The 166,444-nt window shown below is 59.8% G+C and carries 139 protein-coding genes and 1 pseudogene; 82 read left to right on the plus strand and 58 right to left on the minus strand.

Annotation, left to right across the window (positions count from 1 at the left end; translation table 11 throughout):
* The 22 genes from cysC to AOG28_RS15815 form a co-directional block, all read left to right on the plus strand.
* The coding region (gene cysC / locus AOG28_RS15735) for an adenylyl-sulfate kinase (protein ID WP_152965453.1) at positions 1-717 on the plus strand (717 nt) is incomplete at its 5' end.
* Positions 718-779: 62 nt separating this feature from the next.
* Positions 780-1,208 (plus strand): DVU3141 family protein, encoded by a 429-nt coding sequence (locus AOG28_RS15740; RefSeq protein WP_024950952.1) that lies wholly within the window; start codon positions 780-782, stop codon positions 1,206-1,208.
* 253 nt (positions 1,209-1,461) lie between these two features.
* Positions 1,462-3,105, plus strand: a complete 1,644-nt coding sequence (locus AOG28_RS15745) for a polysaccharide biosynthesis/export family protein (protein ID WP_235507054.1) — start codon at positions 1,462-1,464, stop codon at positions 3,103-3,105.
* Positions 3,106-3,107: 2 nt separating this feature from the next.
* Positions 3,108-3,974: an ABC transporter permease gene (locus AOG28_RS18560; RefSeq protein WP_235507055.1), complete on the plus strand. Its 867-nt coding sequence runs from the start codon at positions 3,108-3,110 to the stop codon at positions 3,972-3,974.
* 3 nt (positions 3,975-3,977) lie between these two features.
* Positions 3,978-5,060, plus strand: coding sequence for a chain-length determining protein (locus tag AOG28_RS18565; RefSeq protein WP_054557106.1), 1,083 nt, complete (start codon positions 3,978-3,980; stop codon positions 5,058-5,060).
* 2 nt (positions 5,061-5,062) lie between these two features.
* Complete coding sequence (locus AOG28_RS17895; RefSeq protein ID WP_082388896.1) at positions 5,063-6,190, plus strand: ABC transporter ATP-binding protein; 1,128 nt, start codon at positions 5,063-5,065, stop codon at positions 6,188-6,190.
* Between the two features lie 40 nt (positions 6,191-6,230).
* Positions 6,231-7,802 carry a glycosyltransferase family 4 protein gene (locus AOG28_RS17900; RefSeq protein WP_082388897.1) on the plus strand — a complete coding sequence of 524 codons (1,572 nt, stop codon included), beginning with the start codon at positions 6,231-6,233 and terminating at the stop codon, positions 7,800-7,802.
* Entirely contained in the window at positions 7,799-9,286 is a 1,488-nt protein-coding gene (locus AOG28_RS17905; protein ID WP_082388898.1) for a capsular polysaccharide export protein, LipB/KpsS family, read from the plus strand. The genes AOG28_RS17900 and AOG28_RS17905 overlap by 4 nt, the downstream gene beginning before the upstream one ends.
* Entirely contained in the window at positions 9,283-10,677 is a 1,395-nt protein-coding gene (locus AOG28_RS17910; protein ID WP_200906814.1) for a mannose-1-phosphate guanylyltransferase/mannose-6-phosphate isomerase, read from the plus strand. Before AOG28_RS17905 ends, AOG28_RS17910 begins: the two co-directional genes overlap by 4 nt.
* Positions 10,678-10,691: 14 nt before the next feature.
* A complete protein-coding gene (locus AOG28_RS17915; RefSeq protein WP_160317889.1) occupies positions 10,692-12,548 on the plus strand; it encodes a glycosyltransferase 61 family protein in 1,857 nt (618 codons plus the stop codon).
* 10 nt (positions 12,549-12,558) lie between these two features.
* Complete coding sequence (gene kdsA / locus AOG28_RS15770; protein WP_043333942.1) at positions 12,559-13,377, plus strand: 3-deoxy-8-phosphooctulonate synthase; 819 nt, start codon at positions 12,559-12,561, stop codon at positions 13,375-13,377.
* A 21-nt stretch (positions 13,378-13,398) separates the two neighbouring features.
* Complete coding sequence (kdsB, locus tag AOG28_RS17920) at positions 13,399-14,688, plus strand: 3-deoxy-manno-octulosonate cytidylyltransferase (protein WP_235507056.1); 1,290 nt, start codon at positions 13,399-13,401, stop codon at positions 14,686-14,688.
* 73 nt (positions 14,689-14,761) lie between these two features.
* Entirely contained in the window at positions 14,762-15,709 is a 948-nt protein-coding gene (locus AOG28_RS15785; RefSeq protein WP_054557109.1) for a KpsF/GutQ family sugar-phosphate isomerase, read from the plus strand.
* A 424-nt stretch (positions 15,710-16,133) separates the two neighbouring features.
* Entirely contained in the window at positions 16,134-17,069 is a 936-nt protein-coding gene (locus tag AOG28_RS18330; protein ID WP_152965454.1) for a hypothetical protein, read from the plus strand.
* 366 nt (positions 17,070-17,435) lie between these two features.
* Positions 17,436-18,170: a hypothetical protein gene (locus tag AOG28_RS18335; protein WP_152965455.1), complete on the plus strand. Its 735-nt coding sequence runs from the start codon at positions 17,436-17,438 to the stop codon at positions 18,168-18,170.
* 124 nt (positions 18,171-18,294) lie between these two features.
* Positions 18,295-19,148 (plus strand): IS5 family transposase gene (locus tag AOG28_RS17925; protein ID WP_152965456.1). Its coding sequence is split into 2 segments (ribosomal slippage): positions 18,295-18,637 and positions 18,637-19,148, totalling 855 coding nucleotides; the frame shifts between segments, so codons are not numbered across the junction.
* A gap of 776 nt (positions 19,149-19,924) precedes the next feature.
* Entirely contained in the window at positions 19,925-20,530 is a 606-nt protein-coding gene (locus AOG28_RS18755) for an acyltransferase (protein WP_152965457.1), read from the plus strand.
* Between the two features lie 150 nt (positions 20,531-20,680).
* Entirely contained in the window at positions 20,681-21,553 is an 873-nt protein-coding gene (locus AOG28_RS15795; RefSeq protein WP_054557111.1) for a phytanoyl-CoA dioxygenase family protein, read from the plus strand.
* A gap of 483 nt (positions 21,554-22,036) precedes the next feature.
* Positions 22,037-23,110 (plus strand): dTDP-glucose 4,6-dehydratase, encoded by a 1,074-nt coding sequence (gene rfbB, locus AOG28_RS15800; RefSeq protein WP_054557112.1) that lies wholly within the window; start codon positions 22,037-22,039, stop codon positions 23,108-23,110.
* A 321-nt stretch (positions 23,111-23,431) separates the two neighbouring features.
* Positions 23,432-24,358, plus strand: a complete 927-nt coding sequence (rfbA, locus tag AOG28_RS15805) for a glucose-1-phosphate thymidylyltransferase RfbA (RefSeq protein WP_054557113.1) — start codon at positions 23,432-23,434, stop codon at positions 24,356-24,358.
* Positions 24,359-24,683: 325 nt separating this feature from the next.
* The gene (locus AOG28_RS15810) at positions 24,684-25,736 is read left to right on the plus strand and encodes a glycosyltransferase family protein (protein WP_054557114.1); all 1,053 of its coding nucleotides are present in this window, start codon (positions 24,684-24,686) and stop codon (positions 25,734-25,736) included.
* 169 nt (positions 25,737-25,905) lie between these two features.
* Complete coding sequence (locus AOG28_RS15815; protein WP_082388900.1) at positions 25,906-26,574, plus strand: DUF938 domain-containing protein; 669 nt, start codon at positions 25,906-25,908, stop codon at positions 26,572-26,574.
* 449 nt (positions 26,575-27,023) lie between these two features.
* Here AOG28_RS15815 and AOG28_RS18470 read toward each other — a convergent pair whose 3' ends face one another.
* From AOG28_RS18470 to AOG28_RS15830, 4 genes are all read right to left on the minus strand, one after another.
* Positions 27,024-27,200 (minus strand): hypothetical protein, encoded by a 177-nt coding sequence (locus AOG28_RS18470; protein WP_160317890.1) that lies wholly within the window; start codon positions 27,198-27,200, stop codon positions 27,024-27,026.
* Positions 27,201-27,332: 132 nt separating this feature from the next.
* On the minus strand, positions 27,333-27,686 hold the full coding sequence (locus AOG28_RS15820) for a hypothetical protein (RefSeq protein ID WP_152965459.1): 354 nt from the start codon (positions 27,684-27,686) through the stop codon (positions 27,333-27,335).
* Positions 27,687-27,736: 50 nt separating this feature from the next.
* Positions 27,737-28,105: a PH domain-containing protein gene (locus tag AOG28_RS15825; RefSeq protein ID WP_054557116.1), complete on the minus strand. Its 369-nt coding sequence runs from the start codon at positions 28,103-28,105 to the stop codon at positions 27,737-27,739.
* Between the two features lie 279 nt (positions 28,106-28,384).
* Positions 28,385-29,281, minus strand: coding sequence for a LysR family transcriptional regulator (locus AOG28_RS15830; RefSeq protein WP_054557117.1), 897 nt, complete (start codon positions 29,279-29,281; stop codon positions 28,385-28,387).
* Positions 29,282-29,735: 454 nt separating this feature from the next.
* On the opposite strand from AOG28_RS15830, the gene AOG28_RS15835 reads away from it, so the two are divergent.
* The 11 genes from AOG28_RS15835 to AOG28_RS18345 all read left to right on the plus strand — a co-directional run bounded on the left by AOG28_RS15835 (position 29,736) and on the right by AOG28_RS18345 (position 46,288).
* Entirely contained in the window at positions 29,736-31,253 is a 1,518-nt protein-coding gene (locus tag AOG28_RS15835) for a CoA-acylating methylmalonate-semialdehyde dehydrogenase (protein WP_054557118.1), read from the plus strand.
* Positions 31,254-31,356: 103 nt separating this feature from the next.
* The gene (locus tag AOG28_RS15840; protein WP_082388901.1) at positions 31,357-33,114 is read left to right on the plus strand and encodes a GMC family oxidoreductase; all 1,758 of its coding nucleotides are present in this window, start codon (positions 31,357-31,359) and stop codon (positions 33,112-33,114) included.
* Between the two features lie 27 nt (positions 33,115-33,141).
* Positions 33,142-34,554 (plus strand): CaiB/BaiF CoA transferase family protein, encoded by a 1,413-nt coding sequence (locus tag AOG28_RS15845; RefSeq protein ID WP_235507057.1) that lies wholly within the window; start codon positions 33,142-33,144, stop codon positions 34,552-34,554.
* Positions 34,555-34,662: 108 nt separating this feature from the next.
* Positions 34,663-35,499 (plus strand): enoyl-CoA hydratase-related protein, encoded by an 837-nt coding sequence (locus AOG28_RS15850; protein ID WP_200906816.1) that lies wholly within the window; start codon positions 34,663-34,665, stop codon positions 35,497-35,499.
* 68 nt (positions 35,500-35,567) lie between these two features.
* Entirely contained in the window at positions 35,568-35,936 is a 369-nt protein-coding gene (locus AOG28_RS15855; protein ID WP_054557119.1) for a tautomerase family protein, read from the plus strand.
* A gap of 204 nt (positions 35,937-36,140) precedes the next feature.
* The gene (locus AOG28_RS15860) at positions 36,141-37,778 is read left to right on the plus strand and encodes a BCCT family transporter (protein ID WP_082388902.1); all 1,638 of its coding nucleotides are present in this window, start codon (positions 36,141-36,143) and stop codon (positions 37,776-37,778) included.
* An 87-nt stretch (positions 37,779-37,865) separates the two neighbouring features.
* Positions 37,866-40,376 carry a CoA transferase gene (locus AOG28_RS15865; RefSeq protein ID WP_054557120.1) on the plus strand — a complete coding sequence of 837 codons (2,511 nt, stop codon included), beginning with the start codon at positions 37,866-37,868 and terminating at the stop codon, positions 40,374-40,376.
* A gap of 686 nt (positions 40,377-41,062) precedes the next feature.
* Positions 41,063-42,670 carry a BCCT family transporter gene (locus AOG28_RS15870; protein WP_054557121.1) on the plus strand — a complete coding sequence of 536 codons (1,608 nt, stop codon included), beginning with the start codon at positions 41,063-41,065 and terminating at the stop codon, positions 42,668-42,670.
* 710 nt (positions 42,671-43,380) lie between these two features.
* Complete coding sequence (locus tag AOG28_RS15875; RefSeq protein WP_162490621.1) at positions 43,381-44,919, plus strand: catalase; 1,539 nt, start codon at positions 43,381-43,383, stop codon at positions 44,917-44,919.
* Positions 44,920-45,112: 193 nt separating this feature from the next.
* Positions 45,113-45,703 (plus strand): ankyrin repeat domain-containing protein, encoded by a 591-nt coding sequence (locus AOG28_RS15880; protein WP_054557122.1) that lies wholly within the window; start codon positions 45,113-45,115, stop codon positions 45,701-45,703.
* 18 nt (positions 45,704-45,721) lie between these two features.
* Positions 45,722-46,288, plus strand: a complete 567-nt coding sequence (locus tag AOG28_RS18345) for a hypothetical protein (RefSeq protein WP_152965460.1) — start codon at positions 45,722-45,724, stop codon at positions 46,286-46,288.
* A 329-nt stretch (positions 46,289-46,617) separates the two neighbouring features.
* Here AOG28_RS18345 and AOG28_RS15890 read toward each other — a convergent pair whose 3' ends face one another.
* The 4 genes from AOG28_RS15890 to AOG28_RS15900 all read right to left on the minus strand — a co-directional run bounded on the left by AOG28_RS15890 (position 46,618) and on the right by AOG28_RS15900 (position 49,410).
* Positions 46,618-47,313 (minus strand): fibrobacter succinogenes major paralogous domain-containing protein, encoded by a 696-nt coding sequence (locus AOG28_RS15890; RefSeq protein WP_152965461.1) that lies wholly within the window; start codon positions 47,311-47,313, stop codon positions 46,618-46,620.
* A gap of 50 nt (positions 47,314-47,363) precedes the next feature.
* Positions 47,364-47,924, minus strand: coding sequence for a hypothetical protein (locus tag AOG28_RS18760; protein ID WP_235507058.1), 561 nt, complete (start codon positions 47,922-47,924; stop codon positions 47,364-47,366).
* A gap of 66 nt (positions 47,925-47,990) precedes the next feature.
* Complete coding sequence (locus AOG28_RS18765; RefSeq protein WP_235507059.1) at positions 47,991-48,314, minus strand: SDR family NAD(P)-dependent oxidoreductase; 324 nt, start codon at positions 48,312-48,314, stop codon at positions 47,991-47,993.
* 421 nt (positions 48,315-48,735) lie between these two features.
* A complete protein-coding gene (locus AOG28_RS15900; RefSeq protein WP_054557124.1) occupies positions 48,736-49,410 on the minus strand; it encodes an HAD family hydrolase in 675 nt (224 codons plus the stop codon).
* Positions 49,411-49,686: 276 nt separating this feature from the next.
* Here AOG28_RS15900 and AOG28_RS15905 point away from each other — a divergent pair, with 276 nt between their 5' ends.
* Both AOG28_RS15905 and AOG28_RS15910 read left to right on the plus strand, forming a co-directional pair.
* Positions 49,687-50,133, plus strand: coding sequence for a MarR family winged helix-turn-helix transcriptional regulator (locus tag AOG28_RS15905; RefSeq protein ID WP_200906817.1), 447 nt, complete (start codon positions 49,687-49,689; stop codon positions 50,131-50,133).
* Positions 50,126-50,875: a siderophore-interacting protein gene (locus AOG28_RS15910; protein ID WP_054557125.1), complete on the plus strand. Its 750-nt coding sequence runs from the start codon at positions 50,126-50,128 to the stop codon at positions 50,873-50,875. Before AOG28_RS15905 ends, AOG28_RS15910 begins: the two co-directional genes overlap by 8 nt.
* Before the next feature lie 115 nt (positions 50,876-50,990).
* Here AOG28_RS15910 and AOG28_RS15915 read toward each other — a convergent pair whose 3' ends face one another.
* On the minus strand, positions 50,991-52,946 hold the full coding sequence (locus tag AOG28_RS15915) for a TonB-dependent receptor domain-containing protein (protein ID WP_152965462.1): 1,956 nt from the start codon (positions 52,944-52,946) through the stop codon (positions 50,991-50,993).
* Between the two features lie 323 nt (positions 52,947-53,269).
* Here AOG28_RS15915 and AOG28_RS15920 point away from each other — a divergent pair, with 323 nt between their 5' ends.
* Both AOG28_RS15920 and AOG28_RS15925 read left to right on the plus strand, forming a co-directional pair.
* Positions 53,270-53,704: a MarR family winged helix-turn-helix transcriptional regulator gene (locus tag AOG28_RS15920; RefSeq protein ID WP_054557127.1), complete on the plus strand. Its 435-nt coding sequence runs from the start codon at positions 53,270-53,272 to the stop codon at positions 53,702-53,704.
* A gap of 81 nt (positions 53,705-53,785) precedes the next feature.
* Positions 53,786-55,039 carry an FAD-dependent oxidoreductase gene (locus AOG28_RS15925; RefSeq protein ID WP_054557128.1) on the plus strand — a complete coding sequence of 418 codons (1,254 nt, stop codon included), beginning with the start codon at positions 53,786-53,788 and terminating at the stop codon, positions 55,037-55,039.
* 150 nt (positions 55,040-55,189) lie between these two features.
* Here AOG28_RS15925 and AOG28_RS15930 read toward each other — a convergent pair whose 3' ends face one another.
* From AOG28_RS15930 to AOG28_RS15950, 5 genes are all read right to left on the minus strand, one after another.
* Positions 55,190-55,780, minus strand: coding sequence for a hypothetical protein (locus tag AOG28_RS15930; RefSeq protein WP_054557129.1), 591 nt, complete (start codon positions 55,778-55,780; stop codon positions 55,190-55,192).
* Positions 55,781-56,117: 337 nt separating this feature from the next.
* Positions 56,118-57,680, minus strand: a complete 1,563-nt coding sequence (locus tag AOG28_RS15935) for a tripartite tricarboxylate transporter permease (RefSeq protein WP_054557130.1) — start codon at positions 57,678-57,680, stop codon at positions 56,118-56,120.
* Positions 57,681-57,683: 3 nt separating this feature from the next.
* A complete protein-coding gene (locus AOG28_RS15940; RefSeq protein ID WP_054557131.1) occupies positions 57,684-58,238 on the minus strand; it encodes a tripartite tricarboxylate transporter TctB family protein in 555 nt (184 codons plus the stop codon).
* Positions 58,239-58,351: 113 nt separating this feature from the next.
* Positions 58,352-59,458: a Bug family tripartite tricarboxylate transporter substrate binding protein gene (locus tag AOG28_RS15945; protein WP_235507060.1), complete on the minus strand. Its 1,107-nt coding sequence runs from the start codon at positions 59,456-59,458 to the stop codon at positions 58,352-58,354.
* Positions 59,459-59,587: 129 nt separating this feature from the next.
* Entirely contained in the window at positions 59,588-60,334 is a 747-nt protein-coding gene (locus tag AOG28_RS15950; RefSeq protein ID WP_054557132.1) for a ribonuclease activity regulator RraA, read from the minus strand.
* 504 nt (positions 60,335-60,838) lie between these two features.
* Between AOG28_RS15950 and uxuA the strand changes: the two genes are divergently transcribed.
* Positions 60,839-62,014, plus strand: a complete 1,176-nt coding sequence (gene uxuA, locus AOG28_RS15955) for a mannonate dehydratase (RefSeq protein WP_054557133.1) — start codon at positions 60,839-60,841, stop codon at positions 62,012-62,014.
* A 280-nt stretch (positions 62,015-62,294) separates the two neighbouring features.
* Here the strand turns inward: uxuA and AOG28_RS15960 are convergent, their stop codons facing one another.
* The 9 genes from AOG28_RS15960 to AOG28_RS16000 form a co-directional block, all read right to left on the minus strand.
* Entirely contained in the window at positions 62,295-63,164 is an 870-nt protein-coding gene (locus AOG28_RS15960) for a DUF4437 domain-containing protein (protein ID WP_054557134.1), read from the minus strand.
* A gap of 415 nt (positions 63,165-63,579) precedes the next feature.
* The gene (locus tag AOG28_RS15965; protein ID WP_054557135.1) at positions 63,580-64,887 is read right to left on the minus strand and encodes a TRAP transporter large permease; all 1,308 of its coding nucleotides are present in this window, start codon (positions 64,885-64,887) and stop codon (positions 63,580-63,582) included.
* Positions 64,884-65,501 carry a TRAP transporter small permease gene (locus AOG28_RS15970; RefSeq protein WP_054557136.1) on the minus strand — a complete coding sequence of 206 codons (618 nt, stop codon included), beginning with the start codon at positions 65,499-65,501 and terminating at the stop codon, positions 64,884-64,886. The genes AOG28_RS15965 and AOG28_RS15970 overlap by 4 nt, the downstream gene beginning before the upstream one ends.
* 118 nt (positions 65,502-65,619) lie before the next feature.
* Complete coding sequence (locus tag AOG28_RS15975; protein ID WP_082388904.1) at positions 65,620-66,714, minus strand: TRAP transporter substrate-binding protein; 1,095 nt, start codon at positions 66,712-66,714, stop codon at positions 65,620-65,622.
* Positions 66,715-66,888: 174 nt separating this feature from the next.
* Positions 66,889-68,031, minus strand: a complete 1,143-nt coding sequence (locus tag AOG28_RS15980) for a LacI family DNA-binding transcriptional regulator (protein WP_082388905.1) — start codon at positions 68,029-68,031, stop codon at positions 66,889-66,891.
* A 195-nt stretch (positions 68,032-68,226) separates the two neighbouring features.
* Positions 68,227-69,240: a 2-hydroxyacid dehydrogenase gene (locus AOG28_RS15985; protein ID WP_054557211.1), complete on the minus strand. Its 1,014-nt coding sequence runs from the start codon at positions 69,238-69,240 to the stop codon at positions 68,227-68,229.
* A 178-nt stretch (positions 69,241-69,418) separates the two neighbouring features.
* Positions 69,419-70,441 (minus strand): sugar kinase, encoded by a 1,023-nt coding sequence (locus AOG28_RS15990; protein WP_082388922.1) that lies wholly within the window; start codon positions 70,439-70,441, stop codon positions 69,419-69,421.
* 144 nt (positions 70,442-70,585) lie between these two features.
* Positions 70,586-72,181, minus strand: a complete 1,596-nt coding sequence (locus AOG28_RS15995; protein WP_054557137.1) for an aldehyde dehydrogenase (NADP(+)) — start codon at positions 72,179-72,181, stop codon at positions 70,586-70,588.
* 222 nt (positions 72,182-72,403) lie between these two features.
* Positions 72,404-73,180: an SDR family NAD(P)-dependent oxidoreductase gene (locus AOG28_RS16000; protein WP_054557138.1), complete on the minus strand. Its 777-nt coding sequence runs from the start codon at positions 73,178-73,180 to the stop codon at positions 72,404-72,406.
* A gap of 647 nt (positions 73,181-73,827) precedes the next feature.
* On the opposite strand from AOG28_RS16000, the gene AOG28_RS16005 reads away from it, so the two are divergent.
* The 4 genes from AOG28_RS16005 to AOG28_RS16020 all read left to right on the plus strand — a co-directional run bounded on the left by AOG28_RS16005 (position 73,828) and on the right by AOG28_RS16020 (position 77,723).
* Positions 73,828-74,793 (plus strand): Bug family tripartite tricarboxylate transporter substrate binding protein, encoded by a 966-nt coding sequence (locus AOG28_RS16005; protein WP_054557139.1) that lies wholly within the window; start codon positions 73,828-73,830, stop codon positions 74,791-74,793.
* Positions 74,794-74,869: 76 nt separating this feature from the next.
* Complete coding sequence (locus AOG28_RS16010) at positions 74,870-75,340, plus strand: tripartite tricarboxylate transporter TctB family protein (protein WP_054557140.1); 471 nt, start codon at positions 74,870-74,872, stop codon at positions 75,338-75,340.
* A complete protein-coding gene (locus AOG28_RS16015; protein ID WP_054557141.1) occupies positions 75,340-76,860 on the plus strand; it encodes a tripartite tricarboxylate transporter permease in 1,521 nt (506 codons plus the stop codon). Before AOG28_RS16010 ends, AOG28_RS16015 begins: the two co-directional genes overlap by 1 nt.
* 161 nt (positions 76,861-77,021) lie before the next feature.
* Positions 77,022-77,723 carry a FadR/GntR family transcriptional regulator gene (locus AOG28_RS16020; RefSeq protein ID WP_043334187.1) on the plus strand — a complete coding sequence of 234 codons (702 nt, stop codon included), beginning with the start codon at positions 77,022-77,024 and terminating at the stop codon, positions 77,721-77,723.
* A 173-nt stretch (positions 77,724-77,896) separates the two neighbouring features.
* On the opposite strand, the gene dauA is transcribed toward AOG28_RS16020, so the two are convergent.
* Positions 77,897-79,669, minus strand: coding sequence for a C4-dicarboxylic acid transporter DauA (gene dauA / locus AOG28_RS16025; protein ID WP_054557142.1), 1,773 nt, complete (start codon positions 79,667-79,669; stop codon positions 77,897-77,899).
* 293 nt (positions 79,670-79,962) lie between these two features.
* Here dauA and AOG28_RS16030 point away from each other — a divergent pair, with 293 nt between their 5' ends.
* Positions 79,963-80,151 carry a hypothetical protein gene (locus AOG28_RS16030; protein WP_054557143.1) on the plus strand — a complete coding sequence of 63 codons (189 nt, stop codon included), beginning with the start codon at positions 79,963-79,965 and terminating at the stop codon, positions 80,149-80,151.
* Positions 80,152-80,301: 150 nt separating this feature from the next.
* Here AOG28_RS16030 and AOG28_RS16035 read toward each other — a convergent pair whose 3' ends face one another.
* Both AOG28_RS16035 and AOG28_RS16040 read right to left on the minus strand, forming a co-directional pair.
* Positions 80,302-81,588, minus strand: coding sequence for an NAD(P)/FAD-dependent oxidoreductase (locus tag AOG28_RS16035; RefSeq protein WP_054557144.1), 1,287 nt, complete (start codon positions 81,586-81,588; stop codon positions 80,302-80,304).
* A gap of 246 nt (positions 81,589-81,834) precedes the next feature.
* Positions 81,835-83,262, minus strand: a complete 1,428-nt coding sequence (locus AOG28_RS16040; protein ID WP_054557145.1) for a sodium:solute symporter family protein — start codon at positions 83,260-83,262, stop codon at positions 81,835-81,837.
* 206 nt (positions 83,263-83,468) lie between these two features.
* On the opposite strand from AOG28_RS16040, the gene AOG28_RS16045 reads away from it, so the two are divergent.
* Positions 83,469-84,407 (plus strand): LysR family transcriptional regulator, encoded by a 939-nt coding sequence (locus tag AOG28_RS16045; RefSeq protein WP_054557146.1) that lies wholly within the window; start codon positions 83,469-83,471, stop codon positions 84,405-84,407.
* Positions 84,408-84,415: 8 nt separating this feature from the next.
* Here AOG28_RS16045 and AOG28_RS16050 read toward each other — a convergent pair whose 3' ends face one another.
* From AOG28_RS16050 to AOG28_RS18770, 4 genes are all read right to left on the minus strand, one after another.
* Complete coding sequence (locus AOG28_RS16050; protein WP_054557147.1) at positions 84,416-86,476, minus strand: CocE/NonD family hydrolase; 2,061 nt, start codon at positions 86,474-86,476, stop codon at positions 84,416-84,418.
* 278 nt (positions 86,477-86,754) lie between these two features.
* Positions 86,755-88,320 carry an aldehyde dehydrogenase family protein gene (locus AOG28_RS16055; protein ID WP_235507061.1) on the minus strand — a complete coding sequence of 522 codons (1,566 nt, stop codon included), beginning with the start codon at positions 88,318-88,320 and terminating at the stop codon, positions 86,755-86,757.
* 3 nt (positions 88,321-88,323) lie between these two features.
* Positions 88,324-88,815: an NAD(P)-dependent oxidoreductase gene (locus AOG28_RS16060; RefSeq protein ID WP_235507062.1), complete on the minus strand. Its 492-nt coding sequence runs from the start codon at positions 88,813-88,815 to the stop codon at positions 88,324-88,326.
* Positions 88,803-89,054, minus strand: coding sequence for an NAD(P)-binding domain-containing protein (locus tag AOG28_RS18770; RefSeq protein ID WP_235507063.1), 252 nt, complete (start codon positions 89,052-89,054; stop codon positions 88,803-88,805). Before AOG28_RS18770 ends, AOG28_RS16060 begins: the two co-directional genes overlap by 13 nt.
* Positions 89,055-89,181: 127 nt before the next feature.
* On the opposite strand from AOG28_RS18770, the gene AOG28_RS16065 reads away from it, so the two are divergent.
* Complete coding sequence (locus tag AOG28_RS16065) at positions 89,182-90,201, plus strand: LysR family transcriptional regulator (protein WP_054557148.1); 1,020 nt, start codon at positions 89,182-89,184, stop codon at positions 90,199-90,201.
* Here the strand turns inward: AOG28_RS16065 and AOG28_RS16070 are convergent.
* Positions 90,181-91,104, minus strand: coding sequence for a LysR substrate-binding domain-containing protein (locus AOG28_RS16070; RefSeq protein ID WP_054557149.1), 924 nt, complete (start codon positions 91,102-91,104; stop codon positions 90,181-90,183). The genes AOG28_RS16065 and AOG28_RS16070 overlap by 21 nt on opposite strands.
* Before the next feature lie 133 nt (positions 91,105-91,237).
* On the opposite strand from AOG28_RS16070, the gene AOG28_RS16075 reads away from it, so the two are divergent.
* From AOG28_RS16075 to AOG28_RS18900, 5 genes are all read left to right on the plus strand, one after another.
* Positions 91,238-91,714, plus strand: a complete 477-nt coding sequence (locus tag AOG28_RS16075; RefSeq protein ID WP_054557150.1) for a nuclear transport factor 2 family protein — start codon at positions 91,238-91,240, stop codon at positions 91,712-91,714.
* A 94-nt stretch (positions 91,715-91,808) separates the two neighbouring features.
* Positions 91,809-92,450: a glutathione S-transferase family protein gene (locus AOG28_RS16080; protein WP_054557151.1), complete on the plus strand. Its 642-nt coding sequence runs from the start codon at positions 91,809-91,811 to the stop codon at positions 92,448-92,450.
* A 28-nt stretch (positions 92,451-92,478) separates the two neighbouring features.
* Entirely contained in the window at positions 92,479-94,632 is a 2,154-nt protein-coding gene (locus AOG28_RS16085) for a 2Fe-2S iron-sulfur cluster-binding protein (RefSeq protein ID WP_054557152.1), read from the plus strand.
* A gap of 251 nt (positions 94,633-94,883) precedes the next feature.
* Entirely contained in the window at positions 94,884-95,453 is a 570-nt protein-coding gene (locus tag AOG28_RS16090; RefSeq protein WP_054557153.1) for a DUF2628 domain-containing protein, read from the plus strand.
* A 26-nt stretch (positions 95,454-95,479) separates the two neighbouring features.
* Positions 95,480-96,118 (plus strand): DUF1294 domain-containing protein, encoded by a 639-nt coding sequence (locus AOG28_RS18900; protein WP_054557154.1) that lies wholly within the window; start codon positions 95,480-95,482, stop codon positions 96,116-96,118.
* Between the two features lie 111 nt (positions 96,119-96,229).
* Here AOG28_RS18900 and AOG28_RS16100 read toward each other — a convergent pair whose 3' ends face one another.
* Both AOG28_RS16100 and AOG28_RS16105 read right to left on the minus strand, forming a co-directional pair.
* Positions 96,230-97,156 (minus strand): 2OG-Fe(II) oxygenase, encoded by a 927-nt coding sequence (locus AOG28_RS16100; protein ID WP_054557155.1) that lies wholly within the window; start codon positions 97,154-97,156, stop codon positions 96,230-96,232.
* Between the two features lie 198 nt (positions 97,157-97,354).
* Positions 97,355-99,049, minus strand: a complete 1,695-nt coding sequence (locus AOG28_RS16105; protein WP_054557156.1) for an L-lactate permease — start codon at positions 99,047-99,049, stop codon at positions 97,355-97,357.
* A gap of 757 nt (positions 99,050-99,806) precedes the next feature.
* Between AOG28_RS16105 and AOG28_RS16110 the strand changes: the two genes are divergently transcribed.
* The gene (locus tag AOG28_RS16110; protein ID WP_082388906.1) at positions 99,807-100,769 is read left to right on the plus strand and encodes a DMT family transporter; all 963 of its coding nucleotides are present in this window, start codon (positions 99,807-99,809) and stop codon (positions 100,767-100,769) included.
* A 212-nt stretch (positions 100,770-100,981) separates the two neighbouring features.
* Here the strand turns inward: AOG28_RS16110 and AOG28_RS16115 are convergent, their stop codons facing one another.
* The 4 genes from AOG28_RS16115 to AOG28_RS16130 form a co-directional block, all read right to left on the minus strand.
* Positions 100,982-101,665: a hypothetical protein gene (locus AOG28_RS16115; protein WP_131432260.1), complete on the minus strand. Its 684-nt coding sequence runs from the start codon at positions 101,663-101,665 to the stop codon at positions 100,982-100,984.
* A gap of 175 nt (positions 101,666-101,840) precedes the next feature.
* Positions 101,841-102,281, minus strand: a complete 441-nt coding sequence (locus AOG28_RS16120) for a YkvA family protein (RefSeq protein WP_082388907.1) — start codon at positions 102,279-102,281, stop codon at positions 101,841-101,843.
* Between the two features lie 293 nt (positions 102,282-102,574).
* On the minus strand, positions 102,575-103,300 hold the full coding sequence (locus AOG28_RS16125; RefSeq protein WP_054557157.1) for a pirin family protein: 726 nt from the start codon (positions 103,298-103,300) through the stop codon (positions 102,575-102,577).
* A gap of 61 nt (positions 103,301-103,361) precedes the next feature.
* Positions 103,362-103,814: a DoxX family protein gene (locus AOG28_RS16130; protein WP_054557158.1), complete on the minus strand. Its 453-nt coding sequence runs from the start codon at positions 103,812-103,814 to the stop codon at positions 103,362-103,364.
* 131 nt (positions 103,815-103,945) lie between these two features.
* On the opposite strand from AOG28_RS16130, the gene AOG28_RS16135 reads away from it, so the two are divergent.
* The gene (locus AOG28_RS16135) at positions 103,946-104,887 is read left to right on the plus strand and encodes a LysR substrate-binding domain-containing protein (protein WP_082388908.1); all 942 of its coding nucleotides are present in this window, start codon (positions 103,946-103,948) and stop codon (positions 104,885-104,887) included.
* A 15-nt stretch (positions 104,888-104,902) separates the two neighbouring features.
* On the opposite strand, the gene tdh is transcribed toward AOG28_RS16135, so the two are convergent.
* The 6 genes from tdh to AOG28_RS16165 form a co-directional block, all read right to left on the minus strand.
* Positions 104,903-105,928 (minus strand): L-threonine 3-dehydrogenase, encoded by a 1,026-nt coding sequence (gene tdh / locus AOG28_RS16140; protein WP_054557159.1) that lies wholly within the window; start codon positions 105,926-105,928, stop codon positions 104,903-104,905.
* The gene (locus AOG28_RS16145; RefSeq protein ID WP_054557160.1) at positions 105,925-107,163 is read right to left on the minus strand and encodes a glycine C-acetyltransferase; all 1,239 of its coding nucleotides are present in this window, start codon (positions 107,161-107,163) and stop codon (positions 105,925-105,927) included. The genes tdh and AOG28_RS16145 overlap by 4 nt, the downstream gene beginning before the upstream one ends.
* A 124-nt stretch (positions 107,164-107,287) precedes the next feature.
* Positions 107,288-108,799 (minus strand): Na+/H+ antiporter NhaC family protein, encoded by a 1,512-nt coding sequence (locus tag AOG28_RS16150; RefSeq protein WP_082388909.1) that lies wholly within the window; start codon positions 108,797-108,799, stop codon positions 107,288-107,290.
* 435 nt (positions 108,800-109,234) lie between these two features.
* The gene (locus tag AOG28_RS16155; protein ID WP_054557161.1) at positions 109,235-110,758 is read right to left on the minus strand and encodes a BCCT family transporter; all 1,524 of its coding nucleotides are present in this window, start codon (positions 110,756-110,758) and stop codon (positions 109,235-109,237) included.
* A gap of 364 nt (positions 110,759-111,122) precedes the next feature.
* On the minus strand, positions 111,123-112,820 hold the full coding sequence (locus AOG28_RS16160) for a BCCT family transporter (RefSeq protein WP_082388910.1): 1,698 nt from the start codon (positions 112,818-112,820) through the stop codon (positions 111,123-111,125).
* A gap of 655 nt (positions 112,821-113,475) precedes the next feature.
* Positions 113,476-115,278 carry a BCCT family transporter gene (locus tag AOG28_RS16165; protein WP_235507064.1) on the minus strand — a complete coding sequence of 601 codons (1,803 nt, stop codon included), beginning with the start codon at positions 115,276-115,278 and terminating at the stop codon, positions 113,476-113,478.
* 539 nt (positions 115,279-115,817) lie between these two features.
* On the opposite strand from AOG28_RS16165, the gene AOG28_RS16170 reads away from it, so the two are divergent.
* The 11 genes from AOG28_RS16170 to AOG28_RS16220 all read left to right on the plus strand — a co-directional run bounded on the left by AOG28_RS16170 (position 115,818) and on the right by AOG28_RS16220 (position 125,711).
* Entirely contained in the window at positions 115,818-116,774 is a 957-nt protein-coding gene (locus tag AOG28_RS16170) for a GlxA family transcriptional regulator (protein WP_054557162.1), read from the plus strand.
* 333 nt (positions 116,775-117,107) lie between these two features.
* Positions 117,108-118,151: a YHYH protein gene (locus AOG28_RS16175; RefSeq protein WP_054557163.1), complete on the plus strand. Its 1,044-nt coding sequence runs from the start codon at positions 117,108-117,110 to the stop codon at positions 118,149-118,151.
* 149 nt (positions 118,152-118,300) lie between these two features.
* Positions 118,301-118,651, plus strand: coding sequence for a hypothetical protein (locus tag AOG28_RS16180; protein ID WP_054557164.1), 351 nt, complete (start codon positions 118,301-118,303; stop codon positions 118,649-118,651).
* Between the two features lie 226 nt (positions 118,652-118,877).
* Positions 118,878-119,969: a YHYH protein gene (locus tag AOG28_RS16185; protein WP_054557165.1), complete on the plus strand. Its 1,092-nt coding sequence runs from the start codon at positions 118,878-118,880 to the stop codon at positions 119,967-119,969.
* A gap of 246 nt (positions 119,970-120,215) precedes the next feature.
* On the plus strand, positions 120,216-120,836 hold the full coding sequence (locus AOG28_RS16190; protein ID WP_054557166.1) for a HupE/UreJ family protein: 621 nt from the start codon (positions 120,216-120,218) through the stop codon (positions 120,834-120,836).
* Positions 120,833-121,384 (plus strand): hypothetical protein, encoded by a 552-nt coding sequence (locus AOG28_RS16195; protein ID WP_054557167.1) that lies wholly within the window; start codon positions 120,833-120,835, stop codon positions 121,382-121,384. The genes AOG28_RS16190 and AOG28_RS16195 overlap by 4 nt, the downstream gene beginning before the upstream one ends.
* A gap of 153 nt (positions 121,385-121,537) precedes the next feature.
* Positions 121,538-122,608, plus strand: coding sequence for a YHYH protein (locus AOG28_RS16200; RefSeq protein WP_054557168.1), 1,071 nt, complete (start codon positions 121,538-121,540; stop codon positions 122,606-122,608).
* The gene (locus AOG28_RS16205) at positions 122,605-123,255 is read left to right on the plus strand and encodes a YbhB/YbcL family Raf kinase inhibitor-like protein (protein WP_082388912.1); all 651 of its coding nucleotides are present in this window, start codon (positions 122,605-122,607) and stop codon (positions 123,253-123,255) included. Before AOG28_RS16200 ends, AOG28_RS16205 begins: the two co-directional genes overlap by 4 nt.
* Before the next feature lie 72 nt (positions 123,256-123,327).
* Entirely contained in the window at positions 123,328-124,026 is a 699-nt protein-coding gene (locus AOG28_RS16210; RefSeq protein ID WP_054557170.1) for a hypothetical protein, read from the plus strand.
* 324 nt (positions 124,027-124,350) lie between these two features.
* On the plus strand, positions 124,351-124,725 hold the full coding sequence (locus AOG28_RS16215) for a hypothetical protein (protein WP_152965463.1): 375 nt from the start codon (positions 124,351-124,353) through the stop codon (positions 124,723-124,725).
* 80 nt (positions 124,726-124,805) lie between these two features.
* Positions 124,806-125,711, plus strand: a complete 906-nt coding sequence (locus tag AOG28_RS16220) for a hypothetical protein (protein ID WP_054557172.1) — start codon at positions 124,806-124,808, stop codon at positions 125,709-125,711.
* Positions 125,712-125,869: 158 nt separating this feature from the next.
* On the opposite strand, the gene AOG28_RS16225 is transcribed toward AOG28_RS16220, so the two are convergent.
* The 5 genes from AOG28_RS16225 to AOG28_RS16245 all read right to left on the minus strand — a co-directional run bounded on the left by AOG28_RS16225 (position 125,870) and on the right by AOG28_RS16245 (position 130,697).
* Positions 125,870-126,916: an alpha/beta hydrolase gene (locus AOG28_RS16225; RefSeq protein ID WP_054557173.1), complete on the minus strand. Its 1,047-nt coding sequence runs from the start codon at positions 126,914-126,916 to the stop codon at positions 125,870-125,872.
* A gap of 120 nt (positions 126,917-127,036) precedes the next feature.
* Positions 127,037-127,504: a thioesterase family protein gene (locus AOG28_RS16230; protein ID WP_054557174.1), complete on the minus strand. Its 468-nt coding sequence runs from the start codon at positions 127,502-127,504 to the stop codon at positions 127,037-127,039.
* The gene (locus AOG28_RS16235) at positions 127,504-128,457 is read right to left on the minus strand and encodes an L-carnitine dehydrogenase (RefSeq protein WP_054557175.1); all 954 of its coding nucleotides are present in this window, start codon (positions 128,455-128,457) and stop codon (positions 127,504-127,506) included. The genes AOG28_RS16230 and AOG28_RS16235 overlap by 1 nt, the downstream gene beginning before the upstream one ends.
* Positions 128,454-129,377, minus strand: coding sequence for a 3-keto-5-aminohexanoate cleavage protein (locus tag AOG28_RS16240; protein ID WP_054557176.1), 924 nt, complete (start codon positions 129,375-129,377; stop codon positions 128,454-128,456). The genes AOG28_RS16235 and AOG28_RS16240 overlap by 4 nt, the downstream gene beginning before the upstream one ends.
* A gap of 282 nt (positions 129,378-129,659) precedes the next feature.
* Positions 129,660-130,697 carry a LacI family DNA-binding transcriptional regulator gene (locus tag AOG28_RS16245; protein WP_054557177.1) on the minus strand — a complete coding sequence of 346 codons (1,038 nt, stop codon included), beginning with the start codon at positions 130,695-130,697 and terminating at the stop codon, positions 129,660-129,662.
* A 162-nt stretch (positions 130,698-130,859) separates the two neighbouring features.
* On the opposite strand from AOG28_RS16245, the gene ltnD reads away from it, so the two are divergent.
* The 12 genes from ltnD to cydC all read left to right on the plus strand — a co-directional run bounded on the left by ltnD (position 130,860) and on the right by cydC (position 147,015).
* Positions 130,860-131,798, plus strand: a complete 939-nt coding sequence (gene ltnD, locus AOG28_RS16250) for an L-threonate dehydrogenase (protein WP_054557178.1) — start codon at positions 130,860-130,862, stop codon at positions 131,796-131,798.
* Positions 131,798-133,150 carry a 3-oxo-tetronate kinase gene (otnK, locus tag AOG28_RS16255; RefSeq protein ID WP_054557179.1) on the plus strand — a complete coding sequence of 451 codons (1,353 nt, stop codon included), beginning with the start codon at positions 131,798-131,800 and terminating at the stop codon, positions 133,148-133,150. Before ltnD ends, otnK begins: the two co-directional genes overlap by 1 nt.
* Positions 133,147-133,800: a 3-oxo-tetronate 4-phosphate decarboxylase gene (gene otnC, locus AOG28_RS16260; protein ID WP_054557180.1), complete on the plus strand. Its 654-nt coding sequence runs from the start codon at positions 133,147-133,149 to the stop codon at positions 133,798-133,800. Before otnK ends, otnC begins: the two co-directional genes overlap by 4 nt.
* Positions 133,801-133,838: 38 nt before the next feature.
* Positions 133,839-134,633, plus strand: coding sequence for a 2-oxo-tetronate isomerase (gene otnI, locus AOG28_RS16265; protein WP_054557181.1), 795 nt, complete (start codon positions 133,839-133,841; stop codon positions 134,631-134,633).
* Between the two features lie 314 nt (positions 134,634-134,947).
* Positions 134,948-135,943 carry a D-erythronate dehydrogenase gene (denD, locus tag AOG28_RS16270; protein WP_054557182.1) on the plus strand — a complete coding sequence of 332 codons (996 nt, stop codon included), beginning with the start codon at positions 134,948-134,950 and terminating at the stop codon, positions 135,941-135,943.
* 163 nt (positions 135,944-136,106) lie between these two features.
* Positions 136,107-137,483 carry a GntP family permease gene (locus AOG28_RS16275; protein ID WP_054557183.1) on the plus strand — a complete coding sequence of 459 codons (1,377 nt, stop codon included), beginning with the start codon at positions 136,107-136,109 and terminating at the stop codon, positions 137,481-137,483.
* A 298-nt stretch (positions 137,484-137,781) separates the two neighbouring features.
* The gene (locus AOG28_RS16280) at positions 137,782-139,179 is read left to right on the plus strand and encodes a GGDEF domain-containing protein (protein ID WP_160317891.1); all 1,398 of its coding nucleotides are present in this window, start codon (positions 137,782-137,784) and stop codon (positions 139,177-139,179) included.
* Positions 139,176-140,420: a GGDEF domain-containing protein gene (locus AOG28_RS16285; protein WP_082388914.1), complete on the plus strand. Its 1,245-nt coding sequence runs from the start codon at positions 139,176-139,178 to the stop codon at positions 140,418-140,420. The genes AOG28_RS16280 and AOG28_RS16285 overlap by 4 nt, the downstream gene beginning before the upstream one ends.
* 645 nt (positions 140,421-141,065) lie before the next feature.
* A complete protein-coding gene (locus AOG28_RS16290; RefSeq protein WP_054557186.1) occupies positions 141,066-142,472 on the plus strand; it encodes a cytochrome ubiquinol oxidase subunit I in 1,407 nt (468 codons plus the stop codon).
* Between the two features lie 4 nt (positions 142,473-142,476).
* A complete protein-coding gene (gene cydB / locus AOG28_RS16295) occupies positions 142,477-143,475 on the plus strand; it encodes a cytochrome d ubiquinol oxidase subunit II (protein WP_054557187.1) in 999 nt (332 codons plus the stop codon).
* Positions 143,462-145,252 carry a thiol reductant ABC exporter subunit CydD gene (cydD, locus tag AOG28_RS16300; RefSeq protein WP_235507065.1) on the plus strand — a complete coding sequence of 597 codons (1,791 nt, stop codon included), beginning with the start codon at positions 143,462-143,464 and terminating at the stop codon, positions 145,250-145,252. The genes cydB and cydD overlap by 14 nt, the downstream gene beginning before the upstream one ends.
* Positions 145,249-147,015 carry a thiol reductant ABC exporter subunit CydC gene (gene cydC / locus AOG28_RS16305; RefSeq protein WP_054557188.1) on the plus strand — a complete coding sequence of 589 codons (1,767 nt, stop codon included), beginning with the start codon at positions 145,249-145,251 and terminating at the stop codon, positions 147,013-147,015. Before cydD ends, cydC begins: the two co-directional genes overlap by 4 nt.
* Positions 147,016-147,136: 121 nt before the next feature.
* Here cydC and dkgB read toward each other — a convergent pair whose 3' ends face one another.
* The 4 genes from dkgB to AOG28_RS16325 form a co-directional block, all read right to left on the minus strand.
* Positions 147,137-147,943, minus strand: a complete 807-nt coding sequence (gene dkgB / locus AOG28_RS16310) for a 2,5-didehydrogluconate reductase DkgB (RefSeq protein ID WP_054557189.1) — start codon at positions 147,941-147,943, stop codon at positions 147,137-147,139.
* A 157-nt stretch (positions 147,944-148,100) separates the two neighbouring features.
* Positions 148,101-149,111 carry an alcohol dehydrogenase catalytic domain-containing protein gene (locus AOG28_RS16315; protein ID WP_054557190.1) on the minus strand — a complete coding sequence of 337 codons (1,011 nt, stop codon included), beginning with the start codon at positions 149,109-149,111 and terminating at the stop codon, positions 148,101-148,103.
* 120 nt (positions 149,112-149,231) lie between these two features.
* Entirely contained in the window at positions 149,232-150,146 is a 915-nt protein-coding gene (locus tag AOG28_RS16320; RefSeq protein WP_054557191.1) for a TIGR03571 family LLM class oxidoreductase, read from the minus strand.
* 108 nt (positions 150,147-150,254) lie between these two features.
* Complete coding sequence (locus tag AOG28_RS16325; RefSeq protein WP_054557192.1) at positions 150,255-151,436, minus strand: MFS transporter; 1,182 nt, start codon at positions 151,434-151,436, stop codon at positions 150,255-150,257.
* A gap of 429 nt (positions 151,437-151,865) precedes the next feature.
* Here AOG28_RS16325 and AOG28_RS16330 point away from each other — a divergent pair, with 429 nt between their 5' ends.
* The 3 genes from AOG28_RS16330 to AOG28_RS16340 all read left to right on the plus strand — a co-directional run bounded on the left by AOG28_RS16330 (position 151,866) and on the right by AOG28_RS16340 (position 155,080).
* Positions 151,866-152,138, plus strand: a complete 273-nt coding sequence (locus tag AOG28_RS16330; RefSeq protein WP_200906819.1) for a hypothetical protein — start codon at positions 151,866-151,868, stop codon at positions 152,136-152,138.
* Between the two features lie 74 nt (positions 152,139-152,212).
* Complete coding sequence (locus AOG28_RS16335; RefSeq protein ID WP_054557219.1) at positions 152,213-153,634, plus strand: sodium:solute symporter family protein; 1,422 nt, start codon at positions 152,213-152,215, stop codon at positions 153,632-153,634.
* A gap of 216 nt (positions 153,635-153,850) precedes the next feature.
* Positions 153,851-155,080 carry a GGDEF domain-containing protein gene (locus tag AOG28_RS16340; RefSeq protein WP_054557193.1) on the plus strand — a complete coding sequence of 410 codons (1,230 nt, stop codon included), beginning with the start codon at positions 153,851-153,853 and terminating at the stop codon, positions 155,078-155,080.
* Positions 155,081-155,142: 62 nt separating this feature from the next.
* Here the strand turns inward: AOG28_RS16340 and AOG28_RS16345 are convergent, their stop codons facing one another.
* Complete coding sequence (locus tag AOG28_RS16345) at positions 155,143-156,036, minus strand: LysR substrate-binding domain-containing protein (RefSeq protein ID WP_160317892.1); 894 nt, start codon at positions 156,034-156,036, stop codon at positions 155,143-155,145.
* Between the two features lie 370 nt (positions 156,037-156,406).
* Between AOG28_RS16345 and AOG28_RS16350 the strand changes: the two genes are divergently transcribed.
* The 4 genes and pseudogenes from AOG28_RS16350 (at position 156,407) to AOG28_RS16365 (ending at position 160,939) form a co-directional block, all read left to right on the plus strand.
* Positions 156,407-157,390 carry a DMT family transporter gene (locus AOG28_RS16350; protein ID WP_082388915.1) on the plus strand — a complete coding sequence of 328 codons (984 nt, stop codon included), beginning with the start codon at positions 156,407-156,409 and terminating at the stop codon, positions 157,388-157,390.
* Positions 157,391-157,750: 360 nt separating this feature from the next.
* The gene (locus AOG28_RS16355; RefSeq protein WP_054557195.1) at positions 157,751-158,806 is read left to right on the plus strand and encodes a GlxA family transcriptional regulator; all 1,056 of its coding nucleotides are present in this window, start codon (positions 157,751-157,753) and stop codon (positions 158,804-158,806) included.
* 206 nt (positions 158,807-159,012) lie between these two features.
* Positions 159,013-159,633, plus strand: a pseudogene (locus AOG28_RS16360) (trimeric intracellular cation channel family protein); the annotation flags it as partial.
* A gap of 415 nt (positions 159,634-160,048) precedes the next feature.
* Positions 160,049-160,939 (plus strand): LysR family transcriptional regulator, encoded by an 891-nt coding sequence (locus tag AOG28_RS16365; protein ID WP_054557196.1) that lies wholly within the window; start codon positions 160,049-160,051, stop codon positions 160,937-160,939.
* A 318-nt stretch (positions 160,940-161,257) separates the two neighbouring features.
* On the opposite strand, the gene AOG28_RS18350 is transcribed toward AOG28_RS16365, so the two are convergent.
* The 5 genes from AOG28_RS18350 to trxA form a co-directional block, all read right to left on the minus strand.
* Positions 161,258-162,208 carry a hypothetical protein gene (locus AOG28_RS18350; RefSeq protein ID WP_152965464.1) on the minus strand — a complete coding sequence of 317 codons (951 nt, stop codon included), beginning with the start codon at positions 162,206-162,208 and terminating at the stop codon, positions 161,258-161,260.
* Between the two features lie 151 nt (positions 162,209-162,359).
* Entirely contained in the window at positions 162,360-162,671 is a 312-nt protein-coding gene (locus AOG28_RS16370; protein ID WP_054557197.1) for a hypothetical protein, read from the minus strand.
* A gap of 489 nt (positions 162,672-163,160) precedes the next feature.
* Complete coding sequence (locus tag AOG28_RS16375; protein WP_082388917.1) at positions 163,161-164,144, minus strand: alpha/beta hydrolase family protein; 984 nt, start codon at positions 164,142-164,144, stop codon at positions 163,161-163,163.
* A 243-nt stretch (positions 164,145-164,387) separates the two neighbouring features.
* A complete protein-coding gene (locus tag AOG28_RS16380; RefSeq protein ID WP_054557198.1) occupies positions 164,388-165,506 on the minus strand; it encodes an L-dopachrome tautomerase-related protein in 1,119 nt (372 codons plus the stop codon).
* A 201-nt stretch (positions 165,507-165,707) separates the two neighbouring features.
* Positions 165,708-166,031 (minus strand): thioredoxin, encoded by a 324-nt coding sequence (trxA, locus tag AOG28_RS16385; RefSeq protein WP_054557199.1) that lies wholly within the window; start codon positions 166,029-166,031, stop codon positions 165,708-165,710.
* Positions 166,032-166,444 lie beyond the last annotated feature (413 nt).

Raw genomic sequence — 166,444 nt, forward strand, 5'->3', positions numbered from 1 at the left:
GAACTGACCCAGCCGCTGGCCATGGACAGCTACCAGCGTTCACCGCATACCGGCAGCTTCGTGTTCATTGATCGCCTGTCCAACATCACCATCGGTGCGGGCATGGTCAAGGAGACCATGAGCGCCAGCAACATCGTGTGGCACGACATGGCGGTCACCAAGCAGCGCCGCGCCGATCGCAACAAGCAGAAGCCGTGCATCATCTGGTTCACCGGCCTGTCCGGTGCCGGCAAGTCCACCGCCGCCAATGCGCTGGAGCGTCAGCTGTTCGCCATGGGCTACAACACCTACCTGCTGGACGGCGACAACGTGCGTCACGGCCTGTGTGGTGATCTGGGCTTCAGCGAAGACGACCGCGCCGAGAACATCCGTCGTGTCGGCGAAGTTGCCAAGCTGATGGTCGATGCCGGCATGATCACCCTGGTCAGCTTCATCTCGCCGTTCCAGGCCGATCGCCAGACCGTGCGTGACATGGTCGGTAGTGACGAGTTCATCGAAGTCTTCGTCAACACGCCGATCAGCGTCTGCGAAGAGCGCGATCCCAAGGGCCTGTACCGCAAGGCGCGTGCCGGTGAGATCAGCGACTTCACCGGCATCAGCTCGCCGTATGAAGCGCCGGAGAACCCGGAAATCGAGATCAACACGGGTGAACTGAGCCTCGAGCAGACCGCACTCAAGCTGGTCAATCAGCTCAAGCACTACAACGTCATCGGCTGATGCATTCACGCCGATCAGCCCTCGTCGCAAGGCGGGGGCGTTTGCCGTTTCAGGACTCTCACATGACTTTATCCCGATTCAAACAGCGCTTGCCGCATGTCGTGCGTCTCGCGGCAGTAGCAGGCCTGGCACTGGCCATCACCGGTTGCGCGACCTCCTATCCGGAATCCACCGGTGCCGGCAGCACCAACCTGGCCAACCTGACCGGCGCTGCGTCACTGCCGGCGGATGTCTCGTCATTTCTCGACAGCGCCGCCCCCGGCAGCGTGATTGCCGTGCCGACCAGCCCCTGGGGCAGCAATGTCGAAGTGGTCGCCCATGAGCGCTACTTCGCGGCCAGCGGGCGTATCTGTCGTGAGCTGACGGTCTCCAATTCGCGTGATCTGCCCAGCAAGGAACTGGCGTGCCGAACCAGCAACGACGGCAAGGCCGGTGAGGGCACCTGGGTGACCCAGCGGCTGGTGACCGGCCTGCTGGAAGAGGCCCGCTGAGGAGTTTCTCGATAACTTCTCAGCAACTTTTCGGCACCTACTCGCTGAAAGGCCCATAACGGGTTCAGCGTGTACCGAATTCGCAGGGGGGAGCAGGCTGGTGTGGTCGGCTCTGTAATTCCTGACCGACATTGCTCTATTTTTTGCACGATTTTCTTTGCACTACGAGGGGCCTAGCCCGATGACGATTTCCAGATTCTTGCTCCGGGCCGGGTGCCTGGTGGCGGTAGCGTGCCTGAACGCCAGCCCTGCCATGGCAGCCGGCCTGGACAGTGGTTCCATCCTGTCCAGCAATGACCAGGCCTCCAGCATCCCGCAAAAAACGGATAGTGTAGAAGACAAGGCGCGTGCCGACTGGCGCAGCGGAACCTACGGGCCGCTGACCTCCCGTGCGCAGACCGATCCTGATTCCCTGCCGCCGTTCGGCGAAAACCTCTTTACCGGTGGTTTCCGCGGCATGATGGCCGATGGCCTCAACAGTAGCTACACCATCAAGCCGGGTGACCAGATCACCCTGCGTGTCTGGGGTGGGGTCGAGATGGAGTCCGTGCTGCCTGTCGATGCGCAGGGCAACATATTCCTGCCGGGCATCGGTCCGGTGAAGGTGCAGGGCACCACCAATGCCCAGCTGGATGGCAAGGTACGCAGCGCCATTCAAGAGGTGTATCCCGAGAACGTAAGCGTCTACACCAACCTGCAGGGCGTGCAGCCGGTGGGCGTCTTCGTCACCGGGTATGTCAAGAATCCGGGTCGCTACGCCGGTACCCCGAATGATTCCATGCTGTATTTCCTCGATCAGGCCGGCGGCATCGACCAGGCATTGGGCAGCTACCGCAAGATCAAGATCAAGCGCAATGGCCGCGTCATCAATACGGTCGATCTGTATGACTTTCTGATCAATGGCGAGATCGCTCGTCCGCAGTTCCGTGATGGCGATACCGTCGTCGTCGAGGAGCGTGGCCCGGCGATCAGCGTGGTCGGGGATGTCGAGCGTGATTACCGCTATGAGCTCACCGACTCGCGCCTGAGTGGCGAAGACGTCCTGAACCTGGCGCGCCTCAAGTCAGGTGTCTCTCACGTGCTGCTGCGTGGCTCACGTCCCGACGGCCCCATCTCGCGCTATCTGCCGGTGACGGAATTCCGCGCTGCTGACGTGCGCGCAGGGGATGAAGTGCTGTTCAGTGCCGACCAGCGTGACGAGACCATCGTCGTGCAGCTGGAAGGCAGCTTCTATGGCCCGTCGCGTTATGCATTGCCGCGCGATGCCCACCTGGGGGAATTGCTCAATGCCGTCGGGGTGCCGAAAGGACTGACCGATTACCAGAGCGTTTCAATCCGCCGTGAGAGCGTCAAGGAACAGCAGGCGCAGGCACTGCAGGACAGTCTCAAGCGTCTTCAGGCCACTTATCTCGGCGCGTCTTCCTCGACCACCGAAGAGTCCGAGCTTCGTGTCCAGGAAGCCGAGATGATCGAGAAGTTCGTCGAGCAGGCGAAGAAGGAAGAACCGACCGGACGACTGGTCGTGGCACGTGAAGACGGCAATATCGCCGATGTGCGCCTGCAGGATGGCGATGTCATCACCATTCCGGAAATCAGCGATTCCCTGCTGATCAGCGGCGAAGTCGTGGTGCCTCAGGCCATGGTCTACACCCAGGGCATGACGGTGATGGACTATATCAACAGCGCCGGTGGCTTCACGCAGCACGCGGATGAAGACCAGATTCTGGTCGTGCGCCAGAACGGTGCCGTGCGTCATGCCGAGGAAGTCGAGCTGCGCTCGGGTGATCAGATTCTGGTACTGCCGGAACCGCCGACCAAGAATCTGCAGCTGGCTACCGGCATCACGCAGATTCTCTATCAGGTCGCCGTCGCCACCAAAGTCGCGATAGACCTCTGATCATGGCCAGCGATATGAACGGTGACATGAACGGTGAGATAAACACGCCAACTGAACGCCCACTTGGCGACAAGAGGAGCGGGCCCAAGGCCCGCTCCGCCTGGGCCGTGACGCGCAGTGTCTGGTACGCCATGTTTATCCGCGAAGCGATTGGCCGCACCATGACGGACCGTATGGGTTGGTTCTGGATGGTGCTAGAACCTTTCGCAATGGTAGCTCTAATGGTAGGTATACGCTCCTTTATAAAAGGGGATAGGCTAATCGTGAATGCTCCATTCATTCCATGGATGATCACTGGCCTGATGGGATTTTATTTGCTACGCGATGGAATGACGCGAGGGATGTCAGCGGTAAAGGCAAATCAGGCGCTGTTTACGTATCGGCAAGTACAGACTACCGACCCAGTTATTGTTCGTATTTTCCTAGATGGTATGCTACGAACTTTTGTGCTGATACTTTTTATTTGTATAGGAGGGTTGTTGGGCCTAGAGCTATATCCAGATAATGTAGTTAGATCCTTCTTTAGTTGGTTTTCGCTATGGTCTCTTGGTTTAGGCTTGGGGTTGACGTTGTCGGCTCTAGCGACGCTCGTTGAAGAAATTGAGAAAATAGTAAAACTTACCAGCTTGCCTTTGATTATTATCTCTGGTGTGATGTTTCCATTGAATCATTTGCCTCATTGGCTTCTTGAGTATGCGATGATCAACCCGATTCCTCACGGTTTAGAGACGCTAAGGCTGGGCTTCTTCGAAAACTATCATGTTGTCAAAGGGACAAGTGAGCTTTATTTGTGGGCGTTTATACTGGGTACAAACGCATTAGGTCTAATGTTGCATATCCGTTTTTCTCATAAACTCAAGGCACAGTAATCAATGAAAGCCTTCATCCAACGTCAGCCTCATTGGGCAATAGCAATACTTGCTATTTTATTAGTAACTCTATATTGGAGCTTCTGGGCAACAGATCGCTACGTATCCAAAGCAACGGTTGTGCTGGAAAGCCCCCAGGTAACTTCAACAGAAGTCAATTTCTCTTCAATATTGACTGGGGGAGGCTCAGATAAAGATCTTCTTTTGTTAAGGGAATACCTACTTTCTACTGATATGCTCAAGGTGGTTGATGAGAAACTAGGATTTCGACAGCATTATAGTGAGCACGGTGACTATTTCTCAACTCTGGGAGACGAAAATGTTCCTATTGAGGAACTGCATGATTATTACTTGAAGCGTGTCAGTGTTGAAATGGATGACTATGCAGGAGTTCTCAATGTGGAGGTTCAGGCATATACTCCTGAGTTTGCACACCGGATGACTCAGTTACTGCTCGATGAAGGCGAGGCGCACATGAATGAAATGGGGCGTCGTTTAGCCGATGAGCAAGTCATGTTTCTTGAAAAGCAATTGGGTCGACTAGAAGCAAGGTTGGATCACACACGGGATGATCTCCTAAAGTTCCAGAACAAGGAAGGCTTGATATCTCCCACAAGCACCGTAGAGAGCATCAATCAAGTTGTTGCAACTCTTGAAGGGCAGCTCGCGACGCTACAAGCGCAGCGTAAAGCATTGGCAAGTTATCAAAGTGAACGCTCTTCTGATATGAAAAGAGTGACTTCTGAAATTGAAGCGATGCGTGAGCAGATTCTAAAGCAAAGAGATAGACTAGCTCAGGCAACGGGCGATTCTTTAAATAAAGTGTCATCTCAGTATCAATCTTTGGAATTGAAAGCAAAATTTGCGCAAGAAACTTATTCTGGTGCCATTGCCGCCTTGGAAAGCACCAGGCTTGAGGCTGCACGTAAATTGAAACAAGTCAGTATTCTACAAAGCCCAATGATGCCAGAGTATTCTACCGAGCCGAAAAGAATATATAATATTACGGTATTCGCGTTGATCACCATTTTCTTGGCATTTATTGCTAGTATGCTAATTTTGATTATCAAAGAGCATCGGGATTAAATATGATAGAGATAAAGAGTCTCTATAAGCGGTATCATAATCACCATAGTAATGAATGGGTGCTACGTGATATTAATATCATAATACCCACTGGTGTTAGTGTCGGATTGATTGGAGGCAATGGGGCTGGAAAGTCTACCTTATTGAGGCTTATCGCTGGTATGGACACGCCCGACAGAGGAGAGGTCATTCGCCATAGCCGTGTGTCATGGCCAGTCGGTTTGTCTGGGGGGATGCAAGGTAGTTTGACCGGCCGACAAAATGTGAAGTTTGTTGCACGAGCGCAAGGCCGCCGCAATGATGTTGAACGGATTGTCTCTTTTGTAGAGGACTTTGCTGAAATTGGCAGTGCATTTGATGATCCTGTCAAGACGTATTCATCAGGTATGAAGTCACGGCTGTCCTTCGGGCTTTCATTAGCCTTCGACTTTGATGTGTTTATTTCAGATGAAGCCACTGCTGTCGGAGATCGTGCTTTCAAGGCAAAAGCAAAGGCACTTTTCAAGAGCAAGGTAGGTAAGTCTTCCTTGATTATCGTATCTCACGGGGAAGGCATACTACGCGAACTATGTCAGGCTGGTATTTATCTAAAGAATGGTTCTGCTTATTGGTTTGATGATATCAATGATGCAATTATTGCTTATCATGATGATGGAAATCAGGCTAAAAAGTTAGCTGATTCGACAGCTAGTAAAGTTATTGATGTTAGAGAAGTTGATCAAAAACCTAGTGACAGCGTGTTATCGGCCGAACGATTGGAAGAAGTAAGGGAAGTAATCAAAAACTTGCAGCCAATTGTTGCAGGGATAGGAATAACCGTCAATAAAGCCAAGCAAAACAACTGGGCTACAGAAAAAATAAAAAAACTTAATGGGTTACATGATAAAACAAAAAAAGAGATGAAGGTTCTTCAAGAGATAATAAGTGAAGATGATCGGATCAAGATACAAGAAGAAAAGAAGAATTTTAATCAGTACAACAAGGCAATCAAGTCGTTACAATATCTTAAAGACCACTTGCAAAAGTATGAGCTTGAATCCGAAGAGCTTGATGTCATAGAGAGTGCAATAGAGTTGATGCAGAAAAACATGTTGAATGCCAAAGCTAATATAGAAAGTTTAGAAGATTGAATCATATTTCTCACAGTTTGTATTAAAGGAATTCTGTACGATGGAAAGCATCATATACTCAAAAATTTCTGATAAGTTAATATTCGAACAGGCGGCAAAAAAAGTATATGACTCTTTTCCTGGTGAAGAATTCAGTATATTAACCCCGTCTTGCGATGAGAGTGAGTCTATTTATAATGTTATTGAGCTGACTGATTATGAAGGCTTGAAAAGCTTCTTGACCGGAAAAACTCTCAAGCGCGTAATATTATTGGGCTTTGAAAGAACAGAGATCCTTCCGATAACATGGATAGTCGAGTTTCTTTCCCATGGAGCCGACGCTATAAGTGGATTGTACGATGGTGCTATTGGGCGCTACTCTCCTTTCAAGGGTTATGAAGCCAATACAATATTGGTTTTTCCAGGCTCAATGTTACCCTTGTCCATGGGCTCTCACCAAAGATCTTTCTTACTTCTAGCAGCTTTGAACTACTCTGGCTATTATACTGATGCAATAATAACGGGTAGCAACAGTAATACTGTAAGTCGTGCTCGTCGTCTTCTGAGTGCAATCGCCCCCAATGTCTATACCTTCAAGAATAATAAACGTAAGTTGCCAGATACATTATGGTTAAGGCGTGAAATTGAACGAAAGTATCGTAAGTTTACTATAAAAAATAATAAAGTGCCTGAGCTTTTCGCTGATCGTTATTCGAACAAGGCAACAGAATCTCTCAAGATCACGCTTGCCAAGCTTCACGATGAGAATGAATACAAGAACATAATAGTAAGCTACGCTTGGATGTCCAAGTGCTTAGATTACATCCCTGACGACAAGTTGAAAGAAACAAATTTAATATGTGATACACATGACGTTCAGTTCGTTCGTAATCTTTCAGCTAATAAGCATGAAAAGCGATTCCTGTCGCTTCAGACATATGATAAGTGGTTAGAGAAGAAAGTGTTGGCTAGATACGATTATATTGGTGCTATTTCAAAGTCTGACTCTAAAGAGTTACGTAAGCATAAAGAGCTTACTAAGAAAGTGATAAATGTAACAAGTGCTTTCAATTATGCTTTGAAAAGGCCTCGTAAAATCGGCCACAAGCCTTGTTTGCATTATGGTTTTATTGGCGGAGGCATGGATGCTAACGTTAAGGCTTTAGTTTATATATTGGACGAATGGTGGCCAGTGATGAATTCCTATTCACCCAATAGTAAATTCTATATCGCTGGTAGTATTTGCAAGAACCCTCTTATTGCAAGTAGAGTCTTTTTCGATGAAAGCATCGTAAAAATGGGGTTTGTGGATAGTATTTCAGATTTTTACGATAAAATAGATATTTCTTTGAATCCAGTACTTGTACAAGGTGGGCTGAACTTCAAATCCGTTGAAGCTGTACTGGCAGGTAAATTATTGATTACCAATCAGTTGGGGAGTCAGTGCCTCGGTGAGACCAATATCGCCACTATTGCTGATACGCAAAAAGAATTTCTTGATGTAGTTCAGAAAATTGAGATTATGCCTGGCCGTGAATTCAATCAATTATTGGAATTTCGTCAAAAAAGAGCACTTGAAGAATTTGGTGAAGCAACAGCCTATAATGAATTGAAAAAGGTGTTAGTGTCATGAAGAATGCGCTAATTCAATCGGGCGATCATTTTGAAAATCAAAATAGAATACTACCACTAGCGTTGCACCTTAAGGCTAGTGATATTGAGCCGATTATTTTACTGTATTCCGAAAATGCAGCTAAGCTCTTCACACGATATAATTTGCAAGTTGTATATCTAGATAGATTCCGTAAGGAAGTCAATAGTAAGCCTACTTCCTTCCCTTATGATTATGAAGAAGTAATGTTTATCGAAAGGCAGAGAGCATATTCCAGATTCAATAAGCCGCATAAGATAAAGCATGAGAAGTTTAAAATCGATAGAGATTATAGTGCATTATTAAAAATTCTATCTGAGTTTTCGCCTGAATATGTTTTTATATGGAATGGTTTTACTGGCAATGTGGCAAATACTCTCAGAGTCATAACATCAAAGTCCGAAAATTATAAAGTTTGGTTTCTTGAGCGATCTTTTTATAAAAACTCTCTTTTTGTTGATTCAACTGGGGCTAATGCTGCCGCTTCGATATCTCGACAGTATAGTCATTATGAGAACAATATAATACCTAAGCATTACGTTGTAGATAAACTGATTGACGATTATGAAGTGCCTGATAAAAATACCCTTTGTAAAGAGGATTTTATCTTTGTCCCACTACAAGTGCAGACCGATACAAATAATATACTCTACTCACCTCATATAAAGAAAACCAGAGCTCTGGTTATTGCTACAATCAGAGCGGTAGATCGAATAAACCGTAGCTTGGGAAAGCAATATAAGATTATCGTTAGGACACACCCAGAGGAAGTTGACCCAAATATCAATTTACCACAGCACCCCCTAGTATTGTATAGAAGCTCGGGTGCTATCAAAGATTGGTGTTATCACGCCTCCGCAGTCGTCAATGTCAACTCGACTGTAGGAATGGAGGCTATCTATATTGATAAACCTGTAATTTCGTTTGGTCATTCTTTATTCTCACATGAAGAGCTGACTGTCATATCTGACCTACCTGGTTTCAGGAATAAATTACAAGCTGTACTATCCGGCGAGATCATGACTCCTAAACTGGATAGTAAATTATCATTCTTCAATCATTTGTATCTATACAATACAAGTAATATCGAGAATTTTCCCAAGAGTGTGTCCTCGATATTGAATCTTGATCCAGATATTGCCAAAGCACCTGTTCCGTATTCAAGCTTAGCCAAGAAGTTGACTAATAAAGAAGGACTGACGGTGGGGTGTTATCTAAATTATGATACGACTTTAGATTTAACATATCGAAAAAATAAAGAAGAAATCACACCGAATCTTTATCGAAAACTGTTTGAGGAAAGATACAACTATACAGGTAAGATTAAATTCAAACTATTAAATGCTGATCGTGATAATATTGACCTTGACTCTTTTGATCTGATTATTAGAGATGAGAGACACTCCTCTCTAGAAATAAAACATGATCTCATACTCGATGAATATCTTCTGGAGGTAAACAGATGAATATCTGTATCATGGCTGGTGGGTCAGGGAAACGCCTTTGGCCGAAATCACGTAAGAATTATCCAAAACAGTTCCTGAACCTTATCTCTGAACGCTCCATGTTTCAGGAAACAGTTCTGCGCGTTGAAAAACTGGCATATGAGAATATGTATGTCATTTGTAATGAAGAGCATCGCTTTCTCGTTGCAGAGCAATTAAGAGAATTGGATGTTCATGCCAGTATCTTACTTGAACCTACTGGTAAAAATACTGCACCTGCAATTGCTGTTGTCAGCCATCTTGCAAATAAAACAAGCAAAGAACCAATGCTTGTTTTGTCGGCAGATCATTATATTGGCGACTCTTCCGCTTTTTGTGATAAAGTTGAAGAAGTCATTGCTGATGATGCAATCAAAAATTCTATCGTCTTGTTTGGTATCACTCCTGAATATCCCTCTTCTGAGTATGGTTACATTCAACCACAAATAAAGAATGAATTGTCAAGGGTATCATCTTTCAAGGAGAAGCCTTCAAAAGAACTTGCTTTAGAATATATGGACTCCGATGACGCTTATTTGTGGAATTCAGGTATGTTCATGTTTACACTTGAAACTATCCTTAACGAACTCCGTGAGCATGCTTCTTCGGTCTATAGCATTTCTGAAGCGCTTGTGGAAACAGCACAGAAAGACGCAGATTTTATTCGCTTTGATTCTGAAATCTTCTGTTCATTCCCAGACATTCCTATTGATATAGCAGTACTTGAAAAATCCAAGAATGTATTTGTCTATCCTTTTGACATTCAGTGGTCTGATGTTGGTACCTGGGGATCGCTACATAATGTAAAAGTAAAAGACGAAAATTCCAACAGTTTCTCCGGCGACGTCATTGACTTTGATACGACCAATTGTCTGGTCAATGCAGAAAATAAGCTGGTTGTAACATTAGGAGTGTCAGATCTTGTTGTTATAGAAACAACAGATGCTGTTTTGGTATCGACACTTGATCAGGTCTCTAAAATTGGCTGCGTGGCGAACAAGCTTTCCACTTTAGGTCGTACAGAGCACATAGTTCACCGAGAGGTTAACCGCCCATGGGGGAAGTATGATGCCATTGACAATGGAGCTCGTTACCAGGTCAAGAGGATAACCGTAAAACCAGGCGGTCAACTTTCCTTACAAATGCACCATCATAGAGCCGAGCATTGGATCGTGGTAAAGGGGACTGCAAAAGTTACAAATGGAGAAAAAATTTTCTTGGTCTCAGAAAATGAATCAACATATATTCCTTTAGGTACAACTCATAGGTTGGAAAATCCTGGCAATATAGAGTTAGAAATGATAGAGGTCCAGTCTGGTTCCTATTTAGGTGAAGACGATATTGTAAGATTCAACGATATTTACAATCGATAATAGAGATGTCTAATATGTCCGAAATGCATAAAGTTTTCCATATGAATAGTTTCTCTCGTTCTGGAGAAACATTGTTGCTCCGTTGTTTAAATGCACATCCTTTGATTCATGTTGTGCATCAAATAAACGAACCTGACACTGCTGAAGATCTTGCATTGTGGAAACATTTGATGCAGTTTGAGCCGACTGAAATATCTTCTGATGATCCCTATGTTAAAGCAGCAGGGGTTGCTTCTGGTTCAGTAATTTTGGTAAAAAATGCAGTATGGACCCATCAGTATTTTCACAAGGGTTTCGTCTTGGCTCGTAATCCTTTCGCAGTTGCTAATAGTTTCAAGATTACAGCAGAAGATGAGTTAAAGTATTCCAAGAGAAAGAAACAGTATCAACGATGGGCTAAGCTCATAGATAGTAAATTGTTGCCATATGTGAACCAAGAAGAGAATAGTTTCAAGATTCTGTCTGTATTATATAACGCAAAAATGTTAGATGCCTCTAATCTAGATCAGCCTGTTATTAGGTATGAAGACTTTGTCACGAAACCAGCAATAGCTCTAAAACGAATTTGTGTTGCTCTAGAAATAGAGTGGAACCCTTTAGTATTAAAATCTCACACCTTCTTTAAAGAAGGTGAATATGGTCACGGAGGAATTCCTCTGTGGAAAGATATTCATGGTGGTTCTCTACACTCTTACAAGAAGTTACCTAAAGAAGTAAAAAACATTATATATTCCATATGCCGTAACAGTATATCTGCTCTCGGTTATTATTATGATGGTAATGAGTGTAACGTAATAAGTAATTCATACAAAAACGTCGATAATGCTGTTGCTAAATACAAAAAGAAAACTCTTAAAGAGTTTGCGGCAATTAACAATTTCAATATTGTTGAAGTTGATGTTTTTAAAAAAAGAATTTTGAGCGATAAAAACAATTCTATAGTAATTGAGCCTGCTTACTTAGTTGAGGCTAGAGATTGTTTTGTTGACAATATGTTCTTATGTTACTCTGAAGACCACGTAGCTGCCGATCTAAATAACTCGCACATACTAAACAAAAAATATGGCGCTAGCTTCAAAGAGCTAGATGTTCTGCATGAATATAATCATGAGATTAAAAAAGATGTAACAGATGAAAATACCTATTTACTTATAGGTGGAATGAAAAATTATTGGCATTGGTTAAACAATTTCTTACCTCGGTTGTTCATCGCTCAAGCTGGCAATATTAATTTTAACAACCTTAAGTTGATAGTAAATGATAATGTTACAGATGTTCAGCTTCAACATTTAGACTGGCTGGGAATAAATAGAGATAATATATGTAAGGTTGGCGAAATTTCTAATGTGAAGCTAAATCGTATATATGTCCCTTCTTTATTAGCAAATAAGACTTTGCCAGTTGGGCTGGGAAGTTATTATTTAGAGAGCTTCAAGGATGTGTTGAATGTAACTGATGTAAGCTCTAGCCCTAAGCGAGTATATTTAAGCAGAGAGAAATCCAGAGGTAGAAAAGTATATAATAAAAAGGATTTTGATTCTTGGCTTACAGATAATAACTTTACTACTATTCACGCTGAGGATCTAACTCCACAGCAGCAGGTTAATATATTTAACAATGCCGACTATGTGGTCACTCCTCATGGTGCAGGTGTGGCAAATTTAAATTTTTGTAAAAGCACTTGCAAAGTTATTATTTTTGAATACAAAACTTGGGGGTCAGAAATGTTGGCTTTAGCAAAAGCTAACTCTTTGGAGGCAACCGTTATCTTGTGCGAACAAATCGATAACGGTACAGGTCAAAAAAGGCTTCATGATTTGAGAGTTGATCTTGACGTTCTCGATACAAATTTCAAAAATATATCTTGCTAAGGCCCATATAATGTTATCAAATATCAGTAATTTTACTCTATTTGGTGGAATCAATGTTCTCGAATCACGAGATCTTGCGATGCGTGCTTGTGAACATTATGTAGAGGTTACCAATCGGCTTGGTATTCCTTATGTGTTCAAGGCCAGTTTCGACAAGGCCAATCGGTCCTCGATTAATTCGTATCGTGGCCCGGGCCTGGAAGAGGGCATGCGAATCTTCCAGGATGTGAAGGCTGAGTTCGGCGTCAAGGTCATTACTGATGTCCATGAGACATGGCAGTGTGAGCCTGTCGCGGAAGTGGCCGATATCCTGCAGCTGCCGGCATTTCTGGCTCGCCAGACGGACCTGGTGGTAGCCATGGCGAAGACAGGCAAGACGATCAACATCAAGAAGCCGCAGTTCCTGAGCCCTGGCCAAGTGGTAAACATCGTCGAGAAGTTCAAGGAAGCAGGCAATAGCGACCTCATTCTCTGTGATCGTGGCACCAGCTTTGGCTATGACAATCTGGTGGTCGACATGCTCGGCATCGATGTCATGAAGCGCGTGACCGGGAATCTTCCGATCATCTTCGATGTCACTCATGCCTTGCAGCAGCGTGAAGCGACCGGCGCCGCTTCTGGTGGCCGTCGTCAGCAGGTCGTGACATTGGCGAGAGCCGGTATGGCCACTGGTCTGGCAGGCTTGTTCCTGGAAGCGCACCCGGACCCCGACAACGCCAAGTGCGATGGGCCCAGCGCTTTGCCGCTGCATCAACTCGAACCTTTCCTGCAACAGGTCAAGGCTATCGATGATGCAGTGAAGTCGTTGCCAGAACTGGTCATTGAATAAGTCTGCACAGGGAATAGCGTCGTGACGATTGAGATGAACCAGAAAACGGTCATCATCATTCCTGCCCGTTACGGCTCCAGCCGTCTGCCAGGGAAACCCCTGGCAGATATTGCTGGCAAGCCGATGGTGCAGCATGTGGTGGAGCGTGCCACTCAGGTATCTGGCATTGATGCGGTATGGGTTGCCACGGACGACGAGCGTGTATTCGACGCAGTAGAGGCTTTTGGGGGACAGGCAGTCATGACCTCACCAGACCATGCCTCTGGCACGGACCGTCTGGTTGAGGTAATGCAGAAGGTTTCCGCCGATATCTACCTCAACGTGCAAGGCGATGAGCCATTGGTACGGCCGGGGGACCTCGAGCTGCTGGTGGCGTCCATGCAGAATAGCCAGGCAAAAGTGGGGACACTTTGTCATGCTATCTCATCGGAGGAAGCCAAGAATCCGAACACGGTCAAGGTTCTGTGCGATCAATTCGATGATGCTTTGTACTTCAGTCGCTCTCCGATTCCTTACCCTCGCGAGGTTGAAGAAGCCAGCTATCGTAAGCATGTCGGTGTCTACGCCTATCGACGCGAGGTCTTGGAAGGATATTCACGGCTACCCCAGTCCATGGCAGAACGTGCTGAATCGCTGGAACAGCTTCGCCTCATGCATGCCGGTATCAAGATCCATGTCATTGAGGTAGAGGAAACCGGGCCCGGCGTTGATACCCCTGAGTGTCTGGAGACGGTACGTGCTCTGATAGAAGGCCGCACACTGCAGAGCAAGCCTGATCCATTGGCTCAGACTCGGCTACTGATTACGGATGTTGATGGCGTCTTGACTGATGGTGGTATCTATTACGATGCCTCGGGGGAATCCTTGAAGCAGTTCCATGTGCGGGATGGCTTGGGAATCCGCTTGCTGGAGGAGTCAGGCATTCAGGTGGCGGTCCTTTCGGGACGTGATTCTGCCACGCTGCGCAAACGCATTGCCGATCTCGGGATCTCTCATGCCAAGCTTGGCGTGAAGGATAAACACGCTGCATGCCAGGAATTGATGGCGGCAGCGGGTGCGACTGCGGAGCAGACAGTATTCATTGGCGATGATGTCATAGACCTCCCAGCTTCCGAGGCCTGTGGTAGAGCCTACGCTGTCGCGGATGCACCGGACTATATCAAGGCACAAGCCGATGAAGTGTTGTCACTGGCAGGGGGCAAGGGCGCTGTCAGAGAGCTGGCCGACCGAATCCTTTTTGCACAGGGGAGGGAAGCGGTTTATAGCACTGCTTCGGGTTTCCTCGGCAATGTTGCTAAAGTTGCACAATAAACAATGAAGGAAGCTGCTCAGCACATCTCTGCTGGGCAGCCAAGCATCATGGACAGATTCCGAGGGTAAGGAAATGCCAAGCGTCGAGATTGGAAAGAAGGTATTCGTGACTCAGGCGGAGGCACTGCAAGCGACTTCTGAGCGATTGGGAAATGAGTTTGAAGAGTCGGTACGCATGATCATGACGACCTCTGGTCGAGTGATCGTCTCCGGGATGGGCAAGTCAGGTATCATTGGTAACAAGATTGCGGCCACCTTGGCTTCGACCGGCACCCCCAGTTTCGCGGTACATCCAGCAGAGGCCTATCATGGCGACCTGGGGATGTTCACCAAAGGGGATGTGGTCATTCTGATTTCCTACAGTGGAGAAACAGAAGAGGTCATTCGCCTGATTCCGTCACTGAAACATTTCGGGGTCAAAATCATTGCTTTGGTAGGCAATCCCAGTTCGACACTTGGCAAGAACAGTGATCTGGTGCTCGATGTCGGTGTTGATCGTGAGGCGTGCCCCAACAATCTGGCGCCTACTACCTCGACCACTGTGACATTGGCCATGGGGGATGCGCTCGCCGTTGCCTTGATCGAGCGCCGTCATTTCATGCCTCAGGATTTCGCGGTGTTCCATCCCGGCGGCAGCCTTGGTCGTCGTTTGCTGACGCGTGTCCGTGATGTCATGCACTCCCCAGTCCCCTGTAATACCCCGACAGATTCCTTGCGCGAAGTGATCATGACGATCACGCAAGGCGGGTTAGGGCTGACCGTCATTGCTGACAATGGCATTATTCATGGCTTGATCACGGACGGTGACTTGCGTCGCTCACTCTTCGATAATCAAGGGCTGGATGACGTGACAGGGGGCGATATCATGACCCGCACCCCCATGACGATCAATGAAAACGAAATGTTCTCGGTTGCCGAAAACACTATGTTGAAAGCCAATGTCACCTCTCTGTTGGTTGTGGATGATAATGGTGCCTTGACAGGAGTCCTCAAACTTCAGGATGCTATAAAGGTAATATGATTTTTTGAAAAATTCATTTATTTGAAATGGTCGCTACAGCTAAAATAAAGTAAATTGATTTTTCAATCATTTATACAAACATCGATGAACTAATGCTAGGGTTTAGTGATCTTAATTAAATAAGGATCGTAAGTTGTGTTTGTAGTGTTAATTGATATATACACTAGTTGATCTAGCTTTGCTAGTGGTGTTATTTGTTGGTTAGAGTTTAGTGAATTGATTCGTTGTTATTTAATGAAATAGCTATATTGAGCCATTAATTTATCGAGATTAGGCTAAATAACCTCTTTGTTGAAGAGTACAGATATGATTAATGGCCAAATATTAGCAAGCAACAAACTGGTTGAGATATATCACAAGATATGCAGCCGTAAATCTATAGTATCATTTTCAACTGAAGATTTTTAGGAAGGATAATAACTCAATGAGACATTTAATAATTCCCGGTTTAGCAAAAGCAGGCACTACTTTTTTGCATGATTATTTTTTAAATCATGGCGAAAACATATTCAACATACCTATTAGAAAAGAAACGAGATTTTATTCACGAAATAGTTGTATTTCTGATATAAACAGTTATTACATATCAGGTAAAAGTGATAAAATATATTTGGATGCTACACCATCTTATTTAAGCAGCCCAAACTCTAGTGCCATTGTAAAAAATCTATGTGGCGCTTTAGCTGGTGAAGATACTTACTTTGTTATTTGCTTGCGTAACTATTTTGACAGAATAGTCTCTCATTATCTCCACGATTTGAAGGGTGCATATAAAGAGTCTGGACGCCAGAGATGGAATAGAGGAAACTATACTCTTTATTCTAAGTTCGCCATAAAAAAATATTTTTCTACCTACGCTGAAGAGTGTCAATGCCTTGTTGATACTTTTGGCCGTGAACGTATTTTAGCTCTATCGACTAAAGATACTTACAGTGACACTTCTATAAAAAAAATCAATGCAATGGTTGGAGTCGATATACCAATAGGAGATTTTACAAAAGTTTCCAACCCGGGAGGTTGGGTCCCAAATTTGGTATATGGCGGGAATGAGGGTGTTGAAGTTTATGATGGTAATAATATTGTTTTTATACCACCTAAAGCTTTACTGAGTATTAATAATAATAGATCTTGGATACGATATAATGTTGATTATTATGAAGGCCTAGAGGCTGTAAACAATAGTGCTACCTGGTCTAGTCGGTTTAATAACAACGGTAAATACTTCCTACGAGCTAAAGAAGATTATATGCGAGCATGTGATGTTTTACAGATAGAGCCTGAGCTACCTACTGAAGATTTTTTCATAGCTTCTAGGCCTATGATTTCAGAAAAACTAGTAAAGAAATTATTAGTTAGTTAAGCTGTGCTCTGGCATCTGTAATTTACCAATCACTTTTACACATAATGGCTTTGTGTCCTATAAGCATGCTTAAAAGTTGTCTCTCAGTATAATGACTTGCTTTGACTATAGATGTTAGTCAACTTATATACTTAGACCACTGCCTACCTCCACATATTTACAAAAGTGGTGTAATCCCCCTTCCATATGAACACTAGGCTTGTGTATTATTATATTTATTCCTATAATAATTTAAAGACATATTGCGAGAGTTGTATAATTTGATATTATGCCAAATGCAATCATATACAGAAGCAATAAAAATTTAGTGAGTATGAATCGTTAAAAGTATTAAACATAAAGGCTATATTGATTTTTGGAGTATATATGAAGATTTTAGTTTTTGGCGATTCGCATGCTCTATATTTTGGCATGACTGAGCAAGTTAAAAGATACTTAAAACATAATATAGAAGGCATTGAGATTAATAATCATGTTTATGCTGGGGGCACAATTAATGGCTTTGGTAGAAGAGATTCGACCTTAGGGCTGTATGACAAAATCTTATATAGTATAGATGAATTTAAGCCAGATGTTGTTTGTATAGGGTTCGGTCAAGTTGATTTAGAACTTGGTTATTACTATAAGAAATATGTAAAAGAGGAGGATTTTGAGTTTAACGAATGGGCTCTAAGTACACTGACTGTATATTCTAATTTTATTAAAGATCTTGGCGTACCGGTGGTTGTAAAAGGTTTAAATCCACCGGTGTTGGTTTCCTCTAGAAATAAAGCTATTAATTATACAAGAAGGATTATAACGGAAAATATTAAAGATAAAAGTAAGGCTAAACTTGTTATAAATAGAATGAAAGCTGAATTCCCGTCGGATCTTTATAGAATTAGTATGACAAACATTTTTAATAACCATTTAAAGACTATGTGTTCTGCTAACAATTGGAGTTACTTTGATTTGCATGATGAATTGACAGACCTAAATACTGGTATGATTCGTTCAGCTTTTATACCAACAAAGCCTGACCATCATGTAATTGATTCAATTTACGTTAGATCTATATTTATAGATAAGTTATTGGATGAAATTAAGTCCCAGTTGGGTTAAAAGTTCGACTTATCCCATTATGATTTAGGATGATTATTTTTACTGCAGGGATACCTACTGTTAGGTTTTGTACGAAAAGTCGTTTTTGCTAATATGATTCATGCACATCCAGCATAGGTGCGGTATGGCAGGACGCTACGAAATCTCTGATAGCCAATGGCAGCTGATCGAAGACATCGTTTCACCGGCTCAATCGATGGGTAGACCCAGTAAAGACGACAGGCAGATGCTGAACGGCATCTTTTGGGTTCTCTGCTCTGGCGCCAAGTGGCGTGACCTTCCCGAACGCTATGGCCCTTGGAGTACTGTCTACACCAGGTTTCGACAATGGCGTGATGACGGTACCTTTGAGGCGGTCTTGTCGCGCCTTCAACTTCAGCTTCGCGAAGATGGCCTGATGGATCTCGAGACCTGGATGATCGATTCAACCGCCGTTCGTGCAACACGCGCCTCCGCTGGTGGAGGCAAAAAGGGGGATCTGAAGAACCCTTAGACCATGCGTTGGGCCGGAGTCGTGGCGGTATCACGACCAAAATCCATTTGATCTGCGATCGCCTTGGCTGGCCCATCGCCTTCACACTGTCGGCCGGGCAAGAGTCGGATACGCGTTACTTCATGCCCACCCTGGAAAAGGTTCATCTACCGGGGAGTCTTGGTCGGCCACGAAAACGTTGCCGCTACATCGTGGCAGACAAGGGCTATGACAGTGACGAGTTGCGCCGTTACTGCGACCGTGCACGAATCAAGCCGGTCATCGCTCAACGAAAGATGAAGCGAAAGCCCCGGCCAGGTCTCCCACGTGGTTTCGATAAACCCATGTACCGTCAGCGAAATATCGTGGAGCGCTCTTTCAGCTGGCTGAAAGAGTTCCGTCGTATTGCGACGCGATATGAGAAATTGGCCCGTAGCTTTTATGCGATGGTATGCGTAGCTTGCATACGCCGCTGTCTACGAGCCGACTTTTCGTACAGAACCTAGGCACGTTCTATCACAGGCCATGATTTCTAGTGACTTTGACTTTTGAATGGGAATAACTCGTGAATTTTTTCGCTTGGGAGTGCCATTGATAAATCATTTGCCGGTTGTATCAATCGTGCAAGGTGAGCGTCAACTCAGCAGACGTCATCTTTATAATACAAGTGTTAAAGCCATATATTTATAATCAATGTGGCAAATCGAATGAACTGCAGATGAATGAGATGTTGAAACTTTTCATTAGCAATATCGGTGATGAGTTAGTGACTCGGCTGATGACTCCTATATGAACTTGAAACAGCTCCTCCTGCGTTCTTGCTGGATGTACAACCACTATATTCCTTTGTAACCAATACACAACAGGCGCCAGTCATTTAATAATGAATGAATACAATCTGATCGGTCTGAGTGTTTCCTATCTTATAGTTCATCAGACAGAAAGAGGGTGCTTTCTAGAGAGGATAGTATCATTATAAACCTTCTCTCTGGTTTACACATTGATCTTAAATTAAAGCTATACGCAAGCTTTAAATAAGTATGTTGATAGGGTTTCACATCGTGGAAAAAGACTATAATACATTTCAAAGAAAGTATAATTAGATCGTAAGATTTTTCGATGTTATTTGTGTTATTCATCTCCGTATTTTGTTAGTGTTGTAAGGTGGTTCGCCTTAAAGCTAGTTTAGCTTATGTAAGTAGTTTAATAAGAGTGGTTCTGCAATTTGTTTTAACATGAAAAGCCATATATTGTTTTCGACTAATATAAATGAGATTGAGCAATGGAAAAAATTAATATCAAAGGTAATTTGAGTCGTCATAATTTGTTTTACTCTAATGATTTAGTAGTTAAGGCTAGGTTTGAAGTTGATCTGAGAGGTAGGGATAATAGCTTGAGAGTTGAAGAGGGCGTGACTGTAACTAATCTGAAGGTTTTATACAAAGGTAGCAATTCTAGTGTATCGATAGGTTGTAATTGCCGTGTAGGCGGTATCATTATAGTAGAAGATAATTGTAGTGTTGTTATAGGCGATGGTACAAAAATAAATAACAATGCTACTAGGATTCATTGTGGTGAATTCGGTACCAGTATTAAGATCGGCGCTAATTGTCTTCTGGCTAATGTAAGATTTAGAACATCTGATCAGCATTCTATTGTGGATCAGCATACTGGTGAAAGACTAAATAAAGCATGTGATATCAAGATTGAAGATAACGTTTGGTTGGCAGAAGAAGTGAATGTTTATAAAGGGGTAACTATTGCAACAGGATCAGTTGTTGCTGCGCGCTCTACAGTTACTAAATCATTGCCCAGTCATTGTTTATGCGCTGGCACTCCTGCTAAAGTTGTAAAAGAGCATATATCATGGGATCACAAAAAGCTATAAGGCATCACTTTATTAGCTTGAGGATCAAAGATTGTGAACTTTTTTCTATGGTTTACTTCAAATAAAAGTTTTAGAAATCTAGGCGTCCTAGCCTATTGTTTAAATAAACTTGGTCTCTTTATAATTAGAGTATCCCTCGCGCATTGGATAATGCGCGTACGTCAGGCTTGGTTTGCCTATGGGGTGCCGCGAGAGCAGCGCAAGGCCTTCCAGCATGATGGCTATCTGCTGCTGGAGGATTTTCTGCCTGCGGAGCAGTACGAGCGGTTGGTCAGGGAGGCAGAGGGAGCACGTGGCGAGATTCGTCAGTGCCGCCAGGCAGATACCTTGACCCGTCGTCGTGTGATGGCGCCGAAAAATGTCGCAGCCTTGCCGGAAATGCAGGCATTGATGCGTGACAAGCGGTTCCGGCGCCTGATGCGTTACTGCAGTGGCCATGCGCGACAGCCCATCATGCATCTGGAGCGTATTCACAATGGCGTGCTTGAAAGCCATGAGCGTGACCCCCAGAAGTCCCTGCATGTGGATACCTTCCAGCCCACCATGAAGTTCTGGCTGTATCTTCAGGATGTGACGCCTGCCCAGGGGCCTTTCATGTTTGTCCCGGGCTCCACGCGCATGTCGTCAGCGCGTCTGTCGTGGGAAAGGCACATGAGCCTGATCGCACGCGACCATCCCAATCGATACACACAGCGTGGGTCTTTCCGTGTGGATGAAGGGGATCTCGAGCGATTTGGTCTAGGCGAGGTCAAGCACTTTGCCGTCAAGGCCAACACACTGTTGATCGCCAATACCTATGGCATGCATGGGCGTGGTGAAGCAGAGCAGGGCAGTACACGCTTTGCACTGTGGGGGATGAGTCGCACGACTCCCTTTTCCCCCTTGCCAGGGCTTGGCTTCGAGTGGATCAATCGTCTCCAATATCGTGTGCTGGAAGCGGAGCGGCAGCGTGATGATCGCAAGGCCGACGCGCGAGGTGAGAAGGCTTCCTGGTTCGTGCCTGCTGACAATGGGGATCTTTGATTCAGGCTCATGTGACAGGGCGTTGTGACAGGGCGTTGTGACAGGGCGTTGTGACAGGGCGTTGTGATAGCGCCAGGAGTCAGTGAGCTTTATTGATGACGTCAGATTTTACGTGTCATCAAGCCCTGAGGCTCATCCTTTAGCCACCTTGCAAGCCAGGCCTCCCTCATGATGGACGAGAGAGTGAAAAGCCCCGTTCGCTACGCGTTCGGGGCTTTTTTGTGCCTGTCATACTGGAGACGGAGTCATCTGGCTCTCTATATAAGTTGGTTCTCATTATGTGGGTATGCCATTCGGGCGAGAAATTTCAGCTGTGATACTGCACGCTAATCGGCCAAGGGCGGGCGGGGCGGTGGCGTATCATCAGAAGACAACAAGGGACGAGCCCGGGGTTGTTGTGTGGTACCCCCATGACTCTGACCCTTGATTCTCTGCACTCTCAATTTTCTTTCTGCGCCGAGTGCGTGGCTGAGGTGGTGAAGCATGAAGTTCCTGATTACCGGCGGTGCCGGGTTCATCGGCTCTGCCGTGGTGCGCGAGCTGATCGATTCGACGTCCCATGAAGTGGTCAACCTGGACAAGCTGACCTATGCGGGCAATCTGGATTCGCTGGAGTCCGTCAGTGATCATCCGCGGTATGTCTTCGAGCATGCGGACATCTGTGATGCCGAGGCGCTGGCACGAATCTTCAGTGTGCATCAGCCGGATATCGTCATGCACCTTGCCGCCGAGAGCCATGTCGATCGCTCCATCGATGGGCCGGAGGCCTTCATCGAAACCAACGTCATGGGCACCTGCCGGTTACTGGAGGCGTCACGCCGTTACTGGAAGCAATTGGCATTGGTGAATCCTGCCAAGGCTGAGACGTTCCGCTTCCATCACATCTCGACCGATGAGGTGTTTGGTGATCTTGCAGAGGATGACCCCGGCTTCACGGAGCAGACACCCTATGCACCGAGTTCGCCCTATTCGGCCAGCAAGGCGGGGTCGGACCATCTGGTAAGAGCCTGGCAGCGGACGTTCGGTCTACCGACAGTGATGACCAACTGTTCGAACAATTATGGCCCCTATCACTTCCCCGAGAAGTTGATCCCCCTGACCATCCTCAATGCCCTGGCGGGCAAGCCACTGCCGGTGTATGGCAATGGCCATCAGGTGCGCGATTGGCTGTATGTCGAGGACCACGCGCGTGCCTTGATCAAGGTGGCGTGCGAGGCGCCGCTGGGGGAGAGCTACAACATCGGCGGGCATAACGTGCAGCGCAATATCGACGTGGTTCGCCTGATCTGTGAGACGTTGGAAGCCTTGGTGCCGCAAAAGCCTCAAGGCCTTGCGCACTACCGTGATCTGATCACCTTCGTGACCGACAGGCCCGGGCACGATCTGCGTTATGCCATTGATGCCGACAAGATAGCGCGTGATCTGGGGTGGCGGCCGCGGGAGACCTTCGAGTCGGGCCTGCGCAAGACGGTTCAGTGGTATCTGGATAATCCTGAGTGGTGGCAGCGGATTCGTGATGGCCGCTATCAGGGAGAGCGTCTGGGAGCCGAGATCTGATCCGGGCACCATGCAGGAGCTGAAGTGACTCAACTGCCTGAGGTGACTTGGCATGAGTCTCATCATGCTCCTGCCTTGCCCAGCTCTGAGCTATATATATTGATTTAGTGATATTTTGATAAGTAGTATAAATAGCAATAAAATGCGCAATCTTGCGGCGAAAACCATACTGCAGGCGGCCTTCTTGCTGTTTACGCTATGAGCTGAATCAGATGCTGCGTCAGGGAGCCCGGTGAGCTTGTCAGTTCGCTGGGTCAGGAAGCGTAGGCACTGACTGATCCGCGACGACAGCGGAAATTCAGCAGGGACAGGGAGCGTAACATGGCACGGAAAGGCATCATTCTCGCGGGGGGCTCCGGCACTCGCTTGCACCCGATCACGTTAGGCGTTTCAAAGCAGTTGCTGCCTATCTACGACAAGCCGATGATCTTCTATCCCGCCTCGGTCCTGATGTTGGCCGGCATCCAGGACATCATGATCATCTCGACGCCTGAGGACTTGCCGCAGTATCAGCAGCTGCTCGGCAGTGGCGAGCAATATGGCGTTCGCTTTGAGTATGCCGTGCAGCCTAGCCCGGACGGGCTGGCTCAGGCTTTCCTGATCGCCGAGGACTTCATCGGTGATGATGATGTCTGCCTGGTGCTGGGGGACAACATCTTCCATGGCCCCAACTTTACGGGCCAGCTCAAGCACGCCGCGTCCCGTGCCACGGGGGCGACCGTCTTCGGTTATCTGGTGCAGGACCCGGAGCGCTTTGGCGTGGTGGAGTTCGACGAGCAGGGCAAGGCGCTTTCCATCGAAGAAAAGCCTGCCCATCCTCGTTCGCCCTTTGCGGTGACCGGCCTTTATTTCTACGACAACGATGTCGTGGAGATCGCCAAGCGCGTCAAGCCTTCCTCTCGGGGGGAGCTGGAAATCACCTGCATCAACAATGCCTATCTGGAGCGGGGCGACCTGCATGTCGAGCGCTTGGGGCGTGGCTTCGCCTGGCTGGATACCGGCACGCATGACAGCCTGCTGGAGGCGGGGCAGTACGTGCAGACCATCGAGCATCGTCAGGGGCTCAAGATCGCCTGCCTGGAAGAGATCGCCTGGGGCAATGGCTGGATCGATGACGATGAGATGCTCGCGCTCGGCCAGCGTCTCAGCAAGACAGGCTATGGCCAGTACCTGCTCAAGCGACTGGAGGATGTGCGCCGTGCCACGGCACTCGGTGAAGACCGCCATGAACTGATACGCGTGGCGTGATGAGAGTCAGCGTCACGCAAAGCACATGACCCGATTCGACATCGGGGTCATCAACCCACAAGGCCCGCAGCTTACCCTGCGGGCCTTGTCGTTTCTGGACTTGGGGCCGTCCAATCGGGCGCTGCCAGCGGCGAATTGGTGCCCAACGCAGGTAACACGTTGATTACATCCGCTACACACCAGCAAAATTTGAGTGGTGTGATGCCCAGAAATCATTAAGCTCAAAGTAAGCGTCCCAGAGTCAGTGTGTGCTCTCGCTCGCGCTTGTTTGGCGGTAACGCCGAACGTGCCGGGACCATGAATGCCTCGAGTAAAGGAGACTGACATGACCGCCTTCCCGACCACTCCTCGTTGGATCGTACTCAGTGATGAAGCCCAGGCGCTGGAAGATATCTACTTCTTCCTGCCTGCCATGGCCGCGTTGCGCAAGGAAGGCACACGTGTCGAGCGTTTTGAAACCCGCCGCTGGAAGTTCTCCCCCAAGCTTGCCCAGGCGCGCCTTATCGGCGCCTGCCTGCTGATCGCGCGTAGCCTGGGGCGAGAATGGATCGAGATGCTGGAAACACACCGTGAGCAGCACGGTCGTATCTGCTACCTCGTCGATCATCTGTATTCGCCTGAGCTGCTGTCAGCGGAGCAGGGCAATGCCACCCCTGAAGCAGGCTCTGAGGCTGAAGCGGCTCAGTTGCAGCAGCGATTGTTCGCGCTGGCGGATGAGATCGTCGTGGTCAGCGAGCAGCTGGAGGCCGCTCTGGCGAGTCTGCATCCCAAAGTCAGCCTGTTGACGCCGCCACTGACCGGCAAGCTGCCGGATCTTCACCATCTCGAGCAGAGCGACTGGTGCATCGGCTTTCACGGCACCCTGGCGCATCGTGAGGACATCCTCACACTGGCCCCGGTGCTGCGCGATATCCAGACCCGACACTCGGACAGTGAGGTGGAGTTGATGATGGGGCGTCATCTGCCGCTGGCGCTCAGCGATATTCCCCGCCTCAAGACGATGGAGGCCGTCAGCTGGGAGGCCTTTCAGGATTATTGCTCGCGGCGTCGAATCGCCATCGGCCTGGCGCCCTTGATGGAGAATTCCGACAACCGTGCCGCCTCCTGGCTGCGGTTTCTCGATATCACCCGCATGGGCGGGGTGGGCATCTACAGTCGCCGGGCGCCCTATGTGGATTTGATCGAGGACGGCGTCGATGGCCTGTTGGTGGGGGATGACCCGGCAGAATGGACAGCCGCTCTCGAGCGCCTGCTGGGCGATCGTGATGCCACGCGTGCCATGGCGCATAACGCGCAACACAAGGCCCATGAAGTGGGTGACCCGCTGCGAGTGTTGGACTTCTGGCGCGCCCGTTCCACGGTGGCGCGTGCCCGCTAGAGTCGTTCATGTGGCCTGCTTCAGATAGCCCGAACGAGATAGCCTGACCGAAATGCCCCGATCCGATCACTGTTTGCTCAAGCGCCGCGCCCCTCAGGGGTGCGGCGCTTTGTTATGATCTCGCCATCTTTTCGTTCTGAGTCATATGCCCTGTTGAAAGGAGTGCTGCATGGCCACCCCCGAGTTACCCGATGACTTGCCCAGCGCAGCGTCGCAATCATCGCAGAAGGATGCCGAGGTGGCGCACAGCCAGCGTCTCGCCAGCCCGGCGGTCGCCCGCAATCGTGACGTGATTCTCGATGTTCTGCGGGATGTGCTGGCCCAGCGACGTCAGGTGCTGGAGCTGGCCAGTGGCAGTGGCGAGCACGCCGTGCATTTCGCCCACGGGCTCCCCCATCTGGAGTGGCAGCCCAGCGATGCCAGCCCGCGTGCGCTGGAATCCATCGCGGACTGGCGGGCCGAGGCCGCACTGCCCAACCTCAAGGCGCCGATCACGCTGGATGTGCAGGCCGAGTGGCCTGAGGTGGCCTGCGATGCGCTGGTAGCGATCAATCTGATCCATATATCACCATGGCGAGTCACATCCGAGCTGATGTTGCAGGCCGGTCGACGCCTTCCGAAGGACGGCGTGCTGTATCTCTACGGCCCCTACAAGCGGGGAGGGCAGCACACGGCGCCGAGCAACGAAGGCTTTGATGTGCAGCTCAAGAGCCGCAACCCGCTATGGGGCGTGCGTGATCTGGAGGCGGTCATCGAGGAGGCAGAGCGCAACGGCTTGCGGCTCGACAAGGTGGTCGAGATGCCGGCGAACAATCTGAGTGTGGTCTTTCGGCGTTAGCGCTGGCGGTCAGTAGGCCGTCAGAGGTGGTGAGTTCACCTCATGTGGCCCACTCACTACGACAATGCCCCGTCCTGTCGCCAGGCCGGGGCATTGTCGTGTCTTGGCGAGGGAAATGCGGCTGCACGGGAGTGCGCAAGCGCTTGAATTCCCGACTCACCTTCAATAATGGCCGCTATCTATTTATCTATCTATGGATGTATTGATGCTACCAACCTGACCGACATCAAACGGGGAATACCACAGCCCCTTTGCCGCGCAACGAGTGTTATAAGGCATCCTGCTTGCGTAGGCTGAGTGCAGCGGGGAGACGCAAGCGGAAGCGATAGCGCCGGCCTGGGAGGTGATCCAGCGGGCAGTGTCGAGAAAGGTGGCGTTTACCGGGGCAGACGTTTCCAGGCGATAGATTCGCGAAGGGCTACACATCAGGCTACCCCAACGTCGGTAACTCACGCGTCTGGCGTCTCGTCACCGTCGTCTTCCTTGAGCGAGCCTTCTGCCAGAGGGGATGAGAAAGGTTGCGGGTCGTGAGAGGCAGACCTTGCGTCACTTTCCATGGTAAAGGGCAGCAGAGCTGACAACAGGACCGCCGCGAACAGCGAGAACAATGAATCGAAGTGTTTCATTCGCATACCCCTCTAGACCGTGAGTGTGTCTACAGAGCCTATGCCGCCCAAGGCCTGATTGCCTTCCGGTAATCTCGATATGGGCTAGTGGCGCAACCGATGTCACCCCCTTTAGGCGTAGTAACCGAGGTATCAGCGAGCGTCGGGTTCTCGCTCGGTATCATTCCAGTCGATCACATGGCTGATGATCTTCCAGCCGGCCTTGCGTGCCGCCTTCTCGGCATGGATACGCGCTTCCATTCGCGAGATGCTGTCGGTCTGCACCGTGAAGGGCACTTCCAATGCCAGTCGCTTCTGCTTGACGCCAAGCGTCACACGCAGTCCCTTGAGGGGAGTGGTGGTCTCTCTGGCGCGTGGTGCTTCAGGACGCGCGCGAGGAGCGGTATCACGGGAGGTTGAGCTGGCGGTTCTGTTGGTACTGCGCACGAACTTGTCGAGTTCGCGTTTCATGCTTTCTTCGAACTGGTCGACTGACATGTCACTCATCTGGGTAACCCCGTTTGATCAAAGGAATTCACATCTGAAGCAGCAGGGAGTCAACACACATAGGTGGTGATGACTTGCGAGATTTCGGTAAGGCGTGTCTTGCCGGTAAATTCAAATCTCACCGTGCCGAGTGCCGAGAAATAGATCGTGAGCTCTGAATCAAGATCAAAGGTGCCGGAAGTTTCGATGGAATAGGTTTCAATTTTCTTGTAAGGGAGGGAGGTAAAGTCTTTCTTGCTGCCCGTCAATCCTTGAACATTGACAGCGATAATACGTTTGTTGGTAAACACGACCCCGTCACGCATTGATTTATAGGCTGAAATGATTTCTTCGCCATCGATCAGCAGGTCATTGACGCGTTCGGCATATTCATCGTTCTGTTTGAGTTTAAAAAAGCCTTTATTATTGAAATCTATCATTGTATTACCTTGTGATTCGACAGTGCTGCCATCTGGGGATACTTCGCTAGCGCATGAGCAGGGGCCATCCCTCGGCCTCTGGCGGGACATGCGGCTTTTTCAGTATCACGACTAGAATAATCCATCCCGCGCCAACGGAGTAGCCCCGCGCCCTGACACCAGAGCTCCGAGGCGATCAAGTGTGCTGCATGGCCGTGCAAGAAGGGAGAACGCGGAATGCACACCTGCCTCTCTGGTCAGCATGACGCTTGCTGTCCGATCTCGGAAGGCCACCTTCCTTCACTCGGACGGCCAGACCTCTTCGAGACTTTGCAGAGCGGCTTCGACACAGGGTTCGTGTTGCTTGTCGTGCCGCCACACCACACTCAAGGCGCAGGGCAGGCGGGTATCCGGCACGATATTGAGGCCACGTTCCTGACGCTCGGCCAGCGCCAATACATCACGGGCCAGTGTCAGCCCGACGCCGGCGCGCACCAGATCCAGCATGCAGACTTCCTGGTCCACCTGCGCCACGCGGTGAGGGGTGCACTGACTGTCGCGCATGGCATGTGCCAGCAGGCGTGAGTGAACGGAGTTTTCCGGCGTCACGATCCATGGCAGGGCGGCCAGGGAAGGCCAGTCAGTCTCCGTCAGGCGCGCTGACCAGCCGCTGGGGGCGAGAATGAAATAGTCGAAGAATGCCAGCTCGCGATAACAGAGGGAGTCATCACGTGGGCCTTCTCCGGGGGGAGCGAGGTAGAAGCCGATTTCCAGCTCATTCTGGCGCAGCGCCTTGAGGACACAGCCGCTCATGCCGTGGTGGAGTTCCGTTTCCAGATTGGGTGCGCGTTCCAGAAGATGGCGCAGCAAGCTACCCAGACGAATGAATTCCGGGTCGACGATGGTGCCGATGCGCAGCTTGCCGCGCACTGTGCTGTGCAGTGCCGCGGCGGCCTGCTCGAAGCCACGTGCGCTGGCCAGGGTCTTCTCGGCACTGGGCAGCAAGGCCTGGCCATCGGCCGTCAACAACAGGCCATGGGGGTGACGCTCGAACAGGCTCAATCCCAGGCCTTCCTGCAATTGCTTGAGCTTGAGGCTGATCGCGGGCTGGGTGAGGTGCAACGCCTGCGCCGCTCGCGACACGCTGCCGGTGCGCGCCACGGTGACAAAGGCGTTGAGTCGGGACAGATCCTGCATCAGTGACATCCATGTGTTTGGCATTTTCTGGCCGGCGAGAGACGTGCTGCTGGCCCTGCATCACGCATTGTGGCCTGAATGCGTTCTCTGCCACCTATTGGCCATTGGTCGCGGTAAGCCGTGTTCACCCGGGTCAGGCCTCGTGATCGAATCGCCTGCCACTGTCGAAACACCTTCCTTCTTTTTCGTTGTAACTGATTGATTGTAAACGCTTGACTGTTGCTCTGGTTCTCGAGGGAAGCGGAGAAGTTTCTGAGCGAAATCGGATATCAGCAATCGTTATATCTCACCCAAGAATTACTCAATTGCACCCTGCGCGTGGCGGCGTAATTTCATGAACACCTGCTGATGGCATGTCCTCGTTCGTCATTGACCAGGCGAAGGACCTTCAGCGCCAGACATGTGCATTACACAGGCTTATTCCTATAAAACACCGCCAGCGGAGATCAGCACCATGACGACAGCAGCCAACGCTATCCAGCATTTCATCAACGGCCAGGTGACCCGAGGCGATTCCAGCGCCACTCAGGATGTCTTCAATCCGGCCACCGGCAAGGTGACCGGTCAGGTCGCGCTGGCCCGCAACAGTGATGTCGATGCCGCCGTGGCTGCTGCCGACGCCGCTTTCCCGGCCTGGGCCGACACGCCGCCGATTCGCCGTGCCCGAGTGATGTTCAAGTTCCTCGCACTGCTCAACGAGCACAAGGACGAGCTGGCGGAGGCGATCACCCGCGAGCACGGCAAGGTATTCACCGACGCCCAGGGCGAAGTGGCACGCGGCATCGATATCGTCGAATTCGCCTGCGGTATCCCGCAGCTGCTCAAGGGTGACTTCACCGACCAGGTCAGCACCGGCATCGACAACTGGACGATGCGCCAGCCGCTGGGCGTCGTCGCCGGCATCACGCCGTTCAACTTCCCGGTGATGGTGCCGATGTGGATGTTCCCGGTCGCCATCGCGGCAGGCAACAGCTTCGTGCTCAAGCCGAGCCCGCTGGACCCCAGCGCCTCACTGATGATGGCGGACCTGCTCAAGCAGGCGGGCCTGCCGGATGGCGTCTTCAACGTGGTGCAGGGCGACAAGGATTCCGTCGAGGCGCTGATCGATCACCCCAAGGTGCGCGCCCTGTCCTTCGTGGGCTCGACCCCGATCGCCAACCTGATCTATGAGCGCGGCGCACGTCACGGCAAGCGCATCCAGGCACTGGGTGGCGCCAAGAACCACATGGTGGTGATGCCGGACGCCAATCTCGACAAGGCGGTGGATGCCCTGATCGGCGCGGCCTACGGCTCCGCGGGTGAGCGTTGCATGGCCATCAGCGTCGCGGTGATGGTGGGCGATGTGGCGGACACCCTGGTGCCGCGTCTGGCCGAGCGTGCCCGCGAGCTCAAGATCAAGGACGGCATGAATCTGGACGCCGAGATGGGTCCGATCGTCACCCGTCAGGCGCATGAGCGTATCTGCGGTTACATCGAAAAGGGCGTCGCGGAAGGCGCCGAGATGATCGTCGACGGGCGTGAGTTCTCCGGTAACGACATCGGCGGCGACAGCACTGAAGGCTTCTGGATGGGCGGCACGCTGTTCGATCACGTCACGCCGGACATGACCATCTACAAGGAAGAGATCTTCGGCCCGGTCCTGGCCTGTGTCCGCGTGCCGGACGTCGCGACCGCCATCCAGCTGATCAACGACCACGAATTCGGCAACGGCGTGAGCTGCTTCACCGAGAGCGGCAGTGTCGCGCGTGAATTCGGGCGCCGCATTCAGGTCGGCATGGTCGGCATCAACGTGCCGATTCCGGTCCCGATGGCCTGGCACGGTTTCGGTGGCTGGAAGAGCTCCCTGTTCGGGGACACCCACGCCTACGGTGAAGAGGGGGTGCGTTTCTATACCAAGCAGAAGTCCATCATGCAGCGCTGGTCGGATTCCATCGATGCCGGTGCCGAATTCGCCATGCCGACGGCCAAGTAAGTCGCTCGCGACTGGGCCATCTGCACTGTCGCCATCTGCATCGTAGTCATCTGCATTCTGGTTACCTACCAGCATACGCCAGCTGTCTGGAGAGGGACGCGCCATGTCAGACAACAAGAACAACCCGCATCGATCCCCGGAGGGCGAGCAGGACGCTCGCCCCGCCAAACCGGGCGACGATCTCTCTGAATTCGATTACATCATCGTGGGCGCCGGTTCCGCCGGCTGCCTGATGGCCAATCGCCTCAGCGCCAACCCTGACCACCGCGTGTTGCTGGTCGAGGCGGGCGGACGTGACAACTACCACTGGATTCACATTCCGGTGGGCTATCTGTACTGCATCAACAACCCGCGCACCGACTGGATGTTCCGCACCGAGCCGGACAAGGGCCTCAATGGCCGTTCGCTGATCTATCCGCGCGGCAAGACGCTGGGCGGCTGTTCCAGCATCAACGGCATGATCTACATGCGCGGCCAGGCGCGGGATTACGATCACTGGGCTGAGGTGTCCGGCGATGACGAGTGGCGTTGGGAGCAGTGTCTGGCTGACTTCATGCGTCACGAGGACCACGCGCTGCTGGATGACGGCGCCAGCAGTGATCCTGAGCAGCGTGATTTCCATGGTCACGGCGGGGAGTGGCGCGTCGAGCGTCAGCGCCTCAACTGGGAAGTGCTGGATGACTTCGCCAGTGCGGCCGAGCAGGCCGGCATTCCGCGCACCAAGGACTTCAACCGTGGCAGCAATGAAGGGGTGGCCTATTTCGAGGTCAACCAGCGTGCGGGCTGGCGCTGGAACACGGCCAAGGCCTTCCTGCGCCCCGCGCTCAAGCGCAGCAACCTGACGCTGTGGCATTCCACCCAGGTCAATCGTCTGCTGTTTGCGGGCGGCGAGCAGGGCATGGGGGCTGAAACAGGGGCGGCGAAAGAAGCTACCGATCTGCGCTGCACGGGGCTGCAGGTCGTGCGTGACGGCAAGGTCATCAACCTCTCGGCGAAGCGTGAAGTCGTGCTGTGTGCCGGCGCCATCGGCTCGCCACATCTGCTGCAGGTTTCGGGCGTCGGACCCAGGGCATTGCTGGAGGAACATGGCGTCGAGGTGGTGAAGGACCTGCCCGGCGTCGGCGAGAACCTGCAGGATCACCTGCAGATCCGCTCGGTCTACAAGGTCACCAATGCCAAGACCCTGAACGCCATGGCCAGCACCTTGCTGGGCAAGATGGGCATCGGCATGCAGTACCTGTTCAAGCGTTCCGGGCCGATGAGCATGGCGCCGTCGCAGCTGGGGGCCTTCACGCGCAGCAGCGATGACTACGCCCATCCCAACATCCAGTACCACGTCCAGCCACTGAGCCTCGAGGCCTTCGGGCAACCGTTGCATCCCTTCCCGGCGATCACCGCGAGTGTCTGCAATCTCAACCCCACCAGCCGTGGCACGGTGCGTCTGCAGAGCGCCGACCCGCGTCAGGCCCCGGCCATCGCGCCCAACTACCTGAGCACGGAAGAAGACCGCAAGGTCGCGGCCGATTCCTTGCGGGTCACGCGGCGCATCGCCTCCCAGCCTGCCTTTGCGCGTTACAAGCCCGAGGAGATCAAGCCGGGGGTCGAGTACCAGACTGATGAAGAGCTCGCCAGGCTAGCCGGCGATATAGGCACCACCATCTTCCATCCGGTGGGCACCACGCGCATGGGGCGCGCGGACGACCCGATGGCGGTGGTCGACAGCCGTCTGCGTGTGCGCGGTATCCAGGGATTGCGGGTGGCGGATGCCGGCATCATGCCGACCATCGTCAGCGGCAATACCAACTCGCCGACCCTGATGATCGCGGAAAAAGCCGCGGGATGGATCCTGAACGCACAGTAATACGCCACGACTTTGGGAGTTGACCGGATGGCCATCTCGACGCAGACGGAACTCAAGAAGGGGCCACTGGACGGGATCACCGTGCTGGATTTCTCACGGGTACTCGCCGGGCCTTATTGCACCATGGTGCTGGCTGACCTGGGCGCACGTGTCATCAAGGTGGAGAAGATCGGGACCGGAGACGATACCCGCGAATTCGGTCCCTTCGTGGAGGGAGAAAGCGCCTATTTCAGCTGCTTCAACCGCAACAAGGAAAGCATCGTGCTGGACATCAAGTCGCCTCGTGACCGCGAGCTGCTTGAGCGCCTGCTGGATGAGGCGGATGTGCTGGTGGAGAACTTCCGTCCCGGGGTGATGGACCGCCTGGGCTATGGCCCTGAGCGCTTGGCCAGAACGCATCCTCACCTGATCTATTCCTCGATCTCTGGCTTCGGGCACACCGGCCCCTTCAGCGAACTGCCCGGCTACGACATGGTCGTGCAGGCCATGGGCGGCATCATGAGCCTGACCGGCTGGCCTGACGGTGAGCCTGCCCGCGTGGGGACCAGCTTTGGCGACCTGAGCGCGGCGCTGTTTGCGGCGGTGGGCATTCTCGCATCGCTCTATAGCCGCACCCGGGATGCCCAGGGCACGCGGGTGGATATCGGCATGCTCGACTGCCAGGCGGCGCTGATGGAAACGGCGCTGGCGCGCTTCGATATCGAAGGCAAGGTGCCGCATCGCACCGGCGATTGCCATCCTTCGCTGGCGCCGTTTGAAAGCTTCAATGCGCAGGATGGCAAGCTCGTCATCGCGGCCGGCAACGACACCTTGTTCCTGTTGATGGCCGATGCCATCGGTGCGGCGCGGTTGGCCTTCGATCCGCGTTTTCTCAGCAACGACATGCGCTGCAGGAATCGTCCGGAACTGGTGATCGAGATGGAAAAAATCCTGGTGCAGCAGCCGGTTCATCATTGGGTGGATCTGCTCAATGAGGAGGGCGTGCCGTGCTCGCCGATCAATACCATCGACAAGCTGTTCGATCACCCGCAGCTGAAGGCCCGCAACATGATCGTTCAGGTCCAGGGCAAGGCCGGCAAGCCATTCAGGACGGCGGGCAATCCGATCAAGCTCACGGGGCGCCGGGACATCGACAGTCAGGTGCCCTGCAGTGCGCCGGGCCTTGGCCAGCATCGCGAGGCGATTCTGGACGAGTTGATGGCACGCCATGGTGCCTATCATCTGCCCGAATCTGACCGCCAGAAAGACGGCGGACAGACCGCCGAGAATGGCAGCAAACAGAGCGGTGAACAGAGCAGCGAGAATGGCAGCGCACACAAGGCCCGTCCGGCTCGCAAGTCATCAGGTACCGCCGCGAAAACGCGCGGCGCAGCGCCAGACGCCGCGTCATCCAGTGACGCGTCATCGCCCAGTACCGCAACGTCCGGCGATGCGCAGTAAGTACGCCGAACTGACGCCGAATTTACGCAGAACTCACGCCAGAACTCACGCCAGAACTCACGCCAGAACTCACGCCAGAGTGACGCCACCCGACATCGGGAGACAAGAATGAACAAGATGGTGAAATCGCAACCCCAGGCCAAACAGTCGGCGTCTGACGCGCCGGAGCCGGAAAATCTCGAGATGATCGTCGTCGAGCGCCGCGAGCGCGTAGGGTTGATCATCCTCAATCGCCCGAAAAGTCTGAATGCGCTCAACCGCCAATTGGCCGAGGAGACGCTGGCGGTCCTCCGCGAGCTGGACGCCGACCCGGGCATCGGCGCCATCGTCATCACCGGTAATCCCCGCGCCTTTGCCGCCGGTGCGGACATCGAGGAAATGGCCGAGAAGTCTTTCACTGATTTCTACATGGATGACTTTCTCTCGCCCTGGGACGAGGTGCGCAGGATTTCCAAGCCGATCATCGCCGCCGTCAGTGGTTTCGCCCTCGGTGGCGGCTGTGAACTGGCCCTGCTGTGCGACTTCATCATCGCCTCGGAAGACGCCCAGTTTGGCCAGCCGGAAATCAAGCTGGGCATCCTGCCGGGCATCGGCGGATCACAGCGCCTGGCCCGCTCGGTCGGCAAGGCGATGACGATGGATATGGTCTTGACCGGCCGCAACATCGGCGCTCAGGAGGCCAAGGAGATTGGCCTGGTGGCGCGGGTCGTGCCCAAGGATGAGTTGATGCAGAACGCGCTCGAGGCCGCGCATACCATCGCGGGCTACAACACGCCGGCGGTCAAGATGGCCAAGTCAGCCGTCAACACGGCATTCGAGACCCCGCTCAATGAGGGGCTTCGTCAAGAGCGTCTGCTCTTTCAGGCCGCCTTCGCGACCGAGGGCCAGAAGGAGGGCATGAGCGCCTTCGTTGCCAAGCGAGCGCCGGTCTTCCGTCATCGCTAGGCCCCGGGGTCTGGCAAGTTCGATGTTCATTCACCGCACCCCTTGTCCGGGTGCCAGCGGAGGCCATGATGCCCTTTGTCACGATCAATGTTCTGAAAGGCAAGTCTGATGCTTATCGCAAGGCGATTGCCGATGAGGTCAATGCCGCCGTCATCGAGACCCTGGATTTCCCGGCAGATGATCGCTACCAGGTGATCCATGAATGTGCCCATCAGGACCTCGAATTCCAGTCACGTGATCAGGACCGCGTGATGATGCATCTGGTGATGCGCAGCGGAAAGCCGGACCAGGCCAAGAAGGCGTTCTACGCCAGAGTGGTCGAGGCGCTGGGCAGAAACCCGGGGATTGCCCCCGGCAACGTCCTGATCACGATCTCGGAGAATCACGATATCGATTGGTCATTCGAGGATGGCATTGCGCAATTCTGTCCCGATTGAGCGGGACTGACGAGTCTCGGCCTCGTTTGTGCCGTGTTTGAGACGTGACGGCAAGCGATGGACGCGTCAGAGATTCCGACTTTGGACAGCCAGACTCTTTAGCCCCTTTCAACACCATGCGTTGAGTGGTCCACCAGTGATACGCCAATCGCGGTGGACCTCGCCTAAACACCGAACCGCATAACCACAATAACGGTGATCAACATGAGCAGTTCTGCGCCCAAGACGGCTTCCGGCAGCGGGAGCCCGACATGCGAGCCCCGCGCCTCCCATAAGGCCCGCGACGAGATCGACTGGCGGGTTTTCCTGCCCTCGGTGCTCGTCATCGCTGGCCTCATCATTCCCATCATCCTGTTTCCCGAGTCCGGTGAGGCTGCCGTCAATGCGGCCTTCGCCTTCGCGACCGGCAATTTTGGCTGGCTTTACCTGCTGGCGGGCTTCTCCGTCGTCGTGTTCCTGATCGGTCTGGCGTTCAGCCGCTACGGCAACGTCCGTCTGGGCGGCCCGCAGGACACACCGGAGTTCTCGTATTTCAGTTGGGTCGCGATGATCTTCGCCGGCGGCATCGGTATCGCCATCGTCAACTGGGCATGGGTCGAGCCGATCTACTATTTCACCGGCCCGCCATTTGACGTCAAGGCCGGCAGTGATGCGGCGGCCGAGTGGGCGTTGGCCTATGGCCAGTTCCATTGGGGACTGACGCCCTGGGCGTTCTATTGCCTGCCGGCGATTCCCATCGCCTATTCCATGTATGTCCGCAATCGCCCGGGCGTGCGTCTGTCCGTGGCCTCCAGCGGCGTGCTCGGCAAGCGTGCCGATGGCTGGTGGGGCGTGTTGCTGGATGCCGTGGTGGTGTTCGGCATCGTCGGCGGTGTCGGCACCTCGCTGGGGTTGGCGGTGCCGCTGGTATCACGACTGCTTGGCGATCTGCTGGGCATCGAGCCGTCCTTTGCGCTCAACCTGGGAGTGCTGCTGATCTGGACGGCGATCTTCTCCGCCAGTGTGTGGTTCGGGCTGGCCAAGGGCATCAAGATTCTCTCCGACATCAACGTGATTCTGGCCATCGCCTTGCTGGCCTTCACCTTCATCGCCGGGCCATCGCTGTTCATGGTGGAAGGCTGGGTCAACAGTCTCGGCACCATGCTGTCGAGCTTCGTGACCATGAGCCTGTGGACCGACCCGGTGGGCGATTCGACCTTCTGGAAGGACTGGACCGTCTTCTACTGGGCCTGGTGGATCGCCTACGCGCCGATGATGGGGCTGTTCGTCGCCCGTATCTCGCGGGGGCGCACCATCCGTGAACTGATCATCGCCGAGCTGGTGTTCGGCTCGCTGGGCTGCTGGGTGTTCTTCGCGGTCTGGGGCGGTTATGCGCTGGACCTGCAGGTGAGTGGCACCCTGGATGTCGCGGCTGCGCTCAGCGACGGCGGTATCCCCGGCGCCGTGTCCGCGATTCTCGCCACGCTGCCGTTCTCCGAGCTGATCACCGCAAGCTTCATCCTGCTGTGCTTCATCTTCCTGGCCACCACCCTGGACAGCTCGGCCTATGTGCTGGCGTCGGTGACCACCCGTGAGCTCTCCGGGTATCAGGAGCCCAAGCGCAGTGTACGTCTGATCTGGGCCTTCCTGATTGCCGGGGTCGGGGTGGCATTGATCCAGCTGGGCGGCCTCAAGGCGGTGCAGACCTCCACCATCGTGGTCGCGCTGCCGATGATTCCGGTGCTGTTCATCCTGACCTGGTCGCTGGTGCGCTGGTTGCGCCAGGACTTCGCTCGCAAGGTTCTGGAACCGCATCTGGTGCTGGAGACCCCCAGCCCGCGCGATGACGCCAAGCCTCGCTGAGTGCACTTTTTTCCTGTCTCTCTCAACACATGACGCTCACCGGGGCTGACGCGACCCGCATGCCCCCCGGACAGAAGGACCGCACCGATGACAATCCACTCCGAAACCCGCCTGCCGCTGACTGACGTCAAGGTCATCGATTTCGGTCAATACATGGCGGGCCCGGCCGTCGCCATGATCCTCGCCGACCTGGGCGCTACCGTGGTTCACGTCGACCCGCCCGGCGGGCCGTTGTGGCAGTCGCCGGCCAACGCCACGCTCAATCGCAACAAGCTGATCGTCTCGCTGGACCTCAAGTCAGAGGAGGGCGTCGGGCAGGCGCTGGCGCTGATCGAGGAGGCCGACATCGTGATCGAGAGCTTCCGCCCCGGGGTCATGAAGCGGCTGGGCATCGACTTCCAGGCCCTGCGCGAGGAGCGCAATGAGCTGATCACGCTGTCGATTCCCGGCTTTGCCTCCAATGACACCCTGCGCCGCGACTGGCGCGCCTTCGAGAGCGTGATCGCCGCCAATTCCGGCGTCTTCACCGACATGGGCCTCAACCGGGTGCTGATGGGCATCAACCCGTCCTTCTCGCCGCTGCCGCTGGGCTCGGCCTACGGCACCATGCTGGCGGCTTCCTCGGTGGTACTGGCGCTGCAGGCCCGCGAGCGGACCGGCATGGGCGACGAGATCGAGGTGCCGCTGGTCTGCGCGCTGATGGAAGGGCTCTGCTACAACTCGATCAAGATCGAGGGCCTGCCGGAGCGATACAAGACCCAGCGCGAGAAGGAGATCGAACGTCGGCGTATCGAAGGCCAGCCGATGAATCTCGACTACGACGAGCTGCAGGAGCTGCTTGATCCCTTCTATCGCAGCTACAAGTGCAAGGATGGCCGCATGTTCTATGTGGTCTGTCCGAGTCATCGCGAGCACGCCAAGCGCTGCCTGAAGGTACTGGGCCTCTACGATGAGCTGGTCGCCGAAGGCATGAGCGAGGAGCCGGATACCTATCGCCCGAGCAGCGAATGGCAATCCGACATGTCGCTGGGCGTCTATCCGTTGCCCAAGTCCTGGGCTGACCATATCGCGGCGCGCATGAAGGAAGTCTTCCTCACGCGCACCTCCAAGGAATGGGAGAAGATCTTCGGCAAGGGCAAGTTCCCCGGTGCGCCGCAGCGCTGGCTGCAGGAGTGGATCCACGATGACCACGCCGAGACGGCGGGCCTGATGGTCGAGGTCGAGGACCCGGAATTCGGGCTGATGATCCAGCCCGGCCCGATGGTGTGGATGGCCGACAGCGGCCAGGAGATGCTGACGCCCAGGCCGCGGCGCTGGGTGAGCGTCACCCATGCGCTGTCGGTGCTGACCCGTATCGAGACCAAGCTGCCGCGGGTGCGGGCACGCAATGCCCGCGATGGCTGGCTGGAAGGCGTCAAGATTCTGGATCTGTGCAACGTGATCGCCGGGCCGCACTCGGTGGCGTATCTGGCGCGCTTCGGTGCCGAGGTCATCAAGGTCGATCCGGCCAAGCCGTTCTATGACTGCTGGAATACCGTCATCTTCGGCCTGTCGCACATGCGCTCCAAGCGCTCTCTGCTGACCGACGTCAGACAGCCCCGCGGGCGTGCCATCCTGGATGAGCTGATCCGCCAGAGTGATGTGGTGGTCTGGAATGCCACCGACCGGCAGGTGGCCTCCATGGGCCTGAGCGAGGAGGCCATGCGCGAGCTCAACCCGGACGCCGTCTTCTGTCAGCTGGACTGCTTCAGTGGTGTGCTGCCCGGGCCGCGCACCAACTACCTCGGCTATGACGATCTGGTGCAGGCCACCACCGGCATCATGCTGCGCTTCGGTGGCAGCATGGACACTCCCGAGGAGCACGCCCACGTCGGCACCATCGATGTCATGTGCGGCTTTGGCGCGTCGCTGGGGATTGCCACCGCGCTGTATCGCAAGCTCAAGACCGGCCGCACCTCGCGCATCAAGACCTCGCTGTCGGCGCTGAGCGGTCTGGCCCAGCTGCCGTTCTGCTATGACTATGAGCGCCGTGGCCTGTTCGACGAGCCCTCCGGTCGTGAGGCGACCGGCTACGATGACCTGGCTCGTTTCTATTCAGCCTCCGATGGCATCCTGCTGGTCAGTGTCTATGAGTCGGAGCTGGAGAAATTCCGCAAGGTCGAGGGGTTGGAAGAATTGCCGGAAATCCCGCGTGAGGAGCGTGCCGCCTACCTGGCACCGCGTTTCATCAGCGCGCGAGCCAATGACTGGGTCGAGCGACTGCAGGCGGCGGATATCGCCGCGGCCGTGTGCGAGAACCTGGAGACATTGCGCTCCTACAACGTCCACCCGGCTGGCGAGCGGACCGGGATCGATGCCGGCAGCTATTCGTTCTCGGTCTACTCGGATCACCCCAGTGGTCACGAGATCACCCAGCTTGATCCCTACGCCATCCGTCCGCGGCGTGGACGCATCTACCCGCTGTCGCCGGCCGAGAAATACGGCGCCTCGACCCGCTCGGTACTCAAGGGGCTTGATCACAGCGATGAAGAGATCGATCAGTTGATCGAGGAGGGCGTGGTGTCCGAAAGCTGGAGTGAGGAGTACCTGCCAAGCTGATCGCGCCATACGGTGCCTGTTCACTGAGGGCCGCCGACTAAAGGCTGTCGATAGCGCCTGAGACGTTCAAACACCTCATCTCGTGATTCACGAGGTGGGGCGTTTTCGTGACCCAGTACGTCAGCCAGTGCTGATCGCTCAAGGCCGGCTTGTCTGACCCTGAGCTTGCCGGGGTCAGCTTCCGGCGCATGAGAAGTGCTCAAGCGCTGAGCGTCTTGTGACACGAGGCAAACGTGGATGATGCGGCTCTTGATAGTGGCGCATCGGCTGGCGAGACCCTCGCGAAGCAAAAGCGGAAAGACTGCCGCGCAAGATGCTGGCTTCTGCGTGACAGTCGCCGCTCATGAGCGCTTGAGACCCACAGGCCGCCGACATTGACGTGTCGGCGGCCTGTTCGCGTCTGGCGGAAACTTGGTCGAGGAGGGCGCGAAGAAGGCACGAGGAGAGCGCGAGGAGGGGGAGCGCGCAGCGCGGGGTTAATGAATTAAATTCATGATTACATGAGAAAATACCGTGTCGCGATTCATGCTCCCCGCGGTTGCCGGGAAAGTATAATGCGCGTGGAATAAAAAAATGTATAATACCGCGCTCTTTTCATTATGAAAAATTATTGAATACAGCGAACTGCCCGAGCAAGAGCGACGTCTCGCCCCTCTTGCTCGGGCTTTCTCACTAAGGTGGTAGTCGTGCAAGAAGCAGTTCCCCCCGCCAGTGATGGCGATCATCTGGACCCCCGTGTCTTCATCCCCGCCGTATTGGTCATCCTGGCCTTCATCGGCCCGGTCATCCTGTTCCCGGATGCCAGCACCGCGCTGATCAATGCCGCTTTCTCCTTCGCCACCGGCAAGTTCGGCTGGCTGTATCTGGTGGCCGGCCTGAGCGTCGTCGGATTCCTCATCTGGCTGGCCTTCAGCCGCTACGGCAACGTCCGACTGGGCGGGGCAGAGGACACGCCCGATTTCTCCTACTTCAGCTGGGTGGCGATGATCTTCACCTGCGGGATGGGGATTGCGATCGTCAACTGGGCGTGGGTCGAGCCGATCTACTACTACACCTCGCCGGCCTATCACGTGGCGGCCAAGAGCCGTGAAGCCGCGGAATGGGCGCTGGCCTTCGGTCAGTTCCATTGGGGGCTGACGCCGTGGGCCTTCTATTGCCTGCCGGGCCTGCCGATCGCCTACTCCATGTACGTCAAGAAGCGTGATGGCGTGCGTCTGTCCGTCGCCTCTCGCGGCGTGCTGGGCCGTCATGCGGATGGCGCCTGGGGCGTGCTGCTGGATTCCATCGTCGTGTTCGGGATCGTCGGCGGCGTCGGCACCTCGCTGGGGCTGGCGGTCCCGCTGGTATCACAGCTGGTCAGCGGTATCCTGGGCATGGAAGCCAACTTCGGGCTGGAAGTCGCGGTACTGTGCATCTGGACGGCGATGTTCTCCGCCAGTGTCTGGTTCGGCCTGGCCAAGGGCATCAAGATTCTCTCCGACGTCAACGTGATCCTGGCGATCTTCCTGCTGGCCTTCACCTTTATCGTCGGTGACTCGCAGTTCATGGTCGAAGGCTTCGTCAACAGCCTCGGCAAGACCCTGGGCAACTTCATCCCGATGAGCCTGTGGACCGACCCGGCGGGGGATTCCACCTTCTGGAAGGACTGGACTGTCTTCTACTGGGCCTGGTGGATCGCCTACGCGCCGATGGTGGGTCTGTTCGTGGCGCGTATCTCGCGCGGCCGTACCATTCGTGAGCTGATCATCGCGGAGCTGGTGTTCGGCTCGCTGGGGACCTGGGTGTTCTTCGCGGTGTGGGGCGGTTACGCGCTGGACCTGCAGATCAGCGGCGCGCTGGACATCAAGGCGCTGCTGGACAGCGGCGGTATCCCGCTGGCGGTGGAAGGCATTCTGCAGACCCTGCCGTATGCCAAGCTGGTCACGGTGGCCTTTATCCTGCTGTGCTTCATCTTCCTGGCGACCACGCTGGACAGCTCGGCCTACGTGCTGGCCTCGGTGACCTCACGCAAGTTGTCCGGGTATCAGGAGCCCAAGCGCTCGTTCCGCTTGATCTGGGCCTTCCTGATCGCGGCCGTCGGGGTTGCGCTGATCCAGCTGGGTGGCCTGCAGACGGTGCAGACCTCGACCATCGTGGTGGCGCTGCCGATGATTCCGGTGATGCTGATTCTGGCGCTCTCGATGCTGCGCTGGCTCAAGAATGACTTCCCCAAGGAAGAGCTGAATCCGGTACTGGTCATCGATGACATGCCGGCCTTCCAGCGCAAGCCGAAGAAGACGAATCGCCAGGCGTAACCGCGCCATGCGCTGAAAGATACGTCGCAAGACCTAACGACAAGGGCCCCTCAACATGAGGGGCCCTTGTCGTTTCTGGCGTATGGACACGCCTGACAGGGAGCAGGTTTGGCCTGGCTCAGGCATACCATGCCCGGCCCTTCGCTCGGCCATGTCTCTCGGCCATGTCTCTCGGTCCTTTCCCTTGGTCATTTCAGGCAGGGCCGATCAAGTCCTATAGCGCTTGGCGAGAGGTGCTAAACAGTAGGCTCTCAGCAACAGGCGGACGGCAGCGGACGACAAGGAAAAAAGGGGGAGTGGGCTGACGGTGGGCCTTGATTCGTGTGTATTCGAGGTGGGCGACGGCCAGCATCGAGTATCTTGAGCCGCGCGGATTGGATGACAGGACGCAACAATCATGGTCTGAACGTCTGGCCCTCAGGCATTGGGTTGGCGGTCTCTCGCTGGGCGATTGATGACGGTGAAGTTTGCATCTGGCCTGAAAACCGCAGCAGCACGACACCTGTATGCATGAACATGCAGCAAGCCGTGGCCGTCGTGCCGGACGCCACCTCGGGTTCCTCGCTGGCGGGATGAATCAACTGGTGCTTATATTGCAACACGTTAGGTTTTCACTATCCCATGGTTAGTTATTATTTATTTTTGCTATGGGAACTTCTCGCCAATACTCCTCGCCCCGTTACTCCCTGATTTAACGAGGAATTTGCGAGATGCTGAACGTACGTTTTCCCATGAAGACCCTGACGGCCGTGATGGCGCTGGGCCTTTCTGCCAGCAGTCTGGCGCAGCAGGAAGTGATGACTCGCTCCAATGGTGCGCCGGTCGGCAACAACCAGAACTCCCTGACCGCCGGCCCGAACGGCCCGACACTCCTGCAGGACCACCACCTGCTGGAGAAGCTGGCGCACTTCGAACGCGAGCGCATTCCGGAGCGTGTCGTCCACGCTCGCGGTACCGGTGCCTACGGTGAGTTCCGTGCCACCGCGGACCTGACCGATCTGACCGTCGCGGCACCTTTCCAGGACAAGGGCCAGGTGACGCCTGTCTTCGTGCGCTTCTCCAGCGTGATCAACAGCAAGGGCTCGCCGGAGACCCTGCGCGACCCGCGTGGCTTCGCCGTCAAGTTCTACACCGAACAGGGCAACTGGGACATCGTGGGCATCAACTTCCCGGTGTTCTTCATCCGCGATGCGATGAAGTTCCCGGACATGATCCATGCGCTGAAGCCGGACCCGCGTACCAACCTGCAGGACCCGAATCGCTACTTCGATTTCTTCAGCCACATCCCCGAAAGCACCAACATGCTGACCTACCTCTACTCGCCGCTGGGGATTCCGACCAGCCTGCGTGAGATGGATGGTTCTGGCGTGCATGCCTTCAAGTTCGTCAATGCCGAAGGCGACTGGAAGTACGTGAAGTTCACCTGGAAGTCGCGTCAGGGCAACCACGGCATGACGCCGCAAGAAGCCGCCAAGGTGCAGTCCACTGACTTCAACCATCTGACCGATGACCTCTACACCCATCTGGATGCCGGCGATGACCCGGTCTGGGATCTCTATATCCAGACTCTGGATCCCAGCCAGCTGAACAGCTTCGATTTCAATCCGCTCGATACCACCAAGATGTGGCCGGAAGACCTGATTCCTGCCCGCAAGGTCGGTGAGCTGACGCTGAATCGTACGCCGGACAACTTCTTCCAGGAAACCGAGCAGGCGGCCATGTCGCCGGCCAACCTGGTGCCGGGTGTCGAGCCCTCCGAAGACCGCATGCTGCAGGGGCGTCTGTTCGCCTACGCCGATGCCCAGCGTTATCGCCTGGGAGCCAACTTCATGCAGCTGCCGGTGAATGCGCCCAAGAATGAGGTGCACAACAACCATCAGGACGGCGCGGGTTACTCCAAGCCGCGTTCCGGCTCCATCAACTATCAGCCGAGCCGCAACGCCGACTCGCTGGTGGATGACAGCCAGTACGAGTACAAGCGCTACACCCTGAATGGCACCACTCAGCAGCAGCCGATCGACAAGCAGCAGAACTTCGCTCAGGCCGGTGAGCTGTATCGCTCCTTCTCCGAGCAGGATCAGGACGCTCTGATCCAGGCGCTGGGGTCTGACCTGGGCAAGGTCAAGAACGAGGAGATCCGCGAGATCATGGTCAGCCACTTCTACCAGGCCGACCACGAATACGGTGAGCGTCTGGCCAAGGTGGCAGATGTCGACATGGATGACGTGGAAGAGCTGATCGAGGACTGAGACATCTGAGGCAGCGGCTGAAAGCAAAGCGTATGAAGAAAAGCGTGATGCGATCGTGATCAACCGCTGCCTGGAAGTCCCGGAACTGATTGACCCGGCAGGGGAGCTTGCGCTCCTCTGCCGGCCGCAACACGAGCGCAACATGTGCGCCAGACGAGCGCAACACGAGCGAAAGACGAGAGAGGAGCGCAAGATGCAAACGATGCGAGCCACAGTCCCCATCGGGCAGCAACACGGCCTGGGCAGAAGATGGCTGGCGGTGTTGGCCAGTCTGCTGATGATGGTGATGGCGGGGCAGGCTGTCGCGGCTGGCGACATCGATATCTTTGACGCCGCACGCGATGGCGACAATGCCGCGATCCGTGAATATGTTCAGCAGGGCGGTGATCTCTCGGTCACCAATTCCCGCAGCTATACCCCTTTCATTCTCGCGGCCTACTACGGGCATACCGACACCCTGGCGCTACTGAAGTCCGCCGGTGCTGACGCCTGTGCACTCGATGAGAAGGGCAGCAATGCCTTCATGGGCGTGGCGTTTCGCGGCTTTGACGAGACAGCCAGATGGCTGATCGCCAATACCGACTGTGATGTGAATCATCGCAATTACAGTGGCCAGACGGCGCTGATGATGGCGTCTCTGTTCGGCAATGAAGACATCATCAAACTGTTGCTGCAGGCAGGTGCGGACCCCTCGATCCAGGATGCGCGTGGCAATACTGCGCAGTCATTGGCGGCGGCCCAGGGCCTGTCACGTATCGTGACATTGGTGAAGTTCAATATGTGAGGTCAGGCGTGGCCAAGGGTGGCCAGTGAAGCCTGTTCAGGGAATCTATCGGCTGACAACGCGCTTGGCTCACAGGCCCTTGGCTCACAGGCCCTTGGCGCCACCAACCTGACGTTCTATCGATTTCACGTTCTATCGATTTTACGTTCCATCAATCTTGAGCTTTATCAACCTGACGTTCCGCAAATCGCAAGTTTTGCAGTTCTGACCAACCCAACGCAAAAGACGAGAAGTGACATCATGAAAGCCATGAAAGTACTGTGTGTGACAGCTGCGCTGTGTGCTGCGAGCAATGCGGCATTTGCCGACAATGGCGAAAGCGACACCCGTGTCCGTGAGGCATTGAGCGAGAGCCGTATCATGGGGCAGGCGCAGCCGGCCGAGCGCAGCACGCAAATCTATGTGGAAAGCGGCATGAGCGTGGCGGCAGGCAGAGTGCAGCATGCCTTGAGTGAAGAAGGCAGTCGCGGACATGCTCGCAAGTGGGCCATTGAAGACAAGAATCACGCGACGGATTTCGTGAATGATGCCGGCAAGAGTGTCCCCGCCACCCGCATCGAACATGCCTTGAGCGAGAGCGCCTGACAGCCGATATCACCTCCGGGATGGAGTGTGCGTGACATCATGGTCGAGTCTTTCTGAGCGCTAGCTGCCAGCCAGCAATGAACAGCACGACACAATAACGTGAAGCCCGCCATTTGCGGAAAGACGCTGGACCATGACGATGTCATCTTGCTCCCGGAACCGGCAGGAACCCTTCAGCAAGGATTCTTTTTGAACCACGCTTTCAATCGCTGACGTCAGAATGTCTTCAATCGGCGTGATTCAGCGGATCAGAGTCCTTGCTCAAGCGCTCCTCGCGCCTATATCACTACCGACTGTGCCCCTCCAATTCCCCCAGTGTTGTGCCCTGATCAGTCCTTTACGCATCTCACCGAGAACATGCCATCCTTGCCAAGTGTCGCTCGGCGGATCTCGCCCTTGTGCGGATTCCACCAGGAGTAGGCCAGAGTTCTGGCCAACGCTTTGGTCGGCGTCGCCTCACTGCGGGTCCAGAATTCGGCGTAGGCGCCCTGGGTGAGATACCAGCCCTTCCACTTCACGCCCGCCGGTCTGGCAGAAAAGCCGGTGAGATTGATGCGCGCCTGATCGAAGGACGTCAACAGGGAGTCGGGCTGAGCCGCCTTGAGCGTGATGGCGATATCGTTATCGCCACGCCAGCCAGTCGAGTCAATATCCTTTTCTGCAATCCCGATGGCGCGTTCCAGCGCTTTCCAGTCCTCATCCGAGGCGACTCTCCAGCCCTCCGGGCAAAGATTGCGTGCATCACTGACATCGTGCCAGTCATACAGACGGCCATATGACAACAGGTTGTCAGGGTCATCCTCGGGGATGAATGCCGTCCGGATGGGCGAGCCATCCTGATAGCGAGTCGTTCTGAGGTTGTCGGCAAGCCAGGTCTGAGCGCCAATCTCCACGCTGCGATAGGTATTGCCTTCACTGTCCTGAATCGAGGTCTCCGGCTGGATGATCTCGTCATAAAGGCGGTTGGCAAACGACATGTTCGGAATCATCATCAGAAGACCTGTCACTACCAGTGATACATTCATGGGATTCACCTCCCTGACGATGGGCGAGAAGGTCGGTGGTCGGCTCAAGGTCAAATTGGCCAGCTCAACTGCGTTGCCTTCTCCGAGACTTGCCATAGCCGGGTCATGACGCTCTTCTCCAGAACGAATGCCCCCAATTCACACTCGCCCACCGGCCCTCCGAAATTCATCAGCCCCGTCGGGCCATGGTAGGCCCGCTGCCTGAGGGTCTCCTCGGTGGCGCACATGACTTCCGGGTAAGCGCCTTTCTCGGCCGTCTGCGCCAAGCCAGTCTTCACTATCACTGCCCAGCTGAGTCGAGTCGCCAGATTGGCGTTGTCACGAATCAGTGAGGTATTGGACGCGCCCGGATGGCAGACAAAGACGTTTACCTGGCGACCTGCCGCCTCAATCCTGTCCTGCAATTCATAGGCGAACATCATCTGCGCCAGTTTGCTGTGGCTATAGACCTTGTTCGGGTGATAGTTGTGCTCCCAGTTCATGTCATCGAACTGGATAGTTTTCAGGCCCATCTTGTGGTCTTCACTGGAGACCACGACGATCCGCCCGTTGGAGGCATCGATACGCTCGAACAGCAGCCCGCACAGCAGGAAATGCCCGTAGTGATTCACGCCCAGCTGACTTTCGAAACCGTCGACGGTGAGTTGCTGTCGGGAAACCTGAGCGATGGCGCCATTTCAGATGAGGGCATCGATCTGCGGGACCTTCTCCAGCACTTCCGCGGCCGCGCTGCGTACGCAGGCCAGTTCCGCCAGGTCCATGCGTATATGACTGACATTCGCCGCGGGGCCAAACTCTTCTTGCAGCGCCGCGATGGCCGCCTCTGATCTGGTCGGGTTGCGATTCAACATCACGACGTCGGCACCCTTGCTCAGCAATATGCGCGTCGCCTGAAAGCCCGCGCCGCTGTTGGCGCCGGTGATGAGATAGGTCTTGCCGACGAGCGAGCCGATTCTGTCCGGGGTCCAGCCCTTGGGGCCAAATGGGGTGTTGCGAGTCATGGTCAAGATCCTGATGGCAGGTGTGCGGCGGTTGCGCTCGGGATACGTCAGGGGCGCGCACGACAGCTGCGTCTGGCTTTGCGTACGGTCATGTCCTGCGAGCCTTGCGTGTCTGGTGCGTGTTTGCTGTAGAGACACTATAAGTATCGAGAATGGCGATATATAGGCGCTATAGTCGCTAAAACTTGCCTATTCGTATCGGCAGGAGAGGGAGGCTTGCGGCATTCGCGAACGGGAGTGCTAGTGGCTGCGACAGAGTGAGTCACACCACGAGCAGCCTGTCTTGTGCACCAGGCATGAAAAATCCCGCCTCAGGGGCGGGATTCTCGCTGCGGGATTCTCGTTGCGGGATGTCATGAGACGTGGTTTCACGAGCCGGGGGGGCATGGTGTGGGAATTGAGGGAGAAGGCGCGACGACGTCTAGTACTGCGCAGCGAGCTTCTGGGAAATCTGCGCCACCAGCCTCGGCAGTTCGCGCGCGTGGTGCATGCGCAGTGCGCCACGCGGCGTTTCATGGCCGTCGTCGTGATGGGCGAAGTGGATGACCTGCATACCGGCATCCAGCCCTGCCTGTACCCCGACGATGGCATCATCGATCACCACGCAATGTGATGGCGAAAAGCCCATCTGCTCGGCCGCGAGCCGATAGATGCGCGGGTCCGGCTTCCACACGCCCAGGGTATAGGCACTGTAGATATGGCCATCGAAGAAGCGCGCCAGGCGTGTCGTATCGAGCGCCAGACGCACCTTGCGCTCAGGCCCGTTGGACACCACGCCACAGGGGTAGCCTTCAAGCTCCATCAAGGCGGCTGACATGCCGGGCATCGCCGTCAGGCGAGCCTTCATCAACTCTTCCAGCAGGGCGCGCATCTCGCCTTCCATGCGCCGTGTGGGCGCTTCTTCCAGAACGCCATGGGCTGCCTCCAGCGTGCGCACGATGCTCATGAAGCGCATGCCGCGAAACTCGTTCATGTAGCGGTCGCTGGTAAACGGCAGACCATAGCGGGGCAGGGTGCTGGACATGGCCTCGGCGAGGAGGATTTCGCTATCAACCAGGGTGCCATCGGAATCAAACAGCAGGCAGAGTTCAGCCATCGATGCCTCTCGTGGGCGTCAGGAATGTGTGGCCTTCGACCTTAGCAGGTTCCCGCTCGCTGTCACCATGTCACGCAGCAAGAGTTGCCGAAAGCGCGCCTGGCAGTGGAGAGAAGCGTGATAGGCATATGAGATTTTTGGCATTAAGATGAGAATGCTTCTCGATCATATTTTTGTTGACAGTATCAACCATCTGCCAATATAGTTGACCTATACCAACCATATGGTGAGTGACACATGAGTCAGGCATCACTCAATGATGTGCTGCATCAGCTGATGCATGTCTATCGCAGGCAGCTTCGTCTGGGCATCCAGCGCTACCAGCTTGATCTGCCTGTCACGCACATTCGGGTGCTGAAGGGCATTGGCCGTACCTCCGAGTGCACGGCGCACAAGATCGTGCAGCATCTGGGGCAGGACAAGGCGCGCGTGACGCGGGTGCTCAATGAATTGATGACGGCGGGATTGATCATCAAGACGGAAAATCCGCAGGACCGTCGCAGCCTCTTTCTCGCCCCTACCGAGGCGGGCCACGACATGCTCAAAGAGATTGAAGCCCTGGAAGATGAGACCGCTCGGCGGATGGCGGGAGACCTCAGCGATGAGGAGGTCGCCACCTTCCTGAAAACGGCATCTGCCATGATCCACAATACAAGCGAGTGTGAAGCACGCGATGCTGAACAACTTGAAGGCGTTTGCCAGAGGAGTGCGCAAGATGGGTAAGCCCGCAATGCGAGAGCTTGAAGTGATTCGTTCCACCCCGGTGACGGAGCATATGCTGCGCGTCACCCTGGGCGGGGAGAATATCGGCTCCATCCCCGAGGGGCAGGAGAGCGCCTATATCAAACTGGTGTTTTCGCGCGGGGAAGGCGAGCGCCCGATGATGCGCACCTATACCATTCGTCATCAGCGTGCGACCGAGATCGATGTCGACTTCGCGCTGCACGACCACGCCGGCCCGGCATCTGCCTGGGCCGTCAGCGCCCAGCCGGGGGACCGCATCACCATCGGCGGCCCGGGGCCAAAGAAGCTGATCAACATGGAGGCCGACTGGTTCCTGCTGGCGGGTGACATGACGGCCTTGCCGGCGATCAGCGTCAATCTGGCCGAGCTGCCGGCAGACGCGCGCGGCCACGCCGTCATCGAGGTGACCAGCGAAGCCGATATCCAGACGCTTGAGCATCCGGCCGGCATCGAGCTGCACTGGGTCATCAATGCGCAACCGGACCCGAGCGGCCAGCCGCTGCTGGACAAGATCGCCTCCTTGCCGAGCCTGGAGGGGCAGGTGTCTGTCTGGGCGGCCTGTGAATTCGGCAGCATGCGAGCGCTGCGTGCTCACCTCAAGCAGGTGCATGAGATCCCCAAGTCCCACTTCTATGTCTCCAGCTACTGGAAGATCGGCCAGTCAGAAGACGGTCACAAGCTGGCCAAGCAGCAGGACGCCGAGGCGGAAGGGGCGAACTGAAGCCTGAGCCAGTAACGCCACCCAGCTCCAAAGAGGAAAATGCCCCACAGGCCTGGCCTGCGGGGCATTTTTTCGTCAGCTGTTCGTGAAGTCAGGGACTGGGTCAGGGGCTGGGTCAGAAGCTGTAGCTGGCACCCAGGCGGATGTCACGGCCCGGCTCGAGCATGCTGTCACCGCTGCTGAGCAGGTAGCTGCTGTGGTCGCTGTAGCGCTTGTCGAACACGTTGTTGACCGCCAGTGTCAGGGTCAGGTCCTGATATGAGGCCGGGGTCCACTGGGCGCGGATGTCGTGCGTCACGTAGCCCGGCTTTTCTTCGTCGCCTTCTGCCACACGTTCCAGACGTTCTACCGCATTGAGGGTGTAGCCCAGGGTGACGTTGTGGTTTGGCAGGTGGTACTGATGATCCCAGGTCCACTTGTCGCCGGTGGAGGCGCCGATGTTCATCTCGTCACCCAGCGGGTCGCCGTCGTTGTTCTTCATCACCACCTTGGCATAGCCCAGACGCGTGTCGTAGCCGCCCACGCCCCAGTTCAGGCTGGCTTCATAGCCACGGCTCTCGACTTCGCCCTCCAGGTTGTAGAGCACCGCCGGATCACTGCCGCGATCATAGGCCTGATAGTTCTCGATATCGGTATGGAAGCCGGTCAGCGCGAAGCCGAGGCGATCTCCCGCCATCAGGGCGTCGCGCTGATGCCAATCCAGACCGATCTCGCGCTGGCGAGCGCGTTCCGGCTCAAGTCCTTCCGCGATGGTGACATCATCGCCGATCAAGATCACTTCACGTGCCTTGGCACCGCGAATGGCCTCGCCGTAGCCCGCATGCAGGGTGAGGTGGTCAGTGGCATCGACACTCAGAATCGCGTTGGGGGAGACCTCGCTGCCACTGACGCTGCCCGCCTCGCCGTAATCACTGTCGTAATCATCCAGACGCGCGCCAACGGACAGGGCCCACGGGCCCAGCGTCATGCGGTTCTGGGCGTAGACTCCCAGGTTGCGTGAGGTGTCTTCGTTGTTGGGGCCGGCGCTGCCGGCGTCGTCGGAGCGACGAGTGTCCTGATCATGGAAGTCCACGCCAGTGGTCAGCGCATGTGCCAGGTCACCTGTCTTGAGGCGCAAGGTGTTGCGGACATCCGCGCCGAATTCTCGGGAGCGGCTGGTGCTGCCGGCCTCGACACGATCCAGTTCCTGGGTGGTGTGATAGAGGGTGGTTCTGGTGTCGATCAGGTCATTGCCCGGGTGCCAGGCATGATTGACGGTGAAGGTCTCGCGCTCCATTTCCTGATAGGTCGGCTGCTGACTGCTGAAGCTCGGCATGTGCGGACGCGTGAAATAGGTGCCGTGATCGGTGGTGCGCTCGGCGCTGATGCGCAGGTCCTGATCATTGACGTCCAGCAGTGACATCTTGAGCAGATAGCCGCGCTGCTGGCCTGCGGTCTGTTCCTGCTCACCGCCACCGCCAACTTCATAGTCATCGCTGTTGCGGCCGCTGACATATCCCATCAGACCGAGATTCTCCCCCAGACGACCATAGAACGCCGTGGTGCCGGAGGTGGCGTCCGCCGCACTTTCGGTGCCGACGGAGACGCGCGCACCCAGGTCCTGACCGGGCTTGAGCAGGTCCTGCGCATCCTTGGTCTCGAAGCGGAGACTGCCGCCAAGTGCGCCCGGGCCATCATCGGCGGTCGCGGGGCCTTTATCGACTTCCGCCTGCTTGAGCAGGGCCGGGTCAATGGTCAATCGACCGGTATGGTGGAAGAGGTAGCCGCCCTGACGCGCGCCATCGATGGTGACGTTCAGGTTGGTGTCTTCCAGGCCGCGTACATAGACTTTCTGGCCGATGGCGATGCCACCGCCGACACTGACGCCCGGTTCGGCGCGGAACAGGTCTTCCAGGTCGCGTGCCTGACGCTGATCGATCTCTTCAGCGCTGATCACGACATTCTGTTCGAGACGGTCTTCGCTGATGACGAGGGTGGACATGTCGTCAGCCGAGGCGTGCCCCGAGAGGCTCAGGGTCAACGCACTGGCGGAGAGGACGGCTGCGGTAAGCGGATGGAGGCGGAGGTGCACGTGATATCCCTTGCTTTGAATAGTTATATGTTGCGGCTGCCAATGCTAATCGTTCTCAATAATGAATTGCAAGATTCTTGCACAATTTCTGCCTGCAAGGTCTGCTGGCGTCGTGTCGGGGAGAAAGACCGCGATTGAGTTGCTCGCGCAAGGCATCGCCACGCGCAAGCCGAAAGGGTTGCTGGGTAAGGGGTGCTGGATAAGGGTTGCTGGATAAGGATTGTTGAATAAGGGCTGCCGGATATCGGTGCGCTCTTTATCGTGCTCGGTTATCGTGGCAAGCCACGCCCCCTTTTTTGACCCCCGTCACGTGAGGCACCAGAGTGGATCAAGCAGAAGCACTGTACGAAGCCGTCAATCAGCTCATTCGTGTCCATCAGTTTCGCGACAGGGAAAGCATCTGCCACCACAACGTCTCCGTCGCTCAATGCTATGCGCTGGAGACGCTGGTCAAGCGCGGTCCGCTGAGACTGCAGGCGCTGGCGGACGAGATGTATCTCGACAAGAGCACGACAAGCCGGGTCGCCGACTCGCTGATCCGCAAGCACTATGTGCGCAAGATCGAGGACCCCAACGACCGGCGTGCCGTTGAGCTCTCGCTGACCCCCGAGGGCAGGGCGCTTTACCAGCAGATTCACGCCGAGCTGGTCGCGGAAGAGGCCTCAATGATCGAAGGCCTGTCGCCGGAGGTCGTGGAGGGCGCTGTGGCGCTGCTCAACAAGCTGACACTTGCCGCGCGGCAGCGCCTGGGTGACTGATTGAGCGCCTGGCAGTAGACATTGGCGTGGAGGGATACTAGGTTTGTTGTCACTGACAACATATTGCTGCGAGAGACTGCCATGAGTCGTGATATCACAAGCCTGCCGGTGGCCATCATCGGCGCCGGGCCGATAGGGCTGAGCGCCGCCGTCCATCTGCTGGAGGCAGGGTTCGAGCCGATTCTCTTCGAGTCGGGCGCACACGCAGGCGCCAACCTGGCCAGCTGGGGGCATGTGCGCATGTTCTCGCCCTGGTCATGGAATATCGACGCTTTAGCGGCCGAGTTGCTGCAGAAACAGGGTTGGCAGGCCCCGAACGCCGCTGCCTATCCCACCGGGGCCGAGTTTCTCGACCGCTATGTCGCACCGCTCGCCGCGCACCCGTCGATCAGCTCGCGGCTGCATGTCGATAGCCGCGTCACCCATGTCAGTCGTCAACAGCATGATGTGCTGCGCAGTGGCGGTCGCGATGGGGCGCCCTTCGTGCTGCGCGTCGAGGGGCCTGACGGCCCGCGCGATGTGCTGGCCCGCGCGGTGATCGATGCCACCGGCACCTACCAGACCCCCAACTGGATCGGGGCGCACGGCATTCCCGCCATTGGTGAGCAAGTGGCGGCCGAAGTCATTGCCTATGGCGTGCCGGACATCCGCGGCACACAAGCGGCTGAGTATGCCGGCAAGTCGGTACTCGTGATCGGCAGCGGCCACTCGGCGCTGAATGCGTTGCAGGACCTGATCGCGCTGGCAGACCGTGAAGAGGGGATGCGAATCGTCTGGGGTGTTCGCTCCGCCAATATCGAGGAGGTCATCCGCCCGGCGCCCAATGATGAGCTGGAGGAACGCAAGGCGCTCGAACTGCGTATCAAGGCACTGCTTGAGGAAGGCCGGATCGAGGTAGTGACCGAGCTTGCCGTCGAGGCGATCGAACACCAAGCGGGGCGCTGGGTAGTACAGAGTGGCGAACACCGGCTGCCAGCGGTGGATCGCATCATCGCGGCCACCGGCTTCCGCCCGTCTCTGGGGCTGCTGTCTGAATTGCGTGTCTCGCTGGACCCCGCGACGCAGAGCCCTATCAAGCTTGCGCCGCTGATCGACCCCAACCAGCACAGCTGTGGGTCGGTGCCGGAACACGGCGCGGCCGAACTGCTGCATGCCGAGCCAGGCTTGTTCATCCTCGGCATCAAGAGTTATGGCAGAGCGCCGACCTTCCTGATGCGCACCGGCTATCAGCAGATCAGATCCGTGGTGGCCGCGCTGGCAGACCCCGCCTCCATTCGCCCGGCGCCTACATGCAATGCCCCAGCTACCCGCAACGCCTGCTCTGCCCCTGCCTGATCGTCGAGCGCAGACTTGGAAGTGTGATGTGTGGGCAGTAGTGGTGATCGAGGGCTGATACCGCGATACCTGAAACGCCCCACCTACTGCTGCGGTAGTGGGTGGGGCGTTTCGTATTTCAAGGCTTATAAGCGATCATCGTGGGGTTCGTTACAGCCCGAATAGGCGGAAAGCTTTCTGGCGAAGTTGTTCGCGGTGATAATCGTTGATCAATGGAAGGTCGTAGCAGGTCACGCCTTCAATATAGACGCCCGTCACCTTCTTGTTATGGTTGTGGGCAGAGAGCGTGATGCGTTGTGCGCAATCTGGCGCCAGTCGTGGGATTAGACTGGACTCACTTACCATGTCTTCGAATCGCCCCTGAGCAAACTTGTATTGCACTCTCTGGTTACCCACGAACTGGTAGCCATCCGTGTCTGTCCATTCGAGATAACGCGCTGAGTGCCCGAGTGACCCTGCAATCACCATCATCAGAGCAGTATTGTCATCATCGGTATTCCAGGCGACAGCTTCTCTTCTGACATGTGCATTGCCCTCCGTTGATGCACTGGCGAACCCTTCACGAGAATCAGAACTGTCCTGTCCTACCAGCTTGAAGCCCTCGGGTTGATTGACCCGCTCGATGGGGTAACCCGGTGAAAGAAAAGCGTGCTGTGTCTTGTCATAACTGGGAGGTGTGGACTGCAAGGCTGCACAACCAGAGAGCAGGCAGAGGGCGGCGAGGCTGGCAAAGGACTTCATGTGACGTTCCCTGTCGTTTCCATTGACTCCGATCAACTTCAGCACTGCTGGCTCTTGAATGCAGCTATCCGAGCCTGTCAGAGGCATGATGGCCAGCGTTGCGAAGCCTCACGGAAGTGGATTCTCGCATTATTGATATATATCAACTGCGAGTATTAGATTTTTGATTACGAATATAAAGTGCCTACATTGTGAGGTATTGGCAAGTAACACTTTTGGCACATCTGGGTGCGGCTAATGAATACGAAAAAGCCCGATACCTTTCGGTGTCGGGCCAACTAATCATCGAGATAGGGTCTGGTCAGGGCTCGAGCGGTGATTGCAATCTATGACGTTGTTACTTTCCAACCTGTCCCTTCAAGGGCTGGCTCTGCGTTTTCGGCTCCGCCTGCTTCAGCTGCACCGGTTTGCGAATGCCGAGGAAGTAGACGAAGACCACCGTCAACACGACGAAGAACAGACTGTCCGGCGTGGTGATGAAGGTCATGGGGTTGCCGTTGGAGAGCGTCAGCGCGCGGCGCAGGAACTCTTCCAGATTCGGGCCGAGAATGAAGCCGAGCAGCAGCGTGATCACCGGGTAATCATGCTTGCGCATCAGGTAGGCGACGATGCCCAGCACCAGCGTCATCATCATCTGGAACACGGAGTAGGTGGCCACGAAGCTGCCGACGACGGCCAGCAATGCGATGGCGCCGTAGAGCACGTCCTTGCGGATGGTGACGATGCGCAAGAAGTAGGGGCCCATCAGATAGAGCGTCAGGGGAATCAGGATCAGGGCGCTGAACAGCAGCGAGGCCAGCATCGGCGCGATCAGTCCGGATTGTGACGCCATCAGTTGCGGCCCCGGCTGGATGCCGTTGATCACCAGTACGCCCAGCACGATGGCCGTGACCGGATCGCCCGGAATCCCGAAGGTCAGCATCGGCACCAGAGCGCCACCACAGACGGCATTGTTGGCACTTTCGGCGGCGGCGATGCCCTGGGGATTGCCCTTTCCGAAGCTCTCGGGCTTCTTTGAGGTGCGCACGGTTTCCACGTAGGCGAGAAAACCACCCATCGAACCGCCTGCGCCGGGCAGGGTGCCGACCATGTAGCCGATCAGCGTCGACTTCAGATAGCAGCCGATGCCGATCTCGCGAATGGCGCTCAGCGGCGGAATGAAATCACGACGCTTGAGCTGTTGGCTGGCCTTGAGCTGCTGGCGGATGGCGGCGTCCTTCTTGCGATTGCCGACCTGGATCAGCAGCTCGCTGATGGCGAAGGTGCCGATGATGACCGGCATCAGGTCGATCCCGGCAGTCAGCTCACTGATGCCGAAGGTGAAACGCGCCAGTGGTTGCATGGCGTCCAACCCGATCGTCGCCAGCATCAGCCCCAGGCAGGCGGTGATGCCGGCCTTGCGGATGTTGCCGCGCTGGGCGACCACGATCACGATCAGCGCGAAGGCGATCAGTGCGCACTTGCCGGTGGTCTTGACCAGCAGTGAGGCCTCGGCGATGAACGGTGCCAGCACGATCAACAGCAATGCGCCGAGGCTACCGCCGACCATCGAACCGAAGGAGGCATGACCCAGTGCCAGGGCACCTTCGCCACGCTGTTGCATGGGATAGCCTTCCAGTGCCGTCATCATCGAGGAGGGGGCACCGGGGATGTTGATGGTGGTGGCGGTGATGCTGCCGCCACACATGCCGGCCATGTAGATGCTGGCACACGCCATCAGGGCGGTAGTCACGTCTAGGCTATAGGTCAGCGGCAACAGCAGGGCGAGCGCCAGGGTGGCGGTCAGACCCGGGATGGCCGAGAAGATGGTGCCGATCACGAAGCCGGCGACCACGTAGAACAGGATCACGGGGTCCAGCAGCAGGGCGAAGCTCGAGAATACCTGGGCGATGAATTCCATGGGTCAGCTCCCGTTGCCCAGGCCGAGCGCTGACAGATCCAGCGCAGGGAGGTGGACGTTGAACAGTTGCTCGAAGAGCCCATAGCCCAGCGCGGAAATGGCGCAGGCGATCACTGCCTTGCTGATCCACTTGTCGCGCCCCGCGAACAGCAGCATCACGGCGAAGACATACAGCGCTGACGACAGCAGGTAACCCAGATGCGAGAACGCCAGGATATAGAGCGCGGTCACCAGCATCAGGCGCAGCGCCGGCGAGAAGAGAGGCGAGCTTGCGTCGCTGTCCGCGCTGCAGGTGTCATCGTCGGCGGACGCGCTGCTGCGGGAGCCACGGTTCGCCCGGTGTTGGCTCACCAGCTGCGCCACGCAGAGCACGAGCGCGATGCTGCCGATCAGGGCGGGGAAGAAGGAGGCCGTCAGGCGGCCATTTTCCAATGGCGGCGCCATCTGGAAGGCACTGATCAGATAGAGGGCGCTGATGGCGGTCATGGCCAGCGTCAGCGGTGTCGCCCCGCTGAGCAGCCAATGACGCCGAACGGGAGGAGAGGCGGAAGGAGACATGACAGAATTCCCTGGCGGCGCCCGTGGCCGGGCGCCGCTTGGCGATGGAAGTGAAGGAGGACGGGTAGACGTGTGATTGCAGCGGCACTCAGAGGTGCCGCGTGCCAGCGCGTCTACAGGCCGAGTTCATCCATGGCAGTGAAGGTCTTCTGTTGATAGTCCTCGATCCAGGCGTTGACCTCATCGGCCCCCAGCCAGCTGGGCGTGACGCCGACTCCCATGATCCACTTCTGGAATTCTGGTGTCTCGTAGGCGCTGTGGTAGGCGCTTTCCAGGGTGCTGACCACATCCTCCGGGGTGCCCTTGGGCACGGCCAGCACGATGAAGCTGCCGGTCTCGAGACTGCCGCCCAGCTCGCTCATCGGCGGCACTTCCGGGTAGGCCGGATTCTGCTCGGAGGAGAACTCGACGAGGCCGTGGGCGTCGCCGGAATCCAGAATGCCGGAGAAGTCCCCCAGGCTCGAGATGGCGCCGTCGATCTCACCGGAGAGCAGAGCCTCGGCTTCGGCGGTGGAAGAGCCCGGGTAGGTGATGACATTGAATTCGACACCCGCTGCGGCTTCCAGGCGGCGCACCGCCAGATAAGGGCCAGATCCCTGCGGAGCTACGCCGATCCTCACGGTGCCGGGGTTTGCGCGTGCGGCTTCGATCAGTTGCTCATAATTCTCGTACCCGGACTGCCTGGAGACCACGATGGCATCCGCTTCCTTGGTGATGCGGGCGAAGGGGATCATCCGGTCCAGCGAATAGCCGGGCACCAGGTTGCCGCGGGGCAGGGTGATGATGCTGTCGTAGGTCAGTACGCCGACGGTATGGCCGTCCGGACGCGCCTTGCTGAGCTGCATCAGGCCGGTGGCGGTGATGGCGCCGCCGATGTTCTCGACGTAGATCGATTTCGGCAGGTCCTGCTCGGCGAGGTTGCTGATCTTGCGGCTGATGGCGTCGGCACCACCACCGGCCGGCCATGGCACGATCAGGCGGATGTCACGCACGGGATAGTCGGCCTGCACGCCGGTGCTGACGAAGGGCGAGGCCGCCACCATGCCGGACAGGGCCAGCGGGGCGAGCAAGGCCAGCAGCGGACGACTGCGGCGCTTGCGGTCTGAGCGGGATTGCTGACTGGCATCAGGGGTGGCGAGAGGGTTGGCGTGCACGTTGGCCTGACGGCTGTTGAGACGGCTATTCAGATGGCTATTGAGATGGCTGTAGAGACGGGTCATGGCATGACTCCAGTGTTGTTATGGTTGTGGTCACTCGAGGCGCATTGAGGCAGGAGGGATGGCGGACGACAGGTCGGCGTGGCCTGTCGTCCGTGGCCGCCGTGGACAAGACGGCGGCTGGCGAGCCGATTACTGCTTGGCGGCCATATAGCGTTCGAATTCTGCGCGTACTTCGTCGGTCGGCGGATACAGACCGATCACCGGCGTGCCGTTGCGTACCTTTTCCAGCACGTAATCCTCGAAATCTTCCATCTGGCTGGCTTCCTCGGCGATCTCGTCGGCCAGTTCCAGCGGTACGACCATGACACCATCGGCATCGCCGACCAGCACATCGCCCGGGAAGACCGGCACACCACCGCAACCGATCGGCACCTGCAGTTCCACTGCATGGTGCTTGGTCAGGTTGGTCGGCGCGCTCGGCTTGGCGCAGAAGATCGGCAGGTTCATCTCGGCGGCCGCACCCGAATCACGAATGCCGGCATCGGAGACGAAGCCCGCGCACTGACGATACTCCAGACGTGTCAGCAGAATGCTGCCGGCGCTGGCGGCCGAGGCGTCCTGGCGGCAGTCAGACACCATCACGTGACCGGCCGGGACGGTTTCCACCGCCAGACGCTGCGGGTGCTTGGGGTCGCGGAAGGCGGCGACGGTATCGATGTCTTCCCGCGCCGGGATGTAACGCAGCGTGAAGGCCTGGCCCACCATCTGGGTGGTCCCGTTGTTCATCTGCACCACGTTCTGGATGAAGGTGTTCCGCAGGCCGCGCTTGAACAGCAGGGTGTGCAGGGAGGCGGTGGAGGCGCGCATCAAACGCTCGCGGGTCACGGAGGAGAGCTCGGCGTAGCTGGCGTGCTCGGTAGAAGTAATGGCAGTCATATGGCGTCCGTCGTCAGTCTATGGGTAAGGAGGCTCGGCTCTCGGCAACGTGCCTGGCCCAAGTGATCAGTCGACACGTGCGTCTGATCTGTTTTCGAGACTCACTATAGGGGGGAAGGGATGACTGATCAAACAAATATTGACAACTTTTGATGAGCAATAAGTCTAGTATCGAGCGTCATGAATCGTGCCTTCAAAGCCAGATATCGACAGGGTATTGACGTCTCGACAGGAAAATCTGTCTAGCATCTCTCGTGATTTTTCGTATTGTTTGTTCTGTATATCACTGTTCTTGTTGCGATTTTTGTCATAATTCTGCGGGTCGCCAGATGAGGGCTTCCGTTGTCTTGATCCGGCGTGATGATCCGTCTGTTTCGCGAGCCGACAGCCAGGTCCGCTTGTGTCGCGCTGCCAGCGACATAGGTCGCATGGCAGCAGCTGATACAAGTTGTCATATTTTGTCGGCAGGTGGCATTTGCCCCCTTTGACCGTCAAGGAGATGACATGGAAGCGACATGGCGCTGGTTCGGTCCCGCGGACCCCATCACGCTCGAGGAAATTCGCCAGACCGGCTCGACAGGTATCGTGACGGCGCTGCATGAGATTCCCAACGGCGAGGTCTGGCCGCTGGAGGCCATTCGTGAGCGCAAGGCGCAGATCGAGGCGGCCGGGCTCAGGTGGTCGGTGGTCGAGAGCATTCCGGTGCATGAGAGCATCAAGCAGGCGGCGCTCGGCAGTGATCGCCATATCGCCAATTATCAGCAGTCGCTGCGCCACCTGGCGGAATGCGGGATCGGCACCGTGTGCTACAACTTCATGCCGGTGCTGGACTGGACGCGCACCGACCTCGCCTGGCAGCTGCCGGAGGGCGGCACGGCGTTGCGTTTTGATCAGGATGCCTTCGCGGCCTTTGATCTCTATCTGCTGCAGCGCCCCGGCGCCGAGCACGAGTACAGCAGCGAAGAGCAGCAGGCCGCGCGCAGGCATCTGGCGTCGCTCGATGATGCCGGGCGTGAGACGTTGATCCGCACCATCATCGCGGGGCTGCCGGGGGCGGAAGAAGGCTACACGCTGGCCCAGTTCCGAGCGGCGCTTGCGGCCTATGATGGTATCGATGCCGCGCGACTGCGCCAGCACCTGGCCACCTTCCTCAAGGCCATCGTGCCGGTGGCGGAAGAGGTCGGCATTCGACTGGCCATTCACCCTGATGATCCGCCGCGGCCGATGTTTGGCCTGCCGCGCGTGGTCTCGAGCATGGTGGATGCCGATTGGCTGCTGGGTGTCGTGCCCAGCCCCGCCAATGGCCTGACGTTCTGCACCGGCTCCTACGGGGCCAATCCGGAGATCGACCTGTGCATCATGGCGCGGCGCTTCGCCCCTCATATCCACTTTGCCCATCTGCGGGCCACTGGGCGTGATAGCGAGGACAAGCGCTCCTTCCATGAGGCTGAACATCTCGAGGGCGACCTGGACATGGTGGACATCATCAGCGTGCTGGTCGCGGAGGAGCGTCGTCGCCTGGTATCGGGTGGCGCGCCCTTGCCGATGCGCCCGGATCACGGCCACCACATTCTGGATGACGCCCGGCGCGAGACCCGCCCGGGGTACCCGCTGTATGGGCGCATGAAGGGGCTGGCGGAAATCCGGGGCCTCGAAATGGCGGTCCAAAGACTGGCCTGACGGCGTCGCCTGATGGCGGGTACGTATATCAACGCAACACAAACACGAACGGCCACCCGCGGTCTTGAGACCGGGGTGGCCGTTCGTGTTTGCTGCAGGTCGCGATGTCTGCTGATTCTGGTCTCAGAGCTCAGAGCTCAGAGCTCAGAGCTCAGAGCCAAGAGTTCAGAGCCAAGAGTTCAGAGCCAAGAGTTCAGAGCCAAGAGTTCAGAGCCAAGAGTTCAGAGCCAAGAGTTCAGAGCCAAGAGTTCAGAACCAAGAGTTCAGACGACCTCAGGTTTCAGTCTTCGACGATGTCGAAATCACCATTGGTGCGCACGTAGAGCAGGGTCTCGCCGTCGGCGCTGGTGGTGATGTCATGGGTGATCTCGCCCTGAGAGCCGAAGTAGCTGCCGGTCGCCAGGCTCTGGCTGTCGTCCTTGCCTTCGGTCTCGTGAGTCAGGTCGCCCTTGATGACCACGGCACGGAATTCGTCGGCGTGGCTTTTGATCTCGCCGGAGAAGTCGGCCGGCAGTTTCACCAGGCGGCCGCTCAGCTGGCCGACGTCCGGGTTGCCCCACAGGAAGGCGGTCTTCGGGCCTTGCTCGGCGTCGTCGTTGCCCGGCAGGTTGATCCAGCGGATGTCATTGGCATCCAGCCACACCATGTTGTTCTCGGCGACATTCAGCGGCTCTTCATCGTTGTGGAAGGCCTCGGATTCCGGCTGTACCAGGTAGGGCCCTTCATTGATCTCGATGTAGGCCATGTTGACCTTGTCTCTGGCCGCGGTGATGTGCGATTCGCCTGCCGGCTGGATCCAGAACGAGCCTGCGGGCAGCCACTGCTCATCGGCGTTCTTGTCATCGTTGTGGACCTCGCCCTGGATGACCACGCCACGGTAGGTGATGTTGTGGATGTGGGGCGGTGAGGAGAAGCCTTCGTTGAACTTCACCAGGAAGCCCGAAGCGCCATCCTTGGTGCGGTCGCCCCACAGGTCGCCGGCCGCCGGGCTCTGGTCACCGCGCAGCGGGTTCAGGTAGCCCCAGTCGATGTCGGACTGCTGGACGACTTCACTGGACGGCGTGAGCGTGGAGTGGTCATCGGCGTGGGCGGTCATGCTGGCGAAGGCGACCGAGAGGCCGAGAAGAGCAAGGGAGAAGGGACGTTTCATGGTGACTGCCTGTCTGGTCATGGGAAGAAGGGGGACAATGCCGATGCGCTGGCAATCGACGCAGTGAATCTTGGAACGGGCAGGCGGCGGGATATAGCGGCAGATGGCGTAAAGACTTTCAATCAAAAAATGATAATCGGCCGTTCATCTTGGGCGTGTTATCGGCGACAGGCCTCAAGGCGATACCATGACCTGTGGCGTGGCGCTCACCTTGAGGTGAGGAGGATTTCTCGACAGATCACGACGTTGGCGCGCTTTTGGCGCGGGTTAGTGCCGTTAGTGCGGACCGGCCCGCTGGGGTGAGGCGGGCATAAATAGGCCGCAAGAGTGAGGCAGGGAGGTGTGCGAGGACGAGAAATTGGTAGTTCCGGACATTCCTCAAACAGTTTTCGGAATGTCCGGATAATGCATCGGGTCAGACGAAGTCAGGGGCGATCAGGCGCGGAATGGTCAGCACGAATTCCGGGAACAGGATCATCAGCAGGATCACGGCCAGCATCACGCCCAGGTACAGCATGGTGGTCGCCATGGCCTTGAGCAGAGGAATGCCGCCTATCTTGGCGGAAATCATCAGGCACAGGCCGTAGGGCGGCGTGATCAGGCCCAGCCCCAGCGCCATCACGCCGATGACACCGAACTGCACGGGGTGCACGCCTGCCGACATCGCCAGCGGATAGAAGATGGGCGCCATGATCGCCATCGCGGGCAGGGCATCCATGAAGGTGCCGATCACCAGCAGCACGATGGTCATCACGATCAACAGCACCGTCGGGTCGGTGATGCTGACGCCCGCCATCAGCTTGGGCGGAATCTGATAGAAGCTGATCAGATAGCCGAAGATGGCCGCGCCCACCAGGCTGAACAGCGACAGCGAGCACAGCCTGACGGTGTCGGTGGAAGCATTGAGCAACTTGGTGAGATCCAGCTCGCGATAGACCACGAAGCCCAGTGCCAGCGCATAGACCACCGCGATCACCGCGGCCTCGGTGGGGGTCACGATGCCCAGGGTGATGCCACCGATGATGACGATCGGAATCCCGGCGGCCAGCAGGCCATCCTTGCCGGAGCTTGCCAGCTCCTTGAGGGTGGCACGCTTGCGCACCGGCACATCATAGCGGCGGACATAGCGGGTATTGAGCAGCAGCTGGGCCACGCCGATCATCACGCCGGGCAGGATACCGCCCAGAAACAGGCCGGCGATCGAGGTATTGGTCAGCGCGCCCCACACGATCATGTTGATCGACGGCGGGATGATGGTGCCCATCACGGAGGAGGCCGCGGTGACCGCGACGGCGAAGCTGACTGGATAGCCTTCGCGTTTCATGGCCGGAATCAGCACCGTGCCTACGCCGGCACTGTCGGCGGTGGAGGAGCCGGACACCCCGGCAAACAGCATGCTGACCAGCACATTGACGTGAGCCAGCGCGCCACGGAAGTGGCCGACCAGGCGCATGCACAGCGTGATCAGACGATCGGTGATCCTGGCGGCATTCATCAGGTTGCCGGCCAGCAGGAACAGCGGTACGGCCAGCAGCACGAAGGAATCCATGCCGTTGTACATGCGCTGGAACATGATCCAGTAGGTCAGACGCGGGTCGAGCAGAATCAGTGTCGTCGCCGTCAGCACCAGCGCCATGGCGATGGGGATGCCGATCACGATCAACACGCCCAGCACGCCGAACAGCAGCCAGGGCATCAGGTAGAGCCAGTCCATCGGCATCATGACAGGGGCCTCCGATCAGTCGCGCCATGCGCATGGCTGGCGATGGCGGGAGACAGAACCGCTGCCGTCTCCTCGGGTATTGCCAGTTCTTCCGCCTCATTGGGCGTATTGAGCGCCTTCTCCATGGCTTGCATGCCGTGCAGCCAGGCATGCAGCAACCGTTGCAGGCTGAACAGCACGATGAAGATGCCGCTGACGGTGAATACCGAGTAGACGTAGATCATCGACAGTCCCGAGGCCATCGCACTGCGGCGCAGACCGGAAAGGGCGAAGTCCTTGCCGTGCACGATGAACAGTACCCCCAGCAACAGGCAGGCGAGATCACGGATCCAGCGCGTGACGAGGTCGGCGCGACTGCCGCGAGGGAAGGCTTCGAGCACGAAGTGATCGGCATGCAGCACCCCGACGGCGGTGCCCAGCATCACCATCCACTGGAAGGCGAAGCGGCTGAATTCCTCGGTCCAGAACAGGCGCGGCAGGAAGGCCAGATTGCGACTTGCGATCTGATAGATGATGAAGACGATGAAGCTTGCCAGCAGCGCCAGCAAGACGAGATAGAGCAGACGTTCGAGCGCCCGGTTCAGGCGCGAAAGCCCTGAGAGCACAGGATGCATGGCACTGTCCTCAAGAAGAGTGCGAGGGGGGAGGAGCTCGACGCAAGTCGGCGAGATCATTCAAGCCAACCTGAAGGCGGGGCAGCCAGACGCTGCAGGGCTGCCCCCCAGGCGTGGCTTACTTGACCGCACGCACCTTGTCGTAGATTTCCTTGAGTCCCATCTCGGCGATCACTTCCTTGAGCGGTTCGGCCACGATTTCCTGCATGCGCTCACGGTCGATCTCATGCAGCTTGGCGCCCTGCTTCTCGAGCTCGGCGAGGGCTGCCGCGTCCTGCTCCAGCTGCACCTTGCGGGCATAGGCCGCCGCGTCATGGGCCGACTCCATCAGGGTCTTCTGCTGCTGCTCATCCAGGTTGTCCCAGGACATCTTGGACATGGTCAGCAGGCGCACGGTGATGTCGTGCTCGGACAGTGCGATGTTGGGGGCGACTTCGTGGAAGCGCATGCGCAGGGTCCATTCCGGCTCGTTGAGCAGCCCGTGGATCGCGCCCAGCTGGATGGCGGTGTAGATCTCCTTCCAGGCCACCACGCTCGGTTCGACCCCGAGTGCCTGCCAGGCGACGATCAGCGGCTTGGTCGGGTTGGTACGCAGCTTGAGGCCCTTGAGGTCATCGAGTGAGGTAACCTCGCGCGAGCTGACGACATGCCGCTTGCCGCCCCCGAAGTAGGCCAGCACCTTCACATCGGTCTCGTTACTGATCTTCTGGGCGATCTCCTGGCCTACATCGCCATCCAGCACCTTCTGCCAGTGATCGACATCGCGATACAGGAAGGGAATCGTGAAGACGTTGGCGGTGGGCGAGAAGTCGGTGATCAGCCCGGGACTTACGATGGACATGTCCAGCGCGCCGGCCATCTGTTGCTCGAACATCTCGGTCTCATGGCCCAGCACCGAGTTGCCCATGATGGTCATGGTGATGTCGCCATCGGTCTTCTCGGCGAGCAGGTCGCGCAGCCGCTCGGCGCCGAGTTGATAGGCGGTATCTTCGGTGCCGGCGTGGCCGAAGCGCAGCTCCATCGCCTGGGCGCTGGCCGAGACACCGAGCGTGGCACCCAGCAGAGTGCCGGTGGTGGCCGCGATGGCCAGGCTCTTGCCTAGTCCTTTGCCCAGCCGGCAGCCCAGACGTGAGCGCTGGGAGGGATAGGTGGAGATAGAGGTGGAGGTGGAGATAGAGCGAGAGGCATTGGTTGGATTGATCCAATTCAGCATGATGGCGTTTTCCTTGGCGTTGTTTGTTGTTGTGCCTTGCACCTTCTGGTCTTGCAGTCTTGCCGTGTTGCGCTTGCCAGACCGACAGTCTCCAGACGGCCGGTCCATGCTCGGGGTCTGCGCGGCTTGTCGATGCTCTCCAGGCATGACGTGCCGTTCAGCTGAAGCTTGGTATCACTCCTTTGGGGGCGTCGCGACGCTGGCGTCGTCAGGACTCCCGCAGGAGCGACGTATCTTGAGTTCCGGCGGCATGATGACGCTTTCTCGCTCGCCGCCGGGATTGGCGATCCGTCGCAATGCCAGTCGCGCCGCCTGCTCCCCGATGGCGTAGGGGTGCGTGGCGATACTGGTCAGGGGCGGGTCGCCCAGTTCGGCTTCCTCGACATCATCGGTGCCGATCACGGCACAGTCGCGACCGGGTTCCAGCCCCATCTGGCGCAGGCCCAGCATGGCACCGAAGGCCACGAGGTCGTTGTGGCAGACCACAGCCGTCGGGCGAGGGCTTTCCTGCATCAGGGTCTTGATCAGCTCATGGCCGACGCGCCGGGTCACGCCATTGCCGCGCACCAGGCGGCGATAGCTCAGGCCGTGATGATCCAGCGCGGCCTGATAACCCAGCCAGCGGTCATGACTGACCGAGTGGTCCGCGCCGCCGATGAAGGCGATGCGCTGATGGCCCAGGCTAACGAGGTGATTGACGGCCATCTCGGCCACGCGCCGGAAATCGGTGCCGGCGTAATCGAAGGGCGGGGCGTCCAGATAGCGCATCACCTGGATGCAGGGCATGCCCCAGTCGGCCAGTTGATGGATCAGGTTCGGGTCTGAGTGTTCGGCGGGGCACAGCAACAGGCCATCGACACGATGTTCACGCATGCGCTCGATGAAGCGCTGCTGACGCTCAGGGGAATCCTCGCTGTTGGCGAGAAATGACACATAGCCTTCCTGATGCAGGGCGGCATCGATCCCCGCGACCATGGAGCCGAAGAAGGGGTTGGCGATGTCATAGACCACCACGCCAAGGGTCGCGGTGCGGCTGCCGCGCATGGCGGCGGCGCCACGGTTGTAGACGTAGCCCAGTGTCTTGATGGAGTCCTGGACCTTCTCGCGGGTGCGTTTCGCCACCAGCGGGCTTTCGCGCAGCACCAGCGAGACCGTGCTGCGCGAGACCTTGGCATGTGCCGCGATATCCTGAAGCGTGATGCTGCTCGAGGCGCCCTGTGATGATGGGGCCTGCGATGACGGGACCTGTGGTGACGGGGCCTGCGATGACACCGTGGCATCTGCCTTGGCCGGCGGTGTCGTGATGGGATCTTTCATGGCGTCTTCCCTGGGCGTTTTCTTGTTGTCATCCCGAACTCATGGCCGGGGTGGAGACGTTTTTGGATGGTTCCAAATCCATGTCCAGAGCATAGAGCAATTCGCCCGCGCTCCCCTCAGCACTTTGGTCTGGCAGCCATGTGTCGAAGGGGCGGCGTCACAGGCATGCCGGCCACCGGACTGCCGGCCACCGGTCTACCGGCGCGTCCAGCTGGCTTCATTGACCGCACTCAGCGGTGATTTCCCCGCCAGCGCCAACAGCAGGTTGTCCAGCGCCCGCTGCGCCATGGCGCGGCGTGTCTCATGGGTGGCAGAGCCGATGTGCGGCAGTGCCACGACCTGTGGCAGGCGCGTCAGCGGTGAACTTGCCGGCAGCGGCTCCTGCTCGAAGACATCCAGCCCGGCGCCGCGGATACCGCCACGCTCGAGACACTCGATCAAGGCCGCTTCATCGATGACACGCCCGCGGGCGATGTTGATCAGGATGGCGCTGGCGGGCATCAGTTCCAGCTCACGCCTGCCGATCAGGCGTTCGGTCTGCTCGCTGAGCGGGACGGTGACGCAGACGAAATCGCTGGTCTTGAGCAAGGTGTCCAGTTCGACGCGGCTCGCGCCCAGTTCGTTCTCCAGCGCAGGCTTGGGGGAGGCATTCGAGTACTGGACCCGCATGCCGAAGCCGAGTGCACCGCGCCGCGCGATCGCCGCGCCGATACGGCCCATGCCCACCATGCCGAGTGTCTTGCCGTGCACGTCCGTACCGAAGTGAGGCGGTGTGAGGCCATGTGTCCATTGGCCGTCGCGCACCATGTTGGCCAGCTCCACCGCGCGTCGTGCCGTGGCCATGATCAACAGGAAGCCGACATCGGCGGTGGTCTCGGTCAGTACGTCCGGGGTGTTGCACAGCAGGATGCCGCGCGCGTCCATCGCCTCAAGCGGGTAGTTGTCATAGCCCACGGAGACCGTGCAGATCACCCGCAGTGCGGGGGCGGCATCCAGCAGCGCTTCCGTGATCCTGTGTCCAGAGCAGATGAGTCCATGGGCATCGTGCAGGGCGTCGTGCAGTGCCGCATCCAGCGCCTCGGCGCTGTCATGCCCCTCCAGCAGCACGACGTCATGCCGCTCGCGCAGGGTGGCCATCTGCTCATCATCCAGCGCCTTGAGCACCACGACCTTGCGGCGGGTCACGCACTCGTCAGCGTCACTTGTCATTTGGCTGCTACCTCGGGCCGAGTAGTGCTGTGCATGCATCCTTGCCTCCTTGAGAGCGTGGGCGATGAACTGACCGGCAGACTGCCGTCAGGAGTGTGTCACCCCTGGTCGTGTCATCACTGGTTGTGTCACCACTGGGTGTATCACCACTGGTTGTCATTGGAAATCGGCCGCGAACTCAGGACACGCTGACGGCATCACCCGCTTCGAGCGTCTTGAGCGTCGCGCGATCCGGCAGGCCCTCCATGTCACCCCGCACCTGAACGGCACGGCTGCCGAGCAGATTGGCGCGATGCATGGCGTCTTTCGGGGAGAGCCCTTCAAGCAGTGCGCTGACGACACCTACCGCAAAGGCATCGCCCGCCCCCACGGTATCGACGACCTTGTCGACCCGCAGGCCCGGAACGCTGAAGGCGGCTTCCTGGCCGCCGATCATCCCGCGGTAATAGCTGCCCTCAGGGCCCAGCTTGATGATGACGGCCTTGGCACCTTGCTCGAGATAGTGGCCGGCGATGGCCTCAGGCGTCTTCTGGCCGGTCAGTCGCTCGCCTTCCGCAAGCCCCGGCAACACCCAGTCGGCGCGGCTTGCCAGCTGATTGAGGGTGTCGCGCATCTCCTGCTCGCTTGACCACAGGGTAGGGCGCAGATTGGGATCGAAGGAAATGCTGGCACCGGACTGGCGGGCCTGTTCGAAGAGATGGAACGATAGTTCACGACAGCTGGGGGAGATGGCCGGCGGAATGCCGGTGGCATGCAGGTGGCGCAGGGCGCTGAAGTCGATGCCATCGGCGTCACTGGCATTCATGCGGCTGGCGGCGCTGCCCTGACGGAAATACTCGACATGCGGATCTTCCCCCTGGCTGGCGCGTGCCTTGAACATCAGGCCGGTAGGGGCATCGCCGTCGCGGGTCAGATGGCGACAGTCCAGCCCGTTGTCTTCCAGGGTCTGGCGCAGATAGCGTCCGAGGCTGTCGTCGCCCACGCGGCTCAGCCAGCCGACATGAAATCCCAGCCGGGCGAGGCCGATGGCCACGTTGGTATCGGCGCCGGCGATGCGTCGCTCGTAGTGCGAGACCTGTGCAAGATCGCCCTCGCTTTCGGCGACCAGCAGCGCCATCGCTTCGCCAAAGGCGAGGATTTCCAGTGGCGAGGAAGAAGAGAAAGAGGCGGGCGTCGATGACGCGTTGGCTTGCTCAGACATCATGGCGTGTCCTGTGTAGTTGGAGCCGTTCCTTGTGCTTGTCCTGCATGACGACACGGCTGGCGAAGCCGCGCCGTCATGGAAATTGCCGTACTGCGTATTGTCGGTCAGACGTCACTCACTGCACGTCACTTGGGCAATGACTCAGAGCTGGCGCTTGCCGTCCACCAGACGCGGCAGGCCCTGGGTGCCGTCACGCAGGGTCGGGCTCAGCAGTGCCTCGGGCAGATCCTGATAGCACACCGGGCGCAGGAAGCGTTCGATGGCCGCGCTGCCCACCGAGGTGGTGCGGCTGTCAGAGGTTGCCGGCCAGGGGCCACCGTGTACCATCGCCTGACAGACTTCGACACCCGTCGGCCAGCCATTGGCGAGAATGCGACCGGCGCGACGCTCGAGCACCGGCATCAGGGTGCGGGCGGCGTCGATATCGGCATCGTCCAGGTGCAGGGTGGCGGTCAGCTGGCCTTCCAGGTGCTCGCAGACCGCACGCATCTCGTCCAGATCGCGACAGGCGATGACCAGCGAGCTGGCACCGAAGACTTCTTCCTGCAATGCGGCTTCACTCAGGAAGTCGCTGCCGGTGGTGCGGAACAGCGCGGTCTGACACGGACTTGCGTTGTCGCCATCCAGTGCGCCGCGTGCGACTTCCTGTACCTGGGGCAGGGCGGAGAGCTTCTCCACGCCACCCCGGTAGGCGTCATGTATGCCCGGCGTCAGCATCGTCTGGCAGGCACTGGCCGCGACATTGTCGGCGGCGGTCTTGAGGAAACGCTCCAGCGCTTCGCCTTCGAGGGCCAGCACCAGTCCCGGGTTGGTGCAGAACTGGCCGGCGCCCATGTTGAGCGAGGCGATGAAGGCCTGTCCCAGCCCTTCGGCACGGGCTTCCAGCGCGGCCGGCATCAGCAGTACCGGGTTGATGCTGCTCATCTCGGCGTAGACCGGGATCGGCTGAGGACGTGCCTGGGCGGTCTTGAGCAGTGCGGTTCCGCCACTGCGTGACCCGGTGAAGCCCACGGCCTGAATGCGCGGATCATTGACCAGTGCCTGACCCAGGGTGTTGCCGCTGCCGTAGAGCAGCGAGAAGATGCCTTCCGGCAGGTTGCAACGTGTCACGGCGCGCTGGATGGCGCCGCCGACCAGCTCGGACGTCCCCGGGTGAGCGGAGTGTGCCTTGACGATGACCGGGCAGCCAGCCGCCAGTGCCGAGGCGGTATCGCCACCGGCCACCGAGAAGGCCAGCGGGAAGTTGCTGGCCCCGAAGACGGCGACAGGGCCGAGGCCGATGCGACGCTGGCGCAGGTCGGCGCGCGGCATCGGGCTGCGTTCCGGCATGGCCGGGTCGATGCGCACATCCAGCCACTCACCGGCGCGCACGACGCCGGCGAACAGGCGCAGCTGACCGCAGGTACGGCCACGTTCCCCTTCCAGACGAGCCCGCGGCAGGCCGGTTTCCTGAAGGGCGCGCTCGGTGATCTGCTCGCCGATGGCCTCGATTTCCTCGGCGATGGTCTCGAGGAAGCCGGCGCGGGTTTCAGCATCCGTTTCCCGGAAGCTGTCAAAGGCGTCGTGTGCCAGCTGGCAGGCCAGCTCCACCTCACGGGCACCACCGGCCGGATAGCCCGGCGCCAGGCGCTCACCGTTGGCAGGATTGATGGCGTGTACCGGCTTGCCGTCGGCCAGCAGACTCTGCTGTCCGATGATCTGGTGGCCGCGCAGTGTCGTCTGATCGGAAGGTGACATAAGGCGTCTCTCTTTTCGTGGGGCGTTCTTTTCGTGGGCACAGTCCGGAATGTCCCGCCTCCATCGCCCTCATGGGGCGCGATGCGGGACAAGGGAATGCTCGTCTCGACTGACGGTGCATGGCGGGACTGTTGCGTGCCGACATGTCATGAGGCCGAGGGCGAGACATTCAGGCTGCTGGGGCGCGTCTCATGGGCGCGATGCCGTCGTGGGCGGTATGCCTCACGGGCACATCTGGCCGCCATTGATGTCGATCACCTGGCCCGTGATGTAGCCACTGGTGGCGTGGGAGGCGAGGAACAGGAAGGTCGGTGCACATTCCTCGGAGGTGCCGAAGCGGCCCATGGCGATGCTGCCGGCGATCTTGGCACGCAGCTCTTCGCTCTTGTCGGCGTGGAAGACGGTATCGATGGTGCCCGGCGACACGATGTTGAAGCGCACGTTGTCCTTGGTGAATTCCTTCACCCAGTTGCGGTGCAGGTTGTGCAGCATGGCCTTGGTGCCGCCGTACAGGGAGGCGCCGAGACCACCGCCCTCGCGGCCAGCGATGGAGCCGGTGCTGATGACGCTGGCGGTGGTGCCGGAATCCTTGGCGGAGGCCTTCAGATGCGGCATGGCATATTTGGTCGTCATGATCGCGGAGCGCAGGTTCAGATCCATCACCAGGTCGAAGGCGGCATCATCCAGGCTCTCGAGTCCGGCACGCACGCCCAGGCCACCAGCGTTGTTGACGAGCACGTCCATGCCGCCGAAGGCCTTGGTGAAGTCTTCTACCAGTGCAGCGCAGCCTTCGCTGGTGGACAGGTCGCGCGCGAAATATTCAAAGCGGGCGCCTGTGGCTTCCATCTGGGCGATGGCGTCGCGAGCGGCGTCATCCTGCTGGCGGCTGTTGATGCCGACCACTGCCCCTTCACGGGCGAAGGCCACGGCGGCTGCCAGACCAATACCCTTGGTGGAGCCGGTGATGAGGACTTTCTTCTGCTTGAGATCGGTGAACATGTGGGATTCCTGACGGTGGAAAGCCGTACGCTCTTGGAGGCGGCATGGCGAATGAAAGGTGGAGGAAGTTGCGGCGAGCATTGGCTCCCTCTCGGCACGAGTCACCTTAGCCCAGGCAGAGACGATCGACAAACAAATAATGACAACTGGCGAGTAGTGCTTTAGTGCAGTTCGCCGTTGGGTATCTCTGGATCACCCGCCAATGGCACCTGGCAGGACGCGGGCTGGTTTCGGGACAGGGCAGGCGAGATTTCCTGGAATGAAGGAAAGGGTGGTTTGTCGTGAATTGACAGATAAATCATTAAAATCAATAAGTTATTTATGTTTGTCGTAGTCGGCCATGCGCAGGATACGCCGTGGATTGCGGCCATTGGATAAGGGTCTCGCTAGCCCGGTTCGGCTATCCTAGAGGTAGATCCCGTCAGACCCCCACGACAGCCAACCCTTACCTCCCTCCTGATGCTCATTTTTGGATTGGTCTAAAGTTCAAGTTGTCATAACTTGTAAAATTCGTGCATCCCGCTGACACTGATCTCAGTGCCTGGGGTAGCCAACGCCAACCTTCATGACGCTGTCCCACGCTGCAATGCTGCAACAGACATAGCCACGCAACGCCTCCATAACAAGACAACGAGAGAGTCTTCGCCATGCGTAAATTGTCACAAGTCCTCTGTGCCTCCGTGCTGACCCTGTCCGCCTCCGCGGTGATGGCAGCTGACTACCCCTACAAGCCCATCACGCTGATCGTGCCCTGGTCTGCCGGTGGTGGCAGCGATGCGGTCGGCCGTCAGTTGGCGGCGGGTCTTCAGGAAGAGCTCGGTCAGCCTGTCAATGTGGTCAACAAGACCGGCGGTTCCGGGGTGGTGGGTCACATGTCCATGAAGATGGCGCGCCCCGACGGTTACACCCTGGGGCTTGGCACCGCAGAGATTGCCACCTACCAGCATATCGGCACCGCGCAGCTGTCCTATGAGGACTTCACGCCCATCGCGCTGCTGAATCTGGATTACGCCTCCTTCACGGTGAACGCCGATTCCGAGTGGAAGACCCTGGATGATGCCCTGTCGGCGCTGAAGGCCAATCCGAGCGATTACACTGTCTCCGGCTCCGCGCCCGGGGCTGCCTATCATCTGTCCTTCGCCGGCTTCCTGGATCAGCAGGGCATCAATCCGAATGACGTGACACTGGTGCCCAGTGAAGGTGCCGCGCCGGGTCTGCAGGAGCTGGCAGCCGGTGGTGTGGATATCGTGTTCTCCTCGCTTCCGGAAATCGAATCCATGCGCAAGTCCGGACGCGTCAAGGCGCTGGCGGTGCTGGCCAATGATCGCGTCGATTCCTTCGAGGATGTGCCTTCTGCCAAGGAGCTGACCGGCTCCGAGTGGAGCCAGGGCTCCTGGCGTGGCCTGGTCGGGCCCAAGGGACTGCCGGAAGAGGTGACCGCACGCCTGTCGGAAGCCACCGAGAAGGTCTGGAAGTCCGAGCAGTTCCAGGACTTCATGTCCGGTCGCGGTTACGGCACCGTCTGGGAAGATGCCGAAGGTTTCCGTGCCTTCATGAAAGATCAGGATGAGAAGAACGCTGCCACCATCAAAAAGCTGGGCCTGGCCAACTGAACGCGCGGGTCGCCGTGAGCGTCTGCCATTCAGCGTGTTCGACCGTTTCTTCCTGAGTCTTCATGAGTAACCGCACATGCGTACCAACGACAAGGTCACGGGTGTGGCGACGGCAGCCTTCGGGGCTGCCGTCATATATGCCTCCCTCGACTTGAAGAACCTGCCGCGCCAGGAATATGGGGCCGGTACCTTTCCCACGGTCATCGGCGCACTGCTGATGCTGTTCGGAGCCATCCTGCTCGTCCGTGGGCTGCGCAATCGTGAAGTCTGGTTTGCCTGGCAGCACCCTGTGCCGCTGATCACCTTCATCATGACATTGGCGGCCATCTGCGCCTCCATCGTGGCCTATATCTACCTGACGCCAGTCATCGGTTTCCCGGTGGTGTCCTTCGTGCTGCTCACGTTGCTGCTCTATGCCTTCCATCATCGTCGCTGGTTGCCTGCCGGTGGTATCGCGCTGGTGGCCACGGGAGTGATCTGGGAAGTCTTCGGCCAATTGCTGCACGTTCCGCTTGAGCTGGGCCTGCTGGAAAAGGTGATCTACTGATGAGTGACTTACTGCAAGCCGCCACGATGGTGTTCACGTGGGAAGTGATGCTGATCATTCTGGCAGCCTCCCTCTTCGGGCTCTTCATGGGCGCCATCCCTGGCCTGACGGCTACCATGGCCACGGCACTGCTGGTGCCGGTCACCTTCTTCATGGAGCCGCTGCCGGCCATCGCCGCCATCGTGTCCGCGACTGCCATGGCCATCGTGGCCGGCGACATTCCCGGGGCGTTATTGAGGATTCCCGGCACACCGGCCTCGGCGGTCTATACCGAGGAAGCCTATGCGATGGGCAAGCAGGGCAAGGTCGGGCTGGCACTGGGGCTGAACGTGACCTGCTCGATGATCGGTGGGGTGATCGGGGTGCTGATCCTGGCCTTCTTCGCGCCGCGCATTGCCGAGTTCGCCATCCAGTTCACCAGTGACGAATATTTCTGGCTGGCGCTGCTGGGGCTTTCCTGCGCGATCCTCGTCTCCGGCAGTGACCCGCTCAAGGGCGGGATCTCGATGCTGGCGGGTCTGGTCATCGCGATGGTGGGCATGGACAGCGTCTCGGGTCAGATGCGTTTCACCTTCGGCAACTATGACCTGCTGGCCGGTATCTCCATTCTGCCGGTGCTGATCGGACTGTTCGCGATTTCCGAGCTGATCCGTCGCATGCCGGAAACCCGCAATACCGCGCCGCTGGTGCCGCCCGTCATCAAGCGTCCCTTCGAAGGCGTTGGCGCAGCGCTCTGGAAATACAAGGGCGGTGTCCTTCGCGGCGGTGCCCTGGGGACCGTGATCGGGGCCTTGCCGGGCGCCGGTGCCGATATCGCGTCCTGGATCAGCTACGCCGTGAGCCGCAAGCTCTCCAGGACACCGGAGAAGTTCGGCAAGGGACATCCGGAAGGCCTGGTCTCGGCCAGTTCCGCCAACAATGCCTCGTTGTCCGGTGCCTATATTCCGGCCCTGGTCTTCGGGATCCCGGGGGATACGGTCACGGCGATCATCATCGGCGTCCTGATGACCAAGGGCATCACGCCGGGTCCTGACGTCTTCGTCGACCAGGCACCGTTGGTCAATGCCATCTTCATGGTCTTCGTGCTGGCCAATCTGCTGCTGTTGCCACTGGGCTTCATGGCGATTCGCGGCGCGCGCCACATCCTGTCGATTCCCACCGGTATCCTGTTCCCGCTGATCCTGATGTTCTGCATCGTCGGGGCGTTCGCAGCCAACAATGCGATGTTCGATATCTGGATCATGCTCGGTATCGGCCTGGTGGGCTTCTTCATGGCCGAGAACGACTTCCCGGTCGGGCCGATGATTCTGGCGGTGATTCTGGGGCCGATCGTCGAGAGCAACTTCATGCGCTCGATTCTCAAGTCCAATGGGGATCTGACGGCCTTCGTGGATCGCCCCATCGCCATGGTACTGGCGATTGCCGCAGTGGCGGTCTGGACCATGATCATCGTCAACGGGGTGAAAGCAGGGCGTCGGGTACCGCAGACACCGGCATCGGAACTCCCTCAGGATGCCTGAGTGAGATGACGCGTCGGATCGAGAGGGGCCTGCGGGGGAGCACCCATTGAGGGGGCTGCCCCGTAGCCTTTCCTCATGCGGCAGGGTTTCCGGTAGAATTGCACACCATCCGACATGCCTGAAGGTGGACCAAGAGTGATGAGAAAGGGCGACATGACACGATGAGTGACGCAGCCAAGCATTCACTGGCGCTGGTGGTCTACGAGAAGATTCTGGCGGCCATCATCAGCGGTGATTATCCCGTCAACAAGAAGCTGCCCACCGAGGCGCGCCTGTGCGAGCTGTATGAGGTGTCGCGCCCAGTGCTGCGTGATGCGCTGGCGCGGCTGCGCGAGGACAATCTCGTCGTTTCGCGGCGGGGCTCGGGCAGCTTCGTCATCAATCGACCCGATAGCGCCGTGCTCGAATTCGCGCGCATCTCCAGCATCGCCGACATCCAGCGTTGCTTCGAGTTTCGCACCAATGTCGAGGCCAGTGCGGCGGGCCTTGCCGCACTGCGGCGCACTCCGGAGCAGCTGGAGCACATTCGCCAGCGCTTCGAAGCCATCAACCAGGCCAATCTCAACCATGATCGCGCCTCGGATGAAGACTTCGAGTTCCATCTGGCGATCACCGAAGCGGCCAGCAATCACTACTACGCCACCGTGCTGCGCTCGCTCAACCAGAGCATCAAGGAGGGCATGAACCTGACGCGTGGCCTGTCATTGCGCGCCTCGGAGGAACGCCTGCGCATCGTTCAGGATGAGCATCAGGCGATCATCGATGCGATTGCCGACAAGGACGCCACGGCGGCCGAAAGCGCGATGCGGGCGCATCTCGAAGGCGCGCGCCGACGCATGTTCGAAGGCGTTCATGCGCCCTAGCCCCTCAAGAGGCGAGCCCCTCGACAGGTAAGCATTTCGCCAAGAAGTCATGACCCACGACAATGCCTCTGATCGTCACTGATCAGAGGCATTGTCGTATCAGGAGGCGTGAAAACGCGGCCTGCTGGCGCGCAAGCGGCCTATGAAGATAGGCAGAGCACGATGCCCGCAGGCTAGTGTTCGCCCAGCCAGCGACGTGCCACGGCGACGGCACGTGGCAGGCTGCGGCACCAGCTGAGCTTGTGCGCACGCGTGCGAATGCCGGCCCGACGCAGCTTGACGATCAGATGGCTCGGCAGCCCCGCCAGAATCAGCGCCACTCGCTGGTGATGCATGTCATCGATCAGGGATTTCAGGGCCACGATGGCCGTGCCATCCATGCTCGGCACATCGCTCATGTCGAGAATCACGACCCGGACCCTGTCATCGACCAGGCGCAGTGAGGTCAGCGCCTTCTCGGCCACGCCGAAGAACAGGGGGCCATCGATGTCGTAGAGCGCGATGGCGCTGCTGTCGCTTCCCTCGCACAGTGTCTGGCGAAGCGCCTCGACCTTTTGCGTATCGGTGATCTGGCGGGTCTGCGTCAGCTGCATCATGCGGCGTATGAACAGCGCCGCCGCCAGTCCGACGCCGACTGCCACCGCCAGCACCATGTTGAACAGCACGGTGAGGCCGAAGCAGATCAACAGGATCGCCACATCGCCTCCTGGGGCGGAACGCAGGCTATGCACGAAGTGGCGAGCCTCGCTCATGTTCCAGGCGACGATGAACAGCAGCGCCGCCAATGTCGCCATCGGCACCTTGCCCAGCAGATCCGCCAGTGCGATCACCGCAAGCAGTACCACCGCGGAATGCACCACTGCCGCCAGTGGTGAACGGGCTCCGCAGCGAATGTTGGTGGCGGTGCGTGCGATGGCGGCAGTGGCCGTGATGCCCGCGAACAACGGCGCTATCAGATTGCCCAGCCCCTGGCCGATCAACTCCGCATCCGGGTCATGGCGCGTTCGCGTCAGTCCATCGGATACCACCGAGCACAACAGGGATTCGATCGCCCCCAGCATGGCAATGGCGATGGCGGGCCCCATCAGTGCACGGATCAGCTCGAAATCCAGTGTCAGCGGCTGGCCATCCGCGCCGGGCAGCTGCCAGGGAGCCACCAGCGTTGGGGCGATGGGCGGAATGCCCGTGCCGCTGCTGCCCGCCGCTTCCCAGCTGAAGCGGGAGGCGATGGTTTCCACCAGCGGACCCTGGGTGTCACCGCCGAAGGCGAGGTCGAGCGCATGGGCCGCCAGTGCGCCGACGATCAAGCCGACCAGTGGTGCGGGGACGGGCAGATGCAGGCGTGGCCACAGCAGCATGACGGCCAGTGAAAAGACCCCGATGGAGAGCTCATGAGGATTCAGCGTCGGCAGGGCGGCCAGAATATGCCCGACATTCTCGACGAAGTGCTCGCTGAGCTGTCCGACACTCAGGCCCAGAAAGTCAGGCACCTGCAGGACGGCGATCACCACGGCGATGCCGGCGGTAAAACCGAGCACGACCGGATAGGGCACGAACTGGATCAGCCGCCCCATGTGCGTCAGCCCCAGCAGTACCAGAATCGCCCCCGCCATCATGGTGGCGATCAACAGTCCGCCGAGTCCGCACTGCTGAACGATGGGAAACAGGATCACCACGAAGGCCGCGGTGGGCCCGGAGACGTTGACGCGTGAGCCGCCCGTCATGGCGATGATTGCCCCCGCGACGATGGCCGTATAGAGGCCATGCTGTGGCGCGACCCCAGCCGCGATGGCCAGTGCCATGGACAACGGCACTGCCACGGTGCCGATGGTCAACCCGGCCAGGATGTCCTGACGCAGATCGGTGAGGCCGTAGCCTGAGTGCCATGCACTGCGCAGGCCGGTGGCAATCGGGGGCAGGCGCATGGGAGAGCGCTTGGAGGTCATCGGGGCGGGTCCTCGCGGAGGGAATCTCGACGCTGAACCTGGTGCTGGCCGTATCAGGGCATGGCGTGGCATGTCCGAACATGACACTGCGCCAGGCGACAGCAGGCCAGCCGTCTGTGACGGACTGCCCTGTCATGATTACATGATAATCATATGGTAAAAACATTAACATGTAATTAGCATGATCGTCATTCGCTTGCCCAGAGGTTCGGCGCGGGGTCACAAGGATTGGCTTGTCGGTATCGGCGTCCCGGCATTACCATCTGATGTTAATGATTTCGGGAGAGCTGAAGATGGAAAAGAAGACCGCACGCCTGACCCTGATGATTGACCCGCACAAGAAGCAGGCCTTCGAACAGCTGTGTGCCTCGCAGGATCAGACGCCGTCTCAGGTCGTTCGTCAGTTGATCCGCGAGTATCTGCAGGCGCATGGCGTCGAGTACGCGTCCCAGCCCGGGCATCCACAACCCCCATCTTCCTGAACGAGCGGGTTGGGTGGGGCGCTCTGACAAGCCCTGCGCTGATTAGCCCGGCTATGACGCAAGAAACAAGAAGCCCCTGACAGGTTCGCCTGTCAGGGGCTTTCGTCTTCATGGGCAAGGGTGCAGTTCTGCTTGCTCAGGGGAGCGGGATCATTGCCAGAACCTGGCGGGTGACAGGCTGCGCGCGTATTCCGGCAGGGGTTCGTGCGCCACCGTACGTGCCACCAGATCGCCCGTCACGGCCGAGAGTGTCAGGCCCAGGTGGCCGTGCCCGTAGGCGAGCAGCAGGCCGGGGCAGCCGGGCATTTCGCCTACTACCGGCAGGCCATCGGGGGTGGAGTGGCGCACGCCCATCCAGTGGCGGGCGACGTCCAGCGGCTGACCGAAGAGTGTCTCGCCCCATTGCTTGAGGGCTTGCCAGCGCTGCGGCGAGGCGGGGCGCGATGGCGCGCAGAACTCGGTGGTGCCCGCCAGGCGAATGCCTGCGGCCATGGGCGAGGCGTAGAAGTGATGCGCCAGCCAGCCCACCGGGCGTGCGAGTGGCAGCGATGTGGCGAGTTCGATGTGATAGCCGCGCTCGCTGACCACCGGCAGACGCTTGCCGAGTCCTGCCAGCAGCGTATTGCTGGCGATACCGGCGCAGATCACCACATGCGAGACCTCCTGCGAGGTGGTGGCGGTGTCGATGCGCCAACCACCACTGGAAAGCGGCGTGAGGGCATCGACCTGCTGCGCCGTCCACTCAAGGCCGCCTTCTTCGAGCTGTGCGAAGAGCTGGCGGCTGAGTGACAGCGGACTGGTGAGATGGCGGGTATCAGGGTAGTAGAGGCCACCTGTTAGTCCCTTCGAGTTGAGCGAAGGTTCCAGGTCACGCAGCTCGCTTGCGCCCAGTGCCTGACATTCGACTCCGTCATGGCGTTTCGCCTGGGCCATCTTCTCCAGCGATGCCGGGGTGATGGCGGTGTCGCGCTGGATCTGCAGGCAGCCTGTCTGGCTGGCCAGTGCAGTGGGCGCTTTGGTCTGCAGGTCATCGATCAGAGCATGCTGTCGTTCGACGGCATTGGCCAGCAGGGCGATCAGGTCCGCCTTGTGGCGCTGGAAATTGGAGGGCGTTGCCGCCTTGAGGAAGCGCCAGCCGAAATCCGCGAGGGCAGGCGTGTGGCGCAGGGCGATGGCAAGGGAGGGCTGCCTGCTCAGCAGGTTGCCCGGCAGCTGACGCAGGGTATCGCCGCTGGCCATCGGTGAGGTGGCGTAGTTGGCAATGAGGCCGGCGTTGCCGAAGGAGGTGCCTTCGCCGATGGGGTTCGGGTCATACAGTCGAACGTGATAGCCACGTGCCTGCAAGGCGCGGCAGGTCGCCAGGCCGATGATGCCGGCGCCAATGACGGCAATGCTGTCGTGACTCGCCGCTTCGGCGGCGGAGGATTGCGGGGTCATAGCGCGTACTCTCTTTGCCGATCATGCCGGGCGGATTGCCCGACATGATCGGCGTGATGAAGACGGTGGCAGGGCCGTGTCAGGGGCATGACAGAGCCTTGGAAGACTCATGGTCGAGCGGCGCAGGCCCTGCCGATGGCTCAGTTGTCGCGGTAGAACTTCCAGGAGGCGATGGCGATGCCCACGGCGGTGAGGATGCTCAGCAGGCAGATCACATACAGGGTCAGTCCGAACATGGTCAGGTCCTCAGGAGTGGGTGGGCTGGGTCGGGGCGTTCTTGCCGTTGTGGTCCGGCGCCGCGTTCAAGAACTGATAGACAAGGGTGAAGACCACGATATTGGCGATGACGCCGGCGATCAGTGGCGTAATGCCGCTCAATGCCTCGAGCTCCAGGCCGCTCCATTTCCAGACGCTGGTGGCCAGTGCCCCGGCGAGCATCGCGGCGATGCCGGCACGCTTGCAGCGGATCTTGAACAGCACGGCGAAGATGAACGGCAGCAGGATGGTCGGTGCCCACAGCGCGTAGCTCAGCAGCAGCGCATCGATGATCGAGGTGGCGTAAAGCGCGAAGACGATGGCGCCCAGCCCGATGGCCAGATTGACGCCGCGCTCGATCCACAGCTGCTGCTTGCCGGACATGGCGGGATTGATGAAGGGCTTGTAGATGTCGGTCACGAAGATGACCGCTGCCGAGTTCAGGTAGGAATCCGCCGTCGACATCACCACGGCCAGCAGTGAGGCGAGCACCAGGCCGGTCAGACCCAGCGGCAGGGCGTCACGAATCAGTTCCGGCATGGCCTGATCCGGCGAGATCTGCGGATAGAGCACCAGCGCGATCAGGCCGATGGTGGAGCTGACGGCATAGAACAGCAGACCGAAGCCACCGGCCAGCGAGTAGCCGATCTTGGCATGACGGGAATCCGGTGCCGACAGGGCGCGCTGGGTGTAGGGCGGGACGAGGGTCTCGCCGAGCAGGAAGGCGATGAAGATGCTGATGAACATCAGCGGTGTGTAATCGCCCATGATGCTGAAGTGCTCGCTGGGCAGCGCGGCGATCAGGGCATCGGGGCCACCGATCTTGTCGAGCCCGACGATCATGGTGATGGGCAGGAAGACCGCGAGCATCACGAACTGCACCACGTCGGTCTGGATCACGGCCCACATGCCGCCGGCCGTGGAGTACACCAGTACCACCGCCATGCCGATCAGGATGCCGGTGCTGATCTCGATGCCCAGGATGGCATTGAAGACGGTACCGATGGCCAGCGCCTGGGCGCCGAGGATGCCGACGCAGAAGATCAGCGAGAAGATGCCGGTCAGCAGGCGAGCGCTGCGACCATAGTGATGCGCCATGATGTCACCGACCGTCTGGGCGCCCGCATAGCGCTTGAGGCGCGGTGCGATGTAGAGGCCTGCGATGATGGTGGCGATGGGAAAGGCGGAGGCCGCGAACATGAAGGCGTAGCCCTCATCGAAGGCCTTGCCGGCGCGGCCCATCGAGGCGCCCCCGCCGAGGAAGGAAGCGGCGAGCGTGGCGAACAGCACCGGCCAGATGATCTTGTTGCCGGCGACGGCGAAGTCGGCACTGCTGGAGGTCTTCTTGGCACTGCGGTAGCCGATGTAGAGCAGTATCGCGAAATACAGCAATAGCCCCATGAGGTCGATCATATGCATTGTCTGTGGCCCTTTGTTGTTGGTTATGAGGGTCTGGTCAGCTTCCTCCCGCAGGGGGTATAAGCACAACTAAAGCCTGTCTATTAAGTCATAAGAACAATTTAGAGTCTGCCCGAGAAAGGCTAGTCTCGAGACTCCGGACATGAGTGCCCTGTCACAAGAGCTCTGCCACAAGAGCCCTGCCACGAGATGAGAGCCCAGCCGTCATGAAACTCAGACACAACCTGCGTCAATTGCAGATCTTTCAGGAAGTGGTACGCACGGGCAGTCTCTCCCAGGCAGCGCGTCGCCTGGCCATCACCCAACCCGCGGTAAGCACGGCGATCACCAATCTGGAAAGCGAAGTCGGCTTTCTGCTCTTTCGCCGCAACCACTACGGCACCCAGTTGACGCCGGAAGCCGTCCATCTGGCCGAAGGGGTCGACAAGGTGCTGGCCTCGGTGGGCCACCTTGATGAGCTCACCGATGGACTGCGTGACGGCCATGCCGGCAAGCTCACCGTGGCCTCGATGCCGGGGCTGTCTCCCACGGTGATGCCTCGAGTGATGGCGCGCTATCTGGTCGATTTTCCCGACAGCCGCCTGTCGTTGCAGACGTTCAGCTCGCGCAAGATCGCCGAGTGGGTCGCCGAGGGCCAGTTCGATCTCGGCGTCATCGAGTCGGACGCCGCCATCGAGGAGCTGGTACTCGAGGAGTATCGGCTGTGCATGGCGCTTGCGGTTCCCGAAGGCAATCCTCTCGCCGAGAAGGCGTCACTGAGCCCGGCGGACCTGGCGGGGGAGACCATCATCACGCTGGACCAGCATCACCAGAGCACTCTGAAACTCGCGCGCGCCTTCCAGCAGGTCGGCATGACATTGCAGGCGAGCATCGAGACCCATCTGTTTCCCTCGGTCGCGATGCTCGTCAACGAAGGGCTGGGGATTGCTCTGATCGACCCGGTGACGGCGGAGGCGATGCTGGCACGCCGCGATTGCCATCTGCGCATCGTGCCCTTCACACCGACCATCACCCTGGATGTCGCGCTGGTCACCTCGCGCTTTCATCCCGTCTCGCGTCAGGGGCAGCGTTTCATGCCCTATCTGGCGGCGGAGCTGGCCGCCTGGCAGCAACGCTCGCAGGACAGATACGCGCCAGGCGCCTGAGCGGCGCCTCAGACCGATGTTCTCGCCACTGTGCGCTGCCAGTCACGGCGGTGGACTTCCTCGTCGTCTTGCCAGGCGATCTGCTCGGCTTCGAGATAGAAGTTCTCGGCGTCGCAGCGCATGCGGTAGTGGCTCTCGACGCGGACGTCGAACTGGCCCGGGGTGGTCTCGCCAAGCGCACTGTCACGCCCGTGCTGATCGCGTCCGGCGTGGTAGTGCCAGACGATCTCGGCACGCGTGCGATCCGCATCTTGCGGGTGCGCGGTATAGCGCTCGGTACAGCGATACTCGACCCGCATGCCGGTGTCCTCGAGCGTCATCGCGCCCAGGTCATCCGCGACGATGGTGGTGACTTCGCCGCTGGCCGCATCTTCGACCACGCTGCGACTCGGCCTGGCGGCACGCTGCTCGCTGATGTTGGCCGGTGGGGCGGATTCCGGTGCCGCGAAGGGGTTGTCGACGGCCTCGCCGGTGAAGACCGGCAGCGCGAGTGATTGCAGGCCCGGTTGCAGGGACAGAGCCGCTCGCCGGGGCGACGGCCACACCATCGGGAAGTTGGCAGACGCCAGTGCCACGCGCAGACGGTGGCCGGCCGGAATCCGATAGCCCGCCATGTCCAGTTCCAGCTCGATATTGACGGGCTCGCCGGGAGTGAGAGGCTGCGGAGTGTCATGATCGCGCAGCGCGAGGTTGAGTACGCCGTAGGTGATGCGTGCGACCTGGCCATCGGGCTGCACGTCACTCAGGCGCACCGTCAGCTGGCCACAGGTCTGGTCACTGGTCAGTGTCAGCGTGACCCTGGGCTTGCCGAGGATAGCCAGCGGCGCGTCGAGCGGTTCACTGTCAAAGCACACGGCGAGTGCATCATCGAGCCGCTGATCCCCCGGCAGGTCAGGCCCGAACCAGATGGCGCAATACTCGCCCTGATGACGGCCAGCGGTCAGTGGTGAATCCACCACGACCGGCCTGGCGAGTGCCTGCTGGCCCCGGCGTGCGTCGTCGCTCAGGCCTGATTCGCTCAGCGACATCTGGCGCATCTCGACATCGCTGGCGGGCCAGCCGTCCGTCTGCACCCAGCGTCCCGGACGCTCGGCATACATCGTCTTCGGCGGCAGGGAATCCTGCAGGTAAAAGGTGGCAGACGGCTCGTCCATCACGCCATTCTCCTCGCCTTTCAGCCAGTGGCCCCACCAGCGCAGCGCTTCCTGCAGGAAGCCGATGGCGGGATCGGGCACCGCAAAGTGCGGATACTTGTGAATCCACGGGCCGATCAGCGCCTTGCGTGGGCAAGTCAGGTTTTCCATCATCCGCCCGACGGTGTTCTTGTAGGCGTCGCCCCAGCCACCGATGGTATAGACCGCCGCTTCGATGTCGGCGTAATCGGTGTTGATGGAGCCCTGCTTCCAGTAGGCATCGCGGTGCTGATGCGACAGCCAGGTCTCGGCCAGCAGCGGCATCTCGTCCAAACGCTCCTGCCACATGGCGCGCCACTCATCGCCGACCAGGCGCGGGTCCGGCGGTGCCGCGGAGAAACTCAGCATGGTGGCGGCCCAGGCCAGGTTCTCGTTGAGCAGACAGCCACCCTTGTAGTGGATGTCGTCGGTGTAGCGATCATCGGTGGAGCAGAGGGTGATGATGGCCTTGAGTGGCTCGGGCCGGTGCGCGGCCAGTTGCAGCGAATTGAAGCCGCCCCAGGAGATGCCCATCATGCCGAGCTTGCCGCTGCACCACGGCTGATTGGCGATCCAGTCGATCACCTCCAGCGCATCGGACTGCTCCAGCGGCAGATATTCATCTTCCATCAGCCCCTCGGATTCGCCGTTGCCGCGCATGTCGACGCGCACTGAGGCGTAGCCGTGGCCCGCGAAGTAGGGGTGGGTGAGGGCATCACGCGCGACGGTGCCGTCACTCTTGCGGTAGGGCAGGTATTCGAGGATGGCCGGCACCGGTGCCTGTTCCGCATCTTCCGGCAGCCAGATTCTGGCGGCCAGCTGGGTGCCGTCCGAGAGCGGAATCAGCGTGTGCTCGATCTCGCGGACGCGATTGGGGAAGTCGGCCTTGACGCGCATTCACGTATCCTTGTGTCGTCGGGGCGATGGACGGGGGCTTGTCACGGGAGTACTGCTTGCCGCTGGCCGCGACGCCGGGACTCATAATTCGGAAATCAGAAGTCGATGCTGGCGCATGCCGTCAAACGCCGCAAGGCGCCATGGAGGGAAATCCACGGCGCCTTGCGGTGTCATGCGGGGAGGGAGCAAGGATGCATGGCATTTCAAGGCCATGCATCCCGTTAACCACTGCTTGTCTTGAGTGCTGTCCTGCTGACAGGCAACACGATCACATCTCGCTACTCCAGACTCGCCCCATAGCCGAAGCTGGCGGCGGGCTCGGCTGCCGTCTCGACCCACACGCTCTTCACTTCGCTGTATTCGCGCAGCGCATCCAGCCCTGAGGATCGGCCATAGCCGCTCTCGCCGTAGCCGCCGAAGGGCGAGCTGACGTGAATGGTCTTGTAGCCATTGACCCAGAAGGTGCCGGCACGCACCTGGCGTGCCACGCGGTGGGCGCGGCCGACGTCGCGTGTCCAGACGGCGCCGGCCAGCCCGAAGCGACTGTCGTTGGCGATGCGGATGGCGTCGGCTTCCTCCTCGAACGGTATGGCGACCACGACCGGGCCGAAGATCTCTTCCTGTGCGCAGACCATGGCGTTGTCGCCCAGCAGTACCGTCGGCGCGACATGATAGCCGCCGGTGTCCGGTACGGGGTCTGCTGAGCCATCGGCCAGACGCGCGCCGTCCTCGATGGCGCCGGCAAGCATCGACTTCACATGCTGGTATTGCTTCGCGTTGTTGATCGGGCCGATCTGGGTGTTAGGGTCCTGCGGGTCACCGAGGGTGAATTGCGTGGCGGCCTCGGCCAGCGCAGTGGTGAACTTGTCGAAGATCGAGGCCTGCACCAGCAGGCGTGAGCCGGACACGCAGCTCTGGCCAGCGCCGGAGAAGATGGCCGCTTGGGCGCCGCGCAGGGCCACCTCGAGATCGGCATCCTCGAACACGATGTTGGCGGACTTGCCGCCCAGCTCCAGCACGCAGGGGATGCAGCGCTGCGCCGCGGCGGTGGCGATGTGGCGGCCGGTGGCGGGCGAGCCGACGAACACCACCTTGCGGATGTCGCCCTCGGCGATCAGCGCCTGGCCGATGCTATGGCCGTAGCCGGCGATGACATTGACCAGCCCGCGCGGCACACCGGCGCGCTCGATCAACACGCCCAGCGCCAGCGAGGACAGCGCCGTCAGCTCCGAGGGCTTGAGAATCACCGCATTGCCGGCGGTGATGGCCGGGGCGATCTGCCAGCCGGCGGTGAAGATGGGGGCATTCCATGGCGTGATCTGCAGCACGGTGCCCAGCGGCTCGTAGGTGACGTAGTTGAGGTGGGAGGTCGGGACAGGAATCACCTCGCCGTGCAGCTTGTCGGCCCAGCCCGCGTAGTACTCGAACATCTCGGCGACCTTGGCCACCTCGACCCGCGCATCGCGAATCGGCTTGTTGGCGCTCAGCGCCTCCAGTTCGGCCAGGGTGTCGGCCTGCTCACGGACCAGACTGCCTATCCGGTAGATGGCGCGACCACGGGCCTGGGCGGTCAGGGCGGCCCATTGCTGCTGGGCCTCGCGGCTGGCGGCATTGGCAAGCGCGACCTGAGAGATGTCGGCATCCGGGAAGGACAGCATCAGGCTGTCATCCTGGGCGTTGCGCACCTCGATGCGCTCACCGCTACCTTTGATGAACTCGCCACCGATCAGGCTGCTGACGATAAAACTGTCGTCATGAGATCGGCTGCTGTTCTGAAAACTCTGCATCAACTCGGCGATACGCTGAGTCGTCGAGAATGCCGGGGTCATGTCGTGGGTCAGCATGGCTTATGCTCCGTGGCCGAAGAGAGTCGGGTCAGTGCGTTGCACGATGGCGCAGAAATCCTCGCTGTCATCCAGCGTCGCGCGGCTTGCGTCCCAGAGCTGGGCGACGGTGTTGGCGAGGGGCAGTTCCATCCCGAGCTGTTGCGCCAGCTCACTGGCCAGCCCGACATCCTTGCGCATCAGGCCCATGGTGAAGCCGGAATCGTAGGCCTTGTTGATCACCCAGTTGGGGAACATCACCTGGCTCGCGCCACTGCGCCCGGAACCCGCATTCACGCCTTCCAGCAACTTCTCGGGGGAGACGCCCGCTCTGGCGGCCATGGCAACGGCCTCCGCCGTGCTGATCAGGTGACAGGCGGCCAGCATATTGTTGGCAATCTTGGCCACATTGCCCGCGCCACAGCGACCGACATGCACTCGGCTGCCGCTCATGGCCTCCAGTACCGGCATGGCGCGTGCCAGCACCTCATCCTCGGCGCCGATCACCATCGACATGCTGCCGCTCGCGGCGCCCTTGGGGCCTGCTCGGCCTTGGGCAGCGAGAGGATCACCACATCGCTCTTCGCGAGCAGCTCGGTGAGGGAGTCGACCGGCGTGACGCCTGCCGCAGCCGCCTTGTCACGCGCAGCCTGTGAGAGATCGAACCCGAGGGCGGGGAAGTCATGACGGGCGAGAGTCGCGGCCATGCAGCCGCCCATGTTGCCCAGTCCGATGACACCGACGGTTGTTGTCATTGTGGCGTTCCTGTCGTGGTGAGAGGGGAGTAGTACCCGGTGACTCGAGTATGGACAGCGCTTCTGTGTTCCAGCAATAATCCCGAATTCACTTTAATGTTGCCTTCAAGGCAATACTGGGGGCGTGATGAGTCTGGTGCAGGATCGACGTATCAGTCACTTCCATGAGGCGGCAAGACTCGGGAGCGTGCGCGCGGCGGCGGATTTCCTGAATGTGGCGCCTTCCGCGGTCAGTCGACAGATCACCCAGCTGGAGCATGAGCTGGGCATGCCGCTGCTTGAGCGCCATCGCCGCGGGGTCAAGCCGACGGAGGCGGGCGAGCGGGTGCTGGAGTATTACCGGCAGCGTCTGGCCCAGCAGGAGGTTCTGCTCGAGTCGTTGCAGTCATTGAAGGGGCTGCAAAGCGGCTCGCTGGTGCTGGCGATCGGTGAGGGCTTCATCGAGGGGCTGGCGGGGCCATTGAGTCGTTTCTCCGCGCGTTATCCGGGCATCGAACTCAAGGTGAATCTATGCGGGACCAATGAAGTGATCCGTCAGGTGGTCGAGGACGAGGCGCATCTGGGGCTGGTGTTTCACCCGACTCGCGATCCGAAGATTCGCACGCACATCTCGCGACCGCAGCCGGTGTGTGCGGTAGTCAATCCGCAGCATGCCTTGGCTCGGCAGTTGGAGGAGCAACCGTCTGGGGGGCAGCCGCTCGGGGCTCAACAGTTCGGGGCTCAGGAAGGCGCAAGGCGGGCGGCAGGAAAGGCCGAGCCACTGTCGCTGGCGGCGCTGGCCAGTCACTCCCTGGCCCTGCCGGAGGTGTCATTCGGCATCCGCCAGATCGTGGCCCAGGCCGAACATCAGGCCGGTGTGATGCTGAGCCCGACCCTGACCTGCAACGCCCTCGCCATGCTCAAGCAATTCGCGCTGCATGGCGGCGTGACCCTGCTGCCGGAATTCGTGGTCTCTGAGGAGGTCGCCGCCGGCCGCCTATGTCGAATCCCGCTGCAGGAAGCCCAGTTCGTCACGCCGCATGTGCAGTTGATCAGCCGACTGGGCCGTCAGTTGAGCGATGGCGCCAGTCGCCTGTCGAGCCTGTTGCAACAGGACATGACGGCCTTCAGCCCGTCGGAGGGGGACTCAGTCGGTCAATCGCGCTGACGGTGAGGGATTCAGTACAGAATTGGCGCGCAGGCGTTCGGCGGCAAAATCCAGGAAGGTACGTACCTTGGCCACCGCGCCGCGCCCCTCGCTGTGCAACAGGTGGATCGGCAGCGGCGGTGGCTCCAGCTCCTCCAGTAAGGCCTGCAGGCGACCCGCGGCGAGATCCTCGCCGACCTGATAGGACAGCACGCGGGTGATGCCCCAACCACTGCGGGCCGCCTCGATGCAGGCGGCAATGCTGCTCATCGTTAGCCGGGGGCTCACTCGTATGGCGTGTTCTCCTGCGTGGCCGAAGCGCCACTCCTTGCTGGCATTCATGTTGCTCGAGGCAACGATGCGCTGTCCGGCCAAGGCCTCCAGCGAGTCCGGCGTGCCTTCGCGGGCGAAATAGCTCGGTGAGCCACACACCACACGCCGCACGCTGCCGACTCTCAGTGCCGAAAGCCCCGAGGACGGCAGGGAACCGATACGCACGGCGATATCGAAGCCTTCCTCGATCATGTTGACCACGCGATCCACCATGACCACCTCGGCGCGCATCTCGGGGTAGCGATCGAGGTATTCCATCAGCAGTGGCATCACATGGAGACGGCCGAATTCGGTGGGACAGGTGATGCGCAAGACGCCAGTGGGGCGTGTCGCGGCGCCGCTGACACCATCCTCCGCTGCCTGAAGCTCCGCCAGGATGCGCCGTGCATCCGCCAGATACCGCTCACCGATCTCGGTCAGGCGCACGCGACGTGTGGTGCGCGTGAACAGACGTGCGCCCAGGCGGGCTTCCAGGGCATTGATGCCGCGTGTCACCGAGGGGGCGCTCATGCCCAGCGCCCGGCTGCCTGCCGCGAAGCTTTCGGCGTCCGCCACGGCCACGAAGACCTCCAGTGTCTGCAGTCGGTCCATCTGTGGCTCCCATTGGCGTCGATTATTGTCATTATCTGGAATGATCCATTGTGTCTGCTGAGGATTCTAGCAGCCAGATAAGGAGAGTAGTGTGGGGATGTGTTTGATCACCCCAACCGCTGGAGCCTCTTTCATGTCAGCCAATCTCCCCCGCCATCCCTTGCCACCGTTCACGTCAGACACTGCGGCACACAAGGTGCGTCTTGCCGAAGACGGCTGGAACAGCCGTGACCCCGAGAAGGTAGCGCTGGCATATTCGCCGGACACCCGCTGGCGCAATCGCGCCGAATTCGTGACCGGCCGTGATGAGGTGGTGGCCTTCCTGACCCGCAAGTGGGCAAGCGAGCTCGACTATCGCCTGATCAAGGAGCTGTGGGCCAGCGCAGGGAATCGGATCGCCGTGCGTTACGCCTATGAATATCGCAATGACAGCGGCCAGTGGTTTCGCGCCTACGGCAATGAGAACTGGCAGTTTGATGAGCAGGGCCTGATGACCCATCGCCACGCCAGCATCAATGAGCACCCCATCGCGCAGAGCGAGCGCAAGTTCCATTGGCCATTGGGGCGCCGACCGGATGACCACCCCGGGTTGAGCGATTTCGGCTTCTGAGTCGTCATTGCCTGCCACGTTTTCTGCAGCGCACTGCGCTTTGCCGCTCTCGGCTCTTTCCTCTTTGCTTTTTACTTACATTGTCAGGTGTATCATGAACCCACGCTTTGCTGCCGCGTCAGCGCCCATCCGTCTGTTCCGCAATCCGAAGTCTGGCCACTGTCACCGCGTCGAGCTGATGCTGGCGCTGTTGGACATTCCCTATGAGACGGTGGATCTCGACATGGCCAACGGCGCGCACAAGGCGCCCGACTTCCTCAGGATCAGTCCGTTCGGGCAGGTACCGGCCATCGAGGACAATGGCGTCTTCCTGAGTGATTCCAACGCCATCCTCGTCTATCTGGCCCAGCGCTATGACGGCGAACGACGCTTCATGCCCGGAGACGCCCTGGCAGCGGCCCAAGTGCAACGCTGGCTCTCGGTCGCGGCCGGCGAGATTGCCGCTGGCCCCTGCACGGCACGTCTGGTGACCGTCTTCGGTGCCCCCTTTGACCACGAGCAGGCCATCGCCCGCGCGCATGCCCTGTTCGCCGTCATGGAGTCCCATCTGGATCAGCGGCAATACCTGGTGGAGGAGCGCCTGACGTTGGCCGACATCGCGGGTTACAGCTACATCGCCCATGCCCCGGAGGGGGGTGTCAGCCTGAGTCCTTATCCCGCCATTCGTGGCTGGCTTGCGCGTATCGAAGCCGAGCCGGGCTTCGTGGGCATGGCGACGAGCCCGGTACTGGCCTGAGCCCCACCGTCATCCTGAGGGTTTGTCCATGAATGAGCATCGGCAGGTGTTTCATGCAGGTGAGCGACGTGTCCAGGCACGCGCAGGCGTGCCGGAGCATTATCTCGAGCAGGTCGCCCCCTACGTGCGCGACCGGATGCCTGAGCAGCATGTCGCGTTCTTCACGAGTCTGCCTGTGCTGTTCATGGGCGTGCCTGACAGCGACGGCTGGCCGTGGGCGGTGGTGAGCCTTGCGCCGCCCGGGCAGCTTTGCGATGCCACGCCCGCTGAGCTGCAGGTGCATGCACGACCGGCGCTGGGGGAATTGCTGGGGCTGGATTTCACTCCCGGTACCAGGGTCGGCGTGCTGGGGCTTGATCTGGCCAGTCGGCGGCGCAATCGCCTGAATGGCACCCTGCTTGCCCCTGAAGCGGTGGCGGGCATGGCGCCCGATGGGCTTCGGATCGGGGTCGATCAGAGCTTCGGCAACTGTCCGCAATACATCCAGCAACGTGAGATCGACTGGGCTGCCGAGCAGGCGAAAGCGCTGGTCAGCCGCGAGGTGGCACTCAATGACGAGGCGACATGGAACGATGAAAAAGCGCGCGCCTTGCTGGCCCAGGCGGACACCTTCTTCATCGCGACCCGCGCAGGTGAGCTGGACGATGCTGCGCCCAACGGCGTGGATGTCTCGCATCGTGGCGGCAGGCCAGGCTTTCTGCACCTGAATGCCGATGGCAGCCTGTCGTTTCCCGATTTTGCCGGCAATCGCTTCTTCAACACCCTGGGCAATATCGAGCTGGATTCCCGCGTCAGCCTGTTGATTCCCGACTTCATCACGGGCGAGGCGTTGGTGCTCAAGGGGCACGCCCGGGTCGACTGGAACCCCCAGCGGGCAGCGCTGGTCGCGGGCGCCGAGCGCATCGTGGATGTGGTGCCGGAGCGGGTACTGCATGTCGAGCATGCCTTGCCGGCGCAGGGGCGTCTGATCGAACTCTCGCCGTCGCTTGAGCAGACCGGTGACTGGCCGGCCCCTGATGAGGCGCCCGTACCCTTGCGTCGTCTGCGCGTCATCGACAAGGTGCGCGAAAGTGACTCGATCACCTCCTTTTATCTGGCGCCATGGCCGCTAGCGGGGCAGGAGCGCGAACCGGCGGAAATCGACGCCTATCACCCCGGCCAGTTTCTGACCCTGCGTCTGGCCTCCACGCCACAGCGGCCCTTGTCCTGCGGCGAGATCGCGGTGATGCGTAGCTACAGCATTTCGCAGGCCTGGCGGGCGGGGCAGAGTGCCTATCGCATCTCGGTACGCCGCGACCCCAAGGGACTTGCCTCACGACTGCTGCATGATGCATTCGCGGTGGGCGATGTGCTGGAAGCGACACCCCCGGCGGGAGATTTCGTGTTGCAGGACTCGCCAGCACCTTGCGTGCTGCTGTCATCCGGCGTCGGCATCACGCCGATGATCGCCATGCTGGAGGCCTTGATACAGCAGGCAGAAGCGGGGCATCCGCCGCTCGGCGAAGTGGTCTTCCTGCATGCTGCGCGTAATGGGCGTGAGCTGGCATTTCTCGACACGCTGGAGCGCTGGTCGCGCGCCCATGCGTGGCTGCATCTGCATATCGCCTTGTCGCGCCCGAGTGCGGCGGATCTCGTGGCCGGGCGGCATCAATCTGTGGGCAGATTGGAGCTGGTGAGTCTGGCGGGCAGCCTGCCGGACCTTGCCTCCAGCCATGTCTATCTGTGTGGCTCCGAGGGCTTCATGCGCGCGCAATATGCCGCCTTGCTGGCGCTGGGGTTACCGCGTGAGCAACTGCATCACGAATTCTTCGGGCGTGGTTCGCTGGAGGATGGGGAGGCAACCGCGGTTGCGCTATCGGCAGACTTCCAAGCGAGCTTGCCGGAGCGTGCTCGGGTCACCTTCACGCCTCGCGTGGCACCCGGGCAGCCATCGGCCAGCGACGTGGGCATCACACGACAGTGGACACCCCAACAGGGCAGTCTGCTTGAGCTGGCCGAGCAGTCAGGCGTGAATACCCTGTCCAGTTGCCGTGCCGGGCGCTGTGGCAGCTGCGCATTGCGACTGCTCGAGGGTGAGGTCAAGTATCCCGAGCCGCCACAGGCCGGCGTGGCTCAGGGGCAGGTGTTGATGTGCTGTGCCTATCCGGCCAATGATCAGCCGCTGGTCATCCAGACGCTTTGAGCTGCGTCGTCGGGCGCGAATGGCTTGGTGTTAATGGCTTGGTGTGAATGGCTCGGTGTGAATGGCTCGGTGTGAATGGCTGGGCATGAATGACTCGCGCGGCTGACAAGCTTGAGGAGAATCAGTGAGATAGCGATATATCAGTTCATGGTCCTGACAAGTGGCTGGCGGTATAGTACGAAGCGTGTGTCATTTATCCGAGCCTGTCACAGCTTGTTGCCCGCTCGGCATCACAGACAAGGATTTTCACGATGGCTTCATTTCGTATTCTGACGCATCCCGAGCACGGGACGCGTGCCGTCAAGATCGGCTGGTCATGGCCGGCATTCTTCTTCGGCCTGTTCTGGGCGCTCTACAAGCGCATGTGGCTGCTGGCGGCCAGTCTGTTCGGCTTCATCGTGCTCAGCTCGGTCTTCATTCCGGCGACGCAGGGAGGGCAGCTGATCTCCAATATCCTGTTCCTGGGCCTCAACTTGACCATCAGCCTCAAGGGCAACCTGTGGTACGCGAGCCTGCTGGAAACCCAGGGCTATCAAGAGCAGGCCCAGGTCTCGGCGCGCAATCCCGATGATGCGCTCGCCGTGTACGCCAATTCGCAAAAGGCCTCTGCTGCCGATATCTGCGATCATGAACAAGGCGGCGCTCGCTCTCAGGATCAGGACCCTTGGGGCGATCAGCGTGACGAGCGGGAAACCGAGCGGGAGCGCAAGGATGGCAGGGGTGACAGAGTTGAAAAAGATGAAAGAGATGACGACGACAACGGCGATGGTGGCTCCGGTGGCAAGGGCGGCGGCAACGCCACGGGCACCTTCATCGGCTAAGGGCCGGACCGGGAAGAGATGAGACGATGAACCTTCAAGGACGATTGACGCGCTGGAACGATGACAAGGGCTTTGGCTTCATTACTCCGGCGTCGGGTGGCAAGGATGTCTTTGCCCATATCAGCGCCTACCAGGGGCGCGGGCGACCCAAGGCCAGCGTGCAGGTGCACTATCAGTTGGGCATGGATGACAACAACCGCCCACGTGCCATCCGCTTTCGCACCCATGGGGCCGGAGCTTCCACCACCTCTACCGGGGTGTGGCTTGCATGGTTGGTGGCGTTGGTCGTCGCGGTCGTGCTCTGGGCAGGCTGGTGGCAGGAGCGTCTGCCATGGATGTTGCCTGCAGCGTATCTGGGCATGAGTCTGGTGGCGTACATGGCGTATCGGGTAGATAAATTGGCCGCTGCTGAGAGTGAGCAGAGAGTCCGCGAGGATACCTTGCACTTCATGGAGCTGCTGTGTGGCTGGCCGGGGGCGCTGATCGCCCAGCAAAGCCTGCGTCACAAGACGCGCAAGACAAGTTATCAGTTCGTGTTCTGGGGCGCGGTACTGCTCAATATCGCGGCCGTGAGCTGGCTGACTCTCTCGCCGGATGCCGCGACCCTTCGTGACCTGCTCGGCTTTCCCGTCATGGCAGGCGAGGCCATGATCAGATGGTCATGAGCGGATGATTGAGCGGCGTTATCGAGCGCATGACAACGACAAAGGGGGCCTATCAAAGGCCCCCTTTGTCGTTTTTGCTCACTAATGTTTACCAGTAGAGCACGCTGGACATCAGAACGGTGCGAAATCATCCTGATTGGCGCTCGAGGCGACCCAGCGGTCTCTGGCAGGTATCGTCCGGCGTTGCGCGCCCTGTGGCGGTATCTGGCCTCGCTCACCATACAGCCACAGCACCAGGTTGGAGCGCTGGCCGCTGGTGATCGGCTGCGCGGCATGCGGCACATTACCGCGATGCAGCATAGCCGAGCCGGGCGTGAACGAGAAGCGCACTGCGTCGCCGCTGGCGGCATCCAGAACGTCCAGTTCAGAGCCCTCGAAGGTCTCGTCGGGCAGGTTCATGTTGATGTTGAGAGTCACGGACGAGGCGTCGGTATGCGGCCGAATAGAGGCGTCCGTGGTGGGCTGATAATGGATCGAGAAGCCGAAGGACTGGCTGTCGTAGCCGATGATTTCCGGGAACAGCAGCCGCGAGATCGGGCGCATGTAGGTGTCCAGCAGCTGCTGATAGAACGCCTGGAAACCCGGTGCCGCCAGATAGCCCTCTGAGCGACGGTCGAGCATGGCGCCGCGTCGATTGAGCACGATGCCGTAGGGCGGGCGCAGCGGAATGCCGGCGTCCCATGCCTGTTCCAGCATGTTGCGCAAATCAGCAATTCGCTCGACATCGAAGAGCTGGAACTGATAGACGTCAGTAGCGACTTCTGTCATCAGCGCCTTGACGTCCGTCTCGCGCTCGGGATTTTCCCACGCCTGCTTGACGGCAGTGCGCAGCGCCTCGTCGATCAGTCCACTATCGAGGATGGCGAGGTCATCTTGCTCGACGGCTTCCCATTCACGCCAGGCGTCACTCAGCAGCTGACGATGGCTGTCCCAGAATTGTTGGACGGAGGGAGCGCGTCGCAGCATGGCCTCGCGGGAAGGAAGTTCAAGCTCGCGGGCCTGCTGTAGTCGGGTAGGGTGCAATACAGAATGGGTCATGGGATGTCTGCTCCAGAAACTTGCGACATGAAGGCTGCCGTTTCGGCGATGTTGGGCAATTTATTACGCCGTGCCTTGTTGATAAACAGGCCCCTGGAGTAAACACATTCAATATTCTGTTGATGATCTCCACACGACAGCAGGCCCGCACACAATGCGGGCCTGCTGTCGTTTGCCAGAGTGATACGAGGCGTGTTGTCAGCTCATCAAGCCGTCGACCACCCCCAGGCCGTGGAAGGCGATCATGCCGATGATGCCAGCGAAGATCACGTAGTAGAGCGTTGGCAGGATCGTCTTGCGAAGCGTGACGCCTTCGCGACCCAGGAGGCCGACGGTCGCCGAGGCGGCTACCACGTTGTGGATGGCGATCATGTTGCCGGCAGCCGCGCCGACCGCCTGGAGGGCGACCATCATGGCGCTGGAGATGCCCAGAGCCTGGGCGACGTTGAACTGGAAATCGGCCAGCATCAGGTTGGAGACGGTGTTGGAGCCGGCGATGAAGGCCCCGAGGGCACCGACACTCGGCGCGAACAGCGGGTAGATATCGCCCACGCTATCGGCGATGAACTGCGCCATCGCCACCGGCATCGACACCAGATCCGCCTCGTTGACGCCGGAGTTGATCAGGATACGCACCATCGGAATCGTGAACAGCAGCACGAAGCCTGCGCCGAGGATGGTACGGCTGGACTCGCTGACGGCAGCACTGACGTCTCGCATGCGCATGCGGTGCAGCACGATGGTCAGCAGTACCACGACCACCAGGATACCGCCGGGCAGGTACAAGGGCTGCAGGCTGCCGGAGATGTCAGCTTCTCCGAGAATGCCGCTCCAGCCGAAGCTCCATGAGGTCAGCGCCTCCTTGATCGGCGCGATGACGCGCGACATCACCAGCAGCACCGCGAGCAGCACATACGGCAACCACCCCATGCCGACCGAGAGCGGCTTGCGGCCCTCGACGGGCTCAAGTGTCATGTCCAGCTTGCCGATCCACTCCGCGGGCCAGCTGTCAGCGTTCGGGAAGTCCCAGGTTCTGCTGGGTAGCAGGAAGCCCTTGCGCGCCGCGGGTACCACGATGGCGAGCCCCACCATGGCGCCGATCATCGATGGGAATTCCGGCCCCAGCAGCATGCCCGCCAGTACGTAAGGCACCACGAAGCAGACACCGGCGAACAGCGCGAAGGGCGCGACTTCCAGCCCTTCACGCCAGGAGCGATTGGCGCCGAAGAAGCGCACCATCACCGCGACCATGATCAACGGCATGCAGATCCCGATGATGCCGTGGGTGATGGCGACCTCAGAGGTCACCAGCTGGAAGTAGGCCTCCCAGCTCGAGCCATTCGCGGCCAGTGTCTCGCTGACACCGGCCTTGTCGAGGCCACCGGAGACCCCGACCACGATCGGCGTGCCGACCGCACCGAAGGAGACCGGCGTCGATTGCACCATCATGCCCACCACGACCGCCGCCAGGGCCGGGAAGCCCAGCGCTACCATCAAGGGGGCGGCGACGGCGGCAGGGGTGCCGAAGCCGGAGGCACCTTCGATGAAGCAGCCGAACAGCCAGGCGACGATGATGGCCTGTACGCGGCGGTCCGGGCTGATGCCGGAGAAGCCGTTGCGTATCGCGGCAATGCCGCCGGAATGCTTGAGGGTATTGAGCAGCAGCAGGGCGCCGAAGATGATCCACAGGATCGCGACCGTCAGTATCAGCCCTTGGAGTGACGAGGCCAGGACACGAGTGAAGGTCATGTCCCAGGCCAGCAGGGCGATCAGCGCAGTGACCACGAAGACGATGGGCATGGCGAGGCGGGCGGCCATGCGAAAGCCGATCAACAGCACCCCGGCGAGCAGCAATGGCACAAAGGCCAATAGTGCCAATAGCGACTGATTCATGTGCAGCACTCTCCCTATGTTGCGTGGCGAACGTCGTTTTATAAGACTTTGTTGTTGGTGGGTGCGTGGTTATGTCGCACCTGACGCTAGCTCAAGGTAAGAGAGTCCATTTGTTTCTGCTACTTGAGGTCATCTGGTATTACCAGTGATGATCACGAGGTTTATTTGCGCCAACTCATTGATAGTCAATGACTCTGTGAGGTGTCGCAGCCTACTCATCACGCGCAGCAGGTCAGTTTATTAGACTAAAAGGCGGCAGTTTACCGGGTGAGAGGCGTCTGCTTTCTGAGCGTGACAGGAAGGGCATCCGGCCAATGACATCTGCATGTCACGCGCTTCACGTGCCCAAAGCGCCCCAATAGAAGGAGGAATGGCGAACAAGAAGCTGGTCGGGTGGGGGTGTCTTGCGCGCCATAAGGGCGGCTCACGCCTTGCTGGCTTTCGTGAATCCCCTTTTTCTGGTGGTCGTCATTGTCTCGAGATGATGGGCGAAATGAAGCCCTGTTCAGGCAAGGATATATCCACTGATTATTCAAGAAGTCGCGCACGATTCAGTGACAAGTCACTAGTAGCCGTCATGTCTGTCATGCATTGGCGACAGGTATTCAAGTTTAACTTTCGTTGGCTGATTGAGAATAACAATTGGATACCATTTAAATAAAAGAAAGTACAAATAAGCCGCCTGTGTATATTTACAGGCTCCGGGCGTGTCTTGTTACGCTGTCTTTCCTCAATCAATCACGTCTATGGAGAGCGCATGGCACAATGGGGCACGTTATTGGTCATTCTTGCAGCCCTCCAGTGGGGGATTACCGGTGGGCTGGGAAGTCAGTTGATGTCGTGGGGCTGGCAGGCTGAAGTCATTTCGTTCTGGCGCGCCATGGTGGGGTTCATCTGCATGCTGGGCTGGATGTTTCTGCTGGGCTATCACAAGCGCCCGGCCGACTCCACGCGGGGTCTGTTGGGGTGGTCATTGTTGGCGGGGCTGGGTGTCGCCGGCAATTTCATGTTCTATTTCAAGAGCGTCAATGAAAGCAGCGTCGCAGTGGCTGCCACGCTGATGTACAGCGCGCCCATCTTTGTCTATATCGCCTCTTTCCTAGCGCGGGTCGAGAAACCGACGCCGGTCAAGTTGGGGTCGATCGTGGTGGTGATGATCGGCATCGTATTGCTGACAGGCGTGCTGCAATCCGGCTCTGCCTCTGTCACCCCACTCGGCATCGCCTTTGGCTTGTTGGCAGGCGTGTCTTATGCCGTGTTCATCTTTGCCTTCAAGTCCGCTTCGCGGCATGGCAGTGTGCCGGGCATCCTGGCCATCGCGCTGGGCTTGAGTACCTTGATCATGGTGCCGTTCACGGACATGGGACAGGCGATTGCGGTGCCCTTCGCCGATGAGTGGTGGGTCTTCATCCTGTTCGGGCTGGTGGGCGGTGGCTTGTCCTTCTATTGCTATATTGCCGGGCTGCGTCATAGCTTGCCCTCGGTCGCCTCCATCGTCGCCATGATCGAGCCGATCACTGCCACCCTGTATGGCCTGTTGATTCTGGGACAGGGGCTTGATGCCATGCAGATAGGCGGCATGGTGCTGATTCTGCTCGCGATCACGGTGCTGAGCCTGGCGCAGAATCGCCCGGATGTGTTGCTGCGCATGCCGCTAGGCTTGCGCAAGGACACCTCAAGAGACGCGCAGGCGAAGCAGACGGAACAGACAAGTCAATGACGCCTTTTGAGTCCTGAACTGATGTCTTCCTTCTGCTCGCGATCGTGATGAATGCCGCGAGATACACGATGCGCAAGTCTCGAGGCCAATAGCGAAGGGATGAAGGGGCCTGAAACACGACAACGCCTCGTCAGCATGGCTGGCGAGGCGTTGTCGTGTTGTGACGTGTATGACGTCGAGTGGTGCCAGTGCGTGCTGGATCTGCCTCGCCGTCAGCTATCGCTGAGTACGGCGGCCAGTTCAGGGCTCGGGCGGCTGGCGTTGACGAAGAAGTCATTCATCGTCAGCAGCAGGTATTTCTTCATCATGTTCTGGGCCGGCAGGAAGATGCGATCACCGAAGTCGAAGTTGCCTGCCTGGTGTGGCACAGAGTCCTGAACGGCGTAATCCTTGCTGAACAGCAACTGCTCGTTCTTGTCGTAGAGACGATACTGGACATCGAAATCGGCAATGATATCGAAATCTTCATTGGCGACACCGAAGGTCAGCAGATTCTTGGTCAGGTTCTGGGCGATCAGGTAATCAAGATAGACAGGGCCACGATTCTCATGGGCCTGGATTTCCACCTGCAGGCGGTAGTCGCTGGCACGTGCATCATGGGTGATGCGCGAAGACGCGGGCAGTTGCTCACGCAGCAATTGATTGAAGTGGGTCATCGCCGGTGAACAGGCGCGCGACAGCTTGATGTTGCCCAGTGGTTGCATGGCCTGTTGGGCGGCGCCGGAAAACAGGTTGGCCTGTGGCTGGCTGTAATAGACGTCGGAATAGAACACCTTGTGCTGGTAGGCCTGCGCCTCCACCGGCGTGACCTTCGGGACATCGATCTGCGCGCGCGACACACAGCCGGCCATCACCATGAGGGCAATGCCCGCGGTAGCGAGTTTCATCAATGGCATGGGCATTCGAGTGACGGGCATATGACGAATTCTCGGGCGTGGCGAAGTTGTCGCTCACCGTAACATGCGCATGTCACAAGGCTAAACACGGGCCAGACAACGCCTTTCAACCATTGTTAACTTTTGTTGAATATTGTTGCATTTGTATATGTGAAGAGTCGCAAGAGGCGCCAGCTCAATCGAACCAGCGCTTGAGCGTCGTCTCCGCGCGCTCGGAATGCTCCGGCTTGATATGTGCGGCGACGATGGCGACGGCGCCTGCCATCAGCGTCAGGTCATCGGTGTAGCCAAGCAGCGGCGTGAAGTCGGGCAGGCCATCGATGGGTGAGATGAAATAGCCCAGCGCCCCATAGATGGTGGTGCGAGCCCAGAGAGGCGTATCGGGGTCCTGGGCAGCGAAATACATGCGAAATGCAGGATTGAGCACGCGCTTGCCGGCCTTTCTGGCGGCGCCGCTCACCTTGCGCCAGAAGCCGGCCTCCGAGTAGTCCTCGGTATGGGCGTCGAGGGCCTCCTGGTGTGGGCGGCTGCCATCGCCCGTCTGCGCTACCTGATCCGGTGCTGGCAGCCTGAGTGTCTCAGGCGGCTCGGCGGCGATGATGGTCTCATTCGTCATGGCGCTGTCTCCGTCATCAGAAGGTGTCGGCAAGGGCTGCCAGTCTCATACCCTGCACTGCAGGTCTTACTTTACCATGTGACTTTGCGCGGGTTGCGTCGTTCCATGAATCGCTCCGGGAATCGCTCCGTGAGCCACTCCGGCAAACGCTCCCTGTGTCGTTCTGTGGAGCGCTTCGTGAGCCGCTGCGTGCTGGCAATGACAGACAGAAAGACGCCGCCTCCTCACCCGTATCGACTGGGCAGGGAGGCGGCGTCTTTTTTGGCCATCAGAAATTGGTCAGCATCAACGACTCAGGCGGGCAGGTCGAACAGCAGGGCGTGCAGTCGGTGGGCATCGCTGAGTACGAGTCGTGATGCCTGATCCAGCGTCGCGGCGTCGCCTGCGCCCAGCGAGACACTATGCGCATCGTCCCCGCTCAAGCGCGTGGACCCTTCGATCACGTGCAGATAGTAGCGGCGCCTTGCGTCCAGCGGCAGTTCCAGTGCTGTGCGCTGCTCGTCATCTCCTTGCAGGCCGATGCGATACATCCGGGCATCTTGATTGATGGCCAGCACCCCAGGCGCGGCTTGCGCCGGTGGTGCGATCAACAGGGTGAGGCCGTCGCGGGCGGCGAAGGGCTGCTGCTGATAGCGCGGCGGCAGCCCCTTGGCCTGTGGCGTGATCCAGATCTGAAGAAAGCGCAGCGGCTCGCGGGACGAGGCGTTGTACTCGCTGTGCTCGATGCCCGTCCCGGCACTCATCAGCTGGACTTCGCCGACCCCCAGGGTGTGCCGTGAGCCCATGCTGTCGCGGTGCTCGATGCTGCCTGACAGCACATAGCTGATGATTTCCATGTCGCTGTGCGAGTGCGGATCGAAGCCCGCGCCCGGCGCCACGCGGTCATCGTTGATCACGCGCAGCACCGAGACGCCCATGTGAGCCGGGTCGTAGTAGCTGGCGAAGGAGAAACTGTGGCGGCTCTCCAGCCAGGCGAACCTGGCATGGCCGCGCTCATTGCCGGGACGTAACGTGAGCATGGCAACCTCCTGAGGCTGTGCGGGCGCGCATTGAGTGATGAATAGCCAGCCTTCAGCAGGCTTATGAATCGTGCCTGGCCGGGCTCAGCAGGCGGTCGAGTGACAGCTTGCCGCCGCCGGTGATCGCCAGGCTCGCCGCGATGGTCAGCAGTGCCAGCGCGTATTCATAGCCGTTGTTGCTCGCGAACAGCCCATTGCCGATATGCACGGTCAGGATGGCGATCAGCATGGTGAAGGCCAGCACGGCAGCCGCCGGACGTGTCAGCAGGCCGATCAGGATCGCCAGTCCGCCGAAGAACTCGCCGCTGCCGGACAGCAGCGCCATCAGGTAGCCCGGCTCGATACCGATGGAGGCCATCCACTGACCGGTGCCTTCCAGACCGTAGCCGCCGAAGGCACCGAACAGTTTCTGTGAACCGTGGGCCATGAAGATGATGCCGGTCGGGACACGCAGCACCAGGCTTGCGAGGCTGGAATCGGTGGTCATCAGGCGAGAGAGGGCAGACTTGAACATGTGTGGCTCCAGTGATCAGGGGATATGAGGTCTTTCAGATCAGTGTGTTTGATCGATGGAGCTACTATAGAATGGGGTTTATCAAAAAAATAACGGAGGATTCTGGTCTCAATGATCAGAATTTTTGAATCATGGTCTCTCCCATCACACTCGACGCCCTGCGCGTACTGGATGCCATCGAGCGGCGGGGCAGTTTCGCCGCGGCCGCCGAGACGCTGCACCGCGTACCCTCGGCGATTTCCTATTCGGTCCAGAAGCTGGAGGAAGAGCTGGGCGTGCCGCTGTTCGACCGCTCGCGTCGCAAGGCCGAGCTGACCGATGCGGGCCACCTGGTGTTGGCGCATGGGCGGCGCATTCTGTTGGCCACCGAGGAGATGACGGCGCTGGCGCGTCAGGCGGGAGCCGGCTGGGAGGTCGAGCTGCGTATCTGCGTCGATACCATTCTTGATCCGGAGGCGCTCTATCCGCTGTTGGAGGAATTCCAGGCCATCCAGCCGCGCACGCGGGTGGTGTTGAGCGAGGAGGTGATGGCGGGTGCCTGGGATGCGCTGCATGACAATCGCTGTGATCTGGTGATCGGCGCGCCCGGCGAGCCACCGGTGTCGGGGCTTGCGTGCCGGCGGTTCGGCGCAATAGAACCGGTCTTCGCCGTGGCGGCAGATCATCCGCTGACCCGGCTGGCGCAGCCGATTGCCATTGAGTCGCTGCAGGAGTATCCCACCGTGATCGTGGCGGACAGTTCGCGCAGTCTGCCCGGCCATTCTTCCGGCTTGCTGGATGGCCGCAGCCAGATCATCGTCAAGACCACGGCGCAGAAGATCGAGGTCCAGCGCAAGGGGCTGGGAGTCGGCTATCTGCCGCGGCATCGGATCCATCGCCATCTGGAGGAGGGCAGTCTGGCACTGCTGCAGCTGGAGACGGCGCGCGCGCCGATCGATCTCTCGCTTGCCTGGCGCAGTGGCCGTCAGGGCAAGGCGCTCAAATGGTTCCTCGAGCGCCTTGCCGCCCCCGGCATGGGCGAGGCCTTCGGCCTGTTGCCACGCGAGGCGGCGACTGACTTGCGTGGAGACTGAGCCGAGCAGACGCCCTCAGCCCCAGTCGAGCACCACCTTGCCCGACTGACCGGAGCCCATGATCTCGAAGCCCTGCTGGAAATCTGCGACGCCCAGGCGATGGGTGATGATGGGCGAGAGATCCAGGCCTGACTGGATCAGGCTGGCCATCTTGTACCAGGTTTCGAACATCTCACGGCCGTAGATGCCCTTGATGGTCAGCCCCTTGAAGATGACCTTGGTCCAGTCGATGGCCATCTCGCCGGGCGGAATGCCCAGCATGGCGATCTTGCCGCCATGATTGATGACATCGAGCATCTGCTCGACGGCGGAAGGCACGCCGGACATTTCCAGCACCACATCGAAGCCCTCATGCATGTCGAGCTCCGCCATCACCTCTTTCAGGGATTCGCGGCTGACATTGACGGTGCGGGTCGCGCCCATCTGCTCGGCCAGTGCCAGTCGATAGTCATTCACGTCGGTGATCACCACGTGGCGAGCCCCGATATGGCGGATGACCGCTGCCGCCATGATGCCGATGGGCCCGGCGCCGGTGATCAACACGTCCTCGCCGACCACATCGAACGCCAGCGCCGTATGCACGGCATTGCCGAAGGGGTCGAAGATGGCCGCCAGGTCATCGCTGATCTCATCCGGCAACTTGAAGAGGTTGTAGGCGGGCAGGGCGAGGTATTCGGCGAAGGCGCCGGGGCGGTTGACGCCCACGCCCTCGGTATTGCGACACAGATGGCGACGTCCGGCGCGGCAGTTGCGGCAATGGCCGCAGGTGATGTGCCCTTCGCCCGAGACACGGTCGCCGATCTCGTAGCCACGCACCTCGCTGCCCAGCGCGACGATCTCCCCCGCATACTCATGACCGGTGACCATCGGCACCGGCACGGTCGCCTGCGACCACTCATCCCATTGATAGATGTGCATGTCCGTGCCGCAGATCGCGGTCTTGCGGATCTTGATCAGCACATCGTTGTGGCCGATTTCCGGTACGGCCGTCTCGGTCATCCAGATGCCGGGTTCGGCCTTGAGCTTGGCCAGCGCCTTCATACATCACCTCCCGTCGTGGAGTCGATCACGCCCATCTCGCCCCCGATACACGTGAAGGCGGCAATGGCCGTCTCGATCTGCTCCGGGGTATGTGCCGCCGAGATCTGGGTGCGAATGCGCGCCTGTCCCTTGGGCACCACCGGGTAGGAAAAGCCGATCACGTAGATGCCGGCCTCCAGCAGGCGATTGGCGAAGTCTCCCGCCAGGCGTGCATCGCCGATCATCACCGGAATGATGGCGTGACCGGCACCCGCGAGGGTGAAGCCGGCCTCCTGCATGCCACGACGAAAGCGTTCGACGTTCTCCCAAAGCTTACGGCGCGCCTCGGCGCTGTCCTCGACCTTGTCCAGCGCCTTGAGGGTCGCCGCCACGATGGGCGGCGCCAGCGAGTTGGAGAACAGATAGGGGCGCGAGCGCTGGCGCAGCCACTCGACGATGGGCCCGCGCGCTGCCGTCACGCCGCCCGAGGCGCCGCCCAGTGCCTTGCCGAAGGTGGTGGTGATGATGTCGATCTGGTCCATCACGTCATGGTATTCGTGGCTGCCACGCCCGTTGGCCCCCACGAAGCCGGTGGCGTGGGAGTCATCCACCATCACCAGCGCGTCGTAGCGTCTGGCGAGCTCGCAGATGCCCTTGAGATTGGCGATCACGCCATCCATCGAGAAGACACCGTCGGTGGCAATCAGCTTGAAGCGTGCACCGGCGGCGTCCGCTTGCTGGAGACGGGCCTCGAGTTCGCGCATGTCATTGTTGGCATAGCGATAGCGGCTGGCCTTGCACAGGCGCACGCCATCAATGATGGAGGCATGATTGAGCGCATCGGAAATGATGGCGTCCTCAGGGCCGAAAAGTGTCTCGAACAGGCCTCCATTGGCGTCGAAACACGAGGAATAGAGGATGGCATCGTCCATGCCGAGAAAGGCCGCGAGGCGTTTTTCCAGCACGCGATGCTGATGGTGAGTGCCGCAGATGAAGCGCACCGAGGCCATGCCGAAGCCGTCACGCTCCAGCGCCTGTTGCGCGGCCGCGATCAGCTCGGGGCTATCGGCCAGGCCCAGATAGTTGTTGGCGCAGAAGTTGATCACCTCCGACCCTTGCCCCTCGTGTTCATCACCGCCCGCGACCCGCAGGCTGGCACGCTGGGGCGAGGTGATCTCGCGCTCCTGCTTGTAGAGGCCTTCTTCATGCAGCTCATTGATCTGACGGCTGAGGTGGTCGTGGAAACTTGCTGGCATGCGTCGCTCCTGTCTGTCGTGGTCCTGTTCGCTTCCGATGGTCGCTGAGCGCCTGCGGGAAACGTGATGGCACAGGCTTTCAGCGTAGTCGGGGTCTGTCAGCGGCGTGGTGCGGATCGTGCGCTCAGCTGGCCGGACGCTCCTTGAGTTCGTTGCCATCCTCGTCTTCAAAGGTCAGCCCCCAGCTGGTGACGGCGGCCAGCAGCATGATGGCCACGAGGAACCAGCCCTGGAAGACGAACGGGAAGACGGCGGTCGGCGAGACGGAGGGCAGCCAATCATAGGTGCCCTGCATGGACTGGATCGTCGACCAGCCCAGCAGTACTGGTGCCCCCCAAGGGAAGATGTAGCCCAGCGCAGAGGTCACGGCGTCCAGCATGTTGGCGCGGCGATAGCGATGGATGCGGTAGCGGGTGCCCAGCGCACGCACGAAGGGCGCGGCCGCGATCTCGGCGGCGGTATTGATGGTGATGGCGCTGTTGAGCAGCGCCACGATGCCCCAGATGGCCACTTCGGCGCGGCGCATCGATTGCTTGATCCAGCGCATCAGCAGGCGCGTGACATGCTCCATGGTGCCGCCGAGGGTCATCAGGTGGGCGGCACCGACGATCAGCAGAATCAGGATACCCATGTTGACGTAACCTTCGACGCCGCGAACCAATGCACCAGTCATGACGCCATCGGCCTCGGCATCGAAGGCGATGATCTGTGACAGGCTGCCGGTGCCGGCGATCAGCATGACAGGAATGGCGAGCAGGATGCCCCAGGTCAGAGAGGTCAGCAGGTGCTGTCCACGGAGTGCCAGTATCAGCACCAGTGCAAAGGGCGCCAGCATGATCAGCCCCGCTGGATCGGCGGCCTCCTGCATCGATTGAACCGCCGCGGGGTCGGTGATGCCGCCTTGCTCGCTGCCGCCGAAGATCACGAACAGCGCCAGCGCCGGCAAGGCTGCCGCAATCGAGTACTTGAAGCGGCTTTTCACCACGCCGGGGACATCCGCGCCCTGGGTCGTGGCGGAGACGATGGTGGTGTCTGACACCGGGGCCAGGTTATCGCCGAAGATGGCACCGGACAGTATCGCGGCAAACAGCAGGGTGGGGTCACCGCCCACCGCGATGCCGGCCGGATACATCAGCGTGCAGAAGGCGACCGTGGTGCCGTAACCAGTCCCGACAGCGGTCGAGAACACGGCTGCGAGCAGGAAGGTGAGCCCGACGAACCAGCCGCCGGTCATGTCCGAGATGCCGCCCAGCCAGACAAGCCCTTCGACCAGTCCCCCGACTTGCAGAACCTGAGCGAACATCCCGGCATAGAACCAGGCGACGATGGCGACCACCCCGATGGGCTGCGTCAGCCCATCGAACAGCCCGTTGGCATAGTCCTCCCAGCGACTGGTGCAAAAGAACAGGCCGAGGGTCAGCCCGAACAGAGCCCCCATGACCAGGCCGATTTCAGAGGACAGCCCCAGCACGCTGGTCGTGATTGCCCAGACGACAAAGAAGATCAACGGGATGGCGGCGCCCCAGGCGCCGAAGCGGAATGTCAGCGAAGGGGGGGCAGGCGCTGCGTGTGAGGCGTCATTGGGCGGGTGAGCAGCGTTCTGCTGCCCATGATCGTGCTGGGAAGTCGGGGGCATGTCATTACCTGTCTACGTCATTGTGATTGTTGGGTGACTACTTGAGGCAGGCGCTGGGCAAGACGATCTTCCGCATGGCAAGGCAATTGCTTCACCTTGCATCGGATTGCACTCGGCACATGCCTGAGCGCAATAACGATGTTCTCGATGGCCCTGTCAGCAATACAAACGCCAGCAAGGCTTGTGGATGTTTGATGTCTTGCCAGCATGAAGCGCTGAAAATCCAGCGTTCTGCCAGTCATTTCAGCCTATCAATTTGTGCTGATGGACTGTCAATGCGGCGAAGGCGCAAGACGTGTCGTTCGTGGCTGGTAGCGAAAAAAGGTGTTCATCAGACGTGACACGGCCCTGCACCTCGTTAGAGGGCAGGGCCGTTGTGTTGGACAGACTGCATCGCATCAGTACGCGCTGCGACGCCTCTCACGCCATGGCGATTCAGCGCTGGGTGAGTGGCGCTGGTGACGGGGCGGCGCGGGTGGCGCGATCACGGCGTACGCGGATCACGAAGGCGATCACCAGCGCGAAGATACCGAAGGCGACCGGGATCGCGGCGACCGAGATCAGGCTCAGCAGGGTCTTGTAGACATCGCCGCCCAGCCAGCTGACCACGACAGCCAGGGCCGCCATGGAGACGATCCAGAAGGCGCGTGAGCGTTTGACGGTCAGCATCTCGCACACCAGGCCCGCGGAGTCGGCGCTGGTGATGAAGAACAGCAGGATGTTGAGCGTCAGGATCAGGGACAGCAGGCCGCTGCTGTCGATGGTGTCGATCAGCTTGAACACGTCATCGACGCCCAGGCTCAGGCTGCCGAGCCCGAAGACCACGAACCACAGGCACGAGAACAGGGTCGGCACCAGCATCACGCCCAGCACCATGCCACGCAGGGTGCGGCCCTTGGAAATGCGGGCGATGAAGACGCCGGTGAAGATGAACCAGCCATACCAGGCCGCCTCGAAGGAATACAGCCAGTCTGCCAGCCATGTCTTGCGCTCCGGATCGCCCAGGCCGATATCGGTGGCCATCGCGGGGTACTTGAGCAGGTATTCCGGCACCAGGCGCACGAAGGTGGAGAGGATATCGCCGGGCACGGTCAGCACCAGCACGCCGAGCATCAGGATGATCGCGAACAGGGTGTTGTAGTTGCTCAGCCACTTGATGCCGCGCTTGAGGCCCGAGGCGGAGGAGATGATGGCGCATACGGCCAGTACGCAGATGATCAGGGTCGGGCTGAACTCGATGCCGACCAGCTTGACCAGCCCCTGCTGGATCGGGGTGGTCGCGTAGGTGAAGGACAGCGACAGGCCGATGACGGTGGAAACGACGAGGCTGATCAGGTTCAGCTTGCTCCACAGGCCGTTGCCCAGCAGTTCTTCGGCGGGCTTGGCCATCTTCATGTTGTACATGGCGTGGGCGAAGAGCGCGCCGATGGCCAGATAACCGGCCCAGGCGAGCAGACCCCAGTGATTGAAGGCGTTGAGCAGCGCCATGTCGGTACTCAGGCCGGCATCGGTGTGATATTTGGGTTCCAGCACGCCCCAGGTGAGCAGGCCGATGCCCATGCCGGTGGCGAACAGCATGCCCATCCAGCTCAGGGTATGGAATTCAGGGTCGCCTTCGCCGAAGCGCAGCTTGCCCAGCGGGGTAAAGCAGACCGCGACCAGCAGCAGCGAGACGGCAAAGGCCGGCCAGGTGAACAGGAAGCCGAAGTTGCCGATCACCGAGCCCTTGATCAGGTCGAGACTGGCCAGAAATCCTTCGGGAAACAGGGTGGCGGCAGCGATCAGCAGCGCGATCACGCAGACGGTCGCGATCGAGGTCAGGTACTGCTCCTTGCCACAGGCCGAGTTTCCCAGTCCGCAGATGTCGTCAGCGGAGTGCGCGTTCTGTTGTTCATGATTTGACTGTCCAGAGACGGACTGTTCAGAAGCAGGCTGTGCAGAGGGCGAGTGGTGGGTCATTGTGCGAGTCCTGATGTTGTTATTGTCGTGGCAGGCAACGTGATGCGGGAATGAGATGACGCGTTGAAGAGGCCGATGCTGAGCTCCTGTGAATGGCAAGGACCTCATAAGACTATCCGTACTGGGTAAGCAGTTTTGGATATGCACGACAACTAATTGGCTTGTTGCGACATGACGGCCCACTCCAGCGCGATATCGGCAGGCATGAGCTTGATGTGTTGCCCAACGCGACTCGCCGAGCCGCCCCTGTGACGGGATGGCTCGGCGAGTGGGGGTTGGCAGGACCGGTCTGGCAGAACATGTCATGCCAGTGAGGCTTCATGTGGGGACTGACACAAGTTCAGGCTTACTCTCAGCCTCGAGCTCAGGCCTGGCCTCTGCCCGGCTTCGGCTTGCCGAGTTTCATGAGGGCGATGCCGGATTCCTGGCATAGCGCTACCAGAAGGCCCAGCGTCATCGCCACGATCACGAAGCTCATCGGCAGGGCGGCAGCCATCAGGATGGTCTGCAGCGCCTTGAGCCCGCCCGCCATCAGCAACGTACCGGCCACCAGTCCGATGCAGATGCCCCAGAAGATGCGGTGGCGCGCCAGCGGTTCTTCATCGCCCAGCGACAGGATGGTCGTGACCACCAGGGTGCTGGAATCCGAGCTGGTCACGAACCAGCTGATCAACAGGAAGATCAGTAGAGACGACAGGATGACGCTCAGCACGCTATTGCCCGCCAGGGCATCGGCGGTGGCGAACAGCGCTTCGGGCAGATTCCAGTTGCGCACCAGCGTCATCAGCTCGCCGCTGCCGACCCCCATGCTAGCCGTCAGCTCCTGATACAGGCCGGTGCCACCGAACAGTGCCTGCCAGATGAAGATGATCAGCGGCGGGGCGATCAGCACGCCCAGAATGAATTCCCGCAGGGTGCGGCCCTTGGAGATGCGGGCGATGAACAGCCCGATGAACGGGGCCCACGCCAGCCACCAGGCCCAGTAGAAGATGGTCCAGCCGACCTGCCAGCTGTTTTCTCCCGCGGTCTCGGCGACCCACAGCCCCATCGGCACCACATCGCGGAGATAGGCCAGTAGCGTTTCGCCGAACAGCGAGATCAGCCACAGCGTCGGGCCGCCGATCAGGAAGCTGCCGACCACGAGAACCGACACGCCGATGTTCAGCTCGGAGATGAAGCGAATCCCGCGCTTGATGCCGGATACCGCCGAGGCGATCGAGATTGCACTGATCGCGACGATCAGCGCCAGCTGGGTGCCGATGCCGGCATCCAGGCCGGTAAGGCGATTGAGGCCCACCGCGATCTGGCTGACGCCCAGGCCCAGTGAGGTGGCGATGCCGAACACGCAGCCCAGCACGCCCATGATGTCGACGGCATGGCCGATCGGGCCGTAGATGCGATCACCGATCAGCGGATAGAGCGCGGAACGCAGCGCCAGCGGCAGTTTCCTGCGATAGGCGAAGTAGGCCAGTGTCATGCCGACCATGCCGTAGATCGCCCAACCATGCAGCCCCCAGTGGAAGAAGGCCACCTTGAGCGCCTCGACGGCGCGGGCGTGATCCATGGCGGTCGCGCCGGCCAGATCCGCATGCGGGTTGTTCGGGTAGCCGAAGCCACCGGAATTGTCGAAATAGAACATCGGCTCGGCGACACCGAAGAACAGCACGCCGATGCCGACACCTGCCGAGAGCAACATCGAGATCCAGGTGAAGCGTGAGAACTCCGGGGCGCTGTCCTTGGGACCGAGGCGCAGGCTGCCCCACGGCGAGCACACCAGTACCAGCGACAGGGCGATCATCGCGACCACCAGCACCAGGTAGTAGGTGCCGAAGGTATGTTCGATCCAGCTGCGCGCGGCACCGAAGATCGCGGCCGCCCCATCGGGAGAGAGGCCGGCCCCGACGACGAACGCCAGCAACAGGCCGGCCGAGGTCAGGGTCATGCCCTTGTGCATGCCCTTGAGCGGACCGCTGGTTTCCACCTGGATATGTGCCGTGAGGGCATTGTTCTGCGAAGGGTGTGGTGCGGGATCACCGAGTGGATCATGGTCTGTCGCTGCCATGAGAAGACTCCTGAATTGTTGTAGTTGTTGTGTGAGCTGTCGTTCTAATGCTGTTCGAGCTGTCGTTCTAATGCTGTTCGAGCTGTCGTTCGTGCTGCGGCCTGAGTGCCTTGAGGCTGATTACATTGAAGCCCTGAGTGCGGAATCGATACGGGCAAGGCCGGTGGCTAAAGTGGGGGTGGGATTCTCGTTCAGGCCAATGCCGGGGATGGCCAATCTCGAGAGCGCCAAGAGTGTCATGCGTACCTGGCTAGGCACTTTTGCTGTCAGTGTCCTGTCAGCAACGCAACCGGTTGTCAGGCTGAGGGTTGCGCCTTTCCAGACTAGTCAGGCGCGGTGCGTGGACGTTGGAGGTAAGCGACGCCTGCTTGCCACAACACGACGTGAAGAGCATGCAAAAGACGCCAGAAATGACAATGCCCGCTCAGGTGTTGGCCTGAGCGGGCATTGATGACGCGTGGGTGACACGATTGTGACGCTATGGTCACGCGATTCTTATGCTGTGGTCACACACATTCTAATAAATGCGGGCCAGTGAGCCTGTGATCTCGGTGCAATTGCCGAGAGAGCCGTGGCGCTTTTGCTGAGAGCGCCATGTTGCCTTCTCTACGCTTGCATTATGAAACCTTACATTCCGAAACCACTGGCAGAGGGCCTAGCCCGCGTTGGTCTGGCTGACCGCTCGCGGCGTGGCTTGCGGGCCGGTCTTCGGCTGACGACGCGACGTGATCATGCTGCGCGATTCATCGACCAGCGCGACCAGCAGGCCAAGCGTCATGGCGAGGATCACGAAGCTGACCGGCAGGGCAGCAGCCATCAGGACCGTCTGCAGCGCCTTGAGCCCGCCTGCCATCAGCAGCACCGCCGCGACGGAGCCGATGCAGACACCCCAGAAGATGCGGTGACGCGGCAGCGGGTCTTCATCGCCCATCGACAGGATGGTGGTGATGACCAGGGTGCTGGAGTCCGAGCTGGTCACGAACCAGCTGATCAGCAGGAAGATCAGCAGCGATGTAAGCACGGTGCTGAGAATGTCATTGCTCACCAGCGCATCGGCGGTAGCGAACAGTGCCTCTGGCAGATTCCAGTCGCGAATCATGCCCATCAACTGGCCAGTGCCCGGGCCCATGGCCGCGTTCAGCTCCTGATGCAGCGCGGTGCCGCCGAACAGGGTCTGCCAGATGAAGATGATCAGCGGCGGGGCAATCAGCACGCCGAGGATGAACTCACGCAGGGTGCGGCCCTTGGAGATACGAGCGATGAACAGACCGATGAACGGCGCCCATGCCAGCCACCATGCCCAGTAGAAGATGGTCCAGGCATCCTGCCAGTCGCGCTCGACCGGCGTGCTCGCGACCCACAGCCCCATGGGGATGACGTCACGTACGTAGGAGACGACCGTCTCGCCGAACATGCTGATCAGCCATAGGGTCGGGCCACCGATCAGGAAGCTGCCGACCACGATGACGGACACGCCGACATTCAGCTCGGAAATGATGCGGATGCCGCGCTTGACGCCGGAGACCGCCGAGGCGATGGAAATGACGCTGATGATCGCGATCAGCACGACTTGGGTGCCGATACCCGAGTCGATACCGGTCAGGCGGTTGAGGCCGACGGCGATCTGACTGACACCCAGCCCCAGTGAGGTAGCGATACCGAACACGCAGCCCAGTACCCCCATGATGTCGACGGCATGGCCGATGGGGCCGTAGATGCGGTCACCGATCAGGGGATAGAGCGCGGAGCGCAGTGCCAGCGGCAGATTGCGGCGATAGGCGAAGTAGGCCAGCGTCATGCCGACGATGACATAGACCGCCCAGCCGTGCAGACCCCAGTGGAAGAAGGCCAGCTTGAGAGCGTCGACGGCGCGGGCGTGATCCATCGCCATATGGCCGGCGAGGTCAGCGTGCGGATTGTTGGGATACCCGAAGCCGCCGGAGTTGTCGAAGTAGAACATCGGTTCGGCGACGCCGAAGAACAGGATGCCGATCCCGACGCCTGCCGAGAGCAGCATCGAGATCCAGGTGAAGCGCGAGAATTCAGGGCGGCTATCCGGCGCGCCCAGGCGCAGCTTGCCCCAAGGGGAGAAGACGAGGGCAATGCACAGGCCGATCAGGCCGACGATGGTCACCAGGTAATAGGTGCCGAAAGTGGATTCGATCCAGGCGCGCGCGGCGCCAAACAGGCTGGAGGACAGCTCGGGAGCCAGACCGGTGGCGAGAACGAAAAGCAGCAGCAGGCCGGCGGAGGTCAGGGTCATGCCCTTGTGCATGCCCTTGAGCGGGCCGGAGGTCTCGACGCGCAGGCTCAGGTCCGGCGAATGGTAGCGCTGAGAACCGACGACTGCCGCGGCGCTGCCGTCTGAGGTGGTGTTGTTATCGGTGGCGTTTTTGGTACTGGCGTTTTTAGTACTGGAATTGTCAGGTGAGGCGGGGTCAGGCTGAGGTGGGGTCACGCAATATCTCCTGTTCGAGCTGGTCGTAGGGCCAGCGTTCCCTGTCGCGGTCACGGCGGAATGACCGTTCATCTGTCGCGAAAAATTGTTGTCGATAAGGCAACGAGATGAAGACGTGAATGCTTGTCGAGAGGCGCGGGAAGACGCTAACTCCCTCAAAGCATTACAATATATTATGTATGGAATTGATTTTGATGGCTACAGCTTCTGGAAAATTGGCTGTGTCAGAAAAGCGCGTTCGCCAGCGAGCCCATTCGGTCACGCAGGCTCATTGGCAAGGGCTATCGCGCAGGGGTGTCGCGGCTGTCCGAGAGGCAGAAATCATGCAATGATATTCTTGACGTGAAACGACTCTTGATTGTCTTAAAGCGACAATATTGGTCGTCTGCTGGACGTTTTCGGGATAGCATTCCGGCGATGGAGGGGCGTGAGCGGAGCCTACACCTCAGGCGCTTGCCCTCACGACGTCATTGACGCTGCTTGCGCTCATTCGCCGGGCAGGGCGGATTCATCTTCTCACTCTCTGGAGCCACTGAACGATGCGACTCGATTACATCGGCCCGCTACCGGAAACCATCGGGTTTCTCTTGCTGCCACGCTTCTCGATGATGGCGTTCTTCGCGGCCGTGGAGCCTCTGCGCATCGCCAATCGCATCAGTGGCAAGCCGCTGTTTCGCTGGTTGCTCATCAGTGAGGATGGCCAGCCGGTCACGTCTTCCAGTGGCATGACGCTGGTCGCCGACCACAGCATTCTCGATATTCGCTCCCTGCCTTCGCTGGCGGTATGCAGCGGTTTCGAGCCCGAGGCGCACCTCAATCGCGCCTTGACGGGCTGGCTGCATCGTCTCGATGGCGGAGGCTGTGTGCTGGGCGGCCTGGATACCGGCTGTTTCCTGCTGGCGGCGGCAGGACTGCTGGACGGTGAGCGTGTCACGCTGCACTGGGAAAGCCTGCCGGCGTTTCGTGAGCGATTCCCGACCATCAGTACCTCGGATGAGCTGTTCGAGCTGGGCGCGCGGCGCTTCTCCTGTGCCGGTGGGGCAGCCGCGATGGACATGGCGCTGGATGTGATTGCCCGCCGACACGGTACGGCGCTGGCGGTGGATGTCTCGGAGCAGCTGGTACACGACCGCATGCGCACGCGGACGGACCAGCAGCGCATGACGTTGGCGCGCCGCCTGGGCACCCACAAGCGCCAGCTGGTCGATGCGGTCGCCCTGATGGAGCAGAACCTGGACACCCCATTGTCGCTGGAGGAGCTGGCGAAGCGCTGTCGCGTCTCGCTGCGCCAGTTGCAGCGCCTGTTCGAGCAGGAGCTGTCGACCTCGCCGCGGGCCTGGTACCTGCGGCTGCGCCTGGAGCGGGCGCGGCATCTGCTCAAGGAAACCGACCTCGATATTCTCTCGGTCGGGCTGTCGAGCGGTTTTACCTCCAGCTCCAGCTTCTCGCGTGCCTACCGCAACCACTTCGGGCATTCCCCGCGCCAGACGCGCTGAGACCTGGCCAAGGGCGCTTCTTTCAACACAAGGGCGCTGCTTTCAACAATTGCTGCAAGTTCGTGCGCCACCTTGCCTGCGTTCGGCTCTCACCACTGGCTTTTGCCGGCGGTCCTCATGCGGCTGTCATACCCGCGTGTCAAAACGTGATCTGATGGGAAAGGCTGCCAGAAAGCGGGTATCCACGCCTTGAGGTGCCATGCTGTCGGGCAGGGTGCGTCTTGTGCTGGATGAAGTACGAGGTTTCAGCCGGCGTTTGCCGCAGGTGAGTGATAGCTGCGTGTGGCCTGCAGAGGCATGAGAGCGACTTTCGCAATGACAAGGGGATGGGGAATGAAGCATCTGACAAGCAAGCTGCTATTGGGGAGCGCCATCGCCTTGATGGCCTCCACGACCGCCGTGGCTCACGGCACCGACATGAGCGAGCGCCTGGCAACTATCAAGACGATGTTCGATGCCGATAGCGTCGTGGCAGGCCCCGAGGTGGTGGATTGCACGCTTTCCGGCGGCACCGAGACCCAGTGTTTCAGCATCACGCTCAAGAACTCGCTGGCCGCCGATGAGATGGGCCCCTGGTGCCCGGGCAATATCTCGGACACTGCTGATGAGGGCGGTATCTGGGTGCGCGACGGCACCCAATACGACGTAGATGGCGCCTTCATCGAGAATCTGGCCACGTTCTATGATGACCCCGAGTGGCAGTTGTTCGATGAGGGCACCGGCAAGGTTCACGTCACCGATACCAGGACCGCGTGCGATCAGGCGGCGCGGCCGGATGTGGCCGAGGAGTACAACAACTACTGCGTGGAATGCCGCACGGAATACATGGAAGAGGTCGTCGAGACCACCTATGTGCTGCCCTTGGTGCCTGTTGCCCGTCAGGATGAGGCGACAGGGCGCACGCCAGGCCCACGGGGTATCGCCTTCAACGGCGTTAGATTCGATGCCGCAGCGCCGCAGGATGCGATTCTCGCTGCCCATACTCTGGCCCCGTTCGACGATTGCGGGGGGCATGTGAATCTGCACGTGGGCTATCACTACCACGGTGCCAATGGCTGTAGCCCCAAGCAGCAGACGTCTGAAGCGGATGCCCCGATGATCGGCTTCGCGATGGACGGTTATCCGATTCTGGCCAAGCTGACCGGAGATGACGCTGAAAAGGCCGAGCTGGATGCCTGCAGCGGTCACGTCGCTCAAGGGATCGGCTATCACTATCACGGCAACAGTGCCGAGAAGAACGAGATTCTGGGCTGCTTCAAGGGCGAGATCGGCTGTGCGCTCGACTCGCCGGATGCGGTCTGCAAGGCAGATGAACGCCCGGCAGGTGGGCCGCCCGAGGGCGGGCCTGAAGGGCAAAAGCCTCACGACGAGGCCTGATGCCGAAGGCTTCTCTTGTGTGACTGGGGGAGCCCTTGCGAGTGCAGGGGTTGCCTCGGGTTGTCGGCGTGGTTGCGGCTTTTTGACATATTGCCTGCACACTCTGGCGGCACCCTGCGTTCATCCGCACGAATACACAAGGAACGAGCATGATGAAGCTTTCTGGTCTCTCTGGCGTGAGTCAGGCCATCGCCCGCAGTGGCGCAATGTTTGCCATCACCGGTGCCCTGCTGGCAGTCAGTGCCGTGAGTGCGGCGCAGCAACCGCCGCGCGGCAAGCCGCCTCAGGAAGCGTTGGAGGCATGCATCGCCAAGCAGGTGGGAGACCAGTGTCAGATTCAGGTGCAAGGTCAGCAGGATCTGATCCCCGGTCAGTGCATCGCACCCCCCGAGGGCGGCCCTGGCCCGGGTGCATCAGGTGACGCGCCGGCCGATGGCGGTGAAGGTCTTGCCTGCCTGCCCGAGGGTGCCAAGCCGCCGGGCGGCCCAGCGGAACGCTGAGGCTGAAGGCGCCTGCGCCGCATGCACCGTGAATGCTTCGCCCGCCACTCTGATGATGTTGCATGGAATCAGAGGGCGGGCGTTGCTGTCTGTGGCGCCGGTTGTCAGCGCTGGCTTGTAGACTGAAGCGCTCTCTTTTGCATGCGTTCTGGTTGATTCACCCTTTCTGTCGCGGTGACATCTTGCGCTTACCGCGATGTTCAAGCGTCCTGTCAGGAGTCATTGAATGACCATCACACCTCCTCATCGTGCAACTGCCGTGCGGCACAAGGCACGCTTGCCCGCTGCTGTGCTGTCAGCATCGGTCGCGATGCTGATGGCCGGCGCGGCTCACGCTGAAGTCGTGCCGAGCCAATTCTCCTCGGCCGCGCTGGTGAAAGCCCCTGAAACGGTGAGCTGTACGCTGGAAAATGGCACGCAGACCCAGTGCACCCGTCTGGTAGTCAAGTACAAGCCGGACGGCCTGAAAACCGGCCCGTTCTGCCCGCCATCTCTGGATGACGTGGGCGGTATCTGGGACTGGGATGGCGAGAACTCGGGCCTGTATCGGCTGGATCGCGCCTTCTTCGAGATGCTCGATACGCTCGGCTTCCATTTCCATGATGACGACGAAACGCTCCACATCATGACGGACCTGAGCAAGAGGCCGGTCGAGGCCAACAACTGCCTCAACGTGGCCGAGGATGAAAGTGTCGAGATGACCGTGCTGCTGCCCCTTGAGCCGGTCAAGGCTGACGAGCCCACGCCGCTGGGCACCGTCGCCAAGATCGGCCTCGCCCTGGATGGCGTGCCGATCTTCGCTGACGCCCCGTCAGTGCTGGATACCGGCAACCTGCCGGCGCTGGATACCTGCGGCGGGCATGTCGATCCCGGTGGCTGGTATCACTGGCATGCCACGGCGACCGATATCGACACCCTCTATGATGAGCACGGTGTTGATGCCCACTGTCAGCTGCCACAGAGCCATACCGCCCAGTTCGCCTATGCCTTCGATGGCTATCCGATGTTCGGCACCCAGGACGCCGGCGGCAGCGCCCCGACGGACCTCGACAGCTGCAATGGTCACTTCGGCCCGACCGAGCGCCACCCCGAGGGCGAGTACCATTATCACGCCACCGACGAGTTCCCGAATCTACCCAAGTGCCTCAAGGGCGTGGTCGCCAAGGACAACTTCGTGACCACGGCCAGCATGGGCATCGGCTCGCCGCGCATACCGGGCCAGGGCCCCGGCCCGGGTGGGCCGGAGAAGGATACGTCTGATCGCCCGGAGTCTGATCAGCCGTCAGAGGCCCCGTCTCAGGCATCCAGCGAGCAGTAGAGGCGGTTGTTTATCAGGCTGCTGACTGCCAGCTTAGGACGGCAGCTTGGGGCGGCAGCTTGGGGCGGCAGCTTGGGGCGGCAGCTTGGGGCGGCAGCCTGGCGCGCCACCTTGCCGACAGTCGCGCGGACTGCCTCAGCACAAGCGCTGCATGAAATAGCGTGCTGTATGAAGAAGCCCTGCGGCCATGCGAGAGACCTGCATTGCCGCGGGGCTTCATGCTTTTCACCGAAGGATTGTTACCTCATGACGTTCACCCGCTTTTCGGCGCCGCGACTCACGCGGGCAGCCATCTCTCGCCTGGGCCTGTTGCTGGTCATGTTCTCCGGGGCTGCGCATGCCCATGTCGATACCGATTCGGTCGGCGGCTTTGCCGCGGGCTTCCTGCATCCCCTGACCGGGCTTGATCACTTCACGGCCATGGTGGCGGTGGGCCTGTGGGGCGTGATTCTGGGGCGGCCCGCCACCTGGCTGCTGCCGGTCGTCTTCCCGATGATCATGGCGCTGGGCAGCGTGGTCGGCATCGTGGGCCTGGCGCTGCCTGGCATCGAGATCGGTATCGCGCTTTCCGCGCTGGTGCTCGGCGCCTTCATCGTGTGGCGGGTCGCATTGCCGCTGTGGCTCGCCTGTCTGGTGGTCTCGGTGTTCGCGATCTGTCATGGCTACGCCCACGGGGCGGAATTGCCCCTGGCCTCTGATCCCTTCGCCTTCGCGATGGGCTTCATGTTGGCCACCGGCAGTCTGCATGCCGCCGGTATCGGCGTGGGCGTAGTGGCAGAGCGCTTTCATCAGGGCGTGTTGCTACGGGTACTGGGCGCAGTGACGGCGCTGTTGGGTGTCTACTTCCTGATGGAGGCCCTGGCATGATGATATGGGATCAATGGCTGTTGGGTGTTCGCGCCGCCACCGGAAGTCCGGTGATCCTGTATCTGCTGCTGACGGCCAGTCTGGTGGGCGTTGCCTGTCAGAGCCGCTTCACGACTGGTGAGTGGCTGCGCGGTGTTCTGCGTCTGATCAATGCCATGGTGCTGGGAATCGTGGTGGCGCTGTACGCGCCGGATTCGCTGGTGATGGCAGTGGTGGGCTTTGCGATCGTCACGGCCTTGCTGGTGTCGATTCATCTACCGCTGCGCACGCTGTGGGGCAGGGCGCTGATGGCGCGTGTCCCGGCAACGTTGTCGGGGCTGGTGGTCGCCCTGCTGTTCGTCGGGCATGACGTGGCCACTACCCCAGTGGCAATACTACTGGGCGTAATGACGGCCATACTCCTCATCGTTGTCGCCGGCTGGGGGATTCTTGCACTGGCCGGGCGCTTGCTCCCCGAGTCGGCTTTCGTCATCGCCCAACGCGTGCTGGGCGCCTGGCTGGTTGCCATCGGCGTGATGACCCTGACATTCATCGTCATGCAGTGGTAGTGCCTGCTGTTCGAGCCGGCATCGGAACCACCACAAGAACCCAAGAACCACCACACGTGAAGTTGCCCAAGGTTGGGCTTGGGGCGGCCATCGGGCCGCTCTCTTCAAGGAGTCTGGATCGGATTCCATCGCCAGGACATCAAAGGAGGAGGCATGTCATCCACCGATCAGAACTCGCATGGACGAGGGCGCGTCATGCGTCGTTCCATTGCGCTGGGCATGGCGACTGCGCTTCTGGCGCCGTTGGCATTTCACGCTGCGCAGTCTATCGCCAATGACCCGGCATCACTGACAGCCAGGCAGAAGACGCGCTGTGATGCAGTGAAAGCCTCGGTGAAGGACGCCGGCTTTGACGATTCGGTGTCGGTCAGCTGTCACGATGGCAAGGCATTGATTGCTTCGGACACCTGGCCGGACCACGAGATGATGACCGGCATCGTCGGCATCAATGAGCAGGTACCGGTACCTGCCAAGGGTTACGCATCGCCCGTAGTGCTGGAGCCCAAGATGCGCGGCAGTGAGGAGACACCTTATACGCGTGATGCTGCGCTGGGTGTGGCCGTCAATGGCGTGCCGATCTACGACTACACCGGGGGCGGCGAGATGAGTCAGAACGACCTCGCAAGCTACCAGGCAGACAACGATACCCTGGCCACCAAACAGCTGGATGCCTGCGGTGGGCATTCCGGGCGTGGCGATGATTACCACTATCATGTCAAACCCACCTGCATGATCGACAGGATGAAGAATGCCGATGACAACCCCATCATCGGTTGGGCGCTGGATGGGTACCCCATCTATGGCGACGATAATCCAGATGGCAGTCATATCGCGAACGAAGCGCTGGATATCTGCAATGGCCAGCCGGACAAGACCTTTGGCTATCGCTACCACACTTCGCAGAAGGCGCCCTATATCGTGCAGTGCCTGATGGGGAAAGTGCCTGACCAGAAGGACTTGCCACGTGTAGCGCCATTGTCAGTCGCAAACGATACCAGCGATGCCAATAGCCGTGGGCGTCCTGCCGGGACACCTCCGCAGGGCGGCGTGGAAGACCTCGTCTTTACCCAGCAGGAAAGCGGCAAGCGCAGCATGGATTACATCTATCACGGTGAAGCCTATTACATTCGCTATACGCCCAGCGACACGCCCGATTGCTATGACTTTGAAACGCGTACCGTGACAGATGGTGGAGACGTCAAGACAGGAGAGTACTGCCGATGAGTCATGCAGAGTCGTGCAGGTCAGCAAGCAAGTCTTCGGGCAATCTGTCGGGCGAGTTCTCAAGTGCTTGGCAGACGCGTCTCGCGCGTGGGATGGCCCTTGGGCTTTGTACGTTGGCCCTTGCCGGGCCCATGGCCAAGCCTGTGCTTGCACAAGGCGACCTCACGCTCACCAGTCCTGCGTTCAGTGATGACGGCTGGTTGCCGGATGACCTGAAATGCACTCGTGACGGCGGCGATGGCGTCACACCCCCACTGACATGGGGGGATGTGCCTGACGGCACACAGAGCCTTGCCCTCATCATGCATCACTATCCCAAAGGCACTGTCGAAGGACGTGACGCTCCCAGCCAGTATTGGCTGCTGTGGAATCTTCCGGCAGATACCCACGCCTTGCCGCGCGGCAACCCGGCGTCGTTGGGGGATGAGGGCGCCGACAAGGACAAGAAACGTATCGGGTATACGCCGCCTTGTTCACCTCCCGGTCCCGAGGGCTCATATCACGAATACATGATCACGCTGTATGCCTTGAAAGCACCGCTGGATTCGCTGCCGAATCATGACGACATGAGCGTGAACTGGGAGACGATGACCGAGGCGCTCAAGGGCAAGGTCATTGATTCATCCTCCATCACCTTGCGCAACTGAGCAGATGATGGACGCAAGACAGCCCCTGCAAGCCAAGAAGACCGATCGCTATTCACCACGAAAGGAACCCTCATGCGCACATTACTGACCGCCGCCCTCATTTTTGCTGCTGCACCTGCCTTTGCTGATTCACACGCCAAGGATGCGCATGCGGAAAAGCCCAAGGCCGGTCCTCAGAGTGGTACCAGACTCAAGGCCGAGGTATGGGCCGATAACTGGTTTGAAATGTACGTCAATGGCGAGAAGGCGATGCAAGACAGCGTGCCGATCACCTCTGAGCGCTCTTTCAATTCAGAAACCGCCATCATCGAGACGCAATTCCCGGTGACTATTGCCATCGAGGCCAGGGACTTCAAGGAGAATGACTCAGGCCTTGAATATATCGGCACCGATCGTCAGCAGATGGGCGATGGCGGCATGATCGCCCAGTTCCGTGATGCAAAGACAGGTGACGTCATCGGTGTCACCAACAGCGACATGCATTGTCTCGTTGTACATCACGCACCGGTGAAGACTTCCTGCGAAGACGAAAGTGACCCACAAGCGGGTGAGGGTGCTTGTGCCTTCGAGGAAACCACGGTTGATGATGATTGGACCGCCCCGGACTTCGACGATAGCGACTGGCCGGCTGCCATTGAACACGCTGCCAGCGACGTCAGCCCGAAAGATGGCTATGACGATATCGACTGGGACGACAACGCCAGGTTCGTCTGGGGCGACAGCCTCAAGCAGGACAACACGCTGCTGTGCCGCATGACTATCGAAGGCTGATCTGCGCGTACCGTTGTAACAATAAAAAGGCGCCCCTGCGAAAGCAGGGGCGCCTTTTTATTGCGCTCATCTCAGAGATGGAGCTGGAAGTTACTTGCTCCAGGCGCCTGTGATGGGCTTGGAGAAGTGCGCCAGTACGGCGATCATGCAGACTTCGATCGACATGGAACAGCAGATGTGGCCGAGGGTTTCGCTCCACAGTTCATAGCCGTTGAGGTTCTATAGCCAACCAGTCGTTTCGCCGCCAAATTAGGCCGGGTTACGGAAGCCGAATGGCTACGCGGTGTCCTGCGTCTGATCAATGCCATGGTGCTGGGAATTGTGGTGTCACTGTACGCGCCGGACTCGCTGGTGATGGCGGTCGTGGGCTTTGCGATCGTCACGGTCTTGCTGGTGTCGATTCATCTACCGCTGTGCACGCTGTGGGGAAGGGCGCTGATGGGGCGTGTCCCGGAAACATTGTCGGGGCTGATGGTCGCCCTGCTGTTCGTCGGTCATGACGTGGCCACCAAGCCCGTGGCAATACTGCTGGGAGTGATGATGGCCATACTCCTCATCGTTGTTGCTGGCTGGAGAGTTCTTGCGTTGGCCGGTCGCTTTCTCTCCGAGTCGGCTTTCGTAATCGCTCACCGTTTGCTGGGCACCTGGCTAGTCGCCATCAGCGTGATGACACTGACCTTCATCGTGATGCAGTGGTGAGGCTGGCCTCTTGCATTATCAGGCTGCTCGCCCCCATTGCATGAGGATGCCCTCAGTAAGCCCCAAGGAATGGAGCGCGTATGCAGTTCATGAAATATGCCAAGCAGTTGGCGCGGAACCCGCTGGGTATCATCGCGTTGTTCATCTCGTTGATTTATGGCTTCGCGAGTCTGCTGCTGAATTCGGCGGCCGAGACGCTGACGCTGGCGGAGCGTTGGCCGTTGATCGGTTTCATCGTGGTGTTTCCGCTGCTGGTGCTGGCGGTGTTCTATCGACTCGTGACCCATCACCACGGCAAGTTATATGCGCCGGGGGATTACGACAAGGACCGCTCCTTCATGCGCACGCTGTCGCCAGCCGAGCAGGAGCAGCGTCTGACTCGCGAGGTGCAGGAGTCGCTGGGGGAGAGTGATTGGCAGCAGGGTGGAGCAGACGCCGAGGCTCAGGTATCAGCCGCAGATGAGGATAGCGGGCAGGCCGTCGACGATGCCGATGTCGCGCAGCTGTTGAGCCCTCAGGACGGCACCGACGAGAAGACGTCGTTATCGCGTGCCGAGCATCTGGATCATCATCGCCAGCAGATGACCCAGCTGAAGGATGCGGTGCTGCGTCAGATGCAGGAATCCTCCACTGCGGGCGTTAGTGCGAGCGGTGGAATGACGCGTCATGTGCGTGTCGGCGAGACCGATGCCTGCTTCGATGCGCTGCTCGAGGGAGAAAGCGCCCCCTTCACGTTCATTGAAGTGAAGGTGCTCAAGCACTACGCCAGAGCGCAGACGGTGCTGCAAAGTCTGCTCTACGAAGCGCTGCTGGCGGACCGCACTCTGGAGGCCAATTTCAGACTGATCGTCGTGGTCGTGCTGACGGACGATTCGTCTCAGGACATGACGCGGGAGCGGCTGGAGCAAGAGTGGCATCAGCGCATCCGTCAGTGCCCGGTCGCCATCGAGCTGCGCTTCATGTCACCGGCGAGTCTGAAGACTTAGGCGACGGCTTGACGCTCGAGCGGTCATTACCAGGCCTTTCATTCATCAGCTATATCTGCCGTCAACTATGTCGGTCACCAGCTATGTCTGTCACCAGTAACGCAAACGCCCAGTCACGACTCTCGTGGCTGGGCGTTTGCGTACGTGAGGGGCTTGCGCTAGTCCAGGGCGCACAGGCGCCGGTCGAGGGCTTCACAGAAGGCCTGCCAGGCGTGCTGCATTTCGGGGAGCGCGTGATGCGCGTGCAGCGCCGCATGCACCATGCCGCTTGCACTGCGATAGCCGACATCGGCACCACGCCAGCGCCAGACATCCACCGCTGCCTCCAGCGGTTGCGTCAGCGGGTCATGTTCGGCGGCCAGCACTTCGATCTGGCGTGCTGGCGGCTGCTGGGAATGGGCCGGCGAGGGCGAATAGCTGGCGGAGCGGTCGCCCTCGGCGACGGTCAGCCACATGCTGACCACTTCATCGCGGCCGAGCAGCGGCGCATCCGAGCCCAGCGCGAACTCGTTCTCCTTGGCCAGCACGAAGACCGGGTCCATCGGCGGGTAGATCAGCCCCAGCACATAGCTTGTGGGCTTGTCGGGGGCCGGATGCTCCTGATGGTGGGCCGTCTCCATTTCCGCGCCGTGGGTGCCGAGGCTTTGCATGCGCGTGCCCTGCAGGCCGATGTTGGGCATCTCGGTATCGAGTCGGCGCGCCACATCCATTGCCAGTCGAGCGCCGGCGCTGTCACCGACGATGGCCACCGGTTCGACAGTGGCGGAGAGATGCTCGATGGTCGCCAGGCAATCCGCCAGTGCGTCCTGATAGTTGGCTTCCGGCAGCAGGCGATAATCGACACTGACCACCTCACGCCCCAGCTGGGCGGCCAGGCTGGAGGCGATGCCCTGATGGCTCTCCGGCGAGCCTATCTGCCAGGCCCCGCCGTGCAGAAACACCACCGGTGCCGGCAGGTTGCCTTCCGCCTTGCGCGCCACCTCCGGGATGAAGTGGCGCAGGCGCAGCGGCGTTGCGCGGCCGGCGATCTCGACGTGATTCTCGTGGGTCGTGACGCCCTCGGCGAGCGGCGCACCAAGTTGCTGGCACAGTTGTTCATAGCGCTTGCGGGCGTCTGCCAGGGGCATCTCTACCATTTCATCCATGCCGTGCGCGAAGTCATCGATGAAGGCGCGACAGGTGATGGGGGAAGGCGTCATGGTCATGAATCGGCTCTCGGCGGGTGTCCCAAGACAATAACACCCCGCCAGAAGACTGGCAGGGTGCGGGTTTCGACGTTAAATCAGCGACTTGTTATCCGAAGCGGACATCGATTGTCACACGTCTCAGGCCGTCTTGCGGCGGATGGCGATACGACGACCGGCCGCCTTGGGCCAGTCCTCTTCGCCTGCCGGCTGGGGCAGGGCGGCAATGCGCTCCGCCACCGATTCCGGGCAGGGCGTCGGGCGACCGCCGCTGATGCTCATCGCCATCAACATCTGCTCGCTGGTGGCGATCTCGCCGCCGTCGGCATCCGTCAGGGTGAACAGCACATGCTGGCGCTTGGCATCATGGTCCAGCAGCAGGACCTTGACCTTGAGCGTCTGGCCTTCATGCGCTTCCGCCAGATAGCACAGATGCGTCTCCAGGGTGTAGATGGTCAGGTCGTGTTCACGACGACCCTCGGCATCCAGACCCACGTGCTCCATCAAGGCTTCGACCGCCATCGAGAAGGCACGCGCGTACTCGGCATCATTCATGTGGCCGTTATAGTCGACCCACTCATGCGGCACCGTGATCTCGAGCAGGTCCATCAGATACGCCCCTCGAGGCCTTCGGCTTCCGGCCAGTACTTGCGCGTCAGGCTCAAGAGCTCGACCAGGAATTCATCGCGACGACGGTCCAGCTCGGCGACCGGGCGGCCCGCAGCCTGGTATTCGCAGCCTTCCACGACCTTGTCGATCAGCTCGTCGGTCAGCTCCGGCGCTTCGAGTTTGGTCCACGGCAGTTTCAGGGCCGGGCCGAACTGCTCGAGCATGTGACGCATGCCCGGCTCGCCGCCTGCCAGGTGGAAGGTCAGGAAGGTGCCCATCAGCGACCAGCGCAGACCACAGCCATAGACGACGGCAGCGTCGATCTCTTCGGTGGTGGCGACGCCGTCGTTGACCAGGTGCAGGGCTTCACGCCACAGCGCTTCCATCAGGCGGTCAGCGATGTGGCCTTCGATCTCGCGACGCACGATCAGCGGACGCATCGCCAGCTGCTGGTAGTCATCACGGGCGCCTTCCAGCAGTGCCGGTGAGGTGTGCTCGCCACCGACCAGCTCGACCAGCGGCAGCAGATAGACCGGGTTGAAGGGGTGAGCGACGATGACGCGGCCCGGTGCCTTCTTGCAGTCCTGTTGCAGATCGGTCGGCTTGAAGCCGGAGGTGGAAGAGCCGATCACGACGTGCTCTTCGGCCGCGGCATCGATGGCGCTGAGGATTTCCTGCTTGAGCGGCAGACGCTCCGGCACGTTTTCCTGGATCAGATCGGCGCCGACCACGGCTTCCTCGAGGGTCGCGGCGAAGCGCAGACGATCGACGGAGGCACCTTCTGCCAGGCCATCCTTTTCCAGCGCATGCCAGGCATTCGCTACGAAGGCGCGAGTGCGGGCTTCGGCGTCCGGCGCCGGGTCAAAGGCGACCACATCCCAGCCATTGGCCAGTGCGCGTGAGATCCAGCCATTGCCGATGACACCGGTCCCTACGACAGACAACTGGCTCATGCGACACCTCCAGCGGTTTCGAGTGCAGCGATATCGCCAGCGGACGGATCACGCAGCTTGAGGAATTCACGCGTCTCGGCCGGGGTCATCACGCTGGAACCCAAGTTCTCGATGATGCCAGAGGACTTCTCGACCAGCTGCGCGTTGGTCGCCATCACGCCCTTGGACAGATAGAGGTTGTCTTCGAGACCGACGCGAGCGTGACCGCCCAGCAGCACGGCCTGTGCGACCATCGGCATCTGCATGCGGCCGATACCGAAGGCTGCCCAGTTGGAGTTGGTCGGCAGCTTGTTCTTCATGGTCAGCATGGTTTCGGTGTCAGCTTCCGCGCCCCACGGGATGCCCAGGCACAGCTGGAAGAGCAGGTCGTCGTCGAGCAGACCTTCCTGCTGCAGCTGACGGGCGAACCAGACGTGGCCCAGATCGAAGCACTCGAGCTCCGGCTTGACGCCAGCGGCCTGCACCAGACGAGCGTGCTCGCGCAGCCAATCAGCGGTGTTGATGTAGACCATGTCGCCGAAGTTCAGGCTGCCGCAGTCCAGGGTGCACAGTTCCGGCAGCAGTTCCTGGATCGGCGCGTGACGCTCGGCGGGGGTCTGGATGTCGGTGCCCGGGCCACCACGAGTCGGGTCGTTGACGTCCGGAATCCAGTCGCCGCCGCCACCTGCGGTGATGTTCATGACGATGTCGGTGTCGGCGGAACGCACACGGTCCATGACTTCACGGAAGTGCTCGGTGGAGTGGCTGATGCCGCCGGTCTCCGGATCACGCACGTGAATGTGGGCCACGCTGGCACCGGCCTTGGCGGCCGCGATGCAGTCATCGGCGATCTGCTTCGGCGTCACCGGGACATTCGGGTTCTTGCTGGCGGTATCACCCGCGCCAGTGATGGCGCATGTCAGGATAGTCTTGCGATTCATCGTCGGGCCTCACGTGTCAGAACACTTGTCTGCGGTAAGTCGCAGCGGCCATGTCACCAGACGTCGACCTGCACGTCCCGGTCGCATTGCCTCTGCGCCTTTGTTGAACACAGTGTCGTGAAGTTGAGGGCAGCGAGATGATCAGAAGACGCCGGATACTTTGCGTTTTACGTCAACTTTGCTCAGGCTGGGCGCCAACCCGCCCTGACGGACGCGAATGTACCGGTGAGAAGCCTCGATCGTGAGCCAATCGAGCTGCGCCTTAAAGGAGGCATCGCGGCCTCAGGTGCTGCCACCGACCCGCAGCGTGAACCCCAGGTCGTGGCTCAGTTCTCCGACGGGTTCACCATTGATGCGCGCCAGCAGCTTGCGCGCTGCCATGCGGCCGATCTGCTCCCGCGGTGAGATGATGGTGGTGAGGCGCGGTGTGACATGCTCCCCGATCGGCAGGCCATTGAAGCCGGCGATGGCGATGTCGTCCGGGATATGCACGCCAAGCCTGGCGGCGGCGAGAATGGCACCGCAGGCCATGTCATCGTTGGCGAAGTGGATGGCGTCGCAGTCAGGGAATGTCGTTCGGATACGCTCAAGCGCCTGAGCACCGCTGGTCATCTGTTGACGCACGGGCAGGTCGAGCAGAGGGGCGTCCTCGATGCCGGCCGCCGCCAGCGCCTCACGGTGCCCGGCATAGCGCATCGCCGCGCGATAGTCGCGATCGAGCTCGGCACCGGCGAAGTGGATCGTGCGATACCCGCGTGCCAGCAGGTGCTCGGTCATGGCGCGTCCGGCGGCGACATGATCCATCCCCACGTTCAGATCCAACCCTTCCCCCAGCTCCATGATCTCAACGATGGGCTGATTCCAGTTCTCCAGTATCTGGCGCGTCGCATCGTCATGGCGCAGCCCCGTCACCACCAGGCCTGCGGCCGACCAGCCCAGAAAGGTACGGATCAGCTGGGTTTCCCGAGCCAGATCGTAATCCGTCTTGCCCAGCAGCAGCTGATAGCCGTGTGCCTCGAATTCATCCTGCAGGCCCTTGATCACGTCGATGAACACCACGTTGGACAACGAGGGCACGATCACCGGAATTACGCGACTGGAGGCCGAGGCCAGGCTGCCGGCAATCATGTTGCGCACGTAGCCGACCTTCTCGATGGCCGCTTCGACCTTGACGCGTGTCGCTTCGCGCACGCTGTCGGGGCTATTGAAGTAGCGCGAGACGGTGATCGAGGAGACTCCGGCTTCCCGGGCCACGTCATTGAGGGTCGGCTGCATGGCCCCCTTGCGGCTGCGGCGGGGAGATGATGGTGGATTAGACATATGTCGCGTTTTCTCATTTGCCGCTTGTCGTGGCTTGGAGCCTAATCTATTAATGATGTTAGCGCTAACATGATAGCGCTAACATTCAGCGAAGTGCTGATCGGTGTGCCGCATGAGGTCGCCTTGATCATCACTTGAAACAGCTTCCGCGGGAGATGCGAGATGACAGCAGCAACGACTTCACCAGTGATCGGCCTTGTCGGCCTCGGCGCGATGGGAATGGGCAGTGCGCGCGCCATGCTGGCAGCAGGCCTGGACGTGATCGGCTGTGATATCTCGCCCGCCGCCTGTCAGGCCTTCGAAGCGGCGGGTGGCCGCGCCGTTGCCTCGCCGCTGGATCTGGCGGCCGAGTGTCAGGTGGTGGTGCTGGTCGTGGTGAATGCCGATCAGGTCGAGCAGGTGCTGTTCGGGGCCGAGGGAGAGGGCGGTCTGGCCGAGCGACTTGCGCCGGGTAGCCTGGTGATCCAGTGCGCCACCGTGGCGCCGAGCTTCGCGCGTGAACTCGAAACCCGCCTGAACGGCATGCAGCTGGAGCTGCTCGACGCCCCGATCAGCGGCGGCGCCGTCAAGGCACGCAGTGGTGAGCTGTCCGTGATGTCCTCCGGCAGTGAAGCGGCTTACGTCAAGGCGGAACGCGTGCTGGCGGCGATGGCGGCCAATGTCTATCGGCTGGGCGACTGCGCCGGCACGGGCTCGAGCGTCAAGCTGGTCAACCAGCATCTCGCCGGCGTGCACATCGCGGCGGCGGCAGAAGCCATGGCGCTGGGCATGAGCATGGGGATCGACCCCGACACCCTGTATGACGTCATCACCCATTCCGCGGGCAATTCCTGGATGTTCGAGAATCGCGTGCCGCACATCCTCAAGGGCGATTACACGCCGCTGTCGGCTGTCGACATCTTCGTCAAGGACCTCAACATCGTGCACAGCACCGGCCGCGAGCTGAAGCTTGCCATGCCGGTGGCCGGCAGTGCCCTGCAGCAGTTCACCGCCGCCAGTGGCGCAGGCTTCGGGCGCGAGGATGATTCGGCCGTCATCAAGGTCTATCAGCGTCTCGGCAGTTTCAGCCTGCCGGCCGCGAATGATGAAGGAGCGCAGTGATGGCGATCGTACTGGGCGGAATCGCCGATGACTTCACCGGCGCGACGGATCTTGCCAACAACCTGGTACGTGCCGGCATGCGCACCGTGCAGGTGATCGGGGTACCCCAGGACGCGCTGCAGGAAGGGGCGGCGAACGGGCTGGATCTGACTGAGGTCGACGCCGTGGTGGTCGCGCTCAAGTCGCGCAGCTGCCCGGTGGATCAGGCGATCAGTGAATCCCTCGCGGCGCTTGAATGGCTGAAAGCCCAGGGCGCGCGCCAGCTGTTCTTCAAGTACTGCTCGACGTTCGATTCCACGCCCGAGGGCAACATCGGACCGGTCGCCGATGCCTTGCTGGAGGCCTTGTCCGCCACGCAGACGGCCTTCGTGCCGGCGTTCCCCATCAACGGGCGCAGTGTCTATCAGGGCCATCTGTTCGTCGGCGACCGCCTGCTCAATGACAGCGGCATGCAGCATCATCCCCTCAATCCGATGACCGATGCCGACATCGTGCGCGTGCTGTCACGCCAGACCCCGCATGGCGTGGGGCTGCTCGATCACGCCACTCTGCGCCGCGGCGCGCAGGCGGCCCGTCAGCGTCTGGACGAGCTTGCCCATCAAGACGTGCGTCACGTGGTCTGTGACAGCCTCGATGAGCAGGATCTCGAGGTACTGGCCGAGGCGCTGGTCGATCACACGCTGGTCACCGGTGGCTCTGGCCTCGCCCAGGCCTTGCCTGCCCAGTACCGCCGCAAGGGCTGGCTTGAGCTGATCGATGATGCGGCGGTGCTGGCCCCGGCCCAGGGCGCCGCGATGGTGCTGTCCGGCAGTTGTTCTCGCATGACGCTCAAGCAGGTGGCGCACTTCACGCAGCAGCATGCTGCCTTCGCACTGGACCCCGTCAAGCTCAACGCGGGCGATGCCCACTTCGAGGCGGCGCTGGGCTTCGCCCGTGAGCAACTGGCGGCGCCGGAGCCCAAGCCATTTCTGATCTACGCCTCGGCCGAGCCGGAAAGCGTCAAGGCGGCGCAGGCGTCACTGGGCGTCAAGCAGGCCGGTGAGCTCATCGAGTGCGCCCTGGCCAGTCTGGCCAGCACGCTGGTTGGAGAAGGCGTCGGGCGCCTGCTGGTGGCGGGGGGAGAGACCTCCGGCGCGGTGGTCTCGGCGCTCGACATCCGTGAGCTGCGTATCGGCGGCCAGATCGACCCCGGCGTTCCCTGGACACAGGCACCGCACCCGGCCGCCGGCCCCTCGCAGCCGGAGGCGATGCTCTCGCTGACACTCAAGTCCGGCAACTTCGGGGGTGAAGACTTCTTTACCCGGGCATTCGACGTGCTGGATGCCATGAATCCTCGCGAGGAGAACGCATGAGTCAGTCACAGCACAACATCAACGTGTTGCGTGAGCAGATCGCCACCTACGGCAAGTCACTGTTCGACCGCGGCCTGACCATGGGGTCCAGCGGCAACATCAGCCAGCGGCTGGACGATGGGGGCTGGTTGATGACGCCGACCAATGCCTGCTTGGGGCGCCTGAACCCGGCGCGCATCTCGCGCCTCGACGCCCAGGGCGTATTGATCGATGGCGACGCGCCGACCAAGGAGCACTTCCTGCATCGCGCCATGTATGACGAGCGCCCGCAGTCGGGTGCCATCGTCCACCTGCATTCGACCCACTCGGTGGCGGTGTCCTGCCTGCCGGACGTGAATCCCTGTGAGTGCATTCCTCCGCTGACGGCCTATTACGTGATGCGGGTCGGCAAGTTGCCGCTGGTGCCTTACTACATGCCGGGCGACCCCGCGCTGGGCGATGCCGTGCGTGGCCTGGCCGGCAAGCACTGCGCCGTGTTGCTGGCCAATCATGGCCCGGTAGTGGCCGGCAAGACCCTGGAAGCGGCGGTCTATGCCACGGAAGAGCTTGAGGAAACCGCCAAGCTGTTCCTGCTGCTTCAGGGCAAGAACCCACGTGGGATGACCCCGGAACAGGTGGCGGAACTCGAAGCCAAGTTCGGCCGCCCCTGAGTGATGATGTCTTCGTCTGTGAAACCCAAGGATCTGACATGACCCGATTGGCCGCCAATCTCAGCATGCTGTTCACCGAGCATGACTTTCTCGATCGCTTCGCGGCTGCGGCCGAAAGCGGTTTTCGCGGGGTCGAATATCTCTTCCCCTATGCCTATTCCCCGGAAGAATTGCGCGCAAGGCTCGATGAGCACCAGCTGTCGCAGGTGCTGTTCAATCTGCCGCCGGGCGACTGGGACGCCGGTGAGCGTGGCCTGACTTGCCTGCCGGGGCGCGAGGAGGAGTTTCGGGCCTCGGTGGCCGAGGCGGTCCGCTATGCCCAGGCGCTCGATTGTCCGCGCGTGCATGCCATGGCGGGCCTGGTGCCGCAGGGCGCGGATGATGCCATGCGCGCGCGCTGCACCAAGACCTATATCAGCAACTTGCGTTACGCCGCCGCCGAGCTTGAGAAGGTCGGCAAGACACTGCTGATCGAACCGATCAACCCGCGCGACATGCCCGGCTTCTATCTGAGCGGCCAGGCGCAGGCACGCGAGATTCTCGCCCAGGTCGGCGCCGCCAACCTCAAGGTGCAGTTCGATCTCTATCACTGCCAGATCGTCGAGGGGGACCTGATCCGCAATCTGGAGGCGCAGTTCGCACACATGGGCCATGTGCAGATCGCCGGCGTGCCGGACCGTCACGAGCCGGATGTCGGGGAAGTGCATTATCCGGCGCTGTTCGCTCGGCTGGAGAGTCTGGGGTACGACGGCTGGATCGGCTGTGAATATCGTCCGCGGGGTGAGACGCGCGCAGGCCTCGGCTGGGGTCGCGAGCATGGTCTGACGCCCTGAATCTGATTCAGAGGGCTCGCTCGGCGAAGACCAGGGTTTCGGGGCAGGTGACTGCGCCGGGCGAGCGTTCAAGGAACAGTAGCAAGAATTAGTGGTATGACTTTCAGACCAGAGTATGCAGGCAAGATGAAAGAGTTGAGTGAATGACGCCCTTTTAGTCGCATATACCTTCTTCCCATTGCTGCTGAAGAGCGTGAAGCGCTATTTTCTCATCCCGTCTGGTCTGGTTGTTGTACCACTTGAGGACTGCTGCTGAGTGATCTGCCCATGCGGCAAGCCTACCAACGCCAGAACACAAAAGTGGAGTCCACACGATGCACGTCATGATTACCGGCGCCGCCGGATTTCTCGGTCAGCGCCTGACCGAGGCCTTGATCGAGAAGGGCAGCCTGAAGGGGCAGCCATTGTCACGCTTGACCCTGCTGGATCAGATCGAGGCGCCACGTCCCGAGGCGGCGTCATGTCTGGCAGTCGAACCGGCCACCTCGCTGGATATCGAGATCGTGGCAGGCGATATCGCCGATGCCGAGGTGCTTGATCGCTGCCTGGCGGGCGAGCCGCAGGTGATCTATCACCTGGCAGCCGTGGTCAGCTCGGCGGCCGAGGCGGACCTGTCGCTCGGCATGCGCGTCAACTTCGACGCGACTCGCCTGCTGCTGGAAGGCTGTGCGGCGCGTGGATTGCGCGATACCCGGCTGGTGATGGCCAGCTCGGTCGCCGCCTACGGAGGCGATCTTCCCGAGACGCTGAGCGACATGACCGCGCTGGTGCCGCAGAACTCCTACGGCACCCAGAAGGCGATGTCGGAACTGCTGATCAATGACTACAGCCGTCGCGGGCTGGTGGATGGCTGCGTGCTGCGCCTGCCCACCATCATCGTGCGCCCGGGGCGTCCCAATGCGGCAGCCTCGAGCTTTGCCTCCTCCATCCTGCGCGAACCGCTCAATGGCGAAACCGCCATCTGCCCGGTACCGAGCGAGCTCGAGATGTTCGTGATGTCGCCCCGTCGGGTGGTCGCGGCCCTGATCAAGGGCGCGGAGGTGGCGAGCGCGGACTTCGGCCTCTCTCGCTGCTTCATGCTGCCGGGCATCACCGTCAGCGTCGCGTCAATGCTCGCGGCGCTCAAGGATATTGCCGGTGAGCAGGCGCTGGAACTCGTCAGGCATGAGCCTGACCCGCGTATCACCGCCATCGTCGGCAGCTGGCCGGCGCGCTTTGACACCCGCAAGGCGCGTTCGCTGGGCTTCGTCGGCGATGCCGACCTGCACGAGATTCTCAATGCGTATCGCGACGAGAGTGCCATCGCCTAGCCAGCGTCTGGGCATCTCATCCAGGACGAGCTCGCCAGACACCTTTGCCAGATCTGCTCGTCACATCAGTACGTCAATAACAACGATCGGCGTCATGCCAGCCGGCAGCGCCGACACCGCATACCTTGCGCCACACAATAACAAACTACAGGAGTAGCACCCCATGACAGACGCCGCCGTCGCGGGGCCACAGGTCATCATCGGCCTGGGCATCGCCATCTTCGTCATGATCTATCTGGTATTGAAAACCCGCGTGCATGCCTTGCTGGCCCTGATCATCGCCGCCTCGCTGGCGGGGTTGATCGGTGGCATGCCGCCCAATGAGGTCATCAGTGCCATCACCACCGGTTTCGGCAAGACGCTTTCCACCATCGGCCTCGTGATCGGCTTCGGCGTGATGATGGGGCGTGTTCTGGAAGTGACCGGTGCCGGGCAGCGCATGGCCTACGCCATCCTCAATCTGCTGGGCAAGAACAAGGAAGAGGCCGCGATGGCGCTGACGGGCTATATCGTCTCCATCCCGATCTTCTGTGATTCGGCCTACGTCATCCTCAACCCGCTGGTGCGTTCACTGGCGCGCAACAGCGGACGTTCGGTGATCGGTCTGGGCATCGCGCTGGCGGCCGGCCTGATCATCACCCACTCGAGCGTGCCACCGACCCCGGGCCCGCTGGGCGTGGCCGGTATCTTCGGTGTCGACATCGGCCTGATGATCGGCTGGGGCCTGGTGATTACCGCACCGGCGCTGATTGCACTGGTGATCTATGCCCGTCTGATGGGGCCGCGTATCGAGGCGATGCTGGAAGCCCAGCCGGGGGGCTTTGAAGGTAGCGTCAAGCATGACACCGACAGCATGATGCCTGAATCGGAGCTGCCTTCCCTGCTGATGTCCTGCATGCCGATCGGCCTGCCCATCGCGCTGATCTTCCTCAATACGCTGGTCAGTGCCGTGATGGGCGATACCAGCAACGCGCTCACCAGCACCATCGCCTTCGTCGGCAACCCGGTGATCGCCGTGGGTATCGGGGTGCTGGTCGCCATCTATGGTCTGATGCCAAAGACCCCCAAGCAGGAAGTGTTCGATCATCTGGAAAAGGGTGTCGAGACGGCGGGTATCATCCTGCTGGTCACCGGTGCCGGTGGTGCGCTGGGCTCGGTACTGCGTGCCAGTGGCGGCGGCGATTACATCGCCATGCAGGTGGCGGCTCTGGGGCTTCAGCCGCTGTTGATTCCGTTCATCATCGCCACCCTGGTGCGCTTCATCCAGGGGAGTGGCACGGTGTCGATGATTACCGCGGCCTCGATTTCCGCACCTATCCTGATGGGCATGCCGGACGTCAACATGGTGCTGGCCGCGCAGGCCGCCTGTATCGGCGCGATGTTCTTCAGCTACTTCAATGACAGCTATTTCTGGGTCGTCAATCGCATGCTTGGCGTCAAGAGCACCAAGCATCAGATGCTGGTGCTGACCCTGCCGACGACGCTGGCCTGGGCCATTTCCATCATCACCCTGTTGCTGCTCAACGCCATCGTCGGTTGAGCCAGCCAGAGCAGTCTGCTTTATCAGGAACGCCGGGCCTCATCGAGGCCCGGTTTTTCGTTGGATTTTCGTTCATGAGCGAGGTATCAACACGGACATGCGGCGCTTGAGCATTTCCGTCAGCGTGGCTTTCAACATCTGCGCATGTGATAAAGAAAGCAGGGCGATCGAAGGGAAATCAGACATGCCTTCACGAATGGCAATATTGGAGCAACACCTGAGTGCCACGACTCCTGCGAGGCTGAGCTTTGCCCCTGAACTCGAGAGGGACTTTGAACAGTTCGAGCATCGTCGGCGCATGAGTCGTGCCGTAATGGGTTGCTGGAGCCTGATCATCTTTCAGCTGATGTTCGTGCTCTATGACACCGTCTATGCGCCGGTCGCGATGCCGGTGACAGAGAATCGCGCCGTGATGCTGCGCCTGTATGTCTGCATCGCGCTCGCGATCCTCGTGCTGGTCCTCAAGAGCGAGGTCTGTCGCCCCGTCGGGCGTGAGGCGCTGCTGGTCGCGACCCTGTGGGGCGTGATCGGCCTGGCGGCGTGGCTGGCGGTTCGCGAGAACCACCTGCGCTGCTTCCTCGAACTCTATGCGCTGGGCGTGGTGCCACTGGTCGGTATCGTCTTGATGCAGCTGCGTTTCGTCGCGGCTCTGGTGCTGTCGGCAGGGGGGATGGCCATCGTGATCAGCGTGGCGCTGGGCGTAACGATGCCCTATGCCCATATGGACTTCGCGATCGCCTTCGTCTTCATGGCGTTCTGCCTGTTTTCGCTGATTGCCAGCTTCCGCATCGAGTTCTCGGCCCGTCATGCCTATCTGATGACCTCCATCGATCAACTGCGCCTGCAGGATGTGGAGTCACGCAATGCCGAGCTGCAGGAAATGGCCTGTCTCGATCCGCTGACCCAGCTCTACAACCGCCGTCATCTCATCGAGGTGCTCAAGCAGCACCATGGCGATGCTCAGCAGGCGAAGAACGGCGTGTCAGCGTCCCATCCGGTGCCACCATTGCCATGTCTGGCGCTGATGATGATGGATGTCGATCACTTCAAGGCCTTCAATGATCACTACGGGCATGTCGCGGGTGACAACTGCCTGTATCAGATCGCCCAGGCCTTGCAGGGAACATTGAACAGGGAAAAAGGTGCTGGCATCGCCGGTGCTCTCGAGGGGGACGAGGCTGCGTTGGCCAGCGTCGTCCGCTTCGGTGGCGAGGAATTTACCGCCCTGGTGGCCGTGCGGGATCTCGAGCATGCGCGCAGCCTGGCCGAGGCGATGCGCTATGCCATCAAGTCGCTCAAGCTGCCTCACCGCGAGTCGGAACTCGGCGTCGTCACCCTGAGTGTGGGGCTTTGCGTCATCCCCTTGTCGCGCCTGCTTGAGGGCGAGGGGATGGAAGATGAGATGACGCGTGACATGGCGGTCGAGACGCTGCTCAGCCGCTGGGTCGATCAGGCCGACAAGGGGCTCTATCGTGCCAAGCGCCATGGCCGCAACCGTACCTGCGTGCAACGTGGCAACGGTAGTGGCAAGGTGCGCGCCCAGGCCAGTGATGACCTGCGTGATGGCCTTCACGATGACCTTCATGATGAGCGGCAGGCTGCGCAGCAGGGTGAGCGGCAGAATGCGCAGTACGATGAACAGAAGGCTGAGTTGCCTGATCACAGGCCGCCGATGGGCGGGGCGGGCCTGTCATGAGAAGTCAAAAGCGACTCCCCGGCGCCGGCGAGGCGATGATGCCGGCGGCGGTGGCCGCCGAGCGCGGTGTCGTCGAGGGGCTGATCGACGGTCGCGGCGCGTCACGCTGGCGGCTCATGTTCCCCGACGCCCTCGAGACCCGGTATGTGGAAGAGACGCGCGTCTCGCGCACGCGCGGCTTGCTGTATTCCGGCATCTTCGCCTTCGTGATGTATGCCACCTTCCTGATCAGTGACACCATTCATCGCAGTGAGGACCTGGCACTGGCCGCCATGCTGCGGCTGGGCGGTGTCTGCGTGGTGGCCATGCTGGTGCTGCCGCTGGTGCAGCGCGCGTCTTCCATGCGGCTCAAGGAATGGCTGATGACCGCGCTGGTGATCAACACCATGCTGGTCAGCGCCATCCTGTTGCAGCTGTCGCGCACCGAGCTTTCGCATGTCGATACGCTGTTGTTCGGCTTCTTTCCGATGGTCGGCAACATTCTCTTTCGGCTGCGCTTCCCCCAGGCACTGACGGCGTCGCTGACCTGCACGCTCATCATGGCCGGGGTGATCGTGTTGGAACCTGCCGGTCAGGAGGGGCTGGAGCTGCTGGCGATGGTGATCTTCGTCAGCACCACGGGGCTCTCGCTATTGGCCAACCATCAGCTCGAGCACAATCAGCGTCAGGTGTGGTTGCTGCGCCAGCGTGAGCGACTGTTGCTGGAGGAGAAGCGCGCTGCCGGTCAACGTCTTACCCGAGAGGCCAACTGCGATGCGCTGACGGGCGTCTACAACCGGCGTCACCTCGAACGTGATCTGGCCCAGCGCTGGGCGGACCTGATCCGTGAAGACGGGCTGGCGATCCTGATGGTGGATGTCGATCACTTCAAGACCTACAACGACCATCATGGACATGTAGAAGGGGATCATTGCCTGCAGCAGGTTGCCGAGGCGCTTCAGGCTGCCATCGGCCCGCAACCGGGCATGGTGGTGCGCTATGGCGGCGAGGAATTCCTGGTCCTGCTGGAGTCAGTGACCGAGCGGCAATTGCGGGCCTGCGCCGAACGCATCCGCCGCAAGGTGCGTGCGCTCAAACTGATCCACCCCGATAGCTCCGTGGCGAAAGTACTGACCGTCAGCGTCGGGGCGGTGAGCTACAAGGCCGAGCAGCACACCAATCTGACCGATCTGGTACGTGCGGCGGACGCGGCGCTCTATGACGCCAAGCATCAGGGGCGCGACTGCTGTGTCGTACGGTGAGTTCCTGACGTGAAAGGGCAGAGCCACAAGGAAAAGGCACAAAGAAGAGCGAAGTGAGACAAGAGAGCGGAGAGAGCGGAGAGAGCAGAGAGAGCAGGGAGACAAGAGAGACAAGAGGGTGAAGAAAAGGAAAGAAGGAGACAACTGGGCGCGTTCTCGAAAAGGGGCGCGCCTTGTCTTTTTGCCGCCATCAGGGCGCACATTCCTGGCTGGCTCAAGGTACGCAGCACGACAGAATTCAAGATAAACCGCGTCCGACGGCCCCTGGCATTGGTCGTATTCGAGGCTCGACGCGTGGTTATCTTGATGTACGTCAATAAAGGCGGATGTGCGGCGAAATATAGATGGCAAGCCTGAGCATGCCGAGTGGAAAATACGTGGATGCTGTCATGCAATATGGCGGGCCTGATTGATCACCAACATGGAGATTGATCGGATGGGTGGGCCTGCGGCAAAGCGTCATCGTGCACGATAGCCTGATGTTTTCTATGCTCTTTGGGTCAGCTGGTAGAAAGATGACTGCCATGATCGATGGAGTTTGGTGGTATGCCTTGTCGTCACGGGCCTGACCGTGATACCGCTGCGACTGTGCGTCCCATAACGGGATGAACAGAGTGCAACCCCTGGAGTCCTGAGGAGTCGCCCATGGAACTGGATCCCGTGATCCTGTCACGCATACAGTTCGGATTTGTCGTGTCCTTTCATGCCGTCTTTCCGGTGTTTACCATCGGTCTGGCATCCTATGTGGCCTTGTTGCATGGCCTTTTCTACAAGACAGGCAATGCCGCCTGGGAACGTCTTGCGGCGTTCTGGGTAAAGGTATTCGCCGTGGTCTTCGCGATGGGCGTGGTCTCCGGCATCGTGATGGCCTTCCAGTTCGGCACCAACTGGAGCAACTTCAGTTATGCCACCTCCAACTTCATCGGCCCGATGCTCAGCTATGAGGTGGTGACTGCCTTCTTCCTCGAAGCCGGCTTCCTCGGCGTGCTGTTGTTCGGGCGTGGCAAGGTGCCGGAAGGCGTCCACCTGTTCGCGGCACTGATGGTGTCATTGGGCACCTTCATCTCCTCCTTCTGGATCCTGTCCTCCAACAGCTGGATGCAGACACCGGCGGGCGTCGACTTCATTGATGGCCACTTCTTCGTGAATGACTGGAGCGCGGCCATCTTCAATGCCTCCTTCCCGTATCGCTTCACGCACATGGCGATCGCCTCGTTCTTGACCGGCGGCTTCGTGGTAGCCGGGGTGAGCGCCTGGTATCTGCTGATCGGGCGTGATGTCGAGGCCAACAAGCGCGCGCTGTCCATGTGCATGTGGCTGCTGCTGGTGCTGGCGCCGGCGCAGGCGGTGGTGGGTGACATGCACGGCATCAACACGCTGGAGCACCAGCCGACCAAGGTCGCGGCGATGGAAGGCAACTGGGAGACCCAGTCGGGCGCGCCCTTGCTGCTGTTCGCCTGGCCGGACAAGGAGGCCCAGATGAACCACTTCGAGATCGCGATCCCGAAGCTGGCCAGCCTGATCCTGACCCATGACCCCGATGGCGTGGTGCCGGGCCTCAAGGAGGTCGAGCCCGACATGCAGCCGCCGGTGTGGTTCGTGTTCTGGTCGTTCCGCGTGATGGTGGCGGTGGGGCTGGTGATGATCGCGGTGGCGTTCATCGGCCTGTTCCTGCGTCGCGATGGCAAGCTCTATCGCTCGCGCCCCTTCCTGCAGACGCTGCGTCTGATGTCGATCGCGCCATTCTTCGCCGTGCTGGCCGGCTGGTTCGTCACCGAGGCCGGGCGCTCTCCGTGGCTGGTCTACGAGATGATGACCCAGCAGGAGGCTGTCACGCCGTCACTGACCGGCTGGATGGTGCTGGCCACGCTGATCGGCTACTTCCTGGTCTATCTGGTGGTCTTCGTGACCGGCAGCTACTACCTGACGCGCGTCATCCGTGGCGGCATGCAGCCCGAGCTGCCGCATGACGATGTCGAAACCGCGATGCGCCCGCTGTCCGCCGCGCACGAGAGTCTCGATGATGATGCCAGCCGTACGGTAAGGAGTTGAGCACATGGAACTGATCAATCTGACCATGATCTGGGCGCTGATCATCGGCTTCGGCATCATGATGTACATCCTGATGGATGGCTTCGATCTCGGGGTCGGCATCCTCTATCCCTTCGCCCCGGATGAACACGCCCGTGACGTGATGATGAATTCGGTCGCGCCCGTCTGGGACGGCAATGAAACCTGGCTGGTGCTGGGCGGGGCCGGCTTGCTGGCGGCGTTTCCGGCGGTGTACTCCATTCTGCTGCCGGCGCTGTATCTGGGGGTCTTCCTGATGCTGGCCGGGCTGATCTTCCGGGGTATCGCGTTTGAATTCCGCTTCAAGTCCACGCGCAATCGGCATTGGTGGAACGTCGCCTTCAGTGGCGGTTCCTACGTGGCGACCTTCTGTCAGGGCGTGGTGGTCGGTGCCTATATCCAGGGCTTTGCCACCGAAGGCCATATCTATGTCGGCGGTGCCTTTGACTGGCTGACCCCCTTCACGGTGATCACCGGGCTCGCGCTGGTGGCGGGCTACGCTCTGCTGGGGGCCACCTGGACCATTCTGAAGAGTGAGGGCGAGGTTCAGGCATGGGCCTATCGCATCACGCCCAAGCTGTTGATTGCCGTGCTGGTCGGCTTCGGGGTCATCAGCCTCTACACCCCGTTCGTCGATGAATACGTGCGCGAGCGCTGGTTCAATCATATCGGCATGTTCTGGGTCTTCCCGGTGCTGGCACTGTGCTGTGCGGCCTTCATCTGGCGTGCCGTCAGCAAGCGTCTGGAGGGCCAGCCCTTCGTCGCGACTCTGGGGCTGTTCCTGTTCACCTATCTGGGGCTGATCTTCAGCAAGTGGCCGTATCTGGTGCCGCCGGACATCACCATCTGGGATGCGGCGTCAGACCCGGGCGCGCAGCTGTTCCTGCTGATCGGCGTACTGTTCGTGATTCCCATCGTGCTGGGCTATACCGCCTGGAGCTACTGGGTCTTCCGCGGCAAGGTGCAGGACGGTGGCTATCACTGATCTCACGCAAGGGGCAGCGCAGGGGGCAGCGCAGAACGCCCCGACCAGCGCCGCTGGCAAGGAGCGCGACAAGGCCAGACGCAAGGCTGCCGGCAAGTGGCTCACCCAACAGGCGACGCGCGAGCGTCGCCTGTTGGCTATGGCGGCGCTGTGCGGCGCACTGGCGGGGCTGGCAACGGTTGCGCAACTGGTGCTGCTGGCCTGGCTGGTCACCCAGGTGATCGAGCAGCCCGAGGCGTTGGCCCGCCTGTGGTGGCCGTTCACGGGGCTGATCGCGCTGCTGGCGGTGCGCGCCTTGCTGAGTGCCGCGCAGGAGCTATGCGCCCAGAAGGCCAGCCAGCGCCTGCGCCAGCGGGTGCGTCGAGAGGTGCTGGATCACCTGCAGGCACTGGGCCCGGTGCGCGCCGCGCAGTTTCATGGCGCCGATATGGCCCAGCGCTGGGTCGAGCAGGTCGAGGCGCTGGAAGGCTACTTCGCGCGTTTCTACGTGCAGCTGCGCCTGGTGCTGATCAGCCCGCTGGTTATTCTGGCCATCGTGGTCAGTCAGGACTGGCTGGCGGCGATTCTGCTCGCGCTTACCGCGCCGCTGATTCCGCTGTTCATGGCGCTGGTCGGCATGGGGGCCGAGTCGCTCAATCGCGAGCAGTTCGTCGCGGTCGCGCGCCTGTCGCGCCACTTCGTCGATCGCGTCCGCGGGATCACCACGCTGCGCCTGTTCGGCCTGGGCGAGCAGGCCACGCGCGAGGTCACGCTGGTCGCCGATGATTATCGCCGCCGCAGTCTGCGCACGCTGCGCCTTGCCTTCCTCTCATCAGCGGTACTGGAGTTCTTCTCGTCGGTGTCGATCGCGGTGGTCGCGATCTATATCGGCTTCGGTCTGCTGGGCGATATTCCCTTCGGGCCCGCCCAGTCGCTGACCCTGTTCAGCGGGCTGCTGATCCTACTGCTGGCACCGGAGTTCTTCCAGCCGCTGCGCACCCTGTCTCAGCACTATCATGATCGCGCCTCGGCCTCGGCTGCCGCAGACTCGCTGCTGGAGCTGCTCGATACGCCCGTCGCGTCGGCGCGTCAGGCCTCCACGACGGCGTCGGACAGTGTCTCGCTGCCCAACGATGTGATGTTGCAACTGGAGGCCGTCACGTTGATGCATCCCGGACGGGGCAGGGTGCTTGGCCCGCTGGATCTCACCTTGAAGGCCCACGAGGTGCTGGTGATCAGCGGCCCGTCCGGGGCCGGCAAGTCATCGCTGTTGCAACTTATGGCGGGATTCGTGGCACCCGATGAAGGCCAATGCCTACGCCGAGATACCACTGGCCTTGCCTGGATGGATCAACGCCCGCTGCTGATGCAGGGCAGTCTGGCCGACAACCTGCGTATCACCGCGCCAGACGCCAGTGATGACGACATCGCGCAGGCGCTGACGCGCGCCGGCCTTGCCGAGGTGCTGGCCGCCTTGCCACAGGGCATCGCCAGCCCGTTGGGCGAAGGAGGGCGTGGGCTGTCCGGCGGCCAGGCTCAGCGTCTGGCGTTGGCGCGGGCCTTCTTGAGCGATGCGCCGCTGGTGTTGCTCGACGAGCCGACCGCCAGTCTGGACGCCGACACCGAACAGCGCCTGATCGCCGGTTTCCAGGCGTTGGCCGAAGAAGGCCGCACGCTGGTCATCGCCACCCACCATCCGGCCTTGAGGGCCATGGCGACGCGTCAGCTGTGCCTGACCCGCGATGGGGTCGTTGGCACCATTGGAGAGACACAGGATTCTGGGGAGGGCGCATCATGATCGAACCCGCTCGCACTCTCGGTCCTGGCTCCACTCCCTCGACGCGCGAGGCACTGGCCGCGCTGGCGCCATGGTGGCGAGTGCATGAGCGCTATCGGCGCCGACTGCTGCTGGGCGTGGTGCTGATGACAATGACCGCGCTGTCGGCACTCGGACTGCTGGCGGTCTCGGGGTGGTTCATCACGGCATCGGCCCTGACGGGGGCGGCGCTGGCTGCCGGTGCCGTCGCCGTGCTGGATGTCTACACGCCGGGCAGCGCGATTCGCCTGTTTGCCGTCTCGCGCACCGTCTCGCGCTATCTGGAGCGTCTCTACAATCACGACACCATCCTGCGACTGCTGGCCAGCCTGCGCGGCAGTGCCTTTGCCTCGCTGGTCAGCATGGACCCCGCGCGGCTGGCAGCCCGGCGTTCCAGTGACTGGCTCAATCGTCTGACCGCGGATATCGACACCCTCGATGCGCTCTATCTGCGTCTGGCGGCGCCTCCGGTGATGGCCTTGCTGCTGATCGTGGCGCTGCTTGGCATCACGCTGGTGTGGCTACCGGGCGCGACGCCGTGGCTGGCGCTCTTGCTGTTGACTGGCTGGGCGTGGCTGACACTCGGGCAGGCGCGCTGGGGCCTGGTGGCCAGCCGCCGGCGCGTGACCACTCTGGAGACATTGCGCTCCAGCCTGATGGAGGCGCTGCGCGGGCATGCCGAACTCGAGGCCTACGCGGCGCTTGGCCATGTGCGTAAGCAGCTTGAGGCGGTGGAAGCGCGTCTGCTGGCGGACCAATGGCGGCTGGCGGTCATCAGTGCCGTCGGCAATGCGCTGGCCGTGCTGGTGATCGGGCTTGCCTGGTTGCTGTTGCTGGCGATGGGCATGCTCGCATTGCGCGATGGCCAGCTCAGCGGCCCGATGATGGTGATGTTGCCGCTTGCGGCGATGGCGCTGGGTGAGGGACTGGCGGGGCTACCGGCGGCCTTCAGCCAGGCCGGGGCGACGCTTGGCGCCGCGGAGCGCCTCAATGATATCGAGCACGCCGCGGGTGTCATGCATGGCGATGCTCGCCTGTCAGCAGGGCCGATCAGCGTGACGCTGGAGCAGGTCAGCTACCGCTATCCGAGCGCCTTGTTCGCTGCATTTTCAAATGTATCGCTCACTGTCGAGGCCGGTGAGCAGGTCGCGATCTGTGGCGCCTCCGGCGCTGGAAAATCGACGCTGGCGGCGCTGCTGACCGGGCAGACCAGCCTGACCTCACGCGGCCTGCAGAGCAGACTAGGTGAAGAGCAGAGCGGGCGAGTGTTGCTCAATGGCCGTGAGGTGCATCACTACGCGCCTCTGGCGATTGCCGATGGCGTCGGCTGCCTCACCCAGCAGGTCGATCTGTTCGATGCCAGTCTGGCTGACAACCTGCGACTGGGGGCCGCCGACGCCGAGGATGCCGCGCTATGGCGGGTGCTGGCCGCAGTGGATCTCGCCGACTGGGTCGCGAGCCTGCCGCAGGGGCTGGCGACACGCGTCGGTGAGGGCGGTCGTCAGGTGTCGGGTGGCCAGGCACGGCGCATCAGTCTGGCGCGCCTGGCGCTGACCAATCCCGGCCTCGTGCTGCTGGATGAGCCCTTCTCGGGGCTGGATGCCACGACAGCGCAACGCGTCGCGCAGGGACTTGCTGACTGGCTGGCGGGCAGGACGGTGATCTATCTGCTGCATGAGCATGATCTCGCGGCACCACGTCCCGGCACCGAGGCTGTGACCCGCGTCTGCTGGCTGGATCGCTGAGCATCCATCGGGATCAAATCATGGCAGGGTAGAAATGCGAAAAAGCCTCCCGGGCAGGGTGCCCGGGAGGCTTTCTTGTCACCGGACCTTCGATCAGGCTCAGTCAGTTGGGCTCAGTCCATCAGTCCCAGTCGGGGGCGATATCCGGGTTGGCGATACGCTCGCCGCGATCCAGCTCGGCGATCTTGGCCATGTCCTCGCCGGTCAGCGTCAGCGAGAAGGCCTCGATGTTGCTGCGGATGTTCTTCGGCTTGGTGGAGGACGGGAAGGTCACGATGTCCTGCATCTTCAGCCACGCCAGAGCGATCTGCGCCGGGCTGACACCGTGGCGGTCCGCGATGATCTTGAGGGTCTCGTCATCCATCACCTTGCCGACGGCCAGCGGCATGAAGGCGCTGACTTCCAGCCCCAGCTCCTGACACTTGTCGAGCACCTTGCGGTTCTGCAGGAAGGGATGCACCTCGACCTGATTAGTCAGCAGCTCATCACGCCCCAGAATGCCGACGGCGCGTTCCATCTGCTCGCAGGTGAAGTTGGAGATGCCGATATGGCGCGTCTTCTCCTCGGCCTTCATCTTGGCGAGCGCCGGCAGGTAGTCCTCCATGGCGACTTCGTCATTGGGTGACGGCCAGTGGATCAACAGCAGGTCGACGTAGTCCATCTGGAGCTTCTCGAGGCTTTCCTCGACGCTCTTCTCAAGATCACCGGGCTGGAGACGGTCGTACCAGATCTTGGTGGTGACGAACAGCTCACTGCGCGGGATGCCGCTGTCGGCGAGCACCTGTCCCACTTCAGCTTCGTTGCCGTAGAACTGGGCGGTATCGAAATGACGATAACCGGCGTCCAGCGCCGCCTTCATGCTCTCACGCAGGGTGTCGCCTTCCAGACGGAAGGTGCCAAAGCCGGGATTCGGTAGGGTAGTCGACATGCGGTAACTCCTGTTGACGTTCTCGCCGGATGCGGCGGGGACGTTTCCATGTGTTGTGTCGTGTTTACTGGGGCTGTGAAACTGGCGCGACAATGGCGTGCCTACGCATCAGTCATGTGCCGGTTGCGCAACAATCCTGCGCCGCCCGCCATGCGGCTCATTCGTTGGCCGTGATCACGAATTTCAGGGCGCGACGCTCACCACTCTTCAGTTCGGCGAGGCAGGCCGGCAGCGCCGTGAACGGCTCGATGCAGGGCGCCGGCTGGTTCATGGAGCCATCGGCGATCGCTTCGAGCAGACCTTCACCCGCCTCGACCAGACGTGCCCAGTCTTCGTCGTCGCCCGCCCAGTGCAGCGCACCCAGCGCGACTTCGTGCTGCGAGATGGCGCGATCGAAGGCCGGCGCGGCCGCCTGCTCCAGGCGGTCCTGGATGCATACGATATGGCCATTGGCCCCCAGATGGCGGGTCATCTTGTGGGCGTGATCACCATTGACGGTATCGATCACGGCGAAGACCGGCGCGTCCAGCTGCTCGGCGTCCGCAAGCGTCTCGTCGGCGCCCAGCGCCTTGAGGTCCGCGTGGCGCTTCTCGGAGGCAACGCCAATGACGTGGAAGTTGCGCTGTCTGGCCAGCTGGATCAACCAGCGGCCCACGCTGCCGGAGGCGCCGGTGATCAGCAGGCGTCGCCCGGCCTTGACGGGCAGCTTGTCGATGGCAAGCCAGGCGGTCAGTGCCGGGCACGGGAAGGCGGCGGCGTCATTGAAGCCCAGGGTGACGGGCAGGCGCATCACGGCGCGCGCCGGGACACGCAGGCGTTTGCTGAAGGTGCCCGGCCCCGCCAGGGTGGTGTGGACCGCGATGCGATCGCCCGGCGATACGTGGCGGACATTGGCACCGCAGGCGATCACCTCGCCGGAGGCATCGACGCCGGGAATCTGGCCGGCTTGCCACAGCTCGCTGTCCATCGCCATGAACTTCCAGTCGACGGGATTGAGGCCGATGGCACGCGTGGCGACCAGTACCTCGTCGTCTCCCGGGGCGCCGATGTCCACCTCTGACTGCTCGAGCGCCTCAGGCTCGCCCGGGCCTTGCCATACCCAGGCGGGTGCCCGGGTGGCGCTGTGACTGATGTCTTGCTGGGTGGTGGTCTCTGTAGAATCTGACATGGGATCTCCTTGCAGCGTGAACGGTGAATCCTTTCCGCCATGGCGGGGGCAGGTCGCGCGACCCGCCCGGCTTGCCAGTGCGCTCAGCCAGCCGGGCAGATCAGTGCAACCCTTGCGCCCTCATGAGAAGTGCGGCAGCACCTCACGGCCCAGTTCCTCGAGGGTTTCCGTGAGCGGGCGGCGATTGCGACGCAGGTGGAAGCCGATGTGATTCACCCCGGCATCCTGCATGGCCGACAGTTCTTCCATGAGGGCAAGGCGGCCACTCGACAACCCGAAGCGATGACGACGCACCGGGGCGTGCGGATCCTCTTCCAGATTGAGGTGGATGAAACTGACGTAGGGCTTGTCGCCGGCGACCTGACGCCAGAGCGCCACGCGACGGATGTGATCCTCCGGCGTGCCCGGGTAGGCCAGCCAGCCGTCCATCTCGCGACCGATCCACTCGGGCGTCTGTTGGGAGAGCCCGGCGCTCAACAGCGGCGGACGCGTCGCGGCAGGCAGGATGGCCTGGCCTTCGCTCAGGGCGTCGTCCGCCTGGCCCTTGATGATGTCCACCGCGTGACGGAAGGCGGCACCACGGGTCGCGAACTCCTCGCCGAACAGCGGGTATTCCGCTGGTCGGTCGCCACTGGCGACGCCAAGCAGCAGACGGTCTTCGCTCAGGGCCTGCACGCTGGCGGCGGCCTTTCTCACCAGCCACGGCTGGCGCAGCGGCAGCACCGCGGCGGCAGTGCCCAGCAGCAGGTTGTCGGTGTGACTGGCCAGATAGCCCAGGTAGGTGAACAGCTCGAAGACCTGACCGGCATCGCCGAAGGCGGGGTCGAACAGTGGCACGTCACGCAACCAGGCGGCGCGGAAGCCGAGCCTGTCGACCTGGCCGATCAGCTCGGCATGGGCGCGCATGTCAGGCACGCCGAAGGGCGTGGAGGGGGCTCTGTCAGTGCGGACCCAGTCATTGTCGAGGGGCAGTTCGACGCCCAGGGTCAGGGGGCCTTGGGTGAGGCGATCCAGCGGACGGGACGGGGAGATCATGGTGGACTCCTTCAGCAAGCAGGTGAGTAGACGACGGTGCCCCCGAGCCAGCAGGCTGAGCTGTCGGAATCGGGGGCACGTCGTGATGGCGGGAGGCTTCGCGGCGGATCAGGCGGTCGCGATGGAAGACGCGTGACGCTTGTCGAGGCGACCGGCCAGCAGGGTCAGCAGCAGGGCGGCGGTGACGATCAGCGCGCCGATCCAGGCGGTGTCGGTCAGTGCCATCCCGGAGACCACCTGGCCACCGACGATGGAGCCCAGCGCGATGCCGATGTTGAAGGCGGCGATGTTGAGGCCGGAGGCCACATCAACGGCCTGCGGCACGAAGCGTTCGGCCTGCTGCACGACGTAGACCTGCAGGCCCGGCACGTTGCCGAAGGCGAAGGCACCCCAGATCAGGATGGTGATCACGGCGGTGATCGGGTTGGCGGCAGTGAAGGTCAGCACGCCGAGGATGACGATCAGGCCACCGAAAATCAGGGTCAGGGCGCGGATCGGACCCATGCGGTCGGCCAGCTTGCCGCCCTGGATGTTGCCGATGGCGACCGAGATACCGTAGACCAGCATGATCAGACTGATGGCGCCTTCATTGAAGCCACTGACGTCCTGCAGCAGCGGGGCCAAGTAGGTGAAGGCCGTGAAGGTGCCGCCGTAGCCGAGAATGGTGATCAGGTAGACCAGCAGCAGGCGCGGATGGGTCAGAACCTTGAGCTGTTGGGCGAAGGTGGCCGGTACGCTCTTCTTGAGATTGTTGGGCACCAGGATGGCGCTGCCGATCAATGCCAGTACGCCGAGGACCGAGACCACAAGGAAGGTGGCGCGCCAGCCGAAGTGCTGACCGATCCAGGTGCCCAGCGGCACGCCGGTGACCAGTGCCACGGTCAGGCCGGTAAACATGATGGCGATCGCACTGGCTTCCTTGTCCTTGCTCACCAGGCTTGTCGCGATGGTGGAGCCGATGGAGAAGAAGACCCCGTGGGCCAGGCCAGTCAGGATGCGCGCCGTGATCAGCGAGCTATAGCTGGGTGCCTGCCAGGCCAGCAGGTTGCCGGCGATGAACAGCGCCATCAGTCCCAGCAGTACCAGCTTGCGATTGAAGCGGCCGGTCATGGCGGTCAGCACGGGGGCGCCGATGGCGACACCGACGGCATACAGGCTGACCAGCAGGCCAGCGGAAGGCAGAGAGACGCTCAGGTCCTGAGCGATGGTGGGTACCAGTCCGACGATAACGAACTCGGTGGTCCCGATGGCAAAGGCGCTCAATGTCAGCGCCAGCAGGGCAAGGGGCATGGCAGTTCTCCATCAGCAATGGGTGGGTCTTGGATGCTGTGCAGTCTGCCGTGAGATACCTTTGTGATAAACGCACGAAATGATGAAAGACTTTTGCAGTTTTCGTAAATATGTTCGGTGATGGCGTCTTTCTCCCATCCTTGCAGCGCCTGTCCCTGTCAGCTCGTGTCGCCATCTCGAACTCGTGTCACATGGCGCCACAGGGTGACTCAACAGCGTCATTCAACAGGGCGACTCGACAGGGCGACTCGACAGGGCGACTCAACAGCGGGATTCACCAGGGTGACTCCACAGGGCGGGGCGCAGCGGCTACACTGCGCGCCGAGAATTTTCATTCACTCCCTGTTCACATCGGAGATCGTCTTGGCCGCGCCTGACACCCCGTCTACCTCTCAGCCTGATGCCCGGGCTGCAGAGACTCCCTGTTCCTTGCCGCGCCTCGTCGTGCCCTCGACCTGGCGGGGCTGGAGCCTGCTGGTGATCTTCCTGCTGCTGGTCGTGATGGGTATCTGGCCGGTGATCGGCTGGATCAACCAGCAGACCCTGTTGTGGGGCATGCCGTCCTTGATCATCTGGAGTTACCTGATCATCTTCGCCTGCAGTGGCGCGATGTTGCTGGGCAATTGCCTGTTGCGCCGTCGCCACGGCGCAGACCCGCTGTCAAAAGCGGCCGCTGGCGAAAGAGACGGAGGCACCGCGTGATTGATCCGCATGCCTTTTCGTCCGTGCATGACAGCGTGCCCTTGCTGGTCACCCTGGGGTATGTCGTCCTCGCCATGGCCATCGGTCTCGGCGCGCGGGGTGGCCGCCGCATGGACACGCTGGAGCAGTGGGGAGTCGCCGGCCGCTCGATGGGGCCCGTGACGCTCTATCTGTTGATCGCCGCCGGCAGCGTCAGTGCCTACACCTTCATGGGTGCGCCGGGCTGGGCCTACAGCAAGGGCGTGCCGGTGTTCTATGTCGCCATCTATCTGGCCTATCTGGCGCTGGTGGCCTGGTACTTCGGCCCCAAGGTGTGGAAGTTCGGCGAGCAGTTCGGGCATGTCACCCAGGCAAGCGCGATCGCGGACCGCTATCAGAGCCCTCTGCTTGGCGCGCTGTCGGCGCTGGTGATGTCGATTGCCTCCATCGCCTATGCGGTCCTGCAGACCATCGGCTCGGCCTACATCCTGCTGGTGATGAGCGGCGGGCGCATTCCGCTCTGGGCTGGCGTGTTGCTGGTGCTCAGCGCGATCGCCGTCTATCTGTTCGTCAGCGGCCAGCGCGCCATCGGGCGCACCAATGCCTTCCAGGGCGTGCTGATGCTGGTCGTTGCCTGGGCAATCGGCCTGTGGGCGGCCTATCTCTCCACCGGCGAATGGGGCTTCAGTGGCGTTTTCACGCGTCTTGAGGCCAGCCATCCGGAGTATCTGCGTCTGCCCGGCGCCGGCGGCGACATGAGCTTCAGCTTCTGGACCACCTCGATCATCGTCTCGATGCTGTCCTTCATGCCGCCGGTTTGGACCCAATGGATGAGCGCCGCCTCCGCCGGCACCATCCGCCGCAGTGCCAGCTGGCTGCCGACCTATTATGTGGTGATCCTGCCGCTGGTGGTGGTCGGCTTCATCGGTATCTACAGCCTGCCGGAGCTTGCGCGCGCCGACACCGTGGTGCTCGAATACGCGATGGCCAACATGCCGGTCTGGCTGGTGGGCCTGTTGGGCGCGGGCACGCTGGCGGCCTCGATGTCCTCAAGCGAGCCCTTCATTCACTCGGTGGCCCTGAGCCTGAGTCGTGATGTGCTGCAGCCGGGCCTCAAGCTTGATGACCAACGCGCTGGCAAGCTGGCGCGCTGGCTGATCTTCCCGGTGATGTTCCTGATCGTGGCACCCCTGGCGATCTGGGAGCCGGGCAATCTGGTGATGATCCTCTTGATCGGGCTGGGCTTTGCCTCTCAGGTCTTGCCGGCATTTCTGGGCATGTTCTTCTGGCCGCGTGCCTCGGCGGCAGGTGTCATCAGCGGCATCAGCGCTGGCTTTATGGTCACGGTGCTGTTTACCGTCGTATGGCCGCATCCGCTGGGCCTGCATGCCGGTTTCTGGGGGCTGATGCTCAACCTGCCGGTCTTCGTGCTGGTATCATTGCTGACCCGGCCGGTGGATGAGGCGGTGACGTTGCGCTTCTTCCGCATCGCCGCCCCCTGGAGTCTCAAGCGCTGATAGGCAGCAAGAGAGGTCATGGCGGAGTAATGTAGGGGGCGTCACTCCGCTCTGAAAGTCGAGCGTTTGGCTCGACCAAACAGTTGTCTGAAATTTGGACAAGCGTTTGACAAGGTTGTGAACGATTGTCACGTTTGCGCCCGAGCGCTTATTGATCCGTGTCGCCTTGTATAGAGTGAGATCATTGATTGGCTGTCCTCAAGGGAGGGGACGTGAATGAATGATCTGATGGTGCAGGTGGACAGACAGATACAGCGTGAGGGCGGTCTGGGAGTGCATTTCCCGGCCGAGATAGAAGCGCGCTTCGAGCACGATATCCATGTCGCGCGCAGCCACAAGCTTGCCTGCATGGGCGCGGTGGCGATCAGTATCTATGTGCTGTTTCTGCTCAATGACTGGCGCTTTCGCCCAGACCACATGCTGGAGGCCATCGTCATTCGCGTCGGGGTCATGACGCCCATCGCCCTGATCTGCATCTACATGCTCAAGCGGGGTGTCTCGCCGGTACTGCGTGAGATGTTGATGACTGCGCTGGTGTGCTTCGCGATGATCTTCACGGCCCTCTTGATCCAGTTGTCAGTCTCGCCACATTCCTTCCTCGACCTGTTCGCACTCGGCCTTATCGTGCTGGTGGGCAATGTCCTGTTTCAGCTGCGCTTCTGGTATGCCCTGTGCTCTTCGGCCTTCCATTTCGGCGTGATGCTGTATCTGGTCAATGCCCATCCTGCGCCCTATGCCTCGGCGGGTTTCATGGCGTTGATGGTGTTTCTGTCCATCACGCTGTTTTCGATCATTTCCAATCTGCGCAGCGAAAAGGCCGAGCGCCTTTCCTACCTGTTGTTGCTGCGAGAGCAGCTCAGGGTCGAGGAGTTCACCGAGAAGAATGAAGAGTTCCGACGCCTGGCCTCGATCGATCCCTTGACCGAAGTCTATAACCGGCGCCACTTCGACAGCCTCGTGAGCTCCCTGCTCGGCAAGCAGGTCGACAGTCGGCTTCAATACGGCGTGGCCATGATCGATGTCGACCATTTCAAGGCCTACAACGACCACTACGGCCACGTGAAAGGGGACCTGTGCCTCAAGCGTATCGCGACGGCCATCTTTGAAAGCGTGCACCCCGATGTCGATATCGTGGCGCGTTTCGGGGGCGAGGAGTTCGTGGTGCTGCTGCCATCCTGTACGCCGCAACAGGCATTGGCGCGCGCAGAAGAGATTCGCCGCCATGTTCGCGACCTGGCGCTACCGCATGGGGGGAGTTCACGCCATGGCATCGCCACCATCAGCATCGGGGTCTCTGCCGCCGGCTCCGGCCAGGGCTGCAGCTTCGAGACCATCCTCAAGCAGGCGGATGAGGCGCTTTATCGTGCCAAGGCCTCGGGACGAGATCGCTGCGAGCTGTTTGCTCAGCAGGATCAGCAGGCGCTGGGCCGAGCCTTCGCCGGCTAGCGTCGGGGTGTCGTCGTGGTGGTGTCACGGTGTCTGGGACAAGAGCCCAAGGGGGCGTGCGCTCACGTCTCGTGTGACAGCCCCAGCTGCTGGCGAAGCCACGGCAGCATGATCTGCTCTGCCTGATGCGCCCGTGCGCCGGGGTAGACCAGATAGAATCCCTGGCCCTGATCCGGCAGGCCACACAGAGTGACCAGTTGCCCCTTCGCGATGCCTTCCGCCGCCATCAGGCGCGGTGTCAGTGCGATACCCTGATCCGCCAGAGCGGCATCGATCGCGAGACTGGTGTGATTGACCCAGAGGCGATCGGCCTTCTCAAGCCCCGAGAAGTGCGCCGCAAAGGTATGCCACCCCTGATGGCTGTCCTCGATCAATACGCACCCGCGCATATCGAGCCTATCCAGCCGTTCGCCCAGATGTTCCCGATAGCCGGGACTGCAGACGGCGATACGCTCAAGCCCCGTCAACCATATCGCCTTGAGTCCGGCGTCATGCTGGCCATAGCCCTGACGAATGGCGAGATCGATCCCGTCCTGATGCAGATTCGAAAGTCCCTCGCTTGCGTGTACCCGCAGTTGCCATTCGGGATGTGCGTGGCGAAAGCTTGCCAGACGGGGCATCAGCCACTTGGCGGCAAAGGAGGGCGGTACGCTCAATGACAGGGTGGTGTCAGCGGGGTCATGGCTGGCATCGCGCACGGCCTTGTCGATGTTGCCCAGCGCCAGGGCGATCTGCTCATGAAAGCGCTGGCCTGCGTGAGTCAATGCCAGACCACGCGGGAGACGATGGAAAAGCTTTACTCCAAGCTGTGTTTCCAGCTCGCGTACACGCTGCGCCACGGCGCTCTGGGTGAGCGACAACTCTTGCGCCGCGCGGCGAAAGTTGAGATGGCGCGCTGCCGCATCAAAGGCCGGCAGCGCGCCCAGGCGCAGTTTCGTGTTCAGGTTCTTGCTCATGTTCTTGCTCACGTTCAGGGGCGTGCTCATGTTCAGGCGCATATCTTGCTCATGCTCAGAGGCATGCTCATGTTAAGCGCCATGGGCGCTTGGCCGGCCGAGGGCGACGATGCCCCTCCGGCGCCAGCACGCTATCTGAGCGGGAAGCCGGCGCACCGCGTGTGTTGCCTAATGGCACGAGAGTGAAGATTTTCTACAGGGTAATGCAAATAATGCCCGCTTGTCGCGACGCGGAGCACAGCCGAACATGGCGCTATCGGCCAAACATGGCGTTATCGGTCCCACATGGCGCTATCGGCCTCATACGGCGCTATCGCTAAGGGCGCCATGTGGTTGGCTCCCCAAGTATCCTCGCCACAAGGAGTACTCCATGCCTCGCTCACGATTCTCGGCACATCTTGCCTTTCTGGCGCTCGGTACCATCTGGGGCAGCAACTTCCTGTTCATGAAATGGGCGGCGGAGTGGATCACCCCGGGTCAGGTGACCCTGCTGCGTGTCGTGGCAGGCTTCATCCCCCTGGCCCTCTATGCTGCCTGCCAGGGCGTTCTACACCGGGCGCACTGGCGCCATCTGCACCACTTCGTTGTCATGGCCCTGCTGGCGACGGCGCTGTACTACCTGGCATTCGCCTATGGCAGTTCGGTATTGCTGTCGAGTGTCGCGGGCATGCTCAGTGGCGCCATCCCGCTCTTCACCTTCGTGGCGGCGGCCTTGTTCCTGCGCAACGAGCCGATCAATGCACGTTCGATCACCGCCACCTTGCTCGGCATCATCGGTATCGCGCTGATTGCCCGCCCATGGCAGGGCTTGCAGGCAGACGTCTCGCTGGCGGGCGTGGCCGCCATGCTCGGCGGCGCGATGTGTGTCGGCTTGTCATTCGTCTATGCCAAGCGCTTCGTGATGCCGTTGGCGATTCCTTCGCTGGCCCTGGCTACCTATCAGACGGGGATTGCCACTCTGCTGCTGCTCGCTGTCATCGATCTTGAGGGTATCCTGGCGCTGAGCAACGACGGTGTTGCCTTGACCGGGCTGGTAATCGGCCTCGGGGTGTTGGGAACCGGCGTAGCCTATGTGCTTTATTACTTCATCGTCGGCGAACTTGGCGCGATCAAGGCCTCTGGCGTGACCTACCTGCCCCCGGTGGTCGCCGTCATCATCGGAGTGCTGCTGATAGGGGAGCCCATACGCGGACTCGACCTGATGGCAATGGCGATCATTCTGGTAGGCGTCATCCTGTTGCAATCCGCGCGTAAGAAGCAGGAGGTTGCGCCTCCCAAGCCAGACGGCAGCGAGACTGAACAGGTATTGCCTCGCTCAGTCGGCCTCGAGGCCTCGAATCACTCGGCGCGATGATCAACACCCGGGATCACGACTGAGGCCGCAGCAGAGAAGCACGACTGAGCATCGCAACTGCATCTCACAACTGCATCTCGCGATAGTGATGGGGAATGATCCAACGCCTGATGCTGCACCCTGCCTGTGAGCGGGGTGCAGCATCATGTTTCAGCCGGTGTGACCTGTCTCAACCCTGTGCCACTTACCTCCCGTGCCTGACACGGGTAAGGTTGAGGCAAATGGCCACAGGTTGATGAAATTTGCCTCATGTCTGAACCGCAGCCCGTCCCCTCTGAATCCTCTGGGCTTTCAGTACGGTCTGAATTGTCAGAACCGTCTGAAGCCTCAGAAGCTGCTGAACAGCCCGCGCCATCCCGCATGCCTCCTCTAGCGTCGGCGTCGGAGCCTCTCTCTGCGCCGTATCCGCGCCCGGATTCACCGCCGCTGCTGGCGCCGGGGGCTGCCGAGCACACGCTGAATGTCTGGTTGGTGCCGCGCTTCTCGATGTTGACGTTGTTCTGCCTGCTGGAACCGCTACGGGTTGCCAATCGCTTCGGACGGCCGCTGTTCGCCTGGCGTCTGCTGTCAAGTGATGGCGAGGCTGTCGTGGCCAGCAATGGCGTGCGCATCGATGTTGATAGCGCCTTGTCGTCTCTGGTCAATGAGACGCAGTCGGGTGGCCAGAGTGGGGCGCAGACGCGCTTGATGGTGGTGTCATCCTACGGGCCGGAAGTCAGCGTCGGCAGCCAGGCGCGTGGCGTGATTCGCCATCTGGCAGCCCACGGCGCCTGGTTGGGAGGCTTGGATACCGCCCCCTTCATTCTGGCGCGCGCCGGTGTGCTCGCCGGTCATCGGGTCGCCCTGCACTGGGAGAGCGTGCCGGCCTTTCGCGAGGAATTTCCTCAACTCGAGATCAGTCAGGCCGACTATGAATGGCAGGGCGAGCGGCTGACGGGCTCTGGCGGCGCGGCCAGTATCGACATGATGCTGGCGTGGATCGAGTTTCTGTACGGACCGTCGCTGGCGGACGCCGTCGGGCGGCAGCTGGTGCATCAGCGCGGGCATATGGCGTCGCCTGCTGCTGTCAGCACTCGAGACGATTCGCTGCCACGCAGTGTGGTCAAGGCGCTGGCCGTGATGGAGGCCAATCTTGCCCAGGTGCTCTCGATCCCCGACATCTGCCGTCTGGTCGGCCAATCCCAGCGCCAGTTGACGCGTCTGTTCATGGCGCATTTTGAGGAAACGCCCAAGCAGCGCTATCTCGGCATGCGCCTGGATCATGCACGGTGCGTATTGGCCGACAGCAGTCGCAGCGTCTCCCAGGCGGCCCTCGGCGTCGGATTCACGCATCTGGCGCACTTCTCGCGTGCCTATCGCCAACGATTCGGTGAGCCGCCCAGCGCGACTGCTCGCCGTGGTCAGGCCACGCCCTGAGGCGGGTCATCATCCTGCGCTCCTTCAAGGCGGCACGGACGATGTTGAGGACGCAAAAAGAGCCGCAAAAGGGAGTATTATCGCGCCGCTGCGCCGAAACGCCATCGCAGCAGACGACTTGGCAGAGGGTGCCATCAGGGTTCGCGACAAGCATACACGCCATTGTTTCATGCGCACGCCAGCGCACTGCAGGAGGCTTCACGAGAATGAACTGGATAACCTGGCTCGATCTGGCCGGTGTAATGATCTTTGCCCTGACCGGTGTCGTCGTGGCGTGCCGTTCACGCATGGACCCGATCGGCATGCTGGTGCTGGGCGCGGTGACTGGTATCGGCGGCGGTACGCTGCGTGATCTCGTGCTGGGAATCGGCCCGGTGTTCTGGGTCGAGCAGCCGATCTATCTGTGGGTCATCCTGTTGACGGTAATGGTGGCGACGCTCGGCTTTCATTATATCCACCGCCTGACGCGGGTTTTTCTGCCGGTCACCGATGCCTTCGGGTTGGCGCTGTTTACGGTGTTGGGCGCACACAAAGCGCGCATGCTGGGCGTGGATGGCATCGTGGCCGTCTTGATGGGCACCATGAGCGGCGTGGCGGGTGGCATGATCCGCGATGTGCTCGCACGTCGTGTGCCGATGGTGTTGCGTCAGGAAATCTATGCCTCGGCATCGCTGGCGGGTGGCATTCTCTATATCGCGCTTCTCGAGGCGGGTGTTGGCCTGGCGTGGGCCACTGGCGCTGCCATCTTGCTGATACTGGCGATTCGCCTGCCGGCGATCTATTGGCATCTGACCTTGCCGACCTTTGCCTGGGTGATCATTCCGCCCCCCCCGCTGGCTTCGCAAGACAGTGGTCAGAGGCATGATCAGGCCCCGTCGGGGGCAGCGGGCACGGGCGGGGAGAGTCGCGAGGGCGTGCACGCCGCGCCAGATGGCAGATCTCGTCAGCGCTCGGAATTCGCGACGACGCTGGGCGGCTCGATCGGTGCCAGTGATGTTTCGCCCTCGGGTCAGCTGGAGACACCGCCGGCGCCTCCGACATTGCCGCGGCGCACCCCCAAGGCACGGGTCAGGATGCTGCGCCCCGGCGAACGCCGCCGTGGTGGGCTCTAGGTGACATCCTTTTGCTGAGTGATTTGATCGGCAAGCCATATTGCAGAAGCGATCATGATGCGGATGATTATTGTGATTTCTGCAAAGATGCATGGGACCATGCATCTTGCACTTTCAAGGAGATCACAGCATGCGCAGCCGTTCGGATGACCTCGAGTTGCTACTGGCCGTGGTGGATAGCGGGGGCTTCAGCGCCGCCGCCAATCGGTTGAACATTCCGGTGGCCAAGGTATCGCGGGCCATCCAGCGCCTGGAGGGTGAGCTGGAAACGCCGCTGTTGAATCGCACCACACGCAGCGTGGCACTGACCGATGAGGGGCGCGGCTTCGTCGAGCGCGTACGTGAGGGCTTGTTGCTGCTCGGCAGTGCCGAAGAGGCCCTGTTGCAGCAGCGCGCTCAGCCCAGCGGGAGGCTGCGTGTCGATGCCGCGAGCCCCTTCGTGCTGCATCAGCTGGTACCGCTGGTCGCGGAGTTCTCCCGCAGCTATCCCGGCATCGCGCTGGAGCTGTCAGCGGCCGATGACATCATCAACCTGCTGGAACAGCGTACCGATGTGGCCATCCGCATCGGCGAGCTGGATGACTCCACGCTGCACGCCAAGGTGCTGGGGCGCTCCACGCTGCATCTGGTCGCAAGCCCTGCCTATCTGGCCGAGCATGGTGTGCCGTCCAGTGTTGCCGCGCTGCAGACCCATCAGCTGCTGGGGTTCCTGCCCCCCAGTCGTCTCAATCGCTGGCCGCTCAAGGGTTCCGCACAGGGCTTTGACACGACACCTCATCTGCCGACCACCAGTGGCGAAGTCATGCGTCAGCTGTGTCTGGCGGGGCATGGTATCGCGCTGATCTCGCGCTTCATGCTGGGCAATGACCTCAAGACCGGCGCTCTGGTGGAAGTGTTGCCCGGCCAGATCCAGAGTCCCAATCCCCGCGAGCAGATCCAGGCGGTCTATTACCGCAACAGTACGCTGTCGCCGCGTATCAGCGCCTTCGTCGAGTTTCTCGCCACCCGCCTGACGCTGTGAGTGGCCGGTCCTTGGACTGACTCTCGTGAATGTCATGATCTGGTAACTAGATTGGTATTTATCTTGTTCATCATTATTTCCGATTGAAAGGATATGGCATGCTTGTTGTTATGACCGCAAAAGGTAAATTAAAAATGCCAGCAATAATGTTAGCAGGTGTTAATTGATTTTTCTGATAGGTCTAGATATGGTTATCCTAAAGATTTTAATAGTAAAGGCAAGTGGCTAAAGGGTTCAATAGTATACCTCTAAAGCTTTATTTCTTGGTCGATGATTTTTCGGTACTTAACTCTTGGTTAATTAATTGTTGATTGAGTTTTATAGTAGTGGGTTGTTGCTGTTGAACCCCCCTTTGTCATTGAATATATAGCTTGGGATCATGTCCTTTGGTAAGGTTTTAAAGAACTCTTCATTATAGTAAGGCAGGCTTTTAAAAACATCATTCATTACACATAAATAGTTGCTTGCATTGAATTCTGAAACATAAGGAGATTCAAAGATGTAAGTGAGATTCATGCTGTCATCAATAGATTTCGTATGCATATATTTTAGCGGCGAGCTTCTTGCCGATATGTCCAAGCACCTTACATATAACTCACAAAATTGTATTTCATTGAGTTTTTCTTTGCGTATCTTTTTAATCAAACCGTTTAGAAATTTACTTACGTTCTCTCCATCAAAGAATGTAACTATTAAGCCTATGGTGCCTATCTTTAAAAGGCATGCACCTGGGTAGAGGTTATCTCTAAAAAAGAAGTCTTCACCATGTACGTTAACGATTAATACGCTATATGGAAGTATGTTGTTAAATTCATGCCTACCTAGTACTCCTTGAAGGAAATAATGAAGTTCAGAGTACGCTCTCAGTAACTCATTGCTTATGATGGTGCCAGAGTCTAATTTAGCTCTATCTTTCAAGAGGGTTACTTCTTTTCTAAGAATACCATAGAATATTTTTCCAACCCATAAGTACCATTGATAATGATTTAGGTTGCTTGCTGATTTATAACCTTCTTCGATGCTTACAGAAATCTCTCTTTCTAATGTTGCTAAAGCGCCACTATTACAATTTTTGCAGCATGGCACCAGTAGCTGCCTGTAGGGTAATAAGGTACCATTAAGTAATTGAAGTTTTTTGTCCCATATATTATATTTGGTTAGCATCCACTTTGGAAATACATGTTCTTTTGTGATCTGACTTTGGTGTATTGACCCACATAAAAAACAAGCATTGTCGTTAATATTCATATAATCTTCTAAGAAATCCACTATTGATAAGCTCCTCAGTTATTACGATATATCTTTTGGTTTATACTTATTGTATATTGACACATAAATGAAATTGTTGAATCATGTTAGTGTCTTAAAGCTGGGCTAGTTTTCTTGGTTTTTTGCTTGCGTGGCTATACTAGAAAATTATTTAAGTTTCGACTACGTAAATCTGCTGTGTGTCCTCAAAAATCATAGCAACGATAGCACCCTCTTTATCCTGCGCAACACGGCGCGCCTTAATTAAACGCTGATATATCACAGCTGAGCTTGGTTGGCTTGTAACCCATTTGTAGGCTGTGTTACTCGATTTCTTCTCATGTATAGCAAGATATTCATCTGAGTCAGGGAGCATAACTACAAAGCCTTTGAAGCATTTCTCATTAATAGCTTTATTCGTTTGGATGCTAAGGTTAGCTAATGCAGTCTCAATATATGACCTTTCGTTATCTAGAATTTTCATCTTTGGCTCCCATATTTTGTTTAAATGTGCTGAGTTGTGAGTTAGCGCTTTTTACTAGTTTTAGATGAGGGTCGGATATTGTCATGAGATGCTGGTTTTACTCGACCGAGTGCAGATGGAAACATAACAAGAGCTCACTGGCTTCCATTTATAAGCCGTACAGGTTCCACTATGGCGATAAAATTTTCTTCAGTCCATCATGTTATACTAAAGAATGTGCTTCGACTAATTAATGAAGATCGTAATCAGCTTTTATTATGATTTTTGATTGCATTCCTGCCCCTATGAACGGGATAGTCTAGAGCTTGGATAGATGGTGGTAGCATGAAAATACTCTACTCCTTACATGATCTAGCCCCTTATCTCTACTGGAGGGAGAGCATTCTCATTAGTAATGGCTAGGGGGTTAAGAAGTTCAGTGAAAAATACAGCGGCAGCCCTCGGGCTGCCGTCTTGCGTATTGCGGCCATGGAACTCGTATTGGCGGCTTCATTCCTTCCGAGCGGCGGCTGCCTGGCGTTCCAGCCAGTCGATCACCAGCGGCCAGTGGCTGTCACGATGCTGGCGGCGAAAGAACCCCATATGCCCGATGGGCCCCGTAGCGTGTTGGCGAGGGTCGATCTGATGGCGCTCCAATGTTGCTTGCGTGAAATAGCCGGTCAGCAGATCAATGCCGGGGGCCGTCGCCCAGGGATCATCGTCAAAGCCCAATACCAGCAATGGCTGGGTGACTCTGGCGAAACGGCGTTCTGCGTGCATGGAGGGATCATCGAAGAAGTAGCGTGGCAGGCTGGTCCAGCGACTCCACTCAAGGGCGACGCCGCGGGGCAGATTTTCGCCGATGCCGAGCCGCCGCCCCGGCACATAGCCAAGGGTGTGCGACGTCAGTGGACCGATCACCTTGAGCAGGGCCGTGACCCGCAGGCGCTCGCCAAGCGGCTTGATGAAATGCAGGCAGCCTGCGTGGGAGGCGACCAGCGCCGCGGCACTCAGCAGGCGACTCGAGTCACTCAAGCCCACGGCGTGACCACCGATGCTGTGGCCCACTGCCAGAAGCGGCAACTCTGACCAGCGCTGTGCGGCCCAGTGGGTCACGCCCTCGACATCCTGATCGATCCAGGTGGACATGCTGGCGGCTAAGCCACGGAGTGTGTGAGGCGCCGAGCGGCCGATGCCGCGATAGTCGTAGCGCACCACATGGAAGCCGCGGCTGGCCAGCGCCTGCGCGAAGGCGCGATAGATGGACTGCGGCACGCCAGTGGCGGGGTGGAGAAGGACGACGCCCTTTACGCTGGCGGGATGCAGGTCAGGCTCATGCACGCTCGCCGCGAGGGGATAGCCGTCTGCCGCCGCAATCTCGCACTCGTGTTCACCATTTGAGCGGGCGGGGTGTTGTGCCGTGTCGTGATTCTGTGGCGCTGTTGAAAGCGCACTGGCAGTGGTGGGGCAGGTATCCGGCAAGCGTTCGGTCATGGCGATCTGGTCTCTTTTTATTTTGGGCTGGGCTTGTCACTGGGCTGGCTTGACACGATGCTGATCAGTGCAAATTCAAACGTTTGTTTGTCGTCAGTATTGTTCAGTCCTCCTGCAAGTGTCCAGCAGGGTTTCAACAGGGGGGAGAAACGACAACGCCCGCACTCCTGACCAAGGAATGCGGGCGTTGTCGTTCGGAGGGTCGACTCGATGGACCTCTTTATAGCCGTCTCAATTATCGACTCAATTATCGACCGGCCAGACCTTGAAGATACGGTACGGCGCCTGGCCGCTGTCCTTGCCGTCATTGAAGGGCGGCGTGCTGTCGAGCTGGTTGACGGTGACATAGAGCCAGCCGTCGGCTGCCATGCGCACGCCATCCGGCCAGTCGAGACGCTCATCGCGCACCAGCGGCGTCAGTTTGCCATCGGCGCCCAGTACATCCAGCCCATGCTGATTGAGGTTGGTGAAGTAGTGGATGCCCCCGGCGGTATCTGCGCCGTCGGAAACGGGCTTGTCGCCGACGCGGGTGATGGCGGCGGCAATGGTGGCGTAATCGGCGCCTTCGCGCAGCAGTCTGGCCGGTACGCTGTACCAGCTGTGACCGGTCATGGCGCCGAAGAAGACAGTCTCGCCATCGCCGGACAGGGTGATCGGATCGACGCCGACCTTGGCAGGCTTGCCATTGAACTGGACGTCCCTGCCATCGATCTTGAGCGTGGCACCGGGTTCTGCCTCAAGCGCCGGGTGCTCGCTGAAGCGGGTGGCCTCGCCGCTCTCCAGGTCAACGGTAATCAAGCCCGGATTGGCGATGTCTGCCAGATAGGCCACGCCACGGCTGCGGTCCACTGCCAGGTCCTGCACGAAGCTGCCCTCGGGGGCGATATTCGCAGGCAGAGTCAGCTTGGTGATCAGCTTGCCCGAGGCAATATCGAAGCCCCACAGGCGGGTCTTGCCCAGATGCAGCCCCATGTCGGTGATCCATAGACCGCCCTGGCCATCCTGATAGATGCCCAGCGGGGAATCGATGGTGGCGTCGCTGTAGCGGCCGGCATGTGTCTGCAAGGCGGGGGAGGGCCAGGCGCGATAGCTGTTCTGGCCGGTGATCTCGACCAGCTGCACGTCGTGATCCCCATCCATCGGGTGGATGGTGGCGAAGACCTGTCCATTAGGCGTCACCGCCACATTGCCGGGGCGAATCTGCATGACGGCGACCGAGCGCATTTCACCGTAGGCAGGCCCGGCCTTGAGCGCTGAGGTAGTGGCCGGCAGGGTCGTATGGCCGTTGGCGCAGCCCGTCAGCAGGCCGGTAAGCAGGGCGACCATGCCCAGATGTCGGGTCGAACGGACGGGGTCAGGCATCAATGTTTCCTTGTCGTGGTAATGCTGGTGTTACTGTCGCGATGAGCGAAAACTTGAAGGCAGGGATTTCTCGATGACGATAATTGCCTGAAAAATCATGGGCATAGAGTAACCTAAAGCACCGTGCAGACCAAAAAAACGCCCTCATGGAGGGCGTTTATCATTTCAGCGTCAGTGCCTTGCGGCCAGAGGCCGATTCGATCAGGCGTGACGCGAGATCATGGCATCGAAGTTTTCCTTCGGCTGGACGCCGGTCAGGGCTTCGAGCTTCTCGCCGGACTTGAACAGCGCGATGGTCGGCAGGCCGCGGACGCCATTCTGGGCGGCGAGGTCCGGTGCATCATCGACATTGATGGCGACGACCTTGAGGGCATCACCCTGTTCTTCGGCGATGGATTCGACGATCGGGTCGAGCATCTTGCACGGGCCGCACCACGGTGCCCAGAACTTGACCAGCACCGGCTGCTCGCTCTCGATGACTTCCTGGGTGTAGTTGCTATCGACGACTTGTGCGAAATCCGCCATTTGTCTCTCCTGTGCATCACGAGGGATGCGTAATTCAAAAGGGCACTTGGTGTGCTTGATGGGCACACACTAACGCTGCTCGACTTTTGTTCGCAAGCGCATTCGCTTTTGAGGCCAGGCAACATATGCGTGCCGTTTGCGCAACAGTGGCGATGGTGTGACCGCCTACCCGCTGGTACACCGAGCCAAGCGACACTCAGATCGCGCTTCATTCACCCTCCATTCAACCTTCATTCGCTCTCCATCGCTGCCATCGATTCACGCACCGACTGTCATCCAACTGTCATGCATGTGTCACTTGATATATGGAAAAACACATATATGATATTTCGTATGTCACCGCGCTTCAGCCGGCTGGCAGGCAACTTGCTTCGTCATACGTCAGGTGCCGGTGAGAGGGGGTCGGGAGAGGG

This window comes from Cobetia sp. UCD-24C (assembly GCF_001306765.1).
In the GTDB taxonomy this organism is placed as follows: Bacteria; Pseudomonadota; Gammaproteobacteria; order Pseudomonadales; family Halomonadaceae; genus Cobetia; species Cobetia amphilecti.

Excerpts from the sequence above, each read along its gene's own strand:
- AOG28_RS15880 (WP_054557122.1), top strand. The coding sequence starts at position 45,113 with ATGCAAACGATGCGAGCCACAGTCCCCATCGGGCAGCAACACGGCCTG.
- ltnD (WP_054557178.1), top strand. The coding sequence starts at position 130,860 with ATGACAGCAGCAACGACTTCACCAGTGATCGGCCTTGTCGGCCTCGGC.
- AOG28_RS16065 (WP_054557148.1), top strand. The coding sequence starts at position 89,182 with ATGAGTCTGGTGCAGGATCGACGTATCAGTCACTTCCATGAGGCGGCA.
- dkgB (WP_054557189.1), bottom strand. The coding sequence starts at position 147,943 with ATGTCGACTACCCTACCGAATCCCGGCTTTGGCACCTTCCGTCTGGAA.
- AOG28_RS16115 (WP_131432260.1), bottom strand. The coding sequence starts at position 101,665 with ATGCCATTGATGAAACTCGCTACCGCGGGCATTGCCCTCATGGTGATG.
- AOG28_RS18765 (WP_235507059.1), bottom strand. The coding sequence starts at position 48,314 with ATGACTCGCAACACCCCATTTGGCCCCAAGGGCTGGACCCCGGACAGA.
- AOG28_RS16180 (WP_054557164.1), top strand. The coding sequence starts at position 118,301 with ATGATGAAGCTTTCTGGTCTCTCTGGCGTGAGTCAGGCCATCGCCCGC.
- AOG28_RS16100 (WP_054557155.1), bottom strand. The coding sequence starts at position 97,156 with ATGACCCATTCTGTATTGCACCCTACCCGACTACAGCAGGCCCGCGAG.
- AOG28_RS16000 (WP_054557138.1), bottom strand. The coding sequence starts at position 73,180 with ATGTTCACCGATCTCAAGCAGAAGAAAGTCCTCATCACCGGCTCCACC.
- AOG28_RS15900 (WP_054557124.1), bottom strand. The coding sequence starts at position 49,410 with ATGGCTGAACTCTGCCTGCTGTTTGATTCCGATGGCACCCTGGTTGAT.
- AOG28_RS16380 (WP_054557198.1), bottom strand. The coding sequence starts at position 165,506 with ATGCCTGACCCCGTCCGTTCGACCCGACATCTGGGCATGGTCGCCCTG.
- AOG28_RS16130 (WP_054557158.1), bottom strand. The coding sequence starts at position 103,814 with ATGTTCAAGTCTGCCCTCTCTCGCCTGATGACCACCGATTCCAGCCTC.
- uxuA (WP_054557133.1), top strand. The coding sequence starts at position 60,839 with ATGGAAGCGACATGGCGCTGGTTCGGTCCCGCGGACCCCATCACGCTC.
- AOG28_RS16375 (WP_082388917.1), bottom strand. The coding sequence starts at position 164,144 with ATGACCGAACGCTTGCCGGATACCTGCCCCACCACTGCCAGTGCGCTT.
- cydB (WP_054557187.1), top strand. The coding sequence starts at position 142,477 with ATGGAACTGATCAATCTGACCATGATCTGGGCGCTGATCATCGGCTTC.
- AOG28_RS16315 (WP_054557190.1), bottom strand. The coding sequence starts at position 149,111 with ATGTCAGATTCTACAGAGACCACCACCCAGCAAGACATCAGTCACAGC.
- AOG28_RS15995 (WP_054557137.1), bottom strand. The coding sequence starts at position 72,181 with ATGTCACCTTCCGATCAGACGACACTGCGCGGCCACCAGATCATCGGA.
- AOG28_RS16235 (WP_054557175.1), bottom strand. The coding sequence starts at position 128,457 with ATGAGCCAGTTGTCTGTCGTAGGGACCGGTGTCATCGGCAATGGCTGG.
- AOG28_RS15830 (WP_054557117.1), bottom strand. The coding sequence starts at position 29,281 with ATGCAGGATCTGTCCCGACTCAACGCCTTTGTCACCGTGGCGCGCACC.
- AOG28_RS15945 (WP_235507060.1), bottom strand. The coding sequence starts at position 59,458 with ATGACCCGTCTCTACAGCCATCTCAATAGCCATCTGAATAGCCGTCTC.
- AOG28_RS16120 (WP_082388907.1), bottom strand. The coding sequence starts at position 102,281 with ATGACGAATGAGACCATCATCGCCGCCGAGCCGCCTGAGACACTCAGG.
- denD (WP_054557182.1), top strand. The coding sequence starts at position 134,948 with ATGCACGTCATGATTACCGGCGCCGCCGGATTTCTCGGTCAGCGCCTG.
- AOG28_RS16110 (WP_082388906.1), top strand. The coding sequence starts at position 99,807 with ATGGCACAATGGGGCACGTTATTGGTCATTCTTGCAGCCCTCCAGTGG.
- AOG28_RS16220 (WP_054557172.1), top strand. The coding sequence starts at position 124,806 with ATGCAGTTCATGAAATATGCCAAGCAGTTGGCGCGGAACCCGCTGGGT.
- AOG28_RS16020 (WP_043334187.1), top strand. The coding sequence starts at position 77,022 with ATGAGTGACGCAGCCAAGCATTCACTGGCGCTGGTGGTCTACGAGAAG.
- AOG28_RS15890 (WP_152965461.1), bottom strand. The coding sequence starts at position 47,313 with ATGAATGTATCACTGGTAGTGACAGGTCTTCTGATGATGATTCCGAAC.
- rfbA (WP_054557113.1), top strand. The coding sequence starts at position 23,432 with ATGGCACGGAAAGGCATCATTCTCGCGGGGGGCTCCGGCACTCGCTTG.
- AOG28_RS17910 (WP_200906814.1), top strand. The coding sequence starts at position 9,283 with ATGAATATCTGTATCATGGCTGGTGGGTCAGGGAAACGCCTTTGGCCG.
- AOG28_RS16005 (WP_054557139.1), top strand. The coding sequence starts at position 73,828 with ATGCGTAAATTGTCACAAGTCCTCTGTGCCTCCGTGCTGACCCTGTCC.
- AOG28_RS18470 (WP_160317890.1), bottom strand. The coding sequence starts at position 27,200 with ATGAAACACTTCGATTCATTGTTCTCGCTGTTCGCGGCGGTCCTGTTG.
- AOG28_RS16335 (WP_054557219.1), top strand. The coding sequence starts at position 152,213 with ATGGCCATCGGTCTCGGCGCGCGGGGTGGCCGCCGCATGGACACGCTG.
- AOG28_RS16210 (WP_054557170.1), top strand. The coding sequence starts at position 123,328 with ATGCGCACATTACTGACCGCCGCCCTCATTTTTGCTGCTGCACCTGCC.
- AOG28_RS16245 (WP_054557177.1), bottom strand. The coding sequence starts at position 130,697 with ATGTCTAATCCACCATCATCTCCCCGCCGCAGCCGCAAGGGGGCCATG.
- AOG28_RS15965 (WP_054557135.1), bottom strand. The coding sequence starts at position 64,887 with ATGATGCCGATGGACTGGCTCTACCTGATGCCCTGGCTGCTGTTCGGC.
- kdsA (WP_043333942.1), top strand. The coding sequence starts at position 12,559 with ATGTTATCAAATATCAGTAATTTTACTCTATTTGGTGGAATCAATGTT.
- AOG28_RS16155 (WP_054557161.1), bottom strand. The coding sequence starts at position 110,758 with ATGACCCACCACTCGCCCTCTGCACAGCCTGCTTCTGAACAGTCCGTC.
- AOG28_RS18565 (WP_054557106.1), top strand. The coding sequence starts at position 3,978 with ATGAAAGCCTTCATCCAACGTCAGCCTCATTGGGCAATAGCAATACTT.
- AOG28_RS15910 (WP_054557125.1), top strand. The coding sequence starts at position 50,126 with ATGGGTAAGCCCGCAATGCGAGAGCTTGAAGTGATTCGTTCCACCCCG.
- AOG28_RS15875 (WP_162490621.1), top strand. The coding sequence starts at position 43,381 with ATGCTGAACGTACGTTTTCCCATGAAGACCCTGACGGCCGTGATGGCG.
- AOG28_RS16200 (WP_054557168.1), top strand. The coding sequence starts at position 121,538 with ATGTCATCCACCGATCAGAACTCGCATGGACGAGGGCGCGTCATGCGT.
- AOG28_RS18560 (WP_235507055.1), top strand. The coding sequence starts at position 3,108 with ATGGCCAGCGATATGAACGGTGACATGAACGGTGAGATAAACACGCCA.
- AOG28_RS16345 (WP_160317892.1), bottom strand. The coding sequence starts at position 156,036 with ATGAGCAAGAACCTGAACACGAAACTGCGCCTGGGCGCGCTGCCGGCC.
- otnC (WP_054557180.1), top strand. The coding sequence starts at position 133,147 with ATGAGTCAGTCACAGCACAACATCAACGTGTTGCGTGAGCAGATCGCC.
- AOG28_RS16150 (WP_082388909.1), bottom strand. The coding sequence starts at position 108,799 with ATGCCCCCGACTTCCCAGCACGATCATGGGCAGCAGAACGCTGCTCAC.
- dauA (WP_054557142.1), bottom strand. The coding sequence starts at position 79,669 with ATGACCTCCAAGCGCTCTCCCATGCGCCTGCCCCCGATTGCCACCGGC.
- AOG28_RS16365 (WP_054557196.1), top strand. The coding sequence starts at position 160,049 with ATGCGCAGCCGTTCGGATGACCTCGAGTTGCTACTGGCCGTGGTGGAT.
- AOG28_RS15815 (WP_082388900.1), top strand. The coding sequence starts at position 25,906 with ATGGCCACCCCCGAGTTACCCGATGACTTGCCCAGCGCAGCGTCGCAA.
- trxA (WP_054557199.1), bottom strand. The coding sequence starts at position 166,031 with ATGGCGGATTTCGCACAAGTCGTCGATAGCAACTACACCCAGGAAGTC.
- AOG28_RS17900 (WP_082388897.1), top strand. The coding sequence starts at position 6,231 with ATGGAAAGCATCATATACTCAAAAATTTCTGATAAGTTAATATTCGAA.
- AOG28_RS16015 (WP_054557141.1), top strand. The coding sequence starts at position 75,340 with ATGAGTGACTTACTGCAAGCCGCCACGATGGTGTTCACGTGGGAAGTG.
- AOG28_RS17915 (WP_160317889.1), top strand. The coding sequence starts at position 10,692 with ATGTCCGAAATGCATAAAGTTTTCCATATGAATAGTTTCTCTCGTTCT.
- AOG28_RS15840 (WP_082388901.1), top strand. The coding sequence starts at position 31,357 with ATGTCAGACAACAAGAACAACCCGCATCGATCCCCGGAGGGCGAGCAG.
- AOG28_RS15975 (WP_082388904.1), bottom strand. The coding sequence starts at position 66,714 with ATGCTGAATTGGATCAATCCAACCAATGCCTCTCGCTCTATCTCCACC.
- AOG28_RS15845 (WP_235507057.1), top strand. The coding sequence starts at position 33,142 with ATGGCCATCTCGACGCAGACGGAACTCAAGAAGGGGCCACTGGACGGG.
- AOG28_RS16325 (WP_054557192.1), bottom strand. The coding sequence starts at position 151,436 with ATGCCCCTTGCCCTGCTGGCGCTGACATTGAGCGCCTTTGCCATCGGG.
- cydC (WP_054557188.1), top strand. The coding sequence starts at position 145,249 with ATGATCGAACCCGCTCGCACTCTCGGTCCTGGCTCCACTCCCTCGACG.
- AOG28_RS16340 (WP_054557193.1), top strand. The coding sequence starts at position 153,851 with ATGAATGATCTGATGGTGCAGGTGGACAGACAGATACAGCGTGAGGGC.
- AOG28_RS15810 (WP_054557114.1), top strand. The coding sequence starts at position 24,684 with ATGACCGCCTTCCCGACCACTCCTCGTTGGATCGTACTCAGTGATGAA.
- AOG28_RS15795 (WP_054557111.1), top strand. The coding sequence starts at position 20,681 with ATGCGCGTACGTCAGGCTTGGTTTGCCTATGGGGTGCCGCGAGAGCAG.
- tdh (WP_054557159.1), bottom strand. The coding sequence starts at position 105,928 with ATGAAGGCGCTGGCCAAGCTCAAGGCCGAACCCGGCATCTGGATGACC.
- AOG28_RS16290 (WP_054557186.1), top strand. The coding sequence starts at position 141,066 with ATGGAACTGGATCCCGTGATCCTGTCACGCATACAGTTCGGATTTGTC.
- AOG28_RS15940 (WP_054557131.1), bottom strand. The coding sequence starts at position 58,238 with ATGTCTCCTTCCGCCTCTCCTCCCGTTCGGCGTCATTGGCTGCTCAGC.
- AOG28_RS16040 (WP_054557145.1), bottom strand. The coding sequence starts at position 83,262 with ATGCATATGATCGACCTCATGGGGCTATTGCTGTATTTCGCGATACTG.
- AOG28_RS18770 (WP_235507063.1), bottom strand. The coding sequence starts at position 89,054 with ATGACAACAACCGTCGGTGTCATCGGACTGGGCAACATGGGCGGCTGC.
- AOG28_RS15740 (WP_024950952.1), top strand. The coding sequence starts at position 780 with ATGACTTTATCCCGATTCAAACAGCGCTTGCCGCATGTCGTGCGTCTC.
- AOG28_RS16090 (WP_054557153.1), top strand. The coding sequence starts at position 94,884 with ATGGCTTCATTTCGTATTCTGACGCATCCCGAGCACGGGACGCGTGCC.
- AOG28_RS16030 (WP_054557143.1), top strand. The coding sequence starts at position 79,963 with ATGGAAAAGAAGACCGCACGCCTGACCCTGATGATTGACCCGCACAAG.
- AOG28_RS15970 (WP_054557136.1), bottom strand. The coding sequence starts at position 65,501 with ATGCATCCTGTGCTCTCAGGGCTTTCGCGCCTGAACCGGGCGCTCGAA.
- AOG28_RS16070 (WP_054557149.1), bottom strand. The coding sequence starts at position 91,104 with ATGGACCGACTGCAGACACTGGAGGTCTTCGTGGCCGTGGCGGACGCC.
- AOG28_RS16035 (WP_054557144.1), bottom strand. The coding sequence starts at position 81,588 with ATGACCCCGCAATCCTCCGCCGCCGAAGCGGCGAGTCACGACAGCATT.
- AOG28_RS16205 (WP_082388912.1), top strand. The coding sequence starts at position 122,605 with ATGAGTCATGCAGAGTCGTGCAGGTCAGCAAGCAAGTCTTCGGGCAAT.
- AOG28_RS16230 (WP_054557174.1), bottom strand. The coding sequence starts at position 127,504 with ATGGACCTGCTCGAGATCACGGTGCCGCATGAGTGGGTCGACTATAAC.
- AOG28_RS16105 (WP_054557156.1), bottom strand. The coding sequence starts at position 99,049 with ATGAATCAGTCGCTATTGGCACTATTGGCCTTTGTGCCATTGCTGCTC.
- AOG28_RS17905 (WP_082388898.1), top strand. The coding sequence starts at position 7,799 with ATGAAGAATGCGCTAATTCAATCGGGCGATCATTTTGAAAATCAAAAT.
- AOG28_RS15855 (WP_054557119.1), top strand. The coding sequence starts at position 35,568 with ATGCCCTTTGTCACGATCAATGTTCTGAAAGGCAAGTCTGATGCTTAT.
- otnK (WP_054557179.1), top strand. The coding sequence starts at position 131,798 with ATGGCGATCGTACTGGGCGGAATCGCCGATGACTTCACCGGCGCGACG.
- AOG28_RS16170 (WP_054557162.1), top strand. The coding sequence starts at position 115,818 with ATGCGACTCGATTACATCGGCCCGCTACCGGAAACCATCGGGTTTCTC.
- AOG28_RS18755 (WP_152965457.1), top strand. The coding sequence starts at position 19,925 with ATGGAAAAAATTAATATCAAAGGTAATTTGAGTCGTCATAATTTGTTT.
- AOG28_RS16280 (WP_160317891.1), top strand. The coding sequence starts at position 137,782 with ATGAGTCGTGCCGTAATGGGTTGCTGGAGCCTGATCATCTTTCAGCTG.
- AOG28_RS15905 (WP_200906817.1), top strand. The coding sequence starts at position 49,687 with ATGCATGTCTATCGCAGGCAGCTTCGTCTGGGCATCCAGCGCTACCAG.
- AOG28_RS16240 (WP_054557176.1), bottom strand. The coding sequence starts at position 129,377 with ATGAATCGCAAGACTATCCTGACATGCGCCATCACTGGCGCGGGTGAT.
- AOG28_RS16370 (WP_054557197.1), bottom strand. The coding sequence starts at position 162,671 with ATGAAAATTCTAGATAACGAAAGGTCATATATTGAGACTGCATTAGCT.
- AOG28_RS16195 (WP_054557167.1), top strand. The coding sequence starts at position 120,833 with ATGATGATATGGGATCAATGGCTGTTGGGTGTTCGCGCCGCCACCGGA.
- AOG28_RS18335 (WP_152965455.1), top strand. The coding sequence starts at position 17,436 with ATGAAGATTTTAGTTTTTGGCGATTCGCATGCTCTATATTTTGGCATG.
- AOG28_RS16135 (WP_082388908.1), top strand. The coding sequence starts at position 103,946 with ATGGTCTCTCCCATCACACTCGACGCCCTGCGCGTACTGGATGCCATC.
- otnI (WP_054557181.1), top strand. The coding sequence starts at position 133,839 with ATGACCCGATTGGCCGCCAATCTCAGCATGCTGTTCACCGAGCATGAC.
- AOG28_RS16010 (WP_054557140.1), top strand. The coding sequence starts at position 74,870 with ATGCGTACCAACGACAAGGTCACGGGTGTGGCGACGGCAGCCTTCGGG.
- AOG28_RS15935 (WP_054557130.1), bottom strand. The coding sequence starts at position 57,680 with ATGGAATTCATCGCCCAGGTATTCTCGAGCTTCGCCCTGCTGCTGGAC.
- AOG28_RS15985 (WP_054557211.1), bottom strand. The coding sequence starts at position 69,240 with ATGACAAGTGACGCTGACGAGTGCGTGACCCGCCGCAAGGTCGTGGTG.
- AOG28_RS15850 (WP_200906816.1), top strand. The coding sequence starts at position 34,663 with ATGAACAAGATGGTGAAATCGCAACCCCAGGCCAAACAGTCGGCGTCT.
- AOG28_RS15930 (WP_054557129.1), bottom strand. The coding sequence starts at position 55,780 with ATGAAGTCCTTTGCCAGCCTCGCCGCCCTCTGCCTGCTCTCTGGTTGT.
- AOG28_RS16060 (WP_235507062.1), bottom strand. The coding sequence starts at position 88,815 with ATGTCGATGGTGATCGGCGCCGAGGATGAGGTGCTGGCACGCGCCATG.
- AOG28_RS15825 (WP_054557116.1), bottom strand. The coding sequence starts at position 28,105 with ATGATAGATTTCAATAATAAAGGCTTTTTTAAACTCAAACAGAACGAT.
- AOG28_RS16350 (WP_082388915.1), top strand. The coding sequence starts at position 156,407 with ATGCCTCGCTCACGATTCTCGGCACATCTTGCCTTTCTGGCGCTCGGT.
- AOG28_RS16045 (WP_054557146.1), top strand. The coding sequence starts at position 83,469 with ATGAAACTCAGACACAACCTGCGTCAATTGCAGATCTTTCAGGAAGTG.
- AOG28_RS16225 (WP_054557173.1), bottom strand. The coding sequence starts at position 126,916 with ATGACCATGACGCCTTCCCCCATCACCTGTCGCGCCTTCATCGATGAC.
- AOG28_RS15980 (WP_082388905.1), bottom strand. The coding sequence starts at position 68,031 with ATGAAAGATCCCATCACGACACCGCCGGCCAAGGCAGATGCCACGGTG.
- AOG28_RS15865 (WP_054557120.1), top strand. The coding sequence starts at position 37,866 with ATGACAATCCACTCCGAAACCCGCCTGCCGCTGACTGACGTCAAGGTC.
- AOG28_RS16275 (WP_054557183.1), top strand. The coding sequence starts at position 136,107 with ATGACAGACGCCGCCGTCGCGGGGCCACAGGTCATCATCGGCCTGGGC.
- AOG28_RS16075 (WP_054557150.1), top strand. The coding sequence starts at position 91,238 with ATGTCAGCCAATCTCCCCCGCCATCCCTTGCCACCGTTCACGTCAGAC.
- AOG28_RS16160 (WP_082388910.1), bottom strand. The coding sequence starts at position 112,820 with ATGGCAGCGACAGACCATGATCCACTCGGTGATCCCGCACCACACCCT.
- AOG28_RS16185 (WP_054557165.1), top strand. The coding sequence starts at position 118,878 with ATGACCATCACACCTCCTCATCGTGCAACTGCCGTGCGGCACAAGGCA.
- AOG28_RS15820 (WP_152965459.1), bottom strand. The coding sequence starts at position 27,686 with ATGAGTGACATGTCAGTCGACCAGTTCGAAGAAAGCATGAAACGCGAA.
- AOG28_RS15745 (WP_235507054.1), top strand. The coding sequence starts at position 1,462 with ATGGCAGCCGGCCTGGACAGTGGTTCCATCCTGTCCAGCAATGACCAG.
- AOG28_RS18330 (WP_152965454.1), top strand. The coding sequence starts at position 16,134 with ATGAGACATTTAATAATTCCCGGTTTAGCAAAAGCAGGCACTACTTTT.
- AOG28_RS16055 (WP_235507061.1), bottom strand. The coding sequence starts at position 88,320 with ATGCTGACCCACGACATGACCCCGGCATTCTCGACGACTCAGCGTATC.
- AOG28_RS15835 (WP_054557118.1), top strand. The coding sequence starts at position 29,736 with ATGACGACAGCAGCCAACGCTATCCAGCATTTCATCAACGGCCAGGTG.
- AOG28_RS16320 (WP_054557191.1), bottom strand. The coding sequence starts at position 150,146 with ATGATCTCCCCGTCCCGTCCGCTGGATCGCCTCACCCAAGGCCCCCTG.
- AOG28_RS15960 (WP_054557134.1), bottom strand. The coding sequence starts at position 63,164 with ATGAAACGTCCCTTCTCCCTTGCTCTTCTCGGCCTCTCGGTCGCCTTC.
- AOG28_RS18900 (WP_054557154.1), top strand. The coding sequence starts at position 95,480 with ATGAACCTTCAAGGACGATTGACGCGCTGGAACGATGACAAGGGCTTT.
- AOG28_RS15990 (WP_082388922.1), bottom strand. The coding sequence starts at position 70,441 with ATGTCTGAGCAAGCCAACGCGTCATCGACGCCCGCCTCTTTCTCTTCT.
- AOG28_RS17895 (WP_082388896.1), top strand. The coding sequence starts at position 5,063 with ATGATAGAGATAAAGAGTCTCTATAAGCGGTATCATAATCACCATAGT.
- AOG28_RS16145 (WP_054557160.1), bottom strand. The coding sequence starts at position 107,163 with ATGCCAGCAAGTTTCCACGACCACCTCAGCCGTCAGATCAATGAGCTG.
- AOG28_RS16050 (WP_054557147.1), bottom strand. The coding sequence starts at position 86,476 with ATGCGCGTCAAGGCCGACTTCCCCAATCGCGTCCGCGAGATCGAGCAC.
- AOG28_RS15785 (WP_054557109.1), top strand. The coding sequence starts at position 14,762 with ATGCCAAGCGTCGAGATTGGAAAGAAGGTATTCGTGACTCAGGCGGAG.
- AOG28_RS15925 (WP_054557128.1), top strand. The coding sequence starts at position 53,786 with ATGAGTCGTGATATCACAAGCCTGCCGGTGGCCATCATCGGCGCCGGG.
- rfbB (WP_054557112.1), top strand. The coding sequence starts at position 22,037 with ATGAAGTTCCTGATTACCGGCGGTGCCGGGTTCATCGGCTCTGCCGTG.
- AOG28_RS16175 (WP_054557163.1), top strand. The coding sequence starts at position 117,108 with ATGAAGCATCTGACAAGCAAGCTGCTATTGGGGAGCGCCATCGCCTTG.
- AOG28_RS16355 (WP_054557195.1), top strand. The coding sequence starts at position 157,751 with ATGCCTCCTCTAGCGTCGGCGTCGGAGCCTCTCTCTGCGCCGTATCCG.
- AOG28_RS15860 (WP_082388902.1), top strand. The coding sequence starts at position 36,141 with ATGAGCAGTTCTGCGCCCAAGACGGCTTCCGGCAGCGGGAGCCCGACA.
- AOG28_RS16085 (WP_054557152.1), top strand. The coding sequence starts at position 92,479 with ATGAATGAGCATCGGCAGGTGTTTCATGCAGGTGAGCGACGTGTCCAG.
- AOG28_RS16190 (WP_054557166.1), top strand. The coding sequence starts at position 120,216 with ATGACGTTCACCCGCTTTTCGGCGCCGCGACTCACGCGGGCAGCCATC.
- AOG28_RS16125 (WP_054557157.1), bottom strand. The coding sequence starts at position 103,300 with ATGCTCACGTTACGTCCCGGCAATGAGCGCGGCCATGCCAGGTTCGCC.
- AOG28_RS16285 (WP_082388914.1), top strand. The coding sequence starts at position 139,176 with ATGAGAAGTCAAAAGCGACTCCCCGGCGCCGGCGAGGCGATGATGCCG.
- AOG28_RS16080 (WP_054557151.1), top strand. The coding sequence starts at position 91,809 with ATGAACCCACGCTTTGCTGCCGCGTCAGCGCCCATCCGTCTGTTCCGC.
- AOG28_RS15950 (WP_054557132.1), bottom strand. The coding sequence starts at position 60,334 with ATGACTGCCATTACTTCTACCGAGCACGCCAGCTACGCCGAGCTCTCC.